Consider the following 167,648-nt stretch of genomic DNA (forward strand, 5'->3'; position numbering starts at 1 on the left):
ACATAATCAGTCTCTCGCTAGTGGATCAGAGCGCTAAGGCGTTCGGCTTCGGCTAAGCTTTTTAGTCCCAGACCACCGACGAGCGCATGGCCGTCAATTTGTATGACTTGCTTATTTTTTCCTGCTGGGGTGGCGGCGAGCATAGGCATCTTGCTTAAAATAGCATCTGCGCCCCCCAGCTTAGCGTAACTTCGACCACTGACCAGAATGATGTCAGGTTGCATTTCGATCATAGCTTCAGCAGAAAGGGGTTTGTAAGAGGTGAGTTTTTCTGCCGCAGGGTTGATGCCACCGGCCAACTCAATAATGGCATTGGGCGTGGTCTCGGCCCCCGCGACATTCGCAGGCCGCCCTTCGTGGAGCAGCAAAAAGAGCACTTTTTTCGCCTGGCTATGGTTCGAAGATTGATTGGCTTTCAAGCGATCCAGTTGTTGGCTCACTTGCGCGATAAGTTCTTGACCTTTTTCTGTGGCTCCGGTTATTGAAGCGATTTGCTCAATTCTGTCTACCAAACCTTGCGCGGTGGGTTTGCTATTGACAATATCGACGTCAATCCCTGCTGAGCGAAGTTGGGTTAAGGTAGTTTGCGGCCCCATTTCGTTGGAGCCAATAATGCGATCGGTGCCAAGTGCCAAGATACCTTCGGCGGAGAGTTGGCGATGATAACCGATTTTAGGCAGAGCGATGTTGTCGGGCAGCTCACTGGTCACATCTACGGCGACCAAGTGTTGTTGCTGCTCTAAGGCGAAAATAAGCTCAGTGACGGCACTTCCAGCACTGACGATTCGTGTATTAGCCATGCTTGTAGCACTGACTAACGCGATGAAAAGAGCGCTAAGGGCGCGCATGAGAGGGTGATTTAACATAGGAAACTCGATTATTGATTTTCTTCGGTAAGCAACTGAGTTGCTTGGATACCATTTTGTTGCAAAAACCCAAGCAGCTTAACTAGGTGCTGGACTTCGGCGGTTTTATCGGCGCCGATGACTATCGGGGTTTGTTTGGCGCTGTGCTCTTCTAAAAGCGCTAAAGTAAAGTTCTGCCAATCGATATAACGTTGACCATCAATCGCCCAATAGGGTGGCTCAGCTAAGATATTAACGGTAATCGATTTTTGGTCGACTTCTGTCACCGCCTGCGAATCTGACGCTGGCAGATCAACGTCTAGGGATTCAAGTTTGACCGCTGCGGTGAGCATCAAGAACACCATCACAATGAAAATGATGTCGAGCAGGGGAGTGAGATCTGGGGTTAAACCTAAGCTAGATTGAGGTTGTGGCGCTTTGATCATGAAGTGACCTCAGCCAGCTCTGTGTCTGATGACGTTGATGTCGCATCATAGCCGAGGTGAGTTGGCTGCCAGCTGATCCCTTCAAGCCACAAGTTGACATAGTTTAAGGTATGTTCGAGCTTAGCCATGACACGGTCCGCCCACAAGCCAAGGAGCTGAGCACCAGCAATGGCAGGCAGAGCGATGATAAGACCAGCGGCCGTGGTGCGCATGGCCAAACCCAATCCGTCAGCCAGATCATTCGGTGTAATATTGCCTGTGGATGCCGCGACACCTTTAAACATCTCAATCAGGCCCAGTACGGTGCCAAGCAGGCCGATTAGAGGGCTAATCACACCGATTAAGGTCAGTAAACGGAGCCCAGAGTTAAGCTGGTGGCGTTTTTCATGCAGCCACATCCCTGCCGCATCTTCACGCAGCGACTTGGCAAATGAATGGTGAAACAGCAACATCGCGACGCCTTTGTAGAGTAGTGGGCGTTTGTTCGCCATCGAATCCGCGAGAGCTTCAATTTGCTGGCTGTCCGTTGGGTTAATCATCAGCAGTTGTTTACGAACTGCACGTTTACCCACCCCCAGACTGAGTAGGACTTGAAATAGGCGTTCGCAAATGATCATCACAGTCAGTGTCGAGCATATCACCAATGGCCAAGTCATCAGGCCTAGGTGCTGTTGTAGTAGTTGTATCTGTTCCATGGTTAGTCCAATTTAAAACGAATAGGAATTTGCACGCGATGCGCCATTTTTTGTCCATCGATAGAATGGGGCGAAAACTTCCACTGCTTAATCGCGTCTAGGGCCGACTTGTCGAGTAAGGTGGCACCGGATGACGAAATCAGCACTTGTTTTATCTGTTTGCCCTCTTCATCAAGCCAAACTTCATACAGCGCCACGCCTTCGATGCCTCTTTTGCGTGCGAGCCGAGGGTATTTAGGCGCGCTGGGGCGAGATAAGAATGAAGGCCGTGTGATTAAAACCGGCTCTGCACTCACGCCACTGTTCGCTTTTTGCGCGGGTTGTTGAGGTGGCGTCGTCGGCGCTTCGGCGGTAATGTTATTGACCTTACTCTGTGGCTGTTTGGTACTCGTGTCTGGTTTATCGGCCACGCGTTGACGCGCTACTTTCTGTACTGGTTTTACTTTTTTCTCCACCTTAGTTTGCTTTGGCTTTTTCTCGACCGGTTTAGCGGTTTTTACTGGCCTTTCCGTTCTCGGTTTGGTCGCTTTCGGCGGTGTAGGTTGAGGCTCTATTTCGGGTTCGTTTTTCGCCGGGTTGGCTTGGGGGAGCGTAGTAAAATTAATTGATACCGCGCTCGACTCTGTACCTGCTGGCATAGCGAATGCCTGAGGTTGTTGCGTCACTAGGAGCAGCGCGGCATGTGCCGCCAAAGAGACCCCTGCAGCAATAGCGTATCGCTTAATGTTCACGTCTATATCGCCCTTAACCTATTTTGGATAGCAAAACTGCGCTGATTATTGCCCAAAATACAAATAAGATCAATTATCAATTGCATTATCATTACCACCAAATTATGATCCTTAGCAGATTTGATAATTGTCGCTTAAGGCTAGAGCCAATAAGCACTGAGTGAGTGATGAGATGCTTGATATCAATAGTTTTGATGAATCTGTTCTGGGGTCGAATCACCCTGATCCGCTTCGGTTTGCCTTTGGGCAAAAACACTCCGCCCATGCAGGGGGCATGGCAACTATGGTTCCGACTTCGCAGCATCGAGAGCTTACCCGTTCTCTGTATGATCAAAGCGCGGACACCGATGCGAAGCGTTGTTTGTATATCCATATCCCATTTTGCCGAGTACGTTGTACCTTTTGTAATTTCTTCCAAAACGCGGCCAGTCGTCAGATGGTGGATGATTACTTCGACGCCCTAGTCAAAGAGATTGAGTATAAAGCTTCATTACCATGGACTCAGTCTGGGCGGTTTCATGCCGTGTATGTTGGCGGGGGAACACCCACCGATCTTTCAGCCACACAGATTGAGCAACTGGGCAAGTTAATTCAAAGTCGGTTCCCGCTCAGTACTGATTGTGAAATCACCCTAGAAGGTCGAATCAATCGATTTGGTGATGAGATGTTTGAGCGGGCGCTGGAGGGTGGATTCAACCGTTTCTCTTTCGGCGTACAAAGCTTTAACACTCAAGTTCGCCGCAGTGCCAAACGTCTGGATGGTCGGGACGCCGTGCTCGAGCGCGTAACAAGCCTCAGTGCGAGTCAGGCGGCACCAATCATCATCGACTTGTTGTATGGTTTGCCATATCAGACGCTCGAGGTGTTTGAACAAGACTTGAAGGACTTCTTATCGACGGGCGCGCATGGCATAGACCTGTATCAACTCGTGGTTGCTGGCAGCGCACCCATGCTCAACTTGGTCGACAAAGGCAAGCTCCCTACGCCTGCTTCCACTGCGCAAAAAGCTGAGATGTATCAATTGGGTGATGATTTCATGCGCTCACACCACCTCCGTCGGTTAAGCGTTAACCATTGGGCGTTAGATAATCGCGAGCGTAGTCAATATAACTCACTGGCAAAGACTTATGCACAAGTCTTACCGATAGGGTGCGGGGCTGGAGGCAATATTGCGGGCTATTCGATGATGAATCATCGCACGCTGAAAGCATACATGGAGGCGATGAAATCAGAGCAAAGTGTGGTGGCCATGTTGAGCAAGCAACATGCGCTCGAGCCTGTTTTTGCTGCCTTAAAGTCGGGCTTTGACCAAGGCGTATTAGTCCAACGTTTGTTGCCAAGCGTATTCGGTCTCAATGTGTTTGACTATCTAGAGCCGCTTTTCGCAGTGTGGCAAGCCAAAGGCTTAGTCGAGCGAGAACCACACTCGTTACGGTTAACATTGGCAGGCCGATTTTGGGCAGTGAGTCTCGCTCAAGCTTGTATCCAAGTACTACAGTTTCACTATCAACAACAAAGCGCGCTGGATGTCGTCGCTGTTTAAATGGAATAACAATGAATCAACTAATACAACAAGTGGCGTTGCTGCTTGAACAAGAACCGGCCCTACTTCCCGCTGCGATGGCAGAGAAACTCGGTGTATCAGAATTTGAAGTGGTGGCGGCATTGCCTGCAGAGATGGTCACCGTTCTCGATGGAGAGCAGGCCCAATCCATGCTTGAAGGTTTAGTTGGGTTTGGCCCCGTGACGACCATCGTCCATTCATTTGGGTCGATCTTTGAAGTTAAGGCGCCTTTCCCTAAAGGGAAAATGGCACGTGGTTATTACAATTTAATGGGGCGAGAAGGTGAGCTTCACGGCCACCTTAAGCTTGAGAACATCAAACATGTAGCGTTAGTCAGCAAGCCATTTATGGGCCGGGAAAGCCACTATTTTGGCTTCTTTTGCGCGCAGGGAAATAACATCTTTAAGGTGTACCTCGGTCGTAACGACAAACGTGAACTGATTGCCGAACAAGTTGCCCAATTTAAACAGTGGCAACAAGAACTAAAACAATAATCGAATAAGAGAAAGTGAGGAGAGCCAGCATGGATCAAAAGGTCAAACAAGAGCGACTACAAGGGCGTTTGGGCCCAGAAATCAAAGAGTTTCGACAGCAGAGACAAACGTTGCAATTGGCGACCGTTGATGAAGAGGGGCGACCGAATGTCAGCTATGCCCCGTTTGTCCAAAATCAGCAGGGCTATTTTGTTCTAATTTCTGAGATTGCTCGCCACGCGCGCAATCTGCAGGTAAACCCAAATGTTTCGATCATGATGATTGAAGATGAACTGGAAGCCAAACAGCTGTTCGCGCGTAAGCGGTTGACTTTTGATGCGGTCGCGTCAGTGGTAGCACGCGACAGCGAGCAGTGGCAACAAGTGATTGGTCAAATGGAGCAGCGATTTGGGGAGATTATAGAGGGCCTCAGTCAGTTACAAGATTTTGTTTTGTTCAATTTGAAAGCTGAAAAAGGCTTATTTGTTAAAGGCTTTGGTCAAGCCTATCAAGTAGCAGGGGATGACTTGGTCGATTTCGTTCATCTTCAAGAAGGACACAAAAAAGTCTCCTAGCGGCTGTTTTGTTTATGGTCTTTAGCCAGTAATCTATATCAGAGGAGCCAAATCGGCTCCTTTGTTGCTAGTAAGGAACTTGAAATGCGCCCGGTGAGTAAAGATCACGGAGAAATCTGTTACCCATTTATTTATGAACAAAGTCCAGTATGCGACTTTGAAATTGCAGCGGATGAGTTGTGCAGCCGCGTTGGCTTAGTCTTGACGATGGCCTTGGACGATTTGGCCCGCGACATCTTGGTTCGTTTGCAACCCAATGTGTATCACTTAAACGGTTCAGTCAGAGGCAAGCTGGCCATCGATGAGAGTCAATTACAAGAGCTCTATCTCGATTACAACACACTTCGAGAAAAACTCGATGGTGGCTTTAAAGGGTTTGTTTTACCGGGCGGCCATCCTATTGCCGCAGAGCTTCACCTGTGTCGCACTCAAGCGAAGAAGATCGTCAGAGCACTGGTTGCCGTCGAGCATGCTGGAAAAAAGTCTCCCGCACCAATTTTGTTTCGCTACGCCAACTTATTAGCCAACGTCATGTACGCTTTGGCTTCATACACCAATCACGTTCATTCAGTGCAGGAAACTGAGTTTGTCAGTCGAAGCTATTGATTGCGGATACGACTAAAAACTCGAATCGGGCTGCTGTAAGAAAGCGAGCTCTTGCTCACTGCTTCCACGCCCTAGAATGCTATTTCGATGAGGATAGCGGCCAAATTGGTCAATAATCGCTTTGTGTTTCAGTTCAAACTGGTAGTTGTGCTCCATGCCAGGCGTGCCAAACAATACCAGCGCTTGGGTATGAATAGTAGCCGACTCGCTATGCATATAGGGCATGTAGAGAAAACTGCGTTGTTCGACTGGCAGTTTTTGATCTAAGCCTAAATTGACCGCTTCTTGCGCAAGGGCTAAAGCGAGTGGGTCTTGGCTGAACGCACGAGGTGTGTTGCGATAGATATTGCGAGAGAATTGATCGAGTACGATGACTTCCGCTAAGCGCCCTTGCGCACTATCGCGCCAACCGACCAGTTCGCACTGCGCTGCCCGCTCGAGTAGCGGAAAAAATAGGCTCGTAATTTGTTGGTCCAACTCAAGGCTACCGCTAAACCAATCTTCGGGCTTCAGCTCGTGAAACCAAAATTGAAGCACATCTTGTGGTTGAGTTTGTGCGATCATCGCATGCTCCTTATTCGTTTACTTGATGATGGATGAGCTGAGCGAGCTTTGCAACTGCGCTTGTCCAGTCGGGGTGTGAGGTGACATTTGAGCAACTAAATCGTATGCAGTGACGATATTGGCCTTGGGTGGCAAATAGAGTGCCGGGCAAAATGGAAATGGAGTGCTGTTTGGCTTGCTGATAAAGACGTTCGCTATCGGTATTGAGAGGTAACGTCAACCAAACAAGAAACGAGCCTTGTGGACAATGGATCTGGTACTGACCTTTTAAGTTGGAGTAATCATCAAGCGCCAACGACAATTGCTGACAAAACTGGCGTACTTTAGTGTGATAGTCACGTTGCATTTTCTTTACGTGCTGCTTGTATTTCCCTTGGTTCAGAAAGTCGGCGACCGCTGACTGCATTAAATTTAAACTGCCCATATTATCGCTGACCAAAAACTTTTCTATTACCCCTTGATAGCGCCCTGCTGCGATCCAACCAATACGTAGTCGCGAGTCGAGCGTCTTGGACAGTGAGTTGACATAGATGACTCTGTCGTGCGTATCTAAAGCTTTCAGCGGCGGCAACACTTGCTCAAAGCTAAGTGCACCAAAAACGTCATCTTCAATGATAGCGATAGTCTGTGCCGCTTTAAGTAAGTCGATACGTTTGTCGAGCGGCATTCGAGCGCCAGTCGGATTAGTAAAATTGGGCGTGACCACTATGGCTTGTATTGGCCATTGCGCCACCGCTTGTTTTAATTGCACAGGATCCATACCCGTGCGTGGACAACTGGGGATTTCGACCACCTGTAATCCGAGCGACTCCATCAATAACAGGTTACCAAAGTAACAAGGTGACTCTACCGCGACGATATCGCCAGGACGGGTGAGCGCCCTAAGCGCCAAGCTTATCGCCTGCTGGGCGCCGTGGGTGATGGCGATCTCGCTGCTAGAAACTGGTGCCCCGAGCTCACGACTTATCTTACTGACATGCTCGACAAGTAGCTGATTGCCAGGTGGCAGTTGGTAGTGACTGGGGGTGTGACTTTGCTGGCGACTGTGACGGCCAATTTCGGCATAGAGGGAGCGAATCGCATTGGACTCAATACAAGGGTGCGCGGAGCCTGTTGCTAACCACTCTGGCTGAGATGAATAGGTCAAGATCTCTTTACAACGTGACAGTAAATCCACAGGGTTTGGCGGCGCAACATGGGCGGTGATAGTCGGTACTGAGCATACCCGGTATCCAGACTTTTCAATGGCGTAGATAAGCCCTTGAGCTTCGAGCTCTTGATAGGCTCGAATGACGGTGTTTTTACTTATCGCGAGATCGGCACTCAGAGTTCGAATCGAAGGCAGTTTATCTCCGCTGGTTAAGTGCCCTTGTTCGATCTTCGCTCTGATATCGTCTTCGACCATCAAGTATTTGTTGCCACTCATTAAACTGTACCCATAAAAAAAGTTCTGCCTGTGCCTTTAAGCTTTTTCTGTACCTAATACAGTAACCTTATGTGATAGAGAAAAGCCAGAGGAAAGGTGATGCTGATTCGATTAATCCCATTTGTATTTGTTGTGTTGTGGGCCTCAGGGTTTGTCGGAGCGAGGTTTGGCCTTGAGTATGCTGAGCCAGCCACGTTGCTTTCAATGCGTATGGCAGCCAATGTTGGATTGTTTGCGGTATTAATCGTGTTGCTGCGCCGACGTATGCCAAGAGGGCGCACTCTGTTTCACTGTGCGGTGGTCGGGGTGTTAATACACGGGTTTTATTTGGGGGGGACTTACATTGCAATAGATTTAGGGATGCCATCAGGGCTCGCCTCACTGTTGGTCGGCTTACAACCTATCGTGACAGTACTGTTGCTAGTGGGTTTTGCAAAGCAAACATTTAAACCGTCCCAGTGGCTGGGGCTCGTGCTTGGCTTTGTCGGCATCAGCTTGGTCCTCCTTGGGAAACTGGATTGGCAGTCAGAACAGCATCGATTTTTGGCGGTCACTGTGTGTCTGATGTCGCTCATCGGAATTACCCTAGGTACTCTCTATCAGAAAAAATACTGTCCGGGCGTTGATATGATAGGGGGGGCGATAGTGCAGTACTTTGCCGCTGGCTTGCTGTTTATCCCCTACGCGTTGAGCTTTGAAACCATGGAAGTTGAGTGGAACCCGGCACTGATATGGACGCTCATCTGGCTGGTAGTGGTACTCTCGTGTGTCGCCATTTTGCTTTTGCTGTATATGGTCGAGCATGGCGCGGCCTCTAATGTCGCGTCGGTCTTTTATCTTGTGCCTCCCACCACGGCTCTGCAAGCTTGGCTGATGTTTGGTGAGACGTTCGATCAACTCGGCTTACTCGGCTTTGCCTGCGCGGCTGGCGCTGTCTATCTTGTCGCCAAAGCGCCTTCATTTAAGGTGTTAAAGCTGGCGTTAAAAAATTAATTCTCCTTTCGGCTTAGAAGTTCGTTATTGATTGAACTAGTTTTAAATAAGGAACGAAGGGAGGGCGTGCGTGTGTTGGACTATCAATCTATCAATCGTTGGATGATCGCGAGCTGCTTAATAGTGTGGAGTGGCATGGTATTAAGCGCTGAGAATGACTTACGCGACGTTGAATTTTTTACTGAGGCTTATCCACCCGCCAATTTTATCCAAGACGAACGAATGACGGGCTATTCTGTGGATATTTTACTCGCGGCGAGTGAAATGGTGAATGAGCCAATCACTATGTCGCAAATTACCCTACAACCTTGGGCACGCTCCTATCGTACCGTGTTGACGCGTAAAAACTCTATCTTGTTTTCCACCACTCGCTCTGAGCATCGTGAAGCGTTGTTCCAATGGGTGGGTCCCATCGTTGACATCAAGGTGGTGGTCTTGGCACGTAAGGACGCTAAAATAGCAATTAACGACCCGCTTGATATGGCTAACTATCGAATTGGTGTTATCCGTGATGATATAGGTGAACAGAGTTTGCTTGAGCTTGGTATACCTAGAGAGGCGATGCAGGAAGCCTCTTATGTGACAGTGCTTGCAGAGCAGTTAATGAAGAAGCGCATTGACTTGCTGGTGTATGCAGAGCGCGCCGCATTTTGGTGGTCGAGGCAAGCCGGTGTCGACCCGGATATATTTGAGGTGGTGTACGTGGTTAAACAAGGCGATGTGTATTATGCGGTTAACCGCGATACCAGTGCCGAAGTGGTCAAGAAGCTGCAGAAAGGCTTGGATATGCTCAAGCAGACCGATGAATCAGGTTCTAGCCGCTATCAAGAGATTTTGGCGAACTATTAACGATTAAGGGCAGCGCGCGGCTGCCCTTGATGAGATTCACACTTTGGCTTTTTTGACAAAATAGGGATTGTCGAACTTCTTAGGGTGGCCCAATTCGGAAACTACCAACTTGTTCCACAAGGCTGCGTCAAATTCACCTTTTGGGATCGAAGGGTAGAGTGTGTCAGCTTCTTCGTTGGCGAAGCGCATAAACTGCTTCTTTTTTATTTGATTGTATTTACGGGCCACGCGATTGTGCTTAGCGATCCATTCCTGTTTAAAAGCGATCAGTCCCGGCTCCGCTTGTTCCAACGGTAAACGTGATAAATAAATGCGTTTATATGAGACTTTACGATCCAGCATGGTACGCATCGCGGTTTGAATGTATTTACCGTGATGGGTGATAGAGATGGTGTCGTTGTCAAACAGTTGAACACACCAACCCGAAGGCAGGAAGTTTTGTTTTCGATACTGCTTATTGCGCACTTCAATTGCCTGGTGCATGACAAGATCAGACGTACCATTAAAGGTTTGTTGCCATTTTCCTATCCGGATCTGGATAGCCGTTGGCAATCGATAAATATTGGTAAATTTATCTTGTTCCATATTATGAATACACTACGTTTGCGTCGATAGAAGAAAGACAAAGTATTGGTGGCGATTTAATTCACCTAACTACCATGAACCCACGTAAGGGAGCGAATGTTATCGGCATAGTGTAGTGAAAAGCGATAAGAGTCGCTAGTCATGAATGACAACAATTGGTCAATTGTGTGACGGCTTAAGCTAACGTTGATTAAAGTGGCAGCTGGCAATAATGCGCAATTATGAATCGGTGTTGATATATTTGTTATAAGTAAGCCCTTATCAACGGATAAGGGCTTGATGTGAAATCCAGTCACGTATTAGTCGTAAATCGTAGGGATAGGCTCACGCTTATGTTGGGTGATGGTGTAAATGTGGACCAAGCGTTCAACCACTTGTTTAGATACCGGTTTGCCCTCTAAGAAGTCATCGATCTGGTCATAAGTCAGATTAAGAGCGTCTTCATCTGCCTTTTGCGGAGCGAGCTCTTCCAAATCGGCCGTCGGTACTTTCTTCACGAGCAGCTCCGGTGCGCCTAGTGTTGCAGCGATTTGGCGAACCTGGCGTTTGCTTAAGCCAAACAGCGGGGCTAAGTCACAAGCACCGTCACCAAACTTGGTATAAAAACCGGTAATGTTTTCGGCTGAGTGATCGGTCCCAATCACTAAGCCGCCGACACAACCAGCAATTTCGTATTGAGCGACCATACGAGCACGTGCTTTGACGTTACCTTTGACAAAGTCTACTTTGGCGCTGTCTTGTGGGAATAAGCCTGTGTCCTCAAGTGCGACTTGGCTTGCGGCATGCAAACCGTCAACACCCGCTTTGATGTTCACCGAAACCGAGTGAGTAGGTTGGATAAACTGAAGGGCTAGCTGCGCTTCGTCTTCGTCTTTTTGTTCACCGTAAGGCAGTCGCACGGCGATGAACTGATAGCCACCATCGGTATCTTGGTTGAGTTCGTCCACGGCCAATTGAGCCAAGCGACCACATGTGGTCGAGTCCACGCCGCCACTGATACCAAGTACTAGTGACTTGCAGCCGGCTTGTTGGAGTTTGCGTTTAATAAAGTCAACGCGTCGTGAAATCTCAAATTGAGGGTCAATCGTTGGCAGAACACGCATTTCATCGCGAATTAACTGTTCCATTTTGTTTCCTTCCTGCAAGCAATATATTCAAAAACGGTATCAAAAATCGGTAACTTTATCAGGTCCACCTCGCTTGGGTTTTTCAGTGACGAAGAGGACATGTTAAACTCACCGTGCCTTATCATACCTTAAACAACAAATTAGAAAACCGTGATCACAGTTTTCATCAATAGTGAATGAGACAAATGAACAAGATAGCTGTATTTGGAAGCGCATTTAACCCACCGAGTCTAGGCCACAAAAGCGTCATTGAGTCGTTGTCTCACTTTGACCAGGTGCTTCTTCTGCCTAGTATTTCTCACGCATGGGGCAAACAGATGCTCGATTACACGTTGCGTTGCCAACTGGTCGATGCGTTTGTGCGCGATCTATCAGCGACAAATGTCGAGCGGAGTGATGTAGAGGAGCATTTAGTTCAACCCGATACGAGCGTCACGACTTACGCGGTTTTGCAAGCATTAGAGCTGAATTATCCTGACAGCCAACTGACGTTTGTTATCGGTCCGGATAATTTATTTAACTTCGCTAAGTTCTACCGCGCCGAGGAGATTTTGCGGCGTTGGTCATTGCTGAGTTGCCCAGAGAAAGTGGCGGTAAGAAGCACGGATATTCGACATGCGCTGAGTCATCAGCAAGATATCAGCCACCTGACTACCCCATCGGTTGCGAAATTGTTGGCTGAACACCAATACTACTGAGTCGCTTAACTTGCAACGACCTTGCTTACTAGCCATTGGAAACCCGTTGTTTATCGATGTAAGCCAAGTATTTGTCAACAATTTGTCGCGGTGGTTCAGGCCTTGAAAAGTAGTAGCCTTGGATTTGTGTACATCCCATCTGGTAAAGCTTGTCGAGTGTGATTTCATCTTCAACACCTTCTGCGATCAAGCAGACGTTTAGTTGTTCGGCAAGCTGGACCATCAACCATACCAACCGCTCGGCGGTCTCGTTTTTTAGCATGTTTTGAATGAAGCTAGCATCGATTTTGAAACAGTCGATCGGGTAGCTGTGGATATAATTGAGGCTCGAGTATCCGGTACCAAAATCATCCAATGCCACTTTAAACCCTAAAATACGCAGCTTAGAAAGGATCTGTTGTACTTCATTAGTGCGAGTTAACAATACGGTTTCAGTCAGCTCAATGGTGAAATCTTGTGGCGTAAAGTTATAGCGGCGCAAGGTGGTCAGTAAGTGCTCTAGGTAACGCGCTGAATTGTTGAACTCGTGAGCAGAGCAGTTGATGCTTAGGCGAACTGGATGCCCTAAGCCTTGTTCCAACTCGTATTTTGCTTTGCATGCTAGCTCAACAATGCGCTCACCTAGCTTGACGATCAAGCCCGATTGCTCTGCAGCGTCGATAAACTCAACCGGTGACACTGCCCCAAGTGCTTTACTTTGCCAACGAGCTAATATTTCAAAGTAGTCCCAACGAGCGTGATCTTTTCGTACTATGGGTTGAGCGACAACATAAATCTCACTATTACTGATGTTGTCGATATTCAGTTCACTGCGTAATGCGTCAATCACCAGCGCTCGGCGATAGTATTGGGCGCTAAGATGAGTGTCATAACACTGCACACTGGTGTGTTTTGACTGCTTGCAATCTTTCAGCGCTAAGCTCGCGTTGTTGAGAATTTGATCGGCAGAGTGGGTTTGGCCACCGCTGTTGGCAAGGCCAATACTGATATTAAACTGAATAGTATGCGCCTGATCTTGATAGCCACGATCCAGTTTTTCGATGATCTCATTGCAGACCGTAAAGGGATCGCCAGATAAGGTAATAAAAGCGAACTCATCCCCGGCAATTCGATAGGCAAGCTGTTTGTCTTTGAGCGCGTCTTTGATTGTGGTAGCGACAAATTTAATGATCTGATCGCCAATATAGTTGCCATGCAAATCATTGATTGATTTGAAGTTATCAATATCTAAATAGGCCAGTGTAAAAGGCGTGTTGGGTGATTCGATTAACTTTTGCAGCTTATCCGATAAATACCCTCGGTTGAGTAGCCCAGTGAGATTGTCATGTGACACTTCGTAACTCAGTTGATCAACCAGTGAATCTGCTCGGGCGGTGAGCCATTTGGCCTTCAGATGATGGGTAACAATATTCGCAACTAACTTGTGGAAGTAGACTAGCGGCTTGACGTCTTTATCTTCTATAGCGTCTCTATAGGTTGAGAGTAGGATACCTAAAATTTCACCATTATGTGTTTTGAGAGGTACACCTATGTACGCTTCAATATCATTGTCGAGGATAAAGGGTTCCTCGCTGTGTCGGCTTAGCGCGCCTTGTTGACAAACGATGACATCTTGGTTCGATTGAGTGACAAAGGAGTAACTGGTACGGCTGATCGGCGAAAGACAGATTCCTCGATGCAGCCTCTGGTTTGATGCAGAGGCGAGAAGGTTTGATTTTGCAGTGAATTGATCCAATTCAATAATACAGGTACAAAACGACTGAGAGTATTGATGCAACTCGTAAGTCGCTTTGTTGAGCAGTTCTAGCCCATCTAAACTGAGAATACCATTAACTGTGTCCACACTTAATGGTGCTTGAACCGACGTTGTCCTAACCATAATAGGTAACTCACTTATTAGTGTGGCTTTGCCACTTATCAATTGATTGGGTTACCTAATAAATATGGTATCAGTCGCATAGTAATGCAAATGTCCATCGTGTTTAATGCGTTAAAGCTACTGCAACTCCTGCTTAAGACGGCGTTTGAGGTAGTCGAGAAACAACTGGGTGCGAGTATGCTGGTAGTCGAGCTTGGGATAATATGCGTAAACGGTGGCTTCATCGGTTGTGATACCCGGGAGTACGGGTCTGAGAGCGCCAGACTTCAAGTCCTCTTTGATCATGACATCATTCGTTAAAAGCAGCCCCATACCGCTCTTGGCAGCATAAAACAGCGCTTCAGGGTTGGTGGTGGCAAAGTTGCCACTCAGATTAAGCTTTTGACCGTTGGTCAGGGTAATCTCCCGTTGAGTTCTCTCGCCCCATGCCAACATATTGTGCTGTGTTAGCTGCTGTGCATTGGTCGGCTCTCCAAATTTTTCGATGTACCCGGGGGAGGCATAAAACCCAGCTCGGTGTTCAAATAGGGGAGTGGCTTTAAAGCTTAAAGAGTTCAGTTGCTCAATTTCGCGGCTGATGAAGAGATCTAGGCTGAGGGTGGGCAGTTGTCCCGGTGTTGTCGTGATCAATTGAATGCGGATATCCGGGTACATCTGGAGAAAATCATTGAGGTACTGAACTAAGAACTTTGACCCCACCGCGAGGGTGGCTCCAATTTTTAACAGCCCTGCAGGGGTCTGGGATACTGAGCGTGTCTCGTCGACGATAGACTGCCATTCATCTAACTGAACTTTGGCTCGCTCATAAAACAGAGCGCCTGCTTCCGTTTGAGTGACGGAGCGGGTCGTGCGTTTCAACAGTTGTACGCCAATGCGCTCTTCGAGCCAATGAATACGTTTGCTGATCGCTGAACTTGTGGTGTTGAGCTTACGTGCTGCGCCATTGAAGCTGCCCTCATCCACTACACGAATATAACTTTGTACGCTTTGTATCCAATCCATTGTCTCTCCAATTAATTCTTAGCTGGAACTAATCACTTTCCAAAACGCTATATTATCATTTCATGGTGGTCAATCTAAACTGCATTCAATGATGCACACCAGAGGAGATCCACAATGAAGAAAACGCCGATGTTATTGGCCATGATGATCATTGCAACAGGGCAAGTTGGTGTTAGCATCTATCTTCCTTCTCTGCCTCTAATTAGCCAGACTCTCTCAGCGAGCCAAGCCGATGTTCAGCTCGTCGTCACACTCTTCTTAGTCGGATTTGGTGCATCACAGCTTTTTTACGGCCCACTTTCTGATGCAATTGGACGGCGGCCAGTGTTTATCCTTGGGCAAGGGATATACTTGCTGGGGACGGTTATCTGTTTACTGTTTGCCAGCTCGTTAGAGCTATTGATCTTTGGTCGATTGCTGCAAGGTCTCGGTGCAGGGAGTGCATCTGTACTTGGCCGCAGTGTGCTTCGCGACAGTTATGACGGTGCGCAGTTGACTCGCGCGCTCTCTTACATTTCTGTAACGGCGTCTATTATGCCGATATTGGCGCCAGTAATGGGAGGGTGGATAGCCTTCTATTTAGGCTGGCAGTCGGTATTTGTTTTTGTACTGGTCTATTTAATCGCGATCTTCACGCTGGGCTACTTTGTGTTGCCAGAGACGATGACTTACGGTAAGTCTCGTTTTAGCTTGGTTAAAGTGATGACGAACTACCGTGATCTCCTGACGAATCGCCAAGTATTGTCTAGTGCAAGCTATAACTGGATCAGCTATCTGGCGAGCTTGGTGTCGCTGTCGGTGATGCCATTCCTATTGCAACATCAATTAGGCCTAACGGCGGCACAGTATGGCTCAGTGATGATTATTCCCTCAGCGGGATTGATGATTGGCAGCGTCACATTGAACATGTTGAATCGTTCACTTTCCGCTAGGCAGATCTTGGCTCTTGCCATCGGCCTGATCATGACCGCTGGTGGCTGGCTAGTCATGGCGCCAATGACACTGTTGAACGTGGTCGCGCCGTTTACACTATTGGCCGTGGCGCAGGGACTGTCATTTCCGATTTCGATTAGCATGTTGCTTGAGCCGCACAAACGCCAAGCGGGCGCTGTATCGGCACTATCGGGTTCTATTCAAATGTGTTTAGCCGGATTATTAGGCGGGTATCTTGTTGAAAATTGGGTCAATAGTCCCACGGCCATGGGCCTGTTTTACCTAATGTGTGCTCTAGTTATGGCTTTGGTACTCGTCACCTCTAGGATGAAACACAGTGTGCAACAAGAGTTTGCTTGACGTACAATGCGCGCAATTATTCAGGTGAGAGAAATCAGATGGAATACAATCAATTTTCAGCACTCGTTATGACTTTGTGTGAGCAAGAAAATCTGCCTCAGGCGCTCGAATTACTGAAAACTTGCCAAGATCAGGAAGTGGCTGAGGCAGCGCAATCATTGACCGGTCAATTTGCTCTGGCAGAAGTTGATGGCGCCAAGCGCATCTACCATGTGACTGTGCAAGAGAACGAGCAAGGTGAACAGCAAGAGTACGTCGAGCACGTGATGGACGAAGGGGAAGATGTCATTCGTTTTGTTGCGTGGTTCTTCGAAGCAATGTTTGATGTGAAGCGCAAAGAGACTTATCAAGCGGCGGGCAAAACCTATCAACAACCTAAGCGGAACTAAAAGCTAAATTAGTGTGATATATGTCTTGATTTTGCCTTGTTTGTGATTAAAATCACACTCCTAGTTATCGAGGAGAGACTCATGAATCACGAATTAGGCAATGCCTATCTTGGCCAAATGATCGCCAAACAAGCCATGCACGATGCGCTTTATGGTAAGCCTAAAGCGAAAAAGGCCTCTTTCATCAAACGAATGATGAAAAAGATCGGTCATTAATCGCAATCGGTGAAATGGATGTTGTGCCGCATGGGTGTGAAACGTAGCTTTCATCTCATGCCGTCAATCAAAGCCCCGCATAGTCGCGGGGCTTTGTGTTTTCTGTTGGTTATAACGCGACGACGTTATCTGGTACCTTGCTTAATCCTTTTTCTTCGATCCAAGCCGTAAGGTTGTCTGAGCCCCCAATATAATGCCCATCTAACCAGATTTGTGGCACTGTCACAGGTGTTTTCTCACCTATGATGGCTTTCACTTCAGGAATCATTCGATACAGTGCCGCACTGTCTTTGACAACATCATAATACTGGTAGTTGATCCCCGCTTCATCAAGCGTTTTTTTCGCTTTGACACAGTAAGGACAGGTGGCTTTCCCAAAGACGATATTCCCCTTAAGGGTATCGCGTTTGGTCCATTCAGCAATGATGGACTGTACCAATACACCTCGGTTAAGCGCCTCACCCTGACTGATGACTTTGCCTTCCACCATGACGATCGGAGCATGCCAAGCTTTAGCCATGAGCGGCTCCCACCAATGTGACAACCAATCTTTCACCTCGAGCTCAACGTCGATGTTGGACAACTCGTTATCAAAGACGTCCTTGAGAATGTCTTTGGTAAGCGTACATTCACCACAAGGGATCTTGATCTTGAACGGGCCCCAACTGCCTGCCCATCGATAAAGGGTTATTTTGATTGGTTCTGCCATAGAGTTATCTCCACTGAATGCTATGACTAATCAGAACGGAGTATAGGACCATTTCTTTCATTTAAGATGGCTTTTTTGTTTCCCAGTGGGTAATAAATGCGACAGAAGCGATAATGATGGCGGCCCCAAGCCACAATCGTCCGGGTGGTACCCAACTGAAAACCAGCCAACCGGCCAGTACGTTGAGCGGCAGCTTGGCGTGATCAAAAGGCTGGACAAAGGATGCATCTGCGACCGAGTACGCTTTCACAATCGCCCACTGGGCGAGCGCAGTCATTGCCCCCGCTGCGATTAACACTAACCACAAGTCGAGCCCGCTTGGGGTTTGCCAATCTGGCAGCGCCAATAGCAGGTTAAACGGCGTGATTAACACCAACAAATAGACCACCATGGTTGAAGGTGAGTCATCAGACGAGAGTTTTTTTACCATCAATGAGTAACAGGCCCAGAAGAAAGCCGCCCCAACGGGCAGTAAAGCCGCCCAACTGAAATCTTCGGCCCAGGGCTCTAAGATGATCATCGCACCGACAAAGCCCATCAAGGTTGCTCCCCAGCGAGCGGCCCCGACCTTTTCTTTTAAAAACAGTCCCGACCCTATCGTCGCGAAGAGTGGTGACGTCATTAGCAGAGCGATGCCTTGCCAGATGGGGACAGGGTAGGCAAGGGCCCACAACCAAAGTTGAATGCCGATGACTGAGAGGAAAACGCGAAACACGTGCATCGCTAAGTGCTTGGTCTTGAGAGAGCGACGAATCCCCAAGGTGGTTAAATAAGGCAGAATTACGACCAGCGCGATAGCATACTGGACGAGTGCGACGGTCGTCGAAGAGAGACCAAAGTGAATACTAGCAATTTGGGCCAGGCTGTTTACCACAGCAAAAGCGAGGCCGGCAGTAAGCATCCAGCTAGCCCCTTGAACAGGATGGTGATGATGCGCAGACATGAATTTAGTCAGTAAAAGAATCGTTGGTCTGAATCATACGTGCTTATGCGCTTGAAATCATCATAGATGTGGTGATAGCTAAGGTTTTGTTATCTCAATGAATAAAACACTCATTGCGACGCGTACACCCCTTGTTTTTGTTCTATCTGTTTGAGCGCTTTTTGGTACATTCGCCACGCCACGCTACCGGCTAATAGGTTGCCGATGAAGGCTCCCCAGAATAACCCTTGGATACCGCCCAGTTGTGACCCAAGCCATAGACAAGGTAGGAAGAATGCAAATAGCCTCAGAGCTGAGATCGTCAATGCGGTATAAGACTTTCCAAGTGCATTGGCGATCGAGACCATCAACATGCAAATCCCAAGTGGGCCTAAACTAAATGGTACAACCATCAAGTGATAATTCAGAATGGTGCCGACTTGTGTTTCACTGGTCATCAGGTCGGCAAGCAAGCCTGAACTCGCTAAGGTGATCAACGCGATCACCAGTTGAAACGCCAAGACAAATTGGACGGCTATCGCGACCAATTTTCGAATATCGATAAGATTGTTCTCGCCGAGCCGTTTTCCGATCATTGGCGGCATCGACATGGTGAGCGCCAACACCGCCACGATAGCAAAAAACTCATAGCGTGAGCCCAACGCCCAAGCGGCCACTGCCGCGGTGCCATAACCCGCAAGCAACTTGGTGGCGAGCATCGAAGAGAGCGGCGGCAGGAGTTGACTTACCATCGCTGGCCCCATGATATGGGCAATCGAACGAATGCTTTCAGCGATATTAAGTTCCTGCCAGTCAAAGCTCATCCACTGTTTACGTGCAACCTGAGGTGCAACCACCAAAATACCGATACCAAACGCGAGTATGGTGGCCATTGCCGCCCCATTTATTCCTAAATCCAGAGTGAAAATGAATAGCGGGTCAAGCACTAAGTTGAGAGCGCTGGTGACCATCATCATAGTCCCGGGCAACATGGTGTTGCCATTGGCACGGCACAGGCTGTAGAAGAAGTAGAGTACGGCGCCCGTCCAGGCGCTAATCAGCCAATAAACCCAGTAGCTATCGATGATAGGCAGCACACTTTGTGGTGCGCTGAGCAGCAATAAAATGGGTTCGCGTAAAAGATAAAGAATAACGCCAATCAAGGCGACACCTAAGCTACCCATCACCACGACTAGACCACCGAGTTGCTTGGCATAGGCCTCTTTGCCAGCACCGATTGCTCTGGCAATAACGGCTGTCGTAGCGATGCCCAAACCGACCTGTATACCGATGATGATCATCTGGATCGGTAGAGTAAACCCCTGAGCGGCTAAGGGGAGTACCCCTAATTGACCGATGAAAGCACTGTCGACTAATTGAAAACTCATCAGAGACAGAACGCCAAACATCATTGGCCAAGTCATTTTAAAAAGTTGCTGCCTCAAAGAGGAAGACGAGGACGAATTTGTCATAGCCATGCCACCGATAGGGTTTTTAGGAATCGTGAAATGAATAACCGAGGCTTTGAGGGCCTCGGTTAAATCGATACATACAACATCGTATCGGCCTAGTCATTTTTCAAGGGGTTGGGTGACTTTTATCGTTGTGATGCGTTATCGGGCAGTCAAAAAGCGCCGCATAAAAAAGCAGAGACGTTAGTGTGCTTGAGCTGTTAGCGCTGATGCTGGGCTATCCACCGTTCTAAGTCGTGTAAATGGTCGACCACGAGCGATGCTTGATGGTGAAACGGTGAAGCTTTGCCATGCGTGACTAAGCAAGAGGGCATATCGGCGTTAAAAGCGGCTTGCAAGTCATACACATAGTCACCCACGTACATCATCTGATGGGGTTGTATGCGCCACTCTTGTGCGAGTGAAATAAGTGCATCAGGGGCGGGTTTAGGCGGAAAGTGTTCACGGCTTATCACGCGGTCGATGGCCAACTGGTTGTGGCGAATTTTTTGTTGGGCAGCATGTGCGCAGTTACGGGTGATCACCGCAGTGTGCAATTGGTTTTGGTCAATAAATTTGAGCAGCGAATGGCAGCCGGGCATTGGCTCAGACGACTCAGCATCTTGGATTTCATGGTCGAGGATCATCTGTTGTGCCCGTTTAGCCGTGATATCGCACTTGATCTGTTCAACAAAAGAGAGCAAGTCGTTGTCGTGTGGGCAGCCGATCTGCTCTCTTAGCCAAGCGAAGTTCATGTCGGAGGTGACCAACGTATTGTCGAGATCAAACACAATGGCTTTAATATGTTCGACCGCGAGTGGCACATAAGACATAAACAGCTCCCGAATAATGGGTTAAGCGAACTCTTTTTCTAAATAAGCGACGATATCGGACGACTCGTACATCCACTCTACTTGATCGCCTTTTTCTATTCTTAGGCAAGGAACTTTCACTTTACCACCTCCCGTTTCTAACTCTGCGCGGTGAGTTGGGTTATTTTTGGCGTCTCGTAGGTCAATGTCTACCGATTGACGTTTCAGTGCGCGGCGTACTTTGACACAAAACGGGCAGGCTTCAAACTGATACAGTGCGAGCGATTGGGCTTTGTGATCAATCGCTTGTTGCTCTTGAGCTGAGCGTTTGACACCACTTGGCGAAAAGACAAAGTTAAGCAGTAGGATCACACGTCCTAGGAACCAGCGGATAAATTTCATGACCATCCTATATTGTTGAGCGATTTAACGATTGTTGTTTTTGGGATACGCATTGTAACTGAGATGTGATCATTTCGGTACAGCAAACTCATTCGACGCTAACCCGATGTTGTTTCGTGACTTGGATGCCGAGACGCTTAGCCAAACGGGTTAAGTTGGCACGATCGGTTTTCAGCTGTCTTGCGGCTTGCGCCCAGTTAAAATTGGCGTCAGTCAGTGCATTGAGCACGAGTTGACGCTGATAAGCCTCGGTGGCTTCCCTAAGACCTTGCGCCGGCGCAGGGTGAGTATCTACGACTGACTCCTTCTTATGCGACGCTGAACTCGGCAGCGGCGTAGTTGAGCTGAGCTCGCCAATATCTTCAATAGAAACTGTCGTCAGTGTGCCTTGGTGACTGCGCGCTCGTGCTTTAAGCGCGGCGCGATTGATCACATGTTCTAACTCACGCACGTTGCCCGGCCAGTTATATTGAGTAAGTAATCGCTGCGCGTCTTTGCCGAGTTTAAGTTGAACAATGCCTAACTTACGTCGTGCTTGCTCGAGGAAATAGCCAGCCAGCAACACTATGTCACCATCGCGCTCTCTCAATGGTGGCACGGAAATCGGGTAGACACTCAATCTATGGTAAAGATCGGCGCGAAAATGGCCTTGGTCGATTTCCTGCTTTAAGTCACGGTTAGTGGCGGCCAATACCCGAACATCAATGGTCTCGACCTGATCCTGTCCGACGGGTTGAATCTCATTATTTTGCAGTGCTCGTAGAATCTTGCTTTGAGCGGCGAGGGGGAGTTCGCCGATTTCATCGAGGAAAAGGGTACCGCCATCCGCCAGAGAAAACTTGCCCAAACGTGACTTTTCAGCGCCAGTAAATGCGCCTTTAACGTGACCAAACAGTTCGCTTTCAACTAAGTTTTCCGGGATCGCTGCGCAGTTAACGTACACCAGAGGCTGCTTTCGTCGCGCAGAAAGATGGTGCAAGCTCCGTGCGACCAGTTCCTTGCCCACTCCGGTTTCACCATGAATAAGAATATTAAAATCGGAGGGCGCGACGACATCGATATCCGCTTTGAGCACTTGCATGGCTGAACTGTTGCCGATGATCTCCCCGCCATCTCTATCCCATGCCTCTTCATTAAGCTCTTCAAATCGTTGTTGAACTTGACGGGCTTGATGCTCGAGTTGGCTTACCGTCAGCGCCACTTTCAGCGTCGACGCCGCAATCGCCGAAAGCGCATCTAAGCTGCGCGTTGGGAACTGATCAAACACCCCGGGAGTTAAGCTATCTAGGGTAAGTACACCTAATAGTCGGTCAGCGTAGTACAAAGGCAGGCCCATACAGGCATGCATAGGTAAGTCACCATCATAATCTAGCAGTAAGTTATCGAACGGGTCGGGCAACTCACAGTCTGCGTCAAACCTTACTGCTGTTTTTGAAGCGCAAATACGCGCAAACCTAGGATGTTGGTCGATCTTATAACGGCGCCCTAAAGTATCGCGAGTGAGCCCTTGCATTGCCAATGGCACCAAAGTGTCGCCTTGTAAGGAAAGTAGCGCAACGCAATCGCATTGGATGGCTTTACGAATTGCATCAAGCAGATTGTTAAATCTATCTTGGTCGTTGTCGCCACGCGCGAGGCCAATCGTCATGTCAATTAAAGTCGAAACCGAGATATCTTGCATAGTGAGTCCAGTTGAGGAAAGGAGCGAATTGTGACAGGTCAGTCTGTTGTGGAAAGGAGCGAATTGTGACAGGTCAGTCTGTTGTGGAATTAACCACAGTGACGGGGTGAATGCAACATCAAGATGTCAAAATGACACAATATTGTGTAGTCATTTTGACTTTTTAATTGGTTGGTTGTCTATATAAATCAATAATTTAAGTCGTTATCAGACTTGGTATGTATTGTGCTCTATTCAACAATAAAAAATAGCATAATGAGGAGAAAGTGAAGATGCTTAACAACCAACATATTGACGTGGTCAAGAGCACCATTCCGTTACTAGAGTCTGCAGGTCCTGCGCTAACGCAGCACTTCTATCAGCGCATGTTTAGCCATAACCCGGAACTGAAAGACATTTTTAATATGACGCACCAGAAGACAGGGCGTCAAAGTGTAGCCCTATTTGAAGCGGTGGCCGCCTACGCTAAGAATATAGAGAACCTAGCTGCGTTAACGACGGCGGTCGAGCGTATTGCCCACAAACACACCAGCTTCAATATTCAACCTGAACAATATCAGATTGTTGGCCATCACTTAATTGAGACGCTACGTGAATTGGCGAGTGATGCCTTCACACCAGAGGTTGAAGAGGCGTGGACGGCGGCGTATCAATTTTTGGCGCAGATCTTTATCGATAGAGAAGGAGAGCTCTATTTACAGCGCAAACAAGCAGTCGGTGGTTGGCAGAATGCGCGTCGTTTTATTGTAAAAAGTAAGCAGGTTGAATCTGAACATGTCACTAGCTTTGTGTTGCAGCCTGAAGATGGTGCGGCGGTACTCGATTATCAGCCTGGTCAGTATATAGGAGTCGAGCTCAAACCGACCGGCTGTGACTACAAAGAGATTCGCCAATACTCATTGTCAAACAAGCCAAACGGGAAAGATTACCGAATTTCAGTTAAGCGCGAGTGTGGTGAGTTCGCCGGATTGGTGTCTAACTACCTGCACGATGAGGTAGAAGTGGGCGATCCCGTCAACCTTTATCCACCCGCTGGCGACTTTACCTATCAAGAAAAGCAGCAACCTGTGGTGTTGATTGCAGCAGGTGTTGGTATTACCCCTATTCAAGCCATGATGCAAACACTTGCGCACACCGACAAGCAAGAGGTAAGCGTGCTTTACGCCTGTAATGCCGCTGAGCAGCATACCTTTAAGCAAGAATCCAATCAGTTGGTAGAAAGCCAAGGTTGGCAGCACTACACATGGTACTTAAATCAAAGTGGTGCGGATTTTTCTGGGCAAATGGACATTCGCTTAGTCGCTCATGACCTGCCGCTAGCGGATGGAGACTTCTATCTTTGCGGCCCTGTAGGGTTTATGGAATCGGTGGTACGTCAGTTAGAGGGGCTTGGTGTCGATCGATCGCGCATTCATTATGAGGTGTTTGGTCCTCACACGTATTTGTAGAGACTTAGCTAGACAAAAAGGCCCGTTGGGCCTTTTTTAGTGTTTGCTTGAAAACCACGACCTCAGTCGCGCCAATAGTCCGAGGTTCTCTCTTGCGCCTGACGTGCTGTCGCCTTGATAAAAGCTGGCAAGAAATTCTGTTCTTAGCTGTTGTACATCTTGTTGTGTGACTTGATTGATGACTGTCGCGCTGGATAGCGCGTGGTCGTTCGCCAAACTAAAGTCCATTTTCAGATAGCCTTGCAGATAAAGCCACAGGTGGGTCACGAGCATAAGTTGCATTGTACTTTGGTCGGTAAACTTATCGCTATGCTCACCGAGGCTGCTTTGCAATGCCTGATGCATGGCCGCAGCCGAGTCCGAATGCGCGCTGAGCTGTTGCGTGGCTTCAATATGGGCTTTGGTCAACACGCCCAGCAAGTGGTGCTGCGGGGCAACCTCAGGTTTGGCTTGCAAAGCGCGCTCAAACAACCGCGCATGTTGCTGGCAAAACTGCTGATACACGGCTGGTTGATAGTTTATGGTTGGCAATTGCTCTGCGCCAATTTTATTCAACCAGTGATTAAGTTCAGTCATGGCTTTGTAGGGTGGTGAGCAAAATCTCGAATGACCCTTGGTCGCAATCGACAAACAAGCTATCGCCGGTGATCATCACAGAGAGATCCATAGTGCGCGTCACAACACCGGCCAGCGCTTCGATGGCTTGGCTGTCAAATCGATAGATGTTTGCGCTGTACTGGTGAACCTTGTTTTTACTCTGTTCCCACCAAACATCCGACTTAGAGTTGAAAGAGAACACATCGACTTGTTTCGCTAAGCGACATGCCTTTTTTAAACGATCGAGCGACGGCTCGCCAATATCAACCCAAAGTTCGATTTGGTCATCGAGCGATTTGACCCACAAATCAGGCTCCTCTGTGGTTGATAATCCTTTGGTGAGGGCCAAACTCGGTTGCCACTTAACGCAATAAGCTAAAATTCTAGCCATCATGCGCTCGAGGGTTTCTGAAGGGTGCTGAGCCACAGTCAGCTGCGTTGAATCGTAAAGATCGCGATTGGTATCTGATAGCGAAATACGAAATTTATAAATAGTGGGTTTGAGAGCCATAAATGCTTCTTATACGTAAAAAAATAGCCAGCTAGGAAGCTGGCTATTGTAAATCTTCAGTACTTAAGAATTAAAGTACTTTAATGTTCTCAGCTTGAGGACCTTTTTGACCTTGAGATACGACGAACTCAACTTTTTGGCCTTCAACTAGGGTACGGAAACCGTCGCCAGTGATTGCAGAGAAGTGTGCAAACACGTCTGGACCGTTTTCTTGTTGAATGAAACCGAAACCTTTAGTTTCGTTGAACCATTTTACTGTACCAGTAACTGTGTTAGACATATTGTATATCCTTGATAAATCTTGTAAAAGCCATACGGCATCGATAGCGTGGAAAAGGAGATTGCTATTGCGCACGACGTTACGGCAGATACACAAGTGTTCTAACGGAACGGTGGAAGTAAACAAGTACCGTTTTCTAGCTGCGATCCAGTCTAAAGCGAAGTGCAACTAAGTCAATAAGAATAAGGAACTATGTTCTGTTTTAATCGGTGTTTTCATTAGAAATTTGCGCTAGGTAGGGTTTCGAAAATATTACTGATCTGGGTATAAATAGTGTAACATTTGCTTGTTTGGTGATCAGGGGAGGCGTACCGATGTTTATTGGGTATAACATCAACAATCACTAGTCGTTTATAAACAATGATGTGGAGGCCGTATGGCAAAGCAGAGTAAGCGAAACACTGCGGATGAACGCTGTGTTGAGCATCAAGTCGACTTTGGTCGCGGAGAAGTCAAAGATAACGCGCTCAAAGCCATGGTAACGAGCAAGCTGTTTCAGGCAAAAGTCGAAAAAGCGAAAAAAGGCAAAGGCAGTTATCAACGCAACATGAAACACAAGGGAAAAGAGCCCTATTCAAAAGCCGCTTAACAGAGCGAAGTTTGAATAGGGCTCTTTCTTTATATTGGCCATATTTAGCGTTCGATTTGCGGCGAGTAGATCGAGTAGGCGGTAATCTGGCCTGCGACGATAGCTGAGAACATAAAGAGTGCCGAGAGACCAATACTCGGGATCGGTAAAATCGATTGCTCAAAAACCGATTGCCCAGCACTGACCAGTACACGGCTGCCCGGAACCAAAATGATGATCCCTTGTACGATGTAGATGGATCCGGTCAGAGCCATCTTTTTCGCCACCCATGTCCCGTACAAGGTGATCAGCACAGTGGTAACCCAAGTGCCCACAACCCAGCCGCTATCAAACCCAAGATAAAATGGCCCCCACATTCCCAGCGCGGCGACGGGAAGCCCGAGAAGAATGTCGGTTGGCCGCGCATTAAACAGCACGCTCAATGAGATAGAAATTAAGAATAGCCCAGAGACATGCAGCCAGACCGGGACTTCGTTGACATACTGAAGCGACTCCGCTTGCCCCCAAATTGCCTCACCGACGTTGAGCCCCATGACGATACCGACAAACAACTTGATTAGGCTCAGCGCACTTTGACCGAGCAAGCTGGTTCCGGAGACAAGGTCGTTGAAGGCCAAGCATTCTAGTGAGTTAGCGATCGACAGTCCCGGCACAAACAACACTATCGCAGCAATACAAAGCGCCCATATAGGAATGGCTATCCCTGTACTAGAAAAAAACGCCACTAATATTCCGGTCAGCAATGCAGCCAAAAACTCAGCAGCAATGGCGCGGCGTCCTCGACACACTTGTTGAGTGAGCCAAACCACCAAGCCCAAGAAAGCAGCAAAGTAAATCGCTTCAATTGTACTCCCAACGAGCATCAGGTATGCGGGGGGAATGGCGATATTGGCCAGTGCAATGGCCCATTTGGGGTAGCCTATCGGCTCTGGCACGGGCTCACTGCTGGGTTGGTTGATGCGAATGATCGTGTTCGCCAGTAGGCTCAAGTTAATCGATGCCGGTTGATGACGCTTCATCACCACCGCGTTGTTGTCGTCTGGAAACTGATAATTAACGGTCGTTGGCGTGGCTTGAATCATCACGTCGACGCCATGCTTACGCGCGTAGAATTGGGTGTACTTTTCCAGTTTGTAAGGCGCACAACCGCTGCGGTGCAAGGTGTCGCCGATCTCGACGATCTTTTGAATTCGGTACTCGGAGGGCATGAGACTTTGTAGGCAAGTTTGGGTGGCGCGAAAATAACAAACCGCCAAAGATAATTCGAGATATAAAGCGTCGAACAGTGGTTAGGCTCACACAATATTTAGCTTGCTATCGAATGAGGAGAGCGTGGATTTGTGAAAACTAAGATTTTGCGCAGTGTGGCTATGCGCGTGAGTAGATTTCGCTCACAGAATTAGATTATTTCAGAGTGTTTCATTTGTTGCTTATTTGTAACGGGAAAGGTGAATGAGTGAGGTCGGAACGGCAATGACAAGTAATGCCAATAGTTGTTGATTACAAAGAAGTTAACAAACTCATTACATCTTTATGGGTTCAGAAAATTGGTTAATAAATAGACATAAAATAGCGCTTGAATTCCCCGCGTGATTGACGAAAATATGCGTAAAATGAGTTTGCAAAAATGAAAGGAAGCTTTTTTAAGTTTTAAAAGCGAGGCCAATTATGAAGCTGTTTATCCTATTGATTATTTCTGTCACTGCGGGGGTTGCCTCTGCTGAGCACCTTCATTCATTTTTGCTAGGTTTGTACATCTCCACCCTAGCGGTAGGGAGCTGCTATTGGTTAGCATTTAGAAGCACTCGCTTTCCTCAGTTGGCTCTAGTGCTGCTTATCTGCGGCTTTTTCGCCAAGATCACTGTGACCGTTGCTGGCGTAAGTTGGGGGTTGTCGCAAGACTTAATTAGCTCGCCGTTTGTTTTCGCCTTGTCTTATCTTTTCTTCTCTGTTGTGGCGACCTACTTCTGGTTTGCTTATCGAGAAAAACTGACCGCCAGAAAGAAAGAGAAGTCACTGACTACAGCCTAAAATTGACAAAACTTTCAACTAAAGCCAGTGGACATCCACTGGCTTTTTTGCGTTGCTAACCGTTGTTTCTATTTTAAATTGATTATTCCCAATGAATGGTAACGATTGATTTCAGAGTGGCTGAAAGTCTGTCTTGCTTGTCTATACTGGGAGGGTTTATCAACACTAATAGTGAGACGTCGCACATCATGATTATGCGTTTACTTCAATCTTCAGCGCTTTTTTCGACACTTTCTCTCTCATTGGCAGTCAGTGCTGCCCCAACCATCATTCCAGATCCCCCGTCTTTAGGCGCGAAAGGTTATATCCTGATGGATTATCATACGGGGGCGGTTCTGGTGGAAAAAAATGCCGACAGTAAACTGAACCCCGCCAGTTTAACCAAGCTAATGACTGCCTATGTTGCAGGCCAGGAGGTCAATCGAGGGAATATTTCACTTGATGATCAGGTGCGTATCAGCCGCAATGCATGGGCAAAAAATTTCCCCGATTCATCCAAAATGTTTATCGAAGTGGGGACCGACGTTAAATTGATGGATCTCTATCGAGGTTTGATTGTTCAATCGGGTAACGATGCCAGCGTCGCGATTGCCGAACATGTGGCAGGCAGTGAAGACGCATTTGTTGGTTTAATGAACAGCTGGGCACAAACGTTAGGGCTCAACAACACCCGCTACGCCAATCCTCATGGCTTGGATAGTGATGGCCTCTATTCAACGCCGCGTGACATTGCGATACTGAGCCAGGCGATTATTCGTGATTTACCCGAGATTTACCCGCTATACAGCGAAACATCGTACACCTACAACGGGATCACTCAGTACAATCGCAACGGCCTACTTCGAGATCGAAGCATGAATGTAGACGGGATGAAAACTGGTTACACCAGTGGAGCCGGGTATAGTTTAGCGACATCAGCAACGCAGGGAGAGATGCGCTTGATCTCTGTGGTCATGGGGACAAGCAGCACTAAGAGCCGTGAGTCGGAGAGTAAGCAGCTGCTGAGTTATGGTTTTCGCTTTTTTGATACCGTCTCCCCTTCAAGCGTTGACGACACGTTAGCCCAAGCCCGAGTGTGGATGGGTAAGCAAGATACCTTGCCTGTAGGAGTCGCCGAGCCCGTGTTATTAACGATAGCTAAAGGCGATAGCGACAAGCTCAGTGCAGAACTTGAATACTCAAACGAGTTGGTGGCACCGATTCGAAAAGGAGATGTGGTCGGGCGTGTGGTTTACCGCTTAGAGGAACAAACGGTGGCCAGTGTCGACCTCGTCGCTCAACAAGACGTTGATGAAGGTGGTTTGGTCAAAAAAGTCATTGACTGGTTTAAGCGATTAATATCGGGCTGGTTTTAATCGAGTAAGCGGATGTTGAAAGCATCCGCTTTTTTATTTGCGGGTCGCACTCCACTTTGATAAGCCACTTTGTCTCGGAGTTCCCACACTGTTATGACTTTGATTTACTGGCCTCTGACAATCCGTTAATGAAAATACCGACAATTCATCCAACAAATTAAATTGGGGAATGGTTATGGAATTTACGGATAAAGACAGGGAAGCTTTATATCAATCTTGGATGTCACAGAAGTCTAAAATGCGCTTAACGCAGATGGAATTTGCCAAAAAGCTCGGCATGAGCCAACTGGCGTTTTCTCAGCTTTTACGTGGTGAGAAACCGATAACCATGTCGTTTGTTAGCCAGTTTTGTCGCCTATTGCGGCTTGAGCCCAAAAACGTGTTTCCCTCCCTCAAAGATGATCAGCAACATGGCCCTAAAGTGGTCTATCTGCAAAGCCGCATGAGTGTCGACGGTGAAATTCAAAATGCCTACATTGAAGGTAACCAAGTGGTGGTCGAGTACGCCCATATGGTCCAAACATAATCAAGCGTGTTGATTGAAGTAGCTTGTCGGTGAACACAAACTAGCGTTTTGGCTTATCGTGTTTAATGTTACTCTAGTGCGATATACACGACTAAAACTTCGCTATGTTAGAAAAAGAAAATTTGATCAAACTGGCTCGGATGCCAATGCCTTTTGGTAAATACGCCGGGCGCGCGCTTATCGATCTTCCCGAGGAGTACCTGCTGTGGTTCGATAAAAAGGGTTTTCCAAATGGGGAGCTTGGCGAATTGCTGAAACTCTGTTTAGCTTTAAAAATTGAAGGGCTTGATAGCGTGGTCAAGCCTTTAAAACGTATGTAACCCACCGCAGTACTTTTAAAAACTTCCTATGAATTTTGATATCCATTCACTAAGGCACCACCAACTGGTCGAAGATGGCCCACTGGAAGGGTGTTACATTCACCAACCCGCTATGGGCAGTGAACAAGACGACAAAGCCGTTATAGCCGAGCGCCAAGCGCTGGAAAAAATGGGGTATAAGGTCATGCAGGTTAAAGCCAAAGGCGGCACAACAACGTTTGCCGAGGCGATGCAAAAGCTTGCGAAAAAGACGGGGCACCAGTCTCAGTGACTTGCCACTGCCTCTTTCTCTCAATGGTGAAAATGGCTTGTTAACAAAAAGAGTCAGCCTTATCGGGTTGACTCTTTTTTGATTCGCTTCGCTGCGTTGGCAGAGGGCGTTGCGGTGTGTTTTTTCGCTTGTTACTTAAGCGGTAAATAGATCTCGGTTAACAACTCACATTCGTCTACTTCATGAACAAAATTTAAGTAACGGAAGAAACAAGGAAAGTCTCTTAACTCTTCACCGCTCTCTGGCAGCCATTTTTGATACAACTGATATACGGTGTCGCCAATATTATCTTGGTTTCCTTTATGGGTTGTTATCGCGCACCGACCACCGGGTATGGTTGCCGATTTGACGCCATAGGCATTGTCTGGCACCTCTCCTACGTGCGAACCACAGATATCAAATTGAAACTCATGCTCTGGCGTATCGCTTGGGTCAGAGTGAGGAATTCCAAATGTATCACTGGTCTTGATTGGCGATAGTCCGGTTGATTTTCTCCAGTTTATAAACTTGGCTGCTGTCTCGTAAATCAGTTTTGGATTACCTTTGTGCTCAATTAGTGCTACTTCTTGTTCTTTGAAATCAATGATTTGAACATCCATTGCTCTGTCTCCTACTGTTGGCGGATGATATTCATACTTTGAGTGCCAAGTGCGCCACTCAGGTTGATTTCTAAATTGGGAAGGTGACTGGCCGAATACTCGAGAAAATGCACGTGAAAAGGCTTCTAGGCTTTCGAAGCGGGCTTCAAAAGCAATATCAGTCACACTGCACTCTGGTTCGAACGCTAACCGAAAAGAGGCGCGCTTCATTCTTGCTAGCAAGACATATTGCATGGCGCTAATCCCCATAAACGATTTAAAGATGCGGTGAAAATGGTACTTTGAACTGGCTGATACAGCACTGAGTTGCTCAAGTGAGAACTCGTCATCCAGGTTTCGATCTATAAAATCACACACTTTACTTATTTGTCGTTCATGACGTTTTATCACACTCATTGTGTTTGAGGCTCCAACTTAGACATCGCAGAAATGATACCCACCGAGATTTCATTATGCCTGATTGAGATTGCTGGATGTTGGATGGTCGATAGTTTATGTGGCGCGGTTTCGATTTGTGACAAGAGAAGAATCAATAGAGTCATGCCTTTACGGCGAAGGTAACCACGAATGTGTTTTTCGCATTTTCTCTAGGCATCAGCTCTATGGTTGCACGATGTAACGTGGCGATATCTCTGCAAATCGACATCCCCAAACCGGCCCCGTCGCCCTGTGAGGAGTGACCTCTATAAAACTGTTCAAAAATTCGCTCTCGAGTCTCTTGTGGTATTTCCGGGCCAGTATCGGAAACAGACATTTTGACGCTATGGCTGCGCTCTGTAACGTTGATTTGAATATCACTGCCCTCACCGGAGTACCGAATCGCATTATCGATGAGGTTACGGACCAGAACCTCTAGTAATATCCGATCGCCAGAGAGAGTGATATTGGCCGACGACAAGCTGATATCTTGCTTATGCTTTAGTGCTAATGGCGCTAAGTCTGCAACAACGGTTTGTAGTAAAGGGGTCAGTTCGATGGGGTCAAACACACGTTCTGCGAGACTATCCACTTTGGCTAACGTCAGCAGTTGATGGATAAGGCGGTCGGTTCGCTCAATGCCCTGTAGTATGTTGTGTAAATCTCCCCTCAGTTGTTCTGGGTCATTACTTTCCAGTGCATTCTCGACATTAAGACGAAGGACTGTCAGCGGCGTTTTCAGTTCATGTGCGGCAGCACGCGTAAAGCGTTTTTCTCTTTGCCAGGCTGACTCCAGCTTTGACAACAGCGAGTTGAGTGAGTCAACCAGTGGCGCGAGCTCAATGGTGTTGTCTTTGACATGGATACGGTCCAATCGGTGCACGTTTCGTTGGGTGATGGCGGTTCGTAAGTCTTTGATAGGTCGGAAGTGTTTATCGATTAGCCAAAACAGCAGCAGCAATAAAGTAGGCAGTATCAGTAATTGTTCGATAGACGTGGATAGAGCGATTTCGTGGATGATCTCTTGCCGAATTTGGTATTTTTCTGCCACCACAACGTACTCGTTGGCGTGCTTTGTTTGCGGTAGTGATATCTGAAATGCACGCCATTGAGTGCCGTTTTTTACGATATCGGCGTAGCCATTCGCATCGACAGAGTGAGAGAGAGCTTGCAAGCCTTGAGCGGAGCTCCACAGCAGAGTGTTGTCTCGATAGAACTGAAAAACCAAGTTTTGTTCATAAGGATGACCGAATGTCGTCACATTGTCATCGTCAAGCGATGACATCGACTCAATGTTTGTCATCCACTGATTAAACAGTTTCTTATGATTTTCGAGGGTGCTCTCTTCTTTTGAAATCGACAGTGTCAGCAACATTAACTTTGCCGATTGCCCGAGCCTAGCGTCGTAAACTTCTTCGACTTCGTGTTTTGCAGATTGGAAACTAAAATAGAGTGAGATCAGTAAAAGAACACTGACTAAGACCCCAACCGATAGCGTCAACTGACGTTTGATCGAGTACGATTTGTTACTTTTCAAGAATGTACCCCACACCGCGAATGTTTTTTATGGCTAAGTCGGGGGCTTTTTTGCGTAAATTGTGAATATGCACTTCGATAGCGTTGTCACTCGATCCTTCGTCCCAACCGTGCAGTGACTGCTGTAATTGATCTTTACTTTGTACGCGCCCGGCGTTGGTCATTAAGCTCGTGAGGATTTTAAACTCATTGCGCGTGAGCTTTAATGGTGTGTCATCGTAGCAAATACTTTGCTCTGATAAAGATAACGATAACGGACCAACCTGGATGACTTCTTCTGCGCTACCGGATTGACGACGAATCAACACACGCAAACGAGCGAGCAACTCTTCGAGTGCAAAAGGCTTGCCTAAGTAGTCATCAGCGCCGCCATCAAGTCCTTGAACGCGATCGCGAATGTCGTCGCGTGCGGTTAGTATCATGACCGGAAGCTTAAATCCGCCTTTGCGTATATGGCGTAGAACGTCTAACCCATCGATATCGGGCAGGGTGAGGTCCAAAATCACCGCGGTGAACACTTCAGTGTTGAGGGCGCTAGTCACCCCCGCCCCTTTTTCTACCCAATCCACGGTGTAGCCATGGCGACTTAATGACGTCACCATGGATTGACCGAGCAGTTTGTCATCTTCTACCAGTAATAAACGCATGACTTATTTTAGTCTCCCAAGTGCGGCTTCTATTTCGAGTTTTCGACCTTTGTCGGCGAGAGGTCGATCTGGACGTGGTGATGCTTGCAAGGCTCGAGTCAGATAGACTTTGGCTTCTTTGTCTCGCCCGTCTTCGGCTAGGAAGTCTCCATAAAAATAGTTCGGATCGATGCCTTTTGGATTGATCTCTAACGCTTTTTTCAACATTTCTTCGGCTTTATCGTCATCACCAAAACCGACAGGCCATCCCGGAACCTTATAGTATAGCGAGCCAAGGCTAGTGTATGCAGAGCCATCAAGAGTGTCGGGAGACGTTTCAATGACGCTTTCGAGCAAAGATTTGGCTTCTTTCACAAGGGAAAGCGCGCCCAAACCGCCTTGTGCGCCAGCCAAAGACGCTTTGTTGATCGCCAGCCATACCGTTAATTCGGGATTACCCGGTTCTCTGTCGAGGTAGATACTGGTTTTGGCAATGGCGCGGTGAAAGCACTTTTCCTTTTCGTCACCGTCTGGCGTGCTGTACTGACATTCTGCCCATTTTTTTTGAACCTGTTGCAGGGGAGTCTCGCTAGCTAGCGTCGCTGTTGAAACTAATGTCGAACACACCGCCAGAGTGCAAAATAGTTGTTTGGTATTCATCGTTCATGTCCTCTTTAATGGCTGACTCGGTTTACGAATTGGTGAATGGTCTCTTGTTGTTTGCTAATCGCCGCAGAAACCACGCCTGGAAGCAGTTGATTGATGCGAGCAAACAGTTTTTCTGGCCAACCAATCCATTTCGCTGATGTCTCTTTTTCCAGCATGGAAACAACGTGTTTGGCAACGACCAGTGGTGAGTCCGTTTTGTTCCCCAACTGTCGATTCATTTCATTGACGGCATCGCTATTGAGCGAGGTTTCTGTCGCTCTTGGTGCCAAATATAAGGCACGGATCCCGGTGGCGAACAGCTCTCTATCGAGCGATTCGGTAAAACGGTGTAAGCCCGCTTTTGCCGCGCAATAGGAGGTGTAACCTGGGTAACCAATTGAGCCAAATGTCGAACCAATATTGAGTATGACTCCGGGCTGTTTTAACCAGGTCAGTGCGGATTGACACAGTAGCATGGGGGCGACGAGGTTGAGTTGGATCTCGTCTGCAATTTGTGTCGGTCTTTTATGGCTGAGCAAGGAGAAATCATTGCTGCCCGCATTATTGATTAATGCATCTATTTTTTGATGTTGGCGTGCATGACCTTTAATCTCGGTTAATCCCTCTGAGCAAGTGATATCAGCCACCACCAAGTCATGGCGTTCTGGGTTAGGCAATGCACGCTTTAGCGCTTGCAACCCCTCTTCATTGCGGCCGACCAGGATCAAGGAAGCCCCTCGCTTGGCTAACTCTTGTGCAATCGCTTGCCCAATTCCACCTGTTGCACCTGTCAAGAGCACGGTGCTGTTGTTAATGATCATGCTTCACCTCATGCCGCTTGTTGGGTTGAGAAAGTAGGTAAAGAACGCAGCATTTGTCCGTACAGGTCAAACACCATGCTTGCTGAGTCGATGATGACTTGTTGATCTTGCGCATCGGTGATTTTGTTCATCAATGACTCAAAAAACTGCAGATGGTCTTGGTCTAGGACGCTGTGTGAAACCAGGTACGTCATGGCTGACGGTGGCAATTCTAGTGTCGACTGAATCTTTTCCGCCATTTGGCCACCAATGCCTACGCTGGTGCCTTCTAGTACCCACACCATGCCGAACAGCGCCAGTGGGTTATGACGGTCAATGTTGTGGTAAAGGTATGAAACCATCAGTTCGATAGCGGCGCCCACTTGGCCCACGCCTTGATTATTTCGCACCGCTTCGGCATCGCCGCCGCAGGCTTGGATGTCATTTAAAATCCATTCTTGGTGGCCTTTTTCTTCTTCGATGTATTCGGCGATGGCATCACGTACCCATTCGTATTCGCCCGACAATCGGCCACCACACGCCATCAACAAGGGCACCGTGTGTTTAACGTGATGATAAGCTTGCGTCAAAAAGGCGATGTACATCGCTTTGGAAATCAGGCCTTGCTGGACGTCTGCAATGACTGGCGCAGTGAGCATGTCTTGTTGAGCAGCGGCGGTACTTTGTTTGAGTTGTTGAAAAAATTCAGTCATAACCTTCTCCTTAAGAAGCCGTTAAAGTTGAGGCAGTTTGAAAAGATGCTCTGTGTCGTTCACAGGGCAAATCGATGCGTTGGACGTTTTGTTTTTGCAGCATGAGATCAGGTGTATCGCTCGCAAGTAGTTGAGCCACATCACGTTCAATCTGGTTTCGCTTGAGTTTGCCGTTGTCGGTGTACCAAGCAGAGATGGCTTTGGGGTTGTCAAATAGCAGCAAGGTTCGAACTTGAGCGTAGTCCGGTAGGGTGCGATTTAGCTCGGCAACCTTAGCTTCGACGTCTTGGCTGTTGGCGACGACCGCACATAAGGTTTGTTGGTTGTCTCCCGTAATGATCATTGGCGTCATCGGTAAAAATGCCAACGCTTCTGATTCCACCCATTCCGGTGATACATTTCTACCATAGGCGGTCACAATCAGATTCTTTTTGCGTCCAGATAGGGTAATGAAACCTTGTTCATCCACTTGAGCTAAGTCGCCCGTGGCCAACCATTCTTGGGTGAAGGGTTCATTCAAATAACCAAGGGCAAGACTACCTTTAACGAGCAGTTCTCCATCTTGCGCGATGCGAACCTGAGCGTGAGGAAGCGGCATACCGCAGGTTCCTGCTTTGCATGCTGTCGGTGTGTTCAAGCAAACGACGGAGCCACATTCGGATAGGCCATATCCTTCAAAGGCCGGGATGTTTAACGCGTGAGCGGCGTTAATCAGTTGCGACGATACTCTTGCACCGCCAGCAGCGACGAATTTCAGGGAATCCACAACCGAGGGCTGCTGTTTGGCTATCTGAATAAGTGCGAGCAGCAGTGCGGGAGTGAGCACTAAGCTTTCTGGTTGGGTGGTGGCTAGTACGTGGGCAAACAAGCGCGGTTCGAACTGGCTTGAGCCGAGGAGTCCAGTTTGTTCTCCGGGGAGAATATAGGTGGTGACACCCAACATCAGAGGGACATAAATGCCAGTGATGTTTTCTAACAGAGTCGACAAGGGTAGCAGCACCAAGTGTGAGTGTGCCGTCCCGTTTACTGCGTCAGCGAGCGATTGCGCCACCAAACCCAAATGATCATAGCTCAAACACACACCTTTAGGCTGGCCAGTTGAGCCGGACGTAAAGGTGATTTTTCCTGTCTCTGGTAGGTAGGCAACCGATTTGTCTTTATCTCCAAATGAGTGGCAACGCAGCAAAGGTAAGTTTGCGATTGAAAGCGCCTGACCTTGTAGGTTCGACCTATGCTGAGGATGGGCAGCAAACCATGCTTGCCAATCTCCGACTAAAGCGTCCACTCCCGACTGCGCGAGCGTGTGCTCAACTTGAGCATCGGAGAAAAAAGTTGGAATAGGCACGACAACTATGTTGGCTGCCATGGCGGCTAAATCGATGATGGCCCAATCGACACTGTTTTCAGCACGTAATGCGAGAGCCTTAATATCCAGCGCGACCAGTTGGTCGGCAACATGCTCAATTTTGCTGACAAGTTCGGCGTAAGTGAGCGCAACCGAATGACCCGCTTCATAGCCTACAAGTGCTACATGGTCGGGGGTGGTATTTGCCCATTTGTTCATGGCTTGGAAGAGATTTTTCATACGTCATCGACACTCTATTGGTTTTACAAGGTTGCTCTGCCGGTGCTTACCCATCGAGCAATGTTTACTTTTTACCTAAGCCTGTCGGCGTTTGCGTTGTTGAAGTCGTCGCAAGCGTTCTAGTCCTTTGTGTAAATTTCCCGCTAACACGCGCGGTTGATGATCGTAGTAAGAACCCCACGTGGACTCGGCATCCGGCACTTTGTTTTGATCGGCCTGTGCGATGATGTGAGGCTCCAACCCAAGACGCGCCATCATGGCGTGAAGTGGGTCAGTAGCGGTGAAAATGCACCATTCAAAGCCGAGGCTGACCAACATTTCCGCAATGAGGTAAAAATGAAGCGACGACATGCCTTTAGCGAACGATGCTAGGTGGCCGAACTCGACCAGGCTCGAACGCTTTACGTCACAATGAAATACCTGAGATACCAGCGCTTGGGCGTCGTCATCTAGATACTGTTCAAGGAACAGGGGCTCATCTTCTGCGACGCGAAAGCCGCAAACCGAAACAATCTGACCGTCTTCGATAAGGGTCAAATACGCTGGCATAAACTGCTTGAGCTCGGCAAAGAATGCTTCTTGATAACGCTGAGAAACATGCTCGATAACTTGGCTCCAAAGCGGATGCGTTGGATAAACGATGGTTAACGTAAACCCATCTGCAGAAGTTTGTGCATGGTATTTCATGAGCGCTTCCTATGTTTGCTTGCTTATCTACACAATAAAACGCGAAACTTAAGAAACTCTTAAGGAGTAGAGTTGTGCACGGCTTTTTCTTCTCCGAAGGGCACTTCACTCTTTGAGGTAAAGGTAGGCGTGGCGTTGATGAATCCCCTTCTCGCAAAATTCGCACTTATCACGCGATTTTAGCTCTGTACTTCAGTCTGCTACACTGTGAGATTCATTCTCAACCTTGGTGTCTACGAATGAAATTTAATCTTCCTGCCCAACATAAAACCGCAAAGGGCGCAGACCGACGAGTGGGATTCGAGTTAGAGTTTACCGGGCTAACGCTTGAGGAGACCGCTAAGCAGGTGCAAGCGACGTTTGGTGGACAGCTTGAACAGAGCACCGCAGCGGAATACCGAGTTCATAGCGATGCGTTAGGAACGTTCACGATTGAACTCGATTGGGACTATCTTAAGCGCAAAGCGAGCGAAGCGAAACAGCAAGACGACGGCCATGAGTGGGTTGAACTGCTGCAGCAAGGCGCGTTAGTCATCGTTCCATTAGAAATCATCTGTCCTCCGGTATCGATAAAGCAACTCTCTCATCTTGACGAGCTGATCCCTATCTTGCGCCGGGTCGGTGCGAAAGGTACCGAGAGTTCAATGTTCGCCGCTTTTGGTGTTCATATTAACCCTGAACTGCCTAGCCTTGATGTCGCCACGATTGAACGGTACGTCAAAGCGTTTGCTTTACTGCAATGGTGGCTAGTCGAAGCGCATCAGGTCGATGTGACTCGAAAATTAAGTCCCTACGTCAATTTATACCCCGAAGCCTACGTTTACGAGCTGCTGAGCCAGTCATACTCAGATCTTGATGCGTTCACTGATCATTATCTTGAGCACAATCCGACACGAAATCGCGCGCTCGATTTACTGCCGCTGCTTACCGAAATCAACCGAGAGCGGGTGCTAAAGACAGTCGATGACCAGTTAATCAACCCTCGTCCTACTTTCCATTACCGCTTGCCAGATTGTCAGATAGAAGACGAAAACTGGAGTCTCGCCAACAGTTGGAACCTATGGTGTGTGGTTGAACGCTTAGCCAATGACAGGCCTGCAATAGAGGAGTTGTCAAACAAATTTATCGAGATGACGCGCCCTGTCATAGGAGTCAGTAGAGAAGCGTGGCAAAAGGAGGTATCACAATGGCTCGTAGACCGCGAGTGGGTGTAACGGGGAATGGAAGTCGATGGTCACCTTCATGGTGGTGCACCAAAGTGGCTTTGCTACTCGCGGGTGCTTGCCCGGTACGTTTGAGTGTTCGCCATCCGTGGTCAGGGGAGAGGTTCGATGCCCTAATCATTGGAGGCGGGGACGACATTGACCCAGAACACTACGGCGGCGATATCAATCAGAAAGTGCGACTTGACCCAGAACGCGACAAATTAGAGATCCACTGGATAGAGTGGGCTTTAGAGCAGCGCGTCCCACTACTGGGAATTTGTCGTGGTGCACAGCTGATAAACGTGGTTAAAGGAGGCACGCTATACTCTGATATTCGCCACATGCGCAAACTTACTTATAATCGACCAGGGTTATTACCGACTAAGCAAGTCAAGTTGCACGGCTCTTCCCACTTGGCGAGTCTATGTCGACAAAACCACCTGCGTGTGAATAGCCTTCACCATCAGGCCATTAAGCAGCTAGGTATTGGCCTAAAAGTGGTTGGGCATGACCTTGACCACCTAACGCAAGCCGTTGAAAGTTCTGAAGGAGAAATGATTCTTGGTGTTCAATGGCATCCTGAATACTTGTTCTATTTACCCGCACAGTTTGCGATATTTCGTTGGCTAAAACAGGCTGGTGAATGATTACAAGTTATCTACTGCTGTTCGGTTCTGCCTTTTTAGCCGCGACCCTATTACCATTTTATTCTGAAGTGCTTTTGTTCATCTTGCTTCAACAAGGCGGCGAACCATGGATATTGATCGCTATTGCCACTTTGGGGAATACATTAGGCGCAGTGGTGAATTGGTTATTAGGCCGCGGCATAATGCGCTTTAAACATAAAAGGTGGTTCTATTTTAACGACAGCCAAATCAACAAAGCGCAGCGCTGGTTTCAACGATATGGCGTTTGGAGTTTGTTACTGGCTTGGCTACCGATCGGTGGTGATGCATTAACCCTAATTGCTGGTATTTTTAAGGTGCGGCTGGTGCCATTTGTTTTGCTGGTTGGAATCGGCAAGTGTATGCGTTATATCGCCGTGGTTTACCTAGCGGGTTGGTTGACTTAGACCTCTTTTCATCAACAACGAGATATTTTCCTCTAGTGGCGATATTAGTTGACGACGAACACTCCATTACCACTAACATCCTGGCGCCAAATAGCATAAGATACACGGCCTTTATCCAGCTCCGAGCCACTGAAAGTAATGACAGATAAATCTCAGCCAGCAACATTTGCCGACCTTGGTCTTATTGCTACCTTAACCGAACGATTAGAAGCGTTAGAGTATCGCCAACCGACGCCTATTCAATCTCAAGCCATTCCTCTGTTGCTCAATGGCAAAGATATGGTGGGTGGGGCCAATACGGGCTCAGGCAAAACGGCTGCGTTTTCGCTGCCTATTCTGCAAAAGATCCTTCAGCAAGGTGAAGCCAATGATCGCCGTGGCAACTATGCCTCTCACTTAATTTTAGTGCCGACTCGCGAGCTAGCCTCTCAGGTGGCATACACGGTTAAATCTTATTCGTATCATGTTAGAGATAAGGTGAAAACAGTGGCGGTATTTGGTGGCGTATCGGCGAACCCTCAAATGCTGGCACTACGTGGTGGGTGTGACATCATTGTCGCTACTCCGGGTCGATTGCTTGATCTCGTTTCTAGTAACGCCATCAAGCTGGATCGAGTGAAAACCTTGGTTCTTGATGAAGCGGACCGTATGTTGAGCCTCGGATTTACCGACGAACTGAATAAGATTCTTGAACTACTGCCCGAGAAGAAACAGACGCTGTTATTCTCAGCGACTTTTCCTGAAAAAGTCACGACGTTAGCCCAGCACTTACTCCATGAGCCTGCAGAAATTCAACTACAGAGCGCGGAAGCAAGTACCTTGGTTCAGCGCGTGTTTAGCGTCAACAAAGGCGAAAAAACCGCGGTACTGGCGCACTTGATCAAACAGCATCAGTGGCGACAGACGCTGATTTTTGTCAATGCTAAGAATGCTTGTAATCATCTCGCACAAAAACTATCAAAACGCGGGATCACGGCAGAAGTGTTCCATGGTGATAAAGGTCAAGGCGCTCGTACTCGTGTTCTTGATGGATTTAAGTCTGGAGAGATCCAAGTGCTTATCGCGACCGATATTGCCGCCCGTGGCCTTGATATCGAGAAGCTACCAGTAGTGATTAACTTTGATTTACCACGTAGCCCGGCTGACTATATGCACCGTATTGGACGCAGTGGCCGCGCAGGAGAAGTAGGCCTCGGGTTATCGCTTATTGATTACGATGATTACCATCATTTCAAAGTGATCGAAAAGAAAAATAAGTTCCAGCTTGAACGTGAGCAAGTCGCAGGGTTTGAAGTGGAAGATGATCAAAGTGAAGCTTACTTTGCCCCTATGAAGCCGCGTGCAAAGCCTGCTGGAACAGGAAAAAAGAAGAATAAAAAGCGCAACCAATCGATGACGTAGACCGTGAATCGTTTAATTGATTGAGCTTTAAGGAAGGGAACTTGGGTTTACTGTTCGCTCTCTGAATCGCAAAAAAGAGCCTGACTTTATGCGTTAAGTCAGGCTCTTTTTAGAGAGAACTATCGACGCGGCGTACGTCCACCACGAGGTGAGCGTTTTTTAAATGCAGACGCGGCTTTAGCTTGTGATTTAAGAATAGAATCCACGGTAAGCGGCATCGGCTCTTTAGGTTCCAGACCGTGAGGAAAGGTTCGTGCTCTTGGCGGTAAGTCATACTCCTCAGCACTCGCGCGTGGCATACGCTTAAAACGATACAGGTAAAAGTTCTCTAACTTTTCTCTCGCCCATTCGGTTTTCTTTAAATACTTTACGCTACTCGCAATCGACGGTTTGGTGTGAAAACAATTAAAGCGCATCGCGGTATCGAGAATATCCCAACCATAAAAATCTACTAACTCTTGCAACATAGTTTCTAGCTTGAGCCCATGCAGAGGGTTGTTTTGTTGCAGTTCGATTCTTTCTTCGTCAGTCATCATTATCGTGGCCTCACTCGTTAATGGGCGGAGTTTAGCAGAGTATAGAGTGTAGAGATATCTATACTCATGTTATGGCAGTTGGAACCGTTTATGGATAGCACTGACTATCGCGATCCCAAGCGTGATGACAAAGCTGGCCCATATCGCTTTTGAGGGTGAGCCATCAGCAAGGTAACCGGCAAATGTGCTGCCGATGGACACCGCTGCGATTTTCAGAGCTGCGATCCACATGAAGACCTGTGAAGCACTTTCACTTGGTGCGTAGTCAACCCTTGCAGCGAGACTCGCGGCGAAGAAAAGTGCGTTGGTAACGCCACAGATGAAGAAGGCGCCAAGTCCCAACTCATAGCCGGTCGAAATCGAGACCAGTAGCAGACCACACGATACACCAATCGCAGATAAGATCATGAGCTGTTCGGGCTCTTTATGAGTAGGGAAGCGGATCAAACAAAATGCACCAACCAGATTTCCGATGCCATAAAAAGAAACCAGCGTTGCTGAGCTAGCCTGAGTTTGTCCCCATTGTTCAGCCAGAAAGATCGCACAAACTGGCAGCGCCGCTAAAGAAAATGAGGTGGCAACGGTCAGATACATGGTGCGGGTCAGTGGACCTATGCTGATAATTTGTTGTGCGACCTTGGCTATGCTCGGCACGGATGCGGACTGACTATTATGATGGCTATTCACTGGCAGCCTCATAATCAACAGGGAACTTATCAAAGGAAACAGAGCGATTGATATCAGTGCTGACTGTGTGTCACTGATGTTGATTAACCCTGCAACCACCATGGGGCCTAACGTACCGCCGACGGCATAGCTGCACACATCCCATGCGTGCGCTTTTCTTCTCATCGCATAGTTTGAACTAAATAAGCCATTCAACAATCCACTGATCCCTCCCATCAGGTAAGGGGCAGAACCACCACAAATGATCAGTAACAGCATTATCGCGGATAGAGTTAGATGCTGGAAGAAGAGGGTTGTAGCGAGCATGAACACACTATAGACACATGCCGCTGCGATGATCAGTTTTCTTGAATCGCGCGCCATATCTAACCAACGTCCCCATATAGGACCAAGTAGATGTGGGGCGCTCAGACAAGCGGCAAGCATGCCCATTTGATGACTCGGTACCCCATTCTCAGACGCTAGGAGCAACACACCGACAATGGCAGCACCTGTTGCCGTTCTGGCAAAGCAAGCCAGACTGAAGTACAGATACAACAAGGTCTTATCATTGTGAACCTTTGCTGTGGTACTACGAATATTGTCCATATGTTTCCCCTTACTGTGAGCGTTACGCGAGTTCCAGCTCTGAAATCAGTTTTTGTACAACAAGCTTGGATTTACTGTTTAGTCCGGTCAAAGGAGCGGGTAGACATGGGTATTCGGCATAGCCCAATACTTCAGCAGCACTGGCCATGACACGCATTCCGCCGAGATTATCTGAGAACAGTTGCCACAGCGGGTCATATTTTTGCGAGAGTTGTTTCGCTTGCTCAGGGTTGCAGAGCTTTGCTTGCTCAAACAGATGTTGAGCCGTTCTTGGGAACAAACCTGCCAGAACGGAATACCAAACATCACATCCGGACTGAATACCATTAGCAGCAAAGGCGTCACCACTCACGCCAATCGTGACATTGTCTGGTACTCGTTTTTTCAACTGTTGAACTCTGCGTTGGCCCTGATCTTCAAATTGCATCCCAGGGAACTTGATTGACTGCACCATTTTCAGCTTTGCGATCTCTGTATGGAGCTGGTCACTAAAGGTAAAGTGAGTGGCGGCTGGGTTGTCATAGACACAAATCGGGACCGAAACACTTTCAGATACTCGGCGATAGAGTTCGTAGACTTCTTCATCGAATAGGCGTTGATATGAAATAGGCGCGAGTAAAAGCCCTTTGGCTCCGAGCTGCTCCGCTTGTTCAGCATTCGCGAGCACATCCCTTAGTCGCAGAGACCCGATGCCGACCAGGACGGGAATATCTCCTGCCATTGCGACAGCCGTTGAGATCGCATGATGTTTTTCTTGTGCATTTAAATACGGATACAAACCTGTCGAGCCTAATGCACATATAGAGTCTACTTGTGCATCGATCAATCGACCTAGAACCTGGCTATAGGCGGTAACATCAACTCGCTCATCCGATATTGGGGTAATAGGGAAAGCACTGATTCCATTAAATATCATAGATAAATTCCTTTCATTACATGTGTTTACAGAGTGCTATGAGACAATAATGAAAAGAACACTAACAAGTGGTATCTTAGTCATAGTCATAAAACTTTATTGTCATAGTTCGATATAAACATTGTCATAGGACAAAGATGAAAGTCAAGATAAAAGGGCAAACCGGACAGGAATTATTTGAGTCTGTCCGTTGTTTAATTGCGTCTGGAGAGCTCAAAGAGGGGGACGCGCTGCCTCCTGTAAGAGAGCTCGCAACAGAAGTTGGCGTTAATAGAAATACTGTTGCAGGCGTATATCAACGCCTTGTAAAGTCAGGGCTCGCCGAGACTAAAGGCCGTTTAGGGACGCGTGTGAAATCTCGCCAGTCATCCCAACAACAAGACGGCATAACAGAAACGAAATTAATGGACCTTGCTGACGGTAATCTCCGTAAAGAGTGGTTTCCAAGCCTTGACCAATTAGCCGCACAAGCGCATTTAAAACAGTTTGTGTATGGTGAAGCGCCAATTTTGCCTGAAATTGAGCAATTTGGTCGTGAATGGTTCAAGGACATATGTCCACCCAATATGGGCCTTTCGATAACAAGTGGCGCGGTTGATTCATTGGAACGCCTGATGTCGGCCCATCTATTACCCGGTGATCAAGTTATCGTCGAAGACCCTTGTTATCTGGGGTCATCGACGGCAATCAAGTTGGCAGGTATGCATCCGGTCGGAGTTAGCATTGACTCTGATGGGATGGTCGCCGATGAACTTGAATCTAAACTCAGCAAAGGTGCTCGGGCGGTGTTGCTTACCCCAAGAGCGCACAACCCGACGGGATGTTGTTATAGCAAACAACGAGCAGAGGCGATTCGAGAAGTGCTCAGTCGTTATCCAAATGTATTGGTGTTAATCGATGATCACTACGCATTACTTGCGGAGCAACCTTACTACAATTTAATTGCCAAAAACTCATTGTATTGGGGTGTTTTTCGTTCAGTCTCAAAAGGGCTGGGACCGGATCTCAGGCTTGCTTTCGTAGCGGCGGATCCAGTGACAACTGAACGCCTTCAAAGCCGACTGACGATTGGTATGAACTGGGTGAGTCGTATCCTGCAATCTTTAGTTATTACCGCGCTGAAATCTGACAGCATCGACCAGCAGCTTCAGGTGATGAGCCAACACTGCAGACAAAGGAATCAATGGCTAATTGAAGCACTTGAAGCGAATGGGCTCTCAATTCCTGGTCCTGTTGAAGGCGTAAATTTGTGGGTTCCGGTCAATGGTGACCCTCAAGCCAGCGCATACGAACTATCAAAGCGTGGTTGGTTGGTGAGGCCCGGAAACCAGTTTGACATTGACGGAAAAGCGCTTGGGTTACGAGTGACAACAACCAAACTAAGCCAGGAGCTCGCCTTGCAGTTAGCCAAAGATATCGCGCTGGCTCAAAATTAACGTTGTGTCAGTGGATTTACACAAAATTAAGGGGCAGTTCTTTCATTTTGCGCAACAGTCGTCAAAATCGTCGGGACTATTGTCACTACGCGAACTTCGAGACCCTTTGATTCTAACTCGGTACGAGCTTTCTCAACTAGAGCTGCATTGAGTTTGCCTTCAGAAAAAGGAGATGGTTCGTGTGCGTTGATGATTAGAACGTTACTCATGATATAAACCCTTCAATATTTGGATGTATCCCGAGAGAATCATGATTTCGCTGTCTTGCGGTTTATTATGGTTACCTACGTTTCTAGGGCAATTAGTTAACTTTTAGTAATCACCATAAAGCTCGATTGAAATATGGTTAAGCATCTATTTAATAAGGTTTTATTTTTTCTCTGGAGTGGAAATATGAGTGGGTAGGTGGTTAAAGGTTACACCAACCTAGACTGAATTATTGAGTCAGTTCTCGTAGGGTGAGCTGCAAAAATTTTCGTGTCGCCTCACTTTGTGCTTTCTCTATCGCCAGTTTATAAAACGTGATGGCTTGAGAGTTCTGTCCTAATTTCGTGAGAATATGCGCTCGCGCTGCGTACCAAGGTTGATAATCTTCCAGCTCGGGCTTTAGCTCGTCTAACTTGTTGAGAGCAAGATCTGGATGACCAGCCTCTGCAACGACTACCGCCCAGTTTAAAGCGACAACGGGAGTCGGTTCGAACTGCCACAGAGATTGATAGAGCAAACACATCTGATGCCAATCCGGGCTAGGCTTTTGCATATGACAATCCGTAATTGCAGCTTTGATCTGGAATGGGCCGGGCTGTCTTTTCTCTATGGCATTGGCAAGCAAGTCGTGAGCTTCATTCATTGTGTTTTGATCCCATAGTGTCGTGTTTTGTGCTTCGATCGGCACCATAGCGCCATCGGCGCTGATGCGAGCACAGCTTCTGGCACTGGTAAGTAGCATCAAAGCCAGTGCCGCTTCGATTTCAGGATCATTAGGGCGAAGCTGATTGAGCAGTCTGGCCAAAAAGATGCCCTCTTGGCATAACGAACGTGGGCAGTCAGTTTCCATCAGGTAACCTGTGGTAAAGATCAAATAAATCGTGGTTAATACTGTGTCTAGTCTGTCATACCATCTCTCTTCATTTGGTACAGAGAAACTCACCCCTTTCGCTTTTAGCTTTACCTTGGCGCGATACAAACGTTGTCCCATTGTTTGTTCGTTATCCAAAAAGGCGGCGGCGATTTCCTTGGTGGTTAAATTGCAGACGGTACGGAGGGTCAGGGCGATACGCGACTTTTCTTCTAAGGCGGGGTGACAACAGGTGAAGATAAGGCGTAAACGTTCATCTGGAATGGTGTCGTCTGGGTGGTACGACTCATCAAAGGCAACAAGATCGACCAGTTCCTCGGCTTTACGTTGTTCTCGTTTTGCCGTGCGAAAATGGTCAATGCCCTTGTTTAAACCGACTCTCAACAGCCATGCAGTGGGATTGTGAGGTAGGCCGGAACGCGTCCAGTGCTTAAACGCTGCGATCGAGGCCTCCTGTAATGCATCCTCGGCCAATTGAAAGTCGTCAAGTCGAGAAATAAGCCCAGCCAAAAGCCGCCCTCTGTCTTTGTTTAATACATCATTAATCGCATGACTCACAGCGATGGCTTTTGAAGAGGCATTATTCATCGGTTAACCTGCTTGGTCGTAATCCAACAACGGACGAACTTCTATGGTACCAAACTTAGCCACTGGAATGATTTCTGCGCAACGCAATGCCGCATCCAAATCGGGAACATCAACGATGTAGTATCCGCCCAAGTGTTCACGAGTTTCCGCAAAGGGACCGTCCATCGTTTCCACCTTCCCAGATCTAACCCGAAGCGAAGTGGCCGTTTCAATGGTCTGCAACCCTTCACCGCCAACCAGTACGCCATCTTTTTCGAAAGTCTCTGTAGTCGCGGCAAAATCCTCCATCATCTGGTCGAATTCGGGGGTACCAAATGCTGGCTCTTGATCCGGTGCAGCGTAAAGCAAAAGCATGTATTTCATGGTCAGTTTCCTTCTGTTTTATGGTTTCATAGTCAAGGACGTTTTTGCTTCGCCATTTTCGACATCAACTAAAAAATATTTTTTCTTGCGAATCTACAATAGAACAGAGGATAAGCGCCTATCAATGATGAGATAGGGGTTAGGTGAGCTTGGTATAAACTTCGCTATGTTCAAACCAGTGCTCTTACTCGTTGTTAAATGCTAACGATAAGTCCAATGACTTGTTACTTATCATCATCTCCATACTCTACTCGAGTAACCAGTAATTGGTCCACCTTGTAGTCGTCGATGTCAACAACGTCAAATTTGTAGCCAGAGAAGGTGACCGAGTCGGTGCGACGCGGGATTTTTCCAGCATAAACATCATAAAACCGGCAATGGTTTCCGGCATCGCCATCGCAATACGTTTCGGCACTAGGTTAGCAAAACTTCGACGAAATCATTTTGTCGAGATGATAACGCCTCTAGTAGGTTGGTTACTCGGTCTTATTTTGTCTTGTTGTTAGTGACTGCAGCTCGGTTGGGCAATGGACTGCAAAATAAGGTGTGTTGCATTGTGTTTAATTTGGTTTGTGGCTTGTGTTTTCTCTGTTGCAAAGCTGTTATCGCTCGCGACTTTATGCAGCTATCTGGGTTTAACAAGCACGTAGTTTGAGTTGTCAGCTTTGCAATTGGCTCGTTACTGTGAGCGCACTATCAAATCTCGGCAAAAACACCTGGATTGACCGTTTGTTGTCGCGACATTTAATTCACTCGGCTTGGATGAATATGAGAGCAAAGGATTTTCTGTGCGACTTACTGCTTGGCTAGAGCAGATAATTAGTCGCTAACTGACTAAATATCCTCACTTTTGCCACAACTCACAAAAGAACGAATTAGAGTTCTATCACACTCGTTAGCCGCACTATCTCGTACTATCGCGCCATTCATCCAATAACCCGACAGAGACCAACTTAGCGATCAAATACGGTTGTGTCTTAATAATAAATAGAAGGATAGCTATTAAAATGAGTGGCGAAATCATCAAAGTATCAAGAAACACGGACAGTGCGCCTGTCTGCACACAATCAACGCAAACTGTCGCGTTTTCTCACTACAACAACTTTTCAGCTCAGCTGCCAATCGACCCGAAAACGGGTGAGATTGTTGTCGGAGATATCGAGGATCAAGCAAGACAATGTTTAACCAATATCAAGACCATCGTCGAAAGTATTCATCATGTGATGGACGATGTGGTTAAGGTGACGATTTTTCTCAAAAATCTTGACCATTTAGCGCGGGTTGACGAGGTATATGCCAGCTTCTTCGAGAATTTGTTGCCAACGCGCACTGTGGTTGAGGTTGCGGCGTTGCCACACGGTGATGCATTGGTACAGATGGACGCTCTGATTTCTAATGGGGAAGGCACTTACCCTCAGGCGCCATGTGATCTGGTGAAATTGTCCCGAAACACCGAGCGAGCGCCTGTCAGCAAATTTTCGACGCAAACAGTCGCTTTTTCACACTACAACAATATTGGCGCTCAGTTACCTATCAACGCTGAAACTGGCGCTATCGTGGCGGGGGGCATCAAGGCGCAAACGGCGCAGTGTCTACGCAATATCAAAAACATCATGGAAAGCATTGATGTTCCATTTGATGATATCGTTAAGGCCAATATTTATGTGACCGATTTGGCGCATATGGAGGCGGTCGATGAGGTCTACATGACTTTTTTCCCTGATTCGTCAATTGCTCGCACCGTCGGCTATATGCCAGCGCGTTCTGTCATTCAGGTGTCGCGTTTACCTTTGGATGCTCTAGTGCAAGTGGATGTCTCTATCTCCCACGGTGATGGCACGCCGCCACAAGAAGTCGAAGACCGCCATGGCATCGTGATTCGCGCCAACAACACCGATCAAGCGCCCATCTGTTTACTCTCGACCCAAACGGTGGCCTTCTCGCACTATAATCACGTTACAGCGCAGTTACCCGTGATGGCAAATAGCGACAAAGTGGTGGAGGGAGAGGCAGCGGATCAAGCGATTCAGTGTTTAACCCATATTAAAGCTATCGTTGAAAGCATCGGCCATAAGATGGATGACATTGTCAAAGTGACCATTCAGTTGACGGATATGGCGGATTTGGCGGTAGTGGAAAAGGTCTATCCCGCGTTCTTTAACCATGACTTACCAGCGCGTACTGTGATTGGTGTGAATCAGATTGCTCTTGGAGCAAGGGTACAAATCGATGCTGTGCTTTCAAACGCAGAAGGAACACCTCCGCAGCGTTAAGCAAGTATCAATGAGTATCAAAAGAGAAAAGGGAGCCCAGTTGGGCTCCCTTGTTATTGATTGACCAAAGTGCGGTCTTGTTATTAAAGTGCGGCTTTTTTCGCTTCTTCAATCCAAGAATCAAATAATGCTCGGTTGGCTTTAATCCAGCCGTTAACATGCGCTTCGATATCTGCTGAGCTGTTTTTACCTTGGCTCATCATCATGTTTTGTGCGCTCACATCATTGATGTTGACCTTAATGATCTCAAACAACTTGGCTGCTGCTGGGTTATTTTCAGTAAACTCTTTGTTCGCCACGATGCGCATCGAGTTCATTTCAAAACCGTAGTTTTTGCCATTGGCGAGTGTGGTGTCGACATCTTTACGCTCACCCGGTAGCGCTGAAAATGGTACTTCTAGCCAAACCACGTCTTCACCCGGAACCAGTACGCCACTCACCCAGTAAGGAGTCCATGTGTAATACAGGATTGACTCGCCTTTGTTGTAGCGAGAAATAGTATCGGCGATGATCGCTGCGTAGTTACCTTGGTTGTGGCTGACGGTATCGCGGAGTTTGTAAGCGTCAAGTTGTTCTTCGATCACTAACTCACAACCCCAACCTGGGTTACAACCCGTTAGGTCTGCTTTACCATCATCATTAGCGTCAAAGAGTTTGGCTAGCTTAGGATCTTTTAGTTGGCCAATGTTAGTAATTCCGTACTTCTCAGCCGTTTTTTTGTCGATCAAGTAACCTTGCGCAGCGCCTGAGATATATTGACCTTGACGGAAGAACTTGTCATCGCCGCCAGCCATAGTGTACTTATCAGCATGAAGCGGGAACCAACCCACTGCTAGGAAAGTCGCGTCGCCTTTCGCGATAGATGTGTAGCCTACGTTGTAGTCGACTTCTTTTGTTGGTTGAACCTCATAGCCAAGCTCTTCAAGGGCACGGTTAACGATAAGAGTTTGGAATGTCTCTTCAGCCACTGTGGACTGAACCGGTTGAACCGTGACACCCTCACCAGGAAGCTTTGATGCCGATACGCTTGCGGAAAGCGCGAGGGTTGAAAGGGCACTTAATGTCAGTGTTTTCTTCCATGAGTTGTTCATTTAAGTTTCTCCTTAAGGGTTGCTTGAGGTTTGTTCTGTTTAGCGAATCGTTTAGTGACCAGAGAAATAGGCCCGGTGTGATACCAGCGTAATTTGGTGTTGCCCGCATTTGCGCCGAGTTCTTGGGTGATGCGGTCGAGCAGTATGGCAAGGATAACGATACCTAAACCACCTACCGCGGCCAGTCCCATATCGAGGCGTCCGATACCGCGCAGAACCATTTGGCCTAGGCCGCCCACAGCGATCATCGAAGCAATTACAACCATGGAAAGCGACAGCATTAGGGTTTGGTTTACCCCGGCCATAATGGTTGGAAGCGCCAAAGGCAATTGAATGCGGTACAACATCTGTTTGCTGCTCGCCCCAAATGAATGACCCGCTTCGATGAGCTCCTCCGGTACTTGCTGAATACCCAAAATGGTCAAACGAACGACGGGCGGTAAGGCAAAAATGATGGTGACGACAACACCAGGAACATTACCGATACCAAATAACATGACAATCGGTACTAAGTACACAAACGCTGGGGTTGTCTGCATGGCGTCGAGTATTGGCCTGACGAATTTTGCAGCGGTATCGCTACGAGCGAGCCAAATGCCGAGTGGCAACCCGATCAGCAAGCAGAAGAAGACCGAGGTCATGACAAGCGCCAAGGTGGTCATGGCTTGTGACCAAGCGCCGATTAGACCTATAAAGATGAGCGATAATACGGTTGCGACGCCTAAGTGCAGACTAGAAAACTGCCAAGCGAGCAAAAAGAGGAACACCAGCATGAAAGGGGCTGGGGTTGAGACCAATGCCGTCTCAAAAGAGGTCAGAATAAAATCAATCGGGACGCGAACTGCCTGAAAGACGGGACGTCCGTGTTCAACCAACCAGTTAAGGCCTGATTCTACCCAGCTATCGAGGGGTAAAACGGCGTCTTGGAAAGGGTTGAGTATATCAAATGGGGCTTGCTCAACAGATTCGCTGGTTAGCCAGTCGTTAGCAGGTGCGCTGTTGTCTGCGGCTTGCCCCCATGGATCGTTTTGTTGAGTCGTGGTCTGAGACCACGGATCGCTATTGGTTTGCTCTGATGACATGGGCTATTCCTTATCTAACGTTTGCAGTAATCGTGATTTGGTGACGACACCAAAGTAATTACCTTGTTGATCGACCACAGGGACTGAATAGGGAACGTTAGCGACCGCTCCTAATATGTCATTGATTGATTGGTCTGGTTCGAGAGTGATGCCATCTTCGATTTGAGCGCTACTTAGTGAACGGTTTTCCTTGTGGGCTGCGCGCAGAGAATCAACAGAAACGATGCCTAAGTAACGGCTGCTTCGGTCAACCACAATGCCATACTCGCGGTCGTTATCGATCAGGATTTGCATAGCGGATGCAGGCCCGTCGTGTTCTGATTTTTTAAACACTGCCGCTGGTTTCTTGCGAGCAATATCTTTTGCCGTCAACACACTAGCGACATTAACGCCACGGAAGAATGCGGCTACGTAGTCGTTGGCGGGTTTGTGCAAGATTTCATCAGGCGTTCCGACTTGAACAACTTCGCCGTTTTGCATAATGGCTATTCGGTCGCCAATACGCATCGCTTCGTCAAGGTCGTGAGAGATAAAGACTATCGTGCGTTTATCATCGTTTTGCAATCGGATCAGTTCGTCTTGCATTTCAGTTCGGATCAGAGGATCGAGTGCCGAGAAGGCTTCGTCCATCAACAGTATATCTGGGTCACAAGCCAGTGCTCGTGCTAGACCAACACGCTGCTTCATCCCCCCAGAAAGCTCATCGGGGAAAGAGTCACAATAGGCTTCTAGGCCAACCCGCTCTAGCGCTTCGAATGCGGCTTTGCGTCGAACTTCAGTATCAATGCCCGCAAGCTCTAGGCCAAATGATGCGTTCTCTATTACTGTCATATGTGGCATCAGCGCGAAATTTTGAAATACCATCGAAATATTGTTGCGACGAACGTCACGCAGCTCTTGATCGGTAATGTGGGCGATGTCTTTGCCTTTGAGAAATACATTACCTTTGGTGGGTTCGATGAGTCGGTTGAGTAGGCGAACAAGGGTTGATTTACCTGAGCCAGATAACCCCATGATGACGAAGATTTCGCCTTCATTGATGCTCAGTGAGACGTCATTAACACCGATGGTTAACCCCGTTTTTTCAAAAACGGCGTCTTTGTCTGCACCTTTTTCTATCATCTTAAAAGCGCGATCAGTGTCTTCTCCAAACACTTTATACAGTCCCTTAACTTCCAGTATGGGATCCATGCTTTTTCCTTTTTTAGAGAGTGAATATCGTTGAATTCGATTAGAACTCTAATTAATTAATGGGGGCAAATCAAGGAATGCTATTCGGTATGAGGGGGTGGGGCGTACTGATTAATGAGTTATCAATTACTACGAATTACTTGCAACTGGTTGTTTTTATTTGTTTTGTTTGTTTTTTGTGGAGGCTGGAAACTTTATTGAGTCAAGATTTAGATTTTATAACAAGCAAGGGGTGATTGTGGCGAAAGCGATTTAGTTTTAGCTGTTAATATTAGCGGTCGAACCATTTGTCCATCAGCGAGGCGTTTGCCTCGCTGATGTTGCGCAAAAAACAATCGGTCAGTGTTTGCGTTTTGGACCATGGCGAACAAGATCTTGACCAGTCTGAAAGACCTCTTCGGTAACCCAACGACCAAGCAATAGCTGGTTATTGTCATCCAACACCGCGACAAATCGTCTTCCGTCGCTATTACTTGTCGCTAATACGACTCCAGCGGCGTTATTAAGGCCTAATACACCACTTTCAATGGCAACCAGAAAGGCTTCAAGTTCTTGTAAATCGGCGATGATTTTATCGTCATTAATCATAATTTCTCTCTAACAAGCACGGTGGTCTGAATCATTCTGTTCAGAGCGATAAATTTAGCGCTACTTTAACCAGCATAGTGAACAATTGCTACTGCTGTGCGAGTGGGATGAATAACCTTTAACCATTCGCACCCCAAATGGACCATTGGCGCCGGAAGACAACCGTTTGTCGCAAAGTACAGCGTACACCCTGTGTCATGAGTAACCTTTGCTTATTCAATCAAGCAAGGGAAGAACACGATGAAAAAGAAATGGCTAACTTCACTGATTTGTATCTCTGCAATGACTTCCGGTTCGCTCTACGCGGCACCAAGTGAGGCGTTAATCGCTGAGTATAATCTCGCCGCACAAGGTGACGAAGAGAAAGTCACGTTGGTTTATGAGCAGCTAACGACGCAGATCAACACACATGGTAGCGATGCGCTTAGTCTGGTTTATCTTGGCAGCACCCAAACGTTAATGGGCCGAGATGCGTGGATGCCTTGGAACAAAATGAAGTATACCGAGCAAGGGTTAGCAACGATCAGCAAAGGGCTTGATCTAATCGTTTCTCAGTCTTTGCCCCTTGAACAACAAGTGATAAGACAAGGCTTGCCTGAGTCACTGCTCGCCCGTTCGATTGCTGCCTCTACCTTTACCTCACTGCCTGACATGTTTAACCACTTTGAACGTGGCTATGACCTGTTTCTCGATTTGCTCGCAGAGCCGAGCTTCAATCAGCAACCGATTGAGGCAACATCTTGGGTCTACTTATATGCGGTCAATGCCGCGGTCAAAGCTGGCGACCATGAACAAGGGGCTGAGTGGGTGGCGCAATTACAGCGTTTACATCCCGAACACACGGTTGTCGCTCAAGCACAAGCCATATTACAAAGTGCGGCTTAGGGAGGCGTTATGATCGAATTTAACGGCATCAGTAAAACCTACCGCTTGGGCGAGCAACAGGTTAACGCGCTCACTGAAGTGAGTGGCACTATTGGCGAGGGAGAAATGGTGGCGCTGTGTGGCCCGTCTGGCTCTGGTAAAAGCACGCTACTGAATATTCTTGGTCTACTTGATATGGACTATCAAGGCAGTATCACATTGGCAGGGCTGGAATATCCCAAACATGCGTTGCAGGCGGCTAAGCTACGTCGTCATCAACTCGGTTTTGTTTTCCAACGTTTTAACCTTATCCCTGTGATGACCGCGTGGGAGAACGTGGCTTACCCGCTGATGTTGAATGGTCATTCGTTGGCCGAGCAAAAGCGTTTGGCGCTCGAGATCCTGGACAACGTTGGTCTATCTGATTTGGCGTTTCATCGCCCTGACAATCTATCCGGCGGCCAGCAACAGCGGGTGGCCATTGCCCGTGCGCTTGTGCACAAGCCGCAATTGGTGATTGCCGACGAACCAACGGCCAGCCTTGATAGTCATACCGCTTCTATCGTTATTGATATGATGAAGCGTCTAGGGCATCAGCTGAATACCACTTTTATTGTCGCCACTCACGATCCACGCATGGCATTGCAATGTGACCGCTCTGTCGAACTGTGTGATGGTTTAATCAATAAGGAGCCAGTCAAATGGGCAAGCTGATCCCCCACACTATTCGAGTCGCGTACTTGAACCTCAATCGCAATCGCCGCCGCAGTTTACTCTCGGTGTTGATCATTGCTATCGCCATATTTGCGCTAACATCGGCTGGCGGTTTTGGCCTCTACACCTATCAGTCACTCAAAGAGTCGACGGCCCGTGATACTGGGCACTTAACCATCAGTCAGCCAGGTTTTTTTGAACAAGATGAAGAAATGCCTCTTGCCAACGGGTTGGCTGACGCCCCTGCCATCATGCAGCAGGTGCTTGCTCATGATGAGGTGCGCGGTGTTCAGCCAAGAATTGACTTTACCGGGCTGGTATCGAATGGCAACAAATCGACGATTTTTGTCGGGATTGGGGTCAACGAGCGTGAATTTGATATGAAAGGACCGTTTCTCGATGTTCGCCAGGGCAAAACCTTGTCGAGTATCCACTCTTCTCGTTACGACCCGGCTGAGCCGGAAGTGATGCTGGGTGTCGATCTGGCGCGAAATCTGAGTGTACAGCCGGGCGACTGGGTAACCTTGTTGGCGACCACCAGCGACGGCGCGCTCAACGCTTATGACTACAAAGTTCGAGGTATTTACTCGACAGGTGTGCCGGAGCTCGACAAGCGTCAGTTATACCTACATATCGACTCTGCACAGCAGTTGTTGTCGAGCGACAAAGTCAGCACGCTATCGGTATTTTTGTTTGACACCAGTAAAACCGAGCTTATGCAGCGTTGGGTGGAAGAGCAGTTGGGTCAACTGACACTGGCACAAAACGTTGAGGTGACACCTTGGCAGCAGCGCGCCTTTTTCTATAACAAGGTGAAAGACTTATACGATCGTATCTTTGGCATCATGGGGGCGGTGATGGCGTTGGTGGTGTTTGTTGCGCTGTTTAATACCATGACGATGTCGGTGACTGAGCGAACACGAGAAATCGGCACGCTATCGGCATTGGGGACCTACCCAAACGAGATCGTTGCGAGTTTTGTGCGTGAGTCAGCGCTGCTGGCATTCATTGGGTCAACGTTGGGCGGATTGTTGAGCCTAGCGACCAGCTTGCTGTTGATGGTTGTTCAGATAGAAATGCCACCGCCACCGGGAAGAACCGAAGGATACCCACTTAACATCTATTTCTCTCCGGAGCTACTGCTGATGACAGCACTTGGCGTCACGCTCATCTGTATCACCGCCGCTTGGCTCTCTGCGTCAAAAGGAGTGAAAAAACCCATCACGGAGGCATTGATTTATGTTTAATAAACTTATTGTTGGATTGATTACTTGGCTGGCTATGACCACATTGGTCGCAGCACAAGATGTCGATACCATGGTGAAAAATGCAGATCAGTACCGTTTAGACAGTAAGGCTGCCAAGGTGGTCTCCTTGGTCAGTCTGTTCGAAAACGGTCAGCTCGACAAAACACGCCAATACCATGTTTACACTCGAGAAGAGCGTCAATCATTAGTGATCTTCAAATCTCAAGTTGAAGCCGGACAGAAAATGCTAATGCTGGCAGATAACTACTGGTTGGTGATGCCTAAAAGTCGCCGCCCGATCCGCATTACTCCAATGCAAAAGCTGCTGGGTGAGGCGTCGGTAGGCGATATCTCAACCCTTACTTGGAGCGAGGACTATCAAGCGAGTTGGGTATCGAATGAAACCGTAGCGTCTGGCCAACAAACGATACTCACTAACCGTCTGCGTTTAACCGCCAAAACGACAGGAGCAAGTTATCAAGCCATTGATTTATGGTTAGATGCGCACGATGACTTTCCGATCAAAGCCGACTTGTATCTGCGTTCAGGTAAACTCGCCAAACAAGCTTGGTTCGAACGGGGTACACGCGACGAACAAACACGAGTAACCGCAATGACGTTGTTGGATCAAATCCAACCTGCGAAAAAAACCGTGATCGAGTACCAATCCATCACTCCGACGGTACTCGAAGATAAGTACTACAACCCCGCATACTTAGTACGCAATGCAATCGCGGAGTTATAAATGACAAGCACACGAGTTCGATGCCTCCTTCTGACCTTGCTGACTTTGGGCTCACATGTGAGTCAAGCACAAGATTTGACCTTTGATTGGGACTATACGGTGAGTGGTCGCTCCACCGCGCATCGAGATTCACTGCTAGTTGGAGAGGCGATAAGGGACCGCTCGCACAGTGTTGACGCGCTGCTCGATGTGCAATTTGACGCTGCGGGGTTTAGCGGTTTGCTCGCCGCGAAAGGTAGCAATATTTACCATTCAGACCATTCCATCTCTTTTGAGGGGGAGCTCATTGTTCAAGAGCTGATGTGGCAAGGTAGCGTAGGGTCACTACCGCTGGATCTCACGCTGGGTAAAGTGCGTTTGGATTGGGGAGTGGGGTATGGTTATCGCCCGCTCGACCTGTTCAAACCTTATCGGCGCAATCCGGTTGGGATTCAGGTTGAGGAGGGGAGTGGAACGGCGATGTTATCCTACTTCGACCTGGCAGGAGAGTGGAGTCTGGTTTATACCGACTCGTCTTGGACCCAACAAACCACCAGCGCACTGGAGCAGGCCACGCAGCAGCAAGGCGCGGGTGTTCGACGCTATTGGCTAGATGGCGACAGTGAGTGGCAAACCGTGCTCTATTACGATGATGTTCGTCATGGTCTCGCCGCGACATCTTTGGTATCGGTACTCAATCCTGCGTGGTCAGTGCATGCTTCTGCGATCTATCAGCGACATTATCAAGCCTATCAGCAAACCCACAATAAGCCAGTGCAACTCACTCGCTATGAAGACGGTTATCAGGGGTTAATTGGGCTCAATTGGGCCAATGCTCTGGGTAATAACATCATTGTCGAGTATTGGTACGATAGCCGCGCCTGGAGCAAACGTCAGTGGCAGAGTGCGTTTCGCGACGTCGACCGTTTGAGCGCCAACCCTGTGAGTCAGCCGATGGCGCGCTCGTATGCGAACGGGCTGACCCATGCCAACTTAGTTGAACACAATGTAATGTTACATTGGTCACTTGATTCAACCAGTTGGAGCCAATGGCAGTGGTCGAAGGATTGGCTGTGGCTTGATGACTTAACCCCCACTTTCGACTTGCTAGTGGCCCCTCAAGATGGCGGTGTGATCGCCACCCAACGGCTCAATTACACGCTATACGATTCAGGTTCAGTCTCATTTTTAACTGAAATTGCGGCGCGTTTTATGACTGGAGACAACACGTCGATATATGCAAACTTACCAGATAAGCGTATGATTTTTATTAATCTAAAAGGGAAATTCTAATGGTTAATATTAGCCCCAAATTCAAAAGCATAGCCAAAAGCTTAGCGTACACGACACTGTTTTGTATGGTGATCGCGTTTGTGACGCAAAGCATTTGGCCAAGTCCATACTTGGAACATTTGGTGATAAGTTTGGGTTATGGGTTTAGTTCGGTTGCCTGCTCACTTATCATTAACGGCTGGAAACCCGATATGCCAACCCGATTGGTCAATCTGTTTTCGGTGACGGGGGCGATGGTGTTCGGGACGGTCAACGCCTACTTGTGGCTGAGTCGTTATGAGAAATTCTCGGATCTCAATGAAATGCGACCGGTTGTGGTGCTTGGCTTTATCTTTACCGCCACCTGCTTTTTTTACTTCTACACCCATGAACAAAAGCTGATCGCACAAAAAGAGCTAGAGACCGCCAAGCGAATCCAGTCAGATCAAGAGAAAGCGTTGTTGATGAGTCAATTGCGTCAACTGCAAAGTCAAATTGAGCCTCATTTTTTGTTTAACACTCTGGCTAACGTTAACGCCTTGATCAGCCAAGATCCTCAAGCTGCGCAACATATGTTAGGGAAACTCACCGAGCTGCTTAGAGGCACATTAAACAATAGCCGCCAAACGGAATCGACGCTCGAAGCGGAACTCGATTTACTTGATGCGTATTTAGCTATTCAGAAAATCCGCTTGGGTGATAGGCTTAACTACCAAGTTGATAATAGGATCGAGCGCTCGATAAGCTTTGCGCCGCTATTGCTGCAACCTTTGGTAGAGAACGCGGTGTTGCATGGAGTCGAGCCTAAGGTTGATGGTGGAGAGGTAACGATTCGAGTGCAACAGCAACAAGACCAAGTCTTAGTTGAGGTCAACGATACCGGAGTGGGGCTTGATCCTAGTCTTACCGCCAAAGGGCATGGCTTGGGGCTTAGCAATGTCCGCCAAAGGTTAGACGCACTCTATGGTCAACATGCCAAACTGGCGATAAAACAGAATTCTTATGGCGGGGTGTGTGCCAGTCTCTCTATCCCGTTGGAACCACATAATACGTAAATAAGGATAGCCGATGTCGAATGACGAGTGGAGTGCAGTGATTGCCGATGATGAGCCAGTACTGCGTCACCATTTGAATAAACTGCTGGCGGACCACTGGCCTGAGCTTGAGGTCAAAGGTTTGGCCCAAAATGGCCAAGAAGCTTTGAACTTGATTGAACAGCATCAGCCAGATGTGGTGTTCTTGGATATTAGAATGCCACAGCTAGATGGCATGTCAGTCGCTAAGGCGTTAACCAAGCAAGGCAGCAATCAGCAGATAGTGTTTGTCACCGCTTATGACGAGTATGCGCTGCAGGCATTTGAAACCAATGCCGTTGATTACCTGCTCAAACCCATAAGTGACCAGCGTTTAGCGCAATGCATCGATAAATTGAAAGCGCGACTCAAGCAACACGCTGAGCCGCAGCAGCTTGATGTCGCGGCATTGATGCAGCAGTTGCAGCAAATTCAAAATGATCCAACGCCAAACTATTTGACATGGCTAAAAGCGGCAAAAGGCGAAGACATTCACCTTATCGCCGCAGAGGATGTGCTCTATTTCAAAGCAGAAGATAAATACGTGTCGTTGTTTACGCTTGAACAGGGCAAAAAAGTAGAATATCTACTGCGGACCTCGCTAAAAGAGCTCTTGCAGCAACTCGATCCCAATCAGTTTTGGCAAATTCACCGCTCTACCATAGTCAATGTGGCGGCGATTGAAAAAGTGAATAAGGTGATCACTGGGAAAATGGTGGTGGTGATCGAGGGAGATAAGTTGCCCGTGAGTCGAGCAATGCAAAGCCAGTTTACCAACCTGTGGTAAGGTTAACCGCCTGAGTGTCAGTGAAAAGGCCAAGTAGAGAGCGACTCGTTGGCCCTTATTAATCAAGTGAGCAACTGCGATGTCTGAGAATAGAACGAACAAACTTTACTATGTGTACGATCCCATGTGCTCTTGGTGTTGGGGCTACAAGCCAGTTTGGCAACAAATACAGAACTCATTGAGTGAGAAGATAGACATTCATTACCTGCTTGGCGGCTTAGCCCCAGATTCCGATGTGGCGATGCCCGATGAAATGCAAAAGCAAATAGCGGCATACTGGAAGAAAATTGAAGATTATCTTGGTACCGCATTTAACTATGATTTTTGGACACAAAATACGCCACGACGTTCAACCTACCCCGCTTGTCGCGCGATACTTGCAGCCCGCAAACAAGGAGCGGAGTTCGCGATGCTGGATGCGATTCAACAGGCTTATTACCTGCAGGCGCGCAATCCCAGCGATGCCGATGTGCTACTCAATCTAGCGCAACAGACTGGGCTTGATACCCAACAGTTTGAACACGACTTTACGTCGGCCGATCTCAACCAATCATTATTAGACGAAATTGCATTTGCCCGCCGTATTGGGGGCAACAGTTTCCCTTCATTGTTCGTGCAAACCGCGCAAGGGTGTGTTGAGTTGCCAGTCGATTATCAGTCTGCCACGCGCACTATAAAACAAGTGGAAGCGCTGATAGAAGGTTAAACAACACTGCCAAGCCGCTTTCGACAGTATGCTCAGCGTTTAAAGGAGAGAAACAGACAAGCCAGAGGCGGCAGATCAAGCGTGATACTGCCGTGTCCTTCCTTGACGTGTAAGACTCGCGTTTGATCAGTGAGCTTGTCTAAGAACGTATAGCGACCGGAGCTCAATTGCCAGTGGCTTATTAGCTCATCAGGGATAGTCAATGGCACGGTTTTCCCATTCTCGCGACTGAAATTGGTGGCGATGATGACAATCTCGTTGGCATCGGAGCGAGCGAAAGCGTACAACTTATGTCGAAGTTCTGCGAAATGCGAGAAGTTGGCTGCATAGAGGTCGTGGTAGTCGCCAGTTAGCGCTGAACTGTTTAACGTTGCATGAAGCAGTTTTTGGTAAAAGCTCCGCAACTGCTTCTCTTGGTTACTCAGTTGCCCGCCATCATAGCGGCCATGATTGACCCAACGCTGGTGCGCAGGCACACCGATATAATCAAATATCGAAGTACGAGAAGGCTGACCAAAACCGGCCATATCGCTCGCCGCTTCGCCAACCTCTTGGCCAAAATAGACCATAGTGGGTGAACTGGATAAACACGCCGACACAAGCATGGCTGGGAGCGCTTTTTCTGCGCAACCAGCAAATTCTGGGCTAGCAATACGTTGCTCGTCATGGTTTTCTAAAAAGTGCAGCAGATGGTGTTCAATATCCCGCCACTGGTATTCAATACGGCCAATCTCGCTGGTTGACCCTTGACCACGAATAATCGCCTTGAGGTGGTCATAAAGGTCTACTTTGTCATACAGGTAGTCCATCTTACCCAACTGAATATAGTCGCGGTAAAGCTCAGGCTGATAAACCTCTGCTATCAAGATAGCTTCGGAGTTGACATGTTTTATCGACGAGTTTAGATAGCTCCAAAATTCCACAGGCACCATCTCGGCCATATCAAAACGAAAACCGTCTACGCCCAATTTGAGCCAATAAAGTGCAATATCGAGAAATTTTTGCCAAGAGTTGGGCACGCTCTTCTGTTGCCAAAACTGATAGTGCTCGTTGGCGCCGCGCTGGCGGTAGCACTCTGGCAGTGAGGCAAAGTCTTTACGTCCATCGGGGCGAACCCCGTAATTGATCTTAACGGTTTCGTACCAATCATCGTGATTCGGTTTGGCTAATCGCGAGCCATTGCCGGTCCATTTGGCGGGATATTCATGGTAAGGCGTACGCATGTCTGGATGGTCTTCACCGCCGAGGGGCGGGTGGCTCTCCAGTGCGTCTGGCAGTTCGAACGGTTTGTTAGGAATATAGTAAAAGTTATTGTCTCTGTGGTACTCAACGCGGGTATCGTCATTGCTACCAAAATCACTCACGCCTGCTGGATTGTTCAGCCCTTTGTAAACTCGCGCAACGTGATTAGGCACAATATCGATGATCACCTTCATCCCAGCGTTATGGGTACGCTCGACAAGCGCTTGGAACTCCTGATTTCGCTTGGTAGGGTTGTCGGCAAGATCGGGGTTAACGGAGTAGTAGTCTTTGACCGCATAAGGTGAGCCCGCTCGGCCTTTGACAACGCTTGGGTGATCGTTTTCGATGCCAATCTGGCGATAATCACCAACCAAAGCATGGTGCGGTACGCCGGTGTACCAAATGCAAGTGATACCCAACTGGCGAATTTGTGCCAATGCGTGGTCAGTAAAATCGCTAAACTTACCCACCCCGTTTTGCTCTATGCTTCCCCAGGGAATTTGGGCTTGTTGTGTATTGCCAAATAAGCGGGTAAAGACCTGATAAATGTTCTGTTTCTGCATTGTATGATACCACTGGAAATCTCTCTACATAGCCTAGACCAAGCAAGCGATAAGCAACTCATCCCTTAATCATTGGGTTGGGGCGTAGAGGTAAGAAATGTGATCGGATGAAAAAATCCTAATAGGCGTCTCCCTGTGGCTCATTGAGTAGTTGAACGTTAAGTTGGGTGAATTGTTCGCGATAACTCACAAAACTGACAAGTCAAACAGTCAGCTATATATTTGATTAATTAAAAATAATGTTAAATTTCATGGGTTTGTAATCTATTTGTCATTGGGGCTAGCTCGGTGTTTGGTTTGACACAGCGCTTGCGTTTTCTACGCTTAATAGTGAGAAACGTCAGATGAAAAGGAGAACAGAATGGCGAAGTTCCAACAAGACATTCCAAATCGCGTGACGGTATATCACGACGATATTGACCAGGAGAAAGCGCTGAAGAATGCGATGTTGCCGGAGAAACCGCGCTACTTTAACGGTTCACCGACCTATGAAGCAAACAGCATTGACGAGTTTAGAGATAAATTGAGTCAAATAGGCATGTCATTGGATAACTAACCACAGTCAACTAACAATACAGATGCACTCAACAACAAAGGCAGCGTGACGCTGCCTTTGTTGTATGTGGAGTAATGCGCTGGAAACGCCCAAATGAGCGTTTTCTCACTCTGTTATGGTTTTATCGCAAGTGATAAATCGGGTTACGATATCTTTCGCGCTCACATTTCTCAGCAGTCGGTATGTTAACGCTCAACTGCAAGCGATTCGGTTTCAACACTTTGGCTGAGTAGGCTTCCACCCAACCAGGCAAACCAAATAATCTGAGTTACACCAAAAATTTCAGTTAGAACTTCTGCTGGGTAGACAGTCGCTACACCAACAGATCCTACCGTTATTCCTAGTAAGCTAAGTCCATTTGGAAATGCGTCGGATTTTAGAGAAGCCAGGCTGACGAAAAGCACCCATAGTCCACCAACGAGCTCGTTTCCTCCTCCTAGGCTTTCGATAATAACTGAGATGATTGTCCACATATCAAAGGCTTTTTCGACCGATGAATCCATGACTTCAATGGCATGTGCAAGCCCTACATTGGCCAGCATGCCGCTTGCAATAACCAAAACGACCCATATAAAACCGAAGACAGAACCCAACTGAACAAGCAGACGATGGGTCGATTTCAATTGGTGATATAAGCCAAGAACGAGCACAGATAGAAAAACGCCGAACACCACGTACATCAAAAAATAGATCATTGAAAACGCGACTTGATGTTCTGCTAGATAAGTCATCTTCTCCATCGGGGTCCCACTGGAAGGGAATGCCCAAAAAGCGCCAAAGTAAACAAAGGCAACAATGTAAATCAGGGCTTCAACAATCGCTGAGGCACCTGCAAGTTTTGGTAATTTATTCACGACTGACTATCCCTTGTCCATTCTGATGGTTTGCACTTCCCATACGATACTAAACCAATACGTTGTAAATACAATGACTCATAGTTGAGCACATTGCGACAACCTAACTGAAAATCGTAAAGAGGGTGACATCGAGTACAACGTCGGCGAGTAGATAGGCCACTTAGTGAGCAATATTCATTGTCAGGTTCAGGTCGAGCGACAGCCTCGAGAGTTTGTCTTTGAGGATTCGACGCGTTTTCTCAAGCTCGGCGACCTGAAGCTGTTGATCAACCGCGTGAACATCTAACTTAACGCGTAGTTCGCGTCCAACCTTAGTGACGCCTGCTACTTCAAACTGCTGTGAGACGTGCGCCGAGAGTGCCGAAACTTCTTTATCGACGACCTGACAAATTTCGTCTGCCGGTTTCATCATTAATAGCTCGCGTAGGGCATCGCGAAGCATTTCAAAAGGTACCTTAATAAAATAGAACGACATGGCGATCATCATCATTGGGTCGGCGTACACTGCGTAATGCGCAAGGGGGGATAGAGTCAGCAACCATGCCGCGATAAAGCCCAATGTGACGGCAACACTCAATAGGGTGTCCATTTGCCATTGCTTCGACTCCGCTTCGATTAAGCCCGACGAAAAACGTTTAGACTTCTTAGCAATGTGCCACCAAGCGTAACCACAACCCACAACATTAATCACGCCGAACAGCGTTGCGATACTGGCGTCGACTTCACGACCGCCACTGAACATGGCAATGACCGCAGAGTAGAGAGAATAGCCGACAACCGCGAGAATCACGCTGCCCTTAATGGCGATAACAATGGGCTCAAGGACGGACTTTCCAAACGGAAAGTCACGACGAGAAGGACGTTCGATAAACTTTGATACTGCGAGCGACAATAATGTTAACAGTAAACTGACTAAAGAGTAGACACCATCAAACACGATCACTAGCGAGCCAACGAGCAAACCAAGAATCAAACCACCACCCGCGAAGCCAGATGCCAGCATCGCTGAGAAGGTTAAAATGCGTTTTTCGTTTAGGCTTGTCCTAGCACACATGGTGGAATCTCTATAATAAACACCTTTATAGTGTTCTCAAAATAGGCCAATTAAACAAACACTATTGGCTTTGTTAATCCACATGGATTTCTGGGTTTATATGATTTTCTTTATTTATCAATTTGTTATGAGTTTATTTTGCTGTCAGCATTTTTGACGCTGAGTGATTATTGATCCAAAATGAGGCGCTTTTTTGGTTAGAAGTCGAAGAGATATTCGTTGAGTTTGTCTGCAAGCCAGGACATGCCAGGGTGCTCTGACATACCTGCTGCGGTGAACATACAGTAGTCTTCTTGCGTCAAACCATAGGTGTGCTTGATCACCGCTAACTCTTGTTTACGCAGTAGATGACGGATCAGCGGCTCAGGCAGCACGCCCCAAGCGTCTTCGTTGAGAATGGTATTGAGCATGTAGTCAAAGCTAGAAAAACCGATATAACGAAGTGAAAAAGGTTGCAGCTCTGGGTTGTCTTTCTCGTTGAGGTAAACCATCACCGCTTGCATCGAATTACGTAAATCATCGTCGGAAACGCGGCGCAGGCGGGCGAGAGGATTGCTGGCACGACATACCGACATCATGCGAATTTTACCGAGCGGTTGGTAGGTGATGTGTGGGTCGTCGATACGTTCATAATCGACGCCAAAAGCAAAGTCGACTTGTGCTGTCGCCACTAAGTTCGCCAAATCGCCACTGGATGCCAACACAATGTTAAACGAAGTGGCGGGAAAACGGTTATTGAGTCGATGTGATAAATCTTGCCACAGCTCATCGGGGAGCGAGTCGTCGCGGGCAATCCAGATCTCGGCGTTAAACTCGCCCGAGACTTGGGCGCAGGTTTGACGAATACGCGCAGCGGTCACCAGTAGGTTCTGGCAATCTTTGTAGATGGCTTTGCCCGCTTCTGAGAGCGCTAGGTTGTTGCCACTGCGCACAAACAGCTCAACGGCGAGATCTTTTTCTAACGCTTTGATCGCCATACTTAATTTAGTACGGTTACACTCTAAGTGCCGCGCCGCTTCGGATACGGATCCCATGTCAGCGACAGTACAAAAGGCTTCAATCTGCGATAAGTTCATCTTTTAAACAATTGGCTGAGTCTTTGGCCGATATTATATCAATCTTAGGCGGTTGTCTGTTTTCCTCATTGAAATGCTATGAATTTCATGCAGTTTTGGTACTCTTGCTCAACGCCTAATGAATGTAGTTACAGGGAGATCATGATGGCTAATAGTTGGGACGATGTCGCGCAAAGCTGGGACTCGGAAGCCTCCACAAATATATACGCGGACAAAGCCTTTGAATCCTTGCTAAAGTTCGTTGATGTGAAAGGAAAGCACATCTTAGATTTTGGTTGTGGAACCGGATTGCTTAGTCAGCGCTTGTCACCAATCGTTAAAGATATTGTCGCCTTAGATAGCTCCGAAGCGATGATCGAGCAGCTTGATAGAAAAGAGTTACCCAATGTAGAACCTGTCGTGGATATGCTGACTCGCGGATTGGTAGCCATGCACCCGGCATTTCGTGCCCAGTTCGATGTGGTGGTAGCGTCATCCGTGTGTAGCTTCGTACCAAGCTATTCTGAGGTCGCCGACATCGTTTACAGCCTGCTCAATGAAGGCGGCTACTTCGTTCATTGGGACTGGTTATCCGATGTCGATGAGCCAGGCGGTATGACCATCGCACATACCGAGCAAGTATTGACCAGTGTTGGCTTTAGCCAGGTAGAGGTGTCAACTCCGTTCGAGATAGATACGCCAAACGGAGCGCTCAAGGTATTGATGGCGCTGGCAAAAAAATAAATAATGAATAAAACAAATGAGCCCGGTGTTAACACCGGGCTTTGTATTTTGAATGAGTTAGGTAGGAGTAAAAAGCAAGACCCGCATTATGTGTTATGATTTTCGACTAGTTAAAACACACCTCTGCCCAGCGGGCTAACCCAGCTGTGACGGAACCAAAGTAGTTGCCGCTGACGACATCAATGTTAGGCAGGGTTTCTTGCACGGCGCCGCGTAGAATGGGTGAACGTGCTGAACCACCGGTCATGAAGATCGCATCGGGTTTTACGCCGCCTTGCTCTACTGCTTCTTTGACCAACGCTGCCATTTTCTGTTTTGGTGTTTCTATCGCTTCGATCATGTCCTCAAACCGGATATCCACCTCGAGCTGCTCAGACAGCAGTTGAATCACCCCGTGATAGTGGGTGTGATCCGAAAGCGCAATCTTGGCTTCTTCCGCTTGGCGCACAAGGCGGTAACCCAGTGTTTCATGGAAAATTTCAAGTAGACGTGTGAGTTTCTCCGGCTCTTGCGCCTCTTTCCTGAGCTGTTTTAACGTCGCCAAGTTTGAACGAGAGTAGAAATCGGCTTGTGCATCGACACTGTTAATCGCAATTGGGTTCCAGAACTGGATGGTTGGCATAACGATATTTGCGCTGGTTTTACTGCCAAGACCAAACGGAGTCATAAGCTGCTTAAAGGCGAGGGCGATATCGAGATCGTTACCCCCAACACGTTGACCACTGTGCGCTAACAAACTTTGTGTTCTGTCCGCTTTACCGCGCCAGCTTGGCCCCATTTCGATCAGTGAACAGTCTGTGGTACCACCGCCAATATCCACCACCAGTACGGTTTTGTTATCGTTCAACGAGGCTTCGTACTCAAGGCCAGCCGCGACAGGCTCAAATTGAAATTCGACATGCTTAAACCCAGCGCGTGTTGCCGCCTTAAGCAGGATGCTTTCGGCTTGTCGGTTTGCGGCGTCGCTGTCGCGGCCATGAAAGTTGACAGGTCGACCGATCACGGTCTCTGTGATGGTTTGCTGCGCATCCTCTTCGGCGTTGCGTTTGATGTTATCCATCATGGCGCAAACGAGGTCCTCAAAGAAGCTGACTTGAACGTCACGCAGTCCAGAAGCCCCTAAGAACGATTTTGGCGACTTTACGTAATAACTCTCGCTGGGATCTTGTAAGTAATGATCCAGCGCAGCTTGGCCAAACGCGACCTCGTCGGCAATAAATTCAATGCCTTCTTCTCGATTGATGTTGATTGCGCGTCGTAGCACCTGTTCGCCCACGCTGTCGATGGGTTTAATATCACGGTGTTTGAACAGATACTCAGCCACTGCTTCGCGACTGGGCGCGGATAAGGTAGAAGGAATGTAAACGCTGTCGCCCTCGAGTTTGAGCAGCTTTGGTTCTCCTTGCTCCATTTTTGCAACTGAGCAATTTGCCGTCCCGTAGTCAAAGCCAATAAACATTCGAACCTCCTACCATTTAAAAAAAGGTCGGCAATGCTACCTCAATGCAAAAATGAAAGCTACTTTTTGGCCTGTACTATTTAAGAGTCAGTCGGCCTTTGTCAAATGATCCGCCCCCATGTGTTATGGAATATAGGCTCAGTAAGTCGTGATCAATAAATATCCTTATAAAGAGGATGGATACTATTCCTTCCTCTACACTTAATAAGTAATGTCTAAAGTAATGCAAGGGAAAGGGTATGAAGAAACTACTTATGGGGTTGGTGACTGTCATTGCACTCTGTACATCAATGGTTCCCCTCACTCAAGCTGAAGAAGCGTCTGCGATAGCCCGTGGTGGACGACTGTATGATAAATGGTTCAAGGTGACAGGGGCTCCAAAGCCAGCGGAAACACATAAGTCTTGGCCTGCATCCAATAGCAAAAAGAAAGGCGACGTTACTTGGCGCTGTAAATCTTGTCATGGTTGGGATTTGCTTGGTAAGGATGGCGCATATTCGAAAGGATCTTATCAAACGGGAATCAAAGGATTACAAGATTCGGCGGGCGCTCCTTTAAATGAAATAATTGCAGTAATTAAAGACGACATTCACGCTATGTCTGGCATGATGAGTGAACAAGATTACAATGATCTGGCGCTTTTTGTTAGTAAAGGACAGGTTGACATGAGCGCTGTAATCAATCCAGACAAAACCGTGAACGGTAATGTCGAGCAGGGAGAAGCTTATTACAATACACTATGCGCTTCATGCCATGGGAAAGATGGAACGCTGCCTAGCGACTTACCTGCTCCATTGGGAAAAATAGTCAGTAGTAATCCTTGGGAAGGGTTATTCAAAATAATGAACGGTCAACCTGATGAGGCTATGCCAGCTATGAGAGCACTGCCGCTAGAAGTATCAGCGGATATTCTTTCATATATCGTAACTCTGCAGCAAAAATAGGTTTAACCGAATTTTATCCAGTAGTCCCTGGACGAACTGTTCAGGGACTGTTCTATCCAGTGAGCAAACAATAGAGACAAGACTATGTGGAAGCTGTGTCCGCGAAATAAAGGTTTTGCTTGGTGGCCTTTTTTAGTTGGGATAAGCATCGGAGTAATATTACTTGGTGCTTTCCATATAGTGTTGGAAAAAACCAGTACAACCGATTTTTGCGTTTCTTGCCATGGAATGAAAACGGTGTATCAAGAATACCAAGAGTCCATTCACTTTAATAATCCATCAGGCGTTCGAGCTAGCTGTTCAGACTGCCATGTCCCTCAAGAGTTCTTCGCTAAGGTTTGGCGCAAGATTAAAGCTTCACGAGAAGTCTACCATGCCTTGGTAGGGACTATTGATACACCAGAAAAATTTGAAGAGCATCGATTAGATATGGCTCAGCGAGTTTGGGCTGAAATGCTAGAAAACGACTCTCGTGAGTGCAGAAATTGTCACACCTATCACGCGATGGATTTTCCAAGTCAGAGTCTAAGAGCGAGAGAGAAGATGGAAAGTGCCATGTTGGAAGAAAGGACCTGTATAGAATGTCACAAGGGCATAGCACATACCAAGCCATATTCTGAAGATGAGTTTGATGATTAGTTTTCAAGAACTAATGGGGTCAGGTGTGTGAACGATTCAACAGGGTCATGCACAGCTATTGCTTGATGACCAATCACTTGTTAGTCGAAACGCCCGATGGCAACTTAAGCAAAGGGATGAGGCAATTGGTCTGCACTATTCAAGAATCAGCGAATAGTGTCAAAGGCAAGATCTGCCCCCGTACTTTTGCGTATTGATATTTGGAGTCAGTTGTTGCTCATACACGACATTCTTTGCCTTTTTAGCCAATCGTTTTGCATATCGAGACAGCGAGGAAAATATGAAGGGACGATCATGGAATGAAAATTATTAAGTTATTATTATCGCTCCAAATCCAATATACGTGAAAATATAAATATCAATGAAACTAAATAAAACACTAATTTTTATTCTTCTCCCTTCTGGTATGTCGTTATCAGTGAGTGCCGCAAATTTTTCAGAACAACCCTTTTGGCAACACTATAAAACAACGTCGACTGTTTCTGCGCAGTCAACTTCGGGAACTGCTTCTAAAAATGGCAGTAATCAGCACGTGTCAGGTCAAAATCTTTCTGTTGATTCAGTGACAGTTGGTCGCTTAGGGAATAGTACCTATATTTCTTTTATCGAGGCCGTTGTCGGTAAACTAAACGGGACTGAGAGAGGCCATGAGCAAACGCCTTATGGAAGGGAGTTACTAGAAGTGAGTGGTTTATTTAGCCAGTTATGGTCTGTTAACTCTTCTCTCCAGCTAGGCTGGAACTATTATGGCATTGACCGCAATCTTACCCATACGGACACCGGGAAGTTCGGCTATAGTTTAGGGTCGTTAGGGGGCAGCGCCAACTATACCTGGAATGAGTGGTCGTTCATGCCAGTATTAAACTACGTATTTACGGCGAAACTGGGTAAAGATGGATTAATGGACTTAGGCGAAAGCGAGTTCGATGGCTTCTTTTTCTACCCGAGGGTTAGCCGAAAATTTTCAAGCAATGGTGCTAGTTTTATGGTTGGCTCTGAGTACTTCAGAGGTTCAAATGATGAAGGCACAGATGTTAATTATCTGAAGGGCGTTGCCAAAATAACATCGCCAATCGGTAGTAGTGAAAGCTGGTCGGTAACAGGCAAGTTAACACATATCTCATATTCATCTTTCGACTATTTTGGTATTGACATGAACCCTTACCAAGATACATCGGTATCGTTCGGAATTAAGTATAATTGGTAATTGTGTTCTAAAATAAACAATAATGAATTTCTGAATTGACAGAGGTTATTGTCTAGGGATTATTAATTGAATTTTAATATAAATGATCTAATTTAATTGTTCTAGCGATTAATTTTTTATTTTAAAAAATAATATGGTAAGTTCCCTGATTGCTAATTTTTTACTTTGCAGTCAAAATTCGTTAGATTTATACGGTTATAATTAGCGAGTGCAAACAGACTTATATTAATTCTATTTATAATCATTGGGATAAATGACGGATGAAAGCATATTAACTAAGGTTAGGTCTTGCCGTTTGCTTCCCAAGGGAAATGGTCTAGCTTTTAGCTAGGCCATTTTTGTCTATAACACAGCAAGTTGATCGAACTCTTAGGGCAGATGTGTGCAGAAAGGCAAGACTTAAGCTCATACTCCCTCTCTTTTATCCCCAAAAACTGTCCGTATTTGTCGTGGGCACTCTTCGCTATACTTCGCGCAATTTTACAAAAAGCTCTGGATTTACGCTCCAGTTCGCTAAAAGGATAAAACATGACAGATTACGTAGTATGCGCACTGTACAAATTTGTGCGTCTTGAAGATTATGTGGAACTTCGTGAGCCACTAAAGGCCTTGATGGAGAAGCATGAAGTCCGTGGTACGCTCTTGCTAGCCAATGAAGGGATCAACGGTACGGTCGCCGCTCGCCGCGAAGGTATTGATGCGCTTCTTGCGTGGTTTCGACAAGACTCTCGCCTTGCAGACATCGTGTACAAAGAGTCGTTCGATGCAAACCAACCCTTTAACCGCACTAAAGTTAAGCTCAAGAAAGAGATTGTAACCTTAGGTGTGGAGGGGATAGACCCGCGCCACGTGGTTGGTACATACGTGAAGCCAAATGAGTGGAACGAACTCATCTCAGATCCTGAGGTGTTCGTTGTCGATACACGTAATGACTACGAAATCGAAATCGGGACATTTAAACACGCCGTTAACCCAAAAACGGAGACGTTTCGTGAGTTTCCTGACTATGTCGCTGAAAACATGGATCCAGCCAAGCACAAAAAAGTGGCGATGTTCTGTACCGGCGGGATCCGCTGTGAGAAGTCGACCGCGTATATGAAAGAGCAAGGCTTTGAAGAGGTGTACCACTTAGAAGGCGGGATTCTTAAATACCTTGAAGAAGTGCCTCAAGAAGAGAGCCTGTGGCAAGGTGACTGTTATGTTTTCGATGGCCGTGTGGCGGTCAATCACCAGTTAGAAAAAAGCGGTTACGATATGTGTAACGCTTGCCGACTGCCTATTACTGAAGAAGAGATGGCGTCAGATGCGTATGAAAAAGGCGTCAGCTGCCCCAAATGCATTGACAAGCATACTGATGAGCAAAAAGCTCGATTCCGCGAACGTGAAAAACAAGTCCAGCTTGCTAAGCAACGAGGGGAAACTCACGTAGGTGGTGAAGCGGATCAAGTCATCGCTCAGCGTAGAAGAGAGAAACTTGCCCGAAAAGAGCAGCAAAGAAAGTCAAAATAGTCTTACCATTTTCACTTCTATCCCCTTTGCATCGATGCAAGGGGGTTATTATTTCGAGAAGAAGTGGGTAAAGCACTCCTAAAACATATTGCAGAGTAAAAAGCAGGCTTTCAATCATAGAAAGCCCACTTTTGGTGGCGGTTTAACTCACAGGTAGCTGCTGATACTGCGCAATTTCATTGAGTGCTTCTGGGTTGGCTATCGCGCTCAAGTTTTGCACTGCCTGACCGTGCAGCACTTGCTTTGCCGCAAGCTCGACTAACTTACCTGACTTGGTTTTCGGAATGTCGTTGATGGCGTATATCTCAGCCGGAACATGACGAGGCGAGCATTGCGTTCGAAGTGTGTGGCGAATGGTTTGCGTGAGGTCATCATCCAAGGTGTGGGTGGCCGCCAGTTGAACAAAGAGCACCACTTTTTCATCGCCTTCGACGCGTCGTGCAACGGCAATTGAGTCTTGGATTTGAGGCAATTGGTTCACCTGCTGATAGATTTCCGCGGTGCCGATACGAACGCCGCCTGGATTAAGGGTTGCATCGCTTCGCCCATAGAAGGTGACCCCTCCACGCGAGTTGATTTCGACATCGTCACCATGATGCCAAGCATCAGCGTACTTATCCCAGTAGGCTTTATGGTAGCGTTCACCGTCGTCGTGCCAAAACCCAAGAGGTTGATTAGGAAAGCTGTTACGGCACACCAATTCACCTCGCTGGTTAACGACCTCTTGTCCCGCTGGGTCAAATACCGCGACATCCATGCCCAGCCCCGCGCCTTGGCATTCGCCGCGATACACTGGCGAGATAGGATTGCCGATGACAAAACAGCCACAAATATCGGTGCCACCAGAGATAGACGCGAGGTGTACATCAACTTTTATCGATGAGTAAACGAAATCGTACTGTTCGGGATAGAGCACTGAGCCGGTAGAGCAGAGGGTTCTTAGGCTGTCCAAGGAGTAGCAACTGCTCGGGTTAAACTGGCTCTTTTGCAGTGCTTCAAGGTACTTGGCAGAGGTGCCAAATAGAGTCACTTTGGCTTCCTGCGCTAGTTGCCATAGCGCGTTAGGATTTGGATACATTGGGCTGCCATCGAAGATGACTAAGGTTGCGCCGCTGGCGAGCGCAGAAACGTGCCAGTTCCACATCATCCAACCACAGGTCGTGTAGTAGAACACGCGGTCTTTGGGTTGAACATCACAATGCAACTGATGCTCTTTAAGGTGGTTTAACACGGTGCCACCCACAGAATGCACGATACATTTAGGCTTACCAGTGGTACCTGATGAATAGAGCACAAACAATGGATCGTTAAAGCCAATGCGTTCGAAATCTATGCCTCGTGGTAAAAAACTGGCCAGGATCGCCTCCCAGTCAGAGAAGGCTTCACCATGGTCTTCGCGTGATAAGTCGGTTTGCAAATAGTCTATCTGGCAAGTGTTGACTAGGCTGGGCAGCGCATCGGAGATTTGGCGGTTTTTTTCCTCGATGTGGTAGGTTTTACCGTTAAAGTCGTAGCCATTACAGCAAAACAAAACTTTGGGATGAACTTGGCCGAAGCGCTCAATGACACTTTCAGCGCCAAAGTCGGGTGAAGTGGATGTCCAAATGGCGCCTAAACTGGTCGCGGCAAGCATCGCGATAACGGTTTCTGGCATATGCGGCAGGTAGCCAGCCACTACATCGCCTTTTTCGACGCCATTATGTTTTAACCACTGCTGTAAAATAGACACTTGGTCACACACATCTTGCCAAGAGAGCTGGCGGTTTTCCCCGCGTTCGTTTTTAAACCAGATGGCGATGTCATCGGGGGCTTGAAAAGAGTAGGCGAGTAAATTTTCGGCGTAGTTGAGCTGCGACTGAGGGAACCAAATGGTATCTCGGCTTGGGTTAAATGCGCCCCATTTGGCTAATCCTTCACCTAAGATACAGTCACCTTTGTAGCCGATGACGTCACAAAACTGCCAGATCTCTAGCCAAAAATCCTTTTTATAGTCGATGGACCAGCGGTGTAAGTCCGCGTAGTTTTCGATTATATCGCCTTGAATATTAACGTGTTTTATGAATTGGCTTAAGTTTGACGACTCGATTCTCTCACTGCATGGTACCCAAATTGGGGCAGAGAAACTTGGCTCTGGGTTGGTCATGACATCCTCGTCTTATGGTTCTCCGTTATTGGATTAAGCTTTGATGAAATAATGGCCAAAGTCAAACTTATCGGGTGACAACAGATGGCTGAAAAATAAGAAGAAAGCCGTCAAATGTAAACAAAGTGTTACACCGGGATGGGGTGACTGAGTCGCTTGGTTAAATTGTCAGCGCTGCAACATGGCGATAGGCTGAATGTGAAGGAATTGTTAATGGAGCTAGGTATGGTGCAATATCATTCAAAACCGGTCAATGATCAGGGCTTGGTTGACTGGAGTGTCGAAGAAGATCGCGTGTGGCGAGACTTGGTCAAACGGCAATTGCACCTAGTGGAACAACGCGCGTGCAAAGAGTATTTGGCAGGCTTACGCTTGCTCGATTTACCCCTCGAACGAGCCCCGCAAATCGTTGACATCAACGAGGTGCTAGCTAGTGCGACGGGGTGGCAGATCGAGCCTGTACCTGCATTGATCAACTTCGACCGATTTTTCGCCTTGTTGGCGGAGAAAAAGTTCCCAGTGGCGACGTTTCTGCGCAGCCGAGAGGAGTTTGACTATCTCCAAGAGCCGGATTTTTTCCATGAAATCTTTGGCCACTGTGCCATGTTGACTAACCCCGAGTTTGCCGAGTTTACGCACACCTACGGTCAGCTGGGACGCGATGCCAGTGATAAAGAACGCGTGTACTTGGCTCGGTTATATTGGTTTACGGTTGAGTTTGGGTTGGTTAAACAGGGTGACGAAACCAAGATTTATGGTGGAGGGATTCTTTCTTCCCCTGGAGAAACGTTGTACGCATTGGATGACCCTAAGGCAAAGCGGGAAACATTTGATATTCATACCGTATTACGAACCCCCTATCGTATCGATATTATGCAGCCAGAGTATTTTGTGTTGGATGATATTCAGCAGTTATACCAACTCAGTCGAATGGATTTGATGTTTCACGTTAAACAGGCGATGAAAGCTGGCCTGCTCCCCCCATTATTTGAACCAAAGGAAGTGACTCATGCTTGATGAATTGCGCTGTGAAGCGTGTACTAGTAGTGCGGTGGCATTAGGTGCCGAAGAGAGACGATTATTGCTCACTGAACTCGATGGTTGGCAACTGCTCGAACGCGATGGGATTCCGCAACTTGAAAAAGTGTACAAGTTTAAGAACTATAAAATGGCCTGGGCCTTTGCCAATAAAGTCTCGCAGCTGGCAGAAGAAGAGTTTCATCACCCATCTGTGTTACTCGAGTGGGGTAAAGTGACGGTCACTTGGTGGAGTCACTCTATCAAAGGTCTGCATCAAAATGATTTTATATGCGCAGCTAAGTGTGATCGGCTCGATTAAGTCACCTGCCTATTCACTATTAAAGCTAAAGCCTGCCCATGACAGGCTTTTTTTACGCACTTTGCATTTGTGGATGGCAAAGCAGTCGCTCAATTTGGCATACCGAGACTGGGGGTGATTTCAGGTAGCCTTGTACGTAGTTACAGTGATGGTGGGTGAGAAACGCAAGCTGCTCGGCTGTTTCCACGCCTTCCGCGACGACGGCGAGGTCGATGGTGTGTGCCATGTTAATAATGGCTTGGCATAGGTTGTCGGCATTGCGCTGACCAAGTGCAATGCGACTGACGAAGCTCCGGTCGACTTTAATCACGTCGACGGGGTAGTCATTGAGTACCGCAAGGGATGAAAAGCCGGTCCCAAAATCGTCCATATACAAGGTGACACCCAACGCTTTTATCCTCGCTAATTGCTTGGCGCTACACTCATCACTGAGCAGCATGGATTCGGTGATTTCAATGCCAATCAGGTGAGCGGGAAAATCATAATGATCCAGCAATGATTGGAGTGTGAGATAGATGTGCTCGGACTCAAACTGCTTGGCTGAAACATTGATATTGAAACGGGGTACGCCGTGACCTTGTCGAGTATGCCAAAGCCGTTGCAGAGTTTTACAGCATTCATTGGCGACCCAGTCACCAATGGCAATAATCAGGCCTGTTTCTTCTGCTATTGGAATGAAGTCCTCTGGCGAGATAGGGCCTAACTTTGGGTGTCGCCAGCGAATGAGTGACTCAAAGCCGACAACTTGGTCACTTTGGCATTGGTAAATGGGTTGATAGACTAACGACAGTTGCTTGAGTGCCATGGCACTGGCCAACTCCTGTTCCAGAGTAAAACGTCTTTTCGCCCGCTGAAACATTTTCTCGTGAAAGAAAACCACTTTCTCGTGTGATGAACTTTTAGCTTGGTACATCGCGGTGTCGGCTTCGCGCAATATCTGCGCCAGAGTTTGGCTCGCGTCTGTGACTATGGTGACGCCGATGCTAGCACCTAAGTGGCATTGTTGATTATTGACGACATAGGGCTGGCTAAGGACGTGTGAATAGCGATGGCAAATCGCCTCTAGCGCGTTGTCGGCAATGAGATTCGGTAGGCAAATAACAAACTCATCACCGCCAAAACGAAAACTGAGGTCGTTATCGCGACAGTGAGCGCTGATCCGCTGAGCAACTTGCTTGAGTAGTTCATCGCCGTGTAGGTGCCCCATTGAGTCATTAACGACTTTGAACCGATCGAGGTCGATAAACATCACGGAAAAGCCTATCGACCGCCCTTGTTTTAGCCGCTGGAGCTGCTCGTCCACGGCTTGGCTCAGTGCGGTGCGATTGTTGAGATTGGTGAGATCATCCCTAATGGCTTGTTGTGCTAGGCTGCGCGTTTTTTCCTCAATGACTTGGTCTGATACTCTGAGCCGAATGGAATAAAAATTGGCGGCGACGGTTGCCGACACGGTAAGTAATAGGATCAGCATGACAGAGGCGCTGCCATACATAAGGGTGCTGCCAGTGCGATCAATCGTCGTAATCGTCACTTGCCATTGCTGCCCAAACAAGGGAACGTCCAATGTCTGGCTAGCGCTCAATGGCCTTTCTGTGATGTGAGATTGCGCTAACTCAGTATTGAGGTGCGAGCCAAAAATTAACTGATTTAGCGGTTGTGCAAATACCTCAATTCGGGTCGAGCTTGAGTTGATCTCTTGGCGCCAGAGCTGTCCTAGCCATTGCTCGAGCGTGAGTTTGGTAGCGACCACACCGTCAATCTGACCATCGGGTCTATACTTGCCTAATACCAGCATCACCTCACCGCGCTCTGACCCATTGAGGGGCGCGACTTCCACTTGATGGCTGCGGATTGCTCGCGACACGGCTTCTAAGATGTTTTGGTCGCTCTCCAGTCTCAATCCAAGTAGGTCGCTTCCTTCAAAAGAAGAGGAGAGATAGAGCACAGGTAATGCATGAGTCGGCAAGAGCCAAGGTTGAGGGGGATGTTGCTCCAACGAAGGCATGACTTGATAGCCGAGTAAGCCTTGTTGTTGGGCTTTGCTTTCAAACGCGCGCAACTGATTCAGTTTAACCGTAGGGGCCCAGATTACCGATTGAATGGCGTCGGATAAATCCGCTTGTTGTTGGAAGTAGGCTTCAAACTGGTTTTGACTCGGGCGATTGCCATTCTCAAGGTAGGCGCGAGTCGCGTAGAGCATACGTTCTATATTTGCGAGCGATTGGACTAGTCTCTGTACCTGATTATTGAGCTGGCTCTCTAAATGATCTTCGAGCTTTTGAGTCTCATAGTGGTGGACGGTGATGTAGCTGGCAGTAGCAAGGCTTAAGCCAATCAGCCAGATTAAGAGAGTATGCTGAAGTGAGAGCGCGAGTTTCAATGGGTAAACGGCTAATAGTGGTGAAACATGATGTCATCGTAATGATAAATGGACCAATTGCAAATGATAATTGATATCAATTTGTTTCGGCTATTGACGAGCGTCTTCGAGAGCGCGAACCTCATTTTGATAGCGTTGCTGGAGTAAGGCCAGTTTTTCATCGAGCTGTTGAATCTGTTTGATGAGCAACTTGTTGAGCTGAGCGTAGTTCCAGCTAGCGATGGTGTTGCTTTGATTATCAATCTTCTGACAGTGCTGTGAAATCCGCCGCCACTGCTGATGTAAGGTAGAGGCGTTATCGAGTAGTGGATTGAGCGTTTTGCGTTCTTGTTCTATGGCTTCCACCACCTGTTGTGAGGCTGCAATCTGTCCTTGCATGCTTTTATGAAGGGTTTGTTTGTTACTTTGCCAGAAACTGCGTATTTCATTGCGACTAAACTCCTGATAGAGAAAAGGCTGCTCACGGTGGAAAGTGAGGAACTGATTAAATCGCTTAGCGTGTTGGTTGTATTGTGTGTCGAGGGCTTGCTGAAGTTTGAGCGCATGGTTCCACGTTTCAGCGTCACAATGGGATGCGCCTGACGGAAGAGGTAAAGTGATCAGGAGTGCTGCCGTTATAGTAAGAAGATATCGGTACCATTTCATTGCGGTGGTTGTCTCGCTTGTCACCCTTTAAGTATAGGAAAAGATTCAGACAAATATGAAAAAGGTCATTATGGCAGTATTACTGTTGCTTGGCATTGCGTGTGCTGGTGGCGGTTATTACATCTTTTACTACAAACCTCAGCAAGACGCGTTAGCGCTCGAACAAGCGGAGGAGGAAGAGCCGATTGCGCCTTTGCCTATTGTCAAAGACGACCCCGAACCCGCACCAGAGCCACCTAAGACGGATTATTACGTCAACCCAGATAAGCTGGGAGTACGTGAAGCCCCCGATTACAATGCCTTTGTTGAGAGCGTGGTTTATCGTGGTGATAAGCTGCATATTCTTGAAAAGAAAGATGGCTGGGGGCGTATTTCTGCCTACTTTGTTTACGAAGAGGGCGGGCCGGAAGTCGCCGAGTGGGTGCCAATGGAAGCTTTGCTCGAAGTGCCGCCAACCATCACTAAAGAAGAGCGGGTGGAGACCATAGGTGAGTACATTGAAAACTCGGATGATTTTAAGCAACACTTTGAGGTATTTATTAAGACCACCGATCAGTTACTCAAAGACGGCACGTGTACGCCGCTAGATTTCGAAGAAACCAAAGGTTGGATACGCTCAGTAACTTTCAGTGAACAGGACGCCTATTTTGTCTATTGTGGTGGATTGAAACAGGCCAATAAAATTTACCTCAACGTGCGTACCGGAAACGTCTTTTATCGCTAACTGTTGTACCAGCAAACTTGCAAGCTTAGCTTTTAGAAGTTTTTAGTTGCTTGCCTATGTGCTTAGATCTACTATCTCGCCAATCTCTCTTATTCGGCTGAACAATGTTTCAACGGCTCATTTCAACGTTATGGCTATTTTTCTTTGTGCTGGCTTTACCAGTGCAGGCTTTTGGCTATTTGTTGCAATCTGAAACGCAAGCGTCAGCCCGATTACAGATAGATGTTGCGTCATTCTCTGCCTACTCGACACAAGAAGCGCAGGACCTGTTTGCAGCGACAAAGCAGACATCCCAACCCGCGCCCAGAACCCATTCGCAAATAGCTCAAGATTGGTTTGCGAATATTCATACTCATCGCTGGCTAAATGGCACGCGTTTGTTTGACGAGGGTGAGTCGAATTCGAGTCTCGATCAACCCAGTTTTGACCCCTTAACACTGCCACTTTTCCGTTTATATCAGCATGCGGCGTTGTCCAGCGGGTTTCATTTCTTCCCACATTCCTCTCCCTATCGCCTTGCTGGCTGGAAAGAGTCCAATGCCCTGTATGTGGCGTTAAATAGTCAGTACTCATCGATTTTTTAACCGATTTCACTATGGCAGAAGCCATTATTTGAACTCCTAAGCGGGAGTGCCTCTCGCTAAGCAAAGTTAAGAAATATGATGAACAAAAAACCTAATAAACAGGCGAAATCTGCACGCCTGATCAACCAATATTCCGCCTGGAAATATGTAGTATTGATTGCCACTGTGGTCATACTCACGCTAAGCGCTATCCCTACTTGGTACGGAGAAAAACCATCGATACAGGTGACGGCGTCACAAAGTGGCGCTAATCCCGTTCTCTCGAGTCTTGGGAAACTCAACCTGTATCTTAGCCAACAAGGTGTGACGGTAAGCCAAATCCATCAAACGGGTGAGAAAACAACGTTGGTCTTTGACGATGAGACCGAACAAACTCAGGCGCGAAAAGCGCTAGATACTCTGCTCGGTAAACAAGACACCATCAGCTTTTCCTATGTTTCAGTCGCGCCAAAATGGTTGTCTGATTTAGGGTTTAACCCAATAAAGCTCGGGCTTGATTTGCGCGGTGGGGTGCAGTTTTTGCTCAACGTTGATATCGACAAGGCGTTTGAAGATCAGCGCAACAGTTTAGTTGAAGAAACTCGTGATTTTCTGCGTCAACAACGGTTAAGAGGCGTACAGGTGTCTATTGAAGGCAGCGAAGCGTTTGAGGTTAAGGCAAAAAGTGGAGAGGCACTTAACCAGGTCAATCACTTTTTGAGTCAAAACTATCCTGGCTGGGACGTAAAGCGTCACTCAGACTGGCTGAGTGTCAAACCGACGCCAGAAAGTAAGAGCGAGTTTCAGCGTGTGACTTTACAGCAAAACCTCAAAATCATGCGCGATCGTATCGAGGAGCTGGGTATAACTGAAGCCTTAGTTCAGCGACAGGGTGAACACAGCATTCGCATCGAATTACCTGGAGTACAAGATCCGTCGTTGGCAAAACATGTCATCGGTGCCACGGCGAGTTTAGCTTTTCATCAAGCTCGCACATCGTCTGAAGCTTCTGACTACGGCGACGTCGTATTGAAAAATAACCAAGGTGTGGATGTGGCGATTGCCAAGCGACCAGTGTTAACGGGGGAGCACATTATTAATGCCCGGGCTGGCGTTGACAAAATGGGCTTAGCTGAAGTCAACATTACGTTGGATCATGCCGGTGGCAAGTTAATGAGTGAGTTCTCAGCGAGTCATATTGGAAAGCCGATGGCCACTGTCTACCGTGAGTACACCACCAATGCCCAAGGAGAAACGGAGCGTAGCGAACGCGTGATTAGCGTCGCGACGATCCAGTCACAATTAGGCAGCCAGTTTCGCATTACTGGCGCGGGCTCAATCGACGAAGCACAAAACCTCGCGCTGCTGCTACGAGCAGGATCGCTGACCGCGCCGGTGACGATTGTCGAAGAACGAACTATTGGGGCCTCATTGGGTGCGGAAAATATTGAAAACGGCTTTGCAGCTCTGGCCTTAGGTATGGCGATGACTTTGACGTTTATGGCACTGTGGTATCGCCGTTTGGGTTGGGTCGCCAACACGGCTTTGCTCATCAATATGGCTTGTCTACTCGGCTTGATCGCACTGCTTCCAGGCGCTGTGTTGACGCTACCTGGTATTGCCGGTTTAGTGTTAACTGTCGGGATGGCGGTGGATACTAATGTTCTTATTTTTGAAAGGATTAAAGACAAGTTAGCAGAAGGACGTACGTTTGCTCAGTCAATTGACCTAGGCTTTAACAGCGCCTTAAGCACCATTTTAGATGCCAATATTACCACTATGATTACGGCTGTCGTGCTCTACTCAATTGGCAATGGCCCTATTCAAGGTTTTGCCTTGACTCTGGGGCTCGGGCTACTAACCAGTATGTTCAGTGGTGTATTTGCATCGCGAGCGATGATCAACTTAGTTTGGGGACGCGACGCGCGTCGTGATGTGAGGGTTTAACTTATGATCCAGTTCTTTAAACAAGGTATTCGTCGGATCCGCTATATTACCAGTTTTGTCTCACTGGCATTGATGATGGTTTCTATAGTCGCGTTGAGCCTCAACGGCCTAAATCTCGGGTTAGATTTTACCGGAGGGATGGTGACAGAAGTAGAGGTTGACCCATCTCTCAACCACTCGCAACTGGTCGATACGCTCAAACCTCAATTGGGGGAGTTTACCCATGTCACTCGTTCCGATCAGCAAGGGCGTTGGGTGATTCGCTATCCGGTCCCGCAGCCGGGTGAACAAATCGCCGACCTTAAACAATTATTGGCTCCAGTGTCTCAGCAGGTCGATGTGGTGAGCAGCAGCATGGTGGGCTCACAGGTCGGTCAAGATTTGATCGACCAAGGAGGGCTGGCACTGATGATTTCGATGTTGTCGATATTGGCCTATCTCTGTGTTCGTTTTGAGTGGCGTTTAGCCAGTGGTTCATTACTGGCTCTGATGCATGATGTGGTGCTGGTGCTCGGTTTTTTCGCTGCAACTCAGATGGAGTTCAACCTGACCGTTTTTGCCGCCATACTCGCGATTCTGGGGTACTCGCTCAATGACTCGATCATTATCGCAGACCGGATTCGTGAACTGCTGGTGGCCAAACCGTCGTTGCCAACCGAGCAGATCAACGACCAAGCGGTGATCGCGACGTTCTCGCGTACTATGGTGACGTCGGGCACGACGTTGATGACCGTATCCGCCTTGTGGATTTTAGGGGGCAGCGCCTTGCAAGGGTTCGCGGTGGCGATGTTTATTGGCATTTTATCGGGGACTTGGTCATCGATTTCAATTGGTACAGTCTTGCCAGAGTGGTTAAAACTTGAGCCTAAGCATTACATGCCAGTCGAGATAGACGACGCGCCATAGAGCAAACACTCGGCCTCAAGCGTAAGAGCTTGGGGCTGAGTGCTTGCATCGTAATTATAGCGTGGTCGCTTGTAAGAATTGACTAAAACTGTTCCACGACTTGTTGTCTGCATCTTCACGATAACGTGGACTACCAAATACGGTAAACGCGTGTGGCGCGCCGCTGTAGGTGATCATTTCGTGTGATACTCCCGCCGCTTCAAGTTGTTCAGCGAGTGAGGCGAATTCAGACATAGGGATCGCGCTGTCGGCCGTGCCATGGAGCACCATGATAGGCGCTTGGGTCATCTTGTAGCTTTGCCCTTCTGGAGTGCTTAAACCACCGTGAAATGTGACAAATCCTTTTGCTTGCATACCAGCACGTGCAGACTCAAGCACGGCGGCGCCGCCAAAGCAGTACCCCATCACCACTGTGTTATCGGCGTTTCCCCCTAAACTGGCCGCAAAATCCAAGCTGCCTTGCATTAGTGCACGTAACTTATCGCGGTCTTTATAGAGTTCACCTGTGTGTTGGCGTTTGTCTTTGACCTCTGTTGGGCGAATTCCTTTACCGAACAAATCGGCGGCAAAAACGTTGTAGCCCATTTCATTAAGCATTTGGGCACGTTTCATCTCATAATCGGTTAAACCGTCCCAATCGTGAACCAATAAGACCAGCGGGGCATCATCACTTACTTTTGCCCAGTAGCCCTCGTATTCACTACCATTTACATTGTAAACTCGATTTTCCCCAGCCGTTGCCAACGACGCACATGTCAGTAAGGCCAACCCAATTGTTGTTTTCATAGAACACCTCCGTTTGTTGTTGAAGTGTAGTACGAAATTTCAGCGTCAATAGTACAAAAAAGCCTCCCGAAGGAGGCTAGAACTGCAAGGAAATCGAAAACACCGTTACATTGCGGCTTGGAAGATAGCGGAGATTTCTTCGTGAGTCGCTTGCTTCGGATTGGTAAAGCCACACGCATCTTTAAGTGCGTTATCCGCGAGGGTCGGAATATCTTCAAGTTTTGCACCAAGCTGTTCAATACCACTTGGAATACCAACATCTGTCGCGAGGTTGACAATGGCACTAATGGCGGCATCTGCACCTTGCTCTGGCGTCATTCCCGCGACGTTTACCCCCATGGCTTTGGCGACGTCGCGTAGGCGTTCAGGACACACTTGAGCGTTATAGCGCTGAACGTGAGGCAATAAAATCGCGTTACACACACCGTGTGGTAAATCATAGAAGCCGCCGAGCTGATGCGCCATGGCGTGCACATAGCCAAGTGACGCGTTGTTAAACGCCATGCCTGCCATAAATTGGGCATAGGCCATTTGCTCGCGCGCTTCAATGTCGTCACCGTTAGCGACGGCAGTGCGAAGGTGAGCTTGGATCAACTCAATCGCCTTAATGGCGACTGCATCGGTAATCGGCGTCGCTGCAATCGAAACATAGGCTTCTACGGCGTGTGTTAGCGCATCCATACCAGTTGCCGCTGTTAGCGAAGCGGGTTTGGCCAGCATGAGTTCAGGGTCGTTCACTGAGATAAGTGGCGTAGTATGTTTATCGACGATCGCCATCTTAATGTGGCGCTCTTCATCGGTAATAATACAAAAGCGCGTCATTTCTGAAGCAGTACCTGCGGTGGTGTTAATCGCAATCAGCGGAAGCATAGGCTTGGCGGACTGATCTACCCCCTCATAATCGCCGATCTGACCACCGTTGGCGGCGACTAGCGCAACCCCTTTAGCGCAGTCGTGCGGTGAACCGCCACCCAACGAGATAACAAAATCACACTGGTGTTGCTTGAGTAGCGCAAGGCCAGCGTTGACGTTGCCAATGGTTGGGTTAGGTTGAGTCCCATCGAAGACCACTGTCGATACATCGCGTTCGCTCAGCAAGTCCTGTACTTGCTTAACCACACCGATTTGATTGAGTACCTTGTCGGTCACGATCAGGCCGTTTTTAAAGCCTTGTGCCTGAATACTGTCTGCGGCGTCTTTTAAACAGCCAGCGCCCATGAGGTTAACAGTAGGGATGAAAAATGCACTTGTCATTGGATTGCTCCGTTATCGTTATTGTTTGTTTTCTGCAATTAGATTCGCATAAAAATCCGCGCGAGAAATTTGATCTCCGACAAGATTCGATGGCAAATAGGCGAGGGGAGAATCGGAAGTGTGACCCTCATTCATACGGTTAGTTTAAATGAATAAACTTGTTAATAATTAGTGGTTTAGCGCAATCGTTTTCTCAACATATTTAGATAGATAGGCCCGATGAAGCCGAAACTTTTGGGGCGAGAAAAAACAACCCTTTGCTCGAATAATCAAGCAAAGGGCGATAAAAAAGATGAATAAAACTTGTGCTTATTTGTGGTACGTGACTTACGCGAGTTCGACTAGATGGGTGACGAGTTTTTCGATGCCAGTGGCGGACTGTGAAATCGTCTCGGCAAGCATATAAGCGGGGCTTGAGAGAACCACATGCTCTGGGTCGAAAATCACGTCTTCAACCGCGCAGTCGACATGCTGCCCCCCGAGTTGATTGAAAGCGGCGGCGATGGCTTGATCATTGCCGATGGTACCTTTTACTCCGTTAGGGTAAATCATCGGGATAATGACAGGTGCAATGCACAAATAGCCTGCTGGTTTTTTCGCGAGGGCAAAAGCTCGACAGGCTGAGGCGACATGAGCGTTGATGCTGCATTCGGCGCCGTTCACGGCGAAGTCGGTCAGGTTTTTGGCGGCGCCAAAACCACCGGGCAGCAAGAGGGCGTCATACTCGTCGACATTGAGCTTGGCGACGTCGTCTATGTTGCCGCGAGCGATTCGCGCTGCTTCAACCAGAACATTGCGACTTTCACTGATTTCTTCACCAGTTTTATGATTAATGACATGCAACTGTTCGATGTTGGGGGCGAAGCAGTGCCAAGTCGCGTGATTTTTTTCTATAGCGTGCAGGGCCAATACCGACTCGTGGATTTCAGCTCCGTCGTAGACCCCGGAACCGCTGAGTATGACAGCAATTTTTTTCATCATTTCCTCCCTTATCTTCCGCGATAAATCCTAGCCAATTTATTTGACTAGTGATCTGATGAGCGTCTCATTCTTCAGATTCCTCCTGCTCATCTTGGGGGCGCTCTGACTCTGGTTGTTCGTCGTCCGAGAAGTCTTGATGATAATGCTTAACGACAAACGGGGTGAGCATGACACTCGAAGGAAAGAAGCGCTTCATAGTTACTGTCTCCGTAAAACGATGGGTTGAGCGCTATTGTCTCCATCGCACAGAGAGTCTGTTTTGTCTCAAGTCATAGAATGTTCGTGGCGTGACCACATTCAGAAAATTATGAGCTCAGTGTCACCTTGGTTGGTCCCAGTAGGGCACGTCATTGCCAAGCTTGTCAGTAATGAAATCGATAAATGCCCGAACCTTAAGCGGCATATGTTTGCGCTCTGGGAAAACGGCGTACACCGCGTGTTGAGGCAGAGTAAACTCGGGTAGAACGACGTCAAGCTTGCCGGATGCGATGTCTTTCCCGACGATAAATGTCGGTAGATTCCCAATACCACTTCCCGCAAGCACCGCTCTGCGTATAGCTTCACTGTTGTTGACGATTAAGCGGCCTTTTGGCACAACGCTGTACTCCTGGCTGGCAGAATAAAGCCGCCATTCGCTGCCGCCACGATAGTAACTGTAGGGTAGGCAGCTGTGATCCGATAAATCGCTGGGCCTGATGGGGACACCGTTACGTTTGAGGTAGTCTGGAGAGGCGCACAATACGCTACGACAGGGGGTCAAGCGCTTAGCGACCAAGTTTGACACAGGTAAATGGCCAATCCTGATCCCCAAATCGAAGCCTTGTTGAACGAGGTCAATCATGCGGTCCTCTAGTTGAAGGTCAATTTCAACATCGGGGTAGCGCGCTAAAAACTCGCTGATCAGTGGAGCAATATGCAACACTCCAAAAGACATCGGGGCGGTGAGCTTGAGTCGCCCCCTAGGGTTGCCTTGCAGCTCGGTGACCGCATCAATACCTTGCTGAGTAAAATGATAGGCTTGAATGACATGTTCGTAATAACGCTGTCCTGCTTCGGTCAAACTCAGTTTACGAGTTGTGCGGTTAAGCAGCCGAATTCCCAGCTCATCTTCCAACTGAGTGATCCGCTTACTGACCGCTGACTTGGTGATATTGAGCTGGTTGGCTGCGAGTGAAAAACTGCCGTTTTCGACCACTGCGATAAATATCGGGATAGTAGAGAAAGCTTTCATTGTTGATTAAAACTAAACAATAAGTTTGTATTTCAGAGATTATCATTGATTTGAAAACAATCTACAATGGCGGGGTAATGTTGAGGAGAAAATGATGAAGTACGACTGGATCTTGTTTGACGCTGACGAAACCTTATTTCATTTCGATGCTTTTAAAGGGATGCAACTGATGTTCTCACGCAAAGGCGTGATGTTTACCCAGCAAGATTTTGACCATTACCAAACCTTGAATAAACCACTGTGGGTGGACTATCAAGACGGAAAAATTACCGCCGATCAGCTTAAGCACCACCGTTTTCGTGAGTGGGCCGATCGGCTGCAAACCACTACCAGCGAGCTTAATCGCGCTTTTCTTGAAGCCATGGCCGATATTTGTACTCTGCTACCGGGAGCCAAAGAGTTAATGGAAGCGGTGCATGGTAAGGCGAAGCTTGGAATCATTACCAATGGCTTTACCGAGCTACAAGCGATCCGCCTCGATCGAACTGACATGGCGCACTACTTTGAACATGTAATTATTTCCGAGCAAGTCGGCGTGGCGAAACCCGATCAGGCGATTTTCAGTCACGCATTAGAAAAAATGGGGCAACCCTGTAAAAGCAAAGTATTGATGGTCGGCGACAACCAATACTCAGATATTCTAGGGGGTATCAACTTTGGCATCGAAACGTGTTGGCTTAATCATCATGGTAATGAACGCGATGCTAACATACAGCCTAACTACACAGTGAGCTCGCTACATGAGCTAAAAAGCATCCTGATCGCCTAAAAAGTGCACGTCGAGTGATCCAATCTGTGCCGACCTGAGTAGGTAGAGCAACGACAGCGGTAAATGCAGGGGGCCACATGGCGGTGTTAGGGAAAATTGTCGATTGGGATCAGAAGCACGGTTATGGGTTTATTGAAGACACAGCTCAGCGTCAAAAAGTGTTTTTTCATATTCGCGATATGAGAGACAGCCAATCAGAGCCGCACATCAATGAGCTCGTGCAGTTTGATGTCATTTCTGATCAAAACGGTTGTCATCTCGCGCTAAACATATCATCAACTCTGATGAAGTAGCGGAGCTATCTCTCCGGAGCTTTCAGTTTAATATAATGTTCGAGGCTTTTCTTCGCATGGGTCTCGAACGTTTGTTCCGTCACTAGCATGTGCTCTATTCGATCAATTCGAAAGTGACGATAATCATGTCTTAACTCGCACCATGCCACTAGCGTCCACACTTTTCCCCAAAAAATTTGTCCCAAAGGCTGCACCATGCGCTCGGAAACTTGCTGCTTTTGATCAAGGTAAGTGATGACGATTTTGAGCTTATCATCAGTGGCATGTCTTAGCATTTTACAGCGTTTCGCTGTAGATGAACCGCTGTGAAGGTCGGGAACAAGTATGGCAAAGTCTTCGACTTGTCGCTTTATGCGGTCAGGGAGCACGGAAAGAATTTTATTGGACGCCGATTGACTGGCTCGCGCCAGCTCATCATCAGACCAAGCACGAACCATGCGCATGCCAAGTTCGAGCGCCATCATCTCTTTCTCTGTAAACATGAGTGGTGGTAAGTGCGAGTCGGGTTGCAGCAGGTATCCGACTCCCGCTTCACCTTGAATCGGTACTCCGGAACTGATCAGTGATTGAATATCTCGGTAAATGGTGCGTTCGCTCACTTCCATATGCTCGGCAAGCTGAGTCGCTGTAATGGCAAAGCGCCTAGAGCGCAACAGTGTTAGTAGTTCAAACAGTCGCTCAGATTTACTCACAATCACTCCTATTGAGGGCGTTGGTTTAAGGGGAGGACTCTGCTCCCCATTATGTTATTGATATTTGGCGGCGAGATCGCTCATGGCAATGGTTTGATGTTGCATGATGACCGACTCGGGGTCAATCAAAGCCATTAAGGGTTGGCAGTCAGGACTGGAAAGGAACTGCTCTCCGGCTCGTTGAGCCTGCTCCATCGATGCCCAATACACCACGTCAGTCCAAGTGTTACTTGGTTGGTCAAAACTCAGCGAACGGTATTCAAAACCGTCGAGCCCAGAGACAAACTTCTGACTTTGCTCACAGGCGGCAATCAGTTGCTCATGGGTAGCATGGTGATTAAGTTTGAAGCGGACAATCTCTAACACACTTTTCATTTTGTCGATTCCTTGTAAACGATTGATGGTTCCTGAGCATCATAGGTCTGTCGTGTGTCAGAAGGTGTCAGTAGTGTGCGAGATCAAAAAAATGATAATTGTGCGGTCGTTTTATGAGCGCAGTGGAATATGTGTGCTATGAATTATTATTAATTAATAGATGGCTTTAACAAAGCACACGGCTAGGTAAGGAAACCAATATGTCCATTCAAGGAACGATTGCGCAGTGGGACCAAAGCAAAGGGTACGGCTATATTGCCGTTGATAACCAAGAGACCAAAGTTTTGTTCCATATCAGTGACCTCGAGAATGCATCACAACAGCCTTTTGTCAGTGAGCCAGTGGTTTTTCGCTTAGGCTGTGACGAGCAAGGCACTATGCGCGCGATTCATGTGGAACGTCCGCTGGTTTTCAACTTCTCTTTAGCCATTGCGGTTTGGTTCTGCAGCGCCCTATTGGGCAGTGTCGTGTTGCTTGATTTCCCACTCATCGCTTGCCTGTTTTATTTTGCAGTAAGCATTGCGACTTATACTGTCTATGCATTTGATAAACAAGCGATGCTAACTCAAGGCGCACGAGTACCGGAAGTCTTGTTTCATCTACTCAATATATTTGGTGGATGGATCGGCGCACTGTTTGCCCAAACGTTTATGCACCACAAGTACCATGACCTTGGATTTAAGTTTCTTTTCTGGACTACGCTGGCGTTTAATATAATGGTTTACTGCTGGCTGTTAACAGAGCACGGTGCTGAATATCTTGCCAATCTGATTGCCGCGATAAGCGTATAGTGACCACCTGGTTCGACCGGGCTCAATGAGCCCATTTTTCGTTCGTCTCGATGATAAATCCCCACCCATATCATGACATTGGCAGAGTTTCGGTTTATGGTAGTACCAAATTCTGACGCCATTTTATTGAATGACCAATAGAATGAGCGTCGTTGAATGCAGCCGATTGGAGTGGAAATACCGTGCAGTATGTCATGATTAAGCAGGCGATTGAGGAGCAAATCGAGTCTGGACAATTGGCTCCTAGGCAAAAACTCCCGGCTGAAAGAAAGCTTGCGGAGTCTTTTAATACCACGCGTGTTACCTTACGTGAAGCCCTATCGTTGCTTGAAGCTGACGGATGTATTTATCGCGAGGACCGCCGTGGCTGGTTTATTTCGCCACCGACACTCAAATACGATCTCGCGCAAACGCAGAGCTTCATTCAGTGGGCGAGCAGTCAAAACCGTGCTCCTCAAACTGAGCTATTGTCAGCGCGCAGTGTCGTTGCCAATAAACACGCTTCCCATTTATTGAAACTGCCACCTTTTTCTGATGCCTATCAGTTAGATAGAGTTCGTTACTTAGAGCAGCGCCCTGTGGCTTATGTGACCAACTATGCATGCCCGCGACAGTTTGCGGGTTTGCTCGACCATGATTTAACTCAATCACTGACCGATGTGTATCGTCAGGACTATGGCGTTGATTTTCATCAGGTGACTTGTCAAGTGAGCACACGTGTGTTGCTAGGCGATATGGCGCTAGCTTTGCGAGCGACGGTCGGAACACCGGCATTGGTGGTTGAACGTATTCATTCTAACGCCCAAGGCGAACGAATAGAGGCGGCGGTTGAATTCTGGCGTCATGATGCGATTCAGATTGAATCATCTCACGTTCACTGTTAATTAAATATCAACAACAAGCCCCAAAGGTTCACTTTGGGGCTTGATAGATTTTAGCTAGGTCTAACTCTCGGCTTCTACTAGCTCGACTGGTTGCTCGCTTGCTCGCGCGGCATCCAGCATTCGACGAATGATCCAAGATGAGATCAGTGCAATGGCCACCATCACTACCGCCAGAACGGTCAACAACTGAAAATAATCACCGTAGACGGTTTGCACAATCTCCTGGGTGATCGCTTGGCCTTTCTCTAGCGCGATAGAGGTTGAGAATACCGCGCCAACGATGCCACTCAGTGCCATCGCGACATAAAAGAGCGAAACCGAGAAGCCTTCAATGTGTTTTGGTGCGACAGATAGGATAAACGCCACCACTAAACTACCAACGATCACTTCAGAAAACGCCTGGAAGAAGTGGATAGCTAAAAATACCTCAGGGCGAATCACCACATCACTGCCGATATTCATCACCGCCATGGTAAGGATACCAAACGCAATCGCGGTAAAAATGAAGGCAAAACCAATCTTGGTTGCGGTAGAGAAGTTAATGCCCTTTTTCTCGAGCGAGGAAAAGGTCACTGAAATCACAGGACCTGCCACAATACACCATAGCGGGTTCATTGCCATTGATGCTTCGGGCGCGATAGGAATGAGATTGAATAAGTCACCACGCATGGTGTTGATCGTGACCATGGTCATTGAGGTCATCATTTGACCATAGTAGACGAAAAAGCAGATGGTCAGCACCATCATAATCAAAATGGTCCCCATCTTTAGTGCGTCGGATTTACCACATTTGAACATCAAAGAGATGAAGTACAAAATGGCCGCCACGCCAATGGCATAGACAATGTTTTGACCAATATCCATGTTGGAAAACATGAAGAATACCAGTCCTACCATAGTGGCTGACAGGCTCAAAAACGCCGCCCAGTTTTTCAGGCTAACTGGAGCTTGGTCAATCTCAGCTGCGGAACCAACCAGTTGCTTGTTGAGTACCACTAAGGTGACAAACGCAAAACCAGCCATGATCGCCGAAAGACCAAAACTGCCATGGAAGCCAATCGCGAGTACAAACATCGGGAACAAGTACTGACCAAACAACGCACCGACGTTGTTAATTGAGTAGTTGACTGGGTAGCCGTTTTCGAAGTCTTCCTCTGAAGAAAAGGTACGCTTGTAAAGACTTGGGTAAGAAGGAGACATCAGGCCACGTGCATAACTCGCCAGCGCAATACCGATCAAGCTCATAGGGACGTTAGTGGTGGATGCCCCAAGTACAAGCAAGGTATAACCAGTGGCGAACGTTCCATACGCGATCGTGAGTGAGCGATAAGCCCCCAAAAACTTATCCACGATGAATCCGCCCGCGATTGCAAACAGTGGTCCGATTGAAGAAAAGGCGCCGACAACCATCATGGTTTCCGCTTCGCTATACCCTAAATCTTCTAAGAAAAAACGGGTGAGTATGACCATGACGCCGTAGAATGAAAGCCCGAACATGGCCTGACAAAACATCATGGATTTATTGAGTTTGTTCCACATAATAATCTCTCTTATAGGTGTTAACCTAGTATTTACAACTATTAATGTTATCACTTGTAGTATGTAATAAATTGAAACAATTATCGCAGAATGCCGTTTCTATGCACGATATTTTCTCAATTTCGCATAAATTTTTGTAATGCTATTGATCCAAATCGTTTGCGTTCCGACTTGACTGACCAAATATGCAACGATTAAACGAGTCGGTCGATGTTTTGGCCCTTCGCTTTATGTTAGCCTCGTGCCAGTCAGCCAATAAATGTATAAGGAATGTAACGACATGAAGATATTCAGTAACTTTGATAGCGGCAGTATTGAAGTTGTTAGTGTTCAGGACAAAGACAACATTCAGTTGAAAATTCCTAATGATAATCAATCCGAATTTTATCAATGGTTTCACTTTCGGTTAGAAACCCAAACCGAGCACGCGCACACGATCCGTATTCTTGACCTCAAGGGCTCCGCTTACCCTGAAGGGTGGGAAGGGTATGATGTGGTGGCTTCGTATGACCGTGAAGAGTGGTTCCGTATACCGGCTGAATTTGATGGTGACACTTTAACGTTTACCGTGATCCCCGAGCGTCCATCGATCTATTTTGCCTATTTTGCCCCTTACAGCTACGACCGTCACTTGGATCTGTTGCATTTGGCGCAAAGTGCCCACCATTGTCAGTTGGAGACTTTAGGCCACACTTTAGATGGCAACGATATGTCGCTACTGACGTTTGGCGAACAAGAACAGGGTAAAAAGAAAATCTGGTTGATTGCACGTCAGCATCCGGGTGAGACCATGGCGGAATGGTTTATCGAAGGTTTTATCCAGCGGTTATTGGATGAAGACGATACCAGTGCGCGTGCTCTGCTTGAGAAAGCGGTGCTCTATGTTGTACCCAACATGAATCCCGATGGAGCGATCCGCGGTCATTTACGCTGCAATGCCAAAGGGGTAAACCTCAACCGAGAGTGGCAGTCCCCATCAATGGAGAACAGCCCAGAAGTGTTCCTCGTTCGTGAGCGAATGCTGGCGACGGGTGTGGATATGTTTTTAGATATCCATGGTGATGAAGCAATCCCATACAACTTTGTTGCAGGCTCAGAAGGTATTCCGTCCTATGATGAGCGTTTGGCTGGGTTAGAAGACGCATTTAAACACGCGTTGTTTATTGCGACCCCCGAGTTCCAAGATCAGCACGGCTATGACAAAGATGAACCAGGTAAGGCGAACTTAACCGTGGGCTCAAATTGGGTGGGCGAGCAGTTTAAATGTTTGTCCTACACGATTGAAATGCCGTTTAAAGATAACAACGACTATCCAGACCCACTCTACGGTTGGTCTCCAGAGAGAAGTGTGAAGTTTGGTCAAGATGTGCTTAGTGCCGCGTTAGCGGTTGTGGACAAGCTTTAGTGAGATTAAAAATGGCGTAGTCAAACACTACGCCATTATCCTTGTTACTCACACGGCGGAGCCATATGAATGACCGCCAAGCCGCCGAGTGACGTTTCCCGATATTTTTTGTTCATATCCTTGCCGGTTTGATACATGGTCTCTATGACCTTATCCAAAGATATTAAACATTTACTCGTACGTTTTAGTGCCATTCGCGAGGCATTGATCGCTTTCATTGCTCCCATAGCATTGCGTTCAATACACGGGACTTGTACCAAGCCACCGATAGGGTCACATGTCATACCCAGTGAATGCTCCATAGCGATTTCAGCCGCGATACAAATTTGTTCGTTGCTACCACCACGCAGCGCAGTCAGCCCCGCAGCAGCCATTGAAGAAGAGACACCCACTTCGCCCTGACAGCCGACTTCGGCACCTGAAATAGACGCATTAGTCTTATACAAGATGCCTATCGCCCCCGCCACCGCAAGGAAGTCTTTCAACTGTTTGCTATCGAGCTCCTTAATAAAGCGGTGGTAATACATCAGCACTGCTGGAATCACGCCCGCCGCGCCATTGGTGGGCGATGTGACGACCTGCCCCCCCGCAGCATTTTCTTCGCTGACTGCAAACGCAAATAGGTTGATCCAATCCATGATTTCCATCGGATCGTTTTCGATAGCCGCGTTTGCTTCGAGTTTTTTCAATAGGTTAGGTGCGCGGCGTGTGACATTTAACCCACCTTCCAAAATCCCTTCAGTATCGAACCCGCGCTGCATACACAGTGACATCACTTTCCAGATTTGTTCGGTTTTGCGCGTAATTTCATGCTCAGTGTGGAACTGTTGTTCATTGCGTAAAATCATTCCGCCTAAACTAAGGCCATTTTCTTCGGCCATGGTGAGCATTTCATCCGCGCTAGTAAATGGATATGGCACATCGACAGTTGCTTCATCGCTGCCATGCTCTAGTTGTTTGGCTGTTGCTATAAAGCCGCCTCCAATCGAGTAGTAGGTTTCAAACGCGACTTGCTCCCCCTTAGCATCGAACGCTGAAATCGTCATACCGTTTTCATGCAGAGGAAGGTTGTCTTGGTGAAAGAGAATATCTTTGGTGTAATCGAAGTGAAGGGTATGGCTGCTGGCCAGTAGCAAAGCGTGTTCGTCAATGGCTTGAGCGAGTGCTTGTTTGGCGCTCGACATTTTGATGGTATCGGGCTTATTACCCAATAAGCCGAGGATGACGGCGCGGTCGGTATGGTGGCCTTTGCCGGTTAAAGAGAGTGAACCATAGAGGTCAACTTGCACTCGAGCTACTTTATCTAGGTTTGTGGTCAGCAGTTGAGTAAAATGGTAGCCCGCCAGCATTGGGCCGTTAGTGTGTGAGCTGGATGGGCCAACGCCCACTTTGAAGATATCAAATATAGACAGCATAAACTTACTTCCTGTTATATAGGCCAATGAACATGGCTCTTATCATTTGGATGATGATAGCGCAGTCGCTCGCGCTGGTTTTAACAAAACTTTAACCTTCTCTACGCTAGCGGTAAAGTCGAAGCTTGTACAGTTTCCACGAACCTTGGTAGGAATAATTGAGACATGAGTGATTAATGAACATAAATAGCGTGGTTTTGCTGCTCGGAAAGCGCTTAGTCAATAACCAACTTACGTTGGAGGGACGCTCTCGCGTAGAGCACCTAGCGCGCAGTTCGCCGTTACTCGATGTAAAAACGACCTTGATTGTTGTCTGCGGTGGGGTCACCGATAACCAGAATGTATCGGAAGCGCGAGCAATGATGGATTATCTGTCTCAATTGCTTCCCGCTGACGTGTTGGGAGGTTATCAAATCGTATTGGAAAATGAGTCTCAAAATACCATCGAGAATCTGTCCAATGCAGCGATGAAGTTAATACAGTGTCCCGGCTATCAAATAGGGCGGTGTTTGAACATCACCTTGCTGTCGAATGACTACCACCTAAAACGAATTGTTGAGATTGAACAGTTAATGCCTGAGCAGGGCCTTATCAGCAAAATGGTCGAGAGATGCAGACAAGTAGGGCTTGAAGTTTCAGTCGGCAGCCAGTTGGAGCATCATCACGCTGTGCCTTATCCGCATAAAGGGACGCGAGCCGAAGCCTTTCTATATTGTGATGAGTTGACTACGTATCGGGTTTACCTTGAGGGAGTGAAAGCGCGAGTCTTTGCGCGTCCTTTGAGTGGAGTCAGGCGCGCCCCTTATCAAATTGCCCAACGGGCCATAGAGCGATTACAAGCTTTGCCACTTAACCAGCAAGAGCACGCACTAGTACTAGAAATAAAGTCTTTGGTAGAGGCGACAGCAGAGAATAGCGCTTACTCACACTGCGTTGACGCGCTTCAACGTTTGGATAAAGCCTTAACTCAGCTTAACCGATGGCTTGACCCAGAAACTTAGTACAGACTTTCAGTTTGACTGGTTGGCACACGATTGATTGCAGGTTGGCGCTCTTTGCCAAGAAGAATTGAGGTTTTTCTTTAGTTAAGTTTGTCAAACGATCAGCGCTGTCTAAACTTAAAAAGAGTTATAGGACAAAGCGATACCAAAAGTGTTACTTTGATTTGTATGATAGCCCGTGTGGGTTATCTATAGTGTGAATAATAAGCCGAAGCATAGGAAGTGCCAATGTCGAACCAAAAACATCGACTCGTCACCCGCAGTGACTTTGATGGTTTAGTTTGTGCTGTACTGCTCAAGCAACTAGACCTAATTGATGAGATAAAATTTGTTCATCCCAAGGACATGCAAGATGGTGCGGTCGAGATTACCTCTAACGATATCGTGACCAATCTGCCGTATGTTGAGCAAGCGCATCTTGTCTTCGATCATCACTTATCAGAAGTGATTCGTAATCAAGGCGAGCGCGCCAATCACATCATCGACCCCGACGCCCCCTCCGCTGCGCGTGTGGTTTGGGAGCACTACGGTGGGGAGAGCACTTTTCCTACGCAATGGCTAGATATGATGGAAGCCGTGGATAAGGGCGACTCTGCCCAGTTTTCACGAGATGAAGTGCTTGATTCTACAGGGTGGAACCTGCTCAACTTCTTGATGGATGCGCGTACTGGCTTAGGACGTTTTCGGGAGTTTCGCATTTCCAATTACAGTCTGATGATGGACTTAATCGAATATTGTAAAAACCACACCATTGACCAAATCCTCGCCTTGCCGGATGTGCGTGAACGTATCGATTTATATCGAGAACACGAGAGCTTATTTAAACAGCAGATCCAGCGCTGTGCCACGGTTTACAGTAATCTTGTCTTTCTAGATTTGACCGACGAAGACGTGATTTATGCAGGCAACCGCTTTGTGATCTATGCGCTTTATCCGCAATGCAATATCTCTATCCATAAAATGTGGGGTTTTCAAAAGCAGAACACCGTCTTTGCGACCGGAAAATCGATTTTTGACCGTAGTTCAAAAACCAATGTCGGTGAGTTGATGCTCAAATATGGTGGAGGCGGACACAAAGCCGCGGGGACATGTCAGATCGATAATGATAAAGCTGACCAAGTGCAACAAGAGCTGATAGCAGCCATCACCCGAGACGGCTAACAAACAAAAAAGCCCCTAAATGGGGCTCTTTAACTCTGGTAGCTTTGACTTTCTATATCGGCATCACTCGGTTACGGCCAAGCTGTTTGGCTTCGTAAAGCAGCTTGTCTGCGCGCTCAATCAGTGACTCGGCCGACTCTCCCGGCTCAAGCTCAGCAACACCAAGCGAAATCGTAATGTTACCAACCTGCTCAGAAGTGCGTCTGTCTTTTATGGTCAGCTTCTCTACCGAGCGACGCAGCGTTTCACCAAACTGTCTAGCAATTCGCAGTGACTTGTTGGGCACAATCATCGCAAACTCTTCCCCGCCAAAGCGGTAGGCGTGAATGCCGTCACGGCAGCTCAATTGAAGACGACGGGCGATGCCCTTGATGACGGTATCGCCGAATAAGTGGCCGTATGTGTCATTGAAGACTTTGAAGTGGTCAATATCGGCAAGAATAAGGCTCATTTTCTGCTCTGCTCGGCAAAGTGTGCTGATGTCGCTATCAAAGGCCCGTCGGTTGTAAAGGCTGGTTAAAGCGTCAAACAGGGCGTCTTGTTGTACTTCTGCCAACTGAGTTTTGAGTTGGTTGATTTCTTTGGCAGCGTTTTCGAGCTGATTGTTTAAAAAACGCGTAGAGTGGCGAATTTCAGTTGATTCGGAGACCAATTGACGAACAACGTTCATCACTTCTTCCATCGACATGGTTTCATTTTCGACTCGCTTTAGGTCGTCAAAGCTTTTGTCGATCATGTCGGAAAATTGTGAGGTATCGGAAAGGGTATCGGCCATCGAACTAGAGACTTCACTCACCAGTATTTCAATATTGGCGCGTAAATCGCGCATATCAGTTTCGGTACGGCTTGCCACATAGTTTTGATAGAGATGTTCACCCGCAGCAGGCGGGCAGATCCCGTAGCTATCTAGGACGTTATCCAGTTCACGATTAAGCTGTGGGATCGCATTATCTACGTAGGTATACCAAAGCGCATAGTTAGCGGGCGTCGCAGCTACGTGGTTTTTCATCATTAGTGGGACAGCTTTCCTTAGGTTGGCTGTCGACTTTTTAAAATCGTCGGTCATTTCCTATGAACATTTCTGCAAAAGACATTCTATACGCTAAGGTTAACTGATTTTGCGGGCGAATGTTTGACTTAAAGTTAGATTACACCAATTAACTACTCGACACTTTGCACTTACGCACACCTAAAGGGTAGAAGGTGTCAACTCGATGGGCAAACTTATCTACGGATTCCGGTTAAGTTTCGTCGACGATGATTTCTTGGCGCACGTTACCTTGCTCCAGCTTGCTAGCACCGCGCAACATGGCTTGAATGAGGTCGGCGGCATTAAATTTTTCTAGCGCTTCATGCGCGCCCACTTGTTGGGCTCGTTCAACACAGATTTCACTTGAAAGTGACGTATGCAAAATGACGTAGCTGTTGCTGAGTTCGCGCTCATTTTGAGTCTCGAAGGCGAGTTCATAACCATCAAGTCCAGGCATTTCGATATCGCTGACTAATAAATCGATAGGCTCGCCTTTGGCCGCACATCCGCGCATCAGTGCCAACGCATCAAGGCCATTATTACAAATCTGATAAGGTATATTGATGCTATCTAGCGCATCAGCCAGTTGCTTACGTGCAATAGATGAGTCATCAACCAGCAAAATACGCAGCGCTTTAAGCCGCTCGCGTTCTATGTCGGTCAGCATTGGAATGTTGGTTGATTCATATTGCGGGTAGATTTTCGATAGCAGCAGTTCTACGTCCAACATTTGCACGATTTTATTATCAAAGCGCGTGATGCCAGTGACAAACACATTATTGCCTGCTGTCTTAGGGGCCGATTCGATCGATTTCCAGTCACACTCGATGATTTTCTCGATTGAACGGACCATAAACGCGACAACGGTTCTCAGGCAGTCGGTGACTATAAGGTAGCACGATTGATATTCTTCAGGTTGAATCGGGCGAAAACCGATCGCCGCCGGCATGTTGATCACTGGAATGGTTTTGTTACGGATAGTGACAGTGCCAATAACGTGGTGGTGTGAATACGGAATTTGTGTGGTCGGCTGGAAAGGCACGATTTCACGCACTTTTAAAGTACCAATAGCAAAGAGCTGTTTACTGCTGGTTAAGGTAAACATTAGCATGCCTTGAGATTGGTTTGCTTTACTGACTGTTTTCGCCATGGAGGTACTCATTATTCCACTTAGTTACTTAAATGGTAACGGATTTAGGTCGATGATCAATGGACTGACATCAAATTTGTCTCTGACTATAACCTAGATAATCAAATCTGTGCAATTGGCGTACGGTTTAGGTGAACAAAGCGTTGAGAATCGGGTACAATCCGCGCCATTAGAGCTTTTATCGAGAGACAATTATGGCAAACACCGCAGCGGCCCTGCACATTTTGGTGAAACATAAAGAGCAGGCCGAAGACATCATTAAGCAGCTTAAAAAGGGCGCAAAATTTCAAACCTTGGCAAAAAAATACTCAACCTGTCCATCAGGTAAGCGTGGCGGTGATTTAGGTGAGTTTCGCCGAGGCCAGATGGTCCCTCAGTTCGATAAAGTCTGCTTCTCAGGTGAGACCTTAGTTCCGCATCTGGTCAAAACCAAGTTTGGCTGGCACGTAGTTAAAGTGTTGTACCGCACTTAAAATGGACTCTCCTTCGAGACCTGGTCAGTTTTTTGTGTCATCACTAATAGGTAGGTATCTAAGATATCTACCTATTTTTTTACACAATATTCATTACTGCAATGAGTGCTGTGCGAAGTAAGCCGCAACATCTTTCAAGTCTTGATCGTCCAAACGCGATAATTGTGCGGCCATCATTTCTGCAAGTGGCCCTTCACGTTCTCCCGCTTGATAGGCTTTCATTGACTGATACAAGTAAAGGGCGTTTTGGCCCTTGAGGTTAGGGTAGGCTGGGTTAGTAGCGATGCCATCAGTACCGTGGCAGAACATGCAACTTGGTGACTTAATTTTACCCAGTTGAGGATCACCAAAGGTCGAATCTGCATGGCCTGTAAAAGGGAATAGAACGAGTAACGCTAGTAGGCTTCGGGTCATTGTTATTCTCATTTAACCGCAATAGCCATAGGATAAAGCTTCCCCTAAGGGGAAGCTCAAGTGTGAGGAGCCGAAATTACTTGCTATGGTCCGCAAGTTTATTTAAAAGCAGATCGATATCATCTCGGGTGATATCTTTATGCGTGACAAAGCGAATAGGGTTGCCGGGCGAAATAACAATATCATTTTGCTTAAGACGTTCAGCCACTTGATGAATGTCGATGTGGTTATCGAGTTTCGCAAATACGATGTTGGTTTGAACCAGATCTGGATTGACATTAAATCCATCAATCTTTTGCAAGCCGATAGCAAGGTGCTTGGCATTCTCGTGGTCTAGCTTGAGCTGCTCAACCTGTTCGGTTAACGCCAATTTACCTGCCGCGGCAAGAATGCCCGCTTGACGCATACCACCACCGACCATTTTACGTAAGCGACGAGCCTTAGCGATCAACGCCTTATTGCCTAGCAGCAACGAACCGATTGGGGCTGCAAGACCTTTGGATAAACACACTGTCATTGAGTCGAAGTGTTGTGCAATCTCTTTTACATCTACATTGAGGGCGACAGCGGCGTTGTAAACTCTGGCACCATCGAGGTGCAGTGACAATCCATGCTGGTCGACAAATTTACGTGCGTCAGCAAGGTAGCTTAACGGGAGAACCTTGCCATTAATGGTGTTTTCTAAGCTGAGTAGCTTGGTGCGGGCAAAATGACAGTCATCGGGTTTGATCGCGGCTTTTAGCTTAGCAAAGTCCAAGGTACCATCAGGGTTGTTTTCTACCGGTTGAGGCTGGATTGACCCTAATACCGCGGCGCCTCCCGCTTCGTATTTATAGTTGTGTGCCTGTTGACCACATAAGTACTCATCGCCGCGTTCACAATGGGCCATTAGCCCGAGTAGGTTGGCTTGTGTACCTGATGTGGTGAACAAGGCGGCTTCAAACCCGTGTCGCTCCGCGGCCCATTGTTCGAGTTCATTGACGGTCGGGTCGTCGCCGTACACGTCGTCACCTACACTCGCATTTGCCATAGCGTGACGCATCGCAGGTGTCGGTTGTGTGACTGTATCTGAACGAAAATCCATATGTATTTTTCTCCTAAAGGTAACCGCACAGTTTGGCCTTGCTTAAGCAGGCGATGGTTTTGGCGTCAGTGATGTCGCCGTTGATGATCATTTGCTCAAGCTCTGGCACGGTGTAGGTCTGCACCTCGATCACTTCATCGTCATCACAGCTGTAGCGTTGGGTGCGTGTTAGCTGCTTAGCAACAAACAGGTGTTGTATCTCGTCACAAAAGCCGGCCATGGGCGTCACTTGACCAAGTGGGATAAGTTGTTCTGCACTGTAGCCGGTTTCTTCCTCTAGCTCACGTAACGCGCAGGTTGCAATGGGCTCATCCCTCTCAAGTGTGCCTGCGGGCAACTCAATCAGCCACTTTTTTAATGAGGGACGAAACTGATTGACCACAATGATTCGACCATGGGCGTCGATCGGTAGTATGACGGCCGCGCCGGGGTGAGAGATTGTGGTGTGCTGGATGGTATGACCATTTGGCAGAGCGACGGGCTCTTCAATCAGCGCGATACGTTTCCATTGATGGAGAGTGTGTTTGCAGGTGTTCATGATTGTTTTTGTTGTCCTTGCTCTAGCCGAGCTTAACCATAACGTCTCAATCGCAAGAGATAAAGTCCAATTACGAATCAAACAAACACAGGTTTGCAGTGATTGTTGATAGGGCTCTCAAAAGTGGAAACAAAGGTTTCAACGAGTTATCGAAAAACCGCTTCTGCTATAAAGGCTAACCAGCCTCAAAAAAATTGCACTTGTAACAAAGTAATAACAAATGTATAAAATCATAAGAACAACTAAGTTTAATAGTGTTAGGAGAGCACAGTTATGATGAGCACTAATCGAGTCTCTCACTCGCAAAAAGCCCTGCTCTCTGAACGTATCAATAAGCTTGCTAAAGCCCTGTCAGACGGGGTCTATGAGCGAGAAGAGACCATCAAACTTTGTTTACTGGCTGCGCTCGCCGGTGAAAGTGTCTTTCTGTTAGGGCCTCCGGGGATAGCCAAGAGTTTGATAGCGAAACGATTGATTCAAGCTTTTGATAATTCGTCGTACTTCGAGTATCTAATGACACGTTTCTCGACGCCAGAGGAAGTGTTCGGTCCGTTGAGTATTCAAGAGCTAAAAGACAATGGCCGATATGTGCGCTTGACTGACGGGTACCTACCCAATGCGCAAGTGGTCTTTCTCGACGAAATTTGGAAGGCAGGGCCTGCAATTCTAAATACCTTACTGACTGTAGTGAACGAAAAAACCTTCAAAAACGGCAGTGAAATCCAACGTGTACCAATGCGGTTGTTGGTCTCGGCTTCGAACGAATTGCCTGACGAAGACAGCGGCCTAGAAGCGCTCTACGACCGAATGCTGGTACGAGTCTTTGTCAATCGTATTCAAAACAAGCAGAATTTTAAATCCATGCTTACGGTAGGAACGCCACAAGAAGCTGAGATTCCCGAAGGCCTAGCCATTACCGACCAAGAGTATCATCAGTGGCAATCCGAACTTGAGCAGCTAGCACTCACCGATGATGTGTTTGAAAAACTGTTTGAGCTGAAAAGCTTACTAGAAAGCGCGGCGACCAACGCAACGGGTGTCGATGTTGCAGAAACCGACATGTATGTGTCGGATCGCCGTTGGAAGAAAGCAGTCAAACTGCTTAAGGCCAGTGCTTACTTTAGTGGTCGTGATGCGATCAACCCGCTTGATTTACTGCTGCTACAAGATTGTTTATGGAACAGCCCGGAATCACGCGATGTGGTGCGAAGTGTTATTCGTGACTTTGCTCTGCACTACGCCTTTGACCAACAAGAGGTAGAACAACAGATCTCGTTGTGTCGTGAAGAACTGACCGATATTCAAGAAGAGCTAGAGTCTGAATTTGGCATCATGGTGTCAATGGAATCGACAACAGGTCTGCTCAAGAAACAAGTCCACAGCTACGATATCTCTGATGCAAAACCTTGTCAGGTAGGGAGCACCTTTGATCTTGTTAAGCTGGTTCTGTTGCAAAGCAATATGTCTGTTTCTGAGTCAGAGAAGGGAGACAGTCGCTGGGTTTATGTGCCTAAGAGTGACCTAGAACGCGTGATTAAAGAAGGTCAGGGGGATGTATATGGCTACGTTAACCAAAATACCAACTTATGTCGCTTGCGCTTTGAGCTCGACGGTGCGAGTAACCTAGTGATCAAGGATATTGCCAATCGCGCGGTGCTGGTGGCGCTAGTGACTAAGAGCGGTTTGGACGAATCGCTATACCAAGAATGGTTTAAAAAGAGTGAGCAAGCACTCGCTCAACTCGAGCATGCGGAGCATCATTTGCGTAAAGTTCGTTCTCAGTTCCATGGTGCACTGCCACACAACTTTATCGACCAAGAGCTACCTCGGATGATGGAAGCCAGTTTACAACAGCTTCAACAAGTGCTCGAAACCACCAAAGTAGAGTGTGAACGCACGGTTTTCCGCTTCAAGAACTTAAACGAGTTTTTCTCATAAGGACTGTCGTATGTTAGGAGCCGATGCACTCAACCTTGCCCTTGCGATAGCTGATTCAGGAATGATCGACAGCGCTGTCAACGACTTAATGGCCAGATCACAGGTCATGGTGATGGCCGAAAATCGTGGTGTAAAGTCATCGGTTAAAAACCATCTATTGAAATGGCGAGGTAATGTTAAAAAGCGTATCACTAAGGTGTGTGAGACTGCTCGTTTTCAAGAAGAGTTGGCGCTTTACCAAGAGGTCATTTATTGGGATGAGGATCAGTTCTTTGAGCGTATTCCTGAAGTGGTCAAAAAGCTTGAATGGCACTCTGCTTTCTACTTACCAGCAAGAAAACTGCTAGATAAAAACAAAGGGTTAAATAACCCTATGTTTCCTCATTACTTTTGTGATCAGTGGTATCAAAGTTTATCCGATGCCCTGCGTCAAGCACAGTTGACTGAGCTTGAAGCCAATAAAGAAAAGGTACTGAAAGATCTTTACCAACGTATGGAAACCATGAAGAACATGGACAAAGTTGCCGAAGAGGGCGATGAGAACAGCGTGGGTAAACTGTGGGACATGGCCTCAGCCAAACTAAGTCGAAATGACCTGAGTGTCATGAAGCGTCATGCGGAGTTTTTGAAAAAGAATAAGGGATTGCAGGAGATTGCCGAGCAGTTGGGCCGTATGGCGGGCCAAGTCGACGATCCTGAGCTGAATCGAACACCTGCCGAAGAGTTGCAGATGGTGGAAGAAAAGTCTGATGAGGCGACGGACGATATTGTCGGCGTTCATGAGAGTGATGATCTTAATAAGCTGCTGCCTAACGAAACGATGTTTTTGGCCTATCCAGAGCTAGAAGTGTTGTTTTATAAACACTTGGTTGATAAGCGTTTGATGAATTATCGCGTGCAAGGTAAGTCACGCACACTGCGTAAAATCCGTGCTCAGCAGCCAGACAATCAACAGGTTGATGTCGAAAAAGGGCCGTTCATTGTTTGCGTCGACGCGTCGGGGTCGATGAGTGGTTTTCCTGAACAGAGTGCCAAAGCCATGGCCTTTGCACTGATGCAGGTTGCCCTTGCTGAAGATAGAGACTGCTATGTGATTTTGTTTTCCACCGAGCAGATCACGTATGAGCTTACCAGACAAGATGGTTTGCGCGAAGCAAGTGACTTTTTAAGTTATAGCTTCCATGGCGGAACCGACCTAGAACCGGTGCTGTTAAAGTCGATTGATTTGATGAGTGATGGTAAGTATAAAAACGCGGATATGGTGGTGATTTCAGACTTTATTGCGCCCAAGCAATCTCCGGAGCTTGCGGCGAAAGTGGCTGAGCTCAAAAAAGCAAAGAACCGCTTCCATGCCATCAGTTTATCTAGGTTTGGTAACCCAGATCTGATGACAATGTTTGATCATAGCTGGGCCTATCATCCGAATTTAGTCGGGCGTTTGATGAAAAAATGGTAATACAAAAGGAGCTCAAATGAGCTCCTTTTGCTTATATGGCCCAACAGGTTTCGCTCGATGGGCTTGCATTTGGTGTTTGCGCAATTACCTAATGAAAGTAATGCATGTCAGCGTGGGAAGCATTTATGCCAACGGAGCTTTGGACAAGCATTGTCTGCAGAGACAAGACTTTTCAGAGCTTAGTTGGCGAGTGTCACGCTGTTCCACGTCAAAACACCAACAGGTCTGCTTACCTTGGCTAAGGTCGCATTGCGCAGGTGCTTGGCAGGAAGGGCATTGATGAGTGGCTTGTTTTCTTTCGATGTGAGCGATGATGGTGTCGCGTTGTTGATCACTAAAATGACGCCATTGGCTGATTTCATTCATCGTACGATGGCATCCGCTACAGATCCCATCGTTATTTTTACAAGCTGCAATACATGGTGTATTCAATGTCTTTGCCTAACCAAAAGTGAATGCGTGAACTATACCCATTTTGGAAATGAACATCAAAGCGACTAACGTTTGAATGATGGCGGCTGATAGTGAAGAGATTGGTCACGTTTAAGAAAGATGTTACTTGCGATTAAACTTCCGCCACACACTAAGCCCAGCGCAACCCAACCCGTGATTGAAGGTGACTCGGAGAAGACCGGAATCGCCAGAAGAGTGGCGATAGCCGGGGTAGCGGCGCCAAAGGCTGCAGTGCGTTCTGCGCCTAGTATTGAAATGGCGTGAAGGTAGGTGAACGCGGCAATTAGGCCCGCGCCAACCCCTTGCAGCAGGATGTGAGTAGCGAGTTCCTGCCATGGCCATTGCTCTATCGAATGCTGAACGATAAAGCTATCAATATGTCCTGTGCTAATGAACAGCATCAAACAGAGCGTAGAGAGCAGAGAAACCAGCCCTGCCGCGGCGAGTGGGTTGAGGTTGGATACTCGTGCGCAAATCGTGAACATTGCCCACATCGCACTACCGATAAGGAACAACAAATGACCTTGCAGTAATCCATTTTGGGCATTGGCCACGCTGTGCGACAGAAAGGTGGCGATCCCCGCCACCACCAACACCAGGCCGAATACTCTATGAGAACTTAATGGCTGCTTAAACAGCACGACAGCGATGGCCGATACGAATAGCGGTAAGGTGCCGGGGACTAATGCACTGCCGTCGGAAACAGGGGCATATTGCATGCCTGTGCCCGCCACGAGCAAGTAAGGTAGACCACTACCCACAAACAGGCCCAATAAGTAGTGCTTTGGGATCAAAACGATTTGATGACGCGCTTTATAGACGATTGGCAACAACACTAGGCATGGCACGACAAATCGTGCTAACGCAATGTCTCCCGTGAGTAGCTCTGAATGCGCTCCGCTGCGTAACGAGAGGAAAAAACCTGACCAAAGTAAAAGAGTGGTCACCATCGCCAAATAACCTGAAGCCATAATATCTATCCGTGATCGAAATTAAGTTGTTAACATTATGCGGCGAAATGAGAGCGCTTATCTGGCAATATTGAGCGACAAAGCTTGAATGTTTGATGGTTTATAGCGCTAAAGTGATTAAGTATGATGGAAAAGAGCGTAGAGATGGATAGGATTGATAAACATATCTTAAGGTTACTACAGCAAGATGCGCGACAAGCGACGGCTGACATTGCAGATAAGGTGGGGCTCTCTCCCTCCCCCTGCGCGAGACGGATAAAACGCCTTGAAGAGGCTGGCATCATTGCGAGTTACCGAGCTTTCTTAAACAAAGCTAAGGTCGGTGTCGGGATGACGGTCTTTGTCGAGGTCAGTTTAAGTAACCACCAAGCGACAAGTATTGATGACTTTGAGTATGCCATTCAGGAAATGGACGAAATCATCAGTTGCCACGTCGTGTCCGGGGCTTATGACTACTTACTCGAAGTGGTGAGTAAAGACCTTGCGGGTTATGAAGCCTTTACCCGTAAGCTGCAGCGCTTAGAGAACGTCAAGGACATTCACACTCACCTTGCGATCCGCCAAGTTAAAGGCGGAAGTGAGCTGCCGATATTTACAGCCTCTTAGAGGTATCAATTACTCTCTGTTTTGTATCAGGCTCAGACGTCTCGGATATCGATATTGCTGAGCATACCTGATCTCTTCCGGATTGCTTAGCGTGATACAGCGCTTGGTCAGCGCGTTTCAGCCACTGCTTAGTGCTTTCATGTGTTACTGATTCAGCGATACCACTACTAATAGTGAGTGGGAAAGGATGATGGTCTTGTAACTGTCGCACTGCGCGGGTAATGGCTTGCATGCTTTGGTAACTGGTCGAAAGGTTTTTACCTTGAAACAGCAGTAAAAACTCGTCACCACCTAGTCGAAAAAGTAGCTCCGATGGTTCAGTGTGTTGATCGATGATCTCAACAACCTCAACCAAGGCTCTATCCCCTTTATCATGACCATAGGTATCATTGACATGTTTAAAGTTATCAACGTCAATAATTGCCACTGTGGAACAATGAAACATGTCTCGCGCTGTGACCAATGAATCTTGCAACTGATGTCGATTGTAAGCGCCAGTCATGGCATCTGTTACAAGGAGTCGTCGAAGCTCAACTTGTAGGTCGCGCACCGAACGCACGACTATATGTACAATCATAGCTGTGATGATCAATGCCACAACGTAACGAACTGAGATTTCAGAGCTTTGATGCATCAGAGCCGCAAAACCTGCGCCGGAGATCATCAGAAAATTGGCCAAGATGGCATCACGACGGGGTAAAAGAAACACCACACCAATAACGATGGGGAATAACCAGTAGGTGGCTAAAGTACCAAAGACTCTTATTGCCAGAACGACAGAAAAAATCAATAAAAGTAGAGGTGGATAAACGCCAAAGTAACGCTTTCGGTTGTAGACCATGGCCGACACCTCAAGTAACAGAGACGCTTCGAAAGCGAGCAGTGATACCGCGAGAAGATGCTGACCAATTAGGATATTTTTGATCCCGAGAGGAATGAAAACGGCAAGGGTGATGAGGGCGATCGCCTTTAAAACGCGTTTTTGTTGTTTTAAATCTAGGATCGCCCCGTCATCAAGCTCTGGTAAGGATTCATGCTTTCCCATTAAGCCCTCGTGCTCGCGTACATCTTTATTTTTATTCAGTAAACGTAAGCGTTAACGGGGATTAAAGCAAATACCATTACTTTTATTCGGGTTTTGTGATGCTACCAATTTCCAAAACGGGTGCTACGTCATAGTCTTCAGCATTCATCATTGACGAGAGACGCTGCACTGATGAAAGCAACAAAGATTGTTCCCACTCTTCTAGACGCTGAAACTTAGTGATAAAGCTTTGTTGGAGCGGTGTCGGGGCTTCGTTGAGTAAAGCATCCCCTTTCTCTGTCAAGTGGGCATGGACTTTGCGCTTGTCTTTGCTACTGCGAACACGTTGGACTAACCCGTTACGCTCGAGACGATCAAGAATGGTGGTCGCTGTTGCCTGACTCATATTGGTATGGCCAGACAGCTGACGAATGGTCACTTCACCCAACTCGCGAATTGAGCGCATTAATATCAGTTGAGGCCCAGTCAGACCTGACTCTTTGCTGAGTTTTTTTGAGTGTAAATCGATCGCTCGAATGATTTGGCGAATCGAAATAAGGACTTCTTCGTGTTTTTCCAATTCAGATCCTTAATTAGTGTCTTGTTTATAGGGATGAGAACCACGCAAAATACATGAATCGGACACCGAAAAAAAGCCTCATTTATCACAAATAGCCATCTCGGTTTCCGCATGGTGTCATATTATGCGCCCCATGTTTAGTGCACTAAAATTTTTAACTCGTAAAATATCACGGTACTGGTTGAATATTGTTCTTTCGATACTATTTTTAGTGAAAGACTGTTTAAAAAATAGGGCATTACTGGAATTTAATGATAATTTGAGTAGAATAATGAGAGGTGTATCAGATTGTGGTTTCAAAATTATCATTTTAACTCTAATGATTTCTTCATCGGCAATCTGTTGTGCATTTGAAACTAGAAGTAGTGAGGAATAATGACTAAAGGCATAGACAAGTACAGTATCGACAGTACCGATTACACGGTCGGTCAAGATAATGTACAGAAATGGGGTTTCGATGTGCACAATCCAGTTTTTGGCTGGAGTGCAGGTCTGATAGCAGCGTTTTTAATCGCTGTATTAGTAATGGACGCAGAGTCAGCGAAAGCGACTCTTGACGGCATCAAGTGGCAAATTATCGGCAGTTTTGACTGGTTATTTATCTGGTCTGGTAACATCTTTGTGATTTTCTGCTTGGCGTTGGTCGTGTCACCATTCGGTAAAATTCGCTTAGGTGGTTCAGATGCTACTGCGGATTTCTCCTACATCTCTTGGCTATCAATGTTGTTTGCTGCAGGTATGGGTATCGGCCTGATGTTCTGGAGTGTCGCAGAACCTGTCGCTTACTTTACCGGCTGGTATGAAACGCCACTTGGTGTGGAAGCTAACTCACCAGAGGCTGCTCGATTGGCGCTTGGTGCAACCATGTTCCACTGGGGACTTCATCCTTGGGCCATCTACGGCGTTGTCGCACTATCACTGGCTTTCTTCTGCTACAACAAAGGCTTGCCACTTTCCATCCGTTCAATCTTCTATCCTATTTTAGGCGATCGCGCTTGGGGTTGGGCTGGTCACATTGTAGATATTTTAGCTGTGCTAGCGACCTTGTTTGGTCTTGCAACGTCATTAGGTTTAGGTGCTCAGCAAGCGGCCAGTGGTATTCACCACGTATTTGGTATTGAGTCTGGCCTGACGCTGCAAGTTATCGTAATCACCGTAGTGACGCTACTCGCCGTGGTTTCAGTTGTTCGTGGCATTGACGGCGGTGTTAAGGTGATCAGTAACATCAACATGGTGATCGCCTTCCTTCTACTGATCCTTGTTGCCTTAATTGGCTACGCGATTGTGCTGGGCAACATTGGTACCACGGTAATGGCGTATGTTGAGAACTTGATTCCTCTCAGTAACCCTCACGGTCGTGAAGATGAAGCGTGGTTCCAGGGTTGGACAGTGTTCTACTGGGCTTGGTGGATTTCATGGTCACCATTTGTTGGCATGTTTATCGCTCGAGTATCAAAAGGCCGTACCGTGCGTGAGTTTATCACCGCTGTTCTATTAGTACCGACTGCAGTAACGGTTATTTGGATGTCAACGTTCGGTGGTTTGGCGATTGACCAAGTGATCAACAATGTTGGTGAGCTTGGCGGTCAAGGTCTGACAGATGTGTCGCTAGCAATGTTCCAGATGTTCGACGTATTGCCTTATGGTTCTGTGTTGTCAGTGATCGCTGTGGTGCTAGTATTGGTGTTCTTCATCACTTCATCTGACTCTGGCTCACTCGTGATTGATAGCATTACTGCTGGTGGTAAAGTTGATGCGCCAGTCGTTCAGCGTGTTTTCTGGGCATTTATGGAAGGTGCGATTGCGGTTGCACTGCTCTGGATTGGCGGATCTCAGGCGGTACAAGCCCTGCAAGCAGGCGCTATCTCTACCGCATTGCCGTTCACCTTTGTGTTATTGCTAATGTGTGTCAGCCTAATTATGGGTATGAGAACCGAACGTCAGTAACCGTTTATGTATAAAGTAAAAGGGACGCTAAAGCGTCCCTTTTTTGATCTCACAGCCTAGCGTTTTATCACGAGACTAGACCCATAGTTGACCAATCGGCATTTTAGGATCGTAATGATAGGCGATTTGTGCTTGCAGTAGTTCAGCGGTAGCCACGGCATCCGTTAATGCGTGATGAGGAGTATACAGCGGCAAGCCGTAGCGAGTTCGGCTCGCGCCTAAACGAACGGATTCCGGTTTACGCCCGCGGATTTTATTGACGATACCACCATTGAGTTTTTGTTGAACCTGAGACTCAATCTGCATGGTATCAACGACAGGAAACTCGATACCTTCATTGATTCGCGCTAGAAGGGCATTGGCAAAAAACTCACGTTCAATGCGTTGGTAGTGCACCACCATAATTCGGCCAGCCATTTGCGTGAGCACATCTTGGTAAACACCCGCTAAATCGGGTGCATCAAGTACATCACTATGAGTAATACCATGAATAATCACAGACTCCTCAGCCAACTGTCTACGTGGTTTTACCGTCCAATGTTTAGCTTGGTTAATGAAAATACGATTGAGGGTAAAAGGGACGGTACCAATAGTAATGATGTCGTCCTGCATTGAGTCGAGACCGGTAGTCTCGAAGTCCATGGCGAGAAACGTGACTTCATCTAGCGGAGTATTGGGTGGTGGCATCCCCGCGACATAATAGTCGCGCAGGGCTGGATCGATGACGACCTCGAGCTTACGACTAAACTTTTTCGACCAGTCGATAGAGGGGGGTGACATGATTTTACTGAACATGCTCACCTCACTTCATCTTGTTGCTAGCGGAATAGCGGAACTTAAGGAAGTTCTGCGCATTGCTGAGTATCTGAAAAGCATCTTTTAGGTTGCGTCTTTCAAACTCAGAAAGATGTTCAGGCTCAATATTGTTATCCGGCTCAATTTCATTTTGCACATCGTAGGCTTGGTGACGAATCCGGACCATGGAGATAAACTCAAGCGCATCGCTGAGGTCACGAGCTTTGCCTTTCGGTAGAATACCCGCCTCATGAATGTCATCAAGACGTTCGAACGAGTTTTTAGAGCGCGAGCCAACAGCTAAAGCATGCACACGTATTAGATCGGCCAATGGAGCCGTGCCCCGACGCTTGAGGTTAATTGAGTTTTTATGTTGGCCATCTTTTTCCATCACAAAATCTTTAAAAAAGCCAAGTGGCGGAGTTCGGTTCATTGCGTTACGCGCCAGACAAGCCAAGAAGCGATTGTTTTTACGCGCGCGGCGCACGATGAATCCGTTGAGTTGTTCTGCCCATTTTAATCGTCCGTAGACACCGTCAAGATCAAAGAAAATCGACGCATTTAACAAGGCTTTCGGGTTTGGATCGTCTATCCAGTCTGAAAAGCACTCTTCCCACTCAGTGCGGGTCATGCGCCAATCTGGGTTGGTGGCCATAATATCTCCAGTGCAGTAGCTATAGCCGCACTTATCTAAGCCGTCACACACCCTTTTCGCTAACTCGGCAAAATAACTGTCGTGCTCTTGTTTGACGAAGGTATTGTCGAGAATGATCGCATTATCCTGATCCGTCACCAGTAACTGCTCATCGCGTCCCATTGAGCCAAGCGCAACAAAACAGTAGGGCACAGGAGGCTCACCGAGTTCCTCTTCAGCCAGTTCAATGATTCGCTGTTTAAAACTTCGACCGATCACAGACATCGCACTCCCGACCATATGTGAGTTAGCGTCTTCATTCACTAATCGGACAAAGCTGTCTTTGACTTGCTCTGAGAGTGCAGCCAACTCGTCGATAGATTGTTGCTGGAAGATACTACTTACCAGCAGTAGGGAGTTCTGCGATTCGTATCGAACGATGTCGGTCGCTTCTATGATGCCAATTGGCTTTTTATCTTTGAGTACCGGTAAGTGGTGGACGTTATAACGCAGCATGGTCAACATCGCTTCGTAGACATAGGCGTTATAGTCGAGTGAAATTACCTCTGTCGTCATTACGCTGGCGACCTCGTCGCTTGGGTCTAGCCCCTTTGCCAGCACTCGAGTACATAGGTCGCGGTCGGTGATGATTCCCACTAGTGGATTGTTGTCTTCTTCGTTATCTTGTGCGATTTCTGGGTCGATGATTAACAGTGAAGAGACATTTTCATCGGCCATTTTAATGGCTGCATTCTGAATAGATTCGGTTTTGTGGACAAAAGGCGCTTCACCACTTAATAAGGTGCGCAGTTTAGACGTAGTTAAGTCGTTTTGTTCGCTGGTATTAGAGACTGTGTTACGCAAGCGCGCCGTATCCTCAACCTCGACAAAATCAGCGAACGACTCGTGATTTTCGTACAGCTCTTGGAACACACTTTCAGGGATACAGTAAAGCAGACTATCTTTAATCGCCTTGGCTGGAAAACGGACTTTGTTGCGCGTCAATAAGCCCATTTGACCAAACAGCGAGCCTTCGTCGAGACGATTGTAGAGCTCGCCTTTACGGCGGTAAATTTCAATCACACCGCTTCGCACCACGTAGAGGTCATGGATTTCGTCACCGAAGTGAATGATGGGGGTATCTTCTCGATAATAAGAGATTTCGACATTCTGAGTGATGTAGTTCAGCACATCGTCTTCGAGCTCATCAAAAGGAGGGTGTTGCGAAAGGAAGTTCTTAATTTCCAGTAACTCTGCTTCCATGAAACGTCCGATTTTTTGGGGAAACTGTGACTTAATGTTACCTCATCTGAGGGGTAACTTCATGTTTGCAGGGCGCATTCGTTGTAAAACTGGCGACCAAGTCAGTCGCCAGTTGAGTGTGAGTGGCTTTAACTCAGGCCAATAATTTCGCCGTCATCGTCAATATCGAGATGCATAAATGCCGGTTTTTCTGGCAAGCCAGGCATCGTCATCACGTTGCCACACAGCGCGTAAACAAAGCCAGCACCGGCGCACAAACGTAATTCTCTTACCGGGACGTCGAACCCTTGCGGTGCGCCTTTCATCTCAGCATCAGTGGAAATCGACATCGGCGTTTTCGCTAAACATACCGCGAGGTCATCAAATCCATGGCGCTTTAGATCGGCAAGCTGCTGCTTGGCCTGGTCGCTAAAGCTGAGGCTCGCCGCTCCATAACCACTTTCTGCGACCGCCATCAGTTTAGCTTCTGTCGGTTGCTGGAACTGATAAAGAGGCTTGAATTGGGTGGGTTGCTGACACTGCTCAATGACTTTGGCCGCGAGTTCTACTGTGCCTTCACCGCCTTGGCTAAAGCCTTCGCTGATTGCGACTTGAACGCGATTTGGTAAGGCTTCAATCAGCGCTTTTAATCGCTCAAGTTCATGTTCGCTGTCTTGAGGGAAGCGGTTGATCGCGACGACCGCGGGTACCCCATATTTATTGACGTTATTAATATGCCATTTGAGGTTTTCAAATCCGGCTTCAAGTGCCTGTGAATCGTCAGAAAACAGCGAGTCGGGTAAGGCGGCACCTGGTTTGAGAAGATAATGTCCTGAGTTAGCTTTTAGGCCGCGCAAAGTTGCAACAATGACGGCACAATCGGGTTTTTTCCCCGACACTTGCGCCTTAATATTACACGCTTTTTCAAAGCCCATATCCGAGCCAAAACCCCCTTCAGTCACCGTGTAGTCGCACAGTTTGGTTGCGATGTTATCGGCAATAATCGAAGAGTTGCCGTGAGCAATATTGGCAAACGGTCCCGCGTGGATCAAGGTGGGTACACCTTCGAGCGTTTGCATTAAGGTTGGCTCAATCGCTTCTTTCATGCTGACGGTCATTGCTCCCGCCACTTGAAGATCTTCGGTGGTAACTGGGTGGCCCTCTAAGTCGTAGGCCACTACAATACGCCCGATCCGGCGTCGCAGGTCGGCTAGGTCCGTCGCCAGAGCTAAAATTGCCATCAATTCTGATGCGGCCGAAATATCGAAGCCGTCCCGACGCTCAAAGCCATTTATGGTTTTTCCGGCTACATTCTGACCAACCGTGACCATGCGCAGCGCCCGGTCATTATGGTCCATGACACGCTTCCAGACCACTCGGTCAGGATCGATACGCAGTGCTTTCATTCCACTGCGCTGTTCGAAGTCTTGATAGCCGAATCGCTGTTCGTGATAAATCCGTGCATCGATAGCAGCGGCGGCTAAGTTGTGAGCCGCGGTCACGGCATGTATATCACCAGTCAGATGAAGATTGAGTTCTTCCATCGGCGCAACTTGTGAGTAACCACCGCCTGCCGCGCCTCCCTTAACGCCAAAAATTGGTCCCATTGAGGGTTGGCGGATACAGGCCATCACAGAGCGATTTAGTTTAGCTAAGCCTTGAGAGAGGCCAATCGTGGTAACGGTTTTCCCTTCGCCCAGTGGTGTTGGAGTAATCGCGGTGACTAAGACTAGTTTTCCATCTGGTTTGTTTTTTAGCCGTTCGATAGCGTTGAGCGAGACTTTCGCTTTGTAGTTGCCTTGGCTGTGAAACTCTTCGTCTCTTAACCCCGCTTGGTGAGCGATGTGACCGATGGGTTGCAGTTTTGTCTTGCGACAAATTTCGATATCAGACAGCATAAAACCCTTAAAATAGACATGCAAAAAGTAAGGTAATCGTTTGCGTGCCAATAATAGCGTTAAAAAGTGCTTTGTAAAACCCTATTTTAGGATGTATCGCACTGTAACTTAAGTGTGGTTTTACGGCCTTGATCAGGGTCATAAAGAAAAAGGGCCTACCCGAAGGTAGGCCAAAATCCCTAATAAACCCTGTGGAGCAAGGGGGAGGGGGAGGGAGAACAAACTGCCTTTTTAGGCAGCAATGCAGGTGCTTGGTTTGATTTGAACGAGTCGGCTGATATTGATATCGCCTACGTTTTCGACTGACTCAAAGCGAGAAATCAGTAACGACGAGATTTCGCGCTTGCTAAGTTCATTGCTTAGCAATGGCACAACGATTGAGGCCGGATCTGAACCATTTTGACTGATATCGAGGAACGTTGGCTCAACACCACGCAAAATACTCATGCGTGCCAGCAGTCTTTCATCATTGCTGAGTGCCCAGATCACCACTTTGCTTTGACAACGCGACATTAACACCGGTGTTTCGCCGCTTTGTGTGTATACGGCGACGCCTAAACTCTGCTCTGAGCGAGCGGCTGAGAGCATAGATGAAACGGCGAAGCTTTTACTGCTGTCACTGCATAGTTGTTGGATTTGCTCCCAGCAGTCAGTCGAGCATACGCTTTCTGCTTCGACACCTTGAGCGATTCGACTCATCGCTTTGACGGCTTCAACAGGGTATCGACCCATCGCAGATTCCGCTGATAGCATAATGGCATCTGTGCCATCGATAATCGCGTTGGCGACATCCATCACTTCTGCGCGTGTCGGCAGTGGATTTTCAATCATCGACTCCATCATTTGCGTGGCTGTGATCACGGGTTTACCCAAGTGTTTAGCACGAGAAATCAAAGCTTTTTGTACCGCAGGTAGGCGAGCGTCACCTATTTCAACGCCCAGATCACCGCGAGCGACCATAATGATATCTGACGCAGCAATCACTTTATCCATTGACGCTTGTTCGGCGACAATCTCGGCACGTTCCACTTTAGCGACGATCTGAGCGGTGCAGCCTGCCTGCCTGGCAATGGAGCGTGCGTAATGCAGATCATCTTCGTTACGAGGGAAAGAGACGGCAAGAAAGTCAGCATCAATGACGGCGGCGGTGACAATGTCTTGCTTATCTTTGTCGGTCAATGCTGGGGCAGAGAGTCCACCACCAAGGAGGTTGATTCCTTTGCGATTGGAGAGTGTGCCGCTATTTATTGCTCGAGTCGTCACTTTCTGACCGAGTTTGTCGACCTCTAAAATTTCGAGTTGAATGCGTCCGTCGTCGAGCAACAAGATATTTCCTGGATCCAGGTCTTGGATCAGTTGTGGGTAGTCCAGCCCGACAGCGTGTTGGTTACCTGACTGTTCATCGAGTAGACCATCTAGGTAAAAAATATCATCTTGGCTTAGCTCGATAGAGCCATGTTCAAAGCCTGATATTCGGATCTTTGGTCCTTGTAAGTCGACCAAAATGCCCACATGTTTTCCGAGTTGTTTTGCGATAGTGCGTACTTTAAGTGCGGTTGCGACGTGGTCTTCTTGTTTCCCGTGGGAGAAGTTTAATCTGACCACGTTTACTCCAGCGAGAATCATTTCTGCTAGTGTTTCTGAATCTTGACTCGCAGGGCCAAGAGTCGCGACAATTTTAGTTTGGTTCATAATCTTACCTATAACGACACAAAGAAAATGGGGGGAGAAAGGAAATGAGGAGCCAGGCTTGACTCCTCAAACAGTGTCATTAGTTTGCAGTGCTTGGTTTTAGCTCACCTTGCTCTGCGTCGATATCAACGACTTTCTTCGCGTTCCATACTGTTAGAGCAAGAAGTAGAGATACCACACCCGCCGCTAGCCAGAAGTACTGTGCTTGAGAGAAGTCGTACTTAGTTACGCCATCAACTTCAGTGATTTTGATAAGCGAAGCTGAAACAACTTCCTGAGCAGATGCCGCCATGTAAGAGAACAGACCGATGAAGCCTTTCACCGCACCTACTGCGTTCTTAGGCATTAGGTCACAAGCCGTTAGACCCGCTAGGAATACAACTAGACCACCAATTGCGAAACCGATTAGACCTAGAGCAACAGCGTCAATTACACGGTTGTCTGGACCGAAGAACATCAGACACATACCAGCGATGTTTGCGATACCGTAAAGTAGTGTTGGGATGTGACGGTTAGCGTTAAACACTTTGTCAGAGATGATGCCTGATAGAATCGCGCCCGCTAGACCCGCGATTGGGTAAGTAGACATTGCGAAACCAGCGTCAATCAATGAGTAACCTTTCGCTTCTTGCAGGTAAAGTACCGCCCAAGAAGACATCGCGTAGCGAGATACGTACATCGCAGCACATGCAGCAGCAATTAGCCAAACTGTAGGTTGCTTAAGGATGAACATTTGCGCACGGCGCGTTTCTTTTGGATCGTTCTTTTTCTTGATTTCAGGTTCTTCGTCAAATGCCGTTGCTGCATCTGGTAGACCGTAAGTTTGTGGACGGTCTTTAAGGATGAAGAACATACATAGTGCTGCGATAACTGCCGCAATACCTGCACCGATGAAGCCCGCTTGCCAACCTAGGTAGCTCACTAGAGTCGCAGTTAGGATCCAAGTGATACCTTCACCGATGTTACGAGAACCACCCCAGATAGAGTAACGGCTACCACGTTGTTTTGGTGAGAACCACTGGAATAGAGATACACAAGAAGGCGCAGAACCAACAGATTGGAACCAACCGTTCAGACCCCAAAGAAGAATGAAAAAGAACGCTGTTGTGTTAAGACCCATGAAAATCGCTGTTGCACCCGAAAGTAGCAGCGAGAACGACATAAAGCGGCCGATGTTGGCATAGTCAGAAAGGAAGCCGTTTGAGAATTTACCAATTGCGTAAGTGAAGAAGAACGCAGAACCCATGATACCCAGTTCTTCGATGCTTACGATGCCAGCGTCGAGCATTGGTTTTTTAACCACACCTAAGCTCATACGAACTACGTAGAAAACGGCGTAACCGAATACTAAACCTAAGAAAACCTGCCATTGATAACTTTTGAAGCGCGCTTGCATCGCGCTCTTGTTACTGTCGGACAACGGCTGGTCCGGACGTGTTTTAAAGAAATTAAACATAATGTTTACTCCAAATAAGTGACGATAATGTATGTGTCGGGAGCATCATGGACAGTTGGATGTCGGTGTTCAAAATGGCCTTTTTGAGACAGAAGTGACTCAATTGAAGCTAACACGCGGGTTAAAAATGGCACTTTTAGCCGCGCTAATGAGCAATAAATTGATAAAATTGTATCTAACGGGGCACAAGTATTGCGTCAGCTTTGACCCAAGTTGAATCAGGGCTTTTTTTGCGCTTATTCGCGGACTTTGAAATGACGCACACTTTTGAGGGACTTTGTGGCGTGGGAAAAGGTAAGGCGTATTTAATACGCAGGGTAATTGGGTGGATGCTATTGAGCGTATTTGCTAGCCATGTTCAGGCTGAGCAAGAGCAATTGGTCATTTTAACAACGTTTTCTAGTGAGCCGATTTCAGAGCTGATCGAAGATTACAAACACCGTTATCCTGATGTAGATATTAAGCTGATGCACCGACGCACTCAGTCGGTGATTCAACTGCTCAACAAGAGCTATATCAAAGATGTCAACGTGGATGTGGTGCTGAGTTCGTCGCCATTTATGATGCAAGAACTCAATAAGCGTAATCAATTGGCACAAGTGAACTTTGCCAACGACCTGCCAACTTGGTTGGTTCCTTTCGTACTGCCTGATAAACAACAAGTCACTAGTGTCGGCTACTCGGGCGCAGGCTTGGTGTGGAACAACGACTATTTGCGCGCCAACGAGCTCAAAAAACCGCAGCGCTTTTCAGACTTGACCGATTTCGAGTACTTTGGTCACCTCACTATGAGTACCCCAAGTCGTTCAGGGACAACGCAAATGATGGTCGAGAGCCTGTTGGCTCGTTATGGCTGGGGAAAGGGCTGGGAGATTCTTTTAAATGTGGGCGCAAATCTGGGGACCATTTCATCGCGTAGCTTCGGCGTCAGCGATTATGTCGCAAAAGGTCAGTTTGCGATTGGTCCGACGATCGACAGCTACGCCTTGGTTCTCAACAATCAGTTTGACTATATCGAGTTCCGCTATGACTATGACTTTACCCTGATGCCGACCTATATCGGGGTGCTCAAGCAATCAGACAAAAGCCTTGCGACCAGGCAGTTTGTTGAGTTGCTTCTTTCTCAGCAAATACAGTCGACCATGTTAACCAGCAGTTTCTCTAAACATGCGATTGCAGATCCTGCGCTCTACAGCGAGGCTATCCCTCGCTTAGATATTGAAAAATTGATGGTTCGAGAAAAACTGGTCAACCTGATCTTCGATGAAATGATCACAAAGCGTTTGCCCGAACTGCAGGATGCTTGGTTTAGCTTGATGACACTGAAGAAAAACACCACATCATCGGGCGCACTGAAACAAGAGTTACAACAGCTTAGAGCGCAATTATTCCGTATCCCAGCTTCAGAACAGCAATTAGAGGACTACGCCGACAAGATAGCCCGAGAAATGAACGATGAAGGGACAGATGATGGTTTCGAGCGTGCAATGCTGGCAGAGTTTGGGTATCACTTTGGGGCGCAATTCGATGACAGTTTGACCCAAGTAACTCAAAGGATCAGTCAACTACAACAAGAGCATGGCCAATGAAAAAGTGGAGCACCATAGGTGCTAAATTGGTCTTGGCGTTCATCGGCACCACACTGTTACTCACCGTGGTGAGTGTGGTCGCTTGGTTGACTTGGAGTCAGCTCGATGGGCAGGTGAGCGAGCTGTTGGAGCAAAGTGTGCCAAAGTACAACACCAGCTATTTATTAGAGAGTCGCAGTAGTGAAATTCGCTATCAAGTGCAACTGCTGCCCGCCATCGCCAACAAAGTCGAGCTAAACCATCAAGTAGTGACGTTGTCAGCGCTTATCCAGTCGATTAAACAGACGCTAAATGAACATAATCGTGACGGCGTGAGTAGTGAGGTCAATCGCGAGCTTTTACAACGCTACCTCGAGCTGGAGCAGACGTTACACAACTACAGTGAACTGGTATTGCATCGCGTTGAGCAAACACGCCAAATCAATAAACTCAATGAACAAATTGATTGGCTGCATCAAGATATTCGTTCAGAGCTCACGCCTATACGAGAAGAACTACACTGGTTGATCGAACGTGATGATACAGAGCAGAGGCGCAATACCGCCCTCAATCAGCTGCGCACCATACAACAGGTGCTGGATTTGGAGTCCAATTTGTTCTCCATGGTGAATGATGTGATGGAGTCGCAGCAACTGGGTCAAGTACACAATGCGGTCAAGGTGATGCAATACAAACTCGAAGAGCTGCGAGACCATAGCCAAGTATTGATTGAGTTGCCCTCGTCGATCGCCTACCAACAGCTACTAGAAGAGTTGACGGACCTGCTTGCCCCTCAAGGGATGTTCTATTTGCAGATCCTCGATAAAGTGGCGTTAAACCACAGAATCAACGTACTCAATCAACAAATTGATGTTCAGCTCAATGATATCCACCAGCACATCGGCCTTATCGTCAACGAAGCGGACAAAAGCTTTCTCGATGTAAAGAAGCAGACCGCGAGTCTGGTCTCCTATGGTAATCACGTTCTGTTGGTCTGCTTTAGTGTGTCAATTTTGATGTCGCTGTTTTTGACTTACTATTTTATTAATCGTCGAATCGTGGCGCGTTTAACGGCATTGGGCACCAGTATCGATGCGATCACCCGTGGCGACTTAAGTTACCCGATTCAAGTCGATGGACAAGACGAAATTGCTCGTCTTAGCGAAAAGTTGATTGAGTATGGTGAGAGTGTAAAAGAGATCCAGCGAACGAATGCGGTGAGTTTAATCAACAATACCTCGGCGAGCTTGCTGACGTGTGATTTAGCGGGCTGCGTGGAGTCGCAGAATCTCAGCGCGCGTCGTTTGCTCTCAACCGAACCGAGCGCCGAACACAAACCTATTTGGGAGATTTTAGACAGCGATAACCGCTTGGAGTTGGCGCGTATATTTTCCCGTAGCGGTCAACTGCTGACACAAGGCCAAGATGCACTGACGCTGAGTGTGGGCCGCGAAGAGCCCTGCTACTTGCATTTCGATTTTCATCAATTTTCTCATGGGCAACTGAATAAAATCATCGTGACCATCACCAATGTCACTCAGCAAGAGCTCACTGCGCGTGAGCTCGAAAAGCGAGTAGACGAGAAAACCCATGACTTGGTCGAAAAAAACCAGCGCTTATCACAAGAAGTACAAGTACGTGAGCGCGCCGAACGCCATCTCAAAAAAACGCAAGGAGAGCTGATTCAGGCGGCGAAAATGGCGGTGGTTGGTCAGACGATGACCAGTCTCGCTCACGAGTTAAATCAACCACTTAATGCAATGTCGACCTATGTCTATAGTGCCAAACTGTCGAGTGATGCCCAGGATATTAAAGGCATGAATCAAGCCTTGAACCATATCGAAGCACTCGCTAGCCGTATGAGCAAGGTGATTACCAGTTTGCGCAGTTTTGCTAAAAAGTCCGATGGCGAACAGCGAGCCGAATCATTGCCATTGAGTGACATTGTGGACCATGCGATCACTATCGTCAGTACCAAAGCAAAACGTCAGATGGTTGAGTTGGACAATCAGATTGACGGTGATCTGCAAGTCAAGTTCAGCGCCTTGGCGCTTGAGCAGGTGTTGATCAATTTAATGGTCAATAGCTGTGATGCATTGAGTGAATCAAACCAAGCACGTCGTTTGGTCTCCATTTACTCTCTCTACAGCACAGCAACGCATCATGTTATCGCTGTCGAGGATACCGGGGAAGGATTTGACCCCAGTATCGCTGCAAAACTTTTTACCCCGTTTACCACCACCAAAGAAGTAGGGCTAGGGCTTGGCTTAACCATCAGTCAGTCGCTGATGGAAAAATACGCAGGCCAAATCCATCTTGCTTCCAGTATCGAGCGTGGTGCACTAGTACTATTGGAACTGCCTTATGAACACGCCTAACTACTCGGTTTTACTGGTTGACGACGACCAAGATGTGTTGGACTCCTATATGCATTTAATGTCCCTAGCTGGCCTTAAGGCCAAGCCGGTATGTGACCCGACCATGGCCTGCCAGTATCTTGGTCCCGATTGGCCTGGGATTGTGCTGCTCGACATGTATATGCCACAGATGCACGGTCTTGAACTACTCCAGAGAATCAAACAGATCGATGAGCGTGTTCCCGTGATTGTGATCACCGGGCATGGTGATATTCCCATGGCGGTGGATGCGCTGAAAAAAGGCGCGTGTGAGTTTATTGAAAAACCGATCAATCCTGCTCAATTATTGGAAATGGTAAAAGAGCAGTTGAGCTTTCGTCAGGCGTTTATCGAACAGAAAACGGCTATGGTGTCGAGTATTGACCGCAGTTTGATCGGCCATTCTGCGCAGTTGGATCATATTCGGCACTGTATCTCCCAGTTTGCTCTGTTGAATAATCATGTGGTGGTCTGGGGTGAGACCGGGACTGGACGTCATTTAGTCGCGCAGTTGATCAATGATCTCAATCGTCAAACTGGCCCAAGGCCTCTTCAGATAAGCCATGAAGCGGGCGCTGAGCCCGAACAACTGACCGAGGAGTTGAACAGCTCAGAGCATACCTGCTGGTTGGTCGATAACCTTGAGTCGATGAGTGAAGAGTGTCAGCGCGTGCTAGCTCAAGCGATTATTGAACGAGAACGTAACGACCACCCACTGCAAGTGATCGCTATATTAAACCACAACCCTGAACAGTTAATCGCGTCAACGAAACTGGTTCCTGAACTCTACTACGTACTTAACCAAGGGGTAATCGAACTGCCCGAACTGCGGCTGCGCCCAGATGATGTTGCGGTCTTGTTCCATCACTTTCTTAAGCTCAGTTGTATCAAACTGGCCAAGAAAATACCCAAAGTGGAGCCTAGCTATTTGGCGATACTGCGCGCGCATCATTGGCCGGGTAACGTGCGTGAATTACGTAATGTCGCCGAGCTATATGCGGTTGGCATCATTAAGCTGACGGGCAAAGAGAAGCTGTACACGCAAGAAGAGGTTCAGTTACCGCTCGACGAGTTGGTGGGAGATTATGAAAAAGGCGTTATAGAAGATGCATTGTTCCTGCATTCTGGGCGAGTCAGTGAGGCCGCGAGTTATCTTCAAGTACCACGTAAAAAGCTCTATTTAAGAATGAAAAAGCATGGTATCGACAAAGACTCGTATAAAAGCCGTTAGCTAAAAGGATAGCCCCCTATCTGACTAGGGGGCTAGCTATTAGTACCAGTCTTCTTCCGGGAAGAGCTTACCTTCAGGTGCATATGGATCATCATCAAAAGGATGCTCAGACTTGTTGCGCAAGCTTTCCAGCTGATGCTCTAGCATGGTAACGGTATCGTAGTCACCTTCGGAACACGCGACATAAATCTGTTGCTCCAATGCTCTAATGCTATCGTTAATACCCATAGTGACCTCCATTTGCGTTGTTGGCGCAGTTGAACGGTTTTACCTATTCTCAAATCTATTGTAGTCAAGCAGACCAAATTCGATAGGTTGATTCGCTTGATACCATTGGTGGACTTTGTCGCTAAATGGCCAGAACTTTTCGGAGCTTCGGCGAATAGCAAAGGTATCCAACAACTTAACGTAATCTTCTTCATCCTTCATGGTGCGCAACATAGTGACCAGTTGAGGAATTTGCTGCTCTTTGAGTGATAAGTACGCAGCGGGATAACTCCCGATCACTCCACGGACGATGGTGAGGCCATCATTTTTAGGGTCGCGATTGCTCTCTTCGTCAAACAGGCTAGAGATATTGGTATGAGCATTATTATGCAGAAGGGTGAAGAGCTGTTCGTCACCGTGCTGCGACTCGATCATCAACATCATGATTTGTGGTAAGGGGGTGAGATCACGCCCTTTTATATCCTCAATAGAGCGCAGCATGGCTTCGTGTTCAGGGCTGAAACCGGTTTGCTCAATGGCGTAGCGATGGTTCAGTACCGGGCCCAGCTGGGTTTTGAGGATGTCATACAGTTCCATTTTAGGATTGTCGGTCTGATACGCGACTTGCGTGGGTTGATCGAATGGCTCGACGTTACGCAATAAAAAGTCACTCAACTGACTACTCTGATCTTGATACCAGCTAGAGTGCTCCTTGTGGCGTATTTCTCTTGGCAGCAGAGCGATAAAGTTACTCTCTCCCTCCAAGCGCAAGAAGTCCATAAACATTCGCGTCATCAGTTGGTGACCAAAATTACCGTAGACATCGAAGCCCGCGACCAAGAGATAGTGGATACGCTCAATAAGCGCGTAATCAAGAATCCAAGCAGTTTTGGGCGCCTCTCCGACTAAGCCTTGGACCACCGATGCGCTATCGAAATGTCGAAATACTGTCAACGCGGCATTGGGATTTGTCCCATCCCCCGTCCATATAATATCGGTAGTCAGATACTTTCCGTTTTCAAACCAGCTATTGATAAACTGAGACTTAGCCTCAAGGTAGCGGGCTTGCTGGCGTGAGTACGAAACCCAATGGGTGATAGGCAAGGTGTTACTTTCTAGCTCCCCCGGGAGTTTTAAGTTCTCAGCTTGCGAGCGGTAAAACTCATTTACTTCTGGAATGTCGGCTTTTTCGGGGTCAAGGAAGAAGACCCAGAACCTATCGTTGATCACATTCAGCGCCAATTGTCCGCGGCACACCGGCCCTTTGATGTAAGCGTTAATCGTGTTTTGGGCATTGTCGAGCATAAACTTAAATCGCGCTTTTACCGGAAGATCGATAAAGGCGGTCATGGGATTAGCAGCTACATCTGGTTTATAGCTCGGCAGTGTCGCGACAGTGTAATCGGCATCGATAAACCAAGCTTTCCAGTTGGCCATTCGCTCTTGATTGAGCGCAAATGGCATATGGGTTTTATCAACGATGGTTGATTGGATGGGAACTAGGCGGTAGTAGACGCGCTCTACACCGGGGTCATCATAGGGTCGACGTGTGGCAATTCGCTGCACGGGTTGGCCTGGTGGCGTTTTCGAACGTATTAAACGAAAGAATCGCGGCGTCGTTTCCTTGAGATCTGAAAAGTACAAGTGGGATAAAAACAGGTGTTCATAAATGTAACGCGCACTGAGCTGCACCTTACGCGGGCTCTTGTTGAGTAGGCTTTCGTATTGATAGACCAGCTCTGCTTGCTCGGCCGATAGCGGGAGCGGCTGATTCATTTTGGCGCCATTTTGTAGCCAACTTATCAAAGTTGAGTATTCGTTACTCGAGAGGTTGGGCATCCCATAAGGCATTCCCCAAGTAGGGTAGTCCTGTAAATATTGATCATACTCTTCAATGGTGGGGCACACTTGGGAACGGTCGATAGCAAAATCAAAGTCTTCTAGCTGCGTTTGATTGGGCAAAGGGTGCGCTTCTTTTTGCTTCAGCATGCGCGCGATTAGCCCTGCCTCAAGGTTGGCGGTCGGATTTTGTGCGCGCTCGTTGAGCACTGGATGAAAATCAAAATCACGCCACTGCTGGGTGGTTTGCGCATCTTCAAATAAGCGGTGAGGCGTCGCCGCCGTTAAGCGTGTCCCCTCGTAAACCAGCTCTTTACTCGCACCTCGGTCAATACCTTGAGTTGATGAAAGCTTAAGCTGACAAGGCGCATCGTAACAAGCGTGACAAACCACACAACGGTTATCAATGATCGGCTTCACTTGGTCGAGGAAGAAGTCGCTGTCATAACTGGCAGGTTCACTGTCGCGTTGCTGTACGGTGGCGATGCCAAATAGTTGGTCGTAGTTGAATCCGGCGTAGGTCGCACAGCCCGCAAAGGTGGTGACCAAAGCTAAGATTAGAAAGGTTTTAAAATTCATACGCCTATTTATATTTCGCTCACAATTGGCTAATTGCAGCAGAAGGTGGGAGGATGTTCAAATAAAACCTTGTCAAACTAATGAAAAACACTCGAATTATATGTTGAGCGTCTTATTCTCTCTGCGTGTGATGATTGACATAACACACCGAGAAGGGAACATTCAAACGCTCGAACTCCTTAAACCAGCGCCATTGGTTATCTTGCAGTTTGTCGCCAGGCCCCTTAACTTCAATCCACTCAAAGGTTCCCTCTTTAAAGGCGATAAGGTCTGGCATACCACTGCGAAAGAGTTTGAGATCGCTCAACATGACGGTAAACAACTTCGCCAGCATCTCGCTAGGAATATGGGTGAGCGCGAGGTGTAACAGCGCTTCATCGAGCAGCCCCCAGTGCACAAATGGGTTACTAATGCCACATTTGGCCCGATAGGTGTCCAAAAGCGATTGCGTATCCCCGCCGCGAATTGTTTCAAGCGCGCGGTTGATCGCTTGCGCTCTCTTACTGGCAAAATCTGCGTGGTACAGGTCGAGTGGACGGTGCTGGTAGGCGTTGATAAACGCCCCTTCAATTGGTGCGAAAATTGCCTCCCAGAACGTCAAGCCAAACAAGCTGTTAAGCAATGCATTTTCGCTGTAGAAGACCGTCCAGCCAAGTTTTTCAAAATAGGTTTTGGCCGCTAACTCAACGCGTTGTTGAGACAAATCCAATTCAACGCGGTGCTCGCTGCAGGTGGGTTTGCTCGCGCGTGGGACTTTAAAACCTTGTTTGCGTAGAACACGTTGTTTTAACTTTTCGGCAATTTCAAGTTCGGCAATATCAATAGGGTGCGTCAGCATGTCTGTGACAATGTCACTAAATAGTTCGTTTTGATCGAGCTTGTCGTAGATGCGTGCACGACGCTCTCTGCTTGGGGTCAGTTTGGTTTGCTTAAATAGGGCGAGCGCGGTTTCCAATTCGTTTAGGCGTTCGTAGTCACGCGCGATGTCATTGATCATGTGCTCTCGTTTGCGGTCGACGTATCTATGCTCCACCGGTTCGGGCATGGCATCAATTAGGGCGTCGAGTTGGCATTTCTCCTTTCGGTCACATTGCCAATAGAGAGTCGAAAGTTGGTTTAGTTCAATAAGTCGATCGATTTGCGCTCGGCTTGCAAAAAATCGCCGTGCTTGACTCAGTTGATACTGCTCGAACTGGTGCAAGCCTAAATCATCGAGCACAAATTGACTTAAATCTTGATGGGTATTGGCAAAGAAAAGGGTTAGCAAGAGATCAATCATATGGGCAGAATTGAGCTTGATGACGGTGAACGTCAGACGCTCAAAGTCAGTAAACGTATCTTCACTTAAACACGCGATTAAGTGCTCTTTTTTGAGTGATTTTGTGTGCTGAGGGTAGAGTGCCAAGATCTCGGGCTTAGTGAGCAGGTTCGCAGCCAGCTCTTGTTCGGAGAGATCTGGAGAGAGTGCGACAAAGTGGTGAGAAGCGAGTTCATCTAATGCACCTTGAAGACTGTCTATTTCTTGATAGTTCAGTTTGTCGCTACGAAACCAGTGCCCTTTACGGCTATAGAGGCGAACGAGCAGACACTGGGCCGCTTTGCTAATACCATTAAATACTGCTAGCCATTGATGCTCATCGCCCCTTAATAAATCGCTGTACCATTGGGTTGCGTGACGAGTGAGTTTAAAAAAGTTATCCAAGTAGTAGTCTGGTGCGAGTTCGACCGAGTTTTCCATAACCGATAGACAATAAAAAAGGCTTAACCCTAAGGTTAAGCCTTTCTCATCGTAATTCAATCGATTATGCGTTTTTCAGCTGCGTGATTTTTGCATCAGTCAGCGGCTTAGTGATGAAGGCAAGCACGATACAGACTGCCATCATAACCGCAGAGATAGTGTAGGCCAGAGTGTAGCCTTCACCGTTGGTCATCGAGAAGCCAACAACTGCAGCGCCGATTGCGCCGCCAATACCCCATGCAGTGTAAAGCACGCCGTAGTTCGTGCCGTAGTTCTTCAGGCCGTAGAACTCAGCCGTTAGAGTAGGGAATACCGCGAGAAGAGTACCGTAACCCACGGCAGCGATTGCCGTACCGATAATAAGCGTGAACTCAGATTTGAACGTGGCGAACAGAACCATGTTGATGCCCTGTAGCACGAACGCAAGAAGCAGAGTGCGCACGCCACCGATCTTGTCAGCAAGCATACCTGCAGCCACACGGCCGCCCGAATTAAATACCGCTAGGATAGAGGCTAGGTAAACCGCGTTTGGTAGGTTCGCCTGAACGCTTGCAATCGTGGTGATGTTACCGATGATCATCAAACCAACAGACGCGGCAAATGCATACATGATCCACAAAGAGTAGAACTGTGGCGTTTTCAGCATCGCTTTCCATGAGAGATCGTCAGATTTTTTAACTGCTTTAGGCGCTTGACCTTCTTTAACTTTAGGCTCAGCAGGAGTGTAGTCTGCGGGTGGGTTGTTAATGGTTGCCGCGAGAGGCACTGCAATAACAAGAACACCAACCCCTAGAATCATAAAGCTAGTTTGGATACCCATGCTTGTGATGAGAGCAGAAGTAACAGGAGCTAAGTAAATAGCCGCCAGACCAAAGCCCGCTGCAATAATGCCGTTGACCATGCCCTTTTTCGATGCGTGGAACCATTTCATTGCAGATGGAGACAGACACGCGTAGCCAAAACCGATACCAGCGCCTGTGATCACCCCGAAGGTGATGTTGAGCATCAGTGGCGAGTCAACAAAGCCAGATGCAATCATACCTAGGCCAGTCAAAACCGTGCCGAGGATAAGGATCAAACGTGGACCCATGCGGTCTTGAAGGATACCTGCAACAAGAAGACAGATAGAGAACGTGATCGTTGCTGTCGCGTAAGGGGCAGAGGCTTCTGCTGCGCTCCAGCCAGATTCAGTGACTAGTGCTTTGTTAAAGACACTCCAAGCATACAGGATGCCAAGACAAAGGTTGATACAAAATCCTGCTAGCAGGATGCGCATTGCTTTATCAATCTTGCTCATTATTCTTCTCATTTTTCCCCGCGAGCGTGGATAGGTTAACTGGCGATTTCTTCAAATTTAGTTTGCGTTTATCAACACTAAACACAGTGGGCGCGAATTATAACCGATTAAAATGTGATTGGAATCTCTTTCTCAACTTATTTTTAGTTTTGCTAATTATTGTTGAGTAATTGTTTCGAGAACGTTTGCTAATTATGAATTAGGTGATTGAGTAAAGTGAATTGAGACACATCAGCGACCTCTTCACTGTCAGTGAACAGGCCGAGATCGAGCAGCAAAATTTCATCAATGTACGGAACAGAAACTGGCTGTTTTATCAAAAACGGCACCAAGGTTTTGCTCTATCACAGTGCTACATAATGGAGTAATTGGGGCCGCCACCCTCTGGCGGTGTCCAGGTAATGTTTTGCGAGGGGTCTTTTATATCGCATGCTTTGCAATGCAAGCAGTTGGCGGCATTGATTTGCAGTTTGCGTTGGCCATCAAGGTCAATAACTTCGTAAACCCCAGCAGGGCAGTATCGTTGGCTGGGTTCGTTGAACATCGTCATATGATGAGTCAGCGCGATGCGTTCATTCGCCACCAACAGGTGACAAGGCTGGTTCTCTTCATGGGACGTTGAGGAGAGATAGAGCGATGATGCCTTGTCGAAACTCAACACGCCATCGGGTTTGGGGTAGTCAATCGGTTCGCAGCGAGACAGCTCATGCAGAGCCGCATAGTCTGGTTGTGAATTGCTGATATTCCAACTCGGCCTGCTGTGAGTTAAACGCTGCCAAACATTTTGTTCAAACAGGCTCAAAGCTCCGCCCAGCAGTGGCCCGTAGTGGTGAATTGCACCGGGAAAGTTACGATGTTGGTCTAGCTCGTGATACAACCATGACTGTTGGAATAGAGCGTGATAATTGGCTTCGATATCACTGTTTATTAGGGCGTTAAATGTGGCCTGAGCTGCGATCAACCCTGATTTCATCGCGCTGTGGCAACCCTTAATCTTGGCTGCGTTGAGCGTTCCAGCATCGCAGCCGATCAAGAGGCCGCCAGGAAACTGCTGCTTTGGTAACGACAATAATCCACCTTTTGCTAATGCCCTCGCGCCATAGGCGATACGTTCAGCCCCTTGTAGATGCCGACTAAATTGTGGGTGGTGTTTGAGACGTTGAAATTCATCGAACGGGCTCAAGTAAGGATTGGTGTAGTTAAGGTCGGTGATAAGCCCAACCGCGACCAAGTGATCGTCAAAATGGTAGAGAAAGCTTCCTCCTGTGGTCGCCGAATCGGACAGTGGCCAACCTGCGGCGTGCTGAACTAAGCCGGGCTGAAATCGGCGATCACCTTTGGGCAATTGCCAAACTTCTTTGATGCCTAGCGCGTAATGTTGAGCTTGGCTATTGGCGTCGAGCTTAAAATGGCCAATCAACTGTTTACCTAAGTGACCGCGTGCCCCTTCAGCGAACAGGGTCTGTTTGGCATTGAGTTGTACGCCCGGTTGGAAGTTGCTCTTTTTATCGCCCTGTTTGTCTAGCCCCATGTCCGCGGTGATAATGCCCGAGACCGCCCCCTTGTCATCAAAACAAATCTGCTTGGCGGGAAAACCGGCAAATACTTCGACCCCGAGGTTTTCTGCCTGTTGAGCCAGCCAGCGACAGAGTTTGCTTAAGCTAACAATATACTGCTGATTGTTATTCCGCAGGGAGTGCGGGATGAGCAGTTTTGGCACTTCGTGGTGTCGTTGCGCGCTGGTCAGGTAGAGCAGTTGATCGACACTGACTTGAGTGGTGAGCGGGGCCCCTTGTTGTGCCCAGTTAGGAAAGAGTTCATCGAGGGCGCTGGTTTCAAATACCGCTCCAGAAAGAGAATGTGCGCCTATCTCTGGCGCTTTTTCAACCACGCAAATTGACAGCGATTGCTGACGCTCTTGAGCGAGTTGAGCTAGGCGGCAAGCAGAACTTAACCCCGCGGGTCCTGCACCGACGACTACTACGTCGAAATCCATGCTTTCTCGTTCCATCTTGCTCACCTTTGAATGATCTCAGCTCCACTTCGATAACTATAGTTACAGTTGACGTAAACGTAAACTTTACTAAGCTGAAATTATCAATGGCCGACGAGGAGTAGGCGATGAAAGTATTGGTAGCGATAAAGCGTGTCATTGACCCATATACTAAAATTCGGGTCAAGTCTGATGGCAGTGGTGTAGAGAAAGATAACGTTAAAATGGTCACCAACCCTTTCTGTGAGATTGCGGTAGAAGAAGCGGTAAGGCTCAAAGAAGCAGGGCGTTGTGATGAAGTGGTGGTGGTGTCCATCGGCGACCCTAGTTGTCAGGAGCAGTTACGCAATGCCTTAGCGCTCGGCGCAGACCGCGCGATTCACGTCGACCACCTGCAGGCTAGAACCCCGCTCGGCAGCGCAAAATTGCTCGCTGCTATCATCAAACAAGAGCGACCACAGCTGGTTCTGCTCGGCAAGCAGTCCATCGATAACGACAACAATCAGGTTGGGCAAATGGTCGCAGGTTTGATGAACTGGCCTCAAGCGACCTTTGCCTCAAACGTGGTGGTTGACGATGATTCGGTGTCGGTTACTCGTGAGGTGGACGGTGGCCTCGAAACCTTAACATTGACTTTGCCTGCCGTGATCAGCACCGACTTGCGTCTCAATGAGCCACGTTATGCCTCTTTGCCCAATATCATGAAAGCTAAGCGTAAACCATTGGAGGTGGTGGCCGCCGATACGTTAGGCGTGGAGTTTGAACCCCGTCAACAGGTGCTTAGCGTATTTGCCCCAACATCGCGTAGCCGTGGTGTCAAAGTGGATAGTGTGGTGGAGTTGGTGGATAAGCTCAGAAATGAAGCCAAAGTGATTGAATGAGGAGAGCATGATGACGCATTTAAACGTATTAGTGCTTGCTCAGCACGACGGCGATAAAATTGTTGCCGAGACATACAGCGGACTAACCGCGGCACGCGAGCTAAAAAAACACGCAGCAGTAAATATCGATATGTTGTTGATCGGGGAGCAGTGCGAGGTGATGGCTGAGGTACTGTCTGGCTGTCCTGATGTCGACCGAGTGCTGGTCGCCGATCACTCTGTCTACCGTCATGGGCTGGCAGAAAACCATGCCATGGTACTTATGGCACTTGCCAATCAATATACCCACGTGATTGCGCCTGCGACCAGCTATGGTAAAGATGTGATGCCGCGCTTTGCAGCGTTGGCCGATGTCGACATGCTGTCAGATGTGATAGCGATTGAGACGCCAGATACGGTGGTTCGCCCGATATACGCTGGCAACGCACTAGCACGGGTACAAAGCCATGATGCGTTGGTGGTTATGACAATACGGGCGACCGCCTTTGATAAAACTCTGCCCTCGCAAGCTAGCACCGCCGAGTGTATTACTCTGGATTTGGAGTACCAAGCAGCGAAAACTCAATGGATAAGCCAAGAACACATAGAGTTGGAACGACCAGACTTGACCCAAGCTGAAGTGGTTGTTTCTGGTGGGCGCGGTTTGGGAAGCAAGGACAATTTTGCCATGGTGACGGCTTTAGCCGACAAACTGGGCGGCGCAATAGGGGCGTCACGTGCAGCGGTAGATGCTGGTTTTGTGAGCAACGATCTTCAGGTGGGACAAACGGGTAAAATTGTTGCGCCGCGCCTCTATATCGCCGTTGGTATCTCAGGGGCGATACAGCACGTTGCCGGGATGAAAGACTCGCAAGTGATCGTAGCGATCAACAGTGACCCAGATGCGCCCATTTTTGATGTCGCAGACTACGGTTTAGTGGGGGATTTGTTCGAACTGTTACCCGAGCTTATCGAGCGCATCTAGGTTGAGAGTTAGGAAAAAGCGCACCGAGAGAGTGCGCTTTTTTATCGGCGTTACGCTTTGGGTTGCTGTAAATGCTCGACCAGTAGTTTGGTGAAACGCGCCGCTTCGCCACCAGTACAAGCGCGGTGGTCAAAGGTTATCGACAGAGGCATAACGTTGACAGCGGTCGCTTGCCCCTGCTGAATCTGTACGCGCTCTATGATTCGTCCAGCCCCCACAATCGCGACCTGTGGAGGTGAGACGACAGGTGTGGCGAAAATCCCAGCGATGGCGCCAAAGTTCGACAACGTTATCGTGGCGTTTTGCAGGCTTTCACGACCAATACGCCGACTGCGAATGCCCGCTACCGTGTCGTTTAACCACGCGCGTATTTGCTGGCCTTGATACTGTTCGGCGTCTTTTAGCACCGGGACATACAAACCATGACGACTATCAACCGCGATACCAATATTGACCTTGCTGTGCACGCAGCGAGTCATGGTTTCTGCGTCGAACCAAGCATTCATCGCTGGCTCTTGTTGGCAAGCGTGGACCACTGCTTTGATCAATCGAGCCGAGATATCTTCACCTTCTAGCCATGCGCCTAAGTTGGCTTCCTCCGTGATCGTGACCGCTGCGACCTGCTGGTGAGATTCCGACATCGTCGACACCATGGTGCGGCGTGCGCCTTTTAACACCTCTGTCCCCGGGTTTTGCTTGCGGGCTTGAGCATAGATATCTTCCTCGATGACCATGCCGTTTGCTCCGCTGCCGTGGACGCGGTCAATGTCGACACCCAGCTTTTTGGCTAATAATCGAGCTGACGGAAGGGCGGTGACGCTTTGTTCGCAAGACGAGTTGTGAGTACTGCCAACCCAAAAATCATCGACATTGACTTGATGGGTGCTCTGCGAGACGTTGCCGACGACAGTAGCGGCATCGGCCTTGTGACTTGTTTCTTTTTGCGTTGTCCCGACAAGCTCTGGTTGCTCTTCAATCTCAAGTAGCAATGCGCCAATATTGATCACATCACCAGCGTCGCCATGGCGACTGATGACCACCCCAGCATAGGGCGCCGGAACTTCCACGACGGCTTTGGCTGTTTCGACGGTGAGTACGACTTGGTCAACTACGACGTGATCGCCCACTTCAATGTGCCACTCGACGATTTCGGACTCGGCTAAACCTTCGCCGAGATCGGGTAAGAGAAAGGTTTTCATTTCCAGCCCTCCACAAGCTCACGGGCGGCTTGCACTATGTCTTGCTCATCTATCATGAAATAATCTTCGTTGCGATAATACGGCATGATGGTATCCATTCCTGTGATACGCTTTGGCGGCGCTTTTAATAAACACATCGCGGTTTCGGCGACGCGAGCGAGCAACTCGGCACCCACGCCGCACGTGCGACTGGCTTCGTGCACGACCAGCAGCCGTCCGGTCCGTTCGAGTGAACGTAGTATGGTGTCCATATCAATGGGTTTAATCGACGCCAAATCGATGACTTCCACTTCAATTCCCTGACTGGATAGGCTTTGCGCTGCTTGCAACGATTCCACCACGCACGCTCCCCAAGTGACTAAAGTGATGTCGCGCCCCTTGCGCAAAGTAAAGCAGCTATCTAACGGTAGTGCTTCACCACTATCGACGACTTCGGATTTAACGGTGCGATAGATACGTTTGGGCTCAAAAAACATCACAGGGTCATTGCTTCGAATCGAGGCGAGCAATAAACCATAAGCGCGTTGGGGAGAAGAAGGAATCACGACTTTAAACCCCGGAGTATGGGCAAACAGCACCTCAACGCTCTCAGAATGGTGCTCTGGTGCGTGAATCCCGCCGCCAAATGGGGCACGAAAAACCGCAGGGCAGGTTAAGCGCCCGCGAGTACGATTGCGCATTCGTGCAGCATGACAGATCAAATGTTCCATCGCTGGAAAAACGAAACCCTGAAACTGGAACTCTGCCACAGGACGTAACCCTTGGCTGGCCATACCGACAGCGACGCCGCCAATCAGGGCTTCAGCGAGGGGTGAATCGATGACTCGTCGTAGACCAAATTTTTGTTTCAACCCCACGGTGGCGCGAAACACACCGCCGTTGTCACCAACATCTTCGCCGAGAACAACAACATTCTCATCGTGCGCCATTTCATAATGCAGGGCGAGATTCACTGCTTCTACTAAGGTGAGCTCAGCCATGTTTGCCTCCCTGCATTCGCATCGCTTTTTGGATCAACTGGTCTCTTTGTGGGTTGAGCTCAACGGGTGCTTGCTCATAAAGATAATCAAAGGCCGACTCGGGAGCCTGAGGCGTAAGGTTCATGTAATGGTCAACCGCGGTTTCGACGCGTTGTTTACACTCGTTTAGCCAAGCCTGCTCGTCGGTTTCGCTCCACACGTGCTGCGCTGCTAAGTACATTTTAAGGCGTTGAATAGGCTCATACTGCCACGCTTGTTTGAGTTCTTCGTCACTGCGGTAACGGCTCGCATCGTCAGCGGTGGTGTGATCACTGAGGCGATAACTGATCGCTTCAATTAAGGTTGGTCCTTTGCCTTTTCGGGCCCGATCAAGCGCCGCGAGCACGCTATCATGCATGGCAACGACGTCATTCCCATCGACGGTGACCCCTTTGATCCCTGCTCCTTGCGCTTTTTGCGACAGAAAATCGGCGGCACACTGCAGGGTTCTGGGCACAGAGATGGCCCACTGGTTGTTGTTGACGACAAAGACCAGAGGCAGGTTCCAAGCGCCGGCGCAGTTGATGCTTTCCAAGAAATCGCCCTTTGAGGTGGCGCCGTCACCACAAGTCACCAACGCCGCATGATGGTGCCCTTCGATTTTTAGCGCGGACGCCACACCGACGGCATGGGTGCATTGAGTGGCTATCGGCACGCAGAAGGGCAAATCGCGGCAATGCTCGTCGTGACCACCGTGACTTGATGTGATATGAAAGTCGCTACCACGCTCATCCCCTCCCCAGTATTGAAGGTTTTTTTCCATTTCGATCCCCCGCACCCACATGGCCGGCATATCTCGATAGTAAGGCACAAACACATCTCGCGGGTGCATTGCGTGACCAATACCGATACCAAAGGCTTCTGCGCCTAAGTGAGAAGGGTAAGTACCGAGTTTGCCGGTGCGCTGTAAAGCGACTGCTTTGTGGTCATAGGTGCGCGCGAGCACCATGTCTTTATAGAAGGTAATAAGGGTGGGTAGGTCTGCCCAAGCAGGAAGCTGGTTGACCGATACGCCATTGTGATCGATAAACCGAAGCATGGGAAGCGTCTGAACATTCATTGCTATCTCCTCACCGCCAGCCTGAGTGGATCGCACATAAGGCCAGCCAACAGTGACTCATTCATCATGTTACGACTTATTGAGTCAGGGTAGATATTGCTCTTGATACTTATCATGAGTGAGCGAAACACAAGCTGCTACCAAGTAGACAAAGCACATACCATTGCGCTGCCAAGCAGTGAAATCACAGAACACTGTGTCGTTGTTCACCCGTTACCTAAAGTGTAATCAAATTGTTAAATTATGCTTAATTTGCTGCAAAGCCATAAAGTAAACCGAGGTATACAGGAAGGATCTAGGACGATGAAAATATCGAAAAGTGACGAAATGAGCGTTATCACTTAGAGGAAAGCACTTCACATTTAAGCGGTGATAAAACTAATCACCGTAATCGTAGTGGTTCGTTGAGTACAAATTGTTACGCTTTAAACAAAAACAGCAGGCCTGAGCCTGCTGTTTATCATCATTCAACTTGAGCGTTACTCAGGTTGCTCTGCCAGTTTTGGCTCTTTTTGTTGCTGTACTTTGTACACTTTACCCGCATTGAAGCGCTCTAGATAATCGGCTAGGTCGCGTTTAACTTCTGGGACAAGGATGTAAAGACCAACAATGTTCACTAGAGCCATTGCAAAGATCATTGCATCAGAGAAGTCGATAACTGGACCAAGGTTCATTGCCGCACCGATGACGACGAAGATACAGAATTTCACTTTGAAGATGATTTCTGCCGTCTTGCTCTCACCGAATAGGTAAGTCCAAGCTTTCAGACCGTAGTAAGACCAAGAAATCATAGTAGAGAATGCGAACAGTACGACGGCGATAGCAAGTACGTATGGGAACCAGCTGATCGCACTACCGAATGCCGCTGAAGTGAGTTCAACCCCAGCCAGACCAGTATCTGTGTCTAGGTAACCGGTAATGATGATAACCAGAGCCGTCATCGTACAGATAACAACCGTATCGATGAACGGTTCGAGTAGTGACACGAAACCTTCAGACATTGGCTCTTTAGTTTTCACTGCAGAGTGAGCAATCGCTGCTGAACCCACACCCGCTTCGTTCGAGAACGCCGCACGTTTGAAGCCTTGGATTAGCACACCGATTACACCGCCCGCAATACCTTCACCAGTAAATGCACCATTGAAAATCGCGTTGAATGCATCGTCGATACGGTCAAAGTTCATCAGGATAATGATAAGTGCTGCACCTACGTAGATAGTTGCCATGAAAGGAACGATCTTTTCAGTCACTTTAGCGATAGACTTGATACCACCGATGATAACGATACCAACGATCACCGCTAGGATTAGGCCGAACAACCAACCTTTATCTGCGAAGAATGAAGCATCGCCACCCGTCACCCCCACAACCTGCTTGAACGCCTGGTTAGCTTGGAACATGTTACCGCCGCCCAGTGAGCCACCGATGGCGAAAACAGAGAACAGAACAGCGAGCGTACGACCGAATGCAGCGTTACCGCGTTTAGCCAGGCCTTTGCTCAGGTAGTACATTGGACCACCAGAAACGGAACCGTCTGGGTTAGTGTTACGGTATTTAACACCAAGCGCACATTCTACGAACTTGCTCGACATACCTAATAGACCCGCTAGGATCATCCAGAATGTTGCGCCCGCGCCACCGATGGATACAGCCACGGCGACACCTGCGATGTTACCAAGACCAACCGTGCCGGAAAGGGCCGTCGTCAGTGCTTGAAAGTGAGAAACCTCACCCTCTTCTTTTGCTTTTGGATCAGAGAACTTACCCGATACCAATTGAACCGCGTGTTTGAAACCACGCACGTTGATGAAGCCTAAGTAGAAAGTAAAGAAAGAGGCGGCAACCACTAACCAAAGAACAATCCACGGCACCTGTACGTCTGTAAAAGGGAACGGAATAGTCGAGAAGATCATTCCTACAAAAGGGTTAACGATAGGTGCAACGACTTCGTTGATTTTGTCATCCAGATTGGATGCCGCAGCGCTACCTGCAAATAAGCTCGCCAAAAGGGCAAGCGATATACGCTTTGTCATGCTTTTCCTGCCTGTGAATAGGTGTTTATATGAATAATATTTATATAATGCTGTGTTTTGTTACATTCCTGTAACGTTTGCTATTATTCATTTTATTAATGCATGCGCAATATCTTTGACCGAAAATTTGATCTAGCAAACAATTCTAATTTTTACTAACTCACACGCTACATTTTGAACTTATTAACTGGTTTTATGTGAATTAATGGAATATTAACAATAATAAACTTGATTAAATTGGTCGGATATACCGCCATGATGCGCTATAGATAAAACTATCTGATTAGATATTGAGCAGTGTGACATGGGGGATTTTCGACGTTTTTTAGCAATTAATGAAATACTAATCATTAATTATGAATGAATATCTTGTTGTTTTGAGATAATCGACTACAGCTGACGGCAAGTACTGTATGAAGGGTAGAGAGCCGAGTTATCGCCTATCGTTGAGGTGAGCAAATAAGCCCTGTAAACGTTGCCTTTGTCTGAAAGGGTAGGTTGCCCACGAACGACTACCATTCATTCGTTGAATTAAACGAGAAACAATTAATCATAACAACCGCTTAACTAAGTAAAGTTCGTGTCAAACCTACTGGCTGGCGAGTTGCTTTTAGCCGTTTAAGGAGTAGGATGCGCGCCATCTAAATCTAAGCGGAGATTGATATGAGAGCAAATGCATTAAAACTGGCGGTAGTGGCTGGTTTGGGGTTAACCACATTAACGGGTTGTATGGGGCAGATGGCGACCACGGGCTTAGTGTCGAAGTTCAATTTAGAAGTGGTCGACAACCGTAACGCTCGCGCTGGTATGTTTATCCTACTTTCTCCTGTGTACGGTATCGCGGGTGCGGCGGACTTATTCATCTTTAATACGGTTGAGTTTTGGACCGGGACAAACCCCATTTCAGGTAAGTCACCTGCGGTGGTGGACACGCCAACCAAAAACTACATCAAAGTGAATGACCAATTAGACGATTCGCTTAAGTCTGTTCCCCTGTCAAATAACCGCAACATTGAGCACGCGACCTTGCAACAGATTGACGAGACTACCATGCAAATGGACATCTCCTATCTAGATGGTACTCAGCAATCACTTCGCGGAGAGAAAACGGAAGATTCAGTTGCGTTCTATCTAGACAATCACTATGTCACTACTGTGACCACCGAGGAACTGACCGATTACCTGGTTTCGACCCGTGTGTAAGCACGCATAATATTGAGAATCCTCGCCGTGCGGGGATTTTTTTTGCTTACTGACTCTAAGACTAAAGTTTAGCTAATTGACATTCATTTATTTAACAATGCTTTGCGAGGGGCTATAGTAACGGCAGAAACCAATACAGGAGTTAAAGGATGAAACTCACGATATCAGGGAAGTTACAGCTGAGTTTTTTGTCGCTTGCAGTACTTTTTATCGCATCCGCATTTTTTATCTATCGCAGTGTAACCAGCGTTGAAAGCTATACCCAGTCGCTACTCAATCAAGATTTGCCTACGGTCGACGCCTCACGCACCATCCAGCAATCCGTTCATGCGAGCGTCTCTTCTCTTCGTGCTTACATGTTATTAGGCGGGAATGAGCAAAGTGGCGACGTTCATCGCACCCACTTGCAACAAACGATTGAACGCGTTGAGGCGGCCCTTCCTACTTTAGAAGCTTTAATTGACGCCCAGCAGTATCAGCAAGTATTGGCCGATTGGGCTGTTGTCACCTCTTCAATCAGCGAGATTGCCGAGCTAAGTCATAGTGATGAAAACCTGCCGGCCCATTCGCTATTTATAAACGAAGCGGCACCCATAGCTGAAGTGGCGTTAGACCAACTGCAAGGTTTGATCAACGACGAAGCTGGAAATAAAGACGGGGGCGAACGTAAACGGTTATTTCGCCTGTACGCCGATAGCTATACTTCGCTAGCCAACGCCCTCTCGTCGATGCGTGACTTTCTTCTATATGGCAAGCAAGACCATCTCGACAAGTACCAAGATTTTTTGCAATCGCACGATAAGTCGGTAGCGGAAATTGAATCAAAAATTGAGTTGATGTCAGATAGCGATCAAGGCTTATGGTCCTTGTTTAAAGAAATGCAGCAACTCTATTTCCCACTTGCAGAACAAGTGGTTGAGTTGCGGTTTTCACGTGATTGGAACATTGCCAATCAGAAAATGGCCAACCAGTTAGTGCCAGCGGTAGAGTCGCTCAACGCGGGGCTTGACGCTGTGATCAATCAACAGCAACAGCGCGCTGATCAAAGTGGTCAGGGGATTTTTAGTTCCGTCACTTATGTTTTGTCCCTGCTGGTTGTTTCAATTGCTTTAGTCGTCGCCGTTTCGTTTACCGCGGCCCATGTTATGGGCAAAAACATTGGTTCGCGAGTCGCCATTATTTCCAAACGAGCCGAGTCCATCGCGAACGGCGATATTTCTCAACCAGCATTAGAGCTTAAGGGAAGCGATGAGCTAGCCAGCTTAACTCGTTCCATCAACCAAATGAACGATGCACTGGCCAATATCGTCAAAGGGGTGAGTGAGAAAGCACACAATGTGGGGGCCAGCATGGCGTCACTGCAACAGGCCAGTGATCAGGCTGTGTCTCAAGTTGAGGGGCAGAAGTCGACGATGGCGTTAGTGGGTCAGCAGGTCACTGAGGTCAGTCACTCCGCGAGCGACAATGCACTGCAAGCCGAGCAATCAGTCGCCACTTTAGCTGAGTCAAAAGCACAGATAGAGCATGGCTCTCAAGCCTTAGATTTGAATAAAACTACCGTGGATGCGCTTCATGCCACGATAGAAAAAGCCAGTGAACAAGTTGCCGAGCTGAGTAAAGAGAGTGAAGCGATCGGCAGAGTGACAGAGGTGATTGAAAATCTCGCCGAGCAGACCAACCTTCTCGCTCTTAACGCTGCAATAGAAGCCGCGCGCGCCGGTGAGTATGGTCGAGGTTTCGCTGTAGTGGCGGATGAAGTGCGCTTATTGGCGACCCGAACCACCGAGTCTACGACTGAAATCAACAACATCGTTAACGCTATTCAGTCGTCTACTCATGCGGTTGTGAGTGAAATCGACAAAAGTAAAGGGTTGGCGAAAGAAGGAGCGGATCATACTCAGCAAGCGCATGGCACATTAAGTGCGACAACGAATCAAATCGAACGTCTCAACCAACAAATGCAAGATCTGCTTAGCTCAGCAAAACAGCAATCGACTGCAACGGATGAAATTCAAGTATTGATGGAACAGGTGATTGGTTCGGTTGAAGATGTCGCCAATATTTCGGCGTCGTCGGCGCAAATCTCGAACCAGGTTCAAGCGCAAGTTGATGAGCTAAACAGCGATATGAAACAATTTAAAACCAATTAACTGAACAACATAGATAGATAGTAGACCTAGGTCTCATAATTGCGTATCTACTACAATTACGAAACACAGTATCATCTATAACTATTCTATATGGTAGAGCATTGGTTCGGGAGCAAAGCGCCTGAAACAAAGGTTTGGAGTTCCTGTGTATCGGTTATTACTGATTCTATTTTGCTTGTTAACGGCGAGTGCGTTTGCCGAGAAGACGAATACGCTGACGATCGCCAATTCCAAAGCGTGGAAGCCATTTTCATTTATTAACAGTCAGGGCGAGCCTGACGGTATCTTGGTCGACTACTGGAAAGCTTACGGTCAAAAGTATCAGATCAACGTTGAGTTCCTGCTTACCGATTGGCAAGAGTCCCTTGAAGCGGTTAAAGAGGGCAAAGCCGATATTCACGCGGGTCTATTATGGTCTGAGCAGCGTGACACTTTTCTTGATTACGGTCCTGCGTTAATGAATATCGATACTCAGATGTATATTAGCCAAGACCTTATTGGCACCAGCATTGACCGCTTTTTATTGGGTCAGCATGACTATCAAGTCGGTGTTGTGGCTGGCGGTTACGAGGAGTCATTCACTCGCCTTCATTATCCCAACCTATCCTTAGTGAGTTTCGCCAACAACCAAAAAATGATTGATGCGGCTTACGAAGGCAAGCTCGACGCGTTTGTCGCCGATCTTCAAGTGGCGAATTTCTATTTATTGAGTTCGAGAGAGCAAATGCAGCGTTTTATCGGTGTGCGTCATTTGTATTCTGGTGAACTACGTCCGGCCGTCGCCGAGGGCAATCTTGCGTTACAACGGCAAATCACCCAAGGCATGACGGCCATAGGCAGTGAGGAAAAGCAGAAGATACTCAATCGCTGGATGTACGTGAACACGGTTTATCCCGATTACCTACTGCCGGTTGCCGCTGTGCTTATCGCAATCGTTGGTGTGGGGTATATTGTAATGCTCAATTTAACTGTTAAGGCCAGAACGCAGGAGCTCCAAAGGGCAAATAAAGAGTTAAAAACGCTTTCCGAGACAGACCAGTTGACCGAGCTGAGCAATCGTCGGCATTTTGTTAGTGAGTTAGAGCGTCGCCTCAGCGGTAACGGCCAAATCGCGATAATGATCTTCGATATCGATGACTTTAAGTCAATCAATGATAAGCATGGCCATCAGGTGGGTGACAGAGTGATTCGAGATGTTGCTCAAGCAGCTAAGAGCGTGTTATCCGAGCCACATCATATTGGTCGAATCGGCGGTGAAGAGTTTGCAGTAATCGTGAATGACGAAAGTTATCAAGACGTGATGGAGTTGGCGCAGATGATCTGCGCTCAAGTTCGTACCTTGGGCCTGCGAGAAGACGACACTCGTACAGTTACCGTTAGCTTAGGTTGTGCCTACTACTCAAAGGCCAAACCGTCGATTTCCCTTTCCGATGCGGACAAGCTGATGTATCAGTCTAAGCTCGCGGGTAAAGACCGTGTCACCGGGCAAAACTACTCTCATCTCCTCTAGGTTGAACATAAAATCAGCGGTAGATGGTGAAAGTGGTGATATCTTCAGCAGTCGAACTAAAATCGCCATAAAAGACTTTTCTTTTCAGTCAGATGTGGCATATTAGTTGGGTCTTCGACGCAAAGCGTACTTCGTATAATGGCTATTACCTCAGCCTTCCAAGCTGATGATGCGGGTTCGATTCCCGCAGTACGCTCCAATCTCATTCGATATTCTCCAATAAATTCAATTATTTACATCCAACATTAGAAAATACTAATAGGCACTGATGCGACAAGGTGCCACGATGTACATTTTTCGAAATCGTAATTGTACCTACTATTCTCGTTTTTATTTTCCCACTCAATGGGTTAACTTTGGATACCCAAAAGAAGTGCGTTTTTCCTTGCGCACCAAGGAACGCTCCATCGCTATAGATCGATCATTAGTTCTCCTTCAGTCTGCACGTTCAATGGTCGGTGAGACCATTCTCGTCATAATCGTTAAGCCGCAAAAACGGCATTCTTCTTAACTCTAGTATCTCTAGTATCAATGACGTTTTTCAGAGCCAAGCTGTTAGCCCTTGTTCTCTCATCTATTGTCAGACTAGCGTATTTGAAAGTCTTAATCATAGTGCCGCAAGGTTAAGAAACCTGTCGACGAATTCATTCATTAACAAGTTCAAAGAGCGGTAAGAATAGAAAAGCCTCCTGTTGGACTTCATTTACAAGCCGTCACTATTAAGTGACGGCTTTTTGTGTTTGCTGTGAAGCTCATTGCAAGAGAGAGGGTATTGAAAACTATCACATACTTAATTTTAAGCTAATCTCAATAGAGTCGGTGACAAAAGCGTCAAGTAATGATTTGACTCATGAAGACTCAGGGATGGGGCGTTCAGTGGAGGTGAATGTGAAGATAACTGACGATGATAAGTTGATTATGATTGTTGACGACCAACATGTGGTCAGACAGGCTCTTAAACTTTGTATTCAAAACTTGAAATTGCTCAGAGTACTAGAAGCGGAAAATGGCAAGGATGCGAAAGCGTTAGTCGACGAGCATGAAATAGATATCATTTTTTGCGACCTGAACATGCCAGTAGAAGATGGTTTAGAGGTGCTTAGGTACTTAGGTGATCTCAAATTTAAGGGGAGTGTCATTTTGATCAGCGGGGAAGAAGAAGATATTTTAACGTCGTCCTCTAACCTAGCACAATTATACAAACTAGATATCTTGGGAAGTCTTAAAAAGCCGATCACATTTCCGGTAGTCAAAGCGTTATTTGAGCAGTTAGAACAATCAGCCATATCAAGAATTAATAACGCCCCACCACCTGTATTAAGCCGTGCTTCTATCGAGCACTACATCGAAAACGGTAGTTTAATACCCTATTTTCAGCCTCAAATTGATTTATCGACTTCCCAAATTAGTGGATTAGAGGTTCTAGCTCGCATCCTCAATGAAGATGGAAAACTGATCCCTCCCGATAGTTTTATACCGGTGGCAGAAGCCGATTATGAGCTCATTCAATTGTTGACAAAGACTATAATTTGCGAAGCTTTCTCTGACTTTGTTCGTTATCGCAACCATTTAACCGGGGTAAACATTGCGATCAACATCTCTGCTAAGGTTTTGGAAGACTCGGCATTTCCTCGGTGGCTAAACCAGACTGCAATCGAGTATCACATACCACAAGATCAAATAACCTGCGAGCTGACAGAAACTGCGCTAACTCATGATCAAACCATTATCGACACTCAGCTTTTAAGGCTAAAAATGCTTAAGTTTAAGCTGTCGATTGACGATTTTGGAACGGGTTACTCTTCGATAGCTCAGCTTCATTCGATACCTTTCGATGAACTTAAAGTCGATAAGCGATTTGTTTCAGATTGTGTCGAAAATAATCGATCTCGGGCTATTCTGGAGCAAAGTATTCGAATGGCGAAAGCGATGGGGATGGTAGTCGTCGCTGAGGGAGTTGAGACACGCAATGTAGAGAGCCTACTGCGCTCGATGGAGTGTGACGCTACCCAAGGTTACCTATACTCACGACCAGACCAATTGTCACATATTGTGCGATATATTCAGCACTCCAATAGTACAAAACAGGGGCGCGAATGAAACTATCGATTAAGCTACCATCGTTGTTTTTTGCCTTTGGGATCTTGATGCTAGCAGCTGTTGCCATCGTCTCTACTAAGGGGCGTGATATTCTTCAAGAAACAACCTTAAAGAATATAGAACGGGAAGCGACACTGCTAATAAGGCTCATCGAACGTAACTTATTTGAACGTTATCACGACGCACAAGCGTTTCCAATGTCCCTTGGCGTGATTGACAAAGAGCGACTTGATTATGTGGCGACCAGTGCTTTAACCGCGGCTAATCTAAATAATTTTGTTCAAAACTATAAAGTCTATCGGCGGATTATCATTCTTGATAAAGAGGGGAACATACTCGCGAGCAACACAGAAAATGCCTATGGTAAAACCTTATCTACTCTCCCGATTAATGCTTCGAAAATTCGAAGTAGTGACTGGTTCAAGCAGGCTATGTCAGGAGTAACTCTGGACCCAGAAAAGCCTAAAAGCAGTTATGTTATAGGTCCAAGGCGATTCTTGATAGACGACAATCCAAGCTCGTACGATATGATTTTCGCTAGCTTGATCCTAGATAAGTACGGTGAACCTGCGGGGTTATGGGTAAATATCGTTGACTTTAGTGCCGTTGAGAGCATTGTTGCTGAAACCTATAACCTCCTTTCTAATCGTGGTTTTGTGAGCTCTGAGTTAACGGTGTTGGATGACGAAGGCAGAATAATTGTTGATTACGACCCCGTAGGACAAAACGAGGCGATTTACACTCGTGATTTCGAAGTATTGAGTCGCCTGAATCTAGCACAGAATGGCGTCGAAGGAGCGCGCCTAGCTGTAGCAGGGTTGAGTGGTTCGAACATATCGACACATTTTAGAAAACAAGTGGAGCAAGTAACGGGATTTGCTCACACAAGTGGTGCGTATGATTACAGGGGGTTAGGTTGGTCAGTCTTGATACGTGTCCAAGTTGAAGAAGCGTTTGCTCAATCACAAGATCTATTTCGAAACTCTTTTTTGTTGGCTACATTTTTATTGACAATGATCATCGTCGTAGCTTTTGCTTTGGGAAAACAAATTACTCGTCCACTCAATGACTTATCAAAAGCAATCAATCACCTAGCTTTAGGTAAAAAGGATGTGGAGTTACCTAAGATCACTGGACGTGATGAAATCGCTAATATGGTGTCAGAGTTAACGCAATTGCGTGATATTGTCATCGACCGAGAAAAGTTATCCAAAGAAACCGACGAGCAAAGATTTCAGTTGGAGATACAAAGTCGGGCGATAGACGCAACGGCTACTGGCATAACCGTCGCGGATGTACGATTGCCAGATGCACCAATTATATTCACGAATCAAGCGTTTGAAGAGCTAACTGGCTATCCAAAAGCCGAAGTCATAGGGCGAAACTGTCGGTTTTTACAAAATCATGATGTTGAGCAGCCTGAAATAGAAAAACTGAGATACGCAATAAAGAACAAACTATCCTGCTCAGTGGTTATGCGTAATTATAAAAAAGATGGCACACTCTTTTACAACAATTTAAGAATAGATCCTGTTTTTAGTGATGATGGGGAACTCACCCATTACATTGGTGTTCAGACTGACATCACTGAACTCAAACGTGCTGAAGATGAAGCCAAAATAAAGCTAGAGAATGAAGTGGCGCGCCGTACCCAAGAAGCAAGAGATTCAGAAAGTCGTCTGCGTACGGTTTTTGATACGGCATTAGATGGGACGGTGGTTATTGATAATAAAGGTATTATTGTCGATGTTAACCGCTCGCTTGAGCTTATATTTGGTCGTATTAGAGAAGAGCTGATCGGCGAAAATGTCAGTATCTTAATGCCTTCGCATTATGCTGAGATACACGATGGATTTATCAACAAATATTTGCTGACCGGCGACAAAAAGCTAATTGGAACGCCACGTAAAGTAGAAGGTCAGCATAAAACTGGTCGTATTTTCCCAATCGAAGTCTCGGTCGGAGAGACATGGCTAGGCGATTCGCAAGTCTTTGTTGGGGTCGTTAAGGACATCACACTACAAGAAGAAACTAAGCTCAGGGAACAAGAGCTACAAGCAGAGCTCCGCGAGAGAGAATTGATTTACCGAGCCGCTTTTAATCAAGCAGCTGTAGGTATTTGCCGTGTGTCTCTTAGCGGACAATTTATCGAAGTAAACGATAAGATGTGTGAAATTTTTGGGTATGAAGAGCATGAACTACTGCAGCTAACGTTTCTGGATGTTACCCATGCTGATTATAGGGAAAAGAGTCAGCGAATGGTTAAGCAAGTACTTGAGACTGAACAGCGCTCTTTTACCACGGATAAATTATATATCAATAAATTAGGTGAGGAATTCTGGGCCACGATTTCCGTTTCTTTAGTAACGGATGACTCAGATGTCCCTAAATATTTTGTTTCTGTTGTAGAGGATATTTCAAACCGCAAACGTATTGAAAAAGAGTTGATAACCGCCAAGGCTGCTCGCGATGAGTTATTACGAGGTATGCGTCTTGCCTCTGATGCTGGTGGGGTTTTTAACTGGTCTCTGTCGCTAGACACGCAGATTCTTAGGTGGGACGATGGGACTTATCTATTGCACGGAGTTGCACCAGGCACACAACTAACATTGTCCGATTGGGAGCTGTTTGTTCACCCAAGAGATCGGGCAAGCGTAATGAACAATCTCCACAAAGCGATTGAAGAAGAACAAGTCTTCAACGCCGAATATCGAGTTATCAATCAATCAACCAACTCCGTTCATTGGGTGAAAAGTTCGGGGGACATAGTGTTAGATAGTGAATCTCAAAAGCGCTTTGTGTTTGGTATTAATATTGACATCTCTAACGAGCGAGCGACGCTTGCAGCGCTCGAAAAAGAAACACTCTCTGCCAAACAAGCCAATGAAGCCAAATCCCGCTTTTTAGCGACTATGAGTCATGAAATCCGTACCCCGATGAATGGAGTGGTGGGGATGGTAGATCTTTTGAAAGAGACCTCACTCGATCATGAACAAAGCCGAATGGTAAGCACTATTCGAGATTCGTCGTTCTCTTTACTCGAGATCATTAATGATATTTTGGATTTTTCGAAAATTGAGTCGGGCCAAATGGAGCTCGATTTGACCCAAGTGAACCCTCTTTACTTGATTGAAAAAACATTAGAGGCGTTATGGTTGAGTGCCAACCAGAAAGGCGTTGAACTCTATCTAGTTTACGATTGTAACTCGCCAGAACAAGTATTGATCGATCCCGTCAGAACAAGACAAATCTTACTTAACCTTCTAGGAAATGCGGTTAAGTTTAGCCAAGCCGATGGTCAACGAGGCTTAGTTAAGCTCGTTGTCCAATACGACACTGAGAGTCAGGTGTTTTCTGTGATGGTTAAGGACAACGGCGTTGGTATGACTGAAGAACAGCAGCTAAAACTCTTTAAGCCTTTCACTCAAGCTGACAGTTCGACGACGCGTAAATATGGTGGTACAGGTTTAGGTTTAAGTATTACTAAATCATTTGTTGAGTTAATGGGAGGAAAGATTGCAGTACAAAGCGAGTTGGGTATTGGGAGTGAGTTTTTGTTTACTCTGCCTGCGCAAGCCTGTACTGAGCAGAGACTGTTTGAACGTTTTGACTTTTCGACCATTACATTAGTGCTCAGCATTAGCGATGCCACCTTGGAAGAAGTCTGCCGAGTGGTGCTAGGTGATCTAAACTTTTTTGCTATCACTTCAGAGCCTTACGCGGGAAAACAACGTGATCAGAGTAAGACCGTTTTAATCACCGATGTTGGTGTTAGCGACGTCAAGTCAGTGCGAACTTTAATACTCAATGAAAACCCTTCAGGAAGCAGTGGTTATAACGCTCCTGACCGCTATTTTGTGGGTACGCGACCATTAAAAGTGAGTGAGTTGGTTCTAGGGTTGGCGATATTAACCGCTCAAGAGAGCCCTGACTTTGATTGGAATGACAACCTAATTGATGATGAAGCCAATCAAAGCTTGATAAGTGATGAGGCCAATCAGTCTATTCGAATTTTGTGTGCTGAGGACCAGCCTACCAACCAAATGGTATTAACGCAGCAGTTGACTAAGTTAGGTTACCGTTTTGATATGGCTGAGAATGGTCGCGACGCGCTATCTATGTGGACCGAAAACTCTTATGACTTAGTCCTTACAGACTGCCATATGCCAGAAATGGATGGCTTTGAGCTAACTTCTGAAATACGCCGAATAGAGTCTGAACAAAACATGGAGCGCAGTTTAATCATCGCTATCACGGCCAATGCACTGGTTGGAGAAGCAGAGCACTGTTTGGAAGCCGGAATGGATGACTACATCTCTAAACCAGTAGAACTTGCAACCTTAAGAAAGGTTCTCGCCTTTCGTTTAAGAGGCAAGGCTGTGCGGGTTAGAGAGATTGACGATACAAAACCGAGTCATGATGCTTCCGCAGGAACGTTTGAAATAGAAAATCTAATTGATAGGAAGCATTTAAGGGAAGTAATTGGAAGTGATGATGAAGAAATGAGCCGAGCAGTGCTATCGATGTTTTGGCAAAGTGTATCGCAAGACGTAGAAAAGTTGGGTCTTGCGTTAAAAGACAATGATTATACTCAGATAAAGAGCCTCGCTCATGGTGCTAAAGGTGCATCCTCCTCTAGCGGTGCTTTATCTTTAAGTGACCTTTTTCGCACAATTGAAAACAACAACCAAGACTTTGAACTGGTTGATAAAGCATTAAAGGATGTTGCTCAGATGATGAGAAAAATTCAGCGCGAGTTGGAACAAGCAAAAATAATTTAGCGTAGAAGAAGGAAATCAGTTTGTTAAATATCAATATTACAGATCAGGTTCCATTCACTAGCTTTGCTGAGGCGAGCCGCAGTACTTTACGCTATTTGAGTCATAAATATGGCTTCGGCGCTTGGATGATGACACGTAAAAATGATGACGAATGGGTGATTTTACAGATAGAAGGAGAGGGATATCAAATTGACGAAATGTCAGTTTTGAGTTGGAGTGACTCAATATGCAGCCGCATGGTTAAAGGGCAAGGGCCACGGTGGGTTGCAGATGTCAATCATGTCGAGGTTTACAAAAATGCTCCTATATATAGTCAACAGCCGATTCGAGCATATGTCGGTATACCGGTATGTTATCCCAATGGCGATCTGTTTGGCACTCTTTGCGCTATTGATCCTACCCCAACGACCCGTATTCCTGTTGATGGCCAAGACACCGTCGAGCTGATATCAAAGCTCCTATCTAGTTTGCTACAACTAGAATTGCAGAACATTACGTTAACTCGAAGACAGATTGACTTTTTACCTGAACAGTTGAAAGACAGTCAAACCGGCTTTTTAAATCGCTTGGGCTGGTCAGTATATCTAGAAAAAGAACAAAGCAACATCCAAGCGACGGGAGCCCAGATACACATAATCGCGCTAGATGTTGCACGCATCGAGCCTCCGCATAGAAAACAGAACCATATGTATGCTCTGGTTGCTTCAATTATAAAAATGGCGATGTCGGAGGACTGTTATGTCGCGAGGTTGAGCGATGAAATATTCACGCTATTGGTGGCAGATCTATCAACTAGTCAAGTAGAAATGTGTATTTCGAAAATAGCAGGCGGCTTTGACGAAGCGGGTATAAAAGCCGCAATCGGATACAAAAAGCATGGCTATCAAGGGAAGCTAGACACGACAGTAATGGGAGCAATTAAGGACGCTAAGTGTCTTTAGCTGTTATGGTTAGGAGTTGGAATGACTATATCAAAAACGAGTGTCTATATTTTTTATAATACCAAAGAGATATTAGACATGGTTGAGCCCGTGGTTTCGATTTTGTTCGATAGCGTGTATTCAATCGACATTGAAAGAGAACAGGCGCGGTTTATAGAGACTCTAAAAGAAGACCATGTCAGTATTATTTCGATTTACGCCTTTGACTCGCCGAGTGAAGCAGAAAAACTAGCTAGGTTGCTCCATGGACATCAGGCATTGCAGCATAGAAGTCGTGTTCCCAAGCAAGATATCCTGATGTGCAATAAAACTTTTCGTCACCAAGCTTACGACTTGTGTGTAGAGGATGTTTTTTATAGCTACGAAACATTCAAACCCATCTATGACACTAACAAAGTTGTATTAACTCTTCGTCGATTGGCACAACATTTAATGACTCAAGTTCATCTTCAAGAGGCGGAAAAAGATAACTCAGAAATGGAAGCAAGCATTTCGAATAGTCTTGAATCCATTCATTGTCTACAAAGTGAGGTAGCTGATTCTTCGCAAAGTCATACTCAGGAGTTTGACCAAGTGACCGAGCAACTCAATAGTTTACTCGCGCATATCCCTAAAGGAGAATGGGAAAAAGCATTTACCAACATTTTACGTTCGATGCCTGATTCTGTACAAAAAGACGCACTGAGTCGCTTCTCGTTGCAAGACTTTAGAGACGATATTGAACGATACAAAAATAATAGCGTTGCTATGCTAAATCGAGTGTCGGAATCACTTGAATCAGCCAAACCAAAATTGGTCACCAAAGGCCCTCTAATTGTTGTAGCGGATGATCAACCAGTCATGTTGAAAATTATTACTTCCATCTTAGAACCAAGAGGTTACAAAGTAGAGGTTGCCAGCAATGGGGTAGAGGCCATTATGAAAGCTAAAGTGATGCGACCGTCACTCTTGCTACTCGATATCGACATGCCTATTATGGACGGTCTTGCAACGCTTGAAGCGGTAAAAAAAGTAGAGAGCCTGAATGGCATCCCAGCCATTATGCTAACCAGTCATTCAGACAAAGATATTATTCAATCCAGTATTAGCCTTGGTGCAGTTGACTACGTCGTCAAACCGACTAAGGCGGAGATACTACTAGCGAAAATTGCCAAGGTGATTAAAAGCTAGTTCACGTAGTATGGGCTGGGCGCAGAGGACTTTTGACAGGACTACACATGAACTTGTATGAGTGTTTACGAACAGGCCAGTAACATTCATTATCGCTTCATGGCGAAGATTTGCGATAAACCTACTAAGTCATGCAAGTACATTACCCCCTAAATCACTCAATATTCAACAACGTTTTACATTAGAAAGTAGTGACACCCAAACCAATAGTGAGCGAACTGGTTGGTGGCTTCAGCTGACAAGCATGTATCTTGTCAGCATCATACCGTTTGTAGCACTTGATTTAAGAGATTATTTTAAGCCGTTTCCTAGCACAGAGATCGATTCGGCGTTTGAGGCTCGGTCAAAGTGAACGTTGATCTTGGTGCCTGACTTTTCAAAAACCATATCATCAAAGTCTGTCATTGCGATTTTGTATCCGTTACGGGCAAAGAGACTCGTGACTCTGGTTCTCTGCTGTATTTTTAGAGCAGACGAAAACAGTTTTTCCATACCAATAAACCCTCCGTTAATTGTGTGAATACATTTAGCTTAGTAGCAAGTCAAGACAATCGCCACGAATATGTTTGCATTTTTTAAGCATGTCTATTGACATATAAATCAGTGGTAAACATAGCCAGAATGAGACTAGATAGAGGGCATGGCGATATGTTTCGTCCATTGTCGACAACTGCAGGTTACTCACATTTCGGGACTCTGAAATCGTTGCGCTGATGTCGAAAACGTTCAATACCCAAGTTTCACTATCGATTATCTTAAACCTCGACAACTTACTAAGGAGATAACCGATGACGAAACGAGCCAATTATTTTGGATTAGCCCCAAGCGCCGTTCAAATTTTGATGGAGCAAGAGAGCTATTTGCATCAACAATTTGCGGCGTCAGAAGTGGTAAACGTCGCGCTGTGGGAACTGGTCAAACTTCGAGTATCACAGATCAACCAATGCGCTTTCTGTATCGATATGCACAGTAAAGACGCCCTAAACAAAGGGGAAAAGTTTGAGCGTTTGTTAGGTCTGAGTGCTTGGCGTGATATGCCGTTATACACTCATATCGAAACAGTGGCTCTAGAATGGGCTGAGCATTTAACCTATGGCAACCCTGTCGATGACCAGTGCTATCAACGTGTCGTGGAAGCCTTTGGTGAGAAAACACTGGTGGACTTGACCATTGCAATCAACGCGATCAATAGTTGGAATCGTATTGCAAAAACATTCAAACCTGAGGTAGGCAGCTATAAGCCACAATAGACCACCTGATTCGACGTTTCACTTTCAGTTGTCCCGACCAGCGGGACGACTGAATACTTACGTCCAAGGGATATGGTCGGCGTCTGTTGCAAAGTCGCAGCGCGAGCCGATCGTTAAATCGCTGTATTCGGATGCAGCGAGTGGTATTGTCTTTCACCTTCATGGAGAGGTGAAGATATCGGGTAACCCCATTCCTCACGGTGTAGTACTTTTACCTGTGGAACGAGTTTCTCAACGTATCAGCTTATCAGCAGAGGCGCAGTTGGCGGGCATACGTTTTCATCCCGCGATCAGTTACGGCGTGTTAGGGCGTCTGTATGATGAGCCCACGTTATTGTCGCCTAGCAACGACTCTCTCTATCATTTCTATGACTTGTATTGCGAACTCAAGCAGCCATCAGACAACAACAAACGGGTTGAGACGATAAATCGTTGGGTTGATGAGCATGTTGATTTCTCGAACATCATCCCAGTTTCGCTGCAGCGAGCGCTGGACTGTATTAATCAAGACATGGCTCCGGGAGAGTTAGATGGACAAGTTTCACTGAGTCAAAGACAAATAGAACGTCAGTTTAAACAATGGATAGAAATGACGCCAAAGCAATATCAACGCATTCTTAGGGTCAGAAATGCGCTCGACTATCTGCGCAACAATCGTCAGGCGGAACTGGTAGACGTCGCGCAGCGGTTTGGATTTAGCGATCAAGCCCATATGACCAGAGAGTTTAGAGCCATTGCTGCGATAACGCCCGGGAAACTGATGCGCTGAGCTTTAGAGTGTGCAAGTCGTCATCGAACAAACGCTGGGTCAAATACGGTTGAGCGATTGCGGCCTGACTGTTTTGAATAGTAAAGTGATTTGTCGGCGTGCTCTAGCCAAGTCATATGACATGTTTGATGGTCTGAGATTTCACATACGCCAAGACTGATGGTGTATCTCACCTCATGAGGATCGCTATTTACCACCGACTGTTCAATACGTTTGCGCAGACGCTCGGTAAAATAGAGCGCTTGATCGGCGCAGGTGCCCGGTAAAATAACGGTGAACTCTTCGCCGCCGTAGCGGCCGCAAATATCAGAGCTACGAGAGGCTTTCTTCAGAGCCGCCGCGGCGTGACGAATAACCTCATCACCCACCGTATGTCCGTATGTATCATTGACACGTTTGAAATGGTCGATATCAAAGATAACCAGAGAAGAAGTATAGCCTTGCAGGCGACTCTGCTCATATTCTTGCCGCAAACAACTTTCCCAATGGCTACGGTTGAACAGTTTTGTTAGGCCGTCTGTACGGCTTAAATCCGATAGCTTCTGGTTTGAGTCGAGTAAGTGAATTTTGTTTTTCGCGATGTCGCTGACGTCATTAATGATGATACTGACATGTGAAACCTCACCATTGACGGACGTGAGCGGTGAAAAATTAATGTTCTGGCGCATCTCGCTCAAGCTGTTGGAAATCGGGCTAAAATTTTTGAATTTGAACAGATAAGGCCTGTCTTCCCAACAGGAAAAGCCGCGACTATTTAGGCTAAACGCCGTATCGACTTTGCGCCTTAACCAAGTTTGAGGTAAGTCATTGACCACGGCAAACAAGTTCTTGCCGATAATTTGGTCGGCTGGAATGCCGCTGTACGATTGCATAAACGCATTCCAAACACAGACGTTATACTCTCTATCTAAAACGATGAGCCCAGCGTCTAAGTCGCCGAGAATTTGCATCGCCCAATGTAGATCGCCAATATCCATATTGTTCATAACACGCTCTCCAATATTCCTTTGATAGCCCCGAGTGAATCGTTGTCCATGAGAAAGACGATATCGCAAGCCACATCTATGTTTTCAGCCCGATAAACGAACTCAATGGTGAAGATATCTTGCTCGTAATCTGCGAGAAAGCGATTCGAGTTGAGGGAAGCGGTCAGCGCTTCGGTCTCGAGTACGATGGGCTGGCGTAATGAAATATTGATGTCGAGTTGTTTGCTAAATGAGCCTAAGAAGGAAGACACCAGTAGGTTCGCGAGATCTAAAATTACCTCGTTGGTCGAGCATTGATAATGGTCGCCGTCGTCGTTGTTGTGCAGTTTATCGAACCCCGAACCATGCAAACACACTAGCGCTTCGCCGTTGATCCCATGGCCAACAAAACGTTGTGATACCGCGCGAGATTCCGAACTGTTGACAATATCTTGCAACGTCATTTTAAGTTCGGATTGATGTAAAGAGGCGACATTCGGTAGTGGCATTTCGATAAAACGCCCTACCTGTTGTGAGATCAACGCAGCGCTAGAGCCTAGCGCAATATTACTCATTTCCCGAATCGCTGCGACTAAATCGACTCGGTTCGATTGCTTGTGAGATAGAGAGACTTCATTGTTGCGCAGAGGAATGTGGTATTTATGAAATAAGCCCACTAAGTCAGAGGTGGCAAATGGTTTTTCGATGAAATCTGCCGCGCCCATATCGGAGCAACGTGACTTTGCCGCGGCTTGAATATCGCCTGAAACAACAATGACGTCAGTAGGGTAGTGGTTGACGGGCAGCGCGGCAAGGACCTCAAACCCATCCATGACAGGCATGGTCAAATCGAGAAACAAAACATCGATGTCGCAATCGGCCATAATATCGAGTGCTTGTTGGCCATCTTCTGCTTGGTGAATAACAAGATTCGCTGACGGTTCGATTCTGCCAATGATGGATTTGCGAGCGATAATCGAATCATCGCAAACTAATATGTTCATGGTGTGTGCCGTTCGCCTTGCAACGTTTTTGTTTACATAATCGACGATTTGAGGTGTAGGTTGTGACCTTGATTCAAATCTACAGGTTTGTTAGTAAACACGTTTCAGACATCGAACTCACGCGGTTTTTTGTTTGAGGGTCGAAAAATTGGAGTTTCAACACATATTTAGTCATTTGCGTTGCGTTTTAATGCTATTGACACTTTTCAGATAAGCGATGGCTATTTTTGGCCAAAGTGTATGCCAGCAACGTGCTTCAAGCTTTTGAAGAATTCGCTGAAGTGGTCATCATTCAGGCGGCCTTTGCTCAATGGCCTTCGGTACTTATTACTCGTCTTGCTTTAGTGACCGAAGCATGTGGACTAAGTAAGCCTGAGTTATATCGAGAATGGTTTATGCAGAGCTCAATTTGAACGCCAAAAACCGAGCCTTCTTGGGGGTGACTTGAGACTTTATGGCGTTGTTGTTGGTTGCAATAGTCGATGGGTGAGTTTATTTCACGCCACTCATAATCTCGTCGTATCGCCCTGAAGAGACAAGTTTTGCAAAACCGATATTAAACTGGTCGACATAATACTGTTGATGTGGGCAATTGTTAGAGATTAAAACGCTCCATTTCTGCACGTCAATGGGCTTGCTCGCATGTGTAATTTGAGCCGCTTGGTCAGCAGACAGCTCTGTATTGATCAGTGAATATCCGACATTTTCTGTGGCGACAACTAAGTCGATGCGTTTCGCCAGCAGCTTTTTGAAGTTATTGCCTTCATCGGGAATTCGCCTGACTTGAATTAAGCCACTATTTTCAGCATCTTGAAAGTCTTGTGAATATTCATAACCAATCGTCCCGCCGATTTCGTACTGACTTAGGTCAGCTACACTATTCCAGCTAAAGGGGGTTTCCTTTAAGTGGAAAAGGACTCGTCGTTCTTCAAGTACTGGAGACGTATACATAAAGGCCGCCTGGCGTTTGGCGTTTTCGGACCAGATCACTGTGCCATCGTATTCCCCTTCTTCGGCTAGGATGTATGAGCGTTGCCATGGGTACCACCCCCAAACCACTTCTATTCCTTGTAATTTAAAAGCTTCGACAATGACTTGCGACGATGGTCCTCCATTTGGCAAAGATTTAGATAAGTAAGGAGGCCACTCACCGTTGGTTAATTTAATGGTTGTGGGATTGCCCCAAACTTGTATTGAGAGAAAACAAAGGGCTATAACGATAAATCGATGCATCCCATTCTCCTTGCACGGTTGGCTGTGACCTGTTTGTAACTTTAATTGTAGTTTGTCTACGAGTATTTTTGCCCATCACTATTGGGGTTTGTTAACCCTTACTTAACCCTTAACAAATTAGTATAGCGCTAATTTATTGGAAGTAAGTGGGAATGATGTACCGATATACAGCGATAGCAACGTTGATAATATGCCTTAGTGGCTGTCTATCGAACAACGACGTCGACTTTGTTGCGAAGGCCGAACAATACCAAACCGAGTCTATATCCCAGTTGGTCGAGCAGTATCAGCTATCCACCACCGGCCAAGAGGTTCAAAAAAACAGTTACTTAACGGATTTGGTCAGCCATCCTCAGCTCGAACGATATTTATCTTTAGCATTAGCCAACAACCCAGATTTGCGGCAAACCCTCGTGGCATTGCAAATCGCTTACGCTCAGTCTGACGTTAGCTTTTCTGAGCAATTGCCCCACGTTGATACTGAGTTTTTAGCACAATACCAACAAAACAGTGATGACACGTACAAATCAAACCTCAACGTTAGTTGGGAGTTAGATCTGTGGCGACGGTTGGGAGATAAAGCCGCAGCTTCGGACAAACAGCTAATGGCAACGGCAGCCAATTTTGAGAGTGCGACCAATCTTTTAGCGGCCAATGTTATGCGTGGGTGGCTCGAAATCAGTGTTAACCAGCAGCTATTTGATATTGAGCGGAGACGTCTCGCTATTCTGGAAAATAATGAACTGCTCGTACTGCAGCGGTATCAGCAAGGGTTAGGCACGTTAGAAGAGCTTGATAACGCAAAATCGACCACCTTGTCGATTCGAGCTCGAGTCGCTCAGTACCGCCAACAGATGAACCAAAGCCGGAGAGCACTTATTTTGCTTACTGGCGAGTGGAGCCCAAATGAGTTCATGCAGCTTGATGTCAGCCACTTCCCACAAGTGCTGAATCCTTTGGAAACTATCGGTGTACAGAATTTATCCGGTCGACCTGATTTGAAGGAAGCGTTCCTGAGCATTGAAGAAAAAAGTTTGACTGCAGAGGCCGCGTATAAAGCGATGTTGCCCTCTTTTGTTCTTTCTACCACGTTACAAGACATGGCTACCACACCAAGTGAAGCGTTATTTACCAACCCAGTTTGGAGCTTACTTGGCTCGATGACGGCGCCGCTTTTCCAAGGTGGCAAATTAAAAGCACAAGAAGAGATCGCTAGGTTAAACACTGAGCGTAGTTATTGGGCTTATCAACAGGTGTTACTTAACGCTGTCTATGAAGTAGAGACCGCTATCGAACAAGAGAGCGCATTAGCAGAGCAACAGGCGTATCTGCATGGTGCTTTGATTAGCGCGACACGCAGTATCGATAGTTATCAACAAAAATACCGTCAAGGGCTGGTGGACATTCTTGATTTATTGACAGTTCAGCGACAAGCCTACGATATCGAATCGGATCTGGCCAAGACAACCTATCAACGTTTACTGAATCGGATTGATTTGGCTTTAGCGCTTGGCTTAGGTGTAGAAAGAAAGAGTATTAAGAGAGTCAAATCATGACTAATATCTTCAACAAAAAAATCCTCATCGTTGCCGTTACCTTTGTGTCCGCTGGCTTAATTTTGGCGGCTTTGGGATATAACTCGACTCAGATTGCTCTAGCTAGCGCTATAAATGACCATAAAGCGGATGAGCCTGACCACTTGAGTGAGCCAGCAAATTATCCTCAAGTTGAAGTCAAGCATGTTGCCGCTGACCGATATCAGGCACAAGTGACGGGGTATGGCGAAACGCGCTCACGCTTTCAACTTAACTATTCATCGCAGGTAAGCGGACGAGTGGAATCAATTTCGACTGAGTTTGAGGAGGGCAAGACGCTTAAAAAAGGCGAGCTGCTTTTGAGACTTAACTCTATCGCTTATGAGCAAGCGGTCGCATCTGCAAAATACGATTTAGAGCAAGCGCAGCAAGAATTATTAGAAGAGCTTCGTCAAAGTGCCCAAGCTCGTTCAGAGTGGGAGCGCTCTGGATTGGAGGGGCAGCCTGATTCGCCATTAGTACTCAGAGAGCCACAGGTCGCGAGCGCGAAAGCTAAGTTGGAGAAAGCGCGAAAATCCTTAGCAAAAGCGAAAGACGACCTTGAAAAAACGGAAATTCGCGCACCGTTTGATTGCGTGGTTATTCGCCGAGAAGTACAGCCAGGTAGCTATATAAATTCAGGGGATCAAGTGGCGACGTTATACAGTACTGATCGTGTGGAAATTGAAATCCCGCTCTCTGAGCAACAGTGGCTAAATTTACCCCGTCTATCGAGTGCAAATAGTTGGCACGCTGAAGTAACGGATATGACGGGCAGTCACCAATGGCGCGCTTCAGTCGAGAGAGGCTATCAGTACGTGGAACAAAAGACACGCCAACGGTCGCTCGTACTTGTTATTGATGCTCCTTTGCAACAAGACTTTCCCCTGTTTCCCGGGACATTTGTTCGGGCGACGATACAAGGTGCCGAAGTGGACGATCTCTGGCAACTTCCTGCATCTGCGCTCTCTCAGCAAGGGGAAGTATGGCTGGTAGACGAACAGGGATTATTGAAAAAGGCGGCGGCGGATAAGGTTTTTGAATACCGAGAGCACATCTATATAAAGCCTCTAGAAAACCACGAGCAAGCTCAAGTGGTTAAGCGCCCATTAAATAGCTTTAAAGTGGGAATGAAAGTGACTCCTTATGGCGAAGTGAGTTCGCCATCAATAGCAACCAATAAGGTTAAACACACACTAAACAAGAGCGAGCGTGAAGGTGTCAGATTATAAACGCGACCACGGAGTCATTGCATGGTTTACCCGCAACTCAGTGGCAGCTAACTTATTGATGTTTTGTGTCATTATCATTGGCCTGTTTTCATTTAACGATTTGCGCAAGGAAGCTTTTCCAAGTCAGGTACCTGATAGCATTACGGTGTCTGTCAATTATGAAAGTGGCGACCCGATTCAAGCTGAAGAGGGGATCGCGATAAAAATTGAAGAAGCGTTGGAAACGGTTGCGGGCATTAAACGCATTACGTCTGTGTCCGACTCTCAAGGAAGTGTTATCACCATCGAGAAGCAAACGAGTTATGAGCTGGATGTGCTGTTAAATGATGTGAAAACGGAGATAGACGCCATCAATAATTGGCCACTCAATGCAGATAATCCTGTGATTGAGAAGCAACGCATTCAAGCGCACGCACTGTGGGTGCAACTTTACGGTGATACAGACCGAGCGACGTTACAAACTCTTGCCGAAGACTTAAAGTCGGATTTGTTGAGCCAATCTACCATCAGTGATCTAGAGCTGAAGGCAAAAGTTAATCCTATCATCGCGGTAGAGATAGACGAGACCAAGCTCCAAGCTTACGGCCTTACGTTGAGCAATGTTGCCGAGGCGATTAATGCCGAGTCATCAACCAGTATTTCGGCAAGTTTGCGCAACGAAGAGAAAGCGGTACGGCTCAAAGTCGCTCAGCAGGCATACCAACTTGAAGATTTTAAAACGATTCCAGTGTTGACAACCAACGACGGTGGTCTCATTAGACTAGGTGATATTGCTTCTATCAGTGATGATTTCGAGGAAGACACTTTCACTTTGTCTCGTTATAACCAACAAAATGCAATGGCCATTGAAATTTTGATGGGCCAGGATAGTGACGTCGTCGCTGTGGTCAATTCTGCCAAGCAGGTCGTTGCTCAATGGCAGCAAAGCAACCAACTTCCTCAAGGTGTTTATTTAGAAACCTGGTATGACAAAAGTACCCTAATTACTGAACGTTTGTCGCTGTTGGCAAAGAATGCGATCACAGGAATAGGATTAGTATTTATCGTCCTAGCACTTTTTCTGAACATTAGAGTCGCATTTTGGGTCGCAGCGAGTTTGCCATTCGTGTTCTGCGGTAGTCTCTATTTTATGACTGATAGTTATTTAGGGCTGACTATCAATGAAATGACTACGTTTGGCTTCATTATGGCGCTTGGCATAGTCGTTGATGACGCCGTAGTTGTCGGAGAAAGTATATACACCACTCGCCGAGAGCGAGGTGATTCAGTGAGAAGTACCATTATCGGCACGCAAAAAGTCGCTGCGCCTACCACCTTTGGGGTCCTTACGACCGTAGCGGCGTTTCTTTCGATAGCGATGATAGAGGGTAAACTTGGTCAGGTGTACGCACAGTTCGCTTCGGTGGTGACTGTGTGTCTGCTGCTTTCGTTAGTAGAGTCTAAGCTAATACTGCCTGCGCACTTAGCTCATATTGATACTCGTCGTCGTAACAATGCCAATGTTTGGGCTCAAATCCAATATAGGGCTGACCGAAGCCTCGAGTGGTTCAATCAACACGTTTACACTCGCCTCATCAAACAAGCGCTTCATTTTCGCTACGCGGTCGTACTTGCATTTATAGCGCTGTTTGTACTGGTCATGGGAATGCCGATGACCAATGCTGTCCGGTTTGCCTTTTTTCCAGCTATCGCTGGCGATACCGTCACAGCGGATATAAGAATGCACAATGATGCGAGTTTCGGTCAAACACACGCGAACCTGTTGATGCTAGAGCAAAGCGCACTCGAAGTTGACAAGGAACTTCGTAATCAGTTTGGCGGTGCCAAGTCGGCGATTTCAAGCTTACAAGTCCTAGCGAATGAAGACAAATCAGGAACCATTACTATTGAGCTTAGCCCTTCTGCCCACTTTAGTACCGAAGACTTTGCCGCTCACTGGTTAGCGACCTCTAAACAAATAGAGGGCGTAAAAAAACTAAAAATACTGTCCAAAATGGAAGTGGTTGACGCATTTAAGGTCGAACTCACATCGAACGACGAAGCGGCGTTGACACAAGTGGCCAATCAGCTTAAAGCAGAGCTTCAGAGTATTGAAGGTGTGAGTGGTATCGATGACAATCTTGACGTAGGAGAGCCACAATACCGATTTGAACTCAATGAACAGGGACGGGCACTCGGTTTTGATGCGGCCAGCTTGGCCCAGCAAGTCCTCCTGGCTTTCGGCGGGGATATCGTTCAGCGTTTCCAGCGCGGTGGTGACGAAGTGAAAGTTCGGGTCCGTTACCCAGATTATGCTCGTCAGACATTGGCAGACGTACAAGCGTTAAGAGTAAGAACTGCTGACGGTATCGTCGTCCCTTTAACCAGTGTCGCGCATGTGTACTCTGATTATCAGAAATCTGAAATTACTCGAATTAATCATCAACGTGCTGCTTACATTAGCGCCAGTGTCGACCATAAGATTATCGCTTCCAATGAGTTGGTATCTGGCCTGCAAAGGAATGTTGTGCCCTCTTTGCAAGCGGCTTACCCAAGTGTAGACATCCGTTTTACCGGTGAAGCTGAACAACAAAAGGAATCGACCGATTCTATGCAAACAACGTTTGTGTTAGCGATGTTTGCCATTTTTGCTCTGTTAGCGATACCGCTTAAGTCCTATGTTCAACCTCTGCTTATTATGGTTGCGATCCCTTTTGGTATGGTTGGTGCGATTTTAGGCCACTGGTTCAACGATCTCACTCTGAGCCTTTTGTCGCTCAACGGTATTTTAGCGCTGAGTGGTGTGGTGGTTAACGACAGTTTACTTTTGGTATCACGCTTTAATGAACTCGTGAAAGATAAGTCGCTGTCGAATCAACAGGCCATTGAACTCGCTTGTACAAGTCGCCTGCGCGCGGTGCTTCTAACCTCTATAACAACGTTCGCAGGATTGGCCCCTCTTCTCAGCGAAACCTCGATGCAGGCCCAGTTCCTGATACCTGCTGCTGCGGCATTGGGCTATGGCATTCTATTTGCGACGTTGATTACTTTAGTGTTGACCCCTTCGCTGCTGATGATTCAAAGCGATGTGGTGAGCTTGAAACTTAGGATGAAGCGACGTTTGTTTCCAGTAAAAAGTGCAGACGGTTGTATGGAATATAATGGTTAGATGGCATCAAGCGTTCGATTTGCAACTAGGCCGAAGAATACCAGTGGAGAAAAACTTTATGTCTGAAAATTTGCAACTACTGCTAGTCGAAGACGATATTGACCTCGCGCGTTCAATTATTGATTACCTTGAAATGGAAGGCATCCAATGTGACTTCGCGGCGAATGGTGTTTCAGGATTGAGGCAAGTTGAAAGCAGCTTTTTCGATGTCATTATTCTAGACATTAACCTTCCTAAAATGAGTGGTTTAGAGGTATGTGAGCGGATTCGCGCCCAAGGCATCGATGTGCCAGTTTTAATGCTAACGGCTCGTGATACCGTAGAAGATAAGCTCACCGGGTTTTCCAAGGGAACGGATGATTACCTCGTTAAGCCATTTGCGATGCAAGAGCTAATCGTTAGAGTACAGGCGCTTTCTAGACGCAGAAGTGGACAAATCACCAAGTTAACCGTTGCAGACCTTGAACTTAATATTGATAAAAAACTTGTTAAGCGTGGGGGCCAAACGATTAAAGTCTCACCGATCGGTTACAAATTGCTTGAATGCCTATTGAGGTCCAGTCCGAAACCGGTATCTCGTCAAAGGTTAATGCACTGCGTTTGGGGGGATGACCAGCCCGATACTAATAGTTTAAAAGTCCATCTATTTAACCTTCGAAAAGCCATTGATGGTAACGCTGAAACCAAGCTCATTCATACCGTTCCTAGGTATGGCTTTGCGCTAAAGCTTGGAGAGCCGAATGAAAATTAGACCGAGTATTCAATTATATTTCCTGCTGGCGATGTTGGGTTCAGGGATCGGAAGTGTCAGTGTCATGACTATTACCTCGCTTAACCATTTCTCCTCGGGAATGGATCTGGCAATGGCCGAGTTTTTGCGCGCGCAGGCGACGTCTATTCCTCTGGGTGAGCTTCAACAAGCAGTCGAAATTAATGAGCTGACAATTGCTTCACGCTGGCAAGACCTCCCTCAGTTGGTTCGAGATACTTTAGATGAGAGCCAACTGACACCTAATCAGTTGTTTAAAGAGAGCCGAGGACTTTCGCTGTTTTCGTCTCCTAGTGTCGATTTCTTCGTGATGAAAGTGAAAACGCAAGATAAAGTTCGCTTCATTACATTACTGGTCAAGCCTGATGGTCAGGGGAGTGTACAGCCAGAGAGCGAGCTTCCACCGTTTCTATTTCTAGTAGTGGCAGGAGTGTTAACGGTGGCATTTTTTGCTGTGGTAATGCTTCTTATACACAAAAAAATCACGACTCCGATTGAGGCCTTAGGGGAGTGGGCAAAAGGTTTAGACAACAAGCAGAGTAACGAAGCCATCCCCAACTTTCATTACCAGGAATTAAACGCTCTGGCAGAGATCATTCAGTCGAGCTTTCAAGCCGCTCAAGAGAGCCTGCTGCGCGAAGAGCGATTTTTGGCTTACGCAAGTCATGAACTACGAACACCAATATCGGTCGTGCGTATTAATTCTGAATTGTTGCGCAAAATGGTCGATAAGGGGGTGGATGTCGAGAAGCAACTTGATGTGTTATCGCGCTTAGAGCGAGCGAGCTGTGCGATGACGGATCTGACGGAAACTTTGCTATGGCTTAATCGCGATGAAGATAAACCCTTACCCTTAAAGCGAACTCTATTTGGTGAACTCATTCGCCAGGTTGAGTCAGATCTACAATATTTGCTTCAAGACAAATCGGTACAGGTGGAGATAAAAACCGATAATTGCGAAATAGCAATACCCGAGGGGCTCTGTCGTATTGTGATGACAAACTTGATTCGCAATGCTTTTCAACACACCGACAATGGTGAGGTGTTGATCGAGCAACACCAGTCCCACTTCATCATTTCTAATCACAGCCATGAGAGTCAAAGCGCTTCAGACGAACTGGGATTCGGCTTGGGTTTGGAGCTTACTGAACGGTTGATCGCCAAATGCGGCTGGCGCTACTCAATCTCAGGGCGAGCCAATACGTGGCGAGTGGAAGTATGGATTGAACGTTAGCGCACATCAGTTGGTTGTCGCCTACCTAAGGAACTGAATTGTAACGAGAGTAGAGCTTCTTCCACGTTATATTCAAGTTTCAAGCACAACAGCAATATCACATCGAGCTCGAGCATTGAATCAAGTTCGCGGCTCATTTCGCTCTAAAAATGAAGTTGAGCGGTTTCTCTTTCTCCATATTGAACATTTTCATTTACACAAATAAGGGATAGAAAATGAAATT

General features: G+C 47.3%; 158 protein-coding genes, 1 tRNA gene and 2 pseudogenes (1 of these 161 only partly in view). 76 read left to right on the top strand and 85 right to left on the bottom strand.

The genetic code is table 11. The annotated features are described in order from the left end of the window. The 5 genes in view from FCU94_RS18430 to FCU94_RS18450 are tightly spaced (at most 29 nt apart) and all read right to left on the bottom strand, a layout consistent with a single transcriptional unit that may run on beyond the window. On the bottom strand, positions 1 to 4 hold the 5' portion of the coding sequence (locus FCU94_RS18430) for a FecCD family ABC transporter permease (protein ID WP_176289921.1). It extends 1,034 nt beyond the left edge of the window; the window shows 4 of its 1,038 coding nt (coding positions 1-4); its start codon is at positions 2 to 4; the stop codon falls past the left edge of the window. Positions 5 to 17: 13 nt separating this feature from the next. Further along, positions 18 to 848: a heme/hemin ABC transporter substrate-binding protein gene (locus FCU94_RS18435; RefSeq protein WP_441351757.1), complete on the bottom strand. Its 831-nt coding sequence runs from the start codon at positions 846 to 848 to the stop codon at positions 18 to 20. 29 nt (positions 849 to 877) lie between these two features. Next, the gene (locus tag FCU94_RS18440) at positions 878 to 1,291 is read right to left on the bottom strand and encodes an ExbD/TolR family protein (protein ID WP_176289923.1); all 414 of its coding nucleotides are present in this window, start codon (positions 1,289 to 1,291) and stop codon (positions 878 to 880) included. Continuing rightward, positions 1,288 to 1,986: a MotA/TolQ/ExbB proton channel family protein gene (locus FCU94_RS18445; protein ID WP_176289924.1), complete on the bottom strand. Its 699-nt coding sequence runs from the start codon at positions 1,984 to 1,986 to the stop codon at positions 1,288 to 1,290. Before FCU94_RS18445 ends, FCU94_RS18440 begins: the two co-directional genes overlap by 4 nt. 2 nt (positions 1,987 to 1,988) lie before the next feature. Next, a complete protein-coding gene (locus FCU94_RS18450; RefSeq protein WP_369597275.1) occupies positions 1,989 to 2,717 on the bottom strand; it encodes an energy transducer TonB in 729 nt (242 codons plus the stop codon). A gap of 172 nt (positions 2,718 to 2,889) precedes the next feature. On the opposite strand from FCU94_RS18450, the gene hutW reads away from it, so the two are divergent. The 4 genes from hutW to FCU94_RS18470 all read left to right on the top strand — a co-directional run bounded on the left by hutW (position 2,890) and on the right by FCU94_RS18470 (position 5,935). Continuing rightward, positions 2,890 to 4,260: a heme anaerobic degradation radical SAM methyltransferase ChuW/HutW gene (gene hutW, locus FCU94_RS18455; RefSeq protein WP_176289925.1), complete on the top strand. Its 1,371-nt coding sequence runs from the start codon at positions 2,890 to 2,892 to the stop codon at positions 4,258 to 4,260. An 11-nt stretch (positions 4,261 to 4,271) separates the two neighbouring features. After that, positions 4,272 to 4,775 carry a heme utilization cystosolic carrier protein HutX gene (gene hutX, locus FCU94_RS18460; protein WP_176289926.1) on the top strand — a complete coding sequence of 168 codons (504 nt, stop codon included), beginning with the start codon at positions 4,272 to 4,274 and terminating at the stop codon, positions 4,773 to 4,775. Positions 4,776 to 4,804: 29 nt separating this feature from the next. Then, on the top strand, positions 4,805 to 5,329 hold the full coding sequence (gene hutZ, locus FCU94_RS18465; protein WP_176289927.1) for a heme utilization protein HutZ: 525 nt from the start codon (positions 4,805 to 4,807) through the stop codon (positions 5,327 to 5,329). Positions 5,330 to 5,413: 84 nt separating this feature from the next. Next, complete coding sequence (locus FCU94_RS18470; protein ID WP_176289928.1) at positions 5,414 to 5,935, top strand: ATP:cob(I)alamin adenosyltransferase; 522 nt, start codon at positions 5,414 to 5,416, stop codon at positions 5,933 to 5,935. A 12-nt stretch (positions 5,936 to 5,947) separates the two neighbouring features. Here the strand turns inward: FCU94_RS18470 and FCU94_RS18475 are convergent, their stop codons facing one another. Both FCU94_RS18475 and FCU94_RS18480 read right to left on the bottom strand, forming a co-directional pair. Next, a complete protein-coding gene (locus FCU94_RS18475) occupies positions 5,948 to 6,499 on the bottom strand; it encodes a DUF924 family protein (RefSeq protein ID WP_176289929.1) in 552 nt (183 codons plus the stop codon). 10 nt (positions 6,500 to 6,509) lie between these two features. Beyond that, entirely contained in the window at positions 6,510 to 7,925 is a 1,416-nt protein-coding gene (locus FCU94_RS18480; protein ID WP_176289930.1) for an aminotransferase-like domain-containing protein, read from the bottom strand. A 99-nt stretch (positions 7,926 to 8,024) separates the two neighbouring features. Here FCU94_RS18480 and FCU94_RS18485 point away from each other — a divergent pair, with 99 nt between their 5' ends. Further along, on the top strand, positions 8,025 to 8,918 hold the full coding sequence (locus tag FCU94_RS18485) for a DMT family transporter (protein ID WP_176289931.1): 894 nt from the start codon (positions 8,025 to 8,027) through the stop codon (positions 8,916 to 8,918). 102 nt (positions 8,919 to 9,020) lie between these two features. Further along, entirely contained in the window at positions 9,021 to 9,767 is a 747-nt protein-coding gene (locus FCU94_RS18490; RefSeq protein ID WP_176290096.1) for a substrate-binding periplasmic protein, read from the top strand. Between the two features lie 36 nt (positions 9,768 to 9,803). Here FCU94_RS18490 and FCU94_RS18495 read toward each other — a convergent pair whose 3' ends face one another. Next, the gene (locus FCU94_RS18495; protein ID WP_176289932.1) at positions 9,804 to 10,352 is read right to left on the bottom strand and encodes an MSHA operon transcriptional regulator; all 549 of its coding nucleotides are present in this window, start codon (positions 10,350 to 10,352) and stop codon (positions 9,804 to 9,806) included. Positions 10,353 to 10,651: 299 nt separating this feature from the next. Continuing rightward, positions 10,652 to 11,479, bottom strand: coding sequence for an ammonia-dependent NAD(+) synthetase (nadE, locus tag FCU94_RS18500; RefSeq protein ID WP_176289933.1), 828 nt, complete (start codon positions 11,477 to 11,479; stop codon positions 10,652 to 10,654). A 185-nt stretch (positions 11,480 to 11,664) separates the two neighbouring features. Between nadE and FCU94_RS18505 the strand changes: the two genes are divergently transcribed. After that, positions 11,665 to 12,177, top strand: coding sequence for a nicotinate-nicotinamide nucleotide adenylyltransferase (locus tag FCU94_RS18505; protein ID WP_176289934.1), 513 nt, complete (start codon positions 11,665 to 11,667; stop codon positions 12,175 to 12,177). Between the two features lie 28 nt (positions 12,178 to 12,205). Here FCU94_RS18505 and FCU94_RS18510 read toward each other — a convergent pair whose 3' ends face one another. Then, entirely contained in the window at positions 12,206 to 14,056 is a 1,851-nt protein-coding gene (locus tag FCU94_RS18510; protein ID WP_176289935.1) for a putative bifunctional diguanylate cyclase/phosphodiesterase, read from the bottom strand. A 117-nt stretch (positions 14,057 to 14,173) separates the two neighbouring features. Further along, positions 14,174 to 15,058 (bottom strand): LysR family transcriptional regulator, encoded by an 885-nt coding sequence (locus FCU94_RS18515; protein WP_176289936.1) that lies wholly within the window; start codon positions 15,056 to 15,058, stop codon positions 14,174 to 14,176. A 114-nt stretch (positions 15,059 to 15,172) separates the two neighbouring features. Here FCU94_RS18515 and FCU94_RS18520 point away from each other — a divergent pair, with 114 nt between their 5' ends. The 3 genes from FCU94_RS18520 (at position 15,173) to FCU94_RS19415 (ending at position 16,956) form a co-directional block, all read left to right on the top strand. Continuing rightward, positions 15,173 to 16,351: a multidrug effflux MFS transporter gene (locus FCU94_RS18520; protein ID WP_176289937.1), complete on the top strand. Its 1,179-nt coding sequence runs from the start codon at positions 15,173 to 15,175 to the stop codon at positions 16,349 to 16,351. Between the two features lie 38 nt (positions 16,352 to 16,389). Next, positions 16,390 to 16,740 (top strand): hypothetical protein, encoded by a 351-nt coding sequence (locus FCU94_RS18525; RefSeq protein WP_176289938.1) that lies wholly within the window; start codon positions 16,390 to 16,392, stop codon positions 16,738 to 16,740. A gap of 81 nt (positions 16,741 to 16,821) precedes the next feature. Beyond that, the gene (locus tag FCU94_RS19415) at positions 16,822 to 16,956 is read left to right on the top strand and encodes a hypothetical protein (RefSeq protein ID WP_255199299.1); all 135 of its coding nucleotides are present in this window, start codon (positions 16,822 to 16,824) and stop codon (positions 16,954 to 16,956) included. 109 nt (positions 16,957 to 17,065) lie between these two features. On the opposite strand, the gene FCU94_RS18530 is transcribed toward FCU94_RS19415, so the two are convergent. From FCU94_RS18530 to norR, 6 genes are all read right to left on the bottom strand, one after another. Further along, the gene (locus tag FCU94_RS18530; protein ID WP_176289939.1) at positions 17,066 to 17,665 is read right to left on the bottom strand and encodes a glutaredoxin domain-containing protein; all 600 of its coding nucleotides are present in this window, start codon (positions 17,663 to 17,665) and stop codon (positions 17,066 to 17,068) included. A 61-nt stretch (positions 17,666 to 17,726) separates the two neighbouring features. Then, positions 17,727 to 18,608, bottom strand: a complete 882-nt coding sequence (locus tag FCU94_RS18535; RefSeq protein WP_176289940.1) for a DMT family transporter — start codon at positions 18,606 to 18,608, stop codon at positions 17,727 to 17,729. A 110-nt stretch (positions 18,609 to 18,718) separates the two neighbouring features. Further along, positions 18,719 to 20,065 (bottom strand): MATE family efflux transporter, encoded by a 1,347-nt coding sequence (locus FCU94_RS18540; RefSeq protein WP_176289941.1) that lies wholly within the window; start codon positions 20,063 to 20,065, stop codon positions 18,719 to 18,721. 194 nt (positions 20,066 to 20,259) lie between these two features. Then, positions 20,260 to 20,871: an HAD family hydrolase gene (locus FCU94_RS18545; protein ID WP_176289942.1), complete on the bottom strand. Its 612-nt coding sequence runs from the start codon at positions 20,869 to 20,871 to the stop codon at positions 20,260 to 20,262. A 21-nt stretch (positions 20,872 to 20,892) separates the two neighbouring features. Further along, entirely contained in the window at positions 20,893 to 21,252 is a 360-nt protein-coding gene (locus FCU94_RS18550; protein ID WP_176289943.1) for a glutaredoxin family protein, read from the bottom strand. Between the two features lie 88 nt (positions 21,253 to 21,340). Continuing rightward, positions 21,341 to 22,933, bottom strand: a complete 1,593-nt coding sequence (norR, locus tag FCU94_RS18555) for a nitric oxide reductase transcriptional regulator NorR (protein WP_176289944.1) — start codon at positions 22,931 to 22,933, stop codon at positions 21,341 to 21,343. A 272-nt stretch (positions 22,934 to 23,205) separates the two neighbouring features. Between norR and hmpA the strand changes: the two genes are divergently transcribed. Continuing rightward, complete coding sequence (gene hmpA / locus FCU94_RS18560) at positions 23,206 to 24,381, top strand: NO-inducible flavohemoprotein (RefSeq protein ID WP_176289945.1); 1,176 nt, start codon at positions 23,206 to 23,208, stop codon at positions 24,379 to 24,381. 36 nt (positions 24,382 to 24,417) lie between these two features. Here the strand turns inward: hmpA and FCU94_RS18565 are convergent, their stop codons facing one another. From FCU94_RS18565 to FCU94_RS18575, 3 genes are all read right to left on the bottom strand, one after another. After that, the gene (locus tag FCU94_RS18565) at positions 24,418 to 24,957 is read right to left on the bottom strand and encodes a hypothetical protein (RefSeq protein WP_176289946.1); all 540 of its coding nucleotides are present in this window, start codon (positions 24,955 to 24,957) and stop codon (positions 24,418 to 24,420) included. Then, positions 24,950 to 25,489 carry a YaeQ family protein gene (locus tag FCU94_RS18570; protein WP_176289947.1) on the bottom strand — a complete coding sequence of 180 codons (540 nt, stop codon included), beginning with the start codon at positions 25,487 to 25,489 and terminating at the stop codon, positions 24,950 to 24,952. The genes FCU94_RS18565 and FCU94_RS18570 overlap by 8 nt, the downstream gene beginning before the upstream one ends. Positions 25,490 to 25,559: 70 nt before the next feature. Further along, on the bottom strand, positions 25,560 to 25,769 hold the full coding sequence (locus tag FCU94_RS18575) for a cold-shock protein (protein ID WP_038204438.1): 210 nt from the start codon (positions 25,767 to 25,769) through the stop codon (positions 25,560 to 25,562). A gap of 376 nt (positions 25,770 to 26,145) precedes the next feature. Between FCU94_RS18575 and FCU94_RS18580 the strand changes: the two genes are divergently transcribed. Next, on the top strand, positions 26,146 to 26,358 hold the full coding sequence (locus tag FCU94_RS18580) for an alternative ribosome-rescue factor A (protein ID WP_176289948.1): 213 nt from the start codon (positions 26,146 to 26,148) through the stop codon (positions 26,356 to 26,358). A 44-nt stretch (positions 26,359 to 26,402) separates the two neighbouring features. On the opposite strand, the gene FCU94_RS18585 is transcribed toward FCU94_RS18580, so the two are convergent. Next, positions 26,403 to 27,566, bottom strand: coding sequence for a threonine/serine exporter family protein (locus tag FCU94_RS18585; RefSeq protein ID WP_176289949.1), 1,164 nt, complete (start codon positions 27,564 to 27,566; stop codon positions 26,403 to 26,405). 460 nt (positions 27,567 to 28,026) lie between these two features. Here FCU94_RS18585 and FCU94_RS18590 point away from each other — a divergent pair, with 460 nt between their 5' ends. The 5 genes from FCU94_RS18590 to FCU94_RS18610 all read left to right on the top strand — a co-directional run bounded on the left by FCU94_RS18590 (position 28,027) and on the right by FCU94_RS18610 (position 30,861). After that, positions 28,027 to 28,389, top strand: coding sequence for an NADH:ubiquinone oxidoreductase (locus FCU94_RS18590; protein WP_176289950.1), 363 nt, complete (start codon positions 28,027 to 28,029; stop codon positions 28,387 to 28,389). 194 nt (positions 28,390 to 28,583) lie between these two features. Continuing rightward, entirely contained in the window at positions 28,584 to 29,744 is a 1,161-nt protein-coding gene (locus FCU94_RS18595; protein WP_176290097.1) for a D-alanyl-D-alanine carboxypeptidase family protein, read from the top strand. 175 nt (positions 29,745 to 29,919) lie between these two features. Next, positions 29,920 to 30,270 carry a helix-turn-helix domain-containing protein gene (locus FCU94_RS18600; protein WP_176289951.1) on the top strand — a complete coding sequence of 117 codons (351 nt, stop codon included), beginning with the start codon at positions 29,920 to 29,922 and terminating at the stop codon, positions 30,268 to 30,270. A gap of 104 nt (positions 30,271 to 30,374) precedes the next feature. Continuing rightward, positions 30,375 to 30,590 carry a DUF3820 family protein gene (locus tag FCU94_RS18605; protein ID WP_176289952.1) on the top strand — a complete coding sequence of 72 codons (216 nt, stop codon included), beginning with the start codon at positions 30,375 to 30,377 and terminating at the stop codon, positions 30,588 to 30,590. 28 nt (positions 30,591 to 30,618) lie between these two features. Then, a complete protein-coding gene (locus FCU94_RS18610; RefSeq protein ID WP_176289953.1) occupies positions 30,619 to 30,861 on the top strand; it encodes a hypothetical protein in 243 nt (80 codons plus the stop codon). A 131-nt stretch (positions 30,862 to 30,992) separates the two neighbouring features. On the opposite strand, the gene FCU94_RS18615 is transcribed toward FCU94_RS18610, so the two are convergent. The 8 genes from FCU94_RS18615 to FCU94_RS18650 form a co-directional block, all read right to left on the bottom strand. Beyond that, the gene (locus FCU94_RS18615; RefSeq protein WP_176289954.1) at positions 30,993 to 31,856 is read right to left on the bottom strand and encodes an AraC family transcriptional regulator; all 864 of its coding nucleotides are present in this window, start codon (positions 31,854 to 31,856) and stop codon (positions 30,993 to 30,995) included. A gap of 142 nt (positions 31,857 to 31,998) precedes the next feature. Continuing rightward, entirely contained in the window at positions 31,999 to 33,414 is a 1,416-nt protein-coding gene (locus FCU94_RS18620) for a sensor histidine kinase (RefSeq protein WP_176289955.1), read from the bottom strand. After that, positions 33,404 to 34,060, bottom strand: a complete 657-nt coding sequence (locus FCU94_RS18625) for a response regulator (RefSeq protein WP_176289956.1) — start codon at positions 34,058 to 34,060, stop codon at positions 33,404 to 33,406. The genes FCU94_RS18620 and FCU94_RS18625 overlap by 11 nt, the downstream gene beginning before the upstream one ends. Positions 34,061 to 34,063: 3 nt before the next feature. Further along, positions 34,064 to 34,699 carry a tetratricopeptide repeat protein gene (locus tag FCU94_RS18630; RefSeq protein ID WP_176289957.1) on the bottom strand — a complete coding sequence of 212 codons (636 nt, stop codon included), beginning with the start codon at positions 34,697 to 34,699 and terminating at the stop codon, positions 34,064 to 34,066. A 14-nt stretch (positions 34,700 to 34,713) separates the two neighbouring features. Further along, positions 34,714 to 35,508: an SDR family oxidoreductase gene (locus FCU94_RS18635; protein ID WP_176289958.1), complete on the bottom strand. Its 795-nt coding sequence runs from the start codon at positions 35,506 to 35,508 to the stop codon at positions 34,714 to 34,716. 8 nt (positions 35,509 to 35,516) lie between these two features. After that, the gene (locus FCU94_RS18640) at positions 35,517 to 36,200 is read right to left on the bottom strand and encodes a TenA family transcriptional regulator (RefSeq protein WP_176289959.1); all 684 of its coding nucleotides are present in this window, start codon (positions 36,198 to 36,200) and stop codon (positions 35,517 to 35,519) included. Between the two features lie 10 nt (positions 36,201 to 36,210). Then, on the bottom strand, positions 36,211 to 37,785 hold the full coding sequence (locus FCU94_RS18645; protein ID WP_176289960.1) for an AMP-binding protein: 1,575 nt from the start codon (positions 37,783 to 37,785) through the stop codon (positions 36,211 to 36,213). 75 nt (positions 37,786 to 37,860) lie between these two features. Further along, a complete protein-coding gene (locus tag FCU94_RS18650; protein ID WP_176289961.1) occupies positions 37,861 to 38,472 on the bottom strand; it encodes a thermostable hemolysin in 612 nt (203 codons plus the stop codon). Positions 38,473 to 38,711: 239 nt separating this feature from the next. On the opposite strand from FCU94_RS18650, the gene FCU94_RS18655 reads away from it, so the two are divergent. From FCU94_RS18655 to FCU94_RS18670, 4 genes are all read left to right on the top strand, one after another. Then, the gene (locus FCU94_RS18655) at positions 38,712 to 39,686 is read left to right on the top strand and encodes an amidoligase family protein (protein WP_176289962.1); all 975 of its coding nucleotides are present in this window, start codon (positions 38,712 to 38,714) and stop codon (positions 39,684 to 39,686) included. Then, positions 39,659 to 40,324 (top strand): gamma-glutamyl-gamma-aminobutyrate hydrolase family protein, encoded by a 666-nt coding sequence (locus FCU94_RS18660; RefSeq protein WP_176289963.1) that lies wholly within the window; start codon positions 39,659 to 39,661, stop codon positions 40,322 to 40,324. Before FCU94_RS18655 ends, FCU94_RS18660 begins: the two co-directional genes overlap by 28 nt. After that, a complete protein-coding gene (locus FCU94_RS18665) occupies positions 40,321 to 40,749 on the top strand; it encodes a YqaA family protein (RefSeq protein ID WP_217906493.1) in 429 nt (142 codons plus the stop codon). The genes FCU94_RS18660 and FCU94_RS18665 overlap by 4 nt, the downstream gene beginning before the upstream one ends. Before the next feature lie 138 nt (positions 40,750 to 40,887). Then, positions 40,888 to 42,150: a DEAD/DEAH box helicase gene (locus FCU94_RS18670; RefSeq protein ID WP_176289964.1), complete on the top strand. Its 1,263-nt coding sequence runs from the start codon at positions 40,888 to 40,890 to the stop codon at positions 42,148 to 42,150. A 119-nt stretch (positions 42,151 to 42,269) separates the two neighbouring features. Here FCU94_RS18670 and FCU94_RS18675 read toward each other — a convergent pair whose 3' ends face one another. The 3 genes from FCU94_RS18675 to FCU94_RS18685 form a co-directional block, all read right to left on the bottom strand. After that, positions 42,270 to 42,686, bottom strand: a complete 417-nt coding sequence (locus FCU94_RS18675; protein WP_176289965.1) for a VF530 family DNA-binding protein — start codon at positions 42,684 to 42,686, stop codon at positions 42,270 to 42,272. Positions 42,687 to 42,755: 69 nt separating this feature from the next. Beyond that, positions 42,756 to 43,961, bottom strand: coding sequence for an MFS transporter (locus FCU94_RS18680; RefSeq protein WP_176289966.1), 1,206 nt, complete (start codon positions 43,959 to 43,961; stop codon positions 42,756 to 42,758). A gap of 22 nt (positions 43,962 to 43,983) precedes the next feature. Next, positions 43,984 to 44,877, bottom strand: coding sequence for a dihydrodipicolinate synthase family protein (locus FCU94_RS18685; protein WP_176289967.1), 894 nt, complete (start codon positions 44,875 to 44,877; stop codon positions 43,984 to 43,986). Between the two features lie 137 nt (positions 44,878 to 45,014). On the opposite strand from FCU94_RS18685, the gene FCU94_RS18690 reads away from it, so the two are divergent. Next, complete coding sequence (locus FCU94_RS18690) at positions 45,015 to 46,313, top strand: aminotransferase class I/II-fold pyridoxal phosphate-dependent enzyme (RefSeq protein ID WP_176289968.1); 1,299 nt, start codon at positions 45,015 to 45,017, stop codon at positions 46,311 to 46,313. A 77-nt stretch (positions 46,314 to 46,390) separates the two neighbouring features. Here the strand turns inward: FCU94_RS18690 and FCU94_RS18695 are convergent. The 4 genes and pseudogenes from FCU94_RS18695 to FCU94_RS18710 form a co-directional block, all read right to left on the bottom strand. Further along, positions 46,391 to 46,522: pseudogene (locus FCU94_RS18695) on the bottom strand (NAD(P)H-dependent oxidoreductase); the annotation flags it as partial. A 227-nt stretch (positions 46,523 to 46,749) separates the two neighbouring features. Next, positions 46,750 to 47,979 (bottom strand): RNA polymerase sigma factor, encoded by a 1,230-nt coding sequence (locus FCU94_RS18700; RefSeq protein ID WP_176289969.1) that lies wholly within the window; start codon positions 47,977 to 47,979, stop codon positions 46,750 to 46,752. Positions 47,980 to 47,982: 3 nt separating this feature from the next. After that, complete coding sequence (locus FCU94_RS18705) at positions 47,983 to 48,342, bottom strand: YciI family protein (RefSeq protein WP_176289970.1); 360 nt, start codon at positions 48,340 to 48,342, stop codon at positions 47,983 to 47,985. 224 nt (positions 48,343 to 48,566) lie between these two features. Continuing rightward, positions 48,567 to 48,727, bottom strand: a pseudogene (locus tag FCU94_RS18710) (transporter associated domain-containing protein); the annotation flags it as partial. 622 nt (positions 48,728 to 49,349) lie between these two features. On the opposite strand from FCU94_RS18710, the gene FCU94_RS18715 reads away from it, so the two are divergent. Further along, on the top strand, positions 49,350 to 50,615 hold the full coding sequence (locus FCU94_RS18715) for a RidA family protein (RefSeq protein ID WP_176289971.1): 1,266 nt from the start codon (positions 49,350 to 49,352) through the stop codon (positions 50,613 to 50,615). Between the two features lie 83 nt (positions 50,616 to 50,698). On the opposite strand, the gene proX is transcribed toward FCU94_RS18715, so the two are convergent. The 4 genes from proX to FCU94_RS18735 all read right to left on the bottom strand — a co-directional run bounded on the left by proX (position 50,699) and on the right by FCU94_RS18735 (position 54,567). Continuing rightward, entirely contained in the window at positions 50,699 to 51,706 is a 1,008-nt protein-coding gene (gene proX / locus FCU94_RS18720) for a glycine betaine/L-proline ABC transporter substrate-binding protein ProX (RefSeq protein WP_176289972.1), read from the bottom strand. After that, positions 51,703 to 52,788, bottom strand: coding sequence for a glycine betaine/L-proline ABC transporter permease ProW (gene proW, locus FCU94_RS18725; RefSeq protein WP_176289973.1), 1,086 nt, complete (start codon positions 52,786 to 52,788; stop codon positions 51,703 to 51,705). The genes proX and proW overlap by 4 nt, the downstream gene beginning before the upstream one ends. 3 nt (positions 52,789 to 52,791) lie before the next feature. Further along, complete coding sequence (proV, locus tag FCU94_RS18730; RefSeq protein WP_176289974.1) at positions 52,792 to 53,979, bottom strand: glycine betaine/L-proline ABC transporter ATP-binding protein ProV; 1,188 nt, start codon at positions 53,977 to 53,979, stop codon at positions 52,792 to 52,794. Positions 53,980 to 54,318: 339 nt separating this feature from the next. Then, on the bottom strand, positions 54,319 to 54,567 hold the full coding sequence (locus FCU94_RS18735; protein WP_176289975.1) for a hypothetical protein: 249 nt from the start codon (positions 54,565 to 54,567) through the stop codon (positions 54,319 to 54,321). Positions 54,568 to 54,807: 240 nt separating this feature from the next. Here FCU94_RS18735 and FCU94_RS18740 point away from each other — a divergent pair, with 240 nt between their 5' ends. The 8 genes from FCU94_RS18740 to FCU94_RS18775 all read left to right on the top strand — a co-directional run bounded on the left by FCU94_RS18740 (position 54,808) and on the right by FCU94_RS18775 (position 61,954). Beyond that, positions 54,808 to 55,452, top strand: coding sequence for a hypothetical protein (locus FCU94_RS18740; protein ID WP_176289976.1), 645 nt, complete (start codon positions 54,808 to 54,810; stop codon positions 55,450 to 55,452). 9 nt (positions 55,453 to 55,461) lie between these two features. Further along, a complete protein-coding gene (locus tag FCU94_RS18745) occupies positions 55,462 to 56,145 on the top strand; it encodes an ABC transporter ATP-binding protein (RefSeq protein ID WP_176289977.1) in 684 nt (227 codons plus the stop codon). Then, the gene (locus FCU94_RS18750) at positions 56,133 to 57,392 is read left to right on the top strand and encodes an ABC transporter permease (RefSeq protein ID WP_176289978.1); all 1,260 of its coding nucleotides are present in this window, start codon (positions 56,133 to 56,135) and stop codon (positions 57,390 to 57,392) included. Before FCU94_RS18745 ends, FCU94_RS18750 begins: the two co-directional genes overlap by 13 nt. Further along, the gene (locus tag FCU94_RS18755; RefSeq protein WP_176289979.1) at positions 57,385 to 58,137 is read left to right on the top strand and encodes an outer membrane lipoprotein-sorting protein; all 753 of its coding nucleotides are present in this window, start codon (positions 57,385 to 57,387) and stop codon (positions 58,135 to 58,137) included. The genes FCU94_RS18750 and FCU94_RS18755 overlap by 8 nt, the downstream gene beginning before the upstream one ends. Further along, positions 58,138 to 59,409, top strand: coding sequence for a hypothetical protein (locus FCU94_RS18760; protein ID WP_176289980.1), 1,272 nt, complete (start codon positions 58,138 to 58,140; stop codon positions 59,407 to 59,409). Further along, entirely contained in the window at positions 59,409 to 60,443 is a 1,035-nt protein-coding gene (locus FCU94_RS18765) for a sensor histidine kinase (protein WP_176289981.1), read from the top strand. The genes FCU94_RS18760 and FCU94_RS18765 overlap by 1 nt, the downstream gene beginning before the upstream one ends. Positions 60,444 to 60,456: 13 nt before the next feature. Then, positions 60,457 to 61,248 (top strand): LytR/AlgR family response regulator transcription factor, encoded by a 792-nt coding sequence (locus FCU94_RS18770; protein ID WP_176289982.1) that lies wholly within the window; start codon positions 60,457 to 60,459, stop codon positions 61,246 to 61,248. 79 nt (positions 61,249 to 61,327) lie between these two features. Beyond that, positions 61,328 to 61,954: a DsbA family protein gene (locus FCU94_RS18775; RefSeq protein WP_176289983.1), complete on the top strand. Its 627-nt coding sequence runs from the start codon at positions 61,328 to 61,330 to the stop codon at positions 61,952 to 61,954. A 32-nt stretch (positions 61,955 to 61,986) separates the two neighbouring features. Here FCU94_RS18775 and FCU94_RS18780 read toward each other — a convergent pair whose 3' ends face one another. Beyond that, entirely contained in the window at positions 61,987 to 63,759 is a 1,773-nt protein-coding gene (locus tag FCU94_RS18780; protein ID WP_176289984.1) for an alpha-amylase family glycosyl hydrolase, read from the bottom strand. A gap of 361 nt (positions 63,760 to 64,120) precedes the next feature. Between FCU94_RS18780 and FCU94_RS18785 the strand changes: the two genes are divergently transcribed. Next, entirely contained in the window at positions 64,121 to 64,315 is a 195-nt protein-coding gene (locus tag FCU94_RS18785; RefSeq protein ID WP_176289985.1) for a hypothetical protein, read from the top strand. 185 nt (positions 64,316 to 64,500) lie between these two features. Here the strand turns inward: FCU94_RS18785 and FCU94_RS18790 are convergent, their stop codons facing one another. The 3 genes from FCU94_RS18790 to FCU94_RS18800 all read right to left on the bottom strand — a co-directional run bounded on the left by FCU94_RS18790 (position 64,501) and on the right by FCU94_RS18800 (position 67,302). Next, the gene (locus tag FCU94_RS18790; protein ID WP_176289986.1) at positions 64,501 to 65,169 is read right to left on the bottom strand and encodes a hypothetical protein; all 669 of its coding nucleotides are present in this window, start codon (positions 65,167 to 65,169) and stop codon (positions 64,501 to 64,503) included. A gap of 163 nt (positions 65,170 to 65,332) precedes the next feature. Continuing rightward, positions 65,333 to 66,226: a cation diffusion facilitator family transporter gene (locus FCU94_RS18795; RefSeq protein ID WP_176289987.1), complete on the bottom strand. Its 894-nt coding sequence runs from the start codon at positions 66,224 to 66,226 to the stop codon at positions 65,333 to 65,335. A gap of 197 nt (positions 66,227 to 66,423) precedes the next feature. Next, entirely contained in the window at positions 66,424 to 67,302 is an 879-nt protein-coding gene (locus FCU94_RS18800) for a LysR family transcriptional regulator (protein WP_176289988.1), read from the bottom strand. 144 nt (positions 67,303 to 67,446) lie between these two features. Here FCU94_RS18800 and FCU94_RS18805 point away from each other — a divergent pair, with 144 nt between their 5' ends. Then, positions 67,447 to 68,025, top strand: coding sequence for a class I SAM-dependent DNA methyltransferase (locus tag FCU94_RS18805; RefSeq protein ID WP_176289989.1), 579 nt, complete (start codon positions 67,447 to 67,449; stop codon positions 68,023 to 68,025). 106 nt (positions 68,026 to 68,131) lie between these two features. On the opposite strand, the gene yegD is transcribed toward FCU94_RS18805, so the two are convergent. Further along, positions 68,132 to 69,484 carry a molecular chaperone gene (gene yegD, locus FCU94_RS18810; RefSeq protein ID WP_176289990.1) on the bottom strand — a complete coding sequence of 451 codons (1,353 nt, stop codon included), beginning with the start codon at positions 69,482 to 69,484 and terminating at the stop codon, positions 68,132 to 68,134. Positions 69,485 to 69,723: 239 nt separating this feature from the next. Between yegD and FCU94_RS18815 the strand changes: the two genes are divergently transcribed. The 4 genes from FCU94_RS18815 to trhO all read left to right on the top strand — a co-directional run bounded on the left by FCU94_RS18815 (position 69,724) and on the right by trhO (position 73,783). Then, positions 69,724 to 70,428, top strand: a complete 705-nt coding sequence (locus tag FCU94_RS18815; protein ID WP_176289991.1) for a c-type cytochrome — start codon at positions 69,724 to 69,726, stop codon at positions 70,426 to 70,428. A gap of 84 nt (positions 70,429 to 70,512) precedes the next feature. After that, positions 70,513 to 71,067 carry a NapC/NirT family cytochrome c gene (locus FCU94_RS18820; RefSeq protein ID WP_176289992.1) on the top strand — a complete coding sequence of 185 codons (555 nt, stop codon included), beginning with the start codon at positions 70,513 to 70,515 and terminating at the stop codon, positions 71,065 to 71,067. 361 nt (positions 71,068 to 71,428) lie between these two features. Beyond that, entirely contained in the window at positions 71,429 to 72,274 is an 846-nt protein-coding gene (locus FCU94_RS18825; RefSeq protein ID WP_176289993.1) for a hypothetical protein, read from the top strand. Between the two features lie 528 nt (positions 72,275 to 72,802). Further along, positions 72,803 to 73,783 (top strand): oxygen-dependent tRNA uridine(34) hydroxylase TrhO, encoded by a 981-nt coding sequence (trhO, locus tag FCU94_RS18830; protein ID WP_176289994.1) that lies wholly within the window; start codon positions 72,803 to 72,805, stop codon positions 73,781 to 73,783. A 142-nt stretch (positions 73,784 to 73,925) separates the two neighbouring features. On the opposite strand, the gene FCU94_RS18835 is transcribed toward trhO, so the two are convergent. After that, entirely contained in the window at positions 73,926 to 75,926 is a 2,001-nt protein-coding gene (locus FCU94_RS18835; RefSeq protein WP_176289995.1) for an acetoacetate--CoA ligase, read from the bottom strand. A gap of 225 nt (positions 75,927 to 76,151) precedes the next feature. Here FCU94_RS18835 and phhA point away from each other — a divergent pair, with 225 nt between their 5' ends. Together phhA and FCU94_RS18845 are read left to right on the top strand one after the other, a co-directional pair. Further along, positions 76,152 to 76,943: a phenylalanine 4-monooxygenase gene (gene phhA, locus FCU94_RS18840; RefSeq protein ID WP_176290099.1), complete on the top strand. Its 792-nt coding sequence runs from the start codon at positions 76,152 to 76,154 to the stop codon at positions 76,941 to 76,943. Beyond that, complete coding sequence (locus FCU94_RS18845) at positions 76,936 to 77,265, top strand: 4a-hydroxytetrahydrobiopterin dehydratase (protein ID WP_176289996.1); 330 nt, start codon at positions 76,936 to 76,938, stop codon at positions 77,263 to 77,265. The genes phhA and FCU94_RS18845 overlap by 8 nt, the downstream gene beginning before the upstream one ends. Before the next feature lie 52 nt (positions 77,266 to 77,317). Here FCU94_RS18845 and FCU94_RS18850 read toward each other — a convergent pair whose 3' ends face one another. Then, positions 77,318 to 79,645, bottom strand: coding sequence for a putative bifunctional diguanylate cyclase/phosphodiesterase (locus FCU94_RS18850; RefSeq protein ID WP_176289997.1), 2,328 nt, complete (start codon positions 79,643 to 79,645; stop codon positions 77,318 to 77,320). 90 nt (positions 79,646 to 79,735) lie between these two features. After that, entirely contained in the window at positions 79,736 to 80,290 is a 555-nt protein-coding gene (locus tag FCU94_RS18855) for a hypothetical protein (RefSeq protein WP_176289998.1), read from the bottom strand. A gap of 55 nt (positions 80,291 to 80,345) precedes the next feature. On the opposite strand from FCU94_RS18855, the gene FCU94_RS18860 reads away from it, so the two are divergent. The 4 genes from FCU94_RS18860 to secF all read left to right on the top strand — a co-directional run bounded on the left by FCU94_RS18860 (position 80,346) and on the right by secF (position 84,430). Continuing rightward, positions 80,346 to 81,014, top strand: a complete 669-nt coding sequence (locus FCU94_RS18860) for a hypothetical protein (protein WP_176289999.1) — start codon at positions 80,346 to 80,348, stop codon at positions 81,012 to 81,014. A gap of 104 nt (positions 81,015 to 81,118) precedes the next feature. Further along, a complete protein-coding gene (locus FCU94_RS18865; RefSeq protein WP_176290000.1) occupies positions 81,119 to 81,598 on the top strand; it encodes a hypothetical protein in 480 nt (159 codons plus the stop codon). 78 nt (positions 81,599 to 81,676) lie between these two features. Then, positions 81,677 to 83,524 (top strand): protein translocase subunit SecD, encoded by a 1,848-nt coding sequence (secD, locus tag FCU94_RS18870; RefSeq protein WP_176290001.1) that lies wholly within the window; start codon positions 81,677 to 81,679, stop codon positions 83,522 to 83,524. Positions 83,525 to 83,527: 3 nt separating this feature from the next. Beyond that, positions 83,528 to 84,430: a protein translocase subunit SecF gene (gene secF / locus FCU94_RS18875; protein ID WP_176290002.1), complete on the top strand. Its 903-nt coding sequence runs from the start codon at positions 83,528 to 83,530 to the stop codon at positions 84,428 to 84,430. Between the two features lie 54 nt (positions 84,431 to 84,484). Here secF and FCU94_RS18880 read toward each other — a convergent pair whose 3' ends face one another. The 5 genes from FCU94_RS18880 to FCU94_RS18895 form a co-directional block, all read right to left on the bottom strand. Further along, positions 84,485 to 85,216 carry a dienelactone hydrolase family protein gene (locus FCU94_RS18880; protein ID WP_176290003.1) on the bottom strand — a complete coding sequence of 244 codons (732 nt, stop codon included), beginning with the start codon at positions 85,214 to 85,216 and terminating at the stop codon, positions 84,485 to 84,487. Positions 85,217 to 85,321: 105 nt separating this feature from the next. Next, complete coding sequence (gene yiaY, locus FCU94_RS18885; protein ID WP_176290004.1) at positions 85,322 to 86,470, bottom strand: L-threonine dehydrogenase; 1,149 nt, start codon at positions 86,468 to 86,470, stop codon at positions 85,322 to 85,324. Between the two features lie 327 nt (positions 86,471 to 86,797). Then, positions 86,798 to 87,448 carry an isoprenoid biosynthesis glyoxalase ElbB gene (gene elbB / locus FCU94_RS18890; RefSeq protein WP_176290005.1) on the bottom strand — a complete coding sequence of 217 codons (651 nt, stop codon included), beginning with the start codon at positions 87,446 to 87,448 and terminating at the stop codon, positions 86,798 to 86,800. A 67-nt stretch (positions 87,449 to 87,515) separates the two neighbouring features. Continuing rightward, on the bottom strand, positions 87,516 to 87,647 hold the full coding sequence (locus FCU94_RS19420; protein WP_255199300.1) for a hypothetical protein: 132 nt from the start codon (positions 87,645 to 87,647) through the stop codon (positions 87,516 to 87,518). Between the two features lie 123 nt (positions 87,648 to 87,770). Continuing rightward, complete coding sequence (locus tag FCU94_RS18895; RefSeq protein ID WP_176290006.1) at positions 87,771 to 88,682, bottom strand: LysR family transcriptional regulator; 912 nt, start codon at positions 88,680 to 88,682, stop codon at positions 87,771 to 87,773. Between the two features lie 94 nt (positions 88,683 to 88,776). Between FCU94_RS18895 and yjjG the strand changes: the two genes are divergently transcribed. Then, entirely contained in the window at positions 88,777 to 89,451 is a 675-nt protein-coding gene (gene yjjG, locus FCU94_RS18900; RefSeq protein WP_176290007.1) for a pyrimidine 5'-nucleotidase, read from the top strand. A 77-nt stretch (positions 89,452 to 89,528) separates the two neighbouring features. Further along, positions 89,529 to 89,744: a cold shock domain-containing protein gene (locus FCU94_RS18905; protein WP_176290008.1), complete on the top strand. Its 216-nt coding sequence runs from the start codon at positions 89,529 to 89,531 to the stop codon at positions 89,742 to 89,744. A gap of 5 nt (positions 89,745 to 89,749) precedes the next feature. Here the strand turns inward: FCU94_RS18905 and FCU94_RS18910 are convergent, their stop codons facing one another. Then, entirely contained in the window at positions 89,750 to 90,436 is a 687-nt protein-coding gene (locus FCU94_RS18910) for a helix-turn-helix transcriptional regulator (RefSeq protein WP_176290009.1), read from the bottom strand. Between the two features lie 54 nt (positions 90,437 to 90,490). Next, positions 90,491 to 90,811, bottom strand: coding sequence for a hypothetical protein (locus tag FCU94_RS18915; RefSeq protein WP_176290010.1), 321 nt, complete (start codon positions 90,809 to 90,811; stop codon positions 90,491 to 90,493). Positions 90,812 to 91,011: 200 nt separating this feature from the next. Here FCU94_RS18915 and FCU94_RS18920 point away from each other — a divergent pair, with 200 nt between their 5' ends. Both FCU94_RS18920 and phnR read left to right on the top strand, forming a co-directional pair. Further along, positions 91,012 to 91,602 (top strand): DUF1294 domain-containing protein, encoded by a 591-nt coding sequence (locus FCU94_RS18920; RefSeq protein ID WP_176290011.1) that lies wholly within the window; start codon positions 91,012 to 91,014, stop codon positions 91,600 to 91,602. 182 nt (positions 91,603 to 91,784) lie between these two features. After that, on the top strand, positions 91,785 to 92,486 hold the full coding sequence (gene phnR / locus FCU94_RS18925) for a phosphonate utilization transcriptional regulator PhnR (protein ID WP_176290100.1): 702 nt from the start codon (positions 91,785 to 91,787) through the stop codon (positions 92,484 to 92,486). Between the two features lie 60 nt (positions 92,487 to 92,546). Here the strand turns inward: phnR and FCU94_RS18930 are convergent, their stop codons facing one another. Continuing rightward, a complete protein-coding gene (locus FCU94_RS18930) occupies positions 92,547 to 94,025 on the bottom strand; it encodes a peptide MFS transporter (RefSeq protein WP_176290012.1) in 1,479 nt (492 codons plus the stop codon). A 280-nt stretch (positions 94,026 to 94,305) separates the two neighbouring features. Here FCU94_RS18930 and FCU94_RS18935 point away from each other — a divergent pair, with 280 nt between their 5' ends. Beyond that, positions 94,306 to 95,430 carry a M14 family metallopeptidase gene (locus FCU94_RS18935; protein WP_176290013.1) on the top strand — a complete coding sequence of 375 codons (1,125 nt, stop codon included), beginning with the start codon at positions 94,306 to 94,308 and terminating at the stop codon, positions 95,428 to 95,430. 44 nt (positions 95,431 to 95,474) lie between these two features. Here FCU94_RS18935 and FCU94_RS18940 read toward each other — a convergent pair whose 3' ends face one another. Beyond that, positions 95,475 to 96,845: an L-serine ammonia-lyase gene (locus tag FCU94_RS18940; protein WP_176290014.1), complete on the bottom strand. Its 1,371-nt coding sequence runs from the start codon at positions 96,843 to 96,845 to the stop codon at positions 95,475 to 95,477. Positions 96,846 to 97,021: 176 nt separating this feature from the next. Between FCU94_RS18940 and FCU94_RS18945 the strand changes: the two genes are divergently transcribed. After that, the gene (locus FCU94_RS18945; RefSeq protein ID WP_176290015.1) at positions 97,022 to 97,846 is read left to right on the top strand and encodes a YdcF family protein; all 825 of its coding nucleotides are present in this window, start codon (positions 97,022 to 97,024) and stop codon (positions 97,844 to 97,846) included. 228 nt (positions 97,847 to 98,074) lie between these two features. After that, complete coding sequence (locus FCU94_RS18950) at positions 98,075 to 99,007, top strand: exopolyphosphatase (protein WP_176290016.1); 933 nt, start codon at positions 98,075 to 98,077, stop codon at positions 99,005 to 99,007. Between the two features lie 52 nt (positions 99,008 to 99,059). Here the strand turns inward: FCU94_RS18950 and FCU94_RS18955 are convergent, their stop codons facing one another. Together FCU94_RS18955 and FCU94_RS18960 are read right to left on the bottom strand one after the other, a co-directional pair. Continuing rightward, positions 99,060 to 100,073 carry a GGDEF domain-containing protein gene (locus FCU94_RS18955; RefSeq protein WP_176290017.1) on the bottom strand — a complete coding sequence of 338 codons (1,014 nt, stop codon included), beginning with the start codon at positions 100,071 to 100,073 and terminating at the stop codon, positions 99,060 to 99,062. Between the two features lie 175 nt (positions 100,074 to 100,248). After that, positions 100,249 to 101,187, bottom strand: a complete 939-nt coding sequence (locus FCU94_RS18960) for a chemotaxis protein (RefSeq protein WP_176290018.1) — start codon at positions 101,185 to 101,187, stop codon at positions 100,249 to 100,251. A 194-nt stretch (positions 101,188 to 101,381) separates the two neighbouring features. Here FCU94_RS18960 and ppiC point away from each other — a divergent pair, with 194 nt between their 5' ends. Continuing rightward, entirely contained in the window at positions 101,382 to 101,660 is a 279-nt protein-coding gene (gene ppiC / locus FCU94_RS18965; protein WP_038177557.1) for a peptidylprolyl isomerase PpiC, read from the top strand. A gap of 93 nt (positions 101,661 to 101,753) precedes the next feature. Here ppiC and FCU94_RS18970 read toward each other — a convergent pair whose 3' ends face one another. The 3 genes from FCU94_RS18970 to FCU94_RS18980 all read right to left on the bottom strand — a co-directional run bounded on the left by FCU94_RS18970 (position 101,754) and on the right by FCU94_RS18980 (position 103,696). After that, complete coding sequence (locus FCU94_RS18970) at positions 101,754 to 102,074, bottom strand: c-type cytochrome (RefSeq protein WP_176290019.1); 321 nt, start codon at positions 102,072 to 102,074, stop codon at positions 101,754 to 101,756. Between the two features lie 76 nt (positions 102,075 to 102,150). Continuing rightward, positions 102,151 to 103,158 (bottom strand): low-specificity L-threonine aldolase, encoded by a 1,008-nt coding sequence (gene ltaE / locus FCU94_RS18975; RefSeq protein WP_176290020.1) that lies wholly within the window; start codon positions 103,156 to 103,158, stop codon positions 102,151 to 102,153. A 13-nt stretch (positions 103,159 to 103,171) separates the two neighbouring features. Further along, complete coding sequence (locus tag FCU94_RS18980) at positions 103,172 to 103,696, bottom strand: NUDIX hydrolase (protein WP_176290021.1); 525 nt, start codon at positions 103,694 to 103,696, stop codon at positions 103,172 to 103,174. Positions 103,697 to 103,969: 273 nt separating this feature from the next. On the opposite strand from FCU94_RS18980, the gene FCU94_RS18985 reads away from it, so the two are divergent. Together FCU94_RS18985 and viaA are read left to right on the top strand one after the other, a co-directional pair. After that, the gene (locus FCU94_RS18985) at positions 103,970 to 105,634 is read left to right on the top strand and encodes an ATPase RavA domain-containing protein (RefSeq protein ID WP_176290022.1); all 1,665 of its coding nucleotides are present in this window, start codon (positions 103,970 to 103,972) and stop codon (positions 105,632 to 105,634) included. Between the two features lie 10 nt (positions 105,635 to 105,644). Next, positions 105,645 to 107,090, top strand: coding sequence for an ATPase RavA stimulator ViaA (gene viaA, locus FCU94_RS18990; protein ID WP_176290023.1), 1,446 nt, complete (start codon positions 105,645 to 105,647; stop codon positions 107,088 to 107,090). A 123-nt stretch (positions 107,091 to 107,213) separates the two neighbouring features. Here the strand turns inward: viaA and FCU94_RS18995 are convergent, their stop codons facing one another. Beyond that, on the bottom strand, positions 107,214 to 107,522 hold the full coding sequence (locus FCU94_RS18995; RefSeq protein ID WP_176290024.1) for a cysteine-rich CWC family protein: 309 nt from the start codon (positions 107,520 to 107,522) through the stop codon (positions 107,214 to 107,216). Between the two features lie 65 nt (positions 107,523 to 107,587). Continuing rightward, on the bottom strand, positions 107,588 to 108,514 hold the full coding sequence (locus FCU94_RS19000) for a DMT family transporter (RefSeq protein ID WP_176290025.1): 927 nt from the start codon (positions 108,512 to 108,514) through the stop codon (positions 107,588 to 107,590). A gap of 144 nt (positions 108,515 to 108,658) precedes the next feature. On the opposite strand from FCU94_RS19000, the gene FCU94_RS19005 reads away from it, so the two are divergent. Further along, on the top strand, positions 108,659 to 109,120 hold the full coding sequence (locus tag FCU94_RS19005) for an Lrp/AsnC family transcriptional regulator (protein ID WP_176290101.1): 462 nt from the start codon (positions 108,659 to 108,661) through the stop codon (positions 109,118 to 109,120). Here FCU94_RS19005 and FCU94_RS19010 read toward each other — a convergent pair. Both FCU94_RS19010 and FCU94_RS19015 read right to left on the bottom strand, forming a co-directional pair. Next, positions 109,107 to 110,165 (bottom strand): GGDEF domain-containing protein, encoded by a 1,059-nt coding sequence (locus tag FCU94_RS19010; protein ID WP_176290026.1) that lies wholly within the window; start codon positions 110,163 to 110,165, stop codon positions 109,107 to 109,109. The two genes, FCU94_RS19005 and FCU94_RS19010, sit on opposite strands and share 14 nt — an antisense overlap. Positions 110,166 to 110,247: 82 nt before the next feature. Then, a complete protein-coding gene (locus tag FCU94_RS19015; RefSeq protein ID WP_176290027.1) occupies positions 110,248 to 110,724 on the bottom strand; it encodes a MarR family winged helix-turn-helix transcriptional regulator in 477 nt (158 codons plus the stop codon). Positions 110,725 to 111,099: 375 nt separating this feature from the next. On the opposite strand from FCU94_RS19015, the gene FCU94_RS19020 reads away from it, so the two are divergent. Next, positions 111,100 to 112,671: a BCCT family transporter gene (locus tag FCU94_RS19020; RefSeq protein WP_176290028.1), complete on the top strand. Its 1,572-nt coding sequence runs from the start codon at positions 111,100 to 111,102 to the stop codon at positions 112,669 to 112,671. 75 nt (positions 112,672 to 112,746) lie between these two features. On the opposite strand, the gene FCU94_RS19025 is transcribed toward FCU94_RS19020, so the two are convergent. From FCU94_RS19025 to FCU94_RS19045, 5 genes are all read right to left on the bottom strand, one after another. Next, complete coding sequence (locus FCU94_RS19025; RefSeq protein WP_176290029.1) at positions 112,747 to 113,466, bottom strand: 3'-5' exonuclease; 720 nt, start codon at positions 113,464 to 113,466, stop codon at positions 112,747 to 112,749. Between the two features lie 7 nt (positions 113,467 to 113,473). After that, the gene (locus tag FCU94_RS19030) at positions 113,474 to 115,363 is read right to left on the bottom strand and encodes a DUF294 nucleotidyltransferase-like domain-containing protein (RefSeq protein ID WP_176290030.1); all 1,890 of its coding nucleotides are present in this window, start codon (positions 115,361 to 115,363) and stop codon (positions 113,474 to 113,476) included. Between the two features lie 128 nt (positions 115,364 to 115,491). Further along, positions 115,492 to 117,240, bottom strand: a complete 1,749-nt coding sequence (locus tag FCU94_RS19035) for a formate--tetrahydrofolate ligase (protein ID WP_176290031.1) — start codon at positions 117,238 to 117,240, stop codon at positions 115,492 to 115,494. A gap of 231 nt (positions 117,241 to 117,471) precedes the next feature. Beyond that, positions 117,472 to 118,932 carry a pyruvate kinase gene (gene pyk, locus FCU94_RS19040; protein WP_176290032.1) on the bottom strand — a complete coding sequence of 487 codons (1,461 nt, stop codon included), beginning with the start codon at positions 118,930 to 118,932 and terminating at the stop codon, positions 117,472 to 117,474. Between the two features lie 79 nt (positions 118,933 to 119,011). Next, complete coding sequence (locus FCU94_RS19045) at positions 119,012 to 120,388, bottom strand: MFS transporter (protein WP_176290033.1); 1,377 nt, start codon at positions 120,386 to 120,388, stop codon at positions 119,012 to 119,014. Between the two features lie 284 nt (positions 120,389 to 120,672). Between FCU94_RS19045 and FCU94_RS19050 the strand changes: the two genes are divergently transcribed. The 3 genes from FCU94_RS19050 to FCU94_RS19060 are packed head-to-tail and all read left to right on the top strand — an operon-like array spanning position 120,673 to position 125,583. After that, positions 120,673 to 121,977, top strand: a complete 1,305-nt coding sequence (locus tag FCU94_RS19050; protein ID WP_441351758.1) for an ABC transporter substrate-binding protein — start codon at positions 120,673 to 120,675, stop codon at positions 121,975 to 121,977. After that, positions 121,974 to 124,334, top strand: a complete 2,361-nt coding sequence (locus tag FCU94_RS19055; RefSeq protein ID WP_176290035.1) for an ATP-binding protein — start codon at positions 121,974 to 121,976, stop codon at positions 124,332 to 124,334. The genes FCU94_RS19050 and FCU94_RS19055 overlap by 4 nt, the downstream gene beginning before the upstream one ends. Then, on the top strand, positions 124,321 to 125,583 hold the full coding sequence (locus FCU94_RS19060; RefSeq protein WP_176290036.1) for a sigma-54-dependent transcriptional regulator: 1,263 nt from the start codon (positions 124,321 to 124,323) through the stop codon (positions 125,581 to 125,583). Before FCU94_RS19055 ends, FCU94_RS19060 begins: the two co-directional genes overlap by 14 nt. Positions 125,584 to 125,622: 39 nt before the next feature. On the opposite strand, the gene FCU94_RS19065 is transcribed toward FCU94_RS19060, so the two are convergent. From FCU94_RS19065 to FCU94_RS19085, 6 genes are all read right to left on the bottom strand, one after another. Next, positions 125,623 to 125,811, bottom strand: coding sequence for a hypothetical protein (locus tag FCU94_RS19065; RefSeq protein ID WP_176290037.1), 189 nt, complete (start codon positions 125,809 to 125,811; stop codon positions 125,623 to 125,625). A gap of 39 nt (positions 125,812 to 125,850) precedes the next feature. Then, positions 125,851 to 128,208, bottom strand: a complete 2,358-nt coding sequence (locus FCU94_RS19070; protein WP_176290038.1) for a fatty acid cis/trans isomerase — start codon at positions 128,206 to 128,208, stop codon at positions 125,851 to 125,853. A 112-nt stretch (positions 128,209 to 128,320) separates the two neighbouring features. After that, complete coding sequence (locus tag FCU94_RS19075; protein ID WP_176290039.1) at positions 128,321 to 129,946, bottom strand: VRR-NUC domain-containing protein; 1,626 nt, start codon at positions 129,944 to 129,946, stop codon at positions 128,321 to 128,323. A 64-nt stretch (positions 129,947 to 130,010) separates the two neighbouring features. Then, positions 130,011 to 131,243: an L-lactate MFS transporter gene (locus FCU94_RS19080; protein WP_176290040.1), complete on the bottom strand. Its 1,233-nt coding sequence runs from the start codon at positions 131,241 to 131,243 to the stop codon at positions 130,011 to 130,013. Between the two features lie 188 nt (positions 131,244 to 131,431). Beyond that, positions 131,432 to 131,563: a hypothetical protein gene (locus tag FCU94_RS19425; protein ID WP_255199301.1), complete on the bottom strand. Its 132-nt coding sequence runs from the start codon at positions 131,561 to 131,563 to the stop codon at positions 131,432 to 131,434. A 32-nt stretch (positions 131,564 to 131,595) separates the two neighbouring features. Then, positions 131,596 to 133,254, bottom strand: a complete 1,659-nt coding sequence (locus FCU94_RS19085) for an electron transfer flavoprotein-ubiquinone oxidoreductase (protein WP_176290041.1) — start codon at positions 133,252 to 133,254, stop codon at positions 131,596 to 131,598. Positions 133,255 to 133,364: 110 nt separating this feature from the next. On the opposite strand from FCU94_RS19085, the gene FCU94_RS19090 reads away from it, so the two are divergent. Next, positions 133,365 to 134,117, top strand: coding sequence for an electron transfer flavoprotein subunit beta/FixA family protein (locus tag FCU94_RS19090; RefSeq protein ID WP_176290042.1), 753 nt, complete (start codon positions 133,365 to 133,367; stop codon positions 134,115 to 134,117). Positions 134,118 to 134,127: 10 nt separating this feature from the next. Continuing rightward, positions 134,128 to 135,081 (top strand): electron transfer flavoprotein subunit alpha/FixB family protein, encoded by a 954-nt coding sequence (locus FCU94_RS19095; protein WP_176290102.1) that lies wholly within the window; start codon positions 134,128 to 134,130, stop codon positions 135,079 to 135,081. 50 nt (positions 135,082 to 135,131) lie between these two features. Here FCU94_RS19095 and FCU94_RS19100 read toward each other — a convergent pair whose 3' ends face one another. The 4 genes from FCU94_RS19100 to FCU94_RS19115 all read right to left on the bottom strand — a co-directional run bounded on the left by FCU94_RS19100 (position 135,132) and on the right by FCU94_RS19115 (position 140,392). Further along, entirely contained in the window at positions 135,132 to 136,280 is a 1,149-nt protein-coding gene (locus tag FCU94_RS19100; protein ID WP_176290043.1) for a dihydrolipoamide acetyltransferase family protein, read from the bottom strand. Next, the gene (locus tag FCU94_RS19105) at positions 136,277 to 137,260 is read right to left on the bottom strand and encodes an alpha-ketoacid dehydrogenase subunit beta (protein ID WP_176290044.1); all 984 of its coding nucleotides are present in this window, start codon (positions 137,258 to 137,260) and stop codon (positions 136,277 to 136,279) included. The genes FCU94_RS19100 and FCU94_RS19105 overlap by 4 nt, the downstream gene beginning before the upstream one ends. Next, positions 137,253 to 138,359, bottom strand: coding sequence for a pyruvate dehydrogenase (acetyl-transferring) E1 component subunit alpha (gene pdhA / locus FCU94_RS19110; RefSeq protein WP_176290045.1), 1,107 nt, complete (start codon positions 138,357 to 138,359; stop codon positions 137,253 to 137,255). Before pdhA ends, FCU94_RS19105 begins: the two co-directional genes overlap by 8 nt. A 479-nt stretch (positions 138,360 to 138,838) precedes the next feature. Beyond that, on the bottom strand, positions 138,839 to 140,392 hold the full coding sequence (locus tag FCU94_RS19115; protein ID WP_176290046.1) for an alanine/glycine:cation symporter family protein: 1,554 nt from the start codon (positions 140,390 to 140,392) through the stop codon (positions 138,839 to 138,841). Positions 140,393 to 141,055: 663 nt separating this feature from the next. Between FCU94_RS19115 and FCU94_RS19120 the strand changes: the two genes are divergently transcribed. The 8 genes from FCU94_RS19120 (at position 141,056) to FCU94_RS19155 (ending at position 154,247) form a co-directional block, all read left to right on the top strand. Further along, positions 141,056 to 141,595 (top strand): DUF3332 domain-containing protein, encoded by a 540-nt coding sequence (locus FCU94_RS19120; RefSeq protein WP_176290047.1) that lies wholly within the window; start codon positions 141,056 to 141,058, stop codon positions 141,593 to 141,595. Positions 141,596 to 141,744: 149 nt separating this feature from the next. Next, positions 141,745 to 143,745: a HAMP domain-containing methyl-accepting chemotaxis protein gene (locus tag FCU94_RS19125; RefSeq protein ID WP_176290048.1), complete on the top strand. Its 2,001-nt coding sequence runs from the start codon at positions 141,745 to 141,747 to the stop codon at positions 143,743 to 143,745. Positions 143,746 to 143,890: 145 nt separating this feature from the next. Then, complete coding sequence (locus FCU94_RS19130; RefSeq protein WP_176290049.1) at positions 143,891 to 145,255, top strand: transporter substrate-binding domain-containing diguanylate cyclase; 1,365 nt, start codon at positions 143,891 to 143,893, stop codon at positions 145,253 to 145,255. Between the two features lie 124 nt (positions 145,256 to 145,379). Next, positions 145,380 to 145,454 (top strand) — tRNA-Gly (locus tag FCU94_RS19135). A gap of 689 nt (positions 145,455 to 146,143) precedes the next feature. Further along, complete coding sequence (locus FCU94_RS19140) at positions 146,144 to 147,355, top strand: EAL domain-containing response regulator (RefSeq protein WP_369597276.1); 1,212 nt, start codon at positions 146,144 to 146,146, stop codon at positions 147,353 to 147,355. Beyond that, a complete protein-coding gene (locus tag FCU94_RS19145; RefSeq protein WP_176290050.1) occupies positions 147,352 to 152,136 on the top strand; it encodes a PAS domain S-box protein in 4,785 nt (1,594 codons plus the stop codon). Before FCU94_RS19140 ends, FCU94_RS19145 begins: the two co-directional genes overlap by 4 nt. 20 nt (positions 152,137 to 152,156) lie before the next feature. Beyond that, positions 152,157 to 153,077, top strand: a complete 921-nt coding sequence (locus FCU94_RS19150; RefSeq protein ID WP_176290051.1) for a GAF domain-containing protein — start codon at positions 152,157 to 152,159, stop codon at positions 153,075 to 153,077. Positions 153,078 to 153,098: 21 nt separating this feature from the next. Then, positions 153,099 to 154,247, top strand: a complete 1,149-nt coding sequence (locus FCU94_RS19155; RefSeq protein WP_176290052.1) for a response regulator — start codon at positions 153,099 to 153,101, stop codon at positions 154,245 to 154,247. 291 nt (positions 154,248 to 154,538) lie between these two features. Here the strand turns inward: FCU94_RS19155 and FCU94_RS19160 are convergent, their stop codons facing one another. Further along, entirely contained in the window at positions 154,539 to 154,739 is a 201-nt protein-coding gene (locus FCU94_RS19160) for a hypothetical protein (protein WP_176290053.1), read from the bottom strand. A 296-nt stretch (positions 154,740 to 155,035) separates the two neighbouring features. On the opposite strand from FCU94_RS19160, the gene FCU94_RS19165 reads away from it, so the two are divergent. Both FCU94_RS19165 and FCU94_RS19170 read left to right on the top strand, forming a co-directional pair. Further along, complete coding sequence (locus FCU94_RS19165) at positions 155,036 to 155,497, top strand: carboxymuconolactone decarboxylase family protein (RefSeq protein WP_176290054.1); 462 nt, start codon at positions 155,036 to 155,038, stop codon at positions 155,495 to 155,497. Positions 155,498 to 155,525: 28 nt separating this feature from the next. Continuing rightward, positions 155,526 to 156,266, top strand: a complete 741-nt coding sequence (locus tag FCU94_RS19170) for a helix-turn-helix domain-containing protein (RefSeq protein ID WP_217906494.1) — start codon at positions 155,526 to 155,528, stop codon at positions 156,264 to 156,266. 20 nt (positions 156,267 to 156,286) lie between these two features. On the opposite strand, the gene FCU94_RS19175 is transcribed toward FCU94_RS19170, so the two are convergent. Both FCU94_RS19175 and FCU94_RS19180 read right to left on the bottom strand, forming a co-directional pair. Then, complete coding sequence (locus FCU94_RS19175; protein WP_176290055.1) at positions 156,287 to 157,252, bottom strand: sensor domain-containing diguanylate cyclase; 966 nt, start codon at positions 157,250 to 157,252, stop codon at positions 156,287 to 156,289. Continuing rightward, positions 157,249 to 158,235: a response regulator gene (locus FCU94_RS19180; protein ID WP_176290056.1), complete on the bottom strand. Its 987-nt coding sequence runs from the start codon at positions 158,233 to 158,235 to the stop codon at positions 157,249 to 157,251. Before FCU94_RS19180 ends, FCU94_RS19175 begins: the two co-directional genes overlap by 4 nt. A gap of 227 nt (positions 158,236 to 158,462) precedes the next feature. Here FCU94_RS19180 and FCU94_RS19185 point away from each other — a divergent pair, with 227 nt between their 5' ends. Next, entirely contained in the window at positions 158,463 to 158,648 is a 186-nt protein-coding gene (locus FCU94_RS19185; protein WP_176290057.1) for a hypothetical protein, read from the top strand. Positions 158,649 to 158,727: 79 nt separating this feature from the next. Here the strand turns inward: FCU94_RS19185 and FCU94_RS19190 are convergent, their stop codons facing one another. Further along, on the bottom strand, positions 158,728 to 159,468 hold the full coding sequence (locus tag FCU94_RS19190; RefSeq protein WP_176290058.1) for a substrate-binding periplasmic protein: 741 nt from the start codon (positions 159,466 to 159,468) through the stop codon (positions 158,728 to 158,730). Positions 159,469 to 159,620: 152 nt separating this feature from the next. On the opposite strand from FCU94_RS19190, the gene FCU94_RS19195 reads away from it, so the two are divergent. The 5 genes from FCU94_RS19195 to FCU94_RS19215 are packed head-to-tail and all read left to right on the top strand — an operon-like array spanning position 159,621 to position 167,425. Then, the gene (locus tag FCU94_RS19195) at positions 159,621 to 161,024 is read left to right on the top strand and encodes a TolC family protein (protein ID WP_176290059.1); all 1,404 of its coding nucleotides are present in this window, start codon (positions 159,621 to 159,623) and stop codon (positions 161,022 to 161,024) included. After that, a complete protein-coding gene (locus FCU94_RS19200) occupies positions 161,021 to 162,274 on the top strand; it encodes an efflux RND transporter periplasmic adaptor subunit (RefSeq protein WP_176290060.1) in 1,254 nt (417 codons plus the stop codon). The genes FCU94_RS19195 and FCU94_RS19200 overlap by 4 nt, the downstream gene beginning before the upstream one ends. Next, positions 162,255 to 165,422, top strand: a complete 3,168-nt coding sequence (locus tag FCU94_RS19205; protein WP_441351752.1) for an efflux RND transporter permease subunit — start codon at positions 162,255 to 162,257, stop codon at positions 165,420 to 165,422. Before FCU94_RS19200 ends, FCU94_RS19205 begins: the two co-directional genes overlap by 20 nt. Positions 165,423 to 165,480: 58 nt before the next feature. Beyond that, positions 165,481 to 166,173 carry a response regulator transcription factor gene (locus FCU94_RS19210; RefSeq protein ID WP_255199302.1) on the top strand — a complete coding sequence of 231 codons (693 nt, stop codon included), beginning with the start codon at positions 165,481 to 165,483 and terminating at the stop codon, positions 166,171 to 166,173. Continuing rightward, positions 166,163 to 167,425 (top strand): sensor histidine kinase, encoded by a 1,263-nt coding sequence (locus FCU94_RS19215; RefSeq protein ID WP_176290062.1) that lies wholly within the window; start codon positions 166,163 to 166,165, stop codon positions 167,423 to 167,425. The genes FCU94_RS19210 and FCU94_RS19215 overlap by 11 nt, the downstream gene beginning before the upstream one ends. Positions 167,426 to 167,648: the final 223 nt, after the last annotated feature.

Source organism: Vibrio sp. JPW-9-11-11 (genome assembly GCF_013369335.1).
In the GTDB taxonomy this organism is placed as follows: domain Bacteria; phylum Pseudomonadota; class Gammaproteobacteria; order Enterobacterales; family Vibrionaceae; genus Vibrio.

What these genes read in the sequence shown, in the direction of transcription:
- FCU94_RS18435 (WP_441351757.1), bottom strand. Translation starts at nt 848, where the DNA reads ATGCGCGCCCTTAGCGCTCTTTTCATCGCGTTAGTCAGTGCTACAAGC.
- FCU94_RS18440 (WP_176289923.1), bottom strand. Translation starts at nt 1,291, where the DNA reads ATGATCAAAGCGCCACAACCTCAATCTAGCTTAGGTTTAACCCCAGAT.
- FCU94_RS18445 (WP_176289924.1), bottom strand. Translation starts at nt 1,986, where the DNA reads ATGGAACAGATACAACTACTACAACAGCACCTAGGCCTGATGACTTGG.
- hutW (WP_176289925.1), top strand. Translation starts at nt 2,890, where the DNA reads ATGCTTGATATCAATAGTTTTGATGAATCTGTTCTGGGGTCGAATCAC.
- hutX (WP_176289926.1), top strand. Translation starts at nt 4,272, where the DNA reads ATGAATCAACTAATACAACAAGTGGCGTTGCTGCTTGAACAAGAACCG.
- hutZ (WP_176289927.1), top strand. Translation starts at nt 4,805, where the DNA reads ATGGATCAAAAGGTCAAACAAGAGCGACTACAAGGGCGTTTGGGCCCA.
- FCU94_RS18470 (WP_176289928.1), top strand. Translation starts at nt 5,414, where the DNA reads ATGCGCCCGGTGAGTAAAGATCACGGAGAAATCTGTTACCCATTTATT.
- FCU94_RS18475 (WP_176289929.1), bottom strand. Translation starts at nt 6,499, where the DNA reads ATGATCGCACAAACTCAACCACAAGATGTGCTTCAATTTTGGTTTCAC.
- FCU94_RS18480 (WP_176289930.1), bottom strand. Translation starts at nt 7,925, where the DNA reads ATGAGTGGCAACAAATACTTGATGGTCGAAGACGATATCAGAGCGAAG.
- FCU94_RS18485 (WP_176289931.1), top strand. Translation starts at nt 8,025, where the DNA reads ATGCTGATTCGATTAATCCCATTTGTATTTGTTGTGTTGTGGGCCTCA.
- FCU94_RS18490 (WP_176290096.1), top strand. Translation starts at nt 9,021, where the DNA reads ATGATCGCGAGCTGCTTAATAGTGTGGAGTGGCATGGTATTAAGCGCT.
- FCU94_RS18495 (WP_176289932.1), bottom strand. Translation starts at nt 10,352, where the DNA reads ATGGAACAAGATAAATTTACCAATATTTATCGATTGCCAACGGCTATC.
- nadE (WP_176289933.1), bottom strand. Translation starts at nt 11,479, where the DNA reads ATGGAACAGTTAATTCGCGATGAAATGCGTGTTCTGCCAACGATTGAC.
- FCU94_RS18505 (WP_176289934.1), top strand. Translation starts at nt 11,665, where the DNA reads ATGAACAAGATAGCTGTATTTGGAAGCGCATTTAACCCACCGAGTCTA.
- FCU94_RS18510 (WP_176289935.1), bottom strand. Translation starts at nt 14,056, where the DNA reads ATGGTTAGGACAACGTCGGTTCAAGCACCATTAAGTGTGGACACAGTT.
- FCU94_RS18515 (WP_176289936.1), bottom strand. Translation starts at nt 15,058, where the DNA reads ATGGATTGGATACAAAGCGTACAAAGTTATATTCGTGTAGTGGATGAG.
- FCU94_RS18520 (WP_176289937.1), top strand. Translation starts at nt 15,173, where the DNA reads ATGAAGAAAACGCCGATGTTATTGGCCATGATGATCATTGCAACAGGG.
- FCU94_RS18525 (WP_176289938.1), top strand. Translation starts at nt 16,390, where the DNA reads ATGGAATACAATCAATTTTCAGCACTCGTTATGACTTTGTGTGAGCAA.
- FCU94_RS19415 (WP_255199299.1), top strand. Translation starts at nt 16,822, where the DNA reads ATGAATCACGAATTAGGCAATGCCTATCTTGGCCAAATGATCGCCAAA.
- FCU94_RS18530 (WP_176289939.1), bottom strand. Translation starts at nt 17,665, where the DNA reads ATGGCAGAACCAATCAAAATAACCCTTTATCGATGGGCAGGCAGTTGG.
- FCU94_RS18535 (WP_176289940.1), bottom strand. Translation starts at nt 18,608, where the DNA reads ATGTCTGCGCATCATCACCATCCTGTTCAAGGGGCTAGCTGGATGCTT.
- FCU94_RS18540 (WP_176289941.1), bottom strand. Translation starts at nt 20,065, where the DNA reads ATGGCTATGACAAATTCGTCCTCGTCTTCCTCTTTGAGGCAGCAACTT.
- FCU94_RS18545 (WP_176289942.1), bottom strand. Translation starts at nt 20,871, where the DNA reads ATGTCTTATGTGCCACTCGCGGTCGAACATATTAAAGCCATTGTGTTT.
- FCU94_RS18550 (WP_176289943.1), bottom strand. Translation starts at nt 21,252, where the DNA reads ATGAAATTTATCCGCTGGTTCCTAGGACGTGTGATCCTACTGCTTAAC.
- norR (WP_176289944.1), bottom strand. Translation starts at nt 22,933, where the DNA reads ATGCAAGATATCTCGGTTTCGACTTTAATTGACATGACGATTGGCCTC.
- hmpA (WP_176289945.1), top strand. Translation starts at nt 23,206, where the DNA reads ATGCTTAACAACCAACATATTGACGTGGTCAAGAGCACCATTCCGTTA.
- FCU94_RS18565 (WP_176289946.1), bottom strand. Translation starts at nt 24,957, where the DNA reads ATGACTGAACTTAATCACTGGTTGAATAAAATTGGCGCAGAGCAATTG.
- FCU94_RS18570 (WP_176289947.1), bottom strand. Translation starts at nt 25,489, where the DNA reads ATGGCTCTCAAACCCACTATTTATAAATTTCGTATTTCGCTATCAGAT.
- FCU94_RS18575 (WP_038204438.1), bottom strand. Translation starts at nt 25,769, where the DNA reads ATGTCTAACACAGTTACTGGTACAGTAAAATGGTTCAACGAAACTAAA.
- FCU94_RS18580 (WP_176289948.1), top strand. Translation starts at nt 26,146, where the DNA reads ATGGCAAAGCAGAGTAAGCGAAACACTGCGGATGAACGCTGTGTTGAG.
- FCU94_RS18585 (WP_176289949.1), bottom strand. Translation starts at nt 27,566, where the DNA reads ATGCCCTCCGAGTACCGAATTCAAAAGATCGTCGAGATCGGCGACACC.
- FCU94_RS18590 (WP_176289950.1), top strand. Translation starts at nt 28,027, where the DNA reads ATGAAGCTGTTTATCCTATTGATTATTTCTGTCACTGCGGGGGTTGCC.
- FCU94_RS18595 (WP_176290097.1), top strand. Translation starts at nt 28,584, where the DNA reads ATGCGTTTACTTCAATCTTCAGCGCTTTTTTCGACACTTTCTCTCTCA.
- FCU94_RS18600 (WP_176289951.1), top strand. Translation starts at nt 29,920, where the DNA reads ATGGAATTTACGGATAAAGACAGGGAAGCTTTATATCAATCTTGGATG.
- FCU94_RS18605 (WP_176289952.1), top strand. Translation starts at nt 30,375, where the DNA reads ATGTTAGAAAAAGAAAATTTGATCAAACTGGCTCGGATGCCAATGCCT.
- FCU94_RS18610 (WP_176289953.1), top strand. Translation starts at nt 30,619, where the DNA reads ATGAATTTTGATATCCATTCACTAAGGCACCACCAACTGGTCGAAGAT.
- FCU94_RS18615 (WP_176289954.1), bottom strand. Translation starts at nt 31,856, where the DNA reads ATGAGTGTGATAAAACGTCATGAACGACAAATAAGTAAAGTGTGTGAT.
- FCU94_RS18625 (WP_176289956.1), bottom strand. Translation starts at nt 34,060, where the DNA reads ATGCGTTTATTACTGGTAGAAGATGACAAACTGCTCGGTCAATCCATG.
- FCU94_RS18630 (WP_176289957.1), bottom strand. Translation starts at nt 34,699, where the DNA reads ATGAATACCAAACAACTATTTTGCACTCTGGCGGTGTGTTCGACATTA.
- FCU94_RS18635 (WP_176289958.1), bottom strand. Translation starts at nt 35,508, where the DNA reads ATGATCATTAACAACAGCACCGTGCTCTTGACAGGTGCAACAGGTGGA.
- FCU94_RS18640 (WP_176289959.1), bottom strand. Translation starts at nt 36,200, where the DNA reads ATGACTGAATTTTTTCAACAACTCAAACAAAGTACCGCCGCTGCTCAA.
- FCU94_RS18645 (WP_176289960.1), bottom strand. Translation starts at nt 37,785, where the DNA reads ATGAAAAATCTCTTCCAAGCCATGAACAAATGGGCAAATACCACCCCC.
- FCU94_RS18650 (WP_176289961.1), bottom strand. Translation starts at nt 38,472, where the DNA reads ATGAAATACCATGCACAAACTTCTGCAGATGGGTTTACGTTAACCATC.
- FCU94_RS18655 (WP_176289962.1), top strand. Translation starts at nt 38,712, where the DNA reads ATGAAATTTAATCTTCCTGCCCAACATAAAACCGCAAAGGGCGCAGAC.
- FCU94_RS18660 (WP_176289963.1), top strand. Translation starts at nt 39,659, where the DNA reads ATGGCTCGTAGACCGCGAGTGGGTGTAACGGGGAATGGAAGTCGATGG.
- FCU94_RS18665 (WP_217906493.1), top strand. Translation starts at nt 40,321, where the DNA reads ATGATTACAAGTTATCTACTGCTGTTCGGTTCTGCCTTTTTAGCCGCG.
- FCU94_RS18670 (WP_176289964.1), top strand. Translation starts at nt 40,888, where the DNA reads ATGACAGATAAATCTCAGCCAGCAACATTTGCCGACCTTGGTCTTATT.
- FCU94_RS18675 (WP_176289965.1), bottom strand. Translation starts at nt 42,686, where the DNA reads ATGATGACTGACGAAGAAAGAATCGAACTGCAACAAAACAACCCTCTG.
- FCU94_RS18680 (WP_176289966.1), bottom strand. Translation starts at nt 43,961, where the DNA reads ATGGACAATATTCGTAGTACCACAGCAAAGGTTCACAATGATAAGACC.
- FCU94_RS18685 (WP_176289967.1), bottom strand. Translation starts at nt 44,877, where the DNA reads ATGATATTTAATGGAATCAGTGCTTTCCCTATTACCCCAATATCGGAT.
- FCU94_RS18690 (WP_176289968.1), top strand. Translation starts at nt 45,015, where the DNA reads ATGAAAGTCAAGATAAAAGGGCAAACCGGACAGGAATTATTTGAGTCT.
- FCU94_RS18700 (WP_176289969.1), bottom strand. Translation starts at nt 47,979, where the DNA reads ATGAATAATGCCTCTTCAAAAGCCATCGCTGTGAGTCATGCGATTAAT.
- FCU94_RS18705 (WP_176289970.1), bottom strand. Translation starts at nt 48,342, where the DNA reads ATGAAATACATGCTTTTGCTTTACGCTGCACCGGATCAAGAGCCAGCA.
- FCU94_RS18715 (WP_176289971.1), top strand. Translation starts at nt 49,350, where the DNA reads ATGAGTGGCGAAATCATCAAAGTATCAAGAAACACGGACAGTGCGCCT.
- proX (WP_176289972.1), bottom strand. Translation starts at nt 51,706, where the DNA reads ATGAACAACTCATGGAAGAAAACACTGACATTAAGTGCCCTTTCAACC.
- proW (WP_176289973.1), bottom strand. Translation starts at nt 52,788, where the DNA reads ATGTCATCAGAGCAAACCAATAGCGATCCGTGGTCTCAGACCACGACT.
- proV (WP_176289974.1), bottom strand. Translation starts at nt 53,979, where the DNA reads ATGGATCCCATACTGGAAGTTAAGGGACTGTATAAAGTGTTTGGAGAA.
- FCU94_RS18735 (WP_176289975.1), bottom strand. Translation starts at nt 54,567, where the DNA reads ATGATTAATGACGATAAAATCATCGCCGATTTACAAGAACTTGAAGCC.
- FCU94_RS18740 (WP_176289976.1), top strand. Translation starts at nt 54,808, where the DNA reads ATGAAAAAGAAATGGCTAACTTCACTGATTTGTATCTCTGCAATGACT.
- FCU94_RS18745 (WP_176289977.1), top strand. Translation starts at nt 55,462, where the DNA reads ATGATCGAATTTAACGGCATCAGTAAAACCTACCGCTTGGGCGAGCAA.
- FCU94_RS18750 (WP_176289978.1), top strand. Translation starts at nt 56,133, where the DNA reads ATGGGCAAGCTGATCCCCCACACTATTCGAGTCGCGTACTTGAACCTC.
- FCU94_RS18755 (WP_176289979.1), top strand. Translation starts at nt 57,385, where the DNA reads ATGTTTAATAAACTTATTGTTGGATTGATTACTTGGCTGGCTATGACC.
- FCU94_RS18760 (WP_176289980.1), top strand. Translation starts at nt 58,138, where the DNA reads ATGACAAGCACACGAGTTCGATGCCTCCTTCTGACCTTGCTGACTTTG.
- FCU94_RS18765 (WP_176289981.1), top strand. Translation starts at nt 59,409, where the DNA reads ATGGTTAATATTAGCCCCAAATTCAAAAGCATAGCCAAAAGCTTAGCG.
- FCU94_RS18770 (WP_176289982.1), top strand. Translation starts at nt 60,457, where the DNA reads ATGTCGAATGACGAGTGGAGTGCAGTGATTGCCGATGATGAGCCAGTA.
- FCU94_RS18775 (WP_176289983.1), top strand. Translation starts at nt 61,328, where the DNA reads ATGTCTGAGAATAGAACGAACAAACTTTACTATGTGTACGATCCCATG.
- FCU94_RS18780 (WP_176289984.1), bottom strand. Translation starts at nt 63,759, where the DNA reads ATGCAGAAACAGAACATTTATCAGGTCTTTACCCGCTTATTTGGCAAT.
- FCU94_RS18785 (WP_176289985.1), top strand. Translation starts at nt 64,121, where the DNA reads ATGGCGAAGTTCCAACAAGACATTCCAAATCGCGTGACGGTATATCAC.
- FCU94_RS18795 (WP_176289987.1), bottom strand. Translation starts at nt 66,226, where the DNA reads ATGTGTGCTAGGACAAGCCTAAACGAAAAACGCATTTTAACCTTCTCA.
- FCU94_RS18800 (WP_176289988.1), bottom strand. Translation starts at nt 67,302, where the DNA reads ATGAACTTATCGCAGATTGAAGCCTTTTGTACTGTCGCTGACATGGGA.
- FCU94_RS18805 (WP_176289989.1), top strand. Translation starts at nt 67,447, where the DNA reads ATGGCTAATAGTTGGGACGATGTCGCGCAAAGCTGGGACTCGGAAGCC.
- yegD (WP_176289990.1), bottom strand. Translation starts at nt 69,484, where the DNA reads ATGTTTATTGGCTTTGACTACGGGACGGCAAATTGCTCAGTTGCAAAA.
- FCU94_RS18815 (WP_176289991.1), top strand. Translation starts at nt 69,724, where the DNA reads ATGAAGAAACTACTTATGGGGTTGGTGACTGTCATTGCACTCTGTACA.
- FCU94_RS18820 (WP_176289992.1), top strand. Translation starts at nt 70,513, where the DNA reads ATGTGGAAGCTGTGTCCGCGAAATAAAGGTTTTGCTTGGTGGCCTTTT.
- FCU94_RS18825 (WP_176289993.1), top strand. Translation starts at nt 71,429, where the DNA reads ATGAAACTAAATAAAACACTAATTTTTATTCTTCTCCCTTCTGGTATG.
- trhO (WP_176289994.1), top strand. Translation starts at nt 72,803, where the DNA reads ATGACAGATTACGTAGTATGCGCACTGTACAAATTTGTGCGTCTTGAA.
- FCU94_RS18835 (WP_176289995.1), bottom strand. Translation starts at nt 75,926, where the DNA reads ATGACCAACCCAGAGCCAAGTTTCTCTGCCCCAATTTGGGTACCATGC.
- phhA (WP_176290099.1), top strand. Translation starts at nt 76,152, where the DNA reads ATGGTGCAATATCATTCAAAACCGGTCAATGATCAGGGCTTGGTTGAC.
- FCU94_RS18845 (WP_176289996.1), top strand. Translation starts at nt 76,936, where the DNA reads ATGCTTGATGAATTGCGCTGTGAAGCGTGTACTAGTAGTGCGGTGGCA.
- FCU94_RS18855 (WP_176289998.1), bottom strand. Translation starts at nt 80,290, where the DNA reads ATGAAATGGTACCGATATCTTCTTACTATAACGGCAGCACTCCTGATC.
- FCU94_RS18860 (WP_176289999.1), top strand. Translation starts at nt 80,346, where the DNA reads ATGAAAAAGGTCATTATGGCAGTATTACTGTTGCTTGGCATTGCGTGT.
- FCU94_RS18865 (WP_176290000.1), top strand. Translation starts at nt 81,119, where the DNA reads ATGTTTCAACGGCTCATTTCAACGTTATGGCTATTTTTCTTTGTGCTG.
- secD (WP_176290001.1), top strand. Translation starts at nt 81,677, where the DNA reads ATGAACAAAAAACCTAATAAACAGGCGAAATCTGCACGCCTGATCAAC.
- secF (WP_176290002.1), top strand. Translation starts at nt 83,528, where the DNA reads ATGATCCAGTTCTTTAAACAAGGTATTCGTCGGATCCGCTATATTACC.
- FCU94_RS18880 (WP_176290003.1), bottom strand. Translation starts at nt 85,216, where the DNA reads ATGAAAACAACAATTGGGTTGGCCTTACTGACATGTGCGTCGTTGGCA.
- yiaY (WP_176290004.1), bottom strand. Translation starts at nt 86,470, where the DNA reads ATGACAAGTGCATTTTTCATCCCTACTGTTAACCTCATGGGCGCTGGC.
- elbB (WP_176290005.1), bottom strand. Translation starts at nt 87,448, where the DNA reads ATGAAAAAAATTGCTGTCATACTCAGCGGTTCCGGGGTCTACGACGGA.
- FCU94_RS19420 (WP_255199300.1), bottom strand. Translation starts at nt 87,647, where the DNA reads ATGAAGCGCTTCTTTCCTTCGAGTGTCATGCTCACCCCGTTTGTCGTT.
- FCU94_RS18895 (WP_176290006.1), bottom strand. Translation starts at nt 88,682, where the DNA reads ATGAAAGCTTTCTCTACTATCCCGATATTTATCGCAGTGGTCGAAAAC.
- yjjG (WP_176290007.1), top strand. Translation starts at nt 88,777, where the DNA reads ATGAAGTACGACTGGATCTTGTTTGACGCTGACGAAACCTTATTTCAT.
- FCU94_RS18905 (WP_176290008.1), top strand. Translation starts at nt 89,529, where the DNA reads ATGGCGGTGTTAGGGAAAATTGTCGATTGGGATCAGAAGCACGGTTAT.
- FCU94_RS18915 (WP_176290010.1), bottom strand. Translation starts at nt 90,811, where the DNA reads ATGAAAAGTGTGTTAGAGATTGTCCGCTTCAAACTTAATCACCATGCT.
- FCU94_RS18920 (WP_176290011.1), top strand. Translation starts at nt 91,012, where the DNA reads ATGTCCATTCAAGGAACGATTGCGCAGTGGGACCAAAGCAAAGGGTAC.
- FCU94_RS18930 (WP_176290012.1), bottom strand. Translation starts at nt 94,025, where the DNA reads ATGTGGAACAAACTCAATAAATCCATGATGTTTTGTCAGGCCATGTTC.
- FCU94_RS18935 (WP_176290013.1), top strand. Translation starts at nt 94,306, where the DNA reads ATGAAGATATTCAGTAACTTTGATAGCGGCAGTATTGAAGTTGTTAGT.
- FCU94_RS18940 (WP_176290014.1), bottom strand. Translation starts at nt 96,845, where the DNA reads ATGCTGTCTATATTTGATATCTTCAAAGTGGGCGTTGGCCCATCCAGC.
- FCU94_RS18945 (WP_176290015.1), top strand. Translation starts at nt 97,022, where the DNA reads ATGAACATAAATAGCGTGGTTTTGCTGCTCGGAAAGCGCTTAGTCAAT.
- FCU94_RS18950 (WP_176290016.1), top strand. Translation starts at nt 98,075, where the DNA reads ATGTCGAACCAAAAACATCGACTCGTCACCCGCAGTGACTTTGATGGT.
- FCU94_RS18955 (WP_176290017.1), bottom strand. Translation starts at nt 100,073, where the DNA reads ATGACCGACGATTTTAAAAAGTCGACAGCCAACCTAAGGAAAGCTGTC.
- FCU94_RS18960 (WP_176290018.1), bottom strand. Translation starts at nt 101,187, where the DNA reads ATGGCGAAAACAGTCAGTAAAGCAAACCAATCTCAAGGCATGCTAATG.
- ppiC (WP_038177557.1), top strand. Translation starts at nt 101,382, where the DNA reads ATGGCAAACACCGCAGCGGCCCTGCACATTTTGGTGAAACATAAAGAG.
- FCU94_RS18970 (WP_176290019.1), bottom strand. Translation starts at nt 102,074, where the DNA reads ATGACCCGAAGCCTACTAGCGTTACTCGTTCTATTCCCTTTTACAGGC.
- ltaE (WP_176290020.1), bottom strand. Translation starts at nt 103,158, where the DNA reads ATGGATTTTCGTTCAGATACAGTCACACAACCGACACCTGCGATGCGT.
- FCU94_RS18980 (WP_176290021.1), bottom strand. Translation starts at nt 103,696, where the DNA reads ATGAACACCTGCAAACACACTCTCCATCAATGGAAACGTATCGCGCTG.
- FCU94_RS18985 (WP_176290022.1), top strand. Translation starts at nt 103,970, where the DNA reads ATGATGAGCACTAATCGAGTCTCTCACTCGCAAAAAGCCCTGCTCTCT.
- viaA (WP_176290023.1), top strand. Translation starts at nt 105,645, where the DNA reads ATGTTAGGAGCCGATGCACTCAACCTTGCCCTTGCGATAGCTGATTCA.
- FCU94_RS19000 (WP_176290025.1), bottom strand. Translation starts at nt 108,514, where the DNA reads ATGGCTTCAGGTTATTTGGCGATGGTGACCACTCTTTTACTTTGGTCA.
- FCU94_RS19005 (WP_176290101.1), top strand. Translation starts at nt 108,659, where the DNA reads ATGGATAGGATTGATAAACATATCTTAAGGTTACTACAGCAAGATGCG.
- FCU94_RS19010 (WP_176290026.1), bottom strand. Translation starts at nt 110,165, where the DNA reads ATGGGAAAGCATGAATCCTTACCAGAGCTTGATGACGGGGCGATCCTA.
- FCU94_RS19020 (WP_176290028.1), top strand. Translation starts at nt 111,100, where the DNA reads ATGACTAAAGGCATAGACAAGTACAGTATCGACAGTACCGATTACACG.
- FCU94_RS19025 (WP_176290029.1), bottom strand. Translation starts at nt 113,466, where the DNA reads ATGTTCAGTAAAATCATGTCACCCCCCTCTATCGACTGGTCGAAAAAG.
- FCU94_RS19030 (WP_176290030.1), bottom strand. Translation starts at nt 115,363, where the DNA reads ATGGAAGCAGAGTTACTGGAAATTAAGAACTTCCTTTCGCAACACCCT.
- FCU94_RS19035 (WP_176290031.1), bottom strand. Translation starts at nt 117,240, where the DNA reads ATGCTGTCTGATATCGAAATTTGTCGCAAGACAAAACTGCAACCCATC.
- pyk (WP_176290032.1), bottom strand. Translation starts at nt 118,932, where the DNA reads ATGAACCAAACTAAAATTGTCGCGACTCTTGGCCCTGCGAGTCAAGAT.
- FCU94_RS19045 (WP_176290033.1), bottom strand. Translation starts at nt 120,388, where the DNA reads ATGTTTAATTTCTTTAAAACACGTCCGGACCAGCCGTTGTCCGACAGT.
- FCU94_RS19055 (WP_176290035.1), top strand. Translation starts at nt 121,974, where the DNA reads ATGAAAAAGTGGAGCACCATAGGTGCTAAATTGGTCTTGGCGTTCATC.
- FCU94_RS19060 (WP_176290036.1), top strand. Translation starts at nt 124,321, where the DNA reads ATGAACACGCCTAACTACTCGGTTTTACTGGTTGACGACGACCAAGAT.
- FCU94_RS19065 (WP_176290037.1), bottom strand. Translation starts at nt 125,811, where the DNA reads ATGGGTATTAACGATAGCATTAGAGCATTGGAGCAACAGATTTATGTC.
- FCU94_RS19070 (WP_176290038.1), bottom strand. Translation starts at nt 128,208, where the DNA reads ATGAATTTTAAAACCTTTCTAATCTTAGCTTTGGTCACCACCTTTGCG.
- FCU94_RS19075 (WP_176290039.1), bottom strand. Translation starts at nt 129,946, where the DNA reads ATGGAAAACTCGGTCGAACTCGCACCAGACTACTACTTGGATAACTTT.
- FCU94_RS19080 (WP_176290040.1), bottom strand. Translation starts at nt 131,243, where the DNA reads ATGAGCAAGATTGATAAAGCAATGCGCATCCTGCTAGCAGGATTTTGT.
- FCU94_RS19085 (WP_176290041.1), bottom strand. Translation starts at nt 133,254, where the DNA reads ATGGAACGAGAAAGCATGGATTTCGACGTAGTAGTCGTCGGTGCAGGA.
- FCU94_RS19090 (WP_176290042.1), top strand. Translation starts at nt 133,365, where the DNA reads ATGAAAGTATTGGTAGCGATAAAGCGTGTCATTGACCCATATACTAAA.
- FCU94_RS19095 (WP_176290102.1), top strand. Translation starts at nt 134,128, where the DNA reads ATGACGCATTTAAACGTATTAGTGCTTGCTCAGCACGACGGCGATAAA.
- FCU94_RS19100 (WP_176290043.1), bottom strand. Translation starts at nt 136,280, where the DNA reads ATGAAAACCTTTCTCTTACCCGATCTCGGCGAAGGTTTAGCCGAGTCC.
- FCU94_RS19105 (WP_176290044.1), bottom strand. Translation starts at nt 137,260, where the DNA reads ATGGCTGAGCTCACCTTAGTAGAAGCAGTGAATCTCGCCCTGCATTAT.
- pdhA (WP_176290045.1), bottom strand. Translation starts at nt 138,359, where the DNA reads ATGAATGTTCAGACGCTTCCCATGCTTCGGTTTATCGATCACAATGGC.
- FCU94_RS19115 (WP_176290046.1), bottom strand. Translation starts at nt 140,392, where the DNA reads ATGACAAAGCGTATATCGCTTGCCCTTTTGGCGAGCTTATTTGCAGGT.
- FCU94_RS19120 (WP_176290047.1), top strand. Translation starts at nt 141,056, where the DNA reads ATGAGAGCAAATGCATTAAAACTGGCGGTAGTGGCTGGTTTGGGGTTA.
- FCU94_RS19125 (WP_176290048.1), top strand. Translation starts at nt 141,745, where the DNA reads ATGAAACTCACGATATCAGGGAAGTTACAGCTGAGTTTTTTGTCGCTT.
- FCU94_RS19145 (WP_176290050.1), top strand. Translation starts at nt 147,352, where the DNA reads ATGAAACTATCGATTAAGCTACCATCGTTGTTTTTTGCCTTTGGGATC.
- FCU94_RS19155 (WP_176290052.1), top strand. Translation starts at nt 153,099, where the DNA reads ATGACTATATCAAAAACGAGTGTCTATATTTTTTATAATACCAAAGAG.
- FCU94_RS19160 (WP_176290053.1), bottom strand. Translation starts at nt 154,739, where the DNA reads ATGGAAAAACTGTTTTCGTCTGCTCTAAAAATACAGCAGAGAACCAGA.
- FCU94_RS19165 (WP_176290054.1), top strand. Translation starts at nt 155,036, where the DNA reads ATGACGAAACGAGCCAATTATTTTGGATTAGCCCCAAGCGCCGTTCAA.
- FCU94_RS19175 (WP_176290055.1), bottom strand. Translation starts at nt 157,252, where the DNA reads ATGAACAATATGGATATTGGCGATCTACATTGGGCGATGCAAATTCTC.
- FCU94_RS19180 (WP_176290056.1), bottom strand. Translation starts at nt 158,235, where the DNA reads ATGAACATATTAGTTTGCGATGATTCGATTATCGCTCGCAAATCCATC.
- FCU94_RS19190 (WP_176290058.1), bottom strand. Translation starts at nt 159,468, where the DNA reads ATGCATCGATTTATCGTTATAGCCCTTTGTTTTCTCTCAATACAAGTT.
- FCU94_RS19195 (WP_176290059.1), top strand. Translation starts at nt 159,621, where the DNA reads ATGATGTACCGATATACAGCGATAGCAACGTTGATAATATGCCTTAGT.
- FCU94_RS19200 (WP_176290060.1), top strand. Translation starts at nt 161,021, where the DNA reads ATGACTAATATCTTCAACAAAAAAATCCTCATCGTTGCCGTTACCTTT.
- FCU94_RS19210 (WP_255199302.1), top strand. Translation starts at nt 165,481, where the DNA reads ATGTCTGAAAATTTGCAACTACTGCTAGTCGAAGACGATATTGACCTC.
- FCU94_RS19215 (WP_176290062.1), top strand. Translation starts at nt 166,163, where the DNA reads ATGAAAATTAGACCGAGTATTCAATTATATTTCCTGCTGGCGATGTTG.